The sequence below is a fragment of the Martelella sp. K41-7 genome (assembly GCF_055808365.1).
In genome coordinates this window covers 2,587,287-2,815,093 of sequence record NZ_CM147867.1, presented here as the reverse complement: position 1 = coordinate 2,815,093, position 227,807 = coordinate 2,587,287, and the positions used below count along the sequence as shown (strand labels likewise).

Annotated in this window: 211 protein-coding genes, 1 tRNA gene, 14 pseudogenes and 1 riboswitch (2 of these 227 cut by a window edge); of the genes and pseudogenes, 105 read left to right on the top strand and 121 right to left on the bottom strand. The window is 58.9% G+C overall.

Annotated features, from left to right (window positions below; translation table 11 throughout):
• The 10 genes from AC0L7L_RS13405 to AC0L7L_RS13360 all read left to right on the top strand — a co-directional run.
• Positions 1-83, top strand: partial view of an amidohydrolase gene (locus AC0L7L_RS13405; protein ID WP_272212480.1) — the 3' end only. It extends 1,108 nt beyond the left edge of the window; 83 of the gene's 1,191 nt are visible here — the last part of the coding sequence; the start codon falls outside the window, past its left edge; the stop codon is at positions 81-83.
• Between the two features lie 4 nt (positions 84-87).
• Positions 88-1,329, top strand: a complete 1,242-nt coding sequence (locus AC0L7L_RS13400) for an amidohydrolase family protein (protein WP_473509509.1) — start codon at positions 88-90, stop codon at positions 1,327-1,329.
• Between the two features lie 82 nt (positions 1,330-1,411).
• Positions 1,412-2,410, top strand: coding sequence for a LysR family transcriptional regulator (locus AC0L7L_RS13395; protein ID WP_473509507.1), 999 nt, complete (start codon positions 1,412-1,414; stop codon positions 2,408-2,410).
• A gap of 181 nt (positions 2,411-2,591) precedes the next feature.
• Positions 2,592-3,407 (top strand): creatininase family protein, encoded by an 816-nt coding sequence (locus AC0L7L_RS13390; RefSeq protein ID WP_272212474.1) that lies wholly within the window; start codon positions 2,592-2,594, stop codon positions 3,405-3,407.
• A gap of 4 nt (positions 3,408-3,411) precedes the next feature.
• Positions 3,412-4,611 (top strand): CocE/NonD family hydrolase, encoded by a 1,200-nt coding sequence (locus AC0L7L_RS13385; protein ID WP_473509504.1) that lies wholly within the window; start codon positions 3,412-3,414, stop codon positions 4,609-4,611.
• Complete coding sequence (locus AC0L7L_RS13380) at positions 4,601-4,768, top strand: CocE/NonD family hydrolase C-terminal non-catalytic domain-containing protein (protein WP_473509502.1); 168 nt, start codon at positions 4,601-4,603, stop codon at positions 4,766-4,768. The genes AC0L7L_RS13385 and AC0L7L_RS13380 overlap by 11 nt, the downstream gene beginning before the upstream one ends.
• Before the next feature lie 41 nt (positions 4,769-4,809).
• The gene (locus AC0L7L_RS13375) at positions 4,810-5,028 is read left to right on the top strand and encodes a hypothetical protein (protein WP_473509500.1); all 219 of its coding nucleotides are present in this window, start codon (positions 4,810-4,812) and stop codon (positions 5,026-5,028) included.
• Complete coding sequence (locus AC0L7L_RS13370; RefSeq protein ID WP_473509498.1) at positions 5,018-6,043, top strand: ABC transporter ATP-binding protein; 1,026 nt, start codon at positions 5,018-5,020, stop codon at positions 6,041-6,043. Before AC0L7L_RS13375 ends, AC0L7L_RS13370 begins: the two co-directional genes overlap by 11 nt.
• 29 nt (positions 6,044-6,072) lie before the next feature.
• On the top strand, positions 6,073-7,125 hold the full coding sequence (locus AC0L7L_RS13365) for an ABC transporter substrate-binding protein (RefSeq protein WP_473509496.1): 1,053 nt from the start codon (positions 6,073-6,075) through the stop codon (positions 7,123-7,125).
• Positions 7,122-8,810 (top strand): ABC transporter permease subunit, encoded by a 1,689-nt coding sequence (locus AC0L7L_RS13360; RefSeq protein ID WP_473509494.1) that lies wholly within the window; start codon positions 7,122-7,124, stop codon positions 8,808-8,810. The genes AC0L7L_RS13365 and AC0L7L_RS13360 overlap by 4 nt, the downstream gene beginning before the upstream one ends.
• A gap of 32 nt (positions 8,811-8,842) precedes the next feature.
• Here AC0L7L_RS13360 and AC0L7L_RS13355 read toward each other — a convergent pair whose 3' ends face one another.
• On the bottom strand, positions 8,843-9,745 hold the full coding sequence (locus tag AC0L7L_RS13355) for a LysR family transcriptional regulator (RefSeq protein WP_272212466.1): 903 nt from the start codon (positions 9,743-9,745) through the stop codon (positions 8,843-8,845).
• Between the two features lie 255 nt (positions 9,746-10,000).
• On the opposite strand from AC0L7L_RS13355, the gene AC0L7L_RS13350 reads away from it, so the two are divergent.
• The 5 genes from AC0L7L_RS13350 (at position 10,001) to AC0L7L_RS13330 (ending at position 14,485) form a co-directional block, all read left to right on the top strand.
• Entirely contained in the window at positions 10,001-10,429 is a 429-nt protein-coding gene (locus tag AC0L7L_RS13350) for a cupin domain-containing protein (protein WP_473509492.1), read from the top strand.
• Complete coding sequence (locus AC0L7L_RS13345) at positions 10,429-11,208, top strand: cysteine hydrolase family protein (protein WP_272212465.1); 780 nt, start codon at positions 10,429-10,431, stop codon at positions 11,206-11,208. The genes AC0L7L_RS13350 and AC0L7L_RS13345 overlap by 1 nt, the downstream gene beginning before the upstream one ends.
• Before the next feature lie 3 nt (positions 11,209-11,211).
• A complete protein-coding gene (hpxZ, locus tag AC0L7L_RS13340; protein WP_473509490.1) occupies positions 11,212-11,622 on the top strand; it encodes an oxalurate catabolism protein HpxZ in 411 nt (136 codons plus the stop codon).
• A gap of 111 nt (positions 11,623-11,733) precedes the next feature.
• Positions 11,734-12,891: an amidase gene (locus tag AC0L7L_RS13335; protein ID WP_473509488.1), complete on the top strand. Its 1,158-nt coding sequence runs from the start codon at positions 11,734-11,736 to the stop codon at positions 12,889-12,891.
• 7 nt (positions 12,892-12,898) lie between these two features.
• The gene (locus AC0L7L_RS13330) at positions 12,899-14,485 is read left to right on the top strand and encodes a gamma-glutamyltransferase family protein (RefSeq protein WP_272212461.1); all 1,587 of its coding nucleotides are present in this window, start codon (positions 12,899-12,901) and stop codon (positions 14,483-14,485) included.
• Between the two features lie 7 nt (positions 14,486-14,492).
• Here AC0L7L_RS13330 and AC0L7L_RS13325 read toward each other — a convergent pair whose 3' ends face one another.
• Together AC0L7L_RS13325 and AC0L7L_RS13320 are read right to left on the bottom strand one after the other, a co-directional pair.
• On the bottom strand, positions 14,493-15,440 hold the full coding sequence (locus AC0L7L_RS13325; protein WP_272212460.1) for an NAD-dependent epimerase/dehydratase family protein: 948 nt from the start codon (positions 15,438-15,440) through the stop codon (positions 14,493-14,495).
• 28 nt (positions 15,441-15,468) lie between these two features.
• The gene (locus tag AC0L7L_RS13320; protein WP_272212459.1) at positions 15,469-16,974 is read right to left on the bottom strand and encodes an amidohydrolase family protein; all 1,506 of its coding nucleotides are present in this window, start codon (positions 16,972-16,974) and stop codon (positions 15,469-15,471) included.
• Between the two features lie 146 nt (positions 16,975-17,120).
• Between AC0L7L_RS13320 and AC0L7L_RS13315 the strand changes: the two genes are divergently transcribed.
• The 11 genes and pseudogenes from AC0L7L_RS13315 to AC0L7L_RS13265 all read left to right on the top strand — a co-directional run bounded on the left by AC0L7L_RS13315 (position 17,121) and on the right by AC0L7L_RS13265 (position 28,733).
• Positions 17,121-18,155: a LysR family transcriptional regulator gene (locus tag AC0L7L_RS13315; RefSeq protein ID WP_473509485.1), complete on the top strand. Its 1,035-nt coding sequence runs from the start codon at positions 17,121-17,123 to the stop codon at positions 18,153-18,155.
• Between the two features lie 114 nt (positions 18,156-18,269).
• The gene (locus tag AC0L7L_RS13310) at positions 18,270-19,301 is read left to right on the top strand and encodes an extracellular solute-binding protein (protein ID WP_272212457.1); all 1,032 of its coding nucleotides are present in this window, start codon (positions 18,270-18,272) and stop codon (positions 19,299-19,301) included.
• An 85-nt stretch (positions 19,302-19,386) separates the two neighbouring features.
• The gene (locus AC0L7L_RS13305) at positions 19,387-20,235 is read left to right on the top strand and encodes an ABC transporter permease (RefSeq protein ID WP_272212456.1); all 849 of its coding nucleotides are present in this window, start codon (positions 19,387-19,389) and stop codon (positions 20,233-20,235) included.
• Entirely contained in the window at positions 20,232-21,026 is a 795-nt protein-coding gene (locus AC0L7L_RS13300; protein WP_272212455.1) for an ABC transporter permease, read from the top strand. The genes AC0L7L_RS13305 and AC0L7L_RS13300 overlap by 4 nt, the downstream gene beginning before the upstream one ends.
• A gap of 13 nt (positions 21,027-21,039) precedes the next feature.
• Positions 21,040-21,867, top strand: a complete 828-nt coding sequence (locus AC0L7L_RS13295) for a nucleoside phosphorylase (protein WP_272212454.1) — start codon at positions 21,040-21,042, stop codon at positions 21,865-21,867.
• Positions 21,860-22,960, top strand: a complete 1,101-nt coding sequence (locus tag AC0L7L_RS13290) for an ABC transporter ATP-binding protein (protein ID WP_272212453.1) — start codon at positions 21,860-21,862, stop codon at positions 22,958-22,960. The genes AC0L7L_RS13295 and AC0L7L_RS13290 overlap by 8 nt, the downstream gene beginning before the upstream one ends.
• A complete protein-coding gene (locus AC0L7L_RS13285; protein ID WP_473509482.1) occupies positions 22,957-23,892 on the top strand; it encodes a carbohydrate kinase family protein in 936 nt (311 codons plus the stop codon). The genes AC0L7L_RS13290 and AC0L7L_RS13285 overlap by 4 nt, the downstream gene beginning before the upstream one ends.
• 2 nt (positions 23,893-23,894) lie before the next feature.
• A complete protein-coding gene (locus AC0L7L_RS13280; protein ID WP_473509480.1) occupies positions 23,895-25,118 on the top strand; it encodes an ADP-ribosylglycohydrolase family protein in 1,224 nt (407 codons plus the stop codon).
• The gene (locus AC0L7L_RS13275; protein ID WP_473513923.1) at positions 25,012-25,764 is read left to right on the top strand and encodes a creatininase family protein; all 753 of its coding nucleotides are present in this window, start codon (positions 25,012-25,014) and stop codon (positions 25,762-25,764) included. The genes AC0L7L_RS13280 and AC0L7L_RS13275 overlap by 107 nt, the downstream gene beginning before the upstream one ends.
• A 270-nt stretch (positions 25,765-26,034) precedes the next feature.
• Positions 26,035-26,898: an NAD(P)-dependent oxidoreductase gene (locus AC0L7L_RS13270; RefSeq protein WP_473509478.1), complete on the top strand. Its 864-nt coding sequence runs from the start codon at positions 26,035-26,037 to the stop codon at positions 26,896-26,898.
• Between the two features lie 195 nt (positions 26,899-27,093).
• Positions 27,094-28,733, top strand: a pseudogene (locus tag AC0L7L_RS13265) (FMN-binding glutamate synthase family protein).
• A 194-nt stretch (positions 28,734-28,927) separates the two neighbouring features.
• On the opposite strand, the gene AC0L7L_RS13260 reads toward AC0L7L_RS13265, so the two are convergent.
• From AC0L7L_RS13260 to rirA, 3 genes are all read right to left on the bottom strand, one after another.
• Positions 28,928-29,929 carry a substrate-binding domain-containing protein gene (locus AC0L7L_RS13260; protein WP_473509476.1) on the bottom strand — a complete coding sequence of 334 codons (1,002 nt, stop codon included), beginning with the start codon at positions 29,927-29,929 and terminating at the stop codon, positions 28,928-28,930.
• Positions 29,930-30,084: 155 nt separating this feature from the next.
• Positions 30,085-31,716: an FGGY-family carbohydrate kinase gene (locus AC0L7L_RS13255; protein WP_272212445.1), complete on the bottom strand. Its 1,632-nt coding sequence runs from the start codon at positions 31,714-31,716 to the stop codon at positions 30,085-30,087.
• 296 nt (positions 31,717-32,012) lie between these two features.
• Positions 32,013-32,480: an iron-responsive transcriptional regulator RirA gene (gene rirA, locus AC0L7L_RS13250; RefSeq protein ID WP_272212444.1), complete on the bottom strand. Its 468-nt coding sequence runs from the start codon at positions 32,478-32,480 to the stop codon at positions 32,013-32,015.
• 164 nt (positions 32,481-32,644) lie between these two features.
• Here rirA and AC0L7L_RS13245 point away from each other — a divergent pair, with 164 nt between their 5' ends.
• On the top strand, positions 32,645-33,676 hold the full coding sequence (locus tag AC0L7L_RS13245) for a Fe(3+) ABC transporter substrate-binding protein (protein ID WP_272212443.1): 1,032 nt from the start codon (positions 32,645-32,647) through the stop codon (positions 33,674-33,676).
• Positions 33,677-33,882: 206 nt separating this feature from the next.
• On the top strand, positions 33,883-34,221 hold the full coding sequence (locus tag AC0L7L_RS13240; RefSeq protein ID WP_272212442.1) for a hypothetical protein: 339 nt from the start codon (positions 33,883-33,885) through the stop codon (positions 34,219-34,221).
• Positions 34,222-34,296: 75 nt separating this feature from the next.
• Here AC0L7L_RS13240 and AC0L7L_RS13235 read toward each other — a convergent pair whose 3' ends face one another.
• Positions 34,297-35,385, bottom strand: a complete 1,089-nt coding sequence (locus tag AC0L7L_RS13235) for a 2'-deoxycytidine 5'-triphosphate deaminase (RefSeq protein ID WP_473509472.1) — start codon at positions 35,383-35,385, stop codon at positions 34,297-34,299.
• A 70-nt stretch (positions 35,386-35,455) separates the two neighbouring features.
• Positions 35,456-35,533, top strand: a riboswitch (SAM riboswitch).
• Between the two features lie 33 nt (positions 35,534-35,566).
• On the opposite strand from AC0L7L_RS13235, the gene AC0L7L_RS13230 reads away from it, so the two are divergent.
• Complete coding sequence (locus tag AC0L7L_RS13230) at positions 35,567-36,751, top strand: O-succinylhomoserine sulfhydrylase (protein WP_473509470.1); 1,185 nt, start codon at positions 35,567-35,569, stop codon at positions 36,749-36,751.
• Between the two features lie 74 nt (positions 36,752-36,825).
• A complete protein-coding gene (gene apaG, locus AC0L7L_RS13225; RefSeq protein ID WP_272212439.1) occupies positions 36,826-37,218 on the top strand; it encodes a Co2+/Mg2+ efflux protein ApaG in 393 nt (130 codons plus the stop codon).
• Positions 37,219-37,288: 70 nt separating this feature from the next.
• Here apaG and AC0L7L_RS13220 read toward each other — a convergent pair whose 3' ends face one another.
• From AC0L7L_RS13220 to istA, 7 genes and pseudogenes are all read right to left on the bottom strand, one after another.
• Complete coding sequence (locus tag AC0L7L_RS13220) at positions 37,289-38,896, bottom strand: APC family permease (protein WP_473509468.1); 1,608 nt, start codon at positions 38,894-38,896, stop codon at positions 37,289-37,291.
• Between the two features lie 322 nt (positions 38,897-39,218).
• Positions 39,219-40,455, bottom strand: a pseudogene (locus tag AC0L7L_RS13215) (IS701 family transposase).
• Between the two features lie 382 nt (positions 40,456-40,837).
• Positions 40,838-42,763, bottom strand: coding sequence for a TniQ family protein (locus tag AC0L7L_RS13210; RefSeq protein WP_473509466.1), 1,926 nt, complete (start codon positions 42,761-42,763; stop codon positions 40,838-40,840).
• Complete coding sequence (locus tag AC0L7L_RS13205) at positions 42,760-43,284, bottom strand: hypothetical protein (RefSeq protein ID WP_473509464.1); 525 nt, start codon at positions 43,282-43,284, stop codon at positions 42,760-42,762. Before AC0L7L_RS13205 ends, AC0L7L_RS13210 begins: the two co-directional genes overlap by 4 nt.
• A gap of 61 nt (positions 43,285-43,345) precedes the next feature.
• A complete protein-coding gene (locus tag AC0L7L_RS13200; RefSeq protein ID WP_272212434.1) occupies positions 43,346-44,182 on the bottom strand; it encodes an IS5 family transposase in 837 nt (278 codons plus the stop codon).
• A gap of 280 nt (positions 44,183-44,462) precedes the next feature.
• Positions 44,463-45,223 (bottom strand): annotated as a pseudogene (gene istB, locus AC0L7L_RS13195) (IS21-like element helper ATPase IstB).
• Positions 45,220-46,814, bottom strand: a pseudogene (gene istA, locus AC0L7L_RS13190) (IS21 family transposase). Before istA ends, istB begins: the two co-directional pseudogenes overlap by 4 nt.
• A 136-nt stretch (positions 46,815-46,950) precedes the next feature.
• Here istA and AC0L7L_RS13185 point away from each other — a divergent pair.
• The gene (locus AC0L7L_RS13185) at positions 46,951-47,520 is read left to right on the top strand and encodes a hypothetical protein (RefSeq protein WP_473509462.1); all 570 of its coding nucleotides are present in this window, start codon (positions 46,951-46,953) and stop codon (positions 47,518-47,520) included.
• A 279-nt stretch (positions 47,521-47,799) separates the two neighbouring features.
• Here AC0L7L_RS13185 and AC0L7L_RS13180 read toward each other — a convergent pair.
• Together AC0L7L_RS13180 and AC0L7L_RS13175 are read right to left on the bottom strand one after the other, a co-directional pair.
• Positions 47,800-48,356 (bottom strand): annotated as a pseudogene (locus AC0L7L_RS13180) (HNH endonuclease).
• Positions 48,304-49,116 carry a DNA-3-methyladenine glycosylase family protein gene (locus AC0L7L_RS13175; protein ID WP_272212430.1) on the bottom strand — a complete coding sequence of 271 codons (813 nt, stop codon included), beginning with the start codon at positions 49,114-49,116 and terminating at the stop codon, positions 48,304-48,306. The pseudogene AC0L7L_RS13180 and the gene AC0L7L_RS13175 overlap by 53 nt, the downstream one beginning before the upstream one ends.
• A gap of 44 nt (positions 49,117-49,160) precedes the next feature.
• Between AC0L7L_RS13175 and gluQRS the strand changes: the two genes are divergently transcribed.
• Positions 49,161-50,039, top strand: a complete 879-nt coding sequence (gene gluQRS / locus AC0L7L_RS13170) for a tRNA glutamyl-Q(34) synthetase GluQRS (protein WP_473509460.1) — start codon at positions 49,161-49,163, stop codon at positions 50,037-50,039.
• Here the strand turns inward: gluQRS and AC0L7L_RS13165 are convergent.
• Positions 50,004-50,918, bottom strand: a complete 915-nt coding sequence (locus AC0L7L_RS13165) for a YihY/virulence factor BrkB family protein (RefSeq protein ID WP_272212427.1) — start codon at positions 50,916-50,918, stop codon at positions 50,004-50,006. The genes gluQRS and AC0L7L_RS13165 overlap by 36 nt on opposite strands.
• 98 nt (positions 50,919-51,016) lie before the next feature.
• Here AC0L7L_RS13165 and AC0L7L_RS13160 point away from each other — a divergent pair, with 98 nt between their 5' ends.
• From AC0L7L_RS13160 to AC0L7L_RS13135, 6 genes are all read left to right on the top strand, one after another.
• Positions 51,017-51,850, top strand: coding sequence for an SDR family oxidoreductase (locus AC0L7L_RS13160; protein WP_272212426.1), 834 nt, complete (start codon positions 51,017-51,019; stop codon positions 51,848-51,850).
• A 195-nt stretch (positions 51,851-52,045) separates the two neighbouring features.
• A complete protein-coding gene (locus AC0L7L_RS13155; RefSeq protein ID WP_473509457.1) occupies positions 52,046-52,243 on the top strand; it encodes a twin transmembrane helix small protein in 198 nt (65 codons plus the stop codon).
• Between the two features lie 11 nt (positions 52,244-52,254).
• The gene (locus AC0L7L_RS13150; RefSeq protein ID WP_473509455.1) at positions 52,255-52,827 is read left to right on the top strand and encodes a cob(I)yrinic acid a,c-diamide adenosyltransferase; all 573 of its coding nucleotides are present in this window, start codon (positions 52,255-52,257) and stop codon (positions 52,825-52,827) included.
• A gap of 185 nt (positions 52,828-53,012) precedes the next feature.
• Positions 53,013-53,762, top strand: coding sequence for an electron transfer flavoprotein subunit beta/FixA family protein (locus tag AC0L7L_RS13145; protein WP_272212423.1), 750 nt, complete (start codon positions 53,013-53,015; stop codon positions 53,760-53,762).
• A 15-nt stretch (positions 53,763-53,777) separates the two neighbouring features.
• Positions 53,778-54,707, top strand: coding sequence for an electron transfer flavoprotein subunit alpha/FixB family protein (locus AC0L7L_RS13140; RefSeq protein WP_272212422.1), 930 nt, complete (start codon positions 53,778-53,780; stop codon positions 54,705-54,707).
• A gap of 54 nt (positions 54,708-54,761) precedes the next feature.
• Positions 54,762-55,184 carry a secondary thiamine-phosphate synthase enzyme YjbQ gene (locus AC0L7L_RS13135; RefSeq protein ID WP_272212421.1) on the top strand — a complete coding sequence of 141 codons (423 nt, stop codon included), beginning with the start codon at positions 54,762-54,764 and terminating at the stop codon, positions 55,182-55,184.
• A gap of 55 nt (positions 55,185-55,239) precedes the next feature.
• Here AC0L7L_RS13135 and AC0L7L_RS13130 read toward each other — a convergent pair whose 3' ends face one another.
• Complete coding sequence (locus tag AC0L7L_RS13130) at positions 55,240-55,974, bottom strand: SIMPL domain-containing protein (RefSeq protein WP_272212420.1); 735 nt, start codon at positions 55,972-55,974, stop codon at positions 55,240-55,242.
• 166 nt (positions 55,975-56,140) lie between these two features.
• On the opposite strand from AC0L7L_RS13130, the gene AC0L7L_RS13125 reads away from it, so the two are divergent.
• Positions 56,141-56,216 (top strand) — tRNA-Ile (locus AC0L7L_RS13125).
• A 652-nt stretch (positions 56,217-56,868) separates the two neighbouring features.
• Entirely contained in the window at positions 56,869-57,588 is a 720-nt protein-coding gene (locus AC0L7L_RS13120; RefSeq protein WP_272212419.1) for a hypothetical protein, read from the top strand.
• Positions 57,589-57,641: 53 nt separating this feature from the next.
• Here the strand turns inward: AC0L7L_RS13120 and AC0L7L_RS13115 are convergent, their stop codons facing one another.
• The 34 genes from AC0L7L_RS13115 to AC0L7L_RS12950 form a co-directional block, all read right to left on the bottom strand.
• Positions 57,642-57,776 carry a hypothetical protein gene (locus AC0L7L_RS13115; protein ID WP_272212418.1) on the bottom strand — a complete coding sequence of 45 codons (135 nt, stop codon included), beginning with the start codon at positions 57,774-57,776 and terminating at the stop codon, positions 57,642-57,644.
• Positions 57,777-58,128: 352 nt separating this feature from the next.
• A complete protein-coding gene (locus AC0L7L_RS13110; RefSeq protein WP_272212417.1) occupies positions 58,129-58,941 on the bottom strand; it encodes a DNA adenine methylase in 813 nt (270 codons plus the stop codon).
• A gap of 154 nt (positions 58,942-59,095) precedes the next feature.
• Positions 59,096-59,944, bottom strand: a complete 849-nt coding sequence (locus AC0L7L_RS13105; RefSeq protein ID WP_473509451.1) for a hypothetical protein — start codon at positions 59,942-59,944, stop codon at positions 59,096-59,098.
• Positions 59,941-61,542 carry a hypothetical protein gene (locus AC0L7L_RS13100; RefSeq protein WP_473509450.1) on the bottom strand — a complete coding sequence of 534 codons (1,602 nt, stop codon included), beginning with the start codon at positions 61,540-61,542 and terminating at the stop codon, positions 59,941-59,943. The genes AC0L7L_RS13105 and AC0L7L_RS13100 overlap by 4 nt, the downstream gene beginning before the upstream one ends.
• A gap of 301 nt (positions 61,543-61,843) precedes the next feature.
• Positions 61,844-65,170, bottom strand: coding sequence for a TipJ family phage tail tip protein (gpJ, locus tag AC0L7L_RS13095; RefSeq protein ID WP_473509448.1), 3,327 nt, complete (start codon positions 65,168-65,170; stop codon positions 61,844-61,846).
• Positions 65,167-65,571, bottom strand: coding sequence for a C40 family peptidase (locus AC0L7L_RS13090; protein WP_272212410.1), 405 nt, complete (start codon positions 65,569-65,571; stop codon positions 65,167-65,169). Before AC0L7L_RS13090 ends, gpJ begins: the two co-directional genes overlap by 4 nt.
• Positions 65,568-66,092 (bottom strand): hypothetical protein, encoded by a 525-nt coding sequence (locus AC0L7L_RS13085; RefSeq protein ID WP_272212409.1) that lies wholly within the window; start codon positions 66,090-66,092, stop codon positions 65,568-65,570. The genes AC0L7L_RS13090 and AC0L7L_RS13085 overlap by 4 nt, the downstream gene beginning before the upstream one ends.
• Positions 66,089-66,511: a hypothetical protein gene (locus AC0L7L_RS13080; protein ID WP_272212408.1), complete on the bottom strand. Its 423-nt coding sequence runs from the start codon at positions 66,509-66,511 to the stop codon at positions 66,089-66,091. The genes AC0L7L_RS13085 and AC0L7L_RS13080 overlap by 4 nt, the downstream gene beginning before the upstream one ends.
• Complete coding sequence (locus AC0L7L_RS13075) at positions 66,508-70,761, bottom strand: phage tail length tape measure family protein (protein ID WP_473509445.1); 4,254 nt, start codon at positions 70,759-70,761, stop codon at positions 66,508-66,510. Before AC0L7L_RS13075 ends, AC0L7L_RS13080 begins: the two co-directional genes overlap by 4 nt.
• Positions 70,761-71,072 carry a DUF1799 domain-containing protein gene (locus AC0L7L_RS13070; protein WP_272212404.1) on the bottom strand — a complete coding sequence of 104 codons (312 nt, stop codon included), beginning with the start codon at positions 71,070-71,072 and terminating at the stop codon, positions 70,761-70,763. Before AC0L7L_RS13070 ends, AC0L7L_RS13075 begins: the two co-directional genes overlap by 1 nt.
• Before the next feature lie 53 nt (positions 71,073-71,125).
• Entirely contained in the window at positions 71,126-71,500 is a 375-nt protein-coding gene (locus AC0L7L_RS13065; RefSeq protein WP_272212403.1) for a hypothetical protein, read from the bottom strand.
• Positions 71,501-71,559: 59 nt separating this feature from the next.
• Positions 71,560-72,489 (bottom strand): phage tail tube protein, encoded by a 930-nt coding sequence (locus AC0L7L_RS13060; RefSeq protein ID WP_272212402.1) that lies wholly within the window; start codon positions 72,487-72,489, stop codon positions 71,560-71,562.
• 2 nt (positions 72,490-72,491) lie between these two features.
• A complete protein-coding gene (locus AC0L7L_RS13055) occupies positions 72,492-72,659 on the bottom strand; it encodes a hypothetical protein (RefSeq protein ID WP_473509441.1) in 168 nt (55 codons plus the stop codon).
• Positions 72,656-73,081 (bottom strand): phage tail terminator protein, encoded by a 426-nt coding sequence (locus tag AC0L7L_RS13050; RefSeq protein WP_272212401.1) that lies wholly within the window; start codon positions 73,079-73,081, stop codon positions 72,656-72,658. Before AC0L7L_RS13050 ends, AC0L7L_RS13055 begins: the two co-directional genes overlap by 4 nt.
• Entirely contained in the window at positions 73,078-73,503 is a 426-nt protein-coding gene (locus AC0L7L_RS13045) for a gp436 family protein (RefSeq protein ID WP_272212400.1), read from the bottom strand. The genes AC0L7L_RS13050 and AC0L7L_RS13045 overlap by 4 nt, the downstream gene beginning before the upstream one ends.
• Positions 73,504-73,505: 2 nt before the next feature.
• Complete coding sequence (locus tag AC0L7L_RS13040; RefSeq protein ID WP_272212399.1) at positions 73,506-74,018, bottom strand: hypothetical protein; 513 nt, start codon at positions 74,016-74,018, stop codon at positions 73,506-73,508.
• Between the two features lie 66 nt (positions 74,019-74,084).
• Positions 74,085-75,017 carry a major capsid protein gene (locus tag AC0L7L_RS13035; RefSeq protein WP_473509438.1) on the bottom strand — a complete coding sequence of 311 codons (933 nt, stop codon included), beginning with the start codon at positions 75,015-75,017 and terminating at the stop codon, positions 74,085-74,087.
• A 24-nt stretch (positions 75,018-75,041) separates the two neighbouring features.
• Positions 75,042-75,425 carry a hypothetical protein gene (locus AC0L7L_RS13030; protein WP_272212396.1) on the bottom strand — a complete coding sequence of 128 codons (384 nt, stop codon included), beginning with the start codon at positions 75,423-75,425 and terminating at the stop codon, positions 75,042-75,044.
• A gap of 10 nt (positions 75,426-75,435) precedes the next feature.
• Complete coding sequence (locus tag AC0L7L_RS13025) at positions 75,436-76,542, bottom strand: peptidase (protein WP_473509436.1); 1,107 nt, start codon at positions 76,540-76,542, stop codon at positions 75,436-75,438.
• Positions 76,543-76,778: 236 nt separating this feature from the next.
• Complete coding sequence (locus tag AC0L7L_RS13020; protein WP_272212392.1) at positions 76,779-77,282, bottom strand: phage virion morphogenesis protein; 504 nt, start codon at positions 77,280-77,282, stop codon at positions 76,779-76,781.
• Positions 77,283-77,385: 103 nt separating this feature from the next.
• Positions 77,386-78,624 (bottom strand): PBECR2 nuclease fold domain-containing protein, encoded by a 1,239-nt coding sequence (locus AC0L7L_RS13015; RefSeq protein WP_473509434.1) that lies wholly within the window; start codon positions 78,622-78,624, stop codon positions 77,386-77,388.
• Complete coding sequence (locus AC0L7L_RS13010; RefSeq protein WP_272212390.1) at positions 78,617-80,095, bottom strand: DUF935 domain-containing protein; 1,479 nt, start codon at positions 80,093-80,095, stop codon at positions 78,617-78,619. Before AC0L7L_RS13010 ends, AC0L7L_RS13015 begins: the two co-directional genes overlap by 8 nt.
• Position 80,096: 1 nt before the next feature.
• Positions 80,097-81,716 (bottom strand): hypothetical protein, encoded by a 1,620-nt coding sequence (locus tag AC0L7L_RS13005; RefSeq protein ID WP_473509432.1) that lies wholly within the window; start codon positions 81,714-81,716, stop codon positions 80,097-80,099.
• Positions 81,713-82,297: a DUF3486 family protein gene (locus AC0L7L_RS13000; protein WP_272212387.1), complete on the bottom strand. Its 585-nt coding sequence runs from the start codon at positions 82,295-82,297 to the stop codon at positions 81,713-81,715. Before AC0L7L_RS13000 ends, AC0L7L_RS13005 begins: the two co-directional genes overlap by 4 nt.
• Before the next feature lie 3 nt (positions 82,298-82,300).
• Entirely contained in the window at positions 82,301-82,600 is a 300-nt protein-coding gene (locus AC0L7L_RS12995; RefSeq protein ID WP_272212386.1) for a VpaChn25_0724 family phage protein, read from the bottom strand.
• 1 nt (position 82,601) lies between these two features.
• A complete protein-coding gene (locus AC0L7L_RS12990; protein WP_473509429.1) occupies positions 82,602-82,931 on the bottom strand; it encodes a DUF2730 family protein in 330 nt (109 codons plus the stop codon).
• Positions 82,928-83,146, bottom strand: a complete 219-nt coding sequence (locus AC0L7L_RS12985) for a TraR/DksA C4-type zinc finger protein (protein WP_272212383.1) — start codon at positions 83,144-83,146, stop codon at positions 82,928-82,930. The genes AC0L7L_RS12990 and AC0L7L_RS12985 overlap by 4 nt, the downstream gene beginning before the upstream one ends.
• A complete protein-coding gene (locus tag AC0L7L_RS12980) occupies positions 83,136-83,312 on the bottom strand; it encodes a hypothetical protein (RefSeq protein WP_272212382.1) in 177 nt (58 codons plus the stop codon). Before AC0L7L_RS12980 ends, AC0L7L_RS12985 begins: the two co-directional genes overlap by 11 nt.
• 73 nt (positions 83,313-83,385) lie before the next feature.
• On the bottom strand, positions 83,386-83,715 hold the full coding sequence (locus AC0L7L_RS12975; RefSeq protein ID WP_473509426.1) for a hypothetical protein: 330 nt from the start codon (positions 83,713-83,715) through the stop codon (positions 83,386-83,388).
• On the bottom strand, positions 83,712-84,011 hold the full coding sequence (locus AC0L7L_RS12970) for an NAD(P)+ transhydrogenase beta chain (protein ID WP_473509424.1): 300 nt from the start codon (positions 84,009-84,011) through the stop codon (positions 83,712-83,714). Before AC0L7L_RS12970 ends, AC0L7L_RS12975 begins: the two co-directional genes overlap by 4 nt.
• A gap of 5 nt (positions 84,012-84,016) precedes the next feature.
• Positions 84,017-84,718: a peptidoglycan recognition protein family protein gene (locus AC0L7L_RS12965; protein ID WP_473509422.1), complete on the bottom strand. Its 702-nt coding sequence runs from the start codon at positions 84,716-84,718 to the stop codon at positions 84,017-84,019.
• A 92-nt stretch (positions 84,719-84,810) separates the two neighbouring features.
• Positions 84,811-85,170, bottom strand: a complete 360-nt coding sequence (locus AC0L7L_RS12960; RefSeq protein WP_272212379.1) for a hypothetical protein — start codon at positions 85,168-85,170, stop codon at positions 84,811-84,813.
• Positions 85,163-85,435, bottom strand: coding sequence for a hypothetical protein (locus AC0L7L_RS12955; protein ID WP_272212378.1), 273 nt, complete (start codon positions 85,433-85,435; stop codon positions 85,163-85,165). Before AC0L7L_RS12955 ends, AC0L7L_RS12960 begins: the two co-directional genes overlap by 8 nt.
• Positions 85,432-86,055 carry a regulatory protein GemA gene (locus AC0L7L_RS12950; protein WP_473509419.1) on the bottom strand — a complete coding sequence of 208 codons (624 nt, stop codon included), beginning with the start codon at positions 86,053-86,055 and terminating at the stop codon, positions 85,432-85,434. The genes AC0L7L_RS12955 and AC0L7L_RS12950 overlap by 4 nt, the downstream gene beginning before the upstream one ends.
• A gap of 62 nt (positions 86,056-86,117) precedes the next feature.
• Between AC0L7L_RS12950 and AC0L7L_RS12945 the strand changes: the two genes are divergently transcribed.
• On the top strand, positions 86,118-86,849 hold the full coding sequence (locus AC0L7L_RS12945) for a hypothetical protein (protein ID WP_473509417.1): 732 nt from the start codon (positions 86,118-86,120) through the stop codon (positions 86,847-86,849).
• A gap of 50 nt (positions 86,850-86,899) precedes the next feature.
• Here AC0L7L_RS12945 and AC0L7L_RS12940 read toward each other — a convergent pair whose 3' ends face one another.
• The 8 genes from AC0L7L_RS12940 to AC0L7L_RS12905 all read right to left on the bottom strand — a co-directional run bounded on the left by AC0L7L_RS12940 (position 86,900) and on the right by AC0L7L_RS12905 (position 93,397).
• Complete coding sequence (locus AC0L7L_RS12940; protein WP_473513921.1) at positions 86,900-87,493, bottom strand: DUF3164 family protein; 594 nt, start codon at positions 87,491-87,493, stop codon at positions 86,900-86,902.
• Positions 87,494-87,666: 173 nt separating this feature from the next.
• The gene (locus tag AC0L7L_RS12935) at positions 87,667-87,906 is read right to left on the bottom strand and encodes a hypothetical protein (protein WP_473509415.1); all 240 of its coding nucleotides are present in this window, start codon (positions 87,904-87,906) and stop codon (positions 87,667-87,669) included.
• A gap of 297 nt (positions 87,907-88,203) precedes the next feature.
• Positions 88,204-89,232: an AAA family ATPase gene (locus AC0L7L_RS12930; RefSeq protein WP_272212372.1), complete on the bottom strand. Its 1,029-nt coding sequence runs from the start codon at positions 89,230-89,232 to the stop codon at positions 88,204-88,206.
• Between the two features lie 93 nt (positions 89,233-89,325).
• The gene (locus AC0L7L_RS12925) at positions 89,326-91,284 is read right to left on the bottom strand and encodes a transposase domain-containing protein (RefSeq protein ID WP_473509413.1); all 1,959 of its coding nucleotides are present in this window, start codon (positions 91,282-91,284) and stop codon (positions 89,326-89,328) included.
• Positions 91,281-91,739 carry a hypothetical protein gene (locus tag AC0L7L_RS12920; RefSeq protein ID WP_272212369.1) on the bottom strand — a complete coding sequence of 153 codons (459 nt, stop codon included), beginning with the start codon at positions 91,737-91,739 and terminating at the stop codon, positions 91,281-91,283. The genes AC0L7L_RS12925 and AC0L7L_RS12920 overlap by 4 nt, the downstream gene beginning before the upstream one ends.
• Entirely contained in the window at positions 91,736-92,545 is an 810-nt protein-coding gene (locus AC0L7L_RS12915) for a ParB N-terminal domain-containing protein (protein ID WP_272212368.1), read from the bottom strand. The genes AC0L7L_RS12920 and AC0L7L_RS12915 overlap by 4 nt, the downstream gene beginning before the upstream one ends.
• Entirely contained in the window at positions 92,545-92,898 is a 354-nt protein-coding gene (locus tag AC0L7L_RS12910; RefSeq protein WP_272212367.1) for a hypothetical protein, read from the bottom strand. The genes AC0L7L_RS12915 and AC0L7L_RS12910 overlap by 1 nt, the downstream gene beginning before the upstream one ends.
• A 211-nt stretch (positions 92,899-93,109) precedes the next feature.
• On the bottom strand, positions 93,110-93,397 hold the full coding sequence (locus tag AC0L7L_RS12905) for a helix-turn-helix domain-containing protein (protein ID WP_018066439.1): 288 nt from the start codon (positions 93,395-93,397) through the stop codon (positions 93,110-93,112).
• A 147-nt stretch (positions 93,398-93,544) separates the two neighbouring features.
• Between AC0L7L_RS12905 and AC0L7L_RS12900 the strand changes: the two genes are divergently transcribed.
• Positions 93,545-94,252, top strand: a complete 708-nt coding sequence (locus tag AC0L7L_RS12900) for an XRE family transcriptional regulator (RefSeq protein ID WP_473509410.1) — start codon at positions 93,545-93,547, stop codon at positions 94,250-94,252.
• A 271-nt stretch (positions 94,253-94,523) separates the two neighbouring features.
• Here the strand turns inward: AC0L7L_RS12900 and AC0L7L_RS12895 are convergent.
• A pseudogene (locus AC0L7L_RS12895) lies at positions 94,524-94,764 on the bottom strand (ATP-binding protein); the annotation flags it as partial.
• Positions 94,765-94,931: 167 nt separating this feature from the next.
• Here AC0L7L_RS12895 and AC0L7L_RS12890 point away from each other — a divergent pair.
• Genes AC0L7L_RS12890 through AC0L7L_RS12880 form a run of 3 tightly spaced genes read left to right on the top strand, consistent with a single transcriptional unit; the run spans position 94,932 to position 98,361 of the window.
• A complete protein-coding gene (locus AC0L7L_RS12890; RefSeq protein WP_473509408.1) occupies positions 94,932-95,855 on the top strand; it encodes a DNA-methyltransferase in 924 nt (307 codons plus the stop codon).
• Positions 95,856-95,881: 26 nt separating this feature from the next.
• Positions 95,882-97,753: an AAA family ATPase gene (locus AC0L7L_RS12885; protein ID WP_272212362.1), complete on the top strand. Its 1,872-nt coding sequence runs from the start codon at positions 95,882-95,884 to the stop codon at positions 97,751-97,753.
• The gene (locus AC0L7L_RS12880; RefSeq protein WP_473509405.1) at positions 97,705-98,361 is read left to right on the top strand and encodes an HNH endonuclease family protein; all 657 of its coding nucleotides are present in this window, start codon (positions 97,705-97,707) and stop codon (positions 98,359-98,361) included. The genes AC0L7L_RS12885 and AC0L7L_RS12880 overlap by 49 nt, the downstream gene beginning before the upstream one ends.
• A gap of 338 nt (positions 98,362-98,699) precedes the next feature.
• Here the strand turns inward: AC0L7L_RS12880 and AC0L7L_RS12875 are convergent, their stop codons facing one another.
• Together AC0L7L_RS12875 and AC0L7L_RS12870 are read right to left on the bottom strand one after the other, a co-directional pair.
• The gene (locus AC0L7L_RS12875) at positions 98,700-99,563 is read right to left on the bottom strand and encodes a hypothetical protein (RefSeq protein ID WP_473509403.1); all 864 of its coding nucleotides are present in this window, start codon (positions 99,561-99,563) and stop codon (positions 98,700-98,702) included.
• 828 nt (positions 99,564-100,391) lie between these two features.
• Entirely contained in the window at positions 100,392-101,204 is an 813-nt protein-coding gene (locus tag AC0L7L_RS12870; protein WP_272212358.1) for a metallophosphoesterase family protein, read from the bottom strand.
• A 461-nt stretch (positions 101,205-101,665) separates the two neighbouring features.
• Between AC0L7L_RS12870 and AC0L7L_RS12865 the strand changes: the two genes are divergently transcribed.
• The 4 genes from AC0L7L_RS12865 to AC0L7L_RS12850 all read left to right on the top strand — a co-directional run bounded on the left by AC0L7L_RS12865 (position 101,666) and on the right by AC0L7L_RS12850 (position 104,514).
• Positions 101,666-101,962, top strand: coding sequence for a hypothetical protein (locus AC0L7L_RS12865; protein ID WP_473509400.1), 297 nt, complete (start codon positions 101,666-101,668; stop codon positions 101,960-101,962).
• A gap of 38 nt (positions 101,963-102,000) precedes the next feature.
• On the top strand, positions 102,001-102,366 hold the full coding sequence (locus AC0L7L_RS12860; RefSeq protein ID WP_473509398.1) for a hypothetical protein: 366 nt from the start codon (positions 102,001-102,003) through the stop codon (positions 102,364-102,366).
• A 26-nt stretch (positions 102,367-102,392) separates the two neighbouring features.
• Positions 102,393-102,917, top strand: coding sequence for a hypothetical protein (locus AC0L7L_RS12855; RefSeq protein ID WP_473509396.1), 525 nt, complete (start codon positions 102,393-102,395; stop codon positions 102,915-102,917).
• Positions 102,918-103,995: 1,078 nt separating this feature from the next.
• Positions 103,996-104,514, top strand: coding sequence for a 3'-5' exonuclease (locus tag AC0L7L_RS12850; RefSeq protein WP_272212356.1), 519 nt, complete (start codon positions 103,996-103,998; stop codon positions 104,512-104,514).
• A gap of 143 nt (positions 104,515-104,657) precedes the next feature.
• Here AC0L7L_RS12850 and AC0L7L_RS12845 read toward each other — a convergent pair whose 3' ends face one another.
• The 3 genes from AC0L7L_RS12845 to AC0L7L_RS12835 all read right to left on the bottom strand — a co-directional run bounded on the left by AC0L7L_RS12845 (position 104,658) and on the right by AC0L7L_RS12835 (position 107,095).
• The gene (locus AC0L7L_RS12845; RefSeq protein ID WP_272212355.1) at positions 104,658-105,383 is read right to left on the bottom strand and encodes a hypothetical protein; all 726 of its coding nucleotides are present in this window, start codon (positions 105,381-105,383) and stop codon (positions 104,658-104,660) included.
• A gap of 147 nt (positions 105,384-105,530) precedes the next feature.
• Positions 105,531-106,325 (bottom strand): metallophosphoesterase, encoded by a 795-nt coding sequence (locus tag AC0L7L_RS12840; protein WP_272212354.1) that lies wholly within the window; start codon positions 106,323-106,325, stop codon positions 105,531-105,533.
• 239 nt (positions 106,326-106,564) lie between these two features.
• Entirely contained in the window at positions 106,565-107,095 is a 531-nt protein-coding gene (locus AC0L7L_RS12835; RefSeq protein ID WP_272212353.1) for an RNA 2'-phosphotransferase, read from the bottom strand.
• Between the two features lie 270 nt (positions 107,096-107,365).
• Between AC0L7L_RS12835 and AC0L7L_RS12830 the strand changes: the two genes are divergently transcribed.
• The 3 genes and pseudogenes from AC0L7L_RS12830 to AC0L7L_RS12820 form a co-directional block, all read left to right on the top strand.
• Positions 107,366-107,698, top strand: coding sequence for a helix-turn-helix transcriptional regulator (locus AC0L7L_RS12830; protein ID WP_272212352.1), 333 nt, complete (start codon positions 107,366-107,368; stop codon positions 107,696-107,698).
• Positions 107,688-109,007 carry a type II toxin-antitoxin system HipA family toxin gene (locus AC0L7L_RS12825; protein WP_272212351.1) on the top strand — a complete coding sequence of 440 codons (1,320 nt, stop codon included), beginning with the start codon at positions 107,688-107,690 and terminating at the stop codon, positions 109,005-109,007. The genes AC0L7L_RS12830 and AC0L7L_RS12825 overlap by 11 nt, the downstream gene beginning before the upstream one ends.
• Before the next feature lie 200 nt (positions 109,008-109,207).
• A pseudogene (locus tag AC0L7L_RS12820) lies at positions 109,208-109,411 on the top strand (IS110 family transposase); the annotation flags it as partial.
• A gap of 327 nt (positions 109,412-109,738) precedes the next feature.
• Here AC0L7L_RS12820 and AC0L7L_RS12815 read toward each other — a convergent pair.
• The 13 genes from AC0L7L_RS12815 to AC0L7L_RS12755 all read right to left on the bottom strand — a co-directional run bounded on the left by AC0L7L_RS12815 (position 109,739) and on the right by AC0L7L_RS12755 (position 124,681).
• Entirely contained in the window at positions 109,739-111,196 is a 1,458-nt protein-coding gene (locus AC0L7L_RS12815) for an argonaute/piwi family protein (protein WP_473509392.1), read from the bottom strand.
• A complete protein-coding gene (locus tag AC0L7L_RS12810; RefSeq protein WP_272212345.1) occupies positions 111,196-111,612 on the bottom strand; it encodes a hypothetical protein in 417 nt (138 codons plus the stop codon). Before AC0L7L_RS12810 ends, AC0L7L_RS12815 begins: the two co-directional genes overlap by 1 nt.
• Positions 111,609-112,517 carry a DUF4365 domain-containing protein gene (locus AC0L7L_RS12805; RefSeq protein ID WP_473509390.1) on the bottom strand — a complete coding sequence of 303 codons (909 nt, stop codon included), beginning with the start codon at positions 112,515-112,517 and terminating at the stop codon, positions 111,609-111,611. The genes AC0L7L_RS12810 and AC0L7L_RS12805 overlap by 4 nt, the downstream gene beginning before the upstream one ends.
• A 120-nt stretch (positions 112,518-112,637) precedes the next feature.
• On the bottom strand, positions 112,638-113,519 hold the full coding sequence (locus tag AC0L7L_RS12800; protein ID WP_473509388.1) for a pPIWI-associating nuclease domain-containing protein: 882 nt from the start codon (positions 113,517-113,519) through the stop codon (positions 112,638-112,640).
• Between the two features lie 200 nt (positions 113,520-113,719).
• Positions 113,720-114,655 carry a toll/interleukin-1 receptor domain-containing protein gene (locus tag AC0L7L_RS12795; protein ID WP_473509386.1) on the bottom strand — a complete coding sequence of 312 codons (936 nt, stop codon included), beginning with the start codon at positions 114,653-114,655 and terminating at the stop codon, positions 113,720-113,722.
• Positions 114,656-114,671: 16 nt separating this feature from the next.
• Positions 114,672-114,908, bottom strand: coding sequence for a DUF2188 domain-containing protein (locus AC0L7L_RS12790; protein WP_473509384.1), 237 nt, complete (start codon positions 114,906-114,908; stop codon positions 114,672-114,674).
• A 213-nt stretch (positions 114,909-115,121) separates the two neighbouring features.
• The gene (locus AC0L7L_RS12785; RefSeq protein ID WP_473509382.1) at positions 115,122-116,090 is read right to left on the bottom strand and encodes a hypothetical protein; all 969 of its coding nucleotides are present in this window, start codon (positions 116,088-116,090) and stop codon (positions 115,122-115,124) included.
• Complete coding sequence (locus AC0L7L_RS12780; RefSeq protein WP_473513919.1) at positions 116,045-117,715, bottom strand: DUF3696 domain-containing protein; 1,671 nt, start codon at positions 117,713-117,715, stop codon at positions 116,045-116,047. The genes AC0L7L_RS12785 and AC0L7L_RS12780 overlap by 46 nt, the downstream gene beginning before the upstream one ends.
• 246 nt (positions 117,716-117,961) lie before the next feature.
• Positions 117,962-118,909 carry a restriction endonuclease subunit S gene (locus tag AC0L7L_RS12775; RefSeq protein ID WP_473509380.1) on the bottom strand — a complete coding sequence of 316 codons (948 nt, stop codon included), beginning with the start codon at positions 118,907-118,909 and terminating at the stop codon, positions 117,962-117,964.
• Entirely contained in the window at positions 118,906-120,432 is a 1,527-nt protein-coding gene (locus tag AC0L7L_RS12770; RefSeq protein WP_473509378.1) for a type I restriction-modification system subunit M, read from the bottom strand. Before AC0L7L_RS12770 ends, AC0L7L_RS12775 begins: the two co-directional genes overlap by 4 nt.
• Before the next feature lie 4 nt (positions 120,433-120,436).
• Complete coding sequence (locus AC0L7L_RS12765; RefSeq protein ID WP_473509376.1) at positions 120,437-123,346, bottom strand: type I restriction endonuclease subunit R; 2,910 nt, start codon at positions 123,344-123,346, stop codon at positions 120,437-120,439.
• Positions 123,347-123,443: 97 nt separating this feature from the next.
• Positions 123,444-123,830 carry a hypothetical protein gene (locus AC0L7L_RS12760; RefSeq protein WP_473509375.1) on the bottom strand — a complete coding sequence of 129 codons (387 nt, stop codon included), beginning with the start codon at positions 123,828-123,830 and terminating at the stop codon, positions 123,444-123,446.
• Positions 123,827-124,681 (bottom strand): BrxR family helix-turn-helix transcriptional regulator, encoded by an 855-nt coding sequence (locus AC0L7L_RS12755; protein WP_473509374.1) that lies wholly within the window; start codon positions 124,679-124,681, stop codon positions 123,827-123,829. The genes AC0L7L_RS12760 and AC0L7L_RS12755 overlap by 4 nt, the downstream gene beginning before the upstream one ends.
• 473 nt (positions 124,682-125,154) lie before the next feature.
• Between AC0L7L_RS12755 and AC0L7L_RS12750 the strand changes: the two genes are divergently transcribed.
• Both AC0L7L_RS12750 and AC0L7L_RS12745 read left to right on the top strand, forming a co-directional pair.
• Entirely contained in the window at positions 125,155-125,400 is a 246-nt protein-coding gene (locus tag AC0L7L_RS12750; RefSeq protein ID WP_473509373.1) for an antirestriction protein ArdA, read from the top strand.
• A gap of 448 nt (positions 125,401-125,848) precedes the next feature.
• Complete coding sequence (locus AC0L7L_RS12745) at positions 125,849-126,463, top strand: metallophosphoesterase (protein ID WP_473509371.1); 615 nt, start codon at positions 125,849-125,851, stop codon at positions 126,461-126,463.
• 260 nt (positions 126,464-126,723) lie between these two features.
• Here AC0L7L_RS12745 and AC0L7L_RS12740 read toward each other — a convergent pair whose 3' ends face one another.
• Together AC0L7L_RS12740 and AC0L7L_RS12735 are read right to left on the bottom strand one after the other, a co-directional pair.
• On the bottom strand, positions 126,724-127,038 hold the full coding sequence (locus tag AC0L7L_RS12740; protein WP_272212331.1) for a nucleotidyltransferase domain-containing protein: 315 nt from the start codon (positions 127,036-127,038) through the stop codon (positions 126,724-126,726).
• 152 nt (positions 127,039-127,190) lie between these two features.
• On the bottom strand, positions 127,191-129,029 hold the full coding sequence (locus tag AC0L7L_RS12735) for a TniQ family protein (protein ID WP_473509369.1): 1,839 nt from the start codon (positions 129,027-129,029) through the stop codon (positions 127,191-127,193).
• Between the two features lie 165 nt (positions 129,030-129,194).
• Between AC0L7L_RS12735 and AC0L7L_RS12730 the strand changes: the two genes are divergently transcribed.
• The 5 genes and pseudogenes from AC0L7L_RS12730 to AC0L7L_RS12710 form a co-directional block, all read left to right on the top strand.
• The gene (locus AC0L7L_RS12730; RefSeq protein WP_106313101.1) at positions 129,195-129,494 is read left to right on the top strand and encodes a nucleotidyltransferase family protein; all 300 of its coding nucleotides are present in this window, start codon (positions 129,195-129,197) and stop codon (positions 129,492-129,494) included.
• Positions 129,491-129,655: a hypothetical protein gene (locus AC0L7L_RS12725; RefSeq protein ID WP_473509367.1), complete on the top strand. Its 165-nt coding sequence runs from the start codon at positions 129,491-129,493 to the stop codon at positions 129,653-129,655. Before AC0L7L_RS12730 ends, AC0L7L_RS12725 begins: the two co-directional genes overlap by 4 nt.
• Before the next feature lie 20 nt (positions 129,656-129,675).
• Positions 129,676-130,035: a type II toxin-antitoxin system RelE/ParE family toxin gene (locus tag AC0L7L_RS12720; protein ID WP_272212327.1), complete on the top strand. Its 360-nt coding sequence runs from the start codon at positions 129,676-129,678 to the stop codon at positions 130,033-130,035.
• On the top strand, positions 130,035-130,397 hold the full coding sequence (locus tag AC0L7L_RS12715) for a helix-turn-helix domain-containing protein (RefSeq protein ID WP_272212326.1): 363 nt from the start codon (positions 130,035-130,037) through the stop codon (positions 130,395-130,397). The genes AC0L7L_RS12720 and AC0L7L_RS12715 overlap by 1 nt, the downstream gene beginning before the upstream one ends.
• An 801-nt stretch (positions 130,398-131,198) precedes the next feature.
• A pseudogene (locus AC0L7L_RS12710) lies at positions 131,199-131,321 on the top strand (IS3 family transposase); the annotation flags it as partial.
• Positions 131,322-131,675: 354 nt separating this feature from the next.
• Here AC0L7L_RS12710 and AC0L7L_RS12705 read toward each other — a convergent pair.
• Positions 131,676-132,782: an ROK family transcriptional regulator gene (locus tag AC0L7L_RS12705; RefSeq protein ID WP_473509364.1), complete on the bottom strand. Its 1,107-nt coding sequence runs from the start codon at positions 132,780-132,782 to the stop codon at positions 131,676-131,678.
• A 204-nt stretch (positions 132,783-132,986) separates the two neighbouring features.
• On the opposite strand from AC0L7L_RS12705, the gene AC0L7L_RS12700 reads away from it, so the two are divergent.
• From AC0L7L_RS12700 to cnbZ, 16 genes are all read left to right on the top strand, one after another.
• Positions 132,987-134,042 (top strand): ABC transporter ATP-binding protein, encoded by a 1,056-nt coding sequence (locus AC0L7L_RS12700; protein ID WP_473509362.1) that lies wholly within the window; start codon positions 132,987-132,989, stop codon positions 134,040-134,042.
• Positions 134,043-134,125: 83 nt separating this feature from the next.
• Positions 134,126-134,893, top strand: a complete 768-nt coding sequence (locus tag AC0L7L_RS12695) for an ABC transporter permease (RefSeq protein ID WP_473509360.1) — start codon at positions 134,126-134,128, stop codon at positions 134,891-134,893.
• The gene (locus tag AC0L7L_RS12690; RefSeq protein WP_473509358.1) at positions 134,890-135,717 is read left to right on the top strand and encodes an ABC transporter permease; all 828 of its coding nucleotides are present in this window, start codon (positions 134,890-134,892) and stop codon (positions 135,715-135,717) included. Before AC0L7L_RS12695 ends, AC0L7L_RS12690 begins: the two co-directional genes overlap by 4 nt.
• A gap of 47 nt (positions 135,718-135,764) precedes the next feature.
• A complete protein-coding gene (locus AC0L7L_RS12685; protein ID WP_473509356.1) occupies positions 135,765-136,865 on the top strand; it encodes an extracellular solute-binding protein in 1,101 nt (366 codons plus the stop codon).
• An 83-nt stretch (positions 136,866-136,948) separates the two neighbouring features.
• Positions 136,949-137,722: a DUF1868 domain-containing protein gene (locus tag AC0L7L_RS12680; RefSeq protein ID WP_272212317.1), complete on the top strand. Its 774-nt coding sequence runs from the start codon at positions 136,949-136,951 to the stop codon at positions 137,720-137,722.
• Between the two features lie 671 nt (positions 137,723-138,393).
• Entirely contained in the window at positions 138,394-139,992 is a 1,599-nt protein-coding gene (locus tag AC0L7L_RS12675; RefSeq protein WP_473509354.1) for an acyltransferase, read from the top strand.
• 27 nt (positions 139,993-140,019) lie between these two features.
• Positions 140,020-140,673 (top strand): ThuA domain-containing protein, encoded by a 654-nt coding sequence (locus AC0L7L_RS12670; protein WP_272212313.1) that lies wholly within the window; start codon positions 140,020-140,022, stop codon positions 140,671-140,673.
• 294 nt (positions 140,674-140,967) lie between these two features.
• Positions 140,968-141,870 carry a LysR family transcriptional regulator gene (locus AC0L7L_RS12665; protein WP_272212312.1) on the top strand — a complete coding sequence of 301 codons (903 nt, stop codon included), beginning with the start codon at positions 140,968-140,970 and terminating at the stop codon, positions 141,868-141,870.
• A 125-nt stretch (positions 141,871-141,995) separates the two neighbouring features.
• Positions 141,996-143,198: an amino acid ABC transporter substrate-binding protein gene (locus AC0L7L_RS12660; RefSeq protein WP_473509351.1), complete on the top strand. Its 1,203-nt coding sequence runs from the start codon at positions 141,996-141,998 to the stop codon at positions 143,196-143,198.
• Between the two features lie 73 nt (positions 143,199-143,271).
• Positions 143,272-144,138, top strand: coding sequence for a branched-chain amino acid ABC transporter permease (locus AC0L7L_RS12655; protein WP_473509349.1), 867 nt, complete (start codon positions 143,272-143,274; stop codon positions 144,136-144,138).
• Positions 144,135-145,082, top strand: a complete 948-nt coding sequence (locus AC0L7L_RS12650) for a branched-chain amino acid ABC transporter permease (RefSeq protein ID WP_272212309.1) — start codon at positions 144,135-144,137, stop codon at positions 145,080-145,082. Before AC0L7L_RS12655 ends, AC0L7L_RS12650 begins: the two co-directional genes overlap by 4 nt.
• Entirely contained in the window at positions 145,079-145,834 is a 756-nt protein-coding gene (locus AC0L7L_RS12645) for an ABC transporter ATP-binding protein (protein WP_473509347.1), read from the top strand. Before AC0L7L_RS12650 ends, AC0L7L_RS12645 begins: the two co-directional genes overlap by 4 nt.
• The gene (locus AC0L7L_RS12640; RefSeq protein WP_272212306.1) at positions 145,827-146,546 is read left to right on the top strand and encodes an ABC transporter ATP-binding protein; all 720 of its coding nucleotides are present in this window, start codon (positions 145,827-145,829) and stop codon (positions 146,544-146,546) included. The genes AC0L7L_RS12645 and AC0L7L_RS12640 overlap by 8 nt, the downstream gene beginning before the upstream one ends.
• A 27-nt stretch (positions 146,547-146,573) precedes the next feature.
• Entirely contained in the window at positions 146,574-148,052 is a 1,479-nt protein-coding gene (locus AC0L7L_RS12635; RefSeq protein WP_272212305.1) for an aldehyde dehydrogenase family protein, read from the top strand.
• A gap of 16 nt (positions 148,053-148,068) precedes the next feature.
• Positions 148,069-148,860 carry an aspartate dehydrogenase domain-containing protein gene (locus tag AC0L7L_RS12630; protein WP_473509344.1) on the top strand — a complete coding sequence of 264 codons (792 nt, stop codon included), beginning with the start codon at positions 148,069-148,071 and terminating at the stop codon, positions 148,858-148,860.
• Between the two features lie 36 nt (positions 148,861-148,896).
• Positions 148,897-149,643: a 2-amino-5-chloromuconate deaminase CnbZ gene (cnbZ, locus tag AC0L7L_RS12625; protein WP_272212302.1), complete on the top strand. Its 747-nt coding sequence runs from the start codon at positions 148,897-148,899 to the stop codon at positions 149,641-149,643.
• A gap of 176 nt (positions 149,644-149,819) precedes the next feature.
• Here cnbZ and AC0L7L_RS12620 read toward each other — a convergent pair.
• The 3 genes and pseudogenes from AC0L7L_RS12620 to AC0L7L_RS12610 all read right to left on the bottom strand — a co-directional run bounded on the left by AC0L7L_RS12620 (position 149,820) and on the right by AC0L7L_RS12610 (position 153,203).
• Positions 149,820-150,736 (bottom strand): annotated as a pseudogene (locus tag AC0L7L_RS12620) (N-carbamoyl-D-amino-acid hydrolase).
• Positions 150,736-151,986 carry a Zn-dependent hydrolase gene (locus AC0L7L_RS12615; protein ID WP_272212300.1) on the bottom strand — a complete coding sequence of 417 codons (1,251 nt, stop codon included), beginning with the start codon at positions 151,984-151,986 and terminating at the stop codon, positions 150,736-150,738. Before AC0L7L_RS12615 ends, AC0L7L_RS12620 begins: the two are co-directional and overlap by 1 nt.
• Positions 151,983-153,203: a diaminopropionate ammonia-lyase gene (locus tag AC0L7L_RS12610; RefSeq protein WP_473509342.1), complete on the bottom strand. Its 1,221-nt coding sequence runs from the start codon at positions 153,201-153,203 to the stop codon at positions 151,983-151,985. The genes AC0L7L_RS12615 and AC0L7L_RS12610 overlap by 4 nt, the downstream gene beginning before the upstream one ends.
• A gap of 115 nt (positions 153,204-153,318) precedes the next feature.
• On the opposite strand from AC0L7L_RS12610, the gene AC0L7L_RS12605 reads away from it, so the two are divergent.
• The 6 genes from AC0L7L_RS12605 (at position 153,319) to hydA (AC0L7L_RS12580) (ending at position 159,615) form a co-directional block, all read left to right on the top strand.
• Entirely contained in the window at positions 153,319-154,212 is an 894-nt protein-coding gene (locus AC0L7L_RS12605) for a MurR/RpiR family transcriptional regulator (RefSeq protein WP_272212298.1), read from the top strand.
• A gap of 135 nt (positions 154,213-154,347) precedes the next feature.
• On the top strand, positions 154,348-155,430 hold the full coding sequence (locus AC0L7L_RS12600) for an extracellular solute-binding protein (RefSeq protein WP_272212297.1): 1,083 nt from the start codon (positions 154,348-154,350) through the stop codon (positions 155,428-155,430).
• Positions 155,431-155,432: 2 nt separating this feature from the next.
• On the top strand, positions 155,433-156,521 hold the full coding sequence (locus AC0L7L_RS12595) for an ABC transporter ATP-binding protein (protein WP_473509339.1): 1,089 nt from the start codon (positions 155,433-155,435) through the stop codon (positions 156,519-156,521).
• A gap of 4 nt (positions 156,522-156,525) precedes the next feature.
• Positions 156,526-157,395, top strand: a complete 870-nt coding sequence (locus AC0L7L_RS12590) for an ABC transporter permease (RefSeq protein ID WP_473509336.1) — start codon at positions 156,526-156,528, stop codon at positions 157,393-157,395.
• The gene (locus tag AC0L7L_RS12585; protein WP_473509334.1) at positions 157,395-158,174 is read left to right on the top strand and encodes an ABC transporter permease; all 780 of its coding nucleotides are present in this window, start codon (positions 157,395-157,397) and stop codon (positions 158,172-158,174) included. The genes AC0L7L_RS12590 and AC0L7L_RS12585 overlap by 1 nt, the downstream gene beginning before the upstream one ends.
• A 22-nt stretch (positions 158,175-158,196) precedes the next feature.
• A complete protein-coding gene (gene hydA, locus AC0L7L_RS12580; RefSeq protein ID WP_473509332.1) occupies positions 158,197-159,615 on the top strand; it encodes a dihydropyrimidinase in 1,419 nt (472 codons plus the stop codon).
• Positions 159,616-159,618: 3 nt separating this feature from the next.
• On the opposite strand, the gene AC0L7L_RS12575 is transcribed toward hydA (AC0L7L_RS12580), so the two are convergent.
• Complete coding sequence (locus AC0L7L_RS12575; RefSeq protein WP_272212291.1) at positions 159,619-160,476, bottom strand: MurR/RpiR family transcriptional regulator; 858 nt, start codon at positions 160,474-160,476, stop codon at positions 159,619-159,621.
• Between the two features lie 126 nt (positions 160,477-160,602).
• On the opposite strand from AC0L7L_RS12575, the pseudogene AC0L7L_RS12570 reads away from it, so the two are divergent.
• The 3 genes and pseudogenes from AC0L7L_RS12570 to AC0L7L_RS12560 all read left to right on the top strand — a co-directional run.
• Positions 160,603-161,001: pseudogene (locus AC0L7L_RS12570) on the top strand (TRAP transporter small permease); the annotation flags it as partial.
• 133 nt (positions 161,002-161,134) lie between these two features.
• On the top strand, positions 161,135-162,418 hold the full coding sequence (locus AC0L7L_RS12565) for a TRAP transporter large permease (RefSeq protein ID WP_473509330.1): 1,284 nt from the start codon (positions 161,135-161,137) through the stop codon (positions 162,416-162,418).
• Positions 162,419-162,463: 45 nt separating this feature from the next.
• Complete coding sequence (locus AC0L7L_RS12560; RefSeq protein WP_272212288.1) at positions 162,464-163,501, top strand: TRAP transporter substrate-binding protein; 1,038 nt, start codon at positions 162,464-162,466, stop codon at positions 163,499-163,501.
• 106 nt (positions 163,502-163,607) lie between these two features.
• Here AC0L7L_RS12560 and putA read toward each other — a convergent pair whose 3' ends face one another.
• The gene (gene putA, locus AC0L7L_RS12555) at positions 163,608-167,018 is read right to left on the bottom strand and encodes a bifunctional proline dehydrogenase/L-glutamate gamma-semialdehyde dehydrogenase PutA (RefSeq protein ID WP_473509327.1); all 3,411 of its coding nucleotides are present in this window, start codon (positions 167,016-167,018) and stop codon (positions 163,608-163,610) included.
• 113 nt (positions 167,019-167,131) lie between these two features.
• Between putA and AC0L7L_RS12550 the strand changes: the two genes are divergently transcribed.
• On the top strand, positions 167,132-167,590 hold the full coding sequence (locus AC0L7L_RS12550) for an Lrp/AsnC family transcriptional regulator (protein ID WP_272212284.1): 459 nt from the start codon (positions 167,132-167,134) through the stop codon (positions 167,588-167,590).
• Positions 167,591-167,614: 24 nt separating this feature from the next.
• Here AC0L7L_RS12550 and AC0L7L_RS12545 read toward each other — a convergent pair whose 3' ends face one another.
• Complete coding sequence (locus AC0L7L_RS12545) at positions 167,615-168,220, bottom strand: exopolysaccharide biosynthesis protein (RefSeq protein ID WP_473509325.1); 606 nt, start codon at positions 168,218-168,220, stop codon at positions 167,615-167,617.
• Positions 168,221-168,364: 144 nt separating this feature from the next.
• Here AC0L7L_RS12545 and AC0L7L_RS12540 point away from each other — a divergent pair, with 144 nt between their 5' ends.
• Together AC0L7L_RS12540 and AC0L7L_RS12535 are read left to right on the top strand one after the other, a co-directional pair.
• Positions 168,365-168,619, top strand: coding sequence for a hypothetical protein (locus AC0L7L_RS12540; protein ID WP_272212283.1), 255 nt, complete (start codon positions 168,365-168,367; stop codon positions 168,617-168,619).
• Positions 168,620-168,708: 89 nt separating this feature from the next.
• Positions 168,709-168,981 (top strand): DUF7218 family protein, encoded by a 273-nt coding sequence (locus AC0L7L_RS12535; RefSeq protein WP_272212282.1) that lies wholly within the window; start codon positions 168,709-168,711, stop codon positions 168,979-168,981.
• On the opposite strand, the gene AC0L7L_RS12530 is transcribed toward AC0L7L_RS12535, so the two are convergent.
• A complete protein-coding gene (locus tag AC0L7L_RS12530) occupies positions 168,975-169,481 on the bottom strand; it encodes a MarR family winged helix-turn-helix transcriptional regulator (RefSeq protein WP_272212281.1) in 507 nt (168 codons plus the stop codon). The genes AC0L7L_RS12535 and AC0L7L_RS12530 overlap by 7 nt on opposite strands.
• A gap of 215 nt (positions 169,482-169,696) precedes the next feature.
• Between AC0L7L_RS12530 and AC0L7L_RS12525 the strand changes: the two genes are divergently transcribed.
• The 6 genes and pseudogenes from AC0L7L_RS12525 (at position 169,697) to ureG (ending at position 176,388) form a co-directional block, all read left to right on the top strand.
• Positions 169,697-171,472 carry an N-acetylglutaminylglutamine amidotransferase gene (locus AC0L7L_RS12525; RefSeq protein ID WP_473513917.1) on the top strand — a complete coding sequence of 592 codons (1,776 nt, stop codon included), beginning with the start codon at positions 169,697-169,699 and terminating at the stop codon, positions 171,470-171,472.
• 10 nt (positions 171,473-171,482) lie between these two features.
• On the top strand, positions 171,483-173,306 hold the full coding sequence (gene ngg / locus AC0L7L_RS12520; protein ID WP_473509321.1) for an N-acetylglutaminylglutamine synthetase: 1,824 nt from the start codon (positions 171,483-171,485) through the stop codon (positions 173,304-173,306).
• Between the two features lie 3 nt (positions 173,307-173,309).
• A pseudogene (locus tag AC0L7L_RS12515) lies at positions 173,310-174,270 on the top strand (osmoprotectant NAGGN system M42 family peptidase); the annotation flags it as partial.
• Between the two features lie 329 nt (positions 174,271-174,599).
• A complete protein-coding gene (gene ureE / locus AC0L7L_RS12510; protein WP_272212275.1) occupies positions 174,600-175,079 on the top strand; it encodes an urease accessory protein UreE in 480 nt (159 codons plus the stop codon).
• 37 nt (positions 175,080-175,116) lie between these two features.
• Positions 175,117-175,750: pseudogene (locus tag AC0L7L_RS12505) on the top strand (urease accessory protein UreF).
• 26 nt (positions 175,751-175,776) lie between these two features.
• Entirely contained in the window at positions 175,777-176,388 is a 612-nt protein-coding gene (gene ureG, locus AC0L7L_RS12500; RefSeq protein ID WP_272212273.1) for an urease accessory protein UreG, read from the top strand.
• 74 nt (positions 176,389-176,462) lie between these two features.
• On the opposite strand, the gene AC0L7L_RS12495 is transcribed toward ureG, so the two are convergent.
• From AC0L7L_RS12495 to AC0L7L_RS12435, 13 genes and pseudogenes are all read right to left on the bottom strand, one after another.
• Entirely contained in the window at positions 176,463-177,149 is a 687-nt protein-coding gene (locus AC0L7L_RS12495; protein WP_272212272.1) for a Crp/Fnr family transcriptional regulator, read from the bottom strand.
• Between the two features lie 251 nt (positions 177,150-177,400).
• Entirely contained in the window at positions 177,401-177,607 is a 207-nt protein-coding gene (locus AC0L7L_RS12490; RefSeq protein WP_473509316.1) for a hypothetical protein, read from the bottom strand.
• A complete protein-coding gene (locus AC0L7L_RS12485; protein WP_473509314.1) occupies positions 177,594-180,977 on the bottom strand; it encodes an efflux RND transporter permease subunit in 3,384 nt (1,127 codons plus the stop codon). The genes AC0L7L_RS12490 and AC0L7L_RS12485 overlap by 14 nt, the downstream gene beginning before the upstream one ends.
• Before the next feature lie 10 nt (positions 180,978-180,987).
• Entirely contained in the window at positions 180,988-182,175 is a 1,188-nt protein-coding gene (locus AC0L7L_RS12480) for an efflux RND transporter periplasmic adaptor subunit (protein ID WP_473509312.1), read from the bottom strand.
• Positions 182,176-182,481: 306 nt separating this feature from the next.
• Positions 182,482-183,477, bottom strand: coding sequence for an ABC transporter substrate-binding protein (locus AC0L7L_RS12475; protein WP_473509310.1), 996 nt, complete (start codon positions 183,475-183,477; stop codon positions 182,482-182,484).
• Positions 183,478-183,508: 31 nt separating this feature from the next.
• Positions 183,509-184,378: an ABC transporter permease gene (locus tag AC0L7L_RS12470; protein ID WP_272212268.1), complete on the bottom strand. Its 870-nt coding sequence runs from the start codon at positions 184,376-184,378 to the stop codon at positions 183,509-183,511.
• Positions 184,375-185,244 (bottom strand): ABC transporter permease, encoded by an 870-nt coding sequence (locus tag AC0L7L_RS12465; RefSeq protein ID WP_473513915.1) that lies wholly within the window; start codon positions 185,242-185,244, stop codon positions 184,375-184,377. Before AC0L7L_RS12465 ends, AC0L7L_RS12470 begins: the two co-directional genes overlap by 4 nt.
• 96 nt (positions 185,245-185,340) lie before the next feature.
• Positions 185,341-185,760, bottom strand: a complete 420-nt coding sequence (locus tag AC0L7L_RS12460) for a GNAT family N-acetyltransferase (protein WP_473509307.1) — start codon at positions 185,758-185,760, stop codon at positions 185,341-185,343.
• Positions 185,761-185,791: 31 nt separating this feature from the next.
• Positions 185,792-186,584 (bottom strand): annotated as a pseudogene (locus AC0L7L_RS12455) (ABC transporter ATP-binding protein).
• Entirely contained in the window at positions 186,581-187,009 is a 429-nt protein-coding gene (locus tag AC0L7L_RS12450; RefSeq protein WP_473509305.1) for an NUDIX hydrolase, read from the bottom strand. The pseudogene AC0L7L_RS12455 and the gene AC0L7L_RS12450 overlap by 4 nt, the downstream one beginning before the upstream one ends.
• Before the next feature lie 4 nt (positions 187,010-187,013).
• A complete protein-coding gene (locus tag AC0L7L_RS12445; RefSeq protein WP_473509303.1) occupies positions 187,014-187,667 on the bottom strand; it encodes a LysE family translocator in 654 nt (217 codons plus the stop codon).
• A 3-nt stretch (positions 187,668-187,670) separates the two neighbouring features.
• A complete protein-coding gene (hydA, locus tag AC0L7L_RS12440) occupies positions 187,671-189,125 on the bottom strand; it encodes a dihydropyrimidinase (RefSeq protein WP_272212264.1) in 1,455 nt (484 codons plus the stop codon).
• 367 nt (positions 189,126-189,492) lie between these two features.
• Entirely contained in the window at positions 189,493-190,746 is a 1,254-nt protein-coding gene (locus AC0L7L_RS12435) for a Zn-dependent hydrolase (RefSeq protein ID WP_272212263.1), read from the bottom strand.
• 251 nt (positions 190,747-190,997) lie between these two features.
• Here AC0L7L_RS12435 and AC0L7L_RS12430 point away from each other — a divergent pair, with 251 nt between their 5' ends.
• On the top strand, positions 190,998-191,657 hold the full coding sequence (locus tag AC0L7L_RS12430) for a TetR family transcriptional regulator C-terminal domain-containing protein (protein WP_473509300.1): 660 nt from the start codon (positions 190,998-191,000) through the stop codon (positions 191,655-191,657).
• On the opposite strand, the gene AC0L7L_RS12425 is transcribed toward AC0L7L_RS12430, so the two are convergent.
• From AC0L7L_RS12425 to AC0L7L_RS12410, 4 genes are all read right to left on the bottom strand, one after another.
• Positions 191,591-194,314 (bottom strand): bifunctional diguanylate cyclase/phosphodiesterase, encoded by a 2,724-nt coding sequence (locus tag AC0L7L_RS12425; RefSeq protein WP_473509298.1) that lies wholly within the window; start codon positions 194,312-194,314, stop codon positions 191,591-191,593. The genes AC0L7L_RS12430 and AC0L7L_RS12425 overlap by 67 nt on opposite strands.
• A gap of 235 nt (positions 194,315-194,549) precedes the next feature.
• Positions 194,550-195,863 carry an NAD-dependent dihydropyrimidine dehydrogenase subunit PreA gene (gene preA / locus AC0L7L_RS12420; RefSeq protein ID WP_473509296.1) on the bottom strand — a complete coding sequence of 438 codons (1,314 nt, stop codon included), beginning with the start codon at positions 195,861-195,863 and terminating at the stop codon, positions 194,550-194,552.
• Positions 195,864-195,875: 12 nt separating this feature from the next.
• Complete coding sequence (locus AC0L7L_RS12415; protein ID WP_473509294.1) at positions 195,876-197,237, bottom strand: NAD(P)-dependent oxidoreductase; 1,362 nt, start codon at positions 197,235-197,237, stop codon at positions 195,876-195,878.
• Positions 197,238-197,925: 688 nt separating this feature from the next.
• Entirely contained in the window at positions 197,926-198,297 is a 372-nt protein-coding gene (locus tag AC0L7L_RS12410) for a hypothetical protein (protein ID WP_272212255.1), read from the bottom strand.
• Between the two features lie 335 nt (positions 198,298-198,632).
• On the opposite strand from AC0L7L_RS12410, the pseudogene AC0L7L_RS12405 reads away from it, so the two are divergent.
• Both AC0L7L_RS12405 and AC0L7L_RS12400 read left to right on the top strand, forming a co-directional pair.
• A pseudogene (locus tag AC0L7L_RS12405) lies at positions 198,633-199,836 on the top strand (pyridoxal phosphate-dependent aminotransferase).
• A gap of 270 nt (positions 199,837-200,106) precedes the next feature.
• Entirely contained in the window at positions 200,107-201,096 is a 990-nt protein-coding gene (locus tag AC0L7L_RS12400) for a transporter substrate-binding domain-containing protein (protein ID WP_473509292.1), read from the top strand.
• Between the two features lie 4 nt (positions 201,097-201,100).
• Here AC0L7L_RS12400 and AC0L7L_RS12395 read toward each other — a convergent pair whose 3' ends face one another.
• Positions 201,101-201,985 (bottom strand): LysR family transcriptional regulator, encoded by an 885-nt coding sequence (locus tag AC0L7L_RS12395; protein WP_473509290.1) that lies wholly within the window; start codon positions 201,983-201,985, stop codon positions 201,101-201,103.
• A gap of 96 nt (positions 201,986-202,081) precedes the next feature.
• On the opposite strand from AC0L7L_RS12395, the gene AC0L7L_RS12390 reads away from it, so the two are divergent.
• Positions 202,082-203,104, top strand: a complete 1,023-nt coding sequence (locus AC0L7L_RS12390) for an NAD(P)H-binding protein (RefSeq protein WP_473509288.1) — start codon at positions 202,082-202,084, stop codon at positions 203,102-203,104.
• Between the two features lie 4 nt (positions 203,105-203,108).
• Here AC0L7L_RS12390 and AC0L7L_RS12385 read toward each other — a convergent pair whose 3' ends face one another.
• The 4 genes from AC0L7L_RS12385 to trxB form a co-directional block, all read right to left on the bottom strand.
• A complete protein-coding gene (locus tag AC0L7L_RS12385) occupies positions 203,109-204,203 on the bottom strand; it encodes a calcium:cation antiporter (protein WP_272212246.1) in 1,095 nt (364 codons plus the stop codon).
• A 33-nt stretch (positions 204,204-204,236) separates the two neighbouring features.
• The gene (locus AC0L7L_RS12380) at positions 204,237-205,352 is read right to left on the bottom strand and encodes an alkene reductase (RefSeq protein ID WP_473509285.1); all 1,116 of its coding nucleotides are present in this window, start codon (positions 205,350-205,352) and stop codon (positions 204,237-204,239) included.
• Positions 205,353-206,114: 762 nt separating this feature from the next.
• Positions 206,115-207,011, bottom strand: coding sequence for a LysR family transcriptional regulator VtlR (locus tag AC0L7L_RS12375; RefSeq protein ID WP_334313086.1), 897 nt, complete (start codon positions 207,009-207,011; stop codon positions 206,115-206,117).
• 20 nt (positions 207,012-207,031) lie between these two features.
• Entirely contained in the window at positions 207,032-208,009 is a 978-nt protein-coding gene (gene trxB / locus AC0L7L_RS12370) for a thioredoxin-disulfide reductase (RefSeq protein WP_272212244.1), read from the bottom strand.
• Between the two features lie 211 nt (positions 208,010-208,220).
• Between trxB and AC0L7L_RS12365 the strand changes: the two genes are divergently transcribed.
• On the top strand, positions 208,221-208,685 hold the full coding sequence (locus AC0L7L_RS12365; RefSeq protein ID WP_272212243.1) for an Lrp/AsnC family transcriptional regulator: 465 nt from the start codon (positions 208,221-208,223) through the stop codon (positions 208,683-208,685).
• A gap of 10 nt (positions 208,686-208,695) precedes the next feature.
• On the opposite strand, the gene AC0L7L_RS12360 is transcribed toward AC0L7L_RS12365, so the two are convergent.
• A complete protein-coding gene (locus AC0L7L_RS12360) occupies positions 208,696-209,214 on the bottom strand; it encodes a glycosyltransferase (protein ID WP_473513912.1) in 519 nt (172 codons plus the stop codon).
• Positions 209,108-209,836 carry a glycosyltransferase gene (locus AC0L7L_RS12355; RefSeq protein ID WP_473509282.1) on the bottom strand — a complete coding sequence of 243 codons (729 nt, stop codon included), beginning with the start codon at positions 209,834-209,836 and terminating at the stop codon, positions 209,108-209,110. The genes AC0L7L_RS12360 and AC0L7L_RS12355 overlap by 107 nt, the downstream gene beginning before the upstream one ends.
• A 250-nt stretch (positions 209,837-210,086) precedes the next feature.
• Here AC0L7L_RS12355 and AC0L7L_RS12350 point away from each other — a divergent pair, with 250 nt between their 5' ends.
• Positions 210,087-210,818: a hypothetical protein gene (locus AC0L7L_RS12350; RefSeq protein ID WP_473509280.1), complete on the top strand. Its 732-nt coding sequence runs from the start codon at positions 210,087-210,089 to the stop codon at positions 210,816-210,818.
• 30 nt (positions 210,819-210,848) lie between these two features.
• On the opposite strand, the gene AC0L7L_RS12345 is transcribed toward AC0L7L_RS12350, so the two are convergent.
• From AC0L7L_RS12345 to AC0L7L_RS12320, 6 genes are all read right to left on the bottom strand, one after another.
• A complete protein-coding gene (locus AC0L7L_RS12345; protein WP_272212240.1) occupies positions 210,849-211,901 on the bottom strand; it encodes an ABC transporter ATP-binding protein in 1,053 nt (350 codons plus the stop codon).
• A gap of 11 nt (positions 211,902-211,912) precedes the next feature.
• The gene (locus tag AC0L7L_RS12340) at positions 211,913-212,755 is read right to left on the bottom strand and encodes an MGH1-like glycoside hydrolase domain-containing protein (protein WP_473513910.1); all 843 of its coding nucleotides are present in this window, start codon (positions 212,753-212,755) and stop codon (positions 211,913-211,915) included.
• Positions 212,730-213,218, bottom strand: coding sequence for an MGH1-like glycoside hydrolase domain-containing protein (locus tag AC0L7L_RS12335; RefSeq protein ID WP_473509277.1), 489 nt, complete (start codon positions 213,216-213,218; stop codon positions 212,730-212,732). Before AC0L7L_RS12335 ends, AC0L7L_RS12340 begins: the two co-directional genes overlap by 26 nt.
• On the bottom strand, positions 213,215-214,462 hold the full coding sequence (locus AC0L7L_RS12330) for a carbohydrate ABC transporter permease (protein ID WP_473509275.1): 1,248 nt from the start codon (positions 214,460-214,462) through the stop codon (positions 213,215-213,217). The genes AC0L7L_RS12335 and AC0L7L_RS12330 overlap by 4 nt, the downstream gene beginning before the upstream one ends.
• The gene (locus AC0L7L_RS12325) at positions 214,462-215,766 is read right to left on the bottom strand and encodes a carbohydrate ABC transporter permease (protein ID WP_473509273.1); all 1,305 of its coding nucleotides are present in this window, start codon (positions 215,764-215,766) and stop codon (positions 214,462-214,464) included. Before AC0L7L_RS12325 ends, AC0L7L_RS12330 begins: the two co-directional genes overlap by 1 nt.
• 70 nt (positions 215,767-215,836) lie before the next feature.
• A complete protein-coding gene (locus tag AC0L7L_RS12320; protein WP_272212234.1) occupies positions 215,837-217,183 on the bottom strand; it encodes an ABC transporter substrate-binding protein in 1,347 nt (448 codons plus the stop codon).
• Between the two features lie 413 nt (positions 217,184-217,596).
• Between AC0L7L_RS12320 and AC0L7L_RS12315 the strand changes: the two genes are divergently transcribed.
• Positions 217,597-218,394, top strand: coding sequence for a DUF1206 domain-containing protein (locus tag AC0L7L_RS12315; protein WP_272212233.1), 798 nt, complete (start codon positions 217,597-217,599; stop codon positions 218,392-218,394).
• Between the two features lie 2 nt (positions 218,395-218,396).
• Here the strand turns inward: AC0L7L_RS12315 and AC0L7L_RS12310 are convergent, their stop codons facing one another.
• Together AC0L7L_RS12310 and AC0L7L_RS12305 are read right to left on the bottom strand one after the other, a co-directional pair.
• Entirely contained in the window at positions 218,397-219,764 is a 1,368-nt protein-coding gene (locus tag AC0L7L_RS12310; protein ID WP_473509270.1) for a mechanosensitive ion channel domain-containing protein, read from the bottom strand.
• Between the two features lie 102 nt (positions 219,765-219,866).
• The gene (locus AC0L7L_RS12305) at positions 219,867-220,490 is read right to left on the bottom strand and encodes a hypothetical protein (RefSeq protein ID WP_473509269.1); all 624 of its coding nucleotides are present in this window, start codon (positions 220,488-220,490) and stop codon (positions 219,867-219,869) included.
• Positions 220,491-220,871: 381 nt separating this feature from the next.
• Here AC0L7L_RS12305 and AC0L7L_RS12300 point away from each other — a divergent pair, with 381 nt between their 5' ends.
• The 5 genes from AC0L7L_RS12300 to AC0L7L_RS12280 form a co-directional block, all read left to right on the top strand.
• Positions 220,872-222,641 (top strand): IlvD/Edd family dehydratase, encoded by a 1,770-nt coding sequence (locus AC0L7L_RS12300; RefSeq protein WP_473509267.1) that lies wholly within the window; start codon positions 220,872-220,874, stop codon positions 222,639-222,641.
• 268 nt (positions 222,642-222,909) lie between these two features.
• Positions 222,910-224,229, top strand: a complete 1,320-nt coding sequence (locus AC0L7L_RS12295; RefSeq protein ID WP_272212230.1) for a nucleotide sugar dehydrogenase — start codon at positions 222,910-222,912, stop codon at positions 224,227-224,229.
• Between the two features lie 8 nt (positions 224,230-224,237).
• A complete protein-coding gene (locus tag AC0L7L_RS12290; protein ID WP_473509265.1) occupies positions 224,238-225,704 on the top strand; it encodes a glycosyltransferase in 1,467 nt (488 codons plus the stop codon).
• A 10-nt stretch (positions 225,705-225,714) separates the two neighbouring features.
• Complete coding sequence (locus AC0L7L_RS12285) at positions 225,715-226,911, top strand: hypothetical protein (RefSeq protein ID WP_473509263.1); 1,197 nt, start codon at positions 225,715-225,717, stop codon at positions 226,909-226,911.
• Positions 226,908-227,807: the 5' portion of a mannose-1-phosphate guanylyltransferase gene (locus AC0L7L_RS12280; protein WP_473509261.1), read on the top strand. The gene runs 531 nt beyond the window's last position; 900 of the gene's 1,431 nt are visible here — the first part of the coding sequence; its start codon is at positions 226,908-226,910; its stop codon lies beyond the right edge, outside the window. The genes AC0L7L_RS12285 and AC0L7L_RS12280 overlap by 4 nt, the downstream gene beginning before the upstream one ends.

Sequence of the window (227,807 nt, the reverse complement as noted above, 5' to 3'; positions counted from 1 at the left end):
CCGAGACGCTTGCCAAGCGGCCCTTCGATCGCGCTGTCTTCAAGGCAGGGCGCAAGATCGCCGAAGCCGGACGTCTGGTTTAGAGCAATGGCCGATATCGATTTTCTGATCCGAAATGCACGCCTTGCCGATAGTCATGCCCCGGTCGACATCGCCTTTGCCGGAGGCGGCATCGCGGCGGTCAAAAGCGGCATCGCCTGCGATGCTCCGGTCTTCGATGCTTGCGGGAGACTTGCGACGCCGGGGCTGACGGAAACCCACATTCATCTCGACAAGGCCGGGATCATCGGCCGTTGCGCGCTTTGCGAGGGCACGCTTGCGGAGGCTGTGCGCGAGACGGCAAGGGCCAAGGCGGCGTTCACCGAGGCGGATGTCTACGCCCGCGCCGCAAAGGTGGTCGAACAGGCGATCAGCCACGGCACCACGCTGATGCGTACCTTTGTCGAGATCGATCCCCGCGCGGGCTTCCGCTCGCTCGAGGCGATCAAGGCGATCCGGCGCGATTATGCCGATGCCATCGAGATCATCATCTGCGCTTTTGCGCAGGAGGGCCTGACCAATGATCCGGGCACCGAGGAGATGCTGGCCGAGGCGCTGGCAAATGGCGCCGATCAGGTGGGCGGCTGCCCCTATACTGATGACGATCCGGCCACTCACGTCGCCAGAATTTTCGATCTTGCCGAGCGCTTCGACGTCAATGTCGATTTCCATGTCGATTTCGACCTGAAGCCGGAGGGCTCCAATCTCGGCGCCATCATCGCCGAAACGAGGAGGCGCGGCTTTCAGGGGCGCGTTTCCATCGGTCATGTCACCAAGCTGTCCGCGCTTGAGCCGGACGCATTTGCATCGGCGCTCGCCGAGCTTGCCGAAAACGGCATCGCCCTGACGGTGCTTCCGGCGACCGATCTCTATCTCAACGGCCGGGAATTCACGCATCTGGTGCCGCGCGGTGTGACGCCGGGCCATAGGCTTATTGCGGCAGGCGGCGTTGCGACGCTCTCGACCAATAACGTCCTCAATCCGTTCACGCCCTTCGGCGATGCCTCCCTGATGCGGATGGCCAACCTCTACGCCAACATCGCCCAGCTCGGCACGGCGGAGGAGCTTCAAACCGTCTACCGCATGATGAGCGGCCAGGCCGAGCGCCTGCTGGGGCGGGAGCCTGCCGCGATTGCGGCGGGTGCCCCCGCCAACGTCATAATCTTCGATGCCGAAACGCCGGCGGAAGCCGTGGCGACCATTGCGCCGACGCTTTGCGGCTGGCGCAATGGAAAGAAGACATTCGAGCGGCCAAGACCACGGTTATTCTGTACACCCGAAGGCAATTGAATTTCTGAAAGCCGCCGAACGGCACAGGAATTGCATTAACTAGCTTTGGGAGACCGTTTTGTGCTTGTGAAAGGCATTTTGCATGATCACGGATCAGAACGGCACGATTGATGTCCGATTTTTACGCACGACCTTCCTTCTGTTGAGCGAACAGAATGTCTCGCGCGTTGCCGGAAAGCTCGGCCAGAGTCAGCCTTCCGTCAGCGCCGTGCTGAAACGCGCGCGCCAGGTTTTCGACGATCCGCTGCTGGTCAGGAGCGGGCAAAGCATGGCCGTGACCGAACGCGGCGAGGCGGTGCGCGCCTCGCTTTGCCGCATCCTTGCCGAACTCAGCGAAACCATCAGCCCGGAAGAGGTCTTCGATCCGGCCACCACGGCGTTTGCCATGCGGGTCTCTGCGATGAGCTGTTTTAACGGTTTTCTGATACCGCCGATTGCTGAGCGCTTTCGCAAGGAGGCGCCGATGGCATCCATCGATTTCTTTGCCCCGGCCGAGAGCGATGACCTGACCGAACAGCTCAGTTCCGGTTCTTCTGATCTGCTTGTTGCCAACTGGCCGTCGCCGCATGAAAGTCTGCGCTCCAGTACGATCTTCGATTGCGAGACCGCCTGCATCGTGCATGCAGATCATCCATTTGCCAAAGCCGGGGACATGTCGCTGGAGGACTATCTGGCCTTGCCGCACCTGTCGCTCGGCTCCGTCGTTCGTCCGGCTTTCAGCCCGATCGGCGGACGGCTCAAGCAGCTTGGCGTCAACCGCCGGGTCGCGCTTTCCGTGCCTGAATATGCGCTGGTGCCGCCTGTGATTGCCCGTACGGACCTGATCTTCACCACAGCGCGGCCCTATGCGGAGTTTGTGGTGGATCGCTACCCGGATTACGACCTGCGCGTGGTCAGCGCGCCGCGTGAGTTCGGTAATATGCGGCTTTATCTTCTCTGGCATGAGCGGGCGCACAAGAGTCCGGCAAACCGCTGGGTGCGCAATCTTATTCGTGATGTTTCAAGGCGTTACGGGGCCGATCTGCAAGAGCGTCCGACGCCGGCCGGCATGGCCGGGCTGGCCGAGCTCGCGGCGGTATAAGCTGGGGGCTATACCACTTATAAGCAGTGGTGGAATTGCCGGATGTCAAATGTCGTGATCATAATGTAGGCACAAATCGAAATTGCATAAAACTTAGTCCGGAAGGGCCGCCGCACCCCAATGCTGATGTTTCGGGGCGCCGGCGAAGCTTTGCCCGGACGATGGAAAGAAGGACTTCGACATGCCGCTCAAATCGCACTGGTGGTGGGATCATACGACCAAGGACTTTACCGACATGGACATGTCGGAATTCGTCGCGATCCTGCCTGTGGCCGCCGTCGAGCAGCATGGCCCGCATCTGCCGGTCCGCGTCGACAGTGCCATCAATGCCGGCATCATCAAACGCGCCGTTGAAATCATGCCCGACGATATGAAGGTGCTGGTTCTGCCGATGCAGGCCGTTGGCAAGTCGGTCGAGCATCTGGAATATCCCGGCACTCTGACGCTTTCCTATGAAACGCTTGCGCGTGTCTGGTTCGAGATCGGCGAGAGCGTGGCGCGTGCCGGATGCAAGAAGATCATCTTTGCCAACTCCCATGGCGGCCAGCCGCAGGTGATGGAAATTGTTTGCCGTGAACTGCGCATCAAATGCGGCATGTTCGCCGTTTCGTCGTGGGTTTCTGCAGGCGCCAGCCAGGAAGATCTCTACAGCGAACACGAGTTAAAACACGGCATTCACGGTGGCGAGTCCGAAACCTCGACCATGCTGCACCTCCATCCGGACCTGATCGACATGCAATATGCCGAGAATTTCCAGCCGATGTCTGTCGAGATGGAGCGCGGCAATCAGGTGCTGACAGCGGAAGGGCGGATCGGCTTCGGCTGGCAGACCCAGGACCTGCACCCCTCGGGCGCTTGCGGCAATGCCGCGGCTGCCGATGCCGAGCGCGGCAAGATCCATGTCGAGCGCTCGGCAGAAAGCCTCGTAGCGTTGGCGCAAGAGGTTCTCGCCTTTCCGATAGAACGCCTCACACAGAAAACCATGTTCAAGGACTGATCGCTTGCTGGCCCGAAACCCGACATCTTCCGTTGAACGGCGCGTCGAGCACCTTACCCTCAAGGATGGCGTGGTGCTGGCGTCGGATGTCTATCGTCCGGCAGGCGAGGAACCGTGGCCCGTCCTTTTGATGCGCCAGCCCTATGGCAAGCAGATCGCCTCCACCGTCGTGCTTGCCCACCCCTCCTGGTATGCCCGTCATGGCTATGTCGTGGTGGTGCAGGATGTGCGTGGCATGGGTGCATCGGAAGGTGATTTCGACTGTCTGCGCCAGGAGATCCGCGACGGCGCGGAAACGGTGGCATGGGCGCGGGGCCTTGCTGGATCGAACGGAAAAATCGGCCTTTACGGCTTTTCCTATCAGGCGATCACGCAGTATCTGGCGCTTGCCGGCGGCGCGAGGGTGGACGCCATGGCACCGGCCATGGGCTCGTTTGCGCCGGAGAAGGACTGGGCCTATGAGGGGGGCGCAATGCGCTATGCCGGCATGGTCGGCTGGGCACAGCAGATGGCTCTTATGAAAGCCGCCCATGACGGCGACCGCGAGACCTATGCCGCGCTTTCTGCGCTTACCGGTTTGGATGAAACGGCGCGTTATCTCTGCGAGCGCTCGGAGCTCTCCCACCTCAAGCGCTGGCTGGGCAATGCCGAAGGCGACTGGGATCAGGTCTCTCCGGAACGCCTGCTGAAGGACCTTTCGCTCGATATTCCGGTTATGCACACCGGTGGATGGTATGATTTCATGCTGGAAGGCACGCTTGCCGCCGACCGGGCCTTTCGCAAGGCCTCGCCCGAGACTGCGCATCTTGCCATCGGCCCCTGGACGCATATGCCGTGGAACGGAGCAAGCGGCGGATCGCGCATGCCGGAAGCCGAGACCTATTCCGTCGACCGCGCCAATGTCGCCTTCTTCGATTTCTACCTGAAGAACAAAGGCACTCCGCCGCCGGCGCTCACCCTGTTCGATATCGGAGACCGTCTCTGGAAGAGGTTCGATCAGTGGCCCGAGGCCCTGGAGAAAACGCTCACGCTCACCTCCGGCGGGCTTGCCGCGACGCTGGCCAATGATGGCATGCTTGTCGATGAAACGGTCGATGTGGATGGCGAGGATGTCCTCGTCAGCGATCCCTTCTCGTCCCGCGCCGCTTGTTGGCGGCCATGTCGGCGAACCGGCAGGCTTTGCCGATCGTGCGGTGGCAGATGACCGCTCCGATGTCGCCGTCTATACCAGCGCCCCTCTGGCGCAACCCATCACCCTTTGCGGGCCTGTCAGGGCCGACATCGCTGTTAAGACAGACGCACCGGTCTTCGATCTCGTTGCCACGCTCTCGCTGGTTTCCCCGCAGGAAGCGCAAACGTGATCCAGACCGGCATAAGTCGGACAAAAAACACAGGCGCGTCGGTGGCTGTCGGTTTGCGCGCAGCCTTTGTCACAGTGCCGGCGGGCTTCAGCCTCCGTCTGTCGCTGCAGGCTTCTGCCTGGCCCGCCTTTTCTCTCCACGCACAGGACCCCGCCGATGCCGCCGGGGTGGATGCAGAGCCGCTGACGCTTGCGATCCGCCACGACGCCAGCCGTCTTGTGCTTTCCGTTTTGAAAGAGGACACCGCCCATGGCGCCTAAGCCTTATCTCACCCTCGACAATGTTTCGGCGACCTACGGCGATACCACGGCCGTCTCGGGCCTGACCATCGAGGTCCCGAAGGGCGAGCTTCTGTCGCTTCTGGGCCCGTCGGGCTGTGGCAAGACGACGACGCTCCGCATGATCGCCGGTTTCGTCGAGCCGTCCGGCGGACGGATCATCCTCAATGACAAGGACATCAGCCACAAGCCGGTGCACAAGCGCAATATCGGCGTTGTGTTCCAGTCCTATGCGCTGTTTCCGCATCTGACCGTGATCGACAATGTCGGCTTCGGCCTTCGCATGCGCAACGCCTCGCGCGCTGAATGGCGGGAGAGAGCGGCGAAGACGCTCGAAACGGTCGGGCTTTCCCCCTACGCCGATCGCTACCCCGGCCAGCTTTCCGGCGGTCAGCAGCAGCGTGTCGCCCTTGCCCGCGCGCTGGTGATCGAACCGGACGTGCTGCTGCTCGACGAGCCGCTCTCAAACCTCGACGCCAATCTCCGCGCTGATATGCGCAACGAAATCCGCTCGCTGCAGCAGCGTCTCGGCATCACCACCATCTTCGTCACCCATGACCAGTCCGAAGCGCTTTCGATGTCGGATCGGGTGGCGGTGATGAGCAAGGGCGTGATGAGCGAGATCGGCACGCCGCTTGCCCTTTGCGATGCGCCGAAAAGTCCGTTCACCGCGACCTTCCTCGGCCATCGCACGGTGATTGACGGCAAGGTTGAAAACGGCGTGTTTTCGGCTCCCGGCATCACCTGTGAAGGCGCGCCGGAAAAGGCCAACAAGCTGGTGCTGCGCGCCTCGCGCCTGCGCATCGGCGAGGACAACTCTCCGCTTTCGGTTTCAGGCACGCTCGTCAATGCAGCCTATCTTGGCGAGACCTATGAGGCCGATATCCAGGCTGCCTGCGGCATGATCCGGCTTGTCGTTCCCTCAGACACGCCGCCGCCGCCGGTCGGCACTGCATGCCAGGTCACCGCCGAGCCGGGCGGGACCACCTTCATCTGAAAAAATATAAAACCAGGAGAACAGCTGACATGAACATCAAGAGACGTTCCTTCAATAAACTGATTCTCGGCGGCGCTGCCACGCTTGCCGCCCCCTATTCCTTCGTTCGCGCGCAGACGCCGGACCCAAAGCCGGGCGATGAACTCGTTGTCGGCATTTGGGGCGGGACCCAAGAAAAGATCGTCAAGCAGTATATCGAGCCGGTTCTGGTCGACAAATACGGCTGCAAGATCTCATATGTTTTGGGCGGTACCGTCGAGCGCCGTGCCCGCGCCTATGCCGAGCGCGGCCGTCCGAGCTTCGACGTGCTTTACCTCAATATCTTCGAAAGCCGTCAGGCGGTGAAGGATGGCGTGACCCAGCCGGCGTCCGATGCCGTCGAAAACGCCCAGTACCTCTATCCGATCGCGAAGAAGGGCGGTTATGGCGTTGCCATCAACCCGTGCACAATTGTCTACAACAAGACCAAGGCATCCGCCCCGATCACATCGTGGAAGGATATGTGGAAGCCGGAATGGCAGGGCCGGATCGCCTGGCCGGATGGCCTTGGCGCCGAAGGCATTTCCGCACTGATGATGTCGACGCTTTCCTGGTTCGGCGACCAGTCCAAGATGGCGCCGGAGGGCTTCGACAAGGTCAAGGAACTCAAACCCTTTGCCGCCATTCAGGGCAGTCAGGCGCAGCTTTTCGACATGTTCGATCAGGATATCGCCGATCTTTCTGTCGAGTTCGGCAGTTTCTGCGAAAAATACATCGAGGAACGCAACCCCGATTTCGCGCTCGCCAATCCGGAAGAAGGCAAGGCGCTGGCCATGAACGTTGCCTGCATCACCGAGGGCACGCGCAACCAGAAACTGGCGGAAGAGTGGGTCAATCTGCACCTGTCACCGGAAGTCATGCTGGCCTATGCCAAGGAAATCTACTACTCGCCGACGGTCGACAATGTCGATATTCCGGCCGACCTGCAGAGCAAGCTGATCATGCCAGACCAGATCGACAGCCTTGTTGACTTCGATTGGGACTACATCAACGCCAACCGCAACAAATGGCAGTCCATCTATGACCGGGAGATTGCCGGATGAGGAAATGGCTTGGACCGGCGCTTTCAGCGCCGGTCACCATCTGGCTCCTGATCGCTTTCGCTGCGCCGCTTGTCGCGGTGATATTCCTGTCGCTGCATGAATATTCCGATCCGTTCGGACCGCTGATCCAGTCGCCCTCGCTGCAGCAGTTCATCGATATCGGCACCGACAGTTTCTACTACCGGGTGGTGTTCGAGACGATCTGGCTTTCGCTTGCCGTGACCATAGTCTCCGCGCTGCTCGGCTATCCCGTGGCCTACTGGCTGGCGCGCATGCCGGGCAAATACCGCGCTCTTGCCTTTGCCATCGTCCTCATTCCGCTTTTGACCAATGTGGTCGTGCGTTCGCTCGGCATTATCCTTTTGCTGTCGCCGGAAGGGCTGATCAACATCGTCACCGGCTGGTTCGGCATTCCGCCGGTCAAGACCATGCTGTTCAATCATGGCGCGGTGATCGTCGCGCTCACGCAGGTCTACATGCCCTTCATGGTGCTGGCGCTCTACGACAATCTGCAGAACACATCGCCGCGCGTGCATGAGGCGGCGCAAAGCCTCGGCGCCTCGCCCGCGATCCGCTTTCTGACTGTCGATCTTCCGCTTTCGCTGCCGGGGCTCAAAACCGGCACGATCGTGGTCTTCCTGCTGTCGTCGACATCTTATGTTTCGGCCACCATGCTGGGCGGCAAGAAGGTCTGGACCACCGGCATGCTGGTGCTGCAGGAGGCCATGCACAACCTCAATACCTCGCTCGCCGCAGCGCTGGCGCTGGTGATGACGGCAACGGGGCTGCTGTTCGCCGTGCTTGCCACCATGGCGCTCAATCGGCTGATGACCTGGAGCCACGGCGGCAAGAGCCGTCCGGTTTCCCTGCCGCGTTTCATTGAGCCTGTTGTCAATTTCGCCGGCCCCGTCGTCTCCCGGCTGTTTTTTGCCGCCGCGATTGTCCTGCTGCTTCTGCCGCTCGGTCTCGTCTTCGTGCAGAGCTTCAACGATGTCGAACTGGCCACAGCCGCAGGCTTTCGCGGCTTCACCTTGCGCTGGTATCGCGAGGTTTTCATTTCGGGCTACTACACCGATTCCTTCATCGTCTCGGTCAAGGTGGCGCTTGCGGCCCTTGCCGTTTCGCTGATCATCGCCGTGCCGGCCGCCTTTGCACTGGCGCGCTTTCCCTTTCGTGGCCGTTCTACACTGCTGGCCTTCTGGCTGCTGCCGCTGACGCTTCCGCATGTGGCGCTTGGTGTTGGCATGCTGAAACTGCTGCAGATCTATGTGGCCATCCCCGCTTTCATCGGCCTTGTCGCCATCCATGTCGTGGTGATCCTGCCCTTTGCGATCACGCTTCTGACCGCTTCGGTGATCGGACTTGACGAGGCTCAGGAAGAGGCGGCGGCAAGTCTCGGGGCAAACGCCTGGAAGCGGTTCCTGCTGGTGATCGTGCCGGGGCTGATGCCGGGCCTGTTCGCCACCTCGATTGTCGGCTTCCTGCTGAGTTTCGATGAAGTGACGGTGACGAGCTTCCTGACCACGGCACGGCTGACGACACTGCCGGTGCGGCTTTATGCGGAGGCCTCGTTCGAGTTGAGGCCGACGGCGCATGCGCTGTCATCGGTGCTGATCCTGCTGACGGTCGTGCTGTTGGCGATTGTTGGCCGCTTCGTCCGCCTCGACAGGCTTTACGCACGGTAAGCCAAAATGACCGGTCGACTTCGGCCGGCCGGTCAGTCCGCCATTTCCCGCATCACCGTCCTGATATTCTCCACAAATACGCTGGCAAGCGCAGATATGTTGCGGCGTCCGCCGATCAGCATCAATTGCTGCGTGTCGGACTGGAACTCCCGGACCGGCACATAGACGAGGCGGCCCATGCGGCTCTCGAATGCAATATCGAAGGGCGTCAGGAAGGTGAGGTAGCCCTCGCTCATCGCCAGATGCCGCATCATCTCGATCGAGTTGGCCTCGACCGCAAATGATATCTGCAAATTGGCGCGTGAAAACACCTGCTCGATATGGGGACGGATCGCCGTGGTCGGGTCTGCGCCGGCGACCGGATAGCCGATACATTCCGAAAGGCGCACGCTGGTGGAGCGCGCCAGCGGATGGTCCGGCGCGACCGCGATCCCGAGCCGGCCGATGGCGATTTCAAGCACGCTGACATCGGCATCTGCCGGAAAATCGAAGCCGAGGCCCATATCGGCCTCGCCGGCCCGCACCGCATTGCGGATATCGTCACCGGTGGTCATCAACATCATGCGCACGCTGACACCGGGATTGGCGCGCTGAAACCGGCCGACGGCGCGCGGCAGAAGATTGGCGGCAAGCCCGCTCATCAGTGCGATTGTCACCACGCCGCGCCGTAACCCCTTCAGATCCTCCATCATCGCTTCGGCGCGGCTCATGCCCTTCAGCGTCTCGCGTACATGGCCGATGAGGATTTCGCCTGCGGCCGTCAGCGTCAGCCGTCTTCGACTGCGGTCGAAAAGTTGGGTATCCAGCGCTTCCTCGAGGGCCGCGATCTGGCGGGAGATTGCGGAGGCCGAAACATTCAGCCGCTCGGCCGTCTTGCGCACCGAGCCGGTGCGGGCGACCTCGTCGAGATAGTTGAGAAGGCGGCCATGAAGCATGAGCATTCCCTTTGTTGCCTATTAGGCAACATTCTATGCGAAAATAAATGCTTTTAAAGTTACAAAAACTGAATCAACATGCTGTCAGTGCTGAAGGCGCAAAAGGCCACCGCAGAGCAATTTCCCCAGCAGACGCGGCGGTTTCAGTCTTCGGTCCCGGCATGAGCGGTTCTATAAGGTCTCCCACCACCTTGATAATGCTCCGCGCCGCTCATGCCGGCCCCTATTCCTATTTTGTGATTTCCAGAGGGTCTCATGCTCACTTACGCATTCGAACAGGTCGAAAAGGCCGAAGTTTTCAAGATCGCACCGACCGACACCAATTATTTCGCCATCCTCTTCGATCCGAAGAAGGACGGGATCGACAACATCTTCGTCATCGAGATATTCACCGTCGGCGGCGCAACGCCCCCGAACGAGCACAGTCATGCCCATGAATTCTTCTATGTCATCGAAGGGGAGGGGATTGCCTCCAGCGATGGCGAGGAAATGCCGATCAAAAAGGGCGATGCGCTGATGCTGCGTCCGGGCTCCGAGCATGTCGTCAGGAACACCGGCTCTTCAAAGCTCTACACGCTGACTGTGATGACGCCGAACCAGGATTTTGCCGAGCTGATCCGTTCCGGCGAGCGCGTGTCGCTCGATGAGGAAGACCTGAAGGTGCTGGCGGGGAAGGCTGGCTGATGCTCGAAGACGCCCATGCCTTGCCGCTCGGGCCTTCGCGGCTGAACCGGTGGCAGGTCTCCGCGGGCCGGGTCGACATGATCCGCCCTCAGCCTGAGCCGCGTCCGTTGTCTGTGAAAGACCAGGACCGCGAGATTGTCCTCGATCTTAACCGCACGGCCATCGTGATCATCGACATGCAGAACGATTTCTGCCATCCCGACGGCTGGCTTGCCGGCATCGGGGTTGATGTGACGCCGGCGCGCACACCGATCGCACCGCTCAACCGGCTTTTGCCCGGTCTGCGCGCCACCGAGGTGCCGGTCGTGTGGCTCAACTGGGGCAACCGCCCGGACAAGGCAAATCTGCCGCCCTCGACACTCCATGTCTATAAGCCGACGGGCCGGGAAACCGGGATTGGTGATCCGCTGCCCAATGGCGCCAATGTGCTGGAAAAGGATAGCTGGGCCGCCGCCGTCGTCGATGAGCTGGAAATCGCCGAAACCGATATCGCGGTCGACAAGTTCCGGATGTCCGGCTTTCAGGATACGGAACTCGACAGCATATTGCGCAATCTCGGTGTGACGACCCTTCTGTTCGCGGGGGTGAACGCCGACCAGTGCGTACTTTGCACTTTGCAGGATGCCAATTTCCTCGGCTATGACTGCATTCTGGTCGAGGATTGCGCGGCAACCACATCGCCGCAATTCTGCATGGATGCGACCCTTTACAACACCCGCCAATGTTTCGGCTTCGTCTGTTCCTCGGATGAGATCGTCGCTGGCCTTTCATCGAGTTGAAACATGACCCAAGACAATCAGGCGGCGGTTCAGCCCGTCAATCTTCCCGAGATCCTCGAAGAGGTCACCAAACTCTGCGACCTTTATGAAAAGGCGCTGATGGAAAACGACCTCGATACGCTGGACGCGCTGTTCTGGGAAAGCGAGCAAACGCTGCGCTACGGTGTCGGAGAGAACCTCTACGGTATTTCCGAAATCCGCGACTTCCGCAAGGGCAGGTCGGGCGGCTCGCCCCGGCGTGATGTCATTCGCCGCCAGATCACCACCTTCGGCAAGGATTGCGCGGTTTGCGATCTTGAGTTTCAGCGGCCGGGTGCCGCCGTGCGGGGGCGGCAAAGCCAGACCTGGATCCGCACGGCTTCCGGCTGGAAGGTTGCCGCCGCCCATGTGTCGCTGATGGGCAAATCCCATTGATACCGATTGCCGGGCTTCAGCCCGGCAATTTCGGCTGTGAGCTTCGCGTTGCGTTTTCAACGACCTGCGTGCATGCTCTGGTTTTCGATCCTCCATTATCGGACATGCTTCATGACGCAATCAATCGGACCCTTTGTCGAACGTTTCGAGCCACCTGTCACACTGGAGACACCGGTTACCGAGCGGCTTTCGGGGTTGACCGTTGCGGTCAAGGACAATTTCGACGTCAAGGGCACCGTCACTGGCGGCGGCAATCCCGAGTGGGCGGAGGATCAGGCACCGGCAGCGTATAATGCTTCTGCGGTCCAGACCCTTCTTGATAATGGCGCCGCGCTCGCCGGCAAGGTGCATATGGACGAACTCGCCTATAGCCTGATGGGTGTCAACGCCCGTTTCGGTACGCCGGAAAATCCCGCTGCTCCTTCGCGCGTTCCCGGTGGTTCTTCCTCCGGCTCGGCCTCTGCTGTTGCATCAGGGCTTGTCGATATCGGGCTCGGCTCGGATACAGGCGGTTCGGTGCGTCTGCCCGCCTCCTTCTGCGGGCTTTTCGGCTGGCGCCCGACCCATGGTCTGGTGCCGGGCGAGGGGCTGCTGTCTCTTGCTGAAAGTTATGATGTTCCGGGCTTTCTGACCCGCGATCTGGAAACGCTGTCTCTTCTTGGTGAAATCTTTGCCGACGGACAAGGCGCCGAAGAAGACGTCCGGCTGGTGTTCCCCGCTGATGTCTGGCGGCTGTGCGAGGATGAGGCGGCAGCGGCTCTGAAATCAGCCCTGCCGAAGGGCGACCGCAATGACAGTTCGCTGCTTCCGGGCGGCGACCTGAAATCATTGCTGCCGGTGTTCCGCACCCATCAGGGTTATGAGGTATGGCGGCATTTCGGGTCGTGGATCGAAAAGCGCGAGCCCGAATTCGGTCCCGGTATCCGCGACCGGTTCGCCATGGCCGCGAAGATCACCCCGGAAGAGTTTGATGAGGCGAAGACAAGGCGCGCAGCGTTTCGCGCGCATTTGAGCCGGGTCCTGTCGCGGGGGACCGTCCTGGTCTATCCGACCTCGCCGGGTCCCGCGCCGCTCCTGACCGCCGGCAATGACATTGTCGAGACTTTCCGCAACCGTGCACTCTCCATGCTCGCCATAGCCGGGCATGGCGGCCTGCCACAACTGTCGGTACCGATCACGGCAAGTCAGGGTTCTCCGCTTGGACTTTCACTGGTTGCAGCGCCCGGCAGCGACCGGTTGCTGATCGAAACGGCGAAACGCTTCATCTGAGGGTATCATGCTTCATTCCGCGACAGGCTTTGACGGGGCCTTCACCGCACCGCACCGCGCTGCTGCGCTGGCGGGACGCGACATTCTGCAGGCTGGCGGCACGGCGATGGAGGCTATGGTCGCCGCCGCCGCAACGATTGCCGTCACCTATCCGCATATGAACGGGATCGGTGGCGACGGCTTCTGGCTGATCCATCGTCCCGGCCAGGAGGTAACGGGCATCTCCGCCTGTGGTCAGGCGGCCCGGCTTGCAACACCAGATTGGTATAGCGAACGCGGTTTTGTTGACGCCATGCCGACGCGCGGGCCCCTTGCCGCCCTCACGGTTCCGGGCACGATCGGCGGCTGGGAAAAGGCGCTGTCGCTGGTGCCGGAAGAACAGCGGCTGTCGCTCGAAATGCTTCTTTCCTCGGCAATCGCCTATGCTGAAAACGGCATCGCTGTTACCGGAAACCAGTCGGAATGCACGGCCGCCAAACTTGGCGGTCTGCGCGAAGTGCCGGGCTTTGCCGAAACATTTCTGATCGATGGTGACGTTCCCGAGGCGGGGGCGCGGCTTTGCCAGAAACCGCTGGCGACGACGTTGCGGACGCTCGCGGCTGAAGGGTTATCGTCTTATTATGCTGGTGATCTTGCGCGTACCCATGCGACGTTTCTGGAGAAGAACGGCTCCCCGCTGCGTCTGGAAGACTTCGCGGCCTATGAGGCCCGCATTCTCGACCCGCTCCATGTCGAGACCTCGCATGGCACATTGATGAACATGATCCCGCCGACGCAAGGCGTCGCCTCGCTGATGATCCTGGCGCTGTTTGACCGGCTGGGCATTGCCCAAGGTGAGGGGTTTGACCATCTCCACGGCCTGATCGAAGCCACCAAACAGGCCTTTATCGAGCGCAATGCCGGGCTCGGCGATCCGGATTTCATGGCCGAACCGGCGCAGGACTGGCTTGCGGGTGACCGCCTTGATGCGCTTGCGGCAAAGATCGACATGAACAAGGCCTTGCCATGGCCTTATGAACCGGCAGATGGCGATACGATCTGGATGGGCGCGGCGGACCGCTATGGCAATGTCGTTTCCTTTATCCAGAGCGTCTATTGGGAGTTCGGCTCCGGTATGACCTGTTCTGAGACAGGGGTGTTTTTCCAGAACCGCGGCGCCGGGTTCTCGCTTGTGCCCGGTCCGAACCAGCTTGCCCCTGGAAAACGCCCGTTCCACACGCTGAACCCGGCCCTTGCGCATCTGAAAGACGGTCGCGTGATGGCCTATGGCACCATGGGCGGCGAGGGCCAGCCGCAGACGCAGGCGGCTATCTTCTCGCGCCATGTCCAGTTCGGCGAAGACCTCCAGGCCGCTGTGACCGCGCCGCGCTGGTTGCTCGGGCGCACCTGGGGCGAGGAGACCACCACGCTGAAACTGGAGAACCGGTTTGATCCGGCTCTTGTCGCGTTGCTGAAGAATGCCGGTCACGATGTGGAAATGCTTCCTGCATTCTCGGATGCGGCGGGCCATGCCGGCGCCGTGGTGCTGCATGAAAACGGGCTGATGGAAGCGGCGACCGATCCGCGCGCCGATGGCCTCGCACTCGCCGATTAAAAGGGTTTCAGGCCTTAAAGCGGTGTCTCAGAAAACCGTCAATGAAATCCACAGCCTTCTCCTCCAGTAGTGGAAAGCCCATCTTGCGGGCGGTCTTTGCTGAAAAGCATGCCGGGAAATCCTGCGGTCCGTAGATTGGCGGTTGTGAGCGGTCGATCAGCGACAGCAGGTCCTCTCCGCCGCGTTCCGCCAGCGCCGACAGCAGCACTTCGACGGTGAGCGAGATGCCCGGCATCACCAGCGCCCGTGCTTCTGGCGCAATGCGACCATCAATGTTTGCTGCATGGATAAGCTGGGCAACAGCCGTTTCCGGCGACGCCAGCCAGTGGCGAACATCATCGCTTGCCGGCAGAAGTGCACGCCTGCCTTCCAGCGGTTCGCGGATGATGTTGGAGAAAAAGCCGGAATTGCCGTGGGTCGCCTGACCGGGCCGCACCGCAATTGTCGGCAGACGCAGGCAGATGCCGTCGAGGAAGCCCATGCGTGCGTAATCGGCAATGATTGCCTCGCTCATCAGCTTTTGTGTGCCGTAGGAGCTATCCGGACGGGGCCTCGCCGCCTCATCGATCAGCGCCGGAAACGGTGCGCCGTAGACCCCGATCGATGAGGCGTGGACAAGGCGCGGGCAATAGTTGTTGCCCGCAATCCGGATTGCCTCGACGGTGGTCCGCACCGTATCGAAATTGATGTGGTAGCCAATGGCAAAATCGCTGTCGGCTTGCCCCATGGCGGTGGCGGCGACGTGGAAGATCACATCCGGTTCGAATCCCACCAGCAGGCCGATCGTCTCCGGATCCGCTGCGTCACCGGTGACCCAGTGAACGCCGTCGCCGCCAATGTCGCTTGAGCGGATATCGGAAAGAAAAAGCTCGTCGAGCCTTCCTCTTGCGATCAGCGTTTGGGCAAGCGTGCGGCCAATCATGCCGGAAGCACCGATGATTGCGACGGAGACCATGCAGCTTCCTTTTCCAGATGCTTCGTTTTCAGGCCTTTACGCGCGGATAAAGGCCAATTTCACGCGTTGTTGCCTTGTTGTACATCTGGTCGAGCCAGGGGCGGACCTCTGCCGCGCCCTTGCTCATTTCCGGGCAGTGATCGCGTTCGAATTTGGCGGCGGCTTCGGCAATCTCGCCGCGCAGATCGTTTTCATTCACCATGGTGAGCTTGCGATCCTTCATCACTGTCCTGCCGCCGACGATCGAGTGGGTGACGACATCGGAATTGACCGAAAAGGCGATCTTTCTGATCGGGTCATGCAGCGGCATGAAGCCCCAGTCGGTCTTGTCCATCAAAATGACGTCGGCCAGCATACCTTCCTCCAACGTGCCGACTTCGCTTTCCATCAGGCTGGAACGGGCGGCCGCCGTTGTTGCCATGTCATAGACTTCATGGGCCGAGATCCAGTCATGGTAATCGAAAGTGCCAATCTTGTGCAGGCCGGCAGCAGCCTTGAACGCCACGAAAATGTCTGCCGTATCGGCGGAGGCCACGCCATCACAGCCGAGCGCAATATTGACGCCGGCATTCTTCAGCTTGCGCACCGGCGACACACCGGAGCCGAGCTTGAGGTTGGCCAGCGGATTGTGCGTGGTCGAGCAGCCGGCCACGCCCATCATTGCGATGTCCTCGTCCGTCAGCCAGATTGCGTGGTTCATGGTCAGGCGATGGGTCATCAGACCCATATCCCTCAAGAACTGAACCAGCGTGCGGCCATATTTTTCCGCGCCAGTCACAGCCTGGGTCTTGGTCTCCAGAACATGGCAATGTACCGGAAGGTCGCGCGCTTCTGAAAGGCAGGCAACCTCCTGCAGAAGCCTTTCCGAGCAACGCTGCGGACCGCAGGGGCCGAGAATGATGCGGATGTTGTCCTTGTCGTGCCAGTTGCCGGAAAGCTCTTCGTAAAGTGCGATCTGTTCCTTCCAGTCCGGTGCCGGCATGGCATCGAGACGCACCTTCATCTCAGGTGGCATGAGGTCGCCCATGAACGGCAGGCTGTTGCAATAGCTTTCGTCCCACATCGAAGCGGTAATCCAGCCGCGCAGACCCGCATCGCGGAAGGCGGATGCCGTCGCGTCGACAGCTTCGGGTGTGCCCGCAATGTTGATCACGTCGTCCTGAAGCGTGGTGACGCCGGAACGCAGAGACATGATCGCGACCAGCATGGCCCTCAGATAGTGTTCGCGCCATGTCATCGCGGGCGAACCGAAGGGCGGATAGACCTCCGACAGCCAGATTTCGAGCGGCAGATTGTCATAGCGCCCCATCTCGAAGCCCTCATTGGAATGCATATGGGCGTCTATGAAGCCGGGCATGACAAGCTTGTCGGCCGCGTCGATGACCTCGAGGTCCTGAAATGCGGCCGCGCGCGCAGAAAGATCGCCGCCTTTGCCTATAATCCGGTCACCGTCGATCAGAACATCGCCGGTTGCAAAGCTATGCGCGCCGGTTTTCTGGTTGATAACGAGGCCGTTCTTGATCAGGATTGCCATCTTTTACTCCGTTTGGTGCCGTTTTTCGCGTTCGGCATGAAATTTGCTTATTGATAAATCGGGGATGAAATTGCACCGACCGGACCGCCATTGGTGGGGGCGTTCCGGCCAGATCGAAGCCTTTTGAAAGGAAGCGAGTTTTTCTTATGGCCACACCAGCCGGAGACCACGGACTCGACCTGCGCCTGATGCGCATCCTCGACGTTCTGCTTGACGAATGCAGTGTTTCGAAAACCGCCACTATACTCGGTCAGAGCCAACCATCCGTCTCTCTGGCGCTGAAGCGGCTGCGCGAAATCCTCGGCGACCCGCTTCTGGTTCGCTCCGGGGTGAAACTGATTCCGACGGAAAAGGGGCTCGCGCTCAGAGCCCAAGTCTCGCATATCCTGCGTGAGATCGATGCGCTCGCGGTTTCCGAGGATACATTCGACCCATGGCGCTATAATCGCCGTTTCCGTCTTTACGCCGCCAATTGCCTGGGCACCTTCTTCATGCCGCGCATCGGCGAGCTCGTCCGCCGCGAGGCACCAAACATGCCGCTTGATTTCTGCACAATCCCTGAGGAATCGCGGATATTTACCGAGCTTGAGGAAGGCAAGCTTGACATGGTGATCGGCAATTGGCCGATGCCGCGCGACTATTTGCGTTTTGCACCACTGCTTGAGACTGACATTGTGCTGGTGATGCGCAACGAGCACTCGCTCGCCGGCCGCACCCGTATCGATCTTCAGGAATATATGAGCCTCGACCACCTGTCGCCGACCCCGCATACGAGCCCGGCCATCAGTCCGATTGACGGGCAGCTCGCTCAGCTTGACGCCAAGCGGGAGATCGCCATGTCTGTGTCCGAGTTCACACTGGTGCCACACATGCTGGCGCGCACCGATCTGGTGTTCACCAGCAGCCGCCCCTTTGCCGAGCAGATGGCGCAGTCGGGCGCCTTCTCGATTGTCGGTGCGCCGGAGGAACTGGCTCGCATGAGCTTTTATACGCTGTGGCATGAACGGTCGCATCTCTCCCCCGGCAACCAGTGGTTCAGGAAATTGTTGCGCCGGGTTGCCAAAGAGATAAGCGAATTCTCCCCCGTCCATCAAGTGAAACTTGGCGCGAACCCATTCGTGGAGACTAATAGAGTCTATTGGGGTCAAGGATCTTATGAAACATCATTTCCTGCCGTTTAATTGGTTTGAGAGAGGCGGGTCCGCAGTTGACCTCTTCTCGATGCGCGGCAAGCGGCCAAGTGGTTCGCGATCCGGGTCACAACCAATCATACAAACAAGGGGAATTGGAACAACATGCTGAAGAAACTGACCACAGCCCTTCTCGCCTGCGCCATCGGCCTTCCCGCCGCCGGTGCTTTCGCTGCCGATGACTATTCCGGCCACACGCTGGTTGTCGGTGTGTGGGGCGGCGACATTGAACGCCTGCTGCGCGAAAACGTTGCTGATCCGATTGAAGAGGAAACCGGCGCTTCGGTCGAATTCGTGCTTGGCGGCACGGGCGATCGCATGGCCCGCATTTATGCGGAAAAGGATAATCCGACCATGGATGTCGCCTTCCTCAACATGTATGAGGCGCCCCAGGCGCTCTCCGATGGCATCGTGTCGTCGCCCGATCCGGAGAGCGGCATGTACAAGGCCATCTGGGACGGTATGAACAATGGCTGCTATGCCATGTCGCTGGTCGGCCTCGGCATTGCCTACAACAAGAACATCGTTCCCGAAGCGCCGGAATGGTCGGACATGTGGGATCCGGAATATAGCGGCATGATCGCTGTTGCCCAGTATCCGGGTTCGGAAGGTGACGGCCTGATCGGCATTGCCGCACGTCTTGCCGGTGCCGACGAGCATGATCCCGATGTCGCCTTCGAAAAGCTTCAGGGACTGAAACCGATCGCCATGACCTACACCAATCTTGATGAAATATTCGCGATGATGGACGCCGGCGAAGTGGCCATGGCGCCGATGATTTCCGGTTACGTCCTGTCGGCGCTGAAGGAGCATCCCGATATCGGCTTTTCCTTCCCGAGCGATCCCGGCCCGGTTCTGGTGCGTGATATGCTCTGCCTGGTGAAAGACAGCCCCGAGCCCGAGCTTGCCAAGATGTTTGCCGAAAAGGCGCTCGGCGTTGAAAACCAGACCGACTATGCCGAGCAGATATTCTTCGGCCCGACCAATTCAATGGTCGAACTTTCAGAGGAAGCCTCCGCCGACGTAATCGATACGCCGGAAGAGGTCGAAAGCCTGGTCCAGCTCGACTGGCCCTATGTCATCGAGCAGCGCAGCGACTGGACTCAGCGCTGGAACAAGGAGCTGCTTGAGCAGTAAACCGTAAAGGTTTGACCGCCGCGCCACTTGCGGCGCGGCGGCTAAGGCTTTTTTGGCTTTTCGGTCCTCCGGTTGATGTGATCTTATGAACAAACGCGCGCTCATGCTGCTGCTGCCGGCACTGATCCTGTCGGGCATCGTCTTTCTGCTGCCCTTTCTGTGGCTGTTCGTCACCAGTTTCAGGGTTCAGGGAGAAGGCTCGCTGCTGATGGCGGAAGGTTTTTCCGCGGCGAATTATGCCCGGTTGGTCTCCGACAGCTATTTTGCCGAAGTCTTTTTCAGAACAATGTGGATGAGTGCGGCGGCAACCGTCATCTCGCTCGTGATTGCATTGCCCATGGCGCGTCAGATCGCTGTCAGCGCCGGTCGTGCCAAGGGGCTTCTGCTTGCCCTCATCCTGGTGCCGCTCGTCTCCGGCGCTCTGCTGCCCACGCTTGGCATGCTGCATCTTCTGGGGCCGCTTGGTGTTATCAATTCGATCCTCAAGGACTTCGGCCTGACCACCAAAAGCGTGAAATTCCTCGGCACGGTTCCCGGCGTTATTATCGGCCTTGTTCAGGCCTTTCTGCCGCTGATGCTGCTGCCGCTGGTCAATGCCCTTTCAAGGCTGCCGAAGGATGTTGAGGCCGCGGCTGAAACACTTGGTGCTCCGACCCATATCGTCTGGCGCCGGGTGATCCTGCCGCTGGTTGCGCCAGGCATCATTGCCGGTTCTGTTCTGGTGTTCTGCGCCTCGCTCACCTCCTTCGTGACGCCGCAAATTCTCGGTCAGGGCAAGATCGCGACTTTCGGCACCATGGCCTACCAGCAGGCCTCGCTGGTGCTGGACTGGCCGTTCGCGTCCGCAGTCGCTGTTGTCATGCTGGCGATCCTCGCGCTCGGCCTTGCCGTCGGCTCGCTTGCCTTGAAACTGCTCGCACGGAGGCCTGCATGAAAACCTATGGCTTTGCCGTTTCCGCCCGTTTCATCTGGACTTTGCTCGCCTATGTCTTCCTGCTGGCGCCGATTGCGGTTCTGATCTTCGCCTCCTTCGACGATGCCAGTTTCTTCCGCTTTCCGCCGAAAGCCTACTCGCTGCGCTGGTATGAGGCCGCCGTTGAGAGCGGGGAGTATCGAAGCGCGCTATCGGTTTCGCTGCTGGTTGCGCTCCTGGCCGGGTTTATCGCCGTCATCTTCGGTGCCATGGCGGCCTTCTCGCTGGTGCGCTACCGGCCTGCCGGCGGCCGGATCGTCGAGGCAATTTTGATGACGCCGCTGGTGCTGCCGTTGATCGTCTGGGCGATTGCGCTGTTGCAGATCTATTCGAAACTCGGAATGTCCGGCACGCTGCCGGCGCTGGTGCTGGCTCATGCGGTCATCACCATGCCGTTTTCCGTAAGGATTATGGTTTCAACCTTCGCTGATCTCGATCCGCTGCTGGAGCAGGCTGCTGCCACGCTTGGCGCGTCGCCCGGCCACGTGGTGCGCCGCGTCACCCTGCCGCTTGCCATGCCCGGCCTTGTTTCATCCGCCGCCTTTTCTGTGCTGATTTCGTTTAACGACGTGATCGTATCCTCGCTGATCGCAGGCGCGCGCTGGATCACTTTTCCGGTGCGGCTTTACGCCCAGCTTCGAAGCCAGGGCATCGATCCGATCACGCTTGCCATCGGCTCAGCAATCGTCGCCTTCATCCTGGTTGCCGCGCTGATCGGCGAATTCATGTTCAAATGGTCACGCCGTCTTTGAGAAAGATAGATTAATGTCCGAAGAATACCGCTATCTCAAAACCATGCCGCATTTCGTGCGCGACGGCATTCCGCTGCTCACCGGCTTCAAACGCGATCGCATCGCCCCTTACGTGGTGCTTGCCGTCAAGGATCCGCTGGTGGTGGGCGATGGCGCCGAAGAAGATTCCCTTGCCGCAGCCCTGGACAATGCCGAAATCTCGGCAAAGACGGGGCTGTTCACCACGGTCTCCGGCACCTACGAAGGCGCGCCGATCTCTATCGTCTCCGGCGGCTCAGGTTCGCCTGAAGCCGAGCTTGCGCTGATGGACCTCTTCAATTTCACTGATTGTTCGACAGTCATCCGTATTGGTGGATGCGGTGCCTGGAGCCCTAAGGTCGGTGTCGGCGATATTGTGATTTCCTCCGGTGCCGTGCGTGACGAGGGCATGACCAAGTCCCATGTGCGAACCGAATATCCAGCCGTTGCCGACTGGCAGGTCGTGGGGGCCATGAAGGCGGCTGCTGACGGTGTCGGTCACCCTTATCACATCGGTATCACGCGTTCCGGCGACAGTGAATATTGCGGTTGGGGCAAGCCGGGGCCAAATGGCTATCTGCAGGACGATCACAAGCAGATCATCGACTACTGGAGCCGCGCGGGTGTGCTCAACACCGACCGGGAAAGCGCCGCGATCCTGACGCTTTGCAGCCTTTACGACAGGCGCGGCGGCGCGATCTGCTCGGTCGGCGACAATGTTGTGACCGGCGAATTGCACAAATCCGGCTCCGGCCAGACGGCCGCAATCAGGGTTGGCCTTTCGGCGCTCGCCCGCCTTTGCCGGGAGGATGCCAATGGCTGAAAAGCGCGCACCCGACCATCTGGTGATCCAGAAAGTCATGAAGAACTACGGCGGTTCAGAACCGGCGCTAAAAAGCGTGTCACTGAACGTACGCAAGGGCGAGTTTCTGGCGCTGCTTGGCCCATCCGGCTGCGGCAAGACCACGCTGTTGAAGATCATCGCAGGCCTTGAAAAGGCCACCGAGGGGCAGATGGCGCTGGCGGGCGAGGGGCTTGATGCCATCCCGACCTACAAGCGCGACATTGGTATTGTATTTCAGTCCTATGCGCTGTTTCCGCACATGACGGTGGACGCCAATATCCGCTTCGGTCTCGATATGCGCGGCATCAAGGGCGATGAGGCGGATCAGCGCATTGCCGAAGTGCTTGAACTGGTCAAGCTCGAGGGGCTTTCTGGCCGAATGCCGAACGCTCTTTCCGGCGGGCAACAGCAGCGTGTGGCGCTTGCCCGCGCACTTGTCATCCGTCCGAAGCTTCTGTTGCTTGATGAGCCTCTCTCCAATCTCGATGCGGTGCTGAGGAAAAGCGTGCGTGTCGATATCCGCGAGCTGCATGAGCGCATCGGGCTGACCACGGTGATGGTCACACATGATCAGGAAGAGGCAATGAGCATGGCCGACCGCGTGGCCGTTATGGCCAATGGCTATGTGCTGCAGCACGATACCCCGGAGACGATCTACGAGCACCCGGCTTCCGCCTTCGTGGCAACTTTTGTCGGCAGTCCGCCGGCGATCCTGCTGCCGGTGGAAAAGACACCTGATGGCTACGGTATCGGCGGCACGGCCTTCATGCCGTCGAAGACGCTTTCCGTTGCAATCGATCTTCAAAACGGCAAGCCGGTGCTGCTTGGTCTCAGGTCGGACCGGCTGTCCTTTGCTGATCAGGCGGGGCCGTTGACGATTACCGGGGAGGTTCACTCCAGTGAATATATCGGAGGCTCCTGGTTGGTGCATGTGGCGCTTGGCGAACACCGGATCGCCGTGCCGACGCGCGCAAAGCCACCTCAATTCGGCGAAGCGGTGCATATCCGCATCGATGAGGCCGAGACGCTGCTGTTTGACCCCGATACCGGCGCGAAGGTGGCGCTTCCATGAGTGGTGCAATCTATTGCCTCGGCCCGCTGGTGCTCGACCGCGTGCTCACGGTTGACGATCTGCCGGGGCATGACGAGAAGGCCTTTATCAAGCAAAAGGAAGAACGCGCCGGTGGGCCCCCGCTTAACTGCGCCTGGGCGCTGACGCGGCTCGGCGCGGATGCCCGGCTGGTCTCGACCATCGGTGATGATGGCGAGGGAGCTCGCCTGATGCAGTGGCTTGCCGAGCGGGATATGAGCACCGAGGCCGTCGATGTGAAAGCCGACAGTGTGACGGCCTCTGCCACCATTATCGTTGATCGTACCGGAGAAAAGGCGATCCTGATCGATCCCGTCCCTGTTGATACGCTGGCGATCATCGGCGACACGGTGAAGCTGCAGCCGGACGATACGGTGATCGCGAACTTTTTCCACCCGGAAGCGGTGGCGCGTATGTTCGACCGGGCGGCGGCAATAGGCATCGAACGGATGATCGATCTGGAACTGCCCGAAATCGAGCGCTGGGGTTGGCAGGGGATGGAAAAGATCCTGCCATTTGCCTCGGTGGTCATCACCAACCGGCAGGTTCTGGAGACCTGGATGACGCGGACTGGCAATACACTGCCACGTGCTGATGCTGCCGAAGCACTGGCCCGCTTCCTGTCCGGCGCAGGCGCCCGCAAGGCCATTGTCACGCTCGGCGCGGATGGGCTTGTCGCCACGGATCGCGATAGCGTCCATCGCCTTGATGCCTTCAAGGTGACCCCCCGCAACACGACCGGTGCGGGCGATGTGTTTCTGGCGGGCCTTGCCGCCGCCACCCGGCGAGGTTTCCGGTTTGAAAAGACGCTAGCCTTTGCCACGGCCGCGGCAGCGCATTTCCTGGAAACGGGATTGGCCGATGAGGCGGGCGCAGAGGCGCTGCTGAAAGACAAGATGAAGGAAAAACTGTAGACATGGCAACCAAATCGAAAGCAATCGAGGCCGTGCTGTCGGCCGCCTGTGTAGCCGATGCGCTGGGAGCCGCCACCGAATGCATGCATCCCGACGAGATTATCCGCGTTTTTGGCGGGCCAGTGACCAGTTTTCAAACGCCGCCGGAAAAATCACCCTTCGCCAAGGGGCTGGCGCCGGGCCGGCTGACGGATGATGCCACGCAGATGCTGGCTATGGCCAGACGCGTGATCGGGCTGGAACGCGCACCGGTCTCCGCTGATGCGATTGCCGGGTTCATCGACTGGTCGCATGACGAGGAAATGTTCCAGCGCTTTGCCGGTCCGACGACCCGTATCGCCGTTGAGGCCATGCGTGCCGGTGCGCCCGCCGAGGCGGTGGCCACGCCCGAAAGCTACTCCTGTATGTTCGGTACCTCAAATGGCGGGGCAATGCGCGCGCCGACGGCAGGCTGCGCGGCGGCAGGCGACCTTTCCGAGGCCGTGCGCATGGCCTGCCTGATGTCGGCGCCGACCCATAATACCCAGATCGCCTATGCCGGAGCTTCCGCCGTTGCGGGTGCTATCGCCGTCGGGCTCTCGTCCGAACGATCGATGACCCTTGCCGAGGCGGCACTTGAGGGCGCGCGGCTCGGCGAGGTGGAGGCCCACAGAAGCGGCCGCATTGTCGGGGGCGCTGGCGTTTCCCGTCGGATCGAAATCGCCGTCGAGATCGGTACCCGCTACAGGGCGGATATCGAGGCGGCCCGGGCGGAATTGATCGAAGTAATCGGCAATGGCGTTGCCATGGCGGAGGCTGTGCCTCATGCTTTCGGGCTTGTCGCGGCAGTCGACGGCAATCCATGGAAAGCGATCGTCGCAGCAGTCAATGGCGGCAATGACAGCGACACGATTGCCATGATCGCGGGCGCGGTGGCTGCGGCCTGGACTGGAGCCGAGAGTATTCCGCAAGCCCTGATCGATGAGGTTTCGGCTGTGAACGGGCTGGAGCTTGCAGTCGTTGCTGAGGGGCTTGCCACCTTTAACGCCAAGATGATCGGGGGGCACACCCATGAAACGCTACTGGCTGGAAATGACATCGCCGGAACATGCCGCTCTTGCGGGCAACACTGTTGCGGTTCTGCCGGTCGCGGCGACCGAGCAGCATGGCCCGCACCTGCCGGTCGGAACCGATTGCCTGATCAACAACGGGATCGTGGCTGCAGCCCTCGGAAAGCTCGGCGATGATATCCCTGCCGTTGTCTTGCCGCTGCAGCCGGTCGGGGCCTCGCAGGAACATCTCGATTACGCAGGTTCGCTGGCCCACGCTGCGCCCGACCTGATGCAGTCCTGGACCCGGGTGCTCGATTGCGCCGTGCTCTCCACCGGGCTGAAGCGCATCCTGATCTTCAATAGCCATGGCGGACAATCGGGTCTGCTGGCGGCTGTCGCGCTCGATCAGCGCGTGCGACACAACATTCTCGGTGCCTATGCCACATGGTTTGATGCCGGTTATCCGGATGGGCTGTTCTGCGAAGATGAGATCCGCACCGGCTTTCACGGTGGCGATATCGAGACATCGCTGATGCTGGCGCTGCATCCGGAGCTTGTGGTGATGGAGCATTTCGGAGACTTTCGTTCGTCGGTCGACTCCATCGAGGCGTCAACGCAGCAGCTTTCGGCCAATCCAGGTGGCGGTCGCGCCGGTGGTCTCGGCTGGAAAGCGCAGGACCTCAATACAGACGGTGTGACCGGCGATGCTGGTCTTGCCACGGCCGAGAAGGGGAGGGTGCTGCTCGATCATACCGCAAAAAGCCTTGCGGCGCTGATCACGGACCTTGCAAGGGTCCCGATGCCTGCCGACAACTGGCCTCCGTCGCAATACAGAGCTTAAATTCGAGCGTGATGCCGACAAACCTCTCAAAGAGAGCTTACCTGTATCGTAAGCCTCTTTCGGCCATATAATAACGGAATATTTTCAGTCTGTTATTGCGGCCCGTACGCTGGGGTTCGCATCGGCCTTGCGAAAACCTGTCAAATCGGGATGTTTGCATTTAGGCATAAGCCGGGCAATCGGTGATGATTTTGCCTGTTCGGGGAGGGCTGTTGCAGCGGCGCGCTTTCCCGATGGGATCAAGTACCTGAGAGACGAAAGGCAGACGCAATGGCAGATGTTGCATTCCTCGGTTTGGGTGTGATGGGGTATCCGATGGCTGGGCACCTGGTCAAAAACGGGCATGCCGTCACGGTCTATAATCGGACGCTGGCAAAAGCGCTCAAATGGACGGACGAGAATGGCGGCAGCGTGGCCGAGACTCCGGCTGGCGCGTCTACGGCCAAGGACATCGTGTTTTGCTGTGTCGGCAATGATGATGACCTGCGCGCCGTCACCCTCGGCGAAGGCGGTGCATTTTCGAGCATGAGAGCAGGTTCGATCTTCGTTGATCATACGACGGCATCGGCAGAGGTCGCGCGAGAACTCTACGCCGCTGCGGCCGAAAAAGGCATCGCTTTCATTGATGCGCCGGTCTCTGGCGGTGAAGCCGGTGCGGTCAACGGCGTACTGACGGTGATGTGCGGCGGGGACGAAGAACATTTTGAAAGCGCCCGGCCGGTGATGGAAAGCTATGGCCGTTCGGTGCGGCGAGTTGGTGAAGCTGGCAGCGGACAGCTTGCCAAGATGGTCAATCAGATCTGCATCGGCGGTTTGGTACAGGCGCTTTCTGAGGGCATTCACTTCGCCCAGAAAGCCGAGATCGATGTCGACATCGTTCTCGACATCATCACCAAGGGGGCGGCCGGGTCGTGGCAGATGGAAAACCGCGGCACGACGATGAATGCCGGAGAATTCGACTTCGGCTTTGCCGTCGACCTGATGCGCAAGGATCTGAATATATGCCTGACAGAAGCAAACCGGAATGGCGCTTCACTGCCGGTCACTGCACTTGTCGATCAGTTTTATGCTGATATTCAGAAGCAGGGTGGCGGCCGGTGGGACACATCGAGCCTGATCAAGCGGCTCAAGTGACACGGTGAGGAGTGATTTCATTACGTTCCCGGAACAAGGGGTGCGAGATCCGACTTCCTTCGGTGGCGTAGCCGGAAATTTGTATTGGCTTTCTGCCTTTGATGCGTAGAAATGACTTTCACAGTCACTGCGCTGTACAATCCGGTCCAAATGTCATCCGTATTGCTGGTCAGAATGCGCGCGTTCTGGTAGCGCATGAATAAAACAAGGGGAGGTTGCATGCTCGATATGCTCATGCGGTGCATCATACCGATCGCCGCCGCGTTCTTCACCATCGTTGCCATCGCTGCCGGGTGGTTCTGGATCCTGCTTTTTACCATTCCGGCGCTTGCTGTGGCGGCCTATGACTGGTTTCAGTCATCCTGGACAATCACGCGCAACTATCCCGTTGCGGGTCGTTTGCGCTGGCTGGCACTTTCGCTGAGGCCCTTCATTCGAGCCTATGCGGTGGAGGATGACACCCACGGAACGCCCTATTCCTATGCGGCGCGCCAGCTGATTAAAACCCGCTCTCATGGTCTGGCCGACACAATCCCGTTTGGCACCGAGCTGGACGTTTACGAGGATCCGCACCATTGGATATCGCATTCGATGGCGCCCGAACGCGAGCCGGACCTTTCGCCCCGCATCACCGTCGGTAATGAGCAGTCTTCGAAGCCCTATTCGGCCTCAATACTCAATATTTCGGCGATGAGCTTCGGCGCTCTCTCAGCCAATGCGGTCAAGGCCATGAATATCGGCGCCCGCGACGGCGGCTTTTATCAGGACACAGGCGAGGGCGGCCTCAGCAGGCATCACCTTGAAAATGGCGGTGATCTCGTTTGGGAGATCGGCTCCGGATATTTCGGCGCGCGCGACAAGGATGGCAAATTTGATCCGGAAAAATTCCGCGACAAGGCCGCCAACGAAGCGGTTAAGATGACGGAGATAAAGATCAGCCAGGGCGCCAAGCCCGGCCATGGCGGCATGCTTCTGGGTTCGAAAGTCACGCCCGAGATTGCAGAGGTGCGCGGCGTTCCTGTTTATGAGAACTGTCTGTCGCCGCGCGGTCATTCCGCATTTTCGACACCGGCGCAGATGCTGGAATTCGCCGCCTCGATGCGCGAGCTCTCCGGTGGCAAGCCGGTCGGGATCAAATTTTGCGTCGGCCAGCCGCACGAGCCCTTCGCGCTGGTGAAGGCGATGCTGACCACCGGTATCTATCCCGATTTCATCGTCATAGACGGTGCTGAAGGCGGAACCGGTGCAGCCCCCTTGAGCTTGCCGATTGGGTTGGTATGCCGCTTTGGGACGGGCTGGTGCTGATGCGCAACGCTCTGGTCGGCGCCGGCGTGAAAAAGCATGTGCGGCTCGCTGCCAGCGGCAAGGTTTTTTCCGGCATGGGCCTCGCGCACAATCTTGCGCTTGGCGCGGACTGGTGCAATGCCGCGCGCGCCTTCATGATGTCTGTTGGCTGTATTCAGGCCCAGCGCTGTCACACTGGCACCTGCCCGACCGGTGTGACCACCCAGGACAAGTGGCGCCAGCGCGCGCTTGTGCCCGAGGAACAGGGACAGCATGCAGCGCGCTTCCACCGGAAAACCCTCGAAGCGCTCGCTGATATCGTTGCTGCCTGCGGTTTCGCCCACCCACAGGACCTTCAGCCACATCACATCATGCACCGCGTGGGCTCGCATGATTCCGTGCCGCTCGACAAGCTTCATCCCTTCCTGGCCGAGGGTGTTCTGCTTTCGGATCCCGACTCGACGATCTATGGTGATTGGTGGCGTGCGGCAAGTTCCGACAGCTTCCGTCCGGTCGAGGACCTCGTCATGCTCAGGGCAAGCAGTGTCTAGTGGGATGAATTTGGCATTTGAGTCCCGTTTCAACGACCTCATCCGTCAACTGTCAAATTCTAAAATTCCACTAGAAAACATATCCTTGCCAGTGGTCCCTATGATTCCAACATTTGCTGATGAGGTCGCAGCGAGGGGAACCAAATGTTGGAATCGGACCACTAGCGGCTTCGCTTCACCGGGTTTGGCAGGCCCTATACGGGTGCGTTGAGGTAAACCAGCTCGGCATCAACAACCGTGCGCGGTTCACCTGCCGCCACCTCGCCTCGAATCTGGGCGGTAATCGAGTGGAAGGCGGCACGTGCCAGCGCCTCCTCGTTTTGCCGGATGACGATCACCGTATTGGGCAGGAGCTCAAGAAAACCATCATAATCGAAGGTGCCGATGATCATGCCGGGTGGCACCGCGGAGCGTTCGCGCTTGAGACACTGAAGCGCGCCCTCAAGCACCAGCAGCGACGAGCACAGCAGCGCCGAGGGCAGTGCCCCGCCCTCATGCAACAGCGTCCGCATCATGGTTTCGCCAGCGGCCACATTATCGTCTGCTGCTGTCATAACGCGGGTGTTTTCGCCGTTGCCGGCGGCTTCGCGAAAACCGTCGATACGCGCGATGATCGCGGGATTGTCCGGGTGGCCGCAGAAAAACGCCATATCGCGCGCGCCCGATGCCATCACAGCAGCGGTCAGGAGCCTGGCATTCTCCTTGTGGTCGCTGGTAATCACCGCCGTGCTGTCGCCCGGATAATGACGGTCGATCACCACCATGGGCGTGCGTGTGTTGCGCTTTTTGGCCGAAACCGCCGGACGCGGTGCACAAGGCGCCAGCACCAGCGCATCCACGCCGCGCTCAAGCAGACTCTGAAGCGCGCGCCTCTCCACGGCTGGATCCTCGCCACTCGACGTGGTGATCAGCACAAGCCCCTCTGCCCTGCAGCATGCTTCAAGATGCGCCATGAAACGGGCGAAGAACGGATTGGCGATCTCCGGTGCCACGAAACCGACCGTATGGCTGCGCCGGGTCTTCAGATTACGCGCCGTCTGGTTGATCGTGTAACCATGCTCGGCGACGTACTCACCTATAATTTTCTGAGTGCGCTCGCTGATCCGGTATTCGGAGGCCCGCCCGCTCAGCACCATGGTGATCGTGGTCCGGGAATAGCCGGTTTCCGCAGCAATCTCGGATATCGTTTTCGCCATAGCCTGTTTTTCTCCGCTATCAGGCAGTCTTCCACAAGGGTGCCGCTCAACGCCGGCTGCTGCTATCTCCGCAGCAAGAGCAAGGTGCGCCCTTTACGGGCGCACTGTAAGCCGACATTTCACCTTTGCGCCGTCAATGTCCGGCACAACCCCATTTACGTGTTCATTGCAGCCCTGATCTTGCGGTCGGCATCCTGCAGCAACGAAAAGGCTTCGAACTTTGCCGCATGCAGGTCGGCCACCGCGCCGCCGGCAGGTGCCATGATCTCCCGGATGGAAGACATCTGACGCGCGCCCTGTTCGATATCGCGGTGATGGCCCGAAGCAACCGCCCCGATGATGGCACCGCCGAGAAGCACCGGTTCGGCCGTATCGGGCAATGCGACCTTGAGGCCCGTGGCATCGGCAAGAATGCGCCGCAGCAGGCTGCTTTGGGCGGCGCCACCGCTGACCACTATGGTTTCAAGCGGCAGCCCCTTGGCTTTCTCCGCCTCGATGATCTGGCGGGTACCGTAGCACAGGCCGCAAAGACCCGCGACATAGAGCGCCACCAGGCTGTCCTCGCCGGCATCGAGCTTAAGCCCGCTGACAACGCCGGTTGCCTGCGGATCGGCATAAGGGGCGCGATTGCCAAGAAATTCCGGGACCACCTGGATATCGCGACCAAGATAAGCAGCCTGCTCCGCCGAACCGGCTTTTTCGATGGCGCGCTTTTCCAAATAGACAGGCACCGGAAGCCCCGCCGTTGCGGCCTTTTCGCGGATCGCAGGATAGGCCGGATGCAGGGTAACGAGGTGGTCAAGTGCGGCGCCATAGGCAGACTGGCCACCTTCCAGCAGCCAGAAGCCCGGCACCATGGCACCGAAATAGGGGCCCCAGACACCGTCGACGAAATTGGCCTCCTGCGCCAGCGTCATGGCGCAAGCAGAGGTGCCCATGATCAGTGCCATCTGGGTTTCCGGCGGCAGATATTCGCCATCCGGCCCCTCGCAGGCAAAGGTGCCGACACCACCGCAATGCGCATCGATCAGCGACGCGCCGACAGGTGTTCCGGCAACAAGACCAAGCTCGGCGGCAGCGGCCTCCGTCAGACCCTTGCCAAGCGGTGTTGCAATATCGGCAACCTGCGATCCAATCCGGGCAAAGTCGTTTTCTGCGAGTTCCTCAAGACCGATCGCCCTGAAATATTCAGCATCCCAGCGACCTTCATGCGCCAGATAGGTCCATTTGCAGGTCACGGTGCAGACCGAACGGTCGGTCGCGCCGGTCGCACGCCATGACAGGAAATCAGCTAGGTCGAAGAAATGGCTGGCGGCCGCGAAAGTCTCCGGCCTGTTTTCCTTGAGCCAGAGCAATTTCGGGGTTTCCATCTCGGGTGAAATCCGTCCACCGACATAACGCAGAACATCATGGCCACCGGCATTGATGCGGTTGGCCTGGTCGATCGCACGATGATCCATCCATACGATGATATTGCGTTCCGGGTCTTCCGACGGCCCAACGGCCAGCGGCTTGCCCGCTCCGTCCAGCACAACCAGCGAGCAGGTCGCATCGAAGCCGAGACCTCTGACGCTTGCCGGGTCGATGCCAGCCTCGGCCAGCGCGGTCTTGGTAGAAAAGCAGATGGCGCTCCAGATATCGGTTGAGGACTGCTCGACGATATCGCCTGCTTCCCGCCAAAGCGTGAGGTCCTTCTTGCCGACACCGAGGAGACGACCACTTTCGTCGAAAACACCCGCGCGTGCGCTGCCGGTTCCGACATCGATACCGATGAAATGACTGCTCATGGCTCTCTCCCTGCCCCGAAACGGAGCATCTCCGTGTTCTTTTTCAAACAGGGCAGCTGTTCGCCGCCTCTTGTCGCCACCCGAAGCCAGGTCGTTCTGGCTTTGCACGTATGCTGTTACGAGTTAGCGTCCTTTTGCTACATCTTTCCAGTGACAAGCACAAGGCACATTTGCCACCGGAAAACTTCGTTGGGGACGATCGCCGGACAACAAAAAACGCCGGGAAATATCCCGGCGCTTGCATCTAAAATCATCAAATCAGCCTGTGCGATCACAAATGTGATCGCGAAACGCCTTTACGCGGCAGAGGTCTCGACCTTCTTGCCTCCTTCAATGCTCAGCAGCTTGAAAATATCCACACGCCGCCGCACCAGGTCCTCAATCGTATAATCAGCGAGCACCGAGAAAAACGCGTTCAGCGCCTTTCTGAGCGCCTCGTTGAAGCCGCAGCTATCGACCAGCGGGCAATCCGAATCATTGCCCTCGTCAAAACACTCAGCCATGGAAAAATTCTCCTCTGTCACGCAGACGACATCGAAAAGCGTGATCTCGGATGCCGGGCGACCGAGGCGAACCCCACCATTTCGACCGCGCACCGTATCCATGATCCCGGCCTTGTGCAGTGGCTGGATAATCTTGAACAGGAAAAGCTCGGATACACCATAAGCCCTTGCGATCTCGGGGACACGGCTCAGCCTGCCGTCATTGGCCGCGCAATACATGAGCATGCGTACCGCATAATTCGTCTGCTTTGTCAGGCGCATTCCAATTTCCTCTTTAGAATGTTTCCATGTTTATAGCGCGTTTCTCACTTTGGAACAATTCCAAAAGAAGAAATTTCCACTCAAGTCTAAAACGCGCACGGTTGACAGCACAGCCCTAATACCTGATGAACGAATTCAAGTTAAAGCATCACATGGAGAATTCAATGACAAGGCTCAAAGCACTTGCCGGTTCTTTTCTGGCACTCGGCATCGCCGGCGTCTGCGCCCCGGCGTCGGCTGAGGATGTCAACATCTATTCCTACCGTCAGCCGGAACTGATCGCTCCGCTGCTTGAGGCTTTCGAGGCCGAGACCGGTATCAATACCAATGTGCTGTTTCTGGACACCGGCCTTGTCGAACGGATCAAGGCGGAGGGTGCCAATTCGCCCGTCGATGTGATCCTCACCGTCGATATCGGGCGATTGACCGAAGCCAAGGAGGCAGAAGTTACGCAGCCGGTCGAAAGCGAGATCATCAACACCGATATTCCCGCGCAGTTTCGTGACCCCGACGGCAACTGGTTTGCGCTGACGAAGCGCGGTCGTGTGGTCTACGCATCGAAAGATCGTATCGGTCAGGTGCCGATCACCTATGAGGAACTGGCAGATCCGAAATGGAAAGGCGCGATTTGCATTCGCGACGGTCAACACCCCTATAATATTGCGCTCATCGCCTCGATGATCGCCCATCACGGCGCCGAATACACGGAGGAATGGCTCAAAGGCCTCAAGGCCAATCTCGCCCGTCGCCCGAACGGCAACGACCGGGGCCAGGCCAAGGCCATCATGTCGGGCGAATGCGACATTGCGCTTGGTAACACCTATTATGTCGGGCTGATGATGACCAACGACAAAGAGCCCGAGCAGAAGGAGTGGGCAGCCGCGATCGACATCCTGTTTCCCAACGCCGATGGCCGCGGCACCCATGTCAATGTCTCCGGCATGGCGATGGCAAAACACGCGCCGCATCCGGAAAACGCCTTGACGCTGATGGAATTCCTCGCCTCGTCCGAAGCGCAGGAAATCTATGCCGAACAGGTCTTTGAATACCCTGTGATGCCGGGCGCAGAAGCTTCCGAGATTGTTCAATCCTTCGGCGAAATCCACCCCGACGACCTGTCACTTGCCGAAATCGCCGACCACCGGCGTGAAGCATCCGAACTCGTCGACAAGGTCGGTTTCAACGACGGCCCGTAAGTAACCGAGTTCTACTTTGATAAACACAGAAGGCCCGGTCATGCAAAACCGGGCCCTTTTCTTTTTAATTGATACAACACCGACTTCAAGTCCGCGAAAACACGTATCTTTCATCGTCCCGGTTTTCGCTCCGGCGCAAGAAAGCCGACCCGACGTCGGCATTTTCCGCTATTATGAGCGGCAAGAACCAATTGGGAGAATGAATCATGATCAATCTGATCCGAATCGCGGCATTTATGACTGTGGTAGCGCTCGCCGGCTGTCAGACGGCACCACCGGAGACGTCCCTTCAGGAACTGCTCGATCAGGGCGCACGTGCAGAGCTTGGAGCACAGAGGTGCGAGAGCTACATCAGCCTGCGTGGCGACGCCAAGCTGAAGGATGCATCCGAGGAAATCTATGCCAAGGCGAGGGCGATGGGCGCCGATCAGTCCGATATCGACGACGCACGTCTACGGGCACGCCAGCAGGCGCAAATTCGAGACACGCTGGTCGGCAATGAAGAGACCTGCAACGAACTGGCCGTGTTGCCGCCGGGTTACTGAACGAAGCCGTTCCGGCAATTCCGAATGCCATCGAAAAGCCGGTCGCTTCGTGGCCGGTTTTTTTCTGGACTGTTCCTACCCGACCCGGAAATGCTTGGAGAGCTTAAGCCCCTGCGCCTGATAGTTCGAGCCGAGACCTGAACCATAAAGCGCGGTCGGCGGATCCATCATGTGCTCGTAGACCAGACGACCCACGATCTGGCTGTGTTCGAGAATGAAGGGCACTTCGTGGCTTCTGACCTCCAGTACGGCACGCGCGCCCCTGCCGCCGGCTTGCGCATGGCCGAAACCTGGGTCGAAAAAGCCTGCATAGTGCACGCGGAATTCACCGACCAGCGGATCGAACGGCGTCATCTCGGCGGCATAGAGCGGCGGTACATGCACGGCCTCGCGCGAAACCAGGATGTAGAATTCATCCGGATCGAGGATCAGTTCGCCCTTGCCGCGTCCCTCGATCGGCTCCCAGAAATCGAGAATGTCGTAGCCAGCCTTGCGGTCGACATCGATGACGCCGGTGTGGTGCTTGCCGCGATAACCGACCAGCCCCTCACCCTCCAGATCGATGGAAAGCGCAATCCCGCCATCGGAGATATTGGGCATGTCGCTGGCAACCAGCGTTTCGGCGCGGTGCAGTGCCATCAGCGCATCTTCGGCGAGAACGGCATGGCCAGAACGGAAACGGATCTGCGAAAGCCGGGAGCCCTGCCGCACGATCACCGGGAAGGTGCGCGGCGAAATCTCCAGATAAAGCGGCCCTTCGTAACCCGCCGGAATGATATCAAACTCCTGAGCGAAATCGGTGATCACGCGCGTGAAAATATCCAGCCTTCCGGTCGAGCTTTTGGGGTTGGTCGAGGCTGCCATCGCTTCGCCCAGCCTGAGGGCTTCCATCAACTCCACGATATAGACACAGCCAGTTTCCAGCACCGCCCCCTGCGTCAGATCGATCTCGTGCATGCTGAGATGCGACAGCTTGTCGGCCACATGATTTCGCGGGCCGGGCAGGAAACTTGCCCGCACACGATAGGCCTTCACCCCGAGCCTCAGATCGAGGCTGGCGGGCTGGATCTGGTCGTGGTCGAGTGGCTTTGCGGCAACCAGATCGCCCTGCTCCAGCAGGGCGGCAATGGCGTGATCGGCCAGTATTCCGGGCTTATTTGACATGGTTTTGCTCCTGTTGGCCGACAAAACCAATGTTTCAGAATTGACGCAAGCGCTGATAGGGAATATGCCGAATTATCCCTGTGGTGATTTGGCCGGTCGGCTTGCAGCCACGTTAAACAAATAGCTAAAAGGCCGGGTAACCGGTCCCTTCGCGACCGGTTTTTTTGTTTGGAGAGAAAAGATGAAGCAGTCCTGGCGTCCGCAAACCAAGCTCGTTCACGCAGGCAGCCTGCGTTCGCAGTATGGCGAGATGTCGGAGGGCATCTTCATGACGCAGGGCTTTCTCTACGAAAATTCTGCCGCCGCCGAGGCCCGCTTCAAGGGCGAGGATGAGGGCTTTATCTATGCCCGCTATGGCAGCCCGACCAACGCCATGTTCGAACAACGTATGTGCGCGCTTGAAGGCGCGGAAGATGCGCGCGCCACCGCTTCCGGTATGGCCGCCGTTTCCGCCGCAATCCTATGCCAACTGAAGGCCGGTGACCATATCGTGGCAGCGCGCGCGCTGTTCGGCTCCTGCCGCTGGGTGGTCGAAACGCTTGCACCGAAATATGGCATTGAATGCACACTGGTCGACGGTCGCGCGCTTGCCAATTTCGAGGCCGCAATCCGCCCGAACACAAAATTGTTCTTCATTGAAAGCCCGACCAACCCGACACTCGAAGTGATCGATATCGCCGGTGTCGCGCGGCTTGCCCATCAGGCCGGTGCCCGTTTGGTGGTCGACAACGTATTCGCCACCGCGCTCTACCAGAAACCGCTCGAACTCGGTGCGGATGTCGTCGTCTACTCGGCAACCAAGCATATCGATGGTCAGGGCCGCTGCCTCGGAGGCGTTGTCCTGTCGTCCAAGGAATGGGTTGAGGAAGAACTGCAGGACTATTTCCGCCACACCGGCCCTGCGCTGTCGCCCTTCAACGCCTGGCTGTTGATGAAGGGGCTGGAAACTTTTCCGTTGCGCGTCCGCCAGCAGACCGAAAGTGCCGCAAGAATTGCGGATTTCCTTGCCGATCAGAAACAGGTCGCCCGCGTGATCTATCCCGGCCGCGCCGATCACCCGCAGGCTGACATCATCAAAAAGCAGATGAAAGCCGGATCGTCGCTGATCGCCTTCGAACTGAAGGGCGGCAAGGATGCGGCCTTTGCGCTTCAGGATGCGCTGGACATCGTCTCGATTTCCAACAATCTCGGCGATGCCAAGAGCCTGATCACCCATCCGGCGACGACAACCCACAAGAACCTCTCCGACGAGGCGCGCGCCGAACTTGGTATTACCGGCGGCACGATCCGTTTTTCGGCCGGTATCGAGGATAGCGACGATCTGATCGACGATTTTGCAGCGGCACTTGCAAAACTGCCGGCATAAGCGTCAGAATTGCGGATCAGGACCGACCGGCGACCACCGACACCGGCCGGGCAGGACATTTCCGGAGCCGGCCAGTGGACAGCGAAACGACGGACGACATAGAGATCAAGGTGGAGACCCGTTTTCTGGACGAGCATTCCTCCCCGGCGGATGACCAGTTTGTCTGGGCCTACGATATCGAGATCGTCAATCACGGGGCGATCGAGGTCCAGATCATTGCCCGCCACTGGACCATCACCAACGCCGACGGTATTGTCGAGACCGTCAACGGCCCCGGCGTCGCCGGCAAGCAACCGGTGCTTGAGAGCGGCGGACGCTTTGCCTACCAGTCGGCAGCCCCGCTAGACACGCCTTCCGGCATCATGGTCGGCCATTATGTCCTGCGCACCGGCGACAACCGGCTGTTGCGGGTGGTGATCCCGCCGTTTTCGCTGGACTCGCCTTACGAAGACCGGTCGCACCACTGAAGCGCGAAACAACAAAGGTCGCCCTTCCCGGCAAGGAAGAGCGGCATTTGTCTGTGTTAATGCAGTGGTGTCAGTCGCGCGACATCACGTCCTCGACATCGTCACCGTCATATTCCTGTAGCTCGATATCGTGCTGTTCCCTGCGGAACCGGTCGAACGCTTCCTTCGAGACGCGGCCACGCACAGCCATCAGGAAAACCGCGATCGAAAACAGCGCGGCCAGGATCGAGTCGACTGGATGCGGAATGACACCAAGGCCGCCGCCATAGCCGCCGAGATAAGAGATGATGGCAACACCGGCCATGTAGACGCCGAACCATACTGCACTCATCGGCTCGAGGTCTTCGCGCCCGATCACCGCAAACCTGACGAAGAAAAGCGCCGCCCCCACGGCCAGCAGTGCGAGCAGAACCCAGATCGTGCTCCAGCCGGACCAATAGATCATCAGTGTTGCGATCATGAAAGCCAGCGCTCCGATAACCCCTGCTGCCGGCACTACGAACGGACGGTGAGCGTTTGGCGCAAGATAGCGGAAAGCGACCATCGACACCGGACCGGCAATGAAGGACAGGACCACGGCCGCACTGTTGAGCGCGAGGATTTCCTGAAACGGCAGGACAATCAGCATGAAAAGCGCGACGAAGTAATTGAGGATCAGCGCCCAGAGCGGTACGCCAAACTCGTTCAGCTTGGCGAAAAGGCGCGGAAATACGCCGTTGTTCGACATCGCAAGCGCAAGACGGGCATTGGAGCCGACCGAGACGAGGCCGCTGCCGGCCGGTGAAATCACGGCGGCGACATTCAGCATGCTCAGCAGCCAGAGAACACCGATCGATGTAGCAAGCGCGCCAAGCGGGCCGAGTTCATGATTGGCCTCGATCGTCTGCCACCCCTTTGCAAGCGAAGCCGGATCGATGGCACCGACAAACGCGATCTGCAGACCAACGTAAACGGCAAGGCAGATCAGCACGGAGAGGATCAGCGCCATCGGGATCACTTTTTGCGCATTTTTGACCTCACCGGCCAGGTCAATAGCGTGCCGGAAGCCAATAAAGGCGAATACGACACCGCCGGTGGAAACCGCTGCGAAAATGCCGGGAACACCGAAAGGCGCAAAGCCGCCGGCTGATGTGAAATTCGAAGGCTCAAATCTTGATGCAACGACGACCACGATGAAAATCACCGGAACAATCAGCTTGAACCAGGTCATCGTGGTGTTGATCCGCGCAAACCAGGCAACGCCGAAAACGTTCACCACCGTCAGCACCGCAAGGAAGACCGCTGCGGCGCCGTACCCCGAAAAGGTCAGGCCACCGGCGCTGTCGGTCAGCCACGGCAGATAGGACGAGGCATAGCCGAGCGAGGCTTTCACTTCGATCGGCGCGGTGGTGCAGTAGCCCACCCAGGCGCTCCAGCCCATGGCCAGCGCCAGAAGGCGCCCGTGGGAAAACTGCGGAATTCGAGCAATACCACCTGCGATTGGAAACAGGGTTGAGTTTTCAGCATAGGTCAAGGCGATGAGCAGCATCGCCACCGCGCCGATCAACCATGAGATAATCGAGGCTGGCCCCGCTAGTTGCGCTGTATCGAGTGGCGCAAACAGCCACCCAGATCCCAGAACGCCACCGACGGCGACAAAGGTAAGACCGACAAGGCCAATTTCGCGTCGCATTGCCATTTTATTGTTCCCCTAGCGTAACGCGCTTCAATTGATGCAGCCGACCACCCCTGCTGGCTCACTACAATGAGTTTGCATTTCTGCAATTATAAGTATTCGTGTGCATACGTTTTCGTGTCAATCCATTTGCGTGTCATTCCGTCCGTTTCTGCTGTCGACGTGAAGAGACAAATTGAAACGAAAGTAGAGAAACACTTCGGTTTTCGTTGCGGAAATACAAAGACAAACGGCCTAACACTACTTTGGGATTTTAGGTTTTACGGGTTCGGCGATGATCCTTGCACGGTGTGGGGATCGCATAGGCGGAGGCCGTGCAAAGAGATCAAGAATGGCCTGTCTGATGGCCGGCATGGTTGGTTTTGGCGGCGGACCTGTGATTCCTTTTTTCCGTCGCTCTGCTTTGAGGCGGCGGGACTGGGGAAAGGCGTAGGCGATCATCGTCATCAGCGCATGTCGCGATGCCCATGATCTGCCTTCGAAGTGGTCGAGCCCAAGCTCTTCCTTGAGTTGCAGGTGCGCCTGCTCACAGATCCATCTGGCCTTGATGGCAGCGGCCAGCATCTTGATGGAGGCATCGCCCGGCATGGCCTGAACGCGGCCATCGAGCATCCGGTGTCTGTGGCCTTCGGCGAGCCCGACGCGGGCAGTGGCGAAGTGACAGGACAATCGCCCCTTGGTGCCTTGCCGCCAACTGACTTTTCGCCATTTCTCCCCGGTCAACATCGTCTCGGCGGAAATCGCTGGCCGGTCGGGAATATGGTATTTGCGGCGGTTTCCGGCTCTGGCGACCGGAAAGACCAGGGCGACATCGCCCGGATAGACATTCTGACGCCGTGACCGGCCCACCGTCCAGTTGAGGCCGCGCTCGCTCAGGGCCTGACGGAACGGGCTGCTTGATCCATATCCTGCATCGGCAAGGACACAACCGGAGCGCACGCCGGAGGCAATGACACGGTCGATCTCCTCGATGGCGATTTCCGGCTTTGTCAGAGCAGTCTGACGAACCTTCGGCACGCCGGCCCGCATCATGCGCTCTGGATCGTCTCGTCCATGTCTCGGGCAGAAACAGCCGCAGCCCCACCATGACCGGCGCCTCGCGCGCCGCAAGTGTCACCGAGACCAGCGATTGGCGGTCTTCCCAAGTGCGGAGGCATATTGTGGCGCAACGCCAACAGAATGCCGGCCCTTCTTCGGCAATGCGTTTGTCGGGTGAATGATTCACTGAACCGGCTCACCATCGATGATCAACCACGAACGATCACCGCCGGCCAACTTATCGGCTTCAGCGAGAAGCGCCGCTTCGAGCGGGCTGCATCCCGCACGCCACTGCCGATGAAATGATGAAGCTGGTTGTAGCTTGCGCCGCCGTCTCGCGCCGCAATCGGATGAGTGTTCTTGCGATCCCGGGGCCTATCAACCCGGCAACATAGGCCGGGCCCATCCGCACCCGCGCCTTGTGCCGCAGCGCAGAGGAGAATGGCGTCAGCCAGCGCTCCAGGTCATCTTGCCAGTTCCTGTCCATGGCCGGTCCCTCCAAAAAACGACCTCCTATGAATCATTGAAAACCCGTCATGGGAATCGTAAAAAACGCTCAGCTCAAGAATGCCAAAGTAGTGTTAGGATGAGAGAATGTTGCTTGCTGGCTGATACATCGATCCCGTTGTCTGAGGGTCGATATTTTCGCGCAGCATAGTCCTGATCCGGGCCGGTTTGTGAATCCGATGCTTCATATCGGAACCAAAACCCGCCATTTGGTGACTTTTATGGGTGCATTTACACAAACAGTGTTAAAAGCACCATAAAAAGCACATTTCAGCGCGCTATGTGATTGTTTTTATTGCATTCTGGTATGGCTGTAGTTTTTGTAGATATCATCAGATTCACCGGATGAAAGCATCTGATTCACCAAATTCGGCCCTTCGCAGCTTTCTGGTCGAGCGATCATCGATTTGGCCACTCGCGTGCAGCGCCTTTTAGCTCCGAGGTAGGGAAAGCGGTTTCATCCAGATTATCGATGAGGCGCAACACGTCCTTTCGCTTGTAGAGCCACGCTCCCATCCAAACAGGATCAGCAATCGGAAGAATTCCCGTATTCGTCATCAGTTTCTTGGCCTCCACGTGCGAGATGCCAAGCAACCTGCCTATCGCACTCGCCGTCATGTAGCGCTCTTGAAACTTCTGAAGTTCGATGCGTGAAAACCGGAGCTTGCCCTTCCGTTGCCGATATTCAGCTTGATCAACCTCATGCATCCAGGGGCCGCCATGCTCTGGAGAAACCAGCCGGTGCGGCGTAGAGGACACAACTCCTAGTATAAGTGCCACTTCGCTCGCTGAAATCGTATGATCCGGGTCAAGCGCCTCTAATACAGCTTTCACCTCAGATGTATTAAAGCGCAGGTGATCAATTCTATTTATGCCTTTTATGAGCTTGGTGTCCCTAAATTCCCCTTTTAGTTGAAATTCCAAGATTTGTTCTGTAGATGACCTTCCGCAAGTTACGCCCCACAGCGAGCGATAACCTTCGACTTCGTCATCTATTTTGCCGCAGCTATTGCATATATTCGCGAGGAATTGCTCCAGTTCCTCCTTCACGTAGCCTCCTGCGCGGATCCCATGCTGTCCCTCTGTTACAGGAATGATCGGACTGATAAGTCCCGAATGCGCCAATCTTTCAGCCTGCGTTGCGCTGCATCCGAGAATCTTTCGGACCTGCCGCAAGCTTACCGCCTCCTGAGTTCTAGCGATCACCTTTTCCGCTGCATCTGCCGGGAATGCCCAGCGGTTGAGAGAGGCACCTTTGGCTGTGGCCGGGAGCATGCCGGCTTTGCGCATCAGCATGGAAATCCTGCTTTTTGATATACCGGTTGCGCTCGCAAGTGAGTTGGCAGAGTGCATCCGCCGGACTGGTAATGTCTCTCCGAGCACGACCTCACCTGCGTCAAGGGCGAAGTTTTCCACTATGGCGGTCCTGAGGATACTCCGCAGTGGCTCCATGCCGTCGACCATGTTTCGCTTCTTCAGCCACCTGAAGAAATAACCGTATGCTGCTTGAGGGCCCGCGCGGCCGCTACTGCATCCGGAATCGATGCACAGTCGCTTGAACTCGGTCAGGATGGCCTCGGTTCCTGCCGAGTAAGTTTTGAAGCCGACATCCCCGACCCGCGCCCAGTCGGAAGTCACATACTCCTTGATCGGCGCAGAAGGACCGTCCGCCAAAAGAGCCCCGAGCATTTCGGATGCCTTGACAACACCGGAGATAGTCTGAGAGCCCAGCCAATCTTCGCACTTGTCAGTCGCGGAGAACCGCCTGGAGACGTACTGTTGCAGAAGGCCGGGACTTCTGTCGACGGACGTTGCAATGACGCCGGGCTCAAAGTCATTTAGCGCGAGCAACTGCTCGACATCGAAAAGATCGAGGCAGTCTTTGAGGCGGAACTCAACGAGCTGGGTTTGGTGCAGCGCACAGCACACAACGGGTCTCAGCAGCCATTGCCACCGAAACCTTCGAGAACCCGGGTTCCAGCCTGCCTGTGAATGGTCGTCAGCCAAACACTCAAGACAGGCGGTTACCGACCCACGCCGAACAAACGGAAGGTTAAAGGTTTCCCCGCGCAACGTGAAATTGCCATCAGGTTTTGCAACCAAAGTGTTATACCGAATATGATCGGCTTCAACGCCGGACAATGCCGATAAGGCTTGTACTAAATCTTCGGTTCCGTCGCGGATATCCTTTACCCCAATATCCCAGTAGCCGCGAAATTGCGATAAACTGGCGCCAGTATGAAACTGGCCGCTCCGCGCAAGATAGCCTTGCGCGAGCTCGTCGTCATAAAAGGGCAGTTGCGGTTCCAACCGGGGGAGCGTCATTTCTTGACCCTCCGCTTCCTGCCCGGCGTTTTGGGAGGGCTGCTGCCATCATCGATGTCTCCGGACAACTGCGTTAAATCTGAAACGGAACTGGAAGTCACCGAGCCTGGTTGATAGTCGGCCCTGAAAGGGTTTTCTGAGTTGAAATGCAGGAATTGAAGATCGAAGACGGCCTCGAAGTCGGCAAGTTCCAGCGAGGAAGCCCCTTGTTCGAACGCCTGTATTACCGACGTTGCGATCAGGCGCATGCAACGACCATAGCTGCCTCGACATCCGTCATAAATCCGATCATGAAAATAGACGTCGCGGGTAATGCTGCGCGCTAGCTTCAGCTGGGCACTTTCTGCATATTTGCTTACTGCAAGAGCTATCAGGTCAATGGCCTGTTTCCGCGAAAACGGATCCAGCCGAAAGTCAAGAAGCCGGCCGGCCAGCTCTTCATTTTCCGGCATATCATAAATGAAATCCCGCAGTTTTTCCGTGCCGATGACGATCAGGCATACGCCGCCCCCGTCCTGCAACAGGGTCTTCAGGAACAGATTTACCGGCTCGGACTTGCTTCTTAGAGCCGGATTCAAAAGTTCATGATGGGAAACAATATCGTGCGAGGCGTCTGGTCATCACCCTGATGCTGGCGATGTTGACCCATGCTGTGGCGCTTGCGATGGACTTTTCCCAATCTTTGGCCAACCGACGGCATCGTCCGAACCAGCCGAAGGTGCGCTCCACCACCCATCGGCGGGGCAGAACCTCAAAGCCTTTCGCTATGTCGGAGCGCTTGATGATTTCAAGGTTCCATTGGCCGCATCCGCGCAGCGCTTTTCGCAACTTCTGCCCGGCATAGCCGCCATCTGCGAAGACATGGCGCAACCAGGGGAAACGGTAGCGGATGGCTTTCAGGACATCGGGCGCACCGTCGCGGTCCTGGATATCGGCAGCATGGACAAGCACGAACAGCATCAGCCCGATCGTATCGGTGATGATGTGGCGCTTGCGGCCCTTGATCTTCTTGCCGGCGTCGTAGCCCGAAACCCCGCCGCTTTCGGTGGTCTTGACACTCTGGCTGTCGATGACACCGGCTGTGGGCGAGGCCTCGCGCCCCTCCAGTTCGCGCGTAGCGCAGACGAGCAGATGATTGATGGTCTGCCAAAGGCCGATGTCGCGCCAGCCATAGAAATAGCCTCGCACCGTGGAGACCGGAGGGAAGTCCTTCGGCAGAGCCCGCCATTGACTGCCGCTGCCCGCAATATAAAGGATCGCGTTCACCACTTCCCTCATATTCGTTTTCCGTGGCCGCCCGCCGGGCTTGGCCAGCGGTATCAGTGGAGCAATTACAGCCCACTCACGGTCCGTCAAATCGGTTGGATAGCGAAGGCGATCCCGGTTATGCTGCAGGCGGGTGATATCAGTCCAGGGCATGCGATCCTCCACGTTCTTGGCAGAGGTGGTTGAATCACATCCTTCTGATATCACTCAACAACTTTTAAATCGGGCTCTTATTGTTTCGAGCAGTTACCAGCCTCCATCGCTGCTTCTGCTTGGGCGTCATTTGAACGATTGCGAGGGGTGTCAACGGCGGTGTAAAAACCGGCCACGGGGCGGAGCAAAAGTCGGCCACCTCGGGCGCAGGTATGAGGCCCGCGGGAGGGCGTAGCCCGAGCGGGGGCCTCATACCTGCGTAGCGATTTTCTGAAGGGTTTCAGCTGGCCTTTCGGGCACGGCTTTGGGCGAGACGATAGCTGTCGCCATTCATTTCGAGAATGTTGACATGGTGCGTGACGCGGTCGAGCAGAGCGCCGGTCAGGCGCTCGGATCCCATGATTTCGGTCCATTCATCAAAGGGCAAATTGCTGGTGATCAGGGTGGCGCCCCGCTCATAACGTTGCGAGATCAACTCGAACAGCAGTTCCGCGCCAGTCTTGGAGAGCGGCACGAAGCCGAGTTCGTCGATGATCAGCAACTTGTACCCTGCCATCTGCTTCTGGAAACGCAAGAGGCGCCGCTCGTCACGGGCTTCCATCATCTCGCTGAGACCATGGCTGCGGCTGTGGTGAAGCCAACGGACAGGCCCTTCTGGCAGGCTGAAAGGCCGAGGGCGAGCGCTATGTGCGTCTTCCCGGTTCCGCTGGGGCCGAGAGCGATGACGTTCTCGCGACGCTCGATCCATTCGCAGCGGGCCAGCTCCAGCACCTGCATCTTGTTGAGCTTCGGGATGGCGGCAAAGTCGAAACTGTCGAGGCTTTTGACGACCGGGAATTTGGCTGCCTTGATACGCCGCTCGACCTTACGACGATCCCGTTCGACCATTTCCCGCTCGGCAAGCCGGCTGAGGTACCCGATGTGGTCGACGCCCTCGGTGGCGCAAAGCCGGGCCAGTTTCTGATACTCCCGCTGGAAGGTCGGCAGCTTCAGGGTCTTGAGGTCGTGGGCAAGCAGAATCTCGGGTGCTTCGGTGCTCATGCCGCTTCTCCCTTCCCCGATGACAAGAGGCCCATGTACGCCTTCGCCGATGTCGTCTCGACGGTTGCTCTCGGCAGGTAGGGATAGATCGACAGATCCAGTCGCGGCGGCCGGCGCTCCACCCGGCAAAGAATCAGATGTTTGACGGCGTCGAAGCCAATCGCGCCGAGTTGCAGGGCTTGCTTGATCGCCGCATGCAGGTCAGCCATATCGAAGCTTTCCAGCAGACGAAGAACCTGCACGTATTCTCGCCGGCCATGCTTTGCCATGCGGCCTTCCATCAGCCGGCACAGTGTCGCAAACTCCTCCGGCAGAGCCCAGCCCTGCAGAGGGGCCGCCTGATCCAGCGCATTGATCTTCTGTTCGATCAGCGGCAGGTAATGAACAGGGTCGAAGATGACATCTTCCCGATCCCAGCTCCTGGGATGGCGGGCGATGATCTCGCCGCGGCAACCAATCACCACCTTGTCGACATAGCCTCGAACCCAAACGTCCTGATGACCGTAGGCGACAGGCACGGAATAGTCACCGGATCGCCGTGCGCTCTTTGCGCACGCGACGATCCGGCACTTTGAATATGCGCATCGTTCCGAACGGAAATCGTTCCCGATCTCCTGGCCGATGCGCGGGTTTTGTAGCGAACGAGAGACTGGGCCGTCACCCTGGCGCTGGCCTGATCGCAGGCATCGAAGGGCGACGCCGGCAAGGGGCGCATAGCCGCCAGATCGCGCTGCAGCCGTTCACCGATCGTCTCGCTCTCACCGCGCAGCCTGTCACATTGGCGCTTCCGGCACTGTTCTTCCAGAAAGGCATTGAACGCATCCCAGGTCGCAAACTGCGGGATGGGGACCATGAAGTTACGCCGGGCATAACCGACAAGGCCCTCGACGTTACCCTTGTCATTGCCCTTTCCGGGCCGGCCATAGCGATCCCGGATCAGGTAGTGGGACAGGAACCCGCTGAACAGTGTTGCCCGCTTACGCGTGCCGTCAGGCAGGATCCTCGCCACAAGGCAGCGATCATTGTCATAGACGATCGATTGCGGCACGGCCCCGAAGAAGGCGAACGCATGGACGTGGCCATCAATCCAGGCCTCGGCCACCGCCGCCGGATAAGCCCGCACGTAGCAGCCGTCGCTATGCGGAAGGTCGAGCACAAAGAACCGGGCTTTCTGCTCGACACCGCCGATCACCACCGTCGCCTCACCGAAATCCGCCTGCGCATGGCCGGGCGGATGAGAAAGCGGCACGAACACTTCCTGACGGCGCTGTTCCCGCTCCCGGATATAGTCCTTGATAATCGTATAGCCGCCGGTGAACCCGCACTCATCACAAAGCCGGTCGAAAACACGCTTGGCCGTATGGCGCTGTTTGCGCGGCACGTGTCTGTCTTCATCCAACCAGTGGTCGATCGTCGAAACGAACGCGTCCAGCTTCGGCCGCCGGACTGGTGATTGTCGCTGATAGCCAGGTGGCGTCGAATACGACAGCATCTTCGCTACGCTGTCGCGGGATATGTTGAAGTGTTTGGCTGCCTGACGCCGGCTCATCCCTTCCGAGACGGCCAGACGAACCTTCAGATAAAGATCCACGGTGTAAATCCTCTGTCCCTCCTGCGCTCATTGCAGAAGGAAGATAGGTGGCCGGATTTTACTCCGCCCGCGGACGAGATTATTCCGCCGCTTTCGTGGCCGACTTTTGCACCGCCGTTCTCATAACCGAGAGCTGGTGGTCTTCTCCGCCGAGAATTTGTCCCGACTAGCAGACAGCCCCGCTCTGGGTGTAGCCTTCGTTAAGAACAACATAGACGAATTTCTAGAGGTGCAGGACGAATGCGACCTGGACGATGATTTCATGCAGAAGCTGCTGGAAGCCGACATCGGCGACGGGAACCGGCTCAGAATTCTGGCAACGATGGACCTTGGCATCTTCACGGGCTTACGCGCCCGAGCTGTGCTCGTCGGCGAAATACTGGTTCGCACGGGAACCAAGATCGACAACCTTGACGCCGATGCCGTACGTGCTGTGATATTGGGCTCCCGCCCCGCCGCAACTCAAATCTCGCTGCTGAACCGGTTCCACATGATGTTCGACGTCGAGCAAGTGCAGGACATCCTGCAGTCAATGCCCTCACCGCTTCCTGAGATCAAACCGGGTTGGGGGGCGCCGAGACTTGCAAACACACAGGTAAACGTCGATTTCGTAACATGGTTGAAGTCACGGAAAATCATATCGTCTTGGAGCAAGGTCAAGGGCGTCTTCGGCGACGGTATTCGGATCTATCTGTTCAGGAAATAGGCTGCAGACGAACAAGCCTTGGGGGCCTCACGTTGTGGAGTTCCAACACTCAGCTGCCGCGCAGCGAGGATCGCATTCCGGCGGAGTAGCTGGCGCACTGGAATCATCCTCGTGTTCTCCAAAAAACGGAGGGAAAATAGATCCCAAGCAACCTTCCCTCCAGTCGCAATACTCAACGCATGCCACCCGGTCGGTGAATCCGATGCTTCATATCGGAACCAAAACCCGCCATTTGGTGACTTTTATGGGTGCATTTACACAAACAGGGGTGGCTGTGGCTCACGGCTCCAGCTCGCTGTCCCAGTAGAGATAGTCGAGCCAGCTTTCGTGCAGATAGTTCGGCGGGAAGGCGCGGCCGTTGTTGTGGAGGTCCTGCACAGTCGGCTGAAAGGGCTTGTGGGCGGGGATCATGCTGGCCTGTTTGGGAAGGCGCGAACCTTTTTTAGATTGCAGGGCGAGCAGGCGGCAACCACGTTCTCCCAGGTGGTCTGGCCGCCGCGGCAGCGCGGGATCACATGGTCGAAGGTCAGTTCTTCATGGGTGCCGCAATACTGGCACTGAAACCGGTCCCGAAGAAATACGTTGAAACGGGTAAAGGCCGGGTTACGTGAAGGCTTGATATAGGTTTTCAGACAGACAACGCTTGGCAGCCGCATGGAAAAGCTGGGCGAGGACACAGCCTGATCATACTCGGCGATGATGTTCACACGATCAAGGAAGACGGCCTTGACCGTGTCCTGCCAGGACCATAGCGACAAGGGGTAATAGCTCAGTGGCCTGTAATCAGCATTCAGCACGAGTGCCGGCAAGGCCTGCGGCGAGACTGCAATCGTCAAGTTGCTCTCCTGATCGATTCGGCATCCTTTCTCTGTATATTAGGCTTGTTGTTACAGCATTGTGAAGCCTGTTAAATCGAGGCCATAAATGCAGTGTGCAAAGCCGCCACAATTCTTCAGCTAACAGGTAGAACTTCTTTTTCATGGCTTTGGCGTAATACGCCCAGAGAATGCGTGCCGCGACCGCCCGATATGGGCGCCAGTCGCCAGCGCGTGTGCGCAGTGACTTCTGGTCCGGTCGTTCCTGAAGGCCGAAAGCGTGTGCAGCCGCCGCGCGCAGCGCCAGATCGCCAGCCGGGAAGATGTCGATGTGGCCTGCCGAAAACATCAGATAGACTTCAGCCGTCCATGGCCCGATGCCGCGATATGCGACAAGCGCGGCGATTGCTTCCTCGCTCGGCAGTTCGGCAACACGGTTGAGATCGAGATCGCCGCGGGCGATCGCAAAGGCAACCGCCTCAAGGCTTGCCTGCTTGGCGCGGGTGAGCCCGAGGCCGCCGCGCGCTTCAGGCGAGAGCGCAAGATAGGTATCTGCTGTCAGTGGGTCACAGGCTGTTGTCAGCCGGGCAAAGATCGCCGCAGCTGCCTGTTTGGAAATCAGCTGGCCGACCACGACCTCGGAAAGGCCTTCGAAACCGCCCGGCCGCAGCCTGAGCGGGATTGCGCCACATTTGGCCACGATCCTTGCCATCGCGGGCGTGCTTTCGCATAACCCTTGCACGGCACTATCAAGATCGGCGGCATTGCGCAGGCGCTTCATCGGCCTTACCCCTTTCGTGAATTCTGGACACGGATTGTCATCGCATGAATTTGAACATTGCTCGACCCGTTTTCCGCTTTGCCCCGAGCCCGAACGGCCGGCTTCATCTGGGCCATGCGCTTTCGGCGCTTGAAAACCAGCAGCGGGCACAAGCGGTTGATGGCAGGCTGCTGCTCAGGGTCGAGGATATCGACCGCGCCCGCTGTACACCGGAGCTGGAGGCAGGTGTTGTTGAAGACCTTACATGGCTCGGCGTCAGCTTTGACGGGACTGTTTTTCGCCAGTCGGAGCATTTCGCCGACTACCAGTCCATGCTGCAAAGCCTGATCGACCGCGCGCTCGCTTATCCGGCCTTCATGACCCGCAGCGAAGTGAAAAGGCATGTCGGCGAAAGCGAAGGGCAGGGGAGGGCATGGCCCCGCGATCCGGATGGCGCGCCGCTCTATCCCGATCGCGATCGGCGGCTGGATTTACTGCGGCGACAGGAGTTGCTGGGTTCGGGCATGCGGCATGCCTGGCGGCTCGACATGGAGGCGGCGATCAAGGCTGTTGGCAGGCCGCTTTTCTGGCGGGAACAAACCGGCGACGGTGTTGTCGGCATAGAAGCCGAACCGAACGTTTGGGGCGACATCGTGCTGTCGCGCTCGGATGCGCCTTCAAGCTATCATCTGTCGGTTGTCACTGACGATGCCGCACAGGGAGTGACCCATGTCGTGCGCGGCATCGATCTTTACCACGCAACCTCTGTCCAGCGGCTACTACAGGAGCTTCTTGGCTTGCCCGCGCCCGTCTATCACCACCACAGGTTGATGCTGGGCGATGACGGGCGCAAGCTTTCCAAATCGAACCGGGACACGGCACTTGCCGAACTGCGCGCTAGCGGCGTGTCACCCGCCGATATTCGGGTCCTTTGCGGTTTCTGAATGCTTTGCCGCGCGGGCATGGTGGCGGCTCCACGGGGCGTGTTTGATGACCTTGTATTTCAAAAGAGCGGCATTCACCTCCGCCCCCAAAAGCAGGATCACGCCGATCGAATAGAGAAACACCAGCAGGATCATCGGCGTCGCAAGACCGGCATAGGTGGCGCTGTACTGCGCGAAAGTGCCGAGATAATAGGCGAAGCCCGATGCAAACAGCGACCAGACCACCAGCGTCAGAATGACGCCCGGTAGCACATCGACAAGCCGGCGGCGACCGGCCGCCAGAAACAGATGGGCAATAACGAGCCCGAACATCAAAAACAGGAATGTGCCGAACAGGCGGGCGTTGGACAGCACTTCGAGGGCTTCTTCCAGCCAGGGAAACCAGCGCTCGGCGAAGTGTAGTGCGACCGGCACCACCACGAACATGATGCTGAGAAAGGCAAAGATGATCGATGCCAGAAGCACAAACCCCAGACTGCGGATTCTGAGCCACCACCATGTCCGCGTTTCCTCAACCCGGTAGGCACGGTTGAGTGACAGCCGGACGGCCTCAACTCCGTTGGAGGCGAAATAGGCCGCCGCCAGCACCGAAACGGTCAAAAGCCCGCCACGCGGTACCGTCAGAACCTCGCGGATCTGGTTCGCAACCGGCTCGGCAATCGCTTCCGGCCAGGCTCCGACGATGAAGTTGATGGCGACATTGGCGAATTCGTCGGCACCAAGAAAACCGGCAAGCGTGGTGCCGAAGATCAGGAAGGGAAACAGCGCCAGCAGGGTCGAAAGCGCGACATGGCTGGCCATGGCCCAGCCGTCATCCTCGCTGAAGTGATAGAGCGCGTCGTAGGCGACCTTGAACGTCATCCGGATCGGCGTCTTCATCATGTCTCCCAATGGCGGTTGTTGTGTCAGAGTATTTGTAGCGCACCCGGCACCCTTATATAGGACTGAGATCGTTTTGATGTACGGGGGAGAAGCAATTGGCCGAGAAATCCACGATAATCGTCACCGGCTGTTCAAGCGGCATCGGCGCTTTCTGCGCTCGCGCACTGAAGGATGAGGGCTGGCGGGTGTTTGCCACAGCGCGCCGTGAACAGGATCTCGCAGCACTTGCCGCCGATGGCCTTGAGGCGCTTTATCTGGATTACACCGACGAGGCCTCGATTACCGCCCTGGTCGAAACCGTGCTTCAGCGCACCGGCGGCACACTTGATGCGCTGTTCAACAACGGCGCCTATGGCCAGACCGGCGCGGTGGAAGATGTGTCAACCGATGTGTTGCGGGCCCAGTTCGAGGCCAATGTCTTTGGCTGGCACGAATTGACCCGGCAGATCGTACCGGTCATGCGTGCGCAGGGGCACGGCCGTATCGTCCAGTGTTCCTCGATCCTGGGGCTTTTACCCTATCGTTTTCGCGGACCTTATTCGGCCTCGAAATACGCATTGGAAGCCCTTTCGCTGACATTGCGCATGGAACTTGAGGGCAGCGGTATTTTCGTCAGCCTGATCGAGCCGGGGCCGATAGCCTCGAAGTTTACCGCCAATGCGCTGAAACATATCAAGGCCAGTATCGACATCGAAGGGTCCGTGCATGCTGAGGATTACCGCAAACAGCTTGCCCGGCTTGACGGTTCCGGCCCGCCCAACCGCCACAAGCTGGAACCCGACGCCGTCCATGCCGTGTTGCTGAAAGCACTGACGGCCAAGCGGCCGAAGCCGCATTATCTGGTGACCACACCGGCAAAACAGGGCGCGATCCTGAAACGGCTGATGCCCGCCGACTGGTTTTATCGCCTGATGGGCCGCATGAGTTGAAGAGTAGCGGCAGCACGGGTGAGCTTTCCGTCACCCAGGCGATGTTACGGTCGACGCCGGCAATGGTTCACTTGTGGATTGGGACCGCGGTTGCTGGCGATTGCAGCTACCTCGTTTTGTCTGGCCCTTGCACGAACACATAATTTGTCGTCTGATGCGCTTTCCCTGCCGAAGCGGGAATGAAGGAGGAGAACCATGTCCAGCTTTTTCATATTCGTGACAATCATTTTCATGATGCTGGTCGTGTTCTTTCTGGTGCGCGGCCTGATCAACATGATGAAGGGCGGCAGCGGCGAATTCTCCAACAAGATGATGCAGGGGCGCGTTGCCTTTCAGGCGATCGCGATCGTCCTCATCATGTTCACCCTCTGGCTCCTCCAGTCCGGACACTGATTTATTTAAGCATGGTCAAACTCAACAAGATCTACACCCGCACCGGTGATGGCGGCACTACCGGGCTTGCCACAGGCCCGCGCCGCAACAAGTCCGATCTCAGGCTCAATGCCATCGGCGATGTCGATGAAACCAACGCCACCCTCGGCCTCGTGCGGCTTGAGGTGGATAGCGAAAGCGCGATGGCCGATGCTCTGAAGCGCATTCAGAATGACCTGTTCGACCTCGGTGCCGATCTGGCCACACCGGAGACCGATGAGGCGCTCTCCTATGAACCGCTGCGAATTGTGAGCGCGCAGGTCGCGTGGTTGGAGGGCGAGATCGACCGGCTGAATGCGGCGCTTTCGCCGCTCACCTCCTTCATTCTTCCCGGCGGCAGCCGGCTTGCCAGCGGCCTTCACATGGCCCGCACCGTCTGTCGGCGGGCAGAGCGCGCCATGGTGGCGCTTGGCGCCGAAGAACAGGTCGGAAAACCCGCGCTTTGCTATATCAATCGCCTTTCCGATTACCTTTTCGTAGCCGCCCGCCATGCCAATGACTGTGGCCGCGCCGACATTTTGTGGGTGCCGGGAAAAAACCGGTGATTTCCCGAAAAATACGTGGTTTCGGGCAATGATTCTTTGTCAAAACAGGCAAATGAAATTATTCATGTCGCCCATTGGCAAGCGAGCGCGGTCGAAAGGCCGCAATCTCACCCTAGGCCGGGATGCCCGTTCCGGCTCCAAATGTCTCGATTGAGGCCGTCTGGCCCTGATCCAGGAGGTAGAAGATGAAGGTTCTGGTCCCGGTAAAGCGGGTTGTCGACTACAACGTCAAGATTCGCGTCAAACCGGATGGCACCGGCGTTGAACTCGCCAATGTGAAAATGTCGATGAACCCGTTCGACGAGATCGCGGTTGAAGAAGCCCTCAGGCTGAAGGAAGCAGGTATCGCCACCGAAGTGGTTGCCGTTTCCATCGGCCCGGCCAAGGCGGAAGAAACCATCCGTACAGCGCTCGCCATGGGCGCTGACCGAGGCATCCTGATCGCCACCGACGGGACCGTCGAGCCGCTTGCCGTTGCAAAGCTGCTGAAAAAGGTGGCCGAAGCGGAACAGCCCGGCCTGATCATCCTCGGCAAGCAGGCGATCGACGATGACAGCAACCAGACCGGCCAGATGCTGTCGGCGCTGCTTGGCTGGAGCCAGGCCACCTATGCGTCCAAGCTTGAAGTCGGCGAAAGTGAAGTCACCGTCACCCGCGAGATCGATGGCGGACTACAGACCATCACCGTCAAGCTTCCCGCGATCATCACCACGGATCTGCGCCTCAACGAGCCGCGCTATGCTTCGCTGCCGAACATCATGAAGGCCAAGAAAAAGCCGGTCGACAAGAAGACGCCCGAGGACTTTGGCGTCGATATCGCCCGTCGTCTGGAAGTGCTTAAGACCGAGGAGCCGGACGCCCGCAAGGCAGGCATCAAGGTGGCCAGTGCCGCCGAATTGGTCGACAAGCTGAAAAACGAAGCTGGCGTGCTGTAAGGGGATATCGAGACCATGACCATTCTTCTCATTGCAGAACATGACGGCGCGGCCGTTTCCGACCAGACCGCCAAAGCTGCAACCGCTGCCGCCCAGATTGGCGGAGACATTCATGTGCTGGTCGCCGGCAAGGGCTGCGCGGCGGCGTCTGACGACGCCGCAAAGATCGATGGCGTTTCCAGGGTGCTGCTTGCAGAAAGCGACACCCTTGCCGAAAGCCTGGCCGAGCCGCTTTCCGCCACCATTCTCGGTCTTGCCGAAAGCTATGACGTGATCATGGCTGCGGCGACCTCCACCGGCAAGAACGTGCTGCCGCGTGTGGCAGCACTTCTGGACGTGATGCAGATCTCAGAGATTACCGACGTCATCGCGCCCGATACCTTCAAACGCCCGACCTATGCCGGAAATGCGATTGAAACGGTCAAATCCCACGACGCCAGGAAGGTTATTTCCGTGCGAACCGCCGGTTTTGAGGCCGCCGGCATGAGCGGTGCGGCAACTGTCGAAACGGTGGGCGCCGCCGCTGACCCCGGCCTTTCAACGTTCGTGAAGAACGAGATCGCGAAATCTGAGCGCCCGGAGCTGACCTCGGCAAAGATCATCATTTCGGGTGGTCGCGCATTGGGGTCTTCGGAGAAATTCCGGGCGGTGATCCTGCCGGTGGCCGACAAGCTGGGCGCCGCCGTCGGTGCCTCGCGCGCCGCTGTCGATGCCGGTTACGCGCCGAATGACTGGCAGGTGGGCCAGACCGGCAAGGTGGTCGCGCCGGATCTCTACATCGCCTGCGGCATTTCCGGTGCCATCCAGCATCTGGCCGGCATGAAGGATTCGAAGGTCATCGTCGCCATCAACAAGGACGAGGAGGCCCCGATCTTCCAGGTGGCCGATTACGGTCTTGTCGGCGATCTGTTCGAAATCCTGCCGGAGCTTGAAAAGGCGCTTTAGCGCACCTCGCACCGGTCTTTTGTCAAAGGGCCGGTGCGGCGAAGGAAGGACATCATGCCGCAGACCCGCCTGAGCGTTCAGACCCATGGGCAAGGCCTTTACGAATTTACCGACGAAGCCTGCCGTTTTGTGCGCGGCAATAGCGACAGCGAGGGGCTGTTGACCGTGTTCGTGCGGCACACCTCTTGTTCGCTGTTGATCCAGGAAAATGCCGACCCGGACGTCAAGCGCGACCTTTCGGCCTATTTTTCGCGGCTTGCCCCGCGCGCCGATGACCCCGCCATGAGCTATCTGGTGCACCGTCTGGAAGGACCAGACGACATGCCGGCGCATATCAAAACGGCGCTGACGCAGGTTTCGCTGTCCGTGCCGGTGGCAGATGGCAGGCCCGTTCTCGGCACCTGGCAGGGGCTTTATCTGTTTGAACACCGCGACCGCCCGCACCGCCGCGAGATTGTGCTGCATCTTTCTGCGTAGCAAAGAAAATGCCGGCCTCCCGAACGGGAAACCGGCATGGCCTGTAGTCTTCGGATTATTCCTGCTCGATTGCCAGCGTCATGTTGACGGTGATCGAGTATGTGTTTTCGCCGGCAGCAATCGGCGGCGCCCCTTCGGCCTTTGCCATCATCATGTCGGAGCGAGCAAACATCATCGGCTGAGGCATCGAACTCTGCTCTGAGATTGACAGCACGTCACCGACAGAAACACCGGCAGCTTCGGCAAGTGTTTTGGCCTTGGCAAGAGCGTTGGCCACAGCCTCGCGCCGGGCTTCGTCTTCAGCAGCCGACGGATCGCTGTTTGAAAGCGCGATGCCGCCGCCGGCATTGACCCCGAGTTCGACTGCGCGGTCCAGAACGGCGCCAAGCTTTGCAAGGTCGCGCACCTTCACGCTGAGCGCGTTTCGCACCTCATAACCGACGATCTGGCTCTCTGTCGAGCCGTCGGAGGCCTTGACCTGCTGATAGCGCGGGCTGACGGAGAAATTGGCGGTCTGGATATCTTTTTCGGCAATTCCGTCCTCCTTCAGTGCAGCGATCACCTTCTGCATGGCGGTCGAATTGTCGGTCATGGCGGTGGCGGTGTCGTCAGCCTGGCTGACAACGGCAAGCGAGACGGTTGCCATGTCCGGCACCAGCGTTGCATCGCCGTCTGCCGAAATGGAAATGGTCGCCGGGTTGTCCGCCGACTGGGCAAGCGCTGCGCCGCCTGCGAGCGGAAGCGCGAAGAAAAGCCCGGCGGCTGCGATGCGAACCGGAAGATTGGCCATGAGAAGTCCCTCCTTGAGAATGCCTGAAGCACTAATGTGCGGCAATTGTGAAGCCAATGCGGCAAGACTTGCCGCGCACAAGATTTTGGGGTAGTCGGAGTGACCGCGCAAGGAGCCATTGCCAGCGCGGCTCCGGCATAACACCTGTCCGACAGGGCATCCGGACGGGCCTGTAGCTCAATGGTTAGAGCCGGCGGCTCATAACCGCTTGGTTGGGGGTTCGAGTCCCTCCAGGCCCACCACCCTTGAGTTTTGATTGTTGTTGTCGTCCGACACGGAAACGCCGACTTTGCGACTGTAGCGTGTGTAGCGTGACGCGTGTAGCGTGACGCGCGGTTTTGCAATTTTGACAGCTGGTTTTGCAGCAATCGATTTTTCGCATTCGATCTCGTAAGCTTCAAAAATGAGATTGAAAGGGAGCGACAATGAAGACGTTCGGTACGCAGATCTATAACGCCGTCCGGTGCGGAAAATTGAGTCAGCCCTTTTCTGCGGCAACGGTAAAAATTGCCTGCCCCGGTTGGGCACCGCGAACCTATCACACGTTCCTATCAAAGCACGCCCGCGGTAATCCGGATCGTAATACAGAGCTTTTTATTCGGGTAGCTCGTGGCTCTTACACAACAATACCCACCATCAGGTTCTAGAACAGGAGACTCGTGTAGCGCGCGAAATCGGATGGCGCCGCGCGCAACATCTACTGGCAGCAGAGCTACCCACCTCTGAAAATGCTATTCCATGGCGATCACGCTGCTTCACCGAGGTATATCAGTTCGCTATTGGGATGCCAGTCGGTCAGCCGATTGGCCTGGGGCAGTGAATTAAATGCGGCTAGACGACAAAAAGTGGTATTTTCAGCAAGCAACTGAATTTACCGGATTGGGGGAGTCATCAATGAGCGAAGAAGCCGAGTCAGCGAAGGAAATAGCGAAGGCTCTTCAGGAGGGGTTCAAGCTGGCAACACAAACAGGTTCGCAAATAGGAAACGCTAACTCCTATTTGGCAGAAATATTTGATAATCGTATTCGTTATCTGTCAGGCGATGGCCCGGTTCGAGCCGCTGAGTTTGAGATCAGAAACATCATTAACGGTCGAGACAGGATACTGCGATTGCTCAAGAAGCGCGGGATAGATGAGTCTTATCTGAAGCTCGAAGAGCGAGAATTCTTCCGCATCGTAAAGCCAGTAGCACTCGAAGATGACCCGGATGTTCAAGAACTCTGGGCCGAGTATGTCGTCAATGCGATGGACCCAAACATATTGGATATTGGGATAACACAAATCATAACAAACGTGATCGCAGCACTAGAGCCGGTTGATTTGCCGATCCTTCGATATCTTTTTCAAGATGGTCTTCTGGAATTGCGGAGCGATGAGGTGGAGCTCAGCAGTGCAAGCTTCGACATCGCTGAAAGATCGCTTTCATTTACGATGGCAAGGTTTCAGGCTCTCGGGCTGTTTTCCCATGAAAATAACGCCTCAATGGTTTTTGCTACATCAGATGAAGTTAGCGTTGCCTGCAACGTGACCGTCCAAACGGATCTCGGAGACTTTCGGGCCACCGCTTTGCTTCTGTTATTCAGAGATTCCGTGAAGGAACCGAACGGCAATTAGGCGTCAAGAAATGAGTGTTTAGCCCGCCCCAATCAGAGGCGGGCTTTGTGCCTTCAATCCAGCGGCACGACCCTATGAATGGCCCGTGCCGCCGCCAGCAGCGATGCCAGCCGCTCGCTCTCGTGGTGGCCGAAGACGAGCAATCGGCGCGCCTCTTTCCGCCAGGCGTGAATCAGTTTTGCTGCCACCGGCCCTATTTGGCCGCCGCGCGTAAAGTCTTTGCTGGCGTCATGATCTCCAACGGTAGACAACAGATCTTAGACGATGCCAACGTCGCGATACCTCCGGCGGTAGAAGATAGCCAAGGATGAAGCCGAGGCCGGCGCAGATGTACATCCCGTTGAAGGCGCCAAACGCCCCTGCGATGCCTATTCCTGCGCCCAAAAATCCGCCAATCAGCAACCCGACTATCCCCCAGAAAATCTGTTGCCGCATGTGTTACGCCTCCACCTAGAACCGACATCGATTTAGATTCTTCTAAAACAGTGGAGTTGGTCAACTGCGAACGGGCAAAATCAGCATCGATCAACCCCGTTCCATTTATGCGAACGACGTTTCGACTGGCGTTATGATGACCTCCTTCACGCCCTTCCCATTCCCCTCACCGATCGAATAGGTGCAGTCGACCTCCTCGATGTCGAACCGTGAGAAGGTTTCGAAGACGCCTTGAACCGCGTTCAAAGACAGGATGAAAGTGCCTTTAAGCCCGTCCAGGACGCCCGCCATCGTCTCGAAATCCTCCCGGCCGAAGACGCCGGCGCCATAATCGGCCTCGTTTCCCCAATAGGGCGGATCGAGATAGAACAGCATGCCCGGCCGGTCATAGCGGCGGACGAAGTCCTGCCAGGGCAGGCATTCGATGACGACGCCGGCAAGGCGCTCATGGATATCCTCCAGCGTCGAGGCGAGCTTGACCAGGTTGAAGCGCGCGCCGGTGGTCTTGCTGACGCCGAAGTTGCGGCCGGAGACCTTGCCACCGAAGGCCAGACGCTGAAGATAAAGGAAGCGGGCGGCGCGTTCGAGATCGGTTAGCGTCGTGGGATCGGTTTTCATCAGTCGCTCGAATTCGCGGCGGCCGGAGATCTGGAAGCGGAGCGTATCCATGAACTGCGGAAAATGCCGCTGCAGGATGCGGAAGAAGTTGGCGACATCGCCGCTGATGTCGTTGATCACCTCCGTCTTCGGCTGGCGATCGCGGCGCAGGAACACGCCGCCCATGCCGACGAAGGGCTCGGCATAGCCGTCATGCGGGATCGCGTTGATCTTGCGGATTACGGTCTTCGACAGGATGCGCTTGCCGCCGATGTAACCGGCGGCGGGAACGGCCGGTGTGACCGGGCGCTGATTTACCATTTCAAATATCTCACGACTCAGCCACATTCACGCCGCCCCTAAGGGGGGCGGGTGTGGCAGTTATCGTAATGTGCTGCCCGGCGGGTCTGGTCGCCAAACTAAGACCCCGCCGCGCCAGAGCCGTGAGGCCCTGGCCACCTGCCGTTGATACCGCTTACGCTGCAATCAGCGCTGCGATGCGAGGTTGCGTCAGTTCAAAGTCGATTGAGACTGTATCGGCAAAATCGCGCGCGCCTTCAATGTCAAGTTGACACGCCATCGCCTGCCAAAAGGTCCCGTACATCCCATAATTCGGGTAAGTAGGATGGCGCCCGACAGTGAAAGTGTCACCGACTGTTGGGCTACCCCACCCCGCCGTGTCATTTGTGACGCGCTCCTGAATGATGACGCCGTTTCGAAACACTTTTTGTGTCATGGTTCCGTCACCATGACGGTGAATTTCGAAGCCGATTTGTTCCAGTGCGCCGCTCTTGAGAGCACTTTCCAGCAGGAATATATTGCTCCAAGTGCTGGCGCCTCTGCAGCGTAATTCGACGTTGTCAATCACGCCGCCATTATAAATGGTACGAACCAGGAACTGCTCGGTGCCGCCGAAATAGGTACCAAAAACCGAGTTGTTAAACACCGATCCGGTCACAGCGTCCGGTTTGTCATCGCTGGTAACCCAGAAAATCCAACCAAGATGGGTATCGCTGGACGTTGGAAAGAAACCAGCCGGCATATTGATCCTGTGATCGTCGGATGAGAGCACTACTCCCCCTTTGGAGTACAGGAGGTCTTGCGCAACGGTGGCGGCACCATCTGCCCATCCGTCTTCTGTTCGAGCGTTGTTTTTCGGCCCCTGACCTCCGCTGATCGTCGCCCCCTCGGCAGGCAGTGATCCGCCCCAGGCCCAGACCGACGTTGTGTCGATAAATGCCCGCGTCCCGACATCCATTGCCTTATATGGATAGACGACTTCACCGAGACCGGGTGTATTGATCTGCATTACAAGATTGCTCATGCCAGTGTTCCTTTGGTCGTAATGAAATTATCAAATGCAGTGGCGACTACGGCCTTTCCTGCATCATTGGGGTGGATCCCGTCGCCTTGCATCAAGGTTGACGGCGGTACCTGGTTTGCAACATCCGTCACGTCCTGCGGCGTCTCGGGGTCATAAGCCGCCAATAGCAGGGGCAGTAGATCAAGCGTGTTGTTCGGCCATCGCACGAGCATTTTGTCGACCAACCGCGCGCGCGTCATCCACGCCGAGGACGTGCTGGTTTCGGACCTCGTCGGAAAGTACGGCGCAAAAACGAAGCGTCTGGTGAGTGTCTGCATCCAATCAAACGCAGCTTCGTAGTGGCGGAAAATGTCGTCTATCTCGGCCGCATCGTTTCGACCCATCATGACGATATGCGTCATTTCCGGCGCTGCTGTGATCAGCATAGTTTCGTCCGCAGGGTCGTTGTCTGCGGTGGCCGAGTAGCCCCACTTAAATTCTGCCGTCGATCCCGTGATCGTCAACCCAGCCGACGCACGTGTGAAGGAAACAACGCCGCCGATACTAGATAATGTGCCCCAAATGCCGGAGAGGTAGCCTTGAACAGATGCGTTGACCCCGGCATACTTCCTTAAGGGATCGCCCGGCCCGGAACGGGTTAACAGCACGCTTCCACTCGCCGGGATTGCGCCACCATCAACACTATAATAGTTCTTGAGCGCGCCCATCCTGCTCACGATCGCAAGTGACGTGTCGGCAGACCGCCCGAAATTATAAAAGGTGTTCGTGGTTCCGGCCGCTGCCAGATAGCTCATCCAGCCTTGTGCAGTAATTGAATCGCCCCAGCATGCAAGCTTTCGCACTGGCCTGACAGCATGTTCTTCAGGCGCAGAGAGACCGCTGTAATACTGGCCGCCTGGCGCTCCTATCGCATTGTCCGGCGCGGTCCATAGAACATGCCCACGCCCGTCATACTGTAGACCGCTCGCGTCTGATCCAGCCGATGACAAGCGCTTGCGCTGACCAGACGCAGGGGCCTCGATAAAGACAGCGGCCTCTCCGCCGTCATCATCGATATAGGCGATCGGGACAGCATCGTCCTCAGCGACGGCAACGCTCACCTCCGGCTCGTTACCTATGATGTATCTATAATCGCTGCCGATCCAGACGGCCGCATATCCACAGCGCTCGTAGCGTCCGGCGAAATTGAGTGGAACCGGCAAACTCAGGTCGACCGCCGCCTCGGCATCTTCTTTCTTCTGCGCTCCCGCGATCAGCGTATCGTCAGAACCCAGCAAAACCGCTGCATAGCCTGACCGTTCGTATCGTCCATCCGTCCTGAAGGTAATGCCGTTGAGTTTTCCTATTTCATGTGGTCCGGAGTGCGTAACGACCCCATCAATAATAGATCGGATCAGCCTCCAGTCGCTTCCCAATTCAGCGAAATCGTAGCCGCTGCGCTCGTGGCGCTCGTCTTCATAGACACGATTTTTGCTTCCGGACACAGCCTGCCGATTGGCAATCTCGCCGTCAATATCGGCCTGCAATAGCGCGTCGGCCGAGGCGCGCGTCGTTTCGTCCGCCTTTGCGTCCAGCGCGGATTGCGTGGCCGCGTTCAAGGGCAGGTCGCCGATCCGGGCCCACCCGCCTGTTCCGACTGCGCCGGCTTTCTTGTATGTTCCCCGGAACACAACTGTCGCGTCGCCCCATACCGAGGCTATTGCACCGGCTGGCCAGGCTAGGTCGGCGAAAAGTTCAGCGCGCGCCTCATAGGTCGGGCCGGCCGACGCTTTGAACAGCGCAATCAGCCTGTCACCCGAGATTACGCCGGTGTTGCCGTCATAATTGCCGATGAGCTGATCAATCAGTTCAAGATTGTCGAGATCGTTGGTCTTGAGTCCGTTCATGTCATGCCACCTGTTACACAATCGTTACGGTGAATGGTCCGCTGACCGGTCCGGCCGAGCCGGTCTCGTTCAGAGGTTCGATGTAATAGTCGTAGATCCCCTGTCCGATCGATGCGCCGCTCTCTTCGAACAACACCACGTCATCGATCGCGCCATCGAAGTCGGCCGAGGCGGCAAGCGCCAACGCGTTGTTTCCAGAGACGGCCCGGATGCGGTCGAGGTGATAACCGTTGGCGGATCTGGCCGTGCCGGTTGCGGTTGATCCGCCTGCAAGCTGCGGCGTCACCGATCCGGCCGACCGGCCGGAGATCGCAAACGCCATCCGGTAGTATTTGCCGGCTGTCAGCGTCATGGCCTGGCTGATCAGGTCGGCAGTTCCGGCCGTATGCGTCGCTTTACCGCCGGAGATCGACCAGCCGCCTTCCGGCGACCAGGTGTCAGCACTTGAGAATGCGCCGTTGTTGATCAGGCTTGCGCGTGTCGTATCGCCATCAGCCAGATTGATAGAGCTTGATGGCACGACAGCAACAGGTGCGCCGGTGCGATGGATATCACGATCGAGAGTGCCACCTGCCGGCACGCGATAAAGCTGAAGCGCGGCCGTGGCCTCATCGGCCGTCGTGACCAGCGAGACTCGCGCAAAGCCGAGACCTCCGGCGGCCGTGATCGAACCTGTGTTGAGCGCTCCTGGAATGACAGGGTCGTTTGCGCCGATGGTAACGGCAACTGTGCCGCTCGCAGCCCCTTCAGTGCCACCGCCACCGATCGCATAAACACGGATGTCGACGGTCTGGCCCTTTGCATATCCGACGATCGCTGCGCCGCCATTGGCTACGGGAATGCTGAAGTTTGCCCATCCGCCGCCGGAAAGGCGGTGCTCGATCCGGTAGCTTGAAAGCGTTGCGGCCGATCCACCGCCAGGCGCGATCAGGATGGCGAGGCCGTTTTCGCTGTCGGTCCCCGCAAGTCCGGAATAAACCTGCGAAATGCGCGGTGCGGCCGGGGAGACCTCGTAGTTCGCGATTTCGCCACCGACACGGCCGTCCCAGGCGGGCGGCACTTCGGCATCCGTCAGGTCATCGATAACCGGGCTGGCATCGATCATATGGATGGTCGCGGCAAAGTCCTGTCCCGGCTCTATGCCCTTTACTTTCATGAGCGAGGAGACCGTGTCCATTTCGCCGAAGTGGATCAGTTCGCCGATCTTCGGCAGCGTCGATGCGTCTTCCACAATCAGCGTCTTCCATCGACCTGCGCCGGTCTCGACCTGGCGTACCAGCGAGGTGCCAATCTCATCCTCGCTATTGGCAAAGACCCGGAACCGGATTGCATAGGTCTTGCCTGCCTCCATCGTGACGATGTCATCAAGCACGACGATCGCACCCTGAACCGCGCGGACGCGAGCCGAGATCTGCGTGCGCGTCAAAACGTCAGAGGACAGCGCGACGAGGTCGCCGCGCGTTGCCACACGCGCCGCGCCCGATTGCATGGCGCGATAGCTGTCCGGCCGGTAGATCAGCTCGTACTGGCGCCGGCGCGCCTCCCGCCAGATCTCGGCCGGATCGGTTTTGCCCGGCATCTCGATCTGTTCGGTCCGGTCGATCGGACCTGTATGGCCCGGCCAGGGCACGATCCGCTCTGCGGGCTTGTGGTCGTTCGTCGCATCGAAAAACGGGACGCGGAAGGCATGCGGCGGCTCGAAATAGGTCCGCGACCATTGGAAGTCCGAGGCGTTTCGCGGGCTGATATGATCGATCACCATATCGTCCGGGCGGTCGATCACCACCGTCCAGCGGACGCCGTCATGGCGCGGCGTCGCACGCCCGGCCGCACAGATGGCCAGCAGCATCTCGCCGAGGTTCTCGGCAGCATCATGCAGCCGGTCATATTTGAGACCCTTGGTCTGGCAGAACTGGTACCAGTCGTTGATCGCATCCATGTCGATCGACGCGGCAGACACCGGATAAGCATTGCAAGGCCCGGTGAGCGCTTTCACATAGGCTGCGGCCGGGTTGCTGGTGTTGGGCAGTTCGCCAGCCTCGGCAAGCCGGGTCGCCATGGCGTTGACATTGTCGAGCGCGCCGTTGAGCTGATAGGTCGCCTTGATCCGCATCGCCAGAAGGCAAAGCGGCTTATTGAAATTGACCGGGTATTCCGGCCGGATCGACTGCACGGCTGCAAGGGTGACGCGGTCGGAGATGCGGGTCGAGGTCTGCTCGTCCGTCATCCGGGTGACCTCGATCTCGTATTTGCCGCGTGCCGGAAAATCCCACATGTGCTGGCGGAAGAAGGTCTCGCGCTTGCCGGCGCTGATTTCGAGCGTGGCGACACCCTGCCAGTCCGGGCTTCCAACCGGGCGCTGGCGAATACGGACAGAGACCGTGCGCTGGCGCACCTCGCCGTTGTCGTCGACCTCGAACAGGCCGGACGGCATGGCGATGATCACCGAGGTGCTGGCGCTGTCGAGCGCGGTTGCCCGCGTCACCGGTTTTTCCTCGGCCGGCTGGCCCTCGATCACTTCGCCGGCATCGTCACGCGGCAGTGGCCGGACAAGCTCGATGCCGGTCGCTTCCTCGATGACCTGACGCGGATAAAGCGTGACCGGACCATCGCCGGCATATCCGGAACGGGTTTCGATCTCGACCTCGTCATATTCGTCGATCGACGTTTCGCCGATGCGGATATCCGAGAGCGACAGAGCGCCATAGCCGAACGTGAACAGCCCACGGACAAACTGCTCGTCGCCAACAATCTCGGTGTAGGTCGTGGCGGCAAAGACCGGCGCGACACGATGCGTGCCGAACAACATAGGCACCGGTTCGCTGTCGCCCGGCACCCGGTTGCGCCAGCCGGATACCTGAAACGTGTTGCGCTTCTCACCGTCATTGTTGTTGGCCTGCGGCGGCGGGATCAGTGCGTTGATCGCAAGCGATGCAATCGCCGTCAGTCCGGCCGTGATCAGGCCCTTGACCAGCCCGAAACCAGCCGATGCCGCCGTAAAGCCGAATGCGCCCGCAATGGCCGGTGCCAGGGCAAAGGCAGCGATTGACACGACAACCATCAGGATCGAGCGCACAGCGTTTTTGCCCGGCACCACCCGGATGACGACACGTACACCGGCTTTCGGGCGAACCTGTTTCCAGAATTGCTGCGGAACCGGCATCATGCTTTCGGCCGAGACGAGCGTGACGCGCAGATGCTTGCGGTCGATGACGGCCAGCGAAGGCAGACCGATCGTGATCATGTCATCGATCGTGGCCCCGGCCGGCACGGTCATGTCCAGGCGCGCGGATCCGGGATCGATGACCGGCGCTGTGGTGAGCTGGACAAGACCGTTCATGCCATCAGCCTTTCGTGCCGATAGATGCCGCGCAGCCGCTGTTTCCAGGACGGCATGCCGTAGCATTCGACGCGCGCACCGGTCTCGGCCATGTGCAGCATCCAGTTCGGGCGCACCACAATGCCGATATGCGAGGTCACCTGACCGCGCCGGAACAGCACCACGTCCATGGCTTGCGGTTCGCCCTGGCGGTGCCATGTGCTGGATGCGGCCGCCGTGCCGATCAGGCCTTCGATCTCGGCGCGTTCATCGGTCGAGTTATAGGCGTGGCGATAGGTGGGCAGCGCGATCTTCAACTCACGGGCATAGACCAGGTGGATAAGCCCCCAGCAATCGCAGCCGGCAGCATCACGGCCAAGGTCACAAAACGGAATGCCAAGATATCTGTCGGACCAGCTCATCGATAAATCCCCGGAAATCTGTCTTTGGTGAAGCGGTCCATCGGTACGCGCTCGTCCTCGATCGGACGGCGGCCGATGGCGATCCGGACCTCGCCAGCATCGCCGTCGGCGGAGACGAGCTTCATGTCTCGGTATTCGACCTCGACAAGGTCAGGAGAACCGACCAGCACCACGGCCATGTGCACCGTCGCGTAGTCGACAAAAGAACGCAGCACCGAGGCGATTTCGTTGTCGACGTTTTCGAGCACCAGCGTTGCTGCCGCCGGCGCATCCTCCATATCGCCGGGCACTTCAGCGCTCGCCAGAACGAAGAGATACGGATCAACCACCGGGTTTGCGCCGTTCCAGATCGACCGCGTGCCATAGATCAGCGGTTCAGCGGAAATACGCTCGGTCGGGTCCGTTGAAAGACGGATCGGTTCCGGCAACAGGGCGTGCTCGAACACGAACAGCGCGACCTCGATGTCGCCGCCGGTCTCGGCATCGAATGCGGTTCTGGCGTTAAAGCTGACACGTCTCATGGCATCACCGTCACGTTAAACGCGATCTTGAAGCGGATGCCTCTGACGGTTTCGCTCGGAACCGGCTTGCCGAACAGGCAGAGCCAGCGCGCGGCCATCAGAAGCGGCGTGCCATCATGCATCAGAAGCGGTTGGCCATCCGGCATCAGAAGCGGCCAGCCATCGGTCGTCGGATCCGGCATCCAGAACAGGCTCGAACCGAAGTCCGCATTGTCCTCGTAAAACCGGTCAAAGACAGCCTTCTGGCTGCGGTCGACATCAATGGTCAGCGAAACGCTTTTGCTCACCGATGACCAGCGCCGTTTCCAACCGCGAGGGCCGGTATCGCGTGGACGCTCACCACGCGGATCATCGATCTGACGCTGATAGCCATCGCGGTCGGGTTTCGGGAGTTCGGACGGCCAGGTGAGGATCGTCATCGTGCCACTCCCAGCTTTCGAACGCCGTAACTCTCGCGCATGACTTTCCGGGCTTTGCCGTCACGCGCACTCAAACCGTCGGCAGTCATATCGGACAGCACCATGCGGTAGGATCTGCGGCCCTGCGCATCGGTCGTTTCCTCGACTTCGCCGGTCACCGGAGCAGAAGAATTGTTAATGACCTGGATCATCGGGCGCATATCCGCCGTCGCGCCGGCATTGCTGTTGCCGGCCTGCGGCCAGTAGGCCGGGCCGGTTTCGATAGCGCCGCCTGAAGCGTAGCGACCGAACGGACGCCCGCTGTTAATGGCTTCGAGGATTGGTCGATGCTTTGCCGTCGCTTGGGCGTTGACCATGAATTCGCCATTGGATGCCCAGATCGGCACCATGTCATCGCGCGGACCGCCAGGACCAACAATCGGACCACCTTCTGCATAAAGTCCCGTCCATGCCCCTGACGCCACGGTCGCCTGGGCGATCTGCAACTGCGATCCGCCGCCGATGCCGCCAAAGAGGCTGCCAAGCCAGCCAAACAGACCGCCACCACCACCGGAAGCGCCGCCGATCTGGACATTGGAAAAGGCATTGCCGAGCTGACCGAGGCCGTCGCCGAACACGCCGAGACCCTGATTGGCGATGCCGGCGTTCTGCGCCAGACCGCCAAGAGCCTCGGACGCGCGACGCACCTGCAGGTTGGCCGCATTCTGCCAGCCAAGGCCGACGCCGTTGCCGGTGTTGCCGGAGAGCATCTGAAGCTGCAGGTCGCCGCCCATCATTCTTGAAGCGCCAGTCGCAAGACCGACATGGCCGCCCATCTCATTCGCACCGAGACCGCGTGAATTCAGCAGAACGTCACCACGCATCACCTGCGATGGATCGATCTGCAGGCCCCAATCCTGAAAGCTGTTCGCGATCAGCGAGCCGCTGCCATCAATGCCGACTTGTGCAAGCGCCGAGTTGACGAAGCCGGCGCACCATTTCGTCGCCGCCGCATTGATGTCGACGCCGCCGGCGGCGAGAAAGGCGTTGATGTCGCCAAGCCCGTTGCCCTCGGTCGCACCCAGAAGGCCAAAGGCGCGATCGACGCCGGCAGAGGCGACATTGCCGCCCACTCCTGTCCCGCCGAAATTGTCATTGGCACCATAACCGGACATCAGCCCGGCCGGGCCCGCAGCGACACCACCGTTGACGATCACTGTTGCCGCCTGGACGTTCATCGCACCGACCGACTGCCCGCCGCCGAAGATTGTGGACAGGATGTTTTCGCCGGGCTTTTGGAGATCGTCGAACGTGCCGTAATTGGTGCCAAGCAGCGCGTTCTTGAGCGGGTTCTTGGCACCGAGATCCAGCATCATCTGGCCGACGCTATTGGCCATGTCTTCAAGGATCGAGCCAAAGTCACCAGAGGCCAGTTTTTTGAAGTCGAAGATGCTGTCGATCGCGTCTTCCTGCGTCGACTGGATCTCGCCCCAGGCATCGCGCTGACGCTCCAGTTGCGCTTCCATGTCCGCCAGCGCGCGCACGTTCTGCAGGCGCTGCTGCGACTCACGATCGCCGATCGACAGACCCTCACGGCGCAATGCCTGCATTTCCTCCAGCGCGGCGAGTTCCCGCCGGCGCACGGCCTCGCTCGCGCCGACAAGATTGATCTCAGCGCGCAGCCGCTTTGCATCCTCGCCCTGACTGCGAAGCGCCTCATATTGTGCCTGGCGGCGTTCCAACGCGCTTGTCAGTTCCGCCTCGGCAGCCGCGAGCGCCAGCCGCGTGCGACCGGCCTCGCTATCAAGCACGATGCCCTCGCGCGTCAGCCGGTTCCTTTCCTCAAGCACTGCAAGCGTCCGGCGCTGCTCGGCCTCCGTCGCCCCGATCAGCGCCAACTGTACCTTCAGGCTTTCGATGCTTTCCTGACGCGTCCGGATCGCATCGCGATTGCTTTCCGTACGGTCGAGTTGGCTTTGGGCATCGGCGATCCTTTTGGCCTGCTCGATGCGCTCGGCATAGGTTTCGGCGCCTTCCTTGATCCCTTCCTGCTCAAGCTTCTGACGTTCTTTCAGGACGGCAAGCTCACGCCGGCGCGCGGCCTCGCTTTCACCGACAAGCCCGATCTGTGCGTTCAGCCGCTCCAGCTCCTGGCTGCCGGCAAGGAGAGCCTGCTCGCTTGCCGCCCGCTTTGCCTCGTCGGCCGCTGCGGCATAGGCTTGTTCCAGGCCATTGACGATCGCCTCGAGCTTTTGCTTTTCCTCCCCCTCGGCTTCAGCTGCCGCCGCGATCAGAGGCCTGAGCTGCAGCTCTTCCTGCAGGATGCGGTTGGCGTCAGAAGCCGAAATTGCTCCGGCCGCAACCTGGGCATTGAGACCGGCACGAATGTCGGTTTCCGCATTGATCTGGTCGATCTGAGCCTGAGTGCTGGCGATCGTGCTTTCGATCACGCGGTTATAGGCGCGCTGCACTTCCGCGTCGGCTGTAGCTTGGTCCATCTCCTGGCCTTGCAGCTCGAGCTTCTTGCGCTGCGCCTCCAGCTCGGCACGCAGAAGCGGGTTGCGCTCATTGGCAATCCGGATATCCAGCCGGTCGAGCTCATTGAGCCGCTGTTGTTTGCCGAGAATGGCGTCGAGCGCGCGTTCCTTGGCCTCCAGCGCTTTGTTGATCCGGTCGCCTTCGCCGGCATCGATGTCGGCCTGCGACAGGCTACCGAGGCCGGTCTGCAATGCAGTGATCTGGTTCTGGTAGCGCTCGACCTGGTTGATGGTCGACAGCGCGGGCGAGGCGTCGGCGATCGTCGAGGCAGCGGTTACGCGCTGGCGCGCTTCGGCTTCCGTTCGTTTTGTCTCCTCCGCATTCAAACGCGAAGTCAGAATGCCGATCCGCAGTTCGATTTCCGCGACGTCCCGATACATCTGCGCGCGAAAAGCGCCGGCCAGAGGACCGTCATCGGGTCGCTGAATTCGCTCATAAAGCTCGGCTTGCTGCTCGCGCAGCCGCTCCAGCTTGTTCTCGTCCGTCGGGCCGTCGATCACATAGTTGACGCCCGCGCCAACCGCGCCAAAAAGATTGGCCGCATCTTGCCGCATCGACTTCCAGGCACGGCCGAGACGCGTCGAGGCCTCGTTCGCATTGGCCAGTTTCCCAGGCAATTGATCGATGATCAGCGCCTGGGCTTCGATCAGACGGTTCTGGGCGGCAAGGTTGCGCACCTGCCGGGCCGTCGCTGCATCGATCAGGTTATACTGTTTCGACAGCGTATCGGCGGCCTTAGCTGGATCGGAAAACAGATCTGCAAGCGCGTCGCCGGCGTCATCTGCGGCCATCCCCATCGTCGCGGCAAAGTCGTCGGAAAGCCCGATCAGCGTCTCGAAATTCTCCGAGCCGATCTTTCCGGTTCTCAGAAACGCCGTCTGCATCGTCCGCGCGGCGGCGACGGAAATGCCCGCGGCTGCCGCGCCGGCCTCCGCCGAGGCCTCCATTTCGGCAGCGGTTCCTGCGACGGCACGGCCAAGACCGGCTGATGCGGTCTCAACCTGTTTCGTCGACGAAAGGTAGCTGCTGTAGGCCGCAACACCCACCAGCGTTGCCGCCGTCAAACCGCCGATCCCGATCGTTACGGGATTGATCAGTCGTGTCAGCCCGCCGAGGATCGACCCGAAATCTTTCAACGCCATGTTGGCACCGCCCTGACCGGCATAGAGCTGGACGATCTGCGGACCCTGTTGTGCCATGATCATCGCCGGGTTCATGCCCATGGCGGCCGTCTGGCCGATGTCGAAGAGCTGATACGTCAGGTTCTGGCGGCGAAACCGCGAACTATTGTCATTAAGACCTGCCATGCCACCGCCCAGAACGGCAGCGGCATTGCGCCCCTTGATCGCGTCAATCGAGGCCAGCGTTGCCTGACGCTGACGACTGATCGCCGCCGTCATTTCATCCGTCGAGATCGCGCCGAGCTGCTGTGCCTGGCGGATCTCCGTGACCTCCTGCCGGTAGCGGGTAATCACGGAAAACAGCGGATTGTATTTACCGCGAAGCCGGTCGAGTTCGGCACCATAGGCGGCGATATCCTCACCGCGATTGCGGCTCGTGGTCTGGGCCCGGCTCAGCCCGGTGGTTGCCTCGACCAGACGCTGCACATGCGGTTCGGCCGACCGTGCCGCAGCACCGGTCGCGTCGAAATCGGTTTGTGTCTCCTTCAGACCGCGCCGGGCATCGGAATTGTCGACGGCCAGAAGGATTGAGGCTTTCATGGGCTGGGCCATCATCCGTCTCCGTTCAGGACGGAAAGCGCTTCGGTTTCCATCGTCTGGAGATCGGAGAAGACGGTATCTGGAAGTGCCTGCCGGCGCATGACGACATCGACGGCGTTATAGTCGAGGCCAATCCAGATCATGCCGGCCATGGTCGCGGCGACACGCCATTGCGTATCGACGGCCAGAAAGCCAAGCATGCTGTCGCGATTTACCGCCATGATCTCGATTGCCTCGTTTGTGGTGTCTTCCGGCGCGGCCTCGATGACCGCGCCCATTTGCCGAAACTGTGCGGCCAGGTCGTCGTCGACCGTGGCCGGCACCTCTGCGTCCGTCTTACCGACGCGCGCCAACGCCTAAGCGCGCGCCGCGCGCTTCAGTTTCCCAGGCGTGCTTCCTCGCCGTTCAGGCTGTCGGCATAAGCTGAGTAGATTGCGCGGCGGAACCAGGACTGGTTCATCGCCCGCCGGAAATTCTCGTCTGAGAACTTGTAGGCATTGCCATCTGCGTCCTCGACGCCGCGCCAGTCCTTGCAGACATCGGCGAGCTGCTTGCGTTCATGCTCCATGCGCGCCCTCGGCGACGTCAGCTTCGCAGCTTCCTCGACGCGGTCGATTGCCTTGTCCTGGCTTTCCGGCTCGAACAGGACTTCCAGTTCGTATGTGACGAACTTGCCGGGATTTTCCGTGTCCGGCATCTGGACCTTGACGGGCCACCAGTAGCGGGAGGTTTCGGCGAGGATGAATTTCATCGGTGCTTTCCTGTCTTCGAAAGGACTTCAAACGGGTTTTGAAAGGCGCTTGAACACGCCTAACGGACGGTGATCTTCAACTCGTCGAGACCCGCGACCGGGCAAAGGCCGAGCGGCAGCGAATAGTTGACGATGTTGTTGGTCTGGCCTTGGCTCGGCTTGCCGATCTCGACGGCCGGCGCCGAAACTTCCACGATCTTGCCGGCAGTCTTGCCATGGACAAGCGACAACGCGCCGCGTGTGCGATCCTGCGCGGCGGCAAACCAGTTGATCTCGGCAAGGCTCTTGGCCTCGACCACCGCCGTGCCGGTGCCAACGCGATCGGTGATGGCGATCAACTCATCGCCGATCAGGAAGCGCGGCGTCACCGTGTTGCCGAGATCGAGCGCAAGGCTTTCGGCAACCGAACTCCAGCCATGTAGCGACATCGTGGTGTTGGCCTTGGAGACAGGCAACGGCTTTTCCCAGCCGGCAAGTGTGACGGCCGGCATCGCGACGATGTCCTCGATCACACCGAGCAGGCCGGTCATCGTGAAGGTGAAACGCGGGATCTGCTTGGGCGTGAAATTGAGCGAAACATTGCCGCGCGCGCCGAGGAGCACGTGCTGAACCTTGTCGGAGATGAAGTAGATCGAAGCCGCTTCCTCGCCGTCCTCGACGATCTCGTATTCGACGGAGGTGTCGACGGTCACAGTCTGTGCAAGGCCGCAGGCGCGCAGCACGCTGTCATATTTCGGGGCGGTTCCGGCCGTGCCGGATCCGGCAATTTCGATTTCACCCGAAAGCGTCGCATACTGACCGGTGATGATCATGCCCTGGTTGCCCAGATAGGGCAGCATCAGGTCGCGGCTGACCTCGTCGCCTTCAATCGGCGTGAAGGTCACATTGGTCATGATCAAAGCTTCTGCGGCGGTCGGCTCGGCATCGACCGCGTAGGTGTCTTCGATCTTGGCCAGCGCGGCCATTTTCTTGTAGCGGCGAACAGCCATGGTCAGGCTCCTTTTTTCGCGGTCGCCTCGGCCGGAGCCTTGCTCCCGGTGTCAGCTTTGGTTTCGGTCTTTTCCTCTTCGCTTGCCGGCGCTTTGGGATTGGGCGCGGGTTTGAGGTTTCCTGTCTTCGCATCGCGGACGTAGCATCCGCCTTTGATCGGTCGTTTCATTGGTCGCTCCCTTCAAGAAAACGGCTGGTCTGCCAGGTCTGGACATAAATGCTGGCGCCATTGCCAAGCGGGGTTGCCTGTCCGCCGACCAGTTCCAGAGGCTCCTCGGCCGAGGGCGGCGTCCAGCCTGCAAGCGCCTGCTCGATCGCGGACCTGAAGTCGTCGAACGCAAGCACCCGCTTGCCACCGCGCGCGTCGTACTGGCGGATGACGAAGGCGACGAGCAGCTGGACTGCGACTATCTGCAGATGCCCGCCGGTCGCGCGCTGGTTCGGTTCTGCCAACTCGCGATAGGGCAGGACAAAGGCCGTGCCGCTCTTGGGCGCGGTCGCCTTTGTCAGACGCTCGATATCTTCTGCCGGCAGCACGTCGGCGAGATCGGGGGCAGCAGATTTCAGGCGGGTGACGATCTCCGAAATCACAGCCAGCCTCCCAGCTTGTCCTTTGAGAAAGCCGGCTCCGGCCCGGTGAAACCGAAATCGCCGGACGTCGATGACGACGGATCGTCACCGTCTGGAAGCGGCAGTCTGATCCGGCCAGACGAGACCTTTTCGAGATCGGAGAGCGCCGCCTTCCAGTCACGCACGACGTGATCGGGCGCGCCATCGCGGTGAAGGTAATAGCGGGCGATCGAGACCGCCCAGCCATTGACCTGCGACGGGATGACCTGCAGCGGCAAACGGTAGCGAACAGCGAGATAGCCGTTGATTGCGCTCGTCGCGTCGCCGAGTGCCTTGGCGACCACATCCGGATCGGCAACGCCATCACCGTCGCGATCGGCGACCATCAGGATTTCGTCCTGGCCGGCGCGTTCGATCAGGTCGTCGAGGCTCGCATAGTCCATGGTCACTCGGCCTCGACCGGTTCGCCGTGTTCCCAGACGGACGAGATCGCGCCCATGCCGGCAAGTTCGTCGTGGCCGGCACGGGTGACAATCACCCGGCCGCCGCGCGGAATACGATTGCCGTTGAAACGGACAGGCTTGAAGACGACAAAGCGGCGAAAATTGGCGCTCGTCGAAACCGCAGGAGGCTCGTTGACGGCGGCCTGGTTCGAAATATCCTGGCTTCCGCTGCTGTCGCTGCTCGACCCCTGCTGGCTTTCGGAGGCTTCGGCTGCATCTGCATCGTCTGACGCGTTGCCAGCAGATATATCGGCGCTTGCGTCGGTTTCTGTGCCGGTCACCGGTTCCTCCTGATCGTCGGGAGCGACTGAAGACTTTTCTGCCTCCGTGTGCAGGCTTTTCTCATCGGAGCTGGAACCATCGCTCGCATCTGGGCTCTGCGTGTCCTCGGCCTTGGTGTCCGCCTTGGTGTTTTCCTCGGTCTCCGGCTTCGTCGCCTTTTTCCGTCCTGCCATGATGGCCTCCTGGTGTTTTGGATTGGTGACGCCCGGCGAAGTTCACCGGGCACGCCTGGTTTGGCCTCAGACGACGTTTTCGAAGAAGTAGCCAAGGTCCGGAGCGGAAATGACTTCCCTGACGCTCTCGCCGGAACGCACCCGGTCGGAGCCGCGAAGGCCGATCTTCGGCTCGGGGATCGAGCCGGAAACACGCGTTCCGAACTGCGCTGTCCAGCCGAAGGTCGGCGTTGCGGAAACGCTGTCGGCGAGCGGCGCCTTATGCAACAGGGTGCAGTGATTGCCCCAGCAACGCTGGCGCTGAACCTGCTGACCAGGCTTGGCGATATTGACCCAACCTTCGCCAATGATGATGTCATTGAGTTCGAGCAGATCGGCGACCGCACGCTTGTTGGCGTAGCCATCGGCCGCACCCGAGGGGGTGAGCGCGCGCAGTACGCTCTGATTGGTGCGAAGCGCCGTCCATGCGCCGCGCCCCATCACAGCGTTGTTCGGTCGCATGACCATGCTGTCGGCCGCTTCGGCAAAGGCGATGATCGGCTTTGAGTCCGGGCTTGACCATTTGTCGGTTCCGGCAAGAGCCTCCTTGTTGTCGTCGCCATAAAGCGCGGGATCGAAAACCCTGTTGGCGACGCGGACCTCGCGGTCGAGCAGCACCAGATCGATCAGGCGCTGGGCGGCAAAGGCCCTCGGATCGTAGCCCGCCGGCGCGTTGGCGCTGTCGGCGATCGGCACGACGTCATCGAGGCCGTAGTCCTCGGTGCGATCTTCTTTTTCCTTCGCCTCGAACTCGACTTCGTTGGGCGAGGATTTGCGGCCGACCTTGGTGTCGTGCAGCGTGATGAACTGACCGAAGTCGAAGAACCACCACTTGAACTGCTCGCGTGGCAGCAACGGGTTAAGGCGCGGAAGAACCTGATCGGCGATGAGCGTGCCGTTCTTGTAGGCCTGGACGATACCGACAAGGACGGGATCGACGGGAAAGGGCTGACCGGACATTGATTGCTCCTGATGGTGTTTGGATTAGGCCGCGACGCCAGTCAGCGTGCCGCGTTGGACGATGGCGCGGGCGAAATCGCCGCTTTCCGCGCCGGTGAGGAGATAGCCGGCCGTTACGGCATTCGCGCCTTCGGCCGGTGCTGCGGCAACGGCTGCGCCATTGGCATCGGCCGTGATCGGATCGCCGGGATTGATATCGCCGCCGCAGACAACTTCGGCCGGGCCGAACAGCACGACGTCGATGCGTTGGCCGGCTTCAGCGCCGGAAGGAAAGTCGACGACGCCGGCGATCGGATCGGTTGGGTCCGTGGCAAGCGCCACCTCGCCATCATTGGCGGTGAAGGTCACGAGATGGCGGTGGGCGATGGCGCCGGCTGCGACGAAGGTCTTGACGATACGAGCAGTCATTGAAAAATCCTCAGTTGCGCGCCGTCAGACGCATGGCGGCGGCGGCTGGCGAAAGGACTTCACCCTTTTCAGCCGCCTTGGCGATTTCGGTTTCGATGGCGCTGGCGACATAGACCGGGTCGGAAAAGTCGGGACCGTCGCCGGTCGCATGCTCGCCGGTCATCAGCGGTTTCGGCAGCTTGGAAAGCAGGTCGCGGAAGGCCGCACGCGGCGACGTCTCGACCTTTTCATCACCTTCGGAAAAGGTGAGGTCGTCGTCGCCAAGCTCCGAAAACAGCGCCGTGGCCGCCCCCTTCAATCCGACGGGCAGACGCCCATCCTTGACGATTTCGCTGACAAAGGCGGCGTCGTCATCGGCGCGCCGTTTGCGCTCGGTTTCCGCAAACGTGGTCTCGCGGTTCTTCAGCTCGGCTTCGCGCGCATCAAGTGCTGCCTGCCGCTTCTCGGCATTCTCATCCATGGTGTTGTCCTCGGTTGTGGTCTCGGAAAAGGTGGGCCGCGTCTCCAGCGCTCGGCCCTCGGCGCGCATGTCGGCGGCTGCCCGTGCCAGATCGTCGATCTCCCAGTCGGGCAAAAACTTCTCGGCCGTCTCGGCGTCCGTGGTTTCAATGAAATAGTCGCGCAGGCCGCGAAACAGCTTGGAAAGGCTTTCAAGCGCCCAGGCATTGCGGAACACGAGATCGCTGTCGGAGAATTCGAACACCACCGCGTCGCCATCGTCGAACTCGACTGGCTTTAGACCTTTGACGGCCGGCGGCTGGGCGCCGAGGAAACCGACATGACGCAGGTGATAGCGGCCGGGCGTCGGATTGCCGGCACTTGCCGGCGCATAGAACGCCGCCGAGACCTTCTTGAACGCTCCGGAGCGCACAAGCTCGGCGAAATCGGGATTGAGCTGATCGGGTTCGGCCACCAGCCGGCCGGCCTCGACCTTCAGGCTTTTGATCCAGCCATAGGCCGGTGCATCCTGTTTCGGATGGCCGACAACGATCGGGGCGAGATGGCCATCCGGATCGTAGCCGGATGCAATCGCGCCAAGATCGGCGTCACCGAAGGAGAGCGTTTCGCCCTTCGATGTGGTATGGGTGCCGGTGCGGAAGATTTCGAATGTTTTCATGGCGCCGACAATGCCAGCGGGCAGTCAGCCGAAACATTCACAAGCGCCTTGCGAGAGAGCCCGTATTTGGGCTCACGGGCCGTTTCCAGTCTTAAACCGGCAAACCGCCCCTGACAATCATCTGCCGGATCAAATTCGAAGCCCTTTCAAAGCCGCTGGGCGCGCGCGGCCAAAATTTACGGATGACGAAGCGGGCAGGGGATGCCTCGCGCGTCCTGAGGCAAATATGAGGGTTTTTATTCGACGCTTGCAAACGGCTCGAAATGGTCCTGGATGATATCGAGAATATCGGCGCGGTCCTTTTCGGAGAGACCGAGAAACTGACGCTTGGGGATCGTGACGGATTTCACCTTGATGGTCTTGCCGCCCATCGAGAACACCAGCGCTGGCGCGTCCTTGGCCTTGATCACGCCGCCCTCATTGTGGATGCGGGCATAGATCTGGTTCGATCCGACCTCGACCGAGGCGTCATCGACCAGTTGCCAAATGATCCTGGCAAGGTCGCCGCTCTCGCCTTTGAGGATGCCCGAACCCTTCTTGGTCTTTTGGTAGAGCGGATTGAGCGGCTTCCAGGCTTTGCCCTCCGGGTCTTTCTCGTCAACGAACCGGCCGCGCGTGACCCGCGCCTCGTGTTCGCCGATATTCTTCAACGCCGGGGTGATCGTGGCTGCGGCCTGGTAAAGGCGCGTCAGCCCGGTATCGATACTCTCATCGCGGATCGTCAGTGTCGCTGCGGCCATTTGCGAACCAAGGCCTCCTGCCTTATATTGTGGGTGTCTGGTCGAGGCTTTCGGGAGCCCTCCGTAGACCGGATACCGAACGCGCCGCCCGAAACGGCGCGTTTTATTTGCGCCTGTAGAGCAGCGCGCCCTTCCTGAATTGCGAGAGATAGGCGTCGGCCGTGTCGAACCCGGTCACGGCCGTCCAGCCTTTCGATGTCCACTCGAAGCGCGCCAGAAGAGACCGGCCGTCCGGCAGGATGACCCGCTTCAGATAGGCCCGGCGCAGCACGATACCGCTTTTGACTGCCGCCCAATCCACCCAGATTTCGTCCGGTTCCTTGATGGCGTCGGCAAGAAGCAGCGTGTAGGCGCCCCGGCCGCGCTTGTCGGCCTTCAGGCCGAGCACTTCGCCATCAGCATTGCGTTGTTCGAACATCCTTCGGCCGATCGTGATGATGCCGCCGCTTTTGTCGCGGAAGTAGCCGCCGTCACCCTCGAATTGAAAGGCCTTCAAAAAGGCCTCGACATAGGTTTCAGGCGCAAGCCCGGTCGCCATCAGATCGGCGGCGCGCGCCTTGACAGGCTCAGGCAGGGCAGGAAGGTCAGCCGTAGACTTGATCTCCGTGCCGTAGGGTTTGAGCGGCCTATGCAGCTCCGGCGGGACCAAGCCGTTCAGCCATTCCTCGCCGGCATTATAGGCCCAGCCGCGATCGATCCCCGGATAACGGGTTTCCGGTTCGCCGGTGCGGCGGTCGGTATCCTCATAGGGCTTCAGGTCCGGCGCCTGGTCGGGACCATCCTTGCCGAGCGCCTTCAACTGCCGTTTCGACAGCGCCTCGATGTCGCAACCGCAGCCCCAGCCATTCGGCGGAAACATGATCCGCCAGGCCGGATCGGTTGCCGCAAGCACAAGCCCGTTCCAGGAGAGATGGAGCTTCCTCGGATGGAGCGCGCCCGAATGAACGTATTTCCAGTAAGGCCGGTATTTCAGCACATCCGGATCGGTGAGCTGCTTGTAGCGCCCGGCCATATAAGAGGTGCGCATGTTCGTCGTGTAGATGATCCGGGCGCGCCAGGCGCGCCGTTCCTCCTCGGTCTTGCCGTGCGAATTATAGCGCCAGCCCGTCCGGTCGACGATCGCGTCAAAATCCCTACGGAACTCCTTGAGCCCAGTGCCTGCTGCCCTTGCCTTCGCGATCGCTGCGCGGAAATCAGCAAGCATGTCGTCGCGGGTCACGCCGGCGACGGAAAAGGCCCGCACATGAGCGGCATGCCTCAGGTCATCATGACGGCGTGTCGGCAGATTGACCTTGCCGGAAAGGAAATTGATCGCTTCGTTGAACGGGATTTGGTCAGCCATTGGAGCTCACGCTACCGTGACCCTCAAGGCGGGCCAGTGTCATGCCTTGTTCCATCAGCTCCGCAAACCCGTCGGCGTCCATCTCGGCCGAAAGCCGCGCGAGTCTGAGCGACAGATCGTCGAAGTCGGTGGCCGCGTTTACCTGGTTACGGATTTCTTCGATCATCGCCGCGATGACCGGATCGCTAAGTTCTTCCATCTGACCGGCGATCTCCGAAGCGGTATCTGGCGGATGCGTATGCTCGGCGAAGTCGGTCTCGTCATCGGCCGCTGGCGACTGTTTGCCTTCGGGATCAGTAACTGGTTCCGGCGCTTTTCGCTTCACCCACGCGCCGCCATAGGTCTCGTTGAAATAGTCCTCATCCTTGGGCTCATAGCCCATCTCGTAGATCGTTTTGTCACGCGCGACCTTGTCGTTGAGGTCTTCGGCCTCCGAGAAATCGCGCCAAACCTCTGGGATTGCAGCCCCCGGCCAGTTGGCCTCGACGAACCATCGCACCAGCGTATCGCGCACGGTTTCGCAGACGAGATCGGCGGCGGCCTTGGCAATCGCGATGCGGACCTCGTTGTGGATCTCGCCAAGCGACCGTGCGCCACGTTCGCCGGAATTGGTCGACAGCGTCTCGCCGAGCACGGCCTCGCTCATCAGTTCGTCGAGGTAACGCGACAAGGCCTCATAGACATCGCCACCGCCAGCGCTCTTTGCTTCGAGCAGACTGACATTCACCGTGTCGGGAACGGCAAGCCCCGTGTCGCCTGCCATCCGGCGCAGCGCATCGAGCAGTTGATCCTGTTTGGCCTGGTCGAAGCCGCCGCTATATTGCGCAAGTGTCGTCGGCGTGGCGTGCTTCTCCGTGCCGCGCAGCCAATGGGCCAGCACCTGCCGTTTGAACCAGGCCGGCCAGAACAGAACCGAGCCGATCCCGACGCCATAAGGATCATCGTCGTCATCATCGATCGAATGGCGGTGGACAATGAACTTGCGATCAGGAACCGCCTCGCCATCCATCGTGCTGGCGCGGGTCAGCATGCGCAGCTCGCCGTCAACGGTGAAGCGGAAGCGCCGCTGTTTCTTGACCTTGACGGCGCCGGCCTTCCAGACGCCGTCGTCGTTGATCCAGATGATTTCGGCGACAGAAAAGCCCTTCAGGATCGCACCGAGCAGTCCGCGTGTCAGCCGGTCAAAGTTGACTGCCTTGAGCTGTTGTTCGACCGCCTCGGCGACCTTCTTGTCCGGGCGTTTCTCAGACGCTGGAAACACCGCCCATTCGCGCGAGACGACCTCAAGCTTCAGCTTGGAAAGCACCGCATGGGCATGCGGATCGCGCCTGATCTCGTCATAGAGTTTCAGCGCACTTGCGCCGCCGCGCGCGGCAAGTACCTCGTCCATTGGCTGCAGCACACCCTGGAACGACGGGATAAACGGATCGCTTGCGGCGGTGGCGATTTCGGCGCGTTCGAGTTTTGCCATGTCAGAACCTCATGAAACTGAAGAGATCGTTGAGCCGGTTGCCAAGGTTGAAGCCCTTGCCGAAGTCGTCAATGACAGGTGCGCTCGCCCGCGACCCCGTGGTGCCCGCGCCGATCTCGCCGCTATCCTGCTCGCTGGCGAACACCGCGAGCGGGCCCGCCGGAGCCGCATCGCCATGCCGCTCGAAACCGTCGGCGCCCATATTGTGAAAATCGACCGGTACCTTGGCGATGCCGCGCTGCATCTTCAGCGCCCGGTAGTCATTGAGGATGTCGTCATCCCTCGGAAGCTCGATCAGCCCGTCGTCGAAGGCGGCCTTCAGCTTCGGCATGTTGACCATGTACCAGACCTCCGAAAGCTTGATCTCCGAGACATAGACCGCGCCGAACTCCTGCCGCGCCAGCTCGGCAAGCGCAGCACCATTGCCGGTCGCATCAAACGCCGCATGAAAGAAGCGTGGCAGATGCGCCTTGATGAAGCAGACGATCTGGAACTGCGACGTGTAAGGCACGTCCCGAAGCTCGAGGATGAACGGGGTTGCCAGCGTCAGGTCCGGCCTTACCTGCAGCGGGTGGATAACGGAAAGGTCCGCCGTGCGCCCGAAGTCCTGGCCGAGGCAGGAGCGGTAATGCCGGTCGAGCTTTGCAAGATGCGGCAGGAGCTGCTCTTTGCAAAAGGCCTCGACCTCCGCCTCGCGCAAATCCTTCGGCCAGTCGACAAAGCCTGCCGGCGGATGCCAGCGAATAACCGGAATCTCGTCCTTCATCCGCGAGACGATCAGCGCCCGCGACAGATAGGCTCCCGATGACAGCGAGGGAATGCAAAACAGCTCCTCGTCCGCGCCGCTGCCATAGAACTTGATGATCGAGGCGCGCCAGGCGGCCTCGGCCTCCGGCGACCATTCTTTGCCGGTGACGAGACAAATGCGCTCGTAAAGCCCGTCGCGCAGCGCATCGTCGAAATCGATCCGAAGATGGGCATAGCTGGACTTGCCGGCGAGGATATCCTGTACCTGCTCGTTGAAATGGTTCTCGAAGCCGTCATGGGTCGAGCAGACGATCACCTGTCCGCCCCACATCAGGAAGGCGAGAGCCGCCTTGAGGAGTTGCTCCAGGCTGTCGACGAAGGCCGCCTCGTCGATCATCACCACACCCTGCTTGCCGCGAAGCGTGCGCGGCGCGGATGATAGCCCGACGATCTCAAAGCCAGAGGCGAACTGGATGCGGAACGCCTGGATCGCGCGCTCGCCATCCTTGTCGCTGTCGTCGAAGAGGAATTCCTCCATCTCCATCGCAGCCGAGGAGAACGATCGCGCCCACATGGCGGCTGCGTCGATGAATTCCCGCGTCATCTCCTGGCTATAGGAGATGTACATGAAATCCATGCCGCCGGCCTCGCGAGACCGCGCCGCGCGCAGAACGGCATAGGCAGCGCAAGCCCAGGTGAGCCCGATGCGCCGGGACTTCTCGACGAACAGCACCGGGCACGCGCCTTCGAGCAGCGATACCGTTCTTGCCTGATAGGGCAACAAAGCCTTGCGGCGCTCGATCCTCTCAAGCACCGCATCCGTCGACTGCCGCCGGGCGAGCGCCCAGTCCTGTTCGGAGATCGGGCCGCTCATTTATTGACGCCCAACAGCTTGTCGAGGATTTCGACGGCAGCTTCATCGGAAAGGCCGCGCGCCTTCGCCACCGTCTGGACCGCCTTCTTGGCCTTGTCCGCGAAATCCGCCTCGACCTTCTGCCGGCGCGACGAGGAAACGCTTTGCGCCTGAACCGCCGAGCGCAGGGCATTGGCAAGCTGCATCGCGCCCTTCGGATCAAGACCGCCATCCTCTGTGGCCTGCAGAAGTTCGAAGATCAGCGTCTTGATTGCCTCGGCCGCGATCAGCGTCAGTTCGTCCGAGCCTTCGGCGTCGATGCGCTCCGAGATCGTCGCGGCGATCTCGCGGGTCTCCTCGATCCGGCGGGTCATCCGCGCAAGATTGACCGAATAGCGATTGAACGCGGTGAACGAGGGAATGTCGAAGCTGACGCCGAACTCGCCTTGGATCGCGAGGAGCCTGTCACGAAACTCTGGATAGATTTCGGTCTGGGTCCGCTTCCGTTTCGCAAGCTCCTGCGCCGCCCAGGCAACGGCGTCGTCGCACTCGGCTGGCAAAAGATCGATATTGGAAAGCCTTCCACGTCCTCGCTTCGCCATGGCTCACACCTCCGGCGACGGGCGGGCAATGCCCTCGATGATCGAGCGGCGCTCCACATGATCGAGGCCGGCTCTGGTGATCGATGGGATCAGCACGCTGCCCGCCTCCGTCACCGTGACCGCGCCCAGCTCCTCCATCTTGCGGATCTGGGTGCGCACATAGTCGCGGCTGCGGTTATGGCCGAAGGTGCGCAAAAGCATGGTCAGCAGCGTCTCGTTGAGCGTCCCGTCGGTCTCGGTCGCGAGACCCCGCAGGATGATCAGGCGCGCGTCGCGGGCGGAATATTCCTCAAACGAAACCATGTCAGTCGTCACCCTTGGTTCTCAGATAATCGTCAATGCGGGTTACGGTGGCGCCCATGCCGGCAAGCCGTTCGGTCAATGCCGACATCGCCCCTTCGACCTTCGCCATCGCGATCTTCAGGTCGACCACGCTGTCCTTATCGGGCAGATGTCGCAGCTCCCCCTCGATCTCCTGAATGCGCCGCTCATGTTCGATCACGATCTTCTCGATGGCCGTGAGCTTCTCGCTGTTGCCCTTCGCCCGCGCCGTCAGCCAGGCATAGATGAACGAGCCGAGCGCGATCAGGCTGTTGACGGCCGTGAGCCAGGGCAGAAGCGGATCAATCGTCATCGGCAATAAAACTCCCGCTCGCGCTCCGCCTGGCAGGCCGCGCAACGCCTGGCGAAGGGCGCTGCCTTGCGACGCGCCTGCGGGATAAGCTCGCCGCAATCGGCGCACTGTTTCGCGCCTGGCGCAGCGAGTGCCCGGCGCGCGCTTTCAATCCTGCGCTGGCGGGCGGCGTCATGGCTTTCGGTGGCCGCCTCCAGCCTTTCCTCACGGTTCATGCTGTCTCTCACTCGCGTGTTCCAGGGCGGCATTCGCCGCGTCGATCGCCGCGACCGCGCCGGCCCGGCGCTGATCGCAGACCTTCACCGCCATGCGGTCGTTTCCCCATTTGTCGACGACCTCGCGTTCCGACAGGTCGCCTTCCTCCGGCAGTTCGGAAAGCATCGGCGCGCACGACCGACGCGCGCTTTCCGGCGCTTCGACAGGCGTTTGAACCAGCTTGATCGCGGGGGCAGGATCATCTGGGGAGGAGCTGCAGGCGGCGAGCGCTAACCCCGCAACCATCGCCATCAGGCAATGCCGCATTGTCATCCTCCATCTGTTTGAGCTGATCGTGCGCCGCCGCCTCGGCGGCCCGGATTTCGCCATCGGCGCGCATCGCCTGACGGGCGAGTTCCGCGATCGCGCCGGAAAGCGCGGCATTGGCTTCCGCAACCTCGGCGCGCCAATAGGCATCGCGTTCGGCCTTCGCAGCGGCGACCCGATCGTCGACTATGTCGGAAACCTTGCCGACGGCCGTGCGTGCCGTGATCCCGGCAACGGCCAGAAGCGCTGCGACCAGGATCACGGACATCGTCTGTTTAGAGAGAAGTGCGGAGAGCCAGTGCCAAAGCTATTCGCCCCCCGGTCATGCCTTTGGCGCGCAAGCGTCTGCATGTCCTTCGAGCCCGTGACCCGGTGAATGCCGAGCATTGCGGCAACCAGCCCGGCCATGATCGGAATGACGGTCGGCGCAAGCGACAGTGCGCCGGAGGAGTCCAGGCAGGCGGCGATCACGACCGTGAAGATCACGATCCAGGCGGCGATCTGGGAGATCAGCATGTAGCGCTTGGAGGACCGGTAATGCGGTTTCTGCATTGTCATGCGCCTCATGCCGCAAGCGCCATGAAGGGGGCTTTGCCGGCAAGTGCGCGCTCCATCTCGTCGCGCGTCTGCGGACCGACAATGCCATCGGCGAGGATGCCTCGGTTTTTCTGGAACCAGATCGTGACCATCTCGATCGTGTGGTCGAAAGCGTCAGTGGGCTGGACCGGCCATTCATGCCCGATCAGTTCACGGTAACGCGCAAGGTCATCGACCCAAGCGGCGACGGCCGGGCCGCGATCGCCACGGCGGAGTATTTCGTCCTTGTACGGGATGACGTCGGCCATGCCGCTGAACAGATGACCATACTCGGCGCGCGCATCGAAGCACGGGCAGGCCTTGCCCTTGTCGTAGTCGCGATGGCCGCTGATCCGAGTGATCCCGAAACGGTCGCGCAGGTCGATGATCTCGGCGGTGAGCGCCTTTTCCTGCTCAAGCGTGCGCGTGTCGGTCGTGCGTTTCATATCGGCGGACCTGCCGCCCACATAGACGACGCCGACCGTGCCGGTGTTGTGGCCGGCGACATGCGCGCCGATCCGCTCGATCGGCCGTCCGGCCTCCCGACGGCCGTCGAGATGGACGACGCGGTGATAGCCGATGCCGGACCAGCCGCGCTCAAGATGCCATTGGTTGATCTCGGTGACGCTGACAGGCCGACCAGCCGGCGTGTCGGTGCAATGGATGATGATTTCGTTGATAGGGCGCATCATATTTCTCCGGCCGAGTGAACTCACAAGCGCTTGAGAAATATGATTGAAGACGGTGGGGAATTATTCTCACAAGATGTTTGTGAGAGAGCTCAATCCTGATCGAAAAAGGAGAGCTGACGTTTGTCTTCGTCCTTGAGATAGGACCGCACGGTAACGTCGGAAACGTGCAGCGCGCGGGCGATTGCCAGAACGGAATATCCCTTGGCTTTCATGGCCCGCGCGAGCCAGCGCCGGTTGATCGGCACGCGATATAGATGACCCACGCCGAGCGTTTCGGCAAGAGCCTTTACCTTGTCCTGACCGATCACCTGCGACAGGTCCGAGCCTGCCTGAGGACGCACCGAGAGATAAACCGGCGCGCCGCCAAAGCTCAGGAAGAAGTCGATGGCCAAGTCTTGTCCGAGCACCTCGACATAGGGCTCCAGATTAGCCGGGATCGGATCAGCCATCCGCTCCTCCCTCGCGATAGTCGCGCGAAGGCCAGTGCTTCGGGTAGCAGGAGACGACTGTGTCGCCGCGCAGGATGAACTTCGCGCCATCGGAAATGACGGCGGATGCGCCAAACCTGACGCCGTCTACGCACCGGCTCTGGATCATCAACCGCATGGTCTCGACATCGATGCCGTGAAAGCGTTCGACAAAGCGCAGCACCGCGCGGTCGGTGACGATCGGTACGATGAAGCCGGTTTCCGGCATGTGACGCCGGCCGCTCATCGTACTTCTGCCTTCATTGCCCGGACCCGTTGGCCGAGCGTGTTCATGACCTTGATCCATTCCGCGCGCGTTAGATCCAGATCGCCCGACTGCCCATCGCATAGCAACGGCGCGACGGTCGCAAAATCCTTGGGGTCCTGTTGTAGCAATACCCACTGCGCGACGGCGATCTTGTAACCTTCGGCCTGACGCCAGAGCGGCATGGCGCGATGGACGCGCCAATCGACGCCCGCCTCCCGCGCCATCCACGCCTTCAGAGCCTCAATCGCCTTGGCCGCGTCATCCGCGTAATAGAGAAACCGCGTGTGATCGATCCCTGTCTGGCGCTTGACGAAGGCGAGTAATGCCTTGTCATCACGGTTTTCGACAATCCCGAGATTCCAAGCGGCGATCCAGAGGGCTTGGAGTTTTGGGGCGAAGGGACCGGTGAGCTTCTTGCGGCCATCCGGGCGACGGTTGCCGCCAAGCCGGCGAAACTCGGCGGCAACGGCGTCCTTCTCCGGCCCGCTCATCAAAGTGAGTTTCGGCTTGCCGGTGACGCGTTCGTAAACACGGCGACGGGTCACCTCGTCCAGACCAATCTCTTTTGAAATAGCGTGGATCATTCGATGGAGCGTCATTGTACCGTCCTCACCGTTACGACAGAATAGACCGAGGAGTTGTGAACGGAGAGGTAAGCCAAGTGCGAGACAAATTGATCAGACCCTTCTTGGCCGTCGGCGGCATTTGTTTTGTCGCAGGTTCTGGCTTCCATGCGCTTTTCAGCCGGGAGATTGGCGGACTTAACCGTTTCGTTTTTGACTACCAAACCCTTGTTTCCGGTACGCTGGCCATTTTTGCGGCCGTGTTGACGGTCAATCAAATGCGGATGAGCGATAGACAGGCAAAAGAAAGGCACAGAGAGTTGGCCGACCTTCAAATACGTCCCTATCGCCTGAAAGTTGAAAGACTTTGTCAGCCCGCTCTTCAAGATCTTCTTATTCTCTGCGGAGACATTGACGAGATGGGTGCTCTTCAAGTTCCCGAAGCTGGCGATGAACCTTCGGTAAAAAGTAATTATCGAGAATGGCTGCAGACCGCGGTCTGGATCACCGAAAGGTTTGATAAGTTGCTTGATCGATCTACCTGGAGAGAAGATAGCGACGTCATGATCGGTTGGACCAAATACCTGTTTAGAGAAATGAAGAATACAAATCGCGTTGTTTCCGCTGCCGCGAAAGCGCAACTCAAAAATGCCGATAAATCCCTCGTTTATGATGCCACGGTCGTGGGAGATGCAGAGGCCGAGGAATTCCAAGCAGACGAAGTGAGTCTCCATGAGATTTTTGAGTTGAAATACTTCGCGCTTGAGATGATTAGTGACCTTCGGAATTTGGCCGAACAATACAAGATTGACACCTCGGAGATGGATTGAAGCAAGTCTAAAACCTTCAAGATCGTCTTGCTTAAATACGCGAATTTTCATCACGCGCCCGCCCTCGCCAGATCGATCGTGATCGCCTGCCACCGGTCCTCGACCGTGCACCGGTGATAGAACCGCACATACTGCTTCGACCCCGTCACCCGCATTGCGTCGCGGATCGCGCCCATGGCGCGCTGCCACCGCGCGTCCTCGATGTTGTGGCGGAGCAGGCCGAAGATTTCGGCGCGGTTGATCTGGCCTTCCTTGTCGGTGTTGAAGGCGCGGGTGACGATCGCCTGGATTTCCGGACGGCTTTCCGCCGACCATTCGTTCAGGCATTCGTCGATCAGCCCCTTGGCGATCTGCAGCTCCGGGCCGAAGTCGATCCGCTCGGCGACCTGAACCTGAACCTTTAGGAGCCCGTCATAGGACTGATAGGTCCGGTTGCCCTTCTTGCCGCCCTTGGTGACCTCGTATTCTTGTGCCAACAGCGCGTCGAAGCCATCGAGGTCGATCATCGTGTGTTCGAGGAAACGGCCAATCTGGGCGGAAAGGTCGAAGGCAAAGGCGATGACCTTGCGCACCACCTCGTCCTCAAGCTTGTGCTGCGGCTTGACCATATCGAGCGGCACCAGCCGGGCGCTGGCATCGGTCATGAAATCCCGCCCGTTCACCAGCGTTACGCCGGTGCCGATCTCGCGGACTTGCGCCTGGTAAAGCGCCTCTGGCACAAACCGGCCGCGTACGTCCTCGACATACCGCGCCCCGCCGATTTCGGCGACGCGGACCTGTCGCTCTTCGTTCTCAAGAATGCATGCTTCCATCGCGTTCATGCTGCATCGCCTCCATTGGTGTCTTCAGTCAGTGTCAGTTTCAGCGGCGGCAGGGGGCGCCGCATTTCGGCGAGGAGGCGGTGTTCCGCCTCCAGCTCCTCGGTGAGCGCGATGCCGGTGTTGAGCCGCGTGAGGATGCCTTCGAGCTCGTTCACCGTCGGGCGCTTCTGGGCGCGGATGAACAGTCGCATTTCGTCGCGCACGCCGCCGAGATAGTCGGATGCCTGCAGGTTCATCGCCTTCCCCCGTGAAATCAGGCCTGACGATCTTGCCTTCCGGGTCGGCGACGAGTTGCCCGAGCTTGAGGCCGGCCTCGCGGTCGAGAATGCTTCTCTGCGCGTTGCGTTGCTCCGCCATCCGGTGGATCGCGACTTCCTCCTCCAGTGTCCGGGCAAGCCTGCGCATGCCCTTGAGTTGCTTGACGAAGCGGAAGGTCTCCTCGGCCGAAAGCGAGCAGCCGGTATGGGAGCAATCCTCGAATTGAATGGCGTAATGCGACAGCGTGTCGCTGAGCGTCGTGTCGAGGTGGCTCATCAGGCGATGTCCTCCACGTCGCGGTTCTTCCAGGCGGTTTCGACATGGCGGGCATTGATCGGCTCGTCGTTGGCCATCGCCAGCATCGCCGCAAGCTTCAGCGTCTTGTCGATCTGGCCGAGCGCGCCGCCTTTCAGCCCCATGCCGATCAGCGTCTTGACCGCGACCGGATCGGTCACGCCCCACGCATCGATAAAGGCCTCCAGATCCTGCCGGAGCGGCTGGCGGCGATTGAGCCGCTTGCCGATGCGCCGGCGAAGCTGGGCGTATGACCGGCCCTCGCTCTTGCTGGCAAAGCGCCCATAGACCTCGTCATTGCCGACAAGTGCCACGCCGCAGCCATAGATATCGACGAAGTGCCGGAGCTGGTTGATTGCGTCATCGACAAGGTTCTGCGCCTCGTCGATGATCAGCAGCGTGCCGCCGCCAATCCGCTCCAGCTTCTTGCCGATCGCCCGCGTCAGCTTGGCTGGATTGTGCTCCTGCACATTCAGCTCGGCCGCAAGCTCGATCAGCATCGCATGCACATTCTTGGTGTGTGGGCTGACGGTTGCGAGATAGGCATGCGGGCGCGTGGCGCAGTAATGCCTGCAGGCCATGGTCTTGCCCATGCCGGCGGCCAGCGTGATGATCACGAAATCGGAGGTAACCTGCGCCCAGTTGAGCGTTTCCAGCACCTCATGCGCCGTGCGGGTTTTGAGGAATGTCGGGGATTGCGGGACTTTCGCCGCGAACGCCGCCTGGTCCTCGACGTCATCGAGCCATTGGCGCACCGTCTGGTTCTGCTTGTCCAGGCGGCCGTTATATTTGCCAGAGACCCATTGTGAGAATGTGCCGTCGGCCATGCCGCAGCGGCGCGCCACCTCGGCCTTGGTCCAGCCATTGGCGTTCGCCACCTCGATCGTGCGATCGATCAGCGACCACCACTGGTCGATATCGTCCTGGCTGCGGTTTGCGGTAAGCTCCGGTCCCGCGACGGGGCGTTCCCAGATTGATTTGGTTTGGCTTGTGCCAGCATAGATGTTCATTTATGGTTCCTTTGCTTAACTGTTGGGCGGGGGTGACCCCGCCCTCTTTTTTGGAACCGTACGCACTACATTTCGGTTGTCCGCCGGACATGACTAGGCGTCCGACGCCTTCCCTTTCGGGAACTTGATCACCCCGCCATCGCCCCGGATCATGGACATGGCGCGGGAGAAACTCTCTTCGAAATCGATCTCGTCTTCCTGCTGTCGCGGCTTCATCTGCGGCACGGTGGCAATGCGCGTGACGACCGGGCGCTGAGGTTCGACGGGCGAGGGGGCTTCCGGCTTTTCGCCGCGATAGATGATCTCGCCGAGTTCACGCGCCGTGAGCTTCTGTTTGGCTGCGAGCTCCGCCTTCTGAGCGCGCGCATATTCGCGACGGGTTTTGTTGTGCTCCCTGGCTTCGCCAAGGTTGAGGAAACCTGCATCGTCAATGCAGTTTGCATCGCAGATCAGCCGGTCTTGCAGATCGTAGATTCTCACGGGCTGGTGCAGATTGTCCGGATCGAACCGGATCGTGACCTTCTTGCCAGCATGTTGGGTGAGTTCGGGCGACCAGTAGCGGTTCCTCTGGAAGTGGATCATGCCATTGCCCTTGGAAGCCTTTATGCCTTCGGAGGCGAGCAGCCAAAGCGAGCGTTGCGCCGCCGATGGCCAGCGAACGATGCTGGTCGGTTTGGCAAGGCTTTCCTCGAATGTTTCGTCGAAGCTGCGGCCCTTGCAGGTCTCGGCCCGGCGTCCCGTCTGTGCATTGTGCTCGGCGATCTGTGCGGCTACATGCGCCCGGAACTCATCGAGCGGAATTGCCCGCTCGCGATAGTTTTCGGGCTTGGCGTCGGGCTTGTTGCCGGTATAGGCGCCCGAGCAGAAAGGATGCTTGCCGATGAGTTCGGCGAGATCCCGCCAGGCGCGCTCGATCGGCTTCGATTGGCCGGAATAGGGCAGGGACCAGTGCAGATTAATCCCGAGCGTCGTCACAAGCCCGCGCGGGTCTTCTTCGCGAACCTTGTTGCGGAACCGCGTCGGCGTCTGGCCGGAAATCCACTTGCTGGCAAAGGCCCGGCCATTATCAAGCACCATGTCGTCGGGAATGCCGAATGCCTCGACCATGTCGCCGATGACCAGGCGGACCGCCGTCCAGGTCTCGGCCTCTGAAAGCCGCCATGCGATGATCTTGCCGGAGTAGACGTCTTGAATGGCAATCAGATACATGCGGGTCGGGTCTTTCGCCCAGGGTACGGACACGAAGACATCAACCTTATGGCCGTCCATATTCACGACCTGCATCGCGTGGAGACCGGCCCGGCTGCGCCGTTGCGCCGGATAAAGCGCCTTCGCCTTTTCCTTGCCGTCGCGTGCGATGACCTGCTCGGCGCGCGGCACTTCCGCCTCCAGCCGGCGGCGCAGCGAACGCTCACCTGGCACCGGCGTCCATCCCTCGCGTTTGGCAACCTTGGCCATTCGGCGGTAGCAGGCAGAAAAGGCCGGGCGCTCCGGGCGCAGATAGTCGGAAACAAGGAACTGCCATGCATCTTCGTTGCATTCAGCCGCCCGTGTCGCGGACGAAAACGTTGGCGCGAGCGCGGCCAGCCAATCGGCGCGCGGTGCTTTTTCGGCAAGCGACTGCCAGTAATAGAGAACCCGCTGGCTGACGCCTTCCATCTTCGAGACCACCTCGAAGGCAGTCCGCGCGGTCACGCCCGCGTCGATCATTTCACGGACCTTCAAAAGCGCCTTCAAACGTCTTTCACAGGCCTCTTTATGGGGCTTTGAAAGGGCTTCATATTTCGCCCAGAGCAGCTTGCGAGCGACAGCGGTTTCCCGGGCCTGCTTATTTTCGGCCTCGAAATGTCCGACTTTCAGGCGCGCCTGGGCGGCGTTCGGCAGAAGCGAGATATGATATTCAAACCCGCCGCCGCGACCTGTACGCTTGCGAACATGGGTGCTGGCACGCCAGCCCTGGCGTTCGCCGAATTGCTCGACGCCCCTCCGCGTGCCCGGCATGTCCGGAAGCTTTGCCGCTGCAAGTTCGGTAGAGGTAAACCACTCCTTCATGACCGCCCCCGCCGAATGTTCACCGGCCGCGCCGTCAGCGTCTTCAGCTCGGCGGTCAGCTTGCGCCGCTCCTGCTCCAGCCGGGCGATCTCGGCAAGCCGCGCCTCGTCGCCTTCAAGCAGTAACAGCCCGTCGTCGGAAACGATCTCGTCCCAAAGCCACACCGCGCCTGTTGCCCGCACAAACGCCTTGAACCGCGCCAGGCTGATATCGTGGCCGTTCTTGCTTTCCGCCGTATAGGCATCGAGCGTCGCCTTGGAGATATTGGCGAGGCCCAGATATTGGGCCATCCGCGCGGCAATCGTCGGTCTGTCGTACGGGCATTCGCGGATGGCCCGCGCCATAGCCCGCTTCACTCGTGCGCGAAAACGTTCAAGGTCGATGGATTGTGCCGCCTGGCGCACCGGAAATAGCGGCGCGGCAAAGAAATCGAGCTGATCGGGATCGGGCTTCATGCCGCATCCTCCCGGCCGATTTCCGCCAGAAATGCCTTGCGCGTCGCCTCGTCGGCCTGGCCCCATATATCCAGCAGCGCCTTCAGCATGGCGTCGCGCTTTACCTCGGGCTTTTCCGAGGGGCGGACGGCTTTGACATGGCCGAGCGCCTTCTTCAGGTCACCGCCCTCGGCGCGCAGCGCAATTGCCGCGCGCCGCTGCTCCTGCGGCTCCATCTTGGCAAGCTTCAGAAGCGCTGCCTGGTTATCGGCCACCGGCGTGCCGCGCACGGCGGAGCGGAGGTCGGAATGGAGGCGCTGGGAAATGCGCGTAAGCAGCTTCACCGTCTCAGGCGATACGCCCATCCGACGAGCGACATGTTTACTAAATCCGCCTCTCGCCTCGTCTTCCATTAATTGGGTAATGTTTACCCTATTTTCCGGGCGACCCGGTTCAACCTTACCGTATTTGCTTTCCCAAACATCGCGATATGTCTGCACGAAAACGGCGCGGTCGATCACCGAAAGCTCATTGCGAAACAGGTTTTCGGTGATCTCCAGAAGCACCGCCTCCTGCTGGTCGGCATCGACGACAACCGTGTCGACCTCCGTCTCGTCCAGCAGCTCCATGGCGCGCAGCCGGTGCGCGCCTGCCACCAGCGTATAAGCACCACCCTTGGCGGCGGGCGTGGCGCGCACCGTCACCGGGTTCAAAAGCCCGTGCTCGACGATGGAGGCGGAGATCGCCAGCGCATGATCTTCCTCAACCGCACGAAGTCGCTCCGGCACATGAATTTTAGCAATGGCAATGGTCTTGGTAACAGCCATCACGCAGCCTCCTCAACCATTGAAAGCAGCACCGCCCCGGCGCGCCCGGCCATAAAGGCGTAATGCGCCAGAAACACCGGCCGCTCGCAGCGATCGTCGATGATGCGTAAAGCGCGGTTCACCGCCTCGCGGGAGCGGCCCTGCATTTCCACCACTCGCCGCTTGGGCACATTGAACCGGCGGATCATGATGTGCAGCGCGATCTGCCGCGCCAGCGCCGCGTCGAACATCTCGTGCGGCGGATCGATGATCTCCCCGATCGTCAGATGGGGAAATCCCTCATGCACCGCCATCACGCAGGCGTGATAGAGCGCACTTTCGCGGTCCTGGGCGCTGTGGAGATTGAAGGTCATGCGTCTCTCCGGCATGTCGAAGCCGCAAACCCCATGTCTAATTCGCCGTGACGATTAGACTTGTGGTTGCAGCAAAAAACGGAAAAAATGCGAGTCGTGGAACGGAAGGAAAGCCCGCGTCGGCCAGGGGCTCGAGGTCTCGATAGAGATGGGCCTCTCCGAAAAACCGGAGAACTGGCCAGAACCGGCTGATCCTTCCGCTCCACATCCATCAGGCGGCGTCCTTCGTGGTCTTCTCGCCTGTGGACTCTGCCGCGTATTCGCGCGACAGAATGGTGTTCGACCGTTTGGGATAGCGGCCGGGGAAAAGCAGTTCGACGGGAACCTTGAGAAAGCGGGCGATAGCGCGCTCCACTTTCTGATTTGGCCGCTTCCATACGGCACGGAAGGTTCCGGGGTTGAGTTTGTTGATCTCAGCAAGCTTCGTCAGCGTCATTCCGCGACGATGAAGCTCCGCCTTGATCGCGAACTGATCCCACGTTCTGGGCTTATCCGGCATCTGTCTCTCCGGTCTAGGGCTGTTGGCGCAGCCCTTATTTTTGGTCAAACAACGCGCATTTGCCGTCAGCGAGTGCGCTACAGATGAAGGATTAAACCAGAAGTCTGTTTTTGTAAAACGGAAAAATGGTTTTATAGGTGATTTTGATTGGCTAGGCCGGAAGTAGAACCCAAAACGCCTTTGGCGCAGCGTCTTCGCGACCTTCGAAAAGCTATCGGCGATCCGGAACGGGAAGTGCTCGCCCGCTCGATCGGAGTGAGCAAGAACACTCTGGCTTCATACGAACGCGGGGAGTCGGAGCCGACGGCGACCGCGATCAATGCATATCGCTCTCACTGCAAGGTCAACGTTGGATGGTTGGTCGCCGGCGAAGGGGAGATGTTCGCGTCAAACGGGGAGGGCGCGCTGGCCGCTGGCAAGAGCGCAGCGGGCACAACTGACTGGCTGCCCCTGCCGTTCTTCGAAGCAGAGGCCGCCGCCGGCTACGGACGCATCGCCCTGGAAGAGCTCTCGACCGGCTCCGTAGCCTTCGAACGCGCCTTCCTGCGAGACCTGGGCGCATCGCCAGACAACTGCTTCATCATGAAGTCCCACGGCGACAGCATGCAGCCCACAATCCCGGACAACTCCCTCCTGATCGTAGACCAAAGCCAAACCGAAAAAATCGAACACGGCTGCATTTACGTCTTCAGGGTAGGGGAGGTGCTCCTGGTAAAACGAGCAAGGTGGCACATGGACGGCAAACTAGAGCTGAGCTCGGACAACACGACCTATCAGCCGGAGTTCCTAGACCAGACGCACGCGGACACGCTGAGCGTGCTGGGGAGAGTGGTGTATTTCTGCAGAGTTCCTTGAGCGGGGCCCTTTTGAAAAAAGGAGCCGATTCTTGAACGGGGTCTTAATTAAGATCTAAATTGGCGGTTGCTCGAAAACGACTGCAAAGGGGCCGACTGCTGACTGGCAGGATCGGTCTCACCAATTAGCGAAGCGGACGTTCGGGCTTGAGAGGAGCGTAGTCGCTTTCGGCCCGAAGCAGCGATTTAAGCATTGTTCTTACTGCGCGGCGACGTTGCTCGAAGTGGACATCGACGCTTCGCGTCGACGGGCTATGACCTGGACTGGTGCCACGCCGCTCATCACGGGCCTCCATCATCTCGCTGACCATGGCGGCGGCTGTGGTGAAGCCGACGGACAGGCCCTTATGGCAGGCGGCCAGTGCCAAGGGCGAGCGCTATGTGCGACCCGCCGGCTCCGCTGGGGCCGAGAGCGATGACGTTCTCGCGACGATCGATCGATTCGCAGCGGGCCAGTTCCAAGACCTGCATCCTGTTCAGCTTGGGTATGGCGGTGTGGTCGAAGCTGTCGAGGCCGAAACGGTTTTCGGTTCAAGCCCTTACAAGGCCATTGCCAATGCGGTCAGCTGGAAGATACTGATGGGCATTGAGTTTGCGATGGAATTTTGATGACCACTCGACCGAAGAAGACAAAGCCAATCAAGTCTAATAGCCGCCCCGCTACGCGAGCAAATGAGGCAATGCAGCCGCAGGTAATGAGTACTGAGGCGTTCGCATCTCAGAAGCTGCGCGACGTGGCATTCTATGCCGACGATAACTCGCTGGTCCTGAATATGGATGTCCGGGATGGGCTTGCACTGCTGGCAAAGGAAGGTGTCAAGGTAAACTGCATCGTTACCTCACCGCCGTTCTATGGCCAGAGAGATTACGAGGTCGACAGGCAGATCGGACTTGAAGAACATCCATCAGAATTCATCCAAGCACTGGCGGATGTGTTTGATGCCTCTGGCAAGGTGCTCGCAGAAAATGGAAGCTTGTGGGTAAACATTGGGGACACCTATTGGAGCGGTAAGGGTGCGCATAAGAGCAGCGAGTCGAAGCAGAGTGCGCGCCGATTTGGCATCCGTCCCCAGGACAAGAAGGGCGATGGGAAATGGTGCGTACCTAAGCAGTTGCTGTTGGTTCCCCATCGCTTTGCAATTGAGATGCAAGATCGCGGCTGGATCGTCAGAAACGACAATGTATGGGTGAAGCCCAATCCTATCCCCGATCAGGTCCGCGACCGTTGTTCGATGTCGCATGAATATATCTTTCATTTCGTGAAAGAACGCTGGTATTACTTTGACAAGAATTCTGTCGGCCGCACTACCGATAGCGGATCGGTTCTTCCACCTCTCGATACGTGGTCTATTTCGGCAGCGAAGGGCATACCTAGTCGTCACCGGGCACGGTTCTCTGAAGAATTGGTTCGTGTTCCTATTTTGACGACCACCCCGCTTGGGGGGGTCGTATTGGACCCGTTTGGTGGGAGCGGAACCTCTCTCATATTCGCTCGCAAGCATGGGTTTAGGTGTATTGGCATCGAAGCCAAGAAAGAGTATTGCGAAGAAATGGCTGAAGAACTACGCCGTCTGGCTGAATATGAGGCAAATGATGATGTTTAACTTCGTCTGACTGGAAGCGTGCCGCAATGTATCTATCATCCAAGTCGGTCGTACAAGCGATCAAGCACCTCAAGAAAACGGTGCATCCGTTCATCGGGATTACCTTCATCGCTTGCAAGCGCTATGGTTTGACCATAGGTGCTGCCGAAGAGCTGAGCATGGATGCTCTCACGCGGTCGCACCTACAAGAACATCATGTGATCGATCGAGGAAGCGCCCACTTCTTCCAACCTTTCAAGGGTCAAAGCGCGAAATGGTGGGTCGAACAAAAGTATCCATCTGCCGGTCTACAGACAGTTAATACACAGACTTTTCAGTCAGTCTTTTTGCACGAGCCGCGAAGTAAAGAATGGGGCTTCGCGAAGGATTACCTGCAGCACATAGTGGAGGGGTTGACGCGCACGAGAAGCCCGGTTTCTGCGCCAGCAGATGCTTTAGCCATTTGGTTGTTTAAGGGTGAAAATCTTGGCTCCGTCTCAGACCTTGATGCGCTGATCGATCTGTTCTTCAATACCTACCAAATTACCCCAGTTGAGCAGCACATTCTGTTCGGAGAACGTGCCTTTAGCCCAACATCCTCCAGAGACGATTTCGTTTCTGAACCTCTCTCGATGACAGACGTGGCGCGAGCATTTCCGCTGCCACCTGATGCGGAGGCCGAAGGTGGTCGCACGATTGCGTCGCTCAGATTGAACAATGCTGGCCCTAGCGCAGAGATGCAGTTGGATTTCGGCGAGCGACTTTCTCTAATCACTGGCGATAACGGTCTTGGTAAGTCCTTTCTGCTGGACTTCGCTTGGTGGGCCGCTACGGGAGAATGGGCCGAGCGAGAGGCTGTTCCGCCGCTGCACGCCGACGCTGGACAAGCCTCCGTTGAATATGCGCTACGGGGGCAGTCCGGCTCGTTGCTGACATCTACCGCGACGTTTAATCGCAAGCTATTTGCTTGGTCACGCCCCTCAACGGCGAAGACTGTGGAAGCGCTGGCGGTATTTTCTCGGGCTGATGGTTCATTTGCGATCGCAGACCCTCTTCGCAAATTCATTAGCAAAGGGAGCACTTTTACAAACAGCCTTAGTGCCTACGAGGTATGGAACGGTCGTCCAGGAGTGATAGAAGGACTAATACGCGATTGGCCGAAGTGGCAAGCCGCTTCTGATAAGCGAACTTTTGATAGGTTCAGCGCGGTCCTAAAGCGTTTGTCTCCAGAAGATTTAGGTGTGCTTCGGCCCGGTGCTCCCATCCGACTTCCTGGCGATCCTCGCGACATTCCCACAATTCAGCATAATTACGGGACTGTCCCCGTTACGCACGCCTCATCGGGCGTCCAGCGGGTGCTGTTGCTCGCCTACTTAATTATCTTGACGTGGCAAGAACATGAAGTCGCGGCTGAGCAAATAGATAGCCCGGTTCTTCGACGTATGTTGGTCATTGTTGATGAGCTAGAGGCCCATCTGCACCCAAAATGGCAGCGTATAGTGCTTCCCGCATTGATGTCGGTTGGCGATCTGCTCAGCAGCGAGTTGGCTATCCAGATGGTCGCTGTAACACATTCCCCAATGATTTTGGCATCGATGGAAACAGTATTTGATGCCGACACAGACGTTCTTTATCACCTGTACGGGGACGGGCCGAAGGTGCAGTTAGAAGAGACACCGTTTGTGAAATATGGTGATGCGTCGGGCTGGCTCACATCGCCGTTGTTCGGCCTTCGACACGCTCGATCGCGTGAGGCAGAGCTAGCGATAGAAGATGCAAAATCACTGCAACTCCGAGAGGAGGTAACTCAGGCCGAGGTTGCCCAGGTTTCCGATCGATTGAAGAGATACCTCTCAGGTGACGACAAGTTTTGGCCGCGGTGGCTTTATTTTGCAGAGCAGAATGGGGTGATAATTTGATCCGAGTTACAGCGCGGCCAGAGTACCCGAGTTTTGATGCCGATGTGAGACAGCCAGGGGCAGCCTTTCTCGCTCAATGTCCGGCTCCCAGCTCAAAGGAGTTCCGAAAAAAGAACTTTTGGTCGAAGGCGGCGAAGGAGCTTCATGCCGCTTATGGCGGCATTTGTGCCTACACAGCAATGTATCTGACTGAACAGGGGTCAGTAGATCACTTCCACCCCAAGAACGTGCGGCCCGATCTGGCCTACGAATGGTCGAACTATCGTCTTGCAAGCGGGCGAGTGAATACCGCCAAAGGCAGTCAAACCGACATTCTCGACCCGTTCACGTTGGATGATGAATGGTTTTACCTTGACCTTCCGTCTTGTATGCTCAAGCCCAATCCCGAGCTGGAGAAATCCTTACGGTCTCGCGTAAATGGCACGATCAACGGTCTGAAGCTCAATCACGATGACTACTATGCGCAGGAACGGTGCAATATCTTGATCGAGTATGCGAATGGGGATATCAGCCTGAACTTCCTTGAACGCCGCTATCCGTTTCTAGCCAAGGAATTAGCACGGCAGGACCTTGATCAGGCTGCTCTACGCATCCTTTTTAGGGTCTGATCTTGCCGTGTGAGCCATCATCTAAGTCCGCTTCAGCGGCGCTGCTGTAGGGCAGCTTTCCACCCTTCACATAGATCTCAACGGTCCGGCAGGCTGAACCAAGCTGAATGTCCACTTGCGTTCTGAGGCAAGGGCACCCTTGCAAGCGCAGTGAAGGTCCGGAAACCGGCCTTTTAGGTCTTCGCACGTCGCGTAACGAACGACTGCTCTCAGGACGAGGTCGAGAGAGGGGGAACGGCCGAGTTGGAGGCATTGCCGACCCAAAGCAGTGATCGTAGACGGACCAGGTGCATCCGGATCATCACTTAAACGACCTATTTTGCCGCGTCGTGATGCCGTCACTTTGACTTGCCGGAGGAGCGAAAGAAGCGACCAATGCCGCCAGGAACTGTCGGCGCATCGCGAACCTGGTGCTGAGCTCCGGAGAGCCGATCAAGAGTTTCGGCGGACATGCGATTAAAGAGCGGATCAACCCACTCGAGCGACGTCAATGCCGGCGAATAGCCGATTGGCAGTCCGTGGAGGTATCGTTGTCTGTCAGCAACAAACCCAAGAACTTTACCCGGCGAATTTCGATCGACAGATACGATCTGGGGTACGCCTCCGGTCAGAGGGTCAGCCCCTTTATCAAGCGCATCGCAAAAGGCACTGAACAGTGATCTCGCAGTGCTGCCCTGCGAGGACGCCTTCCAGGCATTAATTTCCCTATTAAGTGATTTGCTGCCACTGCCGAGCGTCAGCACTACGTCTGAAGTGTCGCGTTTTTTGGTGTCTACTTGCACGTCCGTCCATCCGCGGGGACCGGGCTCATAATCAGTGCGCCAAGCCAGGAACGTGCCGCTCAGACCCGAGCCCTGTCGAGCAGCGTGGACCACAGTGAATCCCTGATCCGGAGCGTTCTGACGACGGCCGAAGGCCGTTCGTAGATATTCCACCAGCACCGCATGACGATCGTTGGGATCAGTATCGCTTGTCCAGAGGAGGCCCCGGGTGACTAGGTCGACAATCTGACCAAGGACCAGAGACGGGAACAGGACGTCCCCACAATAACCAAAGACGTCGGGCGTCGGCGCTGCGAATACCTTTCGCCCGCTGTCCCAACGCCGCGTCTGCGAACCCCAAGTAATGCGACTGTCGGTGACCACGTAGATGGCGCTTGGTCCGCGGCTGTCGACCGAGATCCAGGAAATTAACGTTGTCATTTGAAAATACCTCCATGCGAACGTATATTCCCTGAACAGTTAACCACGGGCAACTCCCAGACGCTCCACCAAATGAGGGGCGTGACGGTCGAGGACCTGCGTCAGTCCGGCCATGCCGGACTGACGCAGCTGGGTCTGAGCAAAAGCAAATTCATTCGCGGATTAACAGCACCTTCGCGGTTGTCGTTAGATTAAAGAACGACGGCTTTGGGGTTAAAGCTTCTTGTGATTAACGGCCGAAATGGGGACGCGCAAAGCAGAAGAGCTCCGACTTCCATGTTTTGCAGAGGAGTATTTAGACGTAATGTGTTGAAACGGTTAGAAAATTCTCGAAAATGGCAGAAGCTTCCATGTTTGGAATGCAATCTTGGATCTCTTTAAGGTTTGCTTAAGTCCGTGAGATAACTTTTGAAAGCCCGATTAAGGGTATTTGAAGCTGCCCCGTGAAAGGCTCTTCAAAATCCATAAAGCCCTATATCACGGGCGCTTGGCGGTGAGGGGGCGCTCAGTTCCATAAGCGACCTTATCGCACACCGCTCTCGGAATCTGCCGGTTTGACGCTATTTGAAAAGGTTGACCGTCTTCAGCGTCCATTCCTTCGGCAGACTGCTTTGCAGGGTGTCCTGCTGTCAAAATCACTTATATAGAAAGCCTGCCCGTTCTATCGCCACATCGCCTGATATACGGGACATTTGCGGCCGTTCTCAGCTGTTCCCGCCTATTCCCGGATATTGCAGCCTCATCTGACAAACAACATCGGGCGCCTGCTGATTGCGCCTCTTGCCACGAATTGAAAAATAGATGCCGCGCAACGCCGCCCAGCCGGTTTTACGCTTCCCGCGCCAAGAGACCGGCCTTGTCTGTGTCAATCAGACCCCGCAGCAACACATCCGCTTCCGCATCAGCTCTGACGTTTTCCGGATACCCGAAAGAAACGTTCACGATCGGCGTCCTTCCGACTTTTCCGCTCAGGTGTCGGTGCGTATGCCCAAACAGCCACAAGTCGGGGCTATGCCGCAAGATCCATTCATCCAGATCGGAAGCGAAACAAGGCGTCAGATCATCGACAGGTCCCGCCACACATGGACTGGGCGCATGATGGCTGACGATGACGGTCCGCCCTTCAAAAGGCTCCTGGACTTTTCGCGTCACCCATTCGAGATGGTCCGCATTAACTCGGATCGTGTCATCGGGGCGCACCATTCTCCCGTTGAACCGGATCCGATCATAATCGGTCATGCGATAGCTCGCCTGCCGGATTGCGGCTCCACGATCTCCACTCAAACAGAAATCAGTCCAAAGCGTGCAACAAAGGAAACGAACACCACCAAACTCCAGCGCCTCCTTCTGGACAAAGCGCATGCCGGCATCTTCCACCAATGACTTCAGCCGCTGTTCGCCATCCAACTGCCACTGATAATAGTCGTGGTTACCTGGCAGGATGAATACCTTTGCCGGATCAATCAGGCGTGCCAGCTGCTCCAGACCCCTTGGCCAGTTCTGCAATGGGTTGTCCGCGAGATCACCCGCCAGAACAAAAGCATCAAGCCCATCGAAAATCGACCTAAAATTCACAAACGGATCGCGATAGCTTCGCCACCAGAAGTCTAGGTGCCAATCGGCTGTAACGAGTATTCGCATCAAGCTTGCTTTGCTTCAGAATAGATCCGACTTTGTGGCTGAAGCGACCTCCTATCACTCGAACGACGCCTTTGCTATCATGCAAAGAGAAAGCGGACGGTCAGGAATGCGCCCCCATTTCGGCCAATAGATCTCTCTCGACCTTGTCCTGAAAGCTGCCATTCGTCGCGCAACGTGCGAACGTCTACAAAGGACGGGAAGCCGACCTTCGCTGCGTCCAGGATGAAGGGCAGCGAAGCGCCAGAACTTGACTTTCGCTGCGCTGCCCCGGGCGGACAGATCAGTGCAGAATCACGACGACCACACCCGATCAGTGTGCGATAAACATGGAGTCAGCAATCTCCATGGACACGTGGCTATCTGCATAGTGTTTGAAGCAAGCTGAACAAACAGTTATGAATTTTCACATCGGCGAGGAGGCAACGTCCCCGGCCCGAATGAATGTAGAAAGCGATTGAGCCATGCTTGAAGAACAGATTAGGGAAATTGTTGAACATCACTATATGGCAAGCAATCCCCGACTGCTTCTGCTTTCTCACCTCGGAGAGGCACTTTCTGACCGGGAATTTTGGCCAGAGGCAGGGGAAAGGCGCACTCTGCTAGAAGCAGTCGAAAGCGTGGGCGGAATTTCAGTAATAAGAGATGAAAAGGCTGAAGCTTTTATTGCTGTCGTTCGCGAAGGCGATGAAGCCCGAGCGGAGAAGGAAATTCTTCGGCGTCATAAGTTTTTTTCCTCAGAGGGTTGCCAAAAGCACTAATAATCGCCTTCACAAAACCCATCGATGAGTCTACTAAAATGTTCGTACGGCTCTCCCCTAAGATCCAGTACAGAATTGGCACCGAAGGCGGCGAAAATGAAATAGTCATTGACGCTGATCTTCGAGTTCCCCTTGGCAATTCAATTGAGCTGGATGAACTTGAGCTTCAACAGATCGAGCGCCTGGAGGTAGGGGTAAGATCTTGGGCAGAACGTTCTGACATTGACCTGGCTACACTCAGGCGAAACAACAACGCTGCCCCCAAAGCCAGCAACCGGTCGATACCTGCCTCGAAAGACATGCGGTCATCTGCGCTTGAGCGCCTATTTGCTTCGCAAGATCCTGAAGTCGCAAAGAGAATGGTTATTCCCATGGATATTGCAATTCTCCTGGGAAGGCATTGATAGTGGCAAGGAAACGGAGAAAGCCGGTGGCTCTGGCTGGTACGCAAGCCATGGTCATTGTCGCAGGCCTTCCGGTGACGACCTACGGGCGTTCCCTGCAGGAGTTCTCCAAACGCTTCCCTGACGTGATCGTTCAGGGTACACCGGCGAGCATATCCGACGGTGCATTGTATCCAAAACGCTACGTTCAGCAGCTGGTTCAAGATGTAGGGCAATTCATTCTACGCCGAAGGGAAAACAGCCGCCGACAACCGACCCCGGCGGAAATCCATCTTTTTTTCGTACCCTCGACGGATCAAGAAATGCTTCTCAGGGCCTTCGATTTTTTCGTTATGCCTACGGCCTTGTGCGGCTTGGAAGAGTGGTCTCACCAGGGAAAGCAATGTCGTCATGATTTTGATACAGCTGCGAGGGGGCTTATCGAAAACTATCAGCGGTCGTCTCCTGCGCGGTCAAATTTGAGCGAAGTGCGAAGAAGGCTAGGCTATTTGTCTGACAACGAGGCATTACTTCTCCCCCTCGGAACTACATCACGCCTGATGGCGAGTTGACCGATGTTTTTCGAAAATTCAGGTCCGGTGCTATTGAGTGGACAGATAGGCTTGAAGGGCTGGGTCCGTGTGATCTGACACACGATGATGTACCGAATAGAGTATCCCAAAAGCAAACTCGCCATCCCTTCGTTGACAGCCGAGACTTGGCTTTCTTCGTTGCACATCCAACCGCCTACGATGGAAACGTGTGGGAAGCAGAAGAGGGCAGCCCTCAACCTGATTTAGTCTTGTCCTTGAGGAGCCTCTATCGTTTTGGCGGAGCACTGCCTCAGGGATTCCATCACGATGTGCAGAGAAGAGACGGAAACGGCCTAGGTCGCGCTTCGTTCAATTGCGCAAAACGAGGCAGTATCGCAAGCCCCGTAGGGTATGCGAATGTCTACCCAGATGATGTCGTTAGACTGAAAAACGCAACCGTCAAATAAGGAAAACCGCCAACACTTGAATAAGTGTATGGCGGTTCTTTTCCCGCGCCCTACGCTTCATCAGTCGGTCAACTCTGCCTAGACAGAGTCGTTTGCACCGAGTCGCAACCAAGTGCAAAGGCTCACATTCGAGCCAGCAGAATCTCGAAGCCTTAGCTCCGGCGTATTTCCTTAACTCGCGAGTTAAGGTCCACGCGACGCGCATAGAGTGCCAAACTCCTGTTTCAGATAAGTAGTATCGCAGCGTCAGAGTCAATAGGTCTCTCCCTAAAAGGTTCTTCATCGCGCGTCGCTAGGCTCAAGGCTCGTTAACATTTAACACCGGAAGATGACAGTTGCGCGAGGGCTACAACGGGCAGGAGGACCTGCAACATCTGTCGTAGTGCTCCGAGCGGTTGATCGGTGCTGCCGACCGGCCCTCCGCATAGGGCTGGGACCGGTCATCCGCCGCGCCCGGCACGAAGGTTGGCAAAGGGCCGAAAGCGACTAAACGCCTCTCAAGCCCGAACGTCCGCTTCGCTAATTGGTGAGACCAAACCTGCCAGTCAGCAGTCGGCCCCCATTTTAGTCACCCACTGTGCTGTTACTTATCGCCACCCTCAATACGCTACTTTCTTCGAGACCATTGATGCAGTATGGGTCAAAATCTGATGACCGGCAAAAATATCGAAACACTCATGGCCCTCGATTTCGAAGCCTCGTCTCTATCAGCAGAGAGCTGGCCAATCGAAGTCGGCATATCATGGATTGAAGGCAATCAGGTTCAGACATGGTCGTCGCTGATACGGCCGGCATCGGTTTGGGAGCGGGCGGATTGGTCGAAGCAAAGCGAAGCGGTGCATGGGATTTCGATGTCGGATCTGGAGACCGCCCCGACCGTTGAAGACGTCACCCAACAGCTGATGCCCAAAATCGAGGGCTTTATTCTGGTTTCCGATGCTCCAAGGCTCGAAACCCACTGGCTAAGCCGTCTTCTTGGCGCCGCACGCTGGGCACCTTCAGTAATCACTGTCGAAGACTACGATACTGTGAGCTTCGCTCATTTCGATGGTCTTGCCCTTGATTTTCTATACGAAAAGCTCGAGCGCATGCGTGTGCCTCATCGGGCCGGCGCCGACAGTGCTCGCCTGGCTTCGGGCTGGCTCAAGGCCTTGCAGGTACGCGAGTAACAGAAAACTGGATAATTCCTCGAATCGCGGCGGTTGCCAATTTGCAGGGTGAAATCGCAAGGTCTGCCGAAGGCAGCCATTCTGAACAACAGTATGCAGAAATCGACCGGCTTTTCGTGCGGGAGGACGCACCTCAATCGTTCTCAGTGACGTGTCACGGATTGAACGAGGTCGTCCGTCTCGAGTTTCAGGCCTGAACGCCACAGGGCTGTTTTCGTTACGATGTATTCCAGCTTGTCATCCCGATCGCGAAGCTCTTGCACGGTGATCAAGCCACTCCATTCCAAGGGCTTGAGAACACAAGCACTGAATGCAAGAACTTCACGCCAGCGCCGGTCATTGCCGGTCTCTGCCTCGCCATAAAAGCAGCTGAATAGATTGTCTTCGCTCGCCCCGTCTTCGATCTCGACATTCATGACATTGAGCCAGACATCCCAATTGCCGAAGAGGCCTTCACCGAGGCGGGAATAGGCCGCGTGGTCGATATTGAGCACGAAAAAGGGTATGAGTCGTTTGAACAGCAGGCCGGGATGTGCCGCGAGATCTTTGCCTTCGGAGGTGACGCGGAACATGCCCTTGTAATGACGGCCCAGACGGAGGCGGATCAGCAGGAAGTGCAACATATCGACGGGTGGAAAGTCAGCTTCATTGATGACCGACTGGTAGCGGAACGTTTCTTTGGCCGATTTGCCTGGCCATTCAAAATTCTCCACCGCCCACCTTACGAAATCGCGCTTGAACGCCTTGGTCGCAGTCAAGCCGATCCCGCCATGTTCCGCGGCACAGTTTAGTATCAGGCAAGCACCGCGTAACAGGGGCGACAGAGCCAGATCAGGATGGTCGTCTGGTAGGGATTGAAACTCGATCATGGGGTTTGCTCTGTGTCGGAGGTCGATGCCAAACTAAACGTTCTGATCGCTTCGGCAAGACCGGCGAACAATCACCATTCCTTTGCCGAATGCACCGAATGATCAGTCGTTCGCTTCAAACCGTCGCTCTTCGCCGTGCCGGCGAGATCAGACATCGATCATGCCTCGCATCAAGAGGTCAGCTTCCTGCCCGGCCTCCACCTCCGACGGATAACCAAGCGAAACATTGCGGACAGTCGTGTCGCCTTCAACGGTTTGACGCTGCCTATGCGTATGCCCGAACAACCAGGCGTCAGGGTTGTGCTTCGTGATCAGTGCCCGAAGATCCGAGCCGTAGATCGGATCAAACTCGCTTGGCGAATCTGACAGCAGTTCCGGGTGTGGACAGTGATGCGTGACCACCACCGTCTTGCCAACAAACGACGTCGCCAACTGGTCCTCCAGCCAGCGCCGATGATCTCCGTGAACGAGCACCGTGTCTGATGGTTGGATCTTGCTGTACCGAGGTGTTTTACGGATATAGCGGTAATCATTCATCCGTGTTCTGGCGAACGCCATGGCAGCCGCAGGCGCGCCGTGAAGCGCGAAGTCAGTCCAGAGCGTGCAACACAGGAACCGCGTATTGCCGACCGCGATTTCTGCCTTCTGCGCAAAATTGGCTCCCGCCTGTGCCGTCAATTCGGCAAGACGGTCATCGCCATCAATGACGTGGTGATAATAGTCGTGGTTGCCCGGGAACACGTAAATGCGTGCCGGGTCGATATAGCGTCCAAGATGCCGGAGCAATCGCGCCCATCGCACCTTCGGTTTGTCCGCCAGATCTCCTGCGATGAACAGTGCATCCAATGCGCCGAGCATTTCAGGAGGCAGCGCGGCGAAGGGATCACGTCCTGCTTCAAGCCATTGGTCGAGATGCAGGTCGGCGGTGATCAGAACGGGCATGAGAGGTGTTATCCGAAGGAAGCAACATGGGATCTGGATGCGTTCTTGCACGACGGCGCCCCACTTACAATGCTTTGTATTAAAACGATAAAATGCGAAAAACAGAGTGGCGATCTATTATTCGCAGTAGCCGTCTCCGAACGCTTTCCGGCACTGAACGTGGGACCAGAAACATCTGAAAGGTACATTGAGGCCGCCCGAGCGCAGAGGAAGCCAAAATGGCCACCGTTTGCTCGACCTTATTGAAACCCCAGATATTCCGGCGCCACCCATTCCGTCAGCCAGACGCCATTGTCGGCGACCCAAAAGGAACACCGATCTTCGTGCATGCGCAGCGCGTCGATGCTCAACACCACAGGCTTGCCATGACGCTGGCCAACCTTCTCGGCAGTCGTGGCGTCCTGAGACAGGTGGACGTATTGGCGACGGCCCGGCTTGATGCCATCTGCAAAGATGGCGTCCAGGTTGGCTCGGGCGGTTCCATGGAAAAGCACCGGCGGCGGCACTGACAATGAAAGTCCAAGGTCCACCGCGATACTGTGCCCCTGCGCCGCCCTGATCATCTCACCGTTCTCCGAAAGGGTGAAACGTTGTTTGTCGTTGTCTGCCACCAGCTGTCTCAGCTCTTCCACATTCAATGGACGGCCAGCTTTCTTCAAGCCGCGCAGCAGGTCAGAAACAAGCGCCCATCCGCCTGCACGCAGTTTCAGCCCCACAAGCTCTGGTTCGTGCCGGAGCACGCGGGAGATGAATTTGCTGTCGCTGCTCATTGCATGACCTTTAGTGACTTTCCGGCCAGGTGTTCTCTTGTGGCAGGCATTCTTCTGAATGAAGTGATCATCGATATGGCGCGATGGCGGGGGATTGGCAAACTCGCTGGATAGATCGCGTCACTAATGATCATTATATGATCCATAAAGACGCTAATGGTACATATAAGGCTCGTGAGTTTGCGTTTCGTCTGTCTTGCACTATAATGAGCCTTAAAATATCCATCGGCGACCAAAAGGCTTTTAAATGATCCGCTCAACGGAGCTATCATGAAGCGAACCCGCAGCTATTCCCGTACCACAAAACAGGCCTTGTCCTTGTTCGGCAAGCTGATCAGGGCCGCCCGCGTTGAGCGCGGCCTGACCGCTGTCGAACTCTCCGAGCGTGCCGGCATTACCCGCAAAACGCTTCGCAGGATCGAGTATGGAGAACCGGGACCGGAGATCGGCACGGTCTTCGAGGTCGCCACTCTGGTCGGCATCCGCCTGTTCGATCTGGATGATCAGACACTGGCCATGCATAACGCCCGTCTCGATGAGAAGCTGGCGCTTCTGCCCAAGAGCGTTCGCCACAGCCCGCAGGAGGTCGATGATGACTTCTAGGCTTTCGCAGCACAAGGAGGCCTATGTCTGGATCTGGCTGCCAGAGCAGACTGACCCGGTTGTTGCCGGTCGCATCACGCGTGGCGGCAACCGCTACGTTTTCAACTATGGCGCCAGCTATCTGGACCGTGACAATGCGATCCCGATTTATGAGCCCGAGCTTCCGCTGCGTCGCGGTCTGATCGAGCCGGACGCCGGCCTGCCTATGGCGAGTTGCCTGCGGGATGGCTCGCCTGACGCATGGGGTCGCAGGGTCATTCTCAATCGTCTGGTGGGCGGCAAGCCTGCCGAAGACGACACCGGCGATATCACCGAGCTGACATACTTGCTGGAATCCGGTTCCGATCGGATCGGCGCACTCGACTTTCAGCAATCGGCAACGGAATACGTTCCCCGTCTCAAGGCAGAGGCGTCCTATGAGGAACTCATTGAAGCCGCCGGCCGGATCGAGCGGGGCGCTTCGCTGACGCCTGCATTGGATCAGGCACTCAACCACGGAACCTCGATCGGCGGCGCACGGCCGAAGGCGCTGATCGATCGCGGTGACCAAAAGCTGATCGCCAAGTTCTCTTCGAGCAACGATCTTTATAGCGTCGTAAAGGCCGAGTTCATTGCGATGCGGCTTGCGGCCACCTGTGGTCTGAACGTCGCGCCGGTCTCGACGGTCTCTGCAGCGAACAAGGATGTCCTGCTGATCGAACGCTTCGACCGCGTCAAAGGCGACAATGGCTGGCAGAGAAAGGCCATGGTCTCGGCACTGACGATGTTCGGCCTCGATGAAATGATGGCGCGCTATGCCTCCTACCAGGACCTCGCAGAAATCATCCGCCATCGCTTCACCCAGCCAAAGGAAACGCTGAAAGAACTCTTCGGACGGCTCTGCTTCAATATCCTGTGCGGCAACACCGACGATCACGCCCGCAATCATGCCGCCTTCTGGGACGGCAGGATGCTGGCGCTTACCCCCGCCTACGACATCTGCCCGCAGGGCCGAACCGGCAATGAAGCGACGCAGGCCATGCTGATCAGTGGAGACAACCGCATGAGCACGCTGAAGAACTGCCTCGATGCGGCTGCCAATTTCCTGTTGAGCGAGGTTGAAGCTGTTTCAATCATCGAGGGCCAGATTGCGACCATTGCAAATGAATGGAAACGTGTTTGTGAAGAGGCGCGATTGAGCGAGACGGACGCGAAGCTGTTGGCCGGACGTCAGTTTCTAAACGCATACTGCGTCGATGGTCTAGATGAAAGTCGTGCGGCTCTGGCAAAAGCGTTCGGCCACGCACGCAGGTGGATTGCAAGCACCTGACCATGATTAGTGGTCATCAATCATTTCGCTGCCTACTGTCTGAAAGGGGCCATCGAACGAACATGGTGTAATCGCGGGAGCAATGGCCGCCTTTTGATGTGGCTAGATATTTGAACATCTAGCCGGCTGACTGTCCCCCGCTAGAATGAAGAACGGGCTCATGATCGCAACCGGGCCCAAACACCGAACGGAGGACAACCATGCATCAGTATATCGGTCTCGACGTATTCATGAAAGAGACAGCAATATCCATCCGACAGGACGGCAAGAGGATTTGGCGGGGCAAGTGCGCGTCGGACCCGCAACGGCTCGCAGCAGTGATCCGCAAACGTGCACCGTCAGTCCGGCGGGTCGTGTTCGAGACAGGGCAGTTGTCAGTCTGGTTCTATCATGCGCTGACGGCGTAGCGTTTGCCGGTGATCTGCATCTTCGTCTCGGCCTGCCAGATGGCGCACGAGAATCTCGCCAAACAGCTCCTGCCGCAAACCGGCTGTTACTCGCTCATCGGGCCGCAGAACGCGATCAATTTCGACGATGCCGCAGCGTTCTGGGTCGCTTTCTACCAGCTAATGTCCAAGGAGCGTTCCATGAAACGGGAGGAGCTGCAAAGACGGGTCCGGGAACTGTCCGCAATATTCGAGGAACCAATCAATCATTTCGCGTCAAGTCAGAGCAGAGCAAAGGGCTACATGCGCGTCCGAAACAAGAGACATGCTTCCTGATGGTGCCGCCTAGATATAGCGCCGGTAGTCGGTACTTACGGTTTGGCCTTCGCCCATATATTTTAGGATCTCGCCCACCTTACGCGCTGCGCGGATAGGGATCGGAAGGCGCTGGTTCATCTGGGTCGAGTTCCAGTTGATTTTGGTCAGCGAGAAGACCTCCTCGGCGATTTGGGCAATCGTGCTGTCGCAGCTTTTATGCGGACAAAGCAGCAGCGGACGCGGATCATACAGACCCGGATAGGTGCCGTAGTAGGGTATACTGCCATTTGTGTAGAGCAAGCCCTTACCCGCCAGGTTCACAAACGTGCCGCGCAGGACAGGATAGTTTCCATCGCGCAAGATCTTTGCTGCGTACGACTCCTGAACCCAGACAAGATCGCGAAGCTCGGTGCCCGCTTCTTCCAGCGCGCGCAGAATGCCGTCGGCCTCATCCTCCCGGAAACGGGAGGTTTTGAGCACAATGACCCGTGCCGGATAGTGCTTGTGATGATTTTTGTAGGCTGCAAGCACCTGCCCGATGAGCTCGTAGGCATCATCGTCGGTCATATAGGGATGACGGCCGCGGCTTTCGGTTTGCGCCCTCTTCCCCTTGAGAATGAACCCGCGCCCGCGCTCATCGAACATTTGCGCCGCGCTGGTAAAAAGCTGCTGGCCCCCTGCCTCGCGGTAAAAGCTGATCCCGACATAGCAAGCGGCAAACTCGCCTTCCCGTGGCTGGCGGCGCCATGGGATGCGGCCGCTGCCTTTAAAATAGAGTGTGGTGAAGAGGTTCCAGCTCCGGTCTGCCTCGTCCTGTATCTCGCGGTCCTTGCTTTCCTTGATTTTGCGGGAGATTGCCGCCTTGTCGTCGATCACATCCTCCCACACGATCTGGATCGGAAAATTCAGACCCATCGTTCGAGCTTTGAGCATCCCCCTGAAATTCGGGGCATCTGAACCGCCGCTGTCTTCCTTCTCGGTCGTACTTTTTGAATCTACCTTCGCATTCCAGATACGCTCGATAAGCGCGACCGGCAAGGCAACGATGGCAACATCAGGTCGGTAGCCGCTATCATCCAGCGTCTGCAGCAGTGAGAATATTTCATCGACTGCCATCTCCACCGCCTTCTGGTGATGCGGCTCCTTGACGATTTTGTCGATCTTGCTCTGTGATAGTGCGGCCGTAACATTCTCCGGGATTTCAAACCGGCAGCGGAAAGGATTCTGATTGCCAAGGCCGGGAAAATCCGGGTGCAGATTAGGATGCTTCTCGCCCTTTCCCTTGATCCCTGTTGCAACAGCCGAGAAGTATTTTTGCGTGCTCTCGACCGTCTTCGTGCTGCCGACAACCCCGACCCTGATCACCTCCCCCAAGGGCGGCTGCAGCGGCCCCGCTTCGACGAGTCCGCGGCGCGGATCCAGGCCGTGATGCTGATCGCCGAATTCCAGCTCGGGCTCTTCAAATATCTTGCTTTCGAATTCCATCAGACCGCGAACCTTTCCTGCTCGGCTGGGTCTTCGGGTCGTTTCTTCGGCGTGCCCCAGACATCTTCCGGCACCCGTGTATCAAGCGCGATCTGCGGCGGCGGATCGAATTTCAGGCGAGGCTCCTGAACCGCATGGCGTTCGAAGAGATCATCACCTGCGCTCTGTTTCTGGGTAAGGAAGCGATGCCACATGATCACCTGACCGCGCAGCGAGGCGCTGTTATCCAGACGCTTCTTTCCGGCGAGCAAAGCCTGCGGGTAAGAGTGCGGTGTGAAGCCGTCCGTCGTAAAATAGTAGGTCGGGGTGATGATCAAAAACCACTGGTCGTCGAGCAGTTCGAAGCGCGGCGCAAATGCGTGGTGGCGCACGTAGGCAACAAGCCCCTCTTCCTTCTTGCTGGTAATGACATTCACGACGTCGGCATGTGTCTTTTTCTGCGTCGATTCATAATGGAACCGGCGGGGGCATTCTTCTCTTCCGCCCGGAAATAAAGCAGCTTGCGCTCCTTCTCCCAGTTCAGGTCTTCCGCAACCTGGTGCCTGAGCGTCTGCCGTAGCAGGAAGGAGAATTTATGCTGCTCGTCAAGGTCCTCGTGAAAAGCGAGATAGCTCGTCTCGATCGCCTCGACCTGATCGGTATCGACAATGTCGCGGCACGAGGAATTGCGGGGATCGTGAAATGACCAGAACGAACCGCCATTGATGACCCAGTCGAACCGGGCGGGTCCGTCAGCTTCCAGGAGCAACGACGTTGCCTTCGGCCCCCTATGCGGTGTCGAAGCAACGAATATCTCGGTAGGCAGGGTGATCGGCAGCATATTAACAAGGGCGCTTTCGCCCCCGCCAAGCGGCGGAACGTAATAGCCGAATCCGGCCTTGGGCACCGTGAGGGCTGCCAGATGGTCGGCCGCATTGCTATCTAAGACGTCCTGCGCCTTATCGAACCGAAGGCGGCGCTCACCCGCTGTGACGCCACTCGGGACTTCTTTCCAGTAGAAACTCTCGTCTGATTTTCGATAGAGGACGATGATCACGGGCAGGTTCGATCCGCGCCAGTAATCCAGGTCTTTCGGCTTGAGCAGATAGCTGAACCCCGTATCGTCTTCGGATGTGTATTTCCCCTCTGCCGTTGCCTTGACCTGCACGGCGATCATTCGCGCCAAGGGGCGGCCTTCATCCATCACTTCGGCGATGCCGTCGATCCCGGCTTCAAGGCGGGACCGGCCGTCAAACTGAAAGCCGATATGAAGAAACCGCTGCCCTACAGCGAGTTCTCCGATCTGACCGAGCATCTGGTTTGGCGTTAGGATCTTCGACATGAGAACTAGGTAGAACAATCAGGGAACATTTGCCACGATGGCGAAGGAATTGCTCCGCGACTCTGTGGATATTCTGGTTCTGATATGTTCAGCCGATCCTTTCTCCGCGCCGCGCGGGTTCTAGAGAATTAGTCGCGAGAGGTAGAGAATCCCGTCCTCGACGCGAACGCGGATCGCCTGCAGCTTGTTGAAGCTGAATTTTCCGGCCTCGCCATGTGTACCCTGGTTGAAGGTCTGGAAGAGCGTGACGACATTCTCGATGTCGCTGTCAACAAAAGACTCCAGTTCGTCCCCCACCATGCCGCTCCGGTGAAGAATGTATTTGATCTTTGCCCGTCTGGTCGGCGTTCCCTGCTGTGTCCGCTCACAGTTGGGAATAGATTGTTCGACCGCCTCATTGGGGGCGTGCATGTCGAGAATGCGGGTGATAATCTCGCGCGCGCTGGTGCAGAAGTGGCGCGCCGCGTCGGGATTTTGCGGACTGAGCGAGTACAGGGCGCCGCGCCACCTGTCGCAGAGATCTGCGGATAGACGCTGGAGGATCGGTGTGAGCGGACTTTCCGGCTCATCGGGCGCCGGTGCGTCGTCAGCGATGGCGCTGTCTTCCAGCAGCGCGTTCATCAGGCCGGCGTTATTTGCGGCCTCACGCTCTGACAGGTCCAAAAGTTCATTGTAGCGCTCGTCGAAGCGTCCCTGGTCGGCTGCACTTTCAAGGCGCTCATACGCCGCCTGCATGGTGTCGACCGACACCCGGTAGGTGACATAGCGTGTGGTGTTCGTCTGACGATTAAGACGCGCGATTTCGTTCTTGAGCCGCTGCCGGTTCGCGCGGAACCGGGAATTATGCGCCCTAACCTCACGGTTGTAGCGGTCGACCTCCTGCTTTACCTTGCGGTTATACTCTCGGATGCCGCGATTAAGGTCATCGATGGCACGTTTCTGCTTCTGCTGAGCCTGTCGCATCATGCTTCTCAGCTGGGATGGTGTTACACGGCGCGCCATTTCCCGACCTCCTGTCTATCCCTTCCTATTTCTCCATGCATCGCCTTCACTCCCATCCCCGCCTGATTTCTGTCCGTTGGCATTCAGGGCAGTGAATTGGATATGTCGGCTGATCGCGGCGGCGTGCCTCACGCTTTTCGTCTTCGTCGAGAACTTCTTCTTCAAAGCGATTGCCGCAGTTCAGGCAACGGAAACGGACCCTAGTCGTCATAGGACACCCCCGCCTGATCCAGAAAATTGGTCCATAGCAGCGCTGACGCCTGCTCCGCTGTCAGCCGCTCATCGTTGGTTTCAAAACCGAAGGGTCCTGACTTGAGGAAAAGCTCGTAGTCGTCGCTCTCGATCGTGAAACCGCCATTGGCGGTATTGGCCGGGGCGTTCTCCTGAAATGAATAATAGATATCGGAGAAGCCCATCGCGCCGCTTTGGCCGTGTACGGTGATATGCGCCGTGCCATGATCGATCGCCCGGTTGATAAGGGTACAGGTAAAGCTGAGCGGCCCGGTCGAGACGTAGCGTGCACGGACACCGTCGATCTGATCCACTTCGGCGACAGCGCCTTCAAAATAGCGCCGCATGATCTCGAATACCTTTGACCGGAAATCGCTGCGGTCGATTTCGTCAAACTCCCGTTTGACGCGGTACCGCGAACCAGAGGCACGAACCGGCGGCATCGGAGCGTCTTCGCGCTCATCCGCCCTGTCGTCGCGCGCCACGACATGGCGCAATTCGGTGACAACATCGAGAAAGGCATTATTCTGGTTGGTCCATTCACTGACCGGCTGACCGTCGCGCGGGAGCGCCTTGAGTTGCTTCAACGGCGAGGACTTCCAGTCGCATGGTTCAACGATAATCGGAACGACGATCGCCTCGCCGCTCTCGTGTCGTTCCAGGGCGCGGCGTAGCTCCCGGTCGTAGCAATAGTCAGAAGCGAGGAAATCGGGACTGACGAGGAGAAGGAACAGCTCGCTCGATTCGATCTGCGCTGTGATCTCGCTGTCGAGGTCGCTCCCCGCGAGAATCTCGCGATCATACCATTCGGTGATTTGTCCCTCGCGCCGGAGCATCGACAAGTGGGTATGAAGGCGCTCAAGCGCAGCCGTGTCGCGATGTGAGTATGAGATGAACGCCTTCATGCCGGTCCCGCCTTTCTCAGTGCTTCTTGTCGCGCGGCGGGAAAGGATCATTTCCCGGGGCGACCGTGTCGGAATCACGCCACCTCCTGTCGCGTCCCTGAATGCGAACTTCGCCGCCGCCGAGATTACTGACGGTCCGTTTGGCTCTTTGCTCAGCTTCGCGCTGCGTATTGTGCACGCTGCTGGCGCGCTCCCCGCCAGGCTCCTTCACAGCCCAGCCCTTCGGATGTTTGGTCACGTAACGATCTACCACCGAGAGTCTCCCTTTACGAAACATTGCTGATACCTACATATAATTTACCCATATAGTTTCTATGTCAATCTAGTTACGATTCCAATCGTCTGGTAGTGCGAACGGGTTCGTTCGACAGGCGCATTGCCGTCAAAATGACCTGTTTTATCAGCAACTTATGAAGAGAGGCCGCCTGCCCACGTCAAACTCAGAAAGCTGTGGGGAAGTACCCCGTTAGAGCCGCGCCACCGCGCCGGTGCTCGATACGAGGAGAATCGGTCCTTCGAGAGTGTAGATTCCAGCGTCCCGCGCAAAGGAATCATAGCGGTGGCGGGAGAGGACAGAACTCATCAAATGCATGTTCGTGGTCTGGTTAGCGCCCTCGGCGGAGTATCCGGCACCGATGGCAATCCCACCTTTCTCGGAGAGAAGATAGCGATCATGAAAATCCTCACCGCCATTGATCTCACGCCAGCAGAAGATCTTCACCTGCAGCCCGTCCGGCACTGTACCGGGGAAAAGATTGGCGGCCTCATTTTCAAGCTCGGCGTTTGCCGGCTTATCCGGATGAAAACGATAGTGAATCTCGCATGAGGCGGCAGGGTTGTTGTCTTTGACGATGCGCAGGCAAGCCTGCAACGTGCGCCGGTACTTCGGGCTGTAGGGATCGAAAAAGGGGTCCACGAACAGGATGCGGGAGCTCAGGCGCAGGAGAAATTCGAGGGCCTCGGAGATCGATGCTTCGTCGCGCGGGACCGCGCGGTCCGGTGCGATAGCCATTAGCGGCATGGCCTCATCGATGTCCCCAGATTTCAGGACCGCCGCATGATTTGCCGGGTTCTCCTGCGCAATGATCGCGTGAAACGGCTTCTCGCCGTGCTGGGCGATTGCGTTATCGAGCCATGTGGGGAGCTGATCGTCGTAAGGGCGGCCCGATTTCATCGAAGCGCGGTTCTTAAGCTGCTTGAGGCTCTCCGTTACCCTGTGTTTTTCCATCGGCTTAAGGTGACCCGCAGCCTCGATCGCCAGAGGAAGCCATTTCTTGGGAAAGAGCGACAGCAGGCGGCCGCGGTCGTAACCGAACTTCTCGCAAAGATAGCGGCAGGTCTGCCAGTCTTCGGCGATCGCAGCGGGTTCGACGGCATATTCATGAAGCATCAGAAAAGCTCCCCGGCGCGCTCCTCGAAAAACCCGTGCGGCCACTGATCCAGGAATTCGCCGTCTTTGTCGATTTCCAGCTGGCGGAAGACGATACCGGCTTCACTGCTCTCGACATAGATCACCGAAAGTTCGTCAGGCGACAGGCCGTCAGTTCCGGGCGGCAGTTCATCGTCGGTGGTCTCGCGTATGCGCCGCAGCAGCCGTAGCAGGATGTGCTCGCTATGCGTTTCGATCAGAAGCGACTTCTCGCTCGACAACTTCTCAAAATCACGCCGGACCGCATGGATGAACAAATCTCCCATCCCGACCTGAATTGCGGGATGAATATGCAACTCGGGCTGCTCGACCCCAAGCACGCTACCTCGGCCGCGCAACGCGGCGACGATGACAGGAATCATCTGGGAGATACCGACACCGACATCACCCGGAGCAACAAGAATGCCCTTCTCAAAATCCCGCAAAGCAATCTCGCTACGCGTGGCAAGGCTGCGATAGAGCTCTTGCAGCTCGCCTATGTCATCTTCCCTCAGCCCCCGTTCAAACATCTGGTGGACAATCCCCGGCACCGGGATTTCTTTGAATTCTACGCGCTCCAGGCGGTATGTCGTTCGCAGGCGATTCTCGCCGGAAAGCCAGAAATTAACGTCCTTCATGAGATCGCCGCGGCGGTCGATGTAGAGCAAATCCCACGCTGCCAGCCCTTGCGCCCAACGCGCTTCATCCGGCGTGACCTGGGGCCGGTAGCTCCTCATGGGGATTTCGCGCAGCGGACCGATATAGGTCATTTCCTTCAGGTGGTTGCGGATCAGCCGCGCCGGTCCAAGAACCAACTCTGACAGCAATGAGCGCAGACCATTGACGCGCGGCGTGCGCTCTTCGATCTCAACCTTCTTGGCAGCCGGATCACGGATATCCAGGACCAATTCTCCATCTAGAGCGGGAAGCGCCCCCAGCTCTGTGTCAACGGCGATACGCAACTGGTCGGCGGGCGTATCCGGCGTGGAGCGGTCGGCAGCAGCTTCACGAGCGAGCGACCAAATCTCATCTTCAAGCGGTGATGAGAGGTCCGCTTGATCGCCGTCCTCGGGCATGTCATCCGGAAGCACAGCGCGGCGCAGGAGTGGATGCGCGAAATTGAAATCTGTCAGTTGGGCCCGCCCCTCGGATGGAGGCGACACGATGGCCGCCAGCGGCTCACCATCGATCTCGACAGCGATGCGCGAAGCATAAGGCGCCTGCTCAAGAGCGCTCCAGCGAATATCAACCTCTAGCCCCACTTCCTGCACGATTGCGTAATCGCGATACTCCTCGCTCTCCCCAACAAGGTATCGAAGCGGCAACTCAAAGAATTCGGGATCGCCAATGGACAGACCGGCATTTAGCGGCAGGCCCTCGGCACCTTGTTCGTTCCGAAGGTCCAAGGCGACCTTAAGTGTGACGGTCCGATCGAGCTCGTGATTGTGCACGAGTGTTGCAAAGCCGCCAAGATCGATGAGGCCGCCAGCAATCGTCCGGTCGGGGTCAACATTGCCGCGTTCGAGTATTTCACGAAGGTAGTGCAACGCCTGCAGGATCGTACTCTTTCCTGCGCTGTTCGGGCCGAAGAGCAGCGTGATTGGCCGCAGGTCAATGCTTTGGCGTGTACCGATCCCTTTGAAATTCCCAATCTCGATCTCGAGTTAAGCGCATCGCGACACCTCAAAGTTCTCCGCGGAAGGCGCGATGCGTTAACGACGAGAAGAGCTCTTCAGACGTTTCCAGGTCTGCCTGCAGATTTCGGGACGCCTCAATCGCTTTCAGGAAAAACCGTCCAAAATCAGTTTGTTCTCCAAGTTTTGGTGCTAGAAACTCAATCTGTTGGAACTTTCCTTTGCTCACCATCCCTTTCATAGAGTTAGTCGAGGCAGCTTGGATCAGCGACTTTCCAACCAAAACTTGGCAATAGAAAAAAAGGGATCCGTGACTTCGTGCGGAATTATGGCGTTTATCTGCTGGTTGAACGCAACTTCACGGTCCGCCAACGCAGCGTTGCCAATCACGCTCGGACTTCCCGCAATACAGGTCACAAGTGTTGAACCAGCGGGTGCGATTCGTCCAATAACTCTCCCTCGTTCGCTGAGACGCTCAGCGGACGGAGTTAAGAAATGGCTTGGCGTGTTGATATTATCTGACTTTATCCACTCAATGGCGTCGCCATAGTAGTCGGGATGCTTTCTCGGGGGCGTATTGCCCGTAACCACTCTGCCGAAGGCGCTAATTGGCGCAGTCAGTAGACTTTTCTCGTTTGTTTGTGGCGTGCCGAACCGGGCTACAAACTCTGCCGCAATCAGCAAGTCAATGTGATCCAGTGCGCTTTGACGTTTGCGTCGAATAGCGTCTGCCTTGTCGAGGGTTTCAGCGATGCGCCGCTGTTCCTCCAGTGGAACCGCCGGCACTCCCACCTCAGCAATATCGCTCACGCGGATCGAAGGATAAGCTGGGTCTTTGATAAGGCGCGACGGTGGGTGCTTCCGAAGCCAATGGGTAAGGAAACCTGGATCATACTTCCCAGTAGGCACCAAAGCAGCAAGATGGCTTACCACGTGCGCCGGTTCAGGCAGCCGATAGACTCGACCGAGCATCGCCGACATTCCACTCTTCGCAAACACGATCGTGTCTTTTGGATAGATACGGAATCGTTTCCGAGCAGCCGTCGACTGCGGGAGCTTCTCACAGTCCGCAAGTGTTCCTCCATTGAGCAGATTTTCAAGGCTGCCAGCGCGAATAAATGGCAGGCCATCCTCTGCAAATTCATTGGACTTCGGGGCGGGTTGACCTGCCGAAACGTCGACGACAGAGCCAAGCGAACACGTTGCGGTCATCGAAGCATTTCCTCAAGCTCGGCGAGATCACTAGCAATCTCGTCGTTAAGGGCTTTCATTCGCTCGAGTACCACCTGAGGCGGATCATATTCCTCCTCCTCATAGACATATTTCTTGTAACGGCCCAGGGACAGCTCATAGCCGGCTTCTCTTATCTCTTCCGCAGAGACATAGAATGCTTTGGACGTTCGATCGCTATCGATGGCCGGGCTGCGGGAACGCCAGCGGGCGAGGCAGTCGGGCAAATCGTTCTGCGGAACCGGCTCCCGCTTGTCGTCGAGCGAGCGACCATCGGCCTCGACGTCATAGAAGAAGACGTTGTCTGTCCGTCCGCCCTTCGTGAAGACGACGATACCGGTAGAGACGCCTGCATACGGCTTGAACACGCCGCTGGGCAGCGAGATCACGGCTTCCAGCTGGTTCTGATCCACCAGGAGCTCGCGCAGCTGACGATGCGCGCCAGATGAGCCGAACAGCACGCCATCGGGCACGATGGTCGCTGACCGGCCGCCGGTTTTCAGCATGCGCAGAATCAGCGCGAGGAAGAGCAACTCGGTCTTCTTCGTCTTGACCTGGCGCAGGAGGCCGGAGTGCACGTCCTCGAAATCGAGGCTGCCTTTGAAGGGCGGGTTGGCGAGGATGACGTCGAAGCCCTCACTCGCCTGCCTCGGAAACTTGTCGGTGAAGCCGGTGCTCAGCGTATCCTGATAGTGGATGCCGGGGTCGTCGACCCCATGCAGCATGAGGTTCATCGCTGCAATACGCAGCATGGTGGAGTCGAAATCGAAGCCGTGGAACATGCCGTTGCGGATGTGCTCACGCGCCTTATCATCGAGTCGATCGCCAACATAGATTTTCTCAACCGCCTTGGTCTCAGGATCGGTTTCCACGATAACCGCCTCGGGTGAGGTATAGGTCTCCAGCAAGTAGTCCATAACGCCGACAAGAAAGCCGCCAGTGCCACATGCTGGATCGCCGATCGTATCCGTCGGTTTCGGCTCGAGCATATCGACCATCAGTCGAATGATGTGGCGGGGCGTGCGGAATTGTCCGTTGATGCCCGCTGTCGTCAGTTTGCTCAACAAGTATTCGTAGACATCTCCCTTTGTGTCGCCTTCTGTCAGCGGTAGCTCGTGAATCAAGTTGACGGCTTTCACCAGAAGACCGGGCTTCTGGATCATGAGTTGCGCGTCTTTCATGAATTCCGCGAAGGCGTTGCCACTGGCGACGGTCGAACGAAAATGCGGGAAGACTTTGTCGCGCACCAAAGGGAGCATCTGATCGGAACCTAGATGCCGGAACTGCGACCAGCGTAATTGCTGCTCATCCTCTTTGAAACGGCGCTGAAACGGCTTACCTGTCCGCTTCTGACGGTTCTCATCACGCGCTTCGTTAATATCGAGAAGACGCGCATACATTAAGAACGTGATCTGCTCGATCACGGTCAGAGGGTTCGTAATGCCGCCCTGCCAAAATTCCGTCCAGAGCGCATCGACGCGCCGCTTTAGATCCCCCGTGACCACTGTATTAATTCCTCTCGTTCGGGTTTTCTTCGGGACGTTCTTCCGCCCTCGGGCCGAAAGAACGTACAATTTCAATTAGATCGGTTAGATCACTTTCCTGTTCAAACACGCCGTCGGGACCGTCCGCGTCGATCACCGTGAAAGGGTCGTCGTACAGCCGTTCAACCTCAATCGTGCCGTAGCGAGCGATGTGGTTCTGCAGAAGGGACAGGAAGCGGGTCTGCTTCGCGCTCAGCTTTGGATGCGACTGCGCGAAGGCGGTGAACTTTTCGCGCACCGCTTCGGGGTCCATCCCCACGATCATCCGGATGGCGAGATAAAGCGGGCCAGCCAATTCGCTGAAAAACTCCTCAAGATGCTCGCGACGGACATCCGGGTTTTGGGTAAGGATCAGCGATACAAGGGAATCGATTTCCTTGTCCGATACCGTTTCCCCCGCCCGGATCTTCCTGAGTACCGGATTGCTATCGAAATGCTTCTTGAGCTCAGATTCCACGATCTGATGATAGGCCCTCATGTCTACCGATTTCAGACTTGCTGATCGGCGTGCGTACTGCACCTGGCTGGCATCTTCTGTAACGTCGATAATCTTTGGCGGAACACCCTGCGAGCCGCCCTTTGCGCGGTGATGCATAATCTCCCGGAGTTCCAGCCGGGCCAGTTCAAGGTCCGCAACACTAGCACCGGACCAGAACGTGCTTGCTTTCACGTGCTTGATCGTTTCCGCCTTTTCGCGCACCGGATTGAGGTGCATCTGAAGCGCGGCTAGGCGGTCCATCAACTCGAGCTTTAGATCAGCAAGAGCTCCCGAGCCCCGTAGAACAGCGAACTGCATACGTGCGATCAGAAGATCGAGGGCAAGAGCGTCACCCAAACCACGAATGTTTCGCCACTGCATTAGCGGTGCGATCTCCTGCCTGAGACGGGCGACGGTCGCGGGAGCGAATGCCTTGAGCACCTCAGGTTTGGAAAGCGCGCGCTTTTCTTTCCACTTTTCCCGCACAGAGATCGACTCTTCCGGGAGTGCGTTGATGTCCTTAGAAACCAAAGCGATGATCGTGTCGAAGACAGCGGGTTCGCTCTTTTGGAGCGCCGTCTCAGCCAGCGTCAGCCGCTCTTCGAATAGAAGCTGCGCGAGCGGCTTACCCTGCGCCGGCTCCGCTGGCTTGTAACCCATCTCGAAACGGGCGAAGTTGCCCCAATGATCGAATATGCGGAAAACGCGTTTATCCTTGCCCGGCCCGAATAAGTCAGGGCAAAGACGCGTTCCACGCCCAATCATCTGCCAGAACTTCACCGGCGATTTGATCGGCCTTGCGAATACGAGATTGACGATTGCCGGGATATCGATGCCCGTATCGAGCATATCGACCGAAATAGCGATCATCAGATCGTTGTTCGTTCCCTCGCCTTTGAAATCGTCGATGAGCTGCTCAGCTCTGGGATCGTAGTTGTCGATGACCTGGCAAAACTTCCCGGCGTACTGCGGGTACATTTCGTCGAAGAGCTGGCGAAGCAGCATTGCGTGTTCATGGTTGCGGGCGAAGATGATGCTCTTGCCGAGAACTTGACCGGTCGTATCGGTAATGCCGTTTTCCATCAAGTTGCGAAGGATCGCCCTGTTGGTATCCTTGTTGTAGATCGCCTTATCGATTTGTTCAGACGAAAAATCGTACTGCGCAGGGTCTTCCCCCTGCGCTTCTAATTCCTCAATCTGGGTGGATGAGAGGCCCTTTAGGGTGATGCCCTCACGTAAGAATTGTGTCGTGTGCTCGTAAACCTCGAATGGCGTTAGGTAACCTTCTTCGACAGCCTGCTCTAGATCGTAGTTCGACGTCGGTAGCTGTCCTTCGCAACCAAAGAGCTTGAAAGTACTGCGTGTGACGAAATCAACCGGTGTTGCGGTCAGCCCTATCTGATAGCAGTCGAAATAATGAAAGATGTCACCGTAGACGTTATAGATGCTTCGGTGGGATTCATCTGCTATGATAAGGTCAAAAAAGCCGGGATCGAAGGACTGAAAGACCTTCTGAACGGCGGGATAGGTGGCCAGAAACACACGCTCGCTGGCGTTCGACCGAACGTTTGAAGTGAGAATGCGGGTGGGTTCAGAGAGGAAGTCGTTGAAAGCGTTCTTTGCCTGCTTTCTCAGCTCTTTCCTGTCACACAGAAAGAGAACGCGCTTTACCCACCCAGCCCGAATAAGCAGATCTGTGAGAGCTATCGCAACGCGTGTCTTACCTGTGCCTGTAGCCTGAACAATCAGCGCTCTTCGATGCTTTTGCGTAAATCGTTCGGCAACACGTTTTATGGCCTCAAGCTGATAGAGGCGGTTTACGATATCCTCGTTGACCTGGATGCTGTCGAGCGGCTTCTTTTGCAGGCGTTGATAATTTGCGAGATGCTGAAGGCTGTCTCTGGAATAGAACCCGAATAACCGGCGTGGAGGATAACCCTGCGCATCATCCCAGATCCAGATATCAAATCCATTCGTGTAAAAAATCACCGGACGGTGACCAAACTTCTTTTCAAGGCTGTCGGCATAGAGCTTGGCTTGATGGCGACCGCGATTGGCGTCCACGGCTGTCTTTTTGGCCTCAATTACGGCCAACGGATTTCCGTTGTCATCCCAGAGGATGTAGTCCGCGTACCCGATGCCGCTCGTTGTCGGTTGATTGTCGAGCTCAATCTCTTTTCCAACCTCGGCAGAGCTTTTCAATCCCGCGCAGACATCCCAACCAGCGCTCGCCAACAGGCTATCAATCAGACGAGTCCGCGTTTCCGATTCACTGAAGTTCAACTCATCAGCAGATTTCTGTCCGGACCGTGCAATAGCTTTGAGGTCAGCAGCCTCCTTCTCAGCCGCAATTGCTTTCGAACGTGTCTCCTCAAGCTCCGAAAGGAGCGCATCCATCTGCGCTTCCTGGGCAGCGAGCTTCTCAAAAATCCTCCGACGGTCCCTCTCGTCGGTTTGATCGGGTGTCGGAGGCTGGGAAAAGGTACCTAGCTCTTCAGCACTCGCTAGCCCGTATTGAACGCAGAGCCAGCGTGCGAGGTCGTGGGCTTCCCTCAGGAGCCAGAGAGCGCTTTGCGAATGAACGGGCTCCCCATGTGCAGCCTTGTTCCCGTGGATCTCGCAAAGCATGAAGCTTGTCGAGAACGACCTTCGGCGTAATCGCGATGAATGCATCGTTCTTGAGCAGATCGACGAAAGTCGGCTGTTCGGGTTTTGGCAGGCGCAAATCTCGATAAATGTCCTTGGTCAGATTCTCTGCGAATAAACGCAGCTTCACAAGCGCGCTAGCAGGGTCAGCGTGAGCGTAGGATTCAGCAAATCCGCCGAGCCCAGCAAGCTCAGGCCAGTTCGGACGGAGAATCTCAAAGTTGAGCGACTTCATGCAGTCGCCTTCGCTAATGCCGAGGCGAATTCGGACGCATTGCTGACCACTACTGGGATTTCCTGTGGCCGATCTACCTTGTCGGCGATATCGAGTCGCAACCGCTTCTGAAAATAATAGAGTAATGCCATCCGAACGGGAACAGTCACGGCTCCCTCGATCATCTCATAATCCTGCTCAATCACCGCGCGCTGGCTATCACTAAGAGCAGGATTTGCAGTCAGTATGACATCGACAAACTCGTGCCACAGGCGGTCGGAGCTAGATGTTGCGAGTGCTTCCTCGACGTCGCCTGAGTCAAGGCAGCGGGAAAGTATGAAATCCTTGAACTTCCGATCAATGTGGCAGAACGCGCGAACATGCCACCGCAGGCCGTCATGCCCAAAGGCATGCGGAGAAATCGACCGCCACTCGGGGTCAGGGCGCGTTGTGTTCATGGACTGATACTTAATCTTGAGAGCCCGGCGGCCCCGGATCGCGCCAACAAGCTTGCGTAGGACATCGACACGCACGCTTCGGTGGGGCACGGGCATCATGTCAAACGCCGGAACGGCGGCGAGCCAGCTGTCTTCAATAATTCCGGTTAGCGGCTCTGTTTGCAGCTGCGCGAGATACATATCGGCGTGCGGTTCGAGAAAAACCGGCTTGAAATGCGGCGACGCCATGTACCTCTTCGCGCTCTTATCATAGAGCAGGTTTCCGGGTGCTTTTTCTTCGTAAAGCGTGAGATCCTTTGAGGCTTGGGGAACGGACACGCCGAAGTGGTCGATAATGTCAGCGCGATTGATCCCGCTTTCCCAGAAAAGGCGGAACTCGATGAACTCTAAGCGCTTCTCTACACCCCAACGCACGACTGTCTCCAATTTCCGTATATAAACGTTATGAGTATAATTTATATACACATAGTCCGGATGTCAAGCGTCTAATCGCGGCTGCGGCCGAAGCCCTTGCCGGAGCGGCGTCGGCACCCTTGTTTGGTAGCAAGAGGTATCATCGTGATCGGACCGAGACTTCACGCGCTCCACCCTGTCGTCGTCGCCTTCACCACCCCCTACGGCTGCGCGGCGTGATGCCTCGTTGAATTCGCCTCGCATGAGCGTGCGGGCGTAATACTGAACTACGATGACGCCCATTCTTAGAACTTAGGGCCCCGCCCTCGGCACACTTCGAGAGGCTTCCGCCCAGCTTCCTACGCGCCTGCCGCGCTCCGTGCAGCCGGTTCCCCGCGAGGCCTCCCTCCGTTTGCACACCCGGTCTCGGCGACGGCCAGATGGTCAGGCGCGGCGTTCCGCTTCGCTGACCTTCAGACTCGAAGATCAAAGACATGACCAACGTATACGACAGTAATCCCCGCATCTATGTCGCCTGCCTTGCCGCCTACAATAACAGCTATCTGCATGGGGCTTGGATCGACGCGGATCAGGATGCCGGCGAGATTCGAGGGCGTCACGATCAGCGAGTATGCCGGCATCGACACAGTGGCGCGCATGGGCGCTTTCATAGCAGAGCATGGCGCGCTAGGTGCTGGCTTGCTGGGCCGGGTGGGATTCGAACACATACGCTGAAGTAGTTGGCTAGCGCTCGGTCACGACATAAACATCGTCGGCTTACGGGAGATCGCAAGTGGTAATTGAACGACCGAAATGGGGGAGCATACCTGATTGTCTGCTGCGCCATAAAAGCTCAGCGGCCGCGCGTTACAGACAAAAAAGCGGAATTGTCTATAACTCGAATGGCTATTGCTGCAGTTCGGCAATGCGACATGATGCATATGGTTCCCCGACAGGCCGAGACCGCTGAAAGCGGTCATCCAACTCAGTTGCGAACTGGACGAAAGACTAGGTCTGCCCAGTTCTCCCGCAGGGTTTTCGCCGGCCGAGATAAAGGGGTGCCGGGCTGAGCCTACACCCGTTTTCTCGATCACACCTATTGAATCGCGGGCCTGCACTGGTTGCGAAAGCACCAAACATTCTTCATTGTCCCACCGTCGAGATTCGAAGGTGGATACAGGTGGGCTCGTGCGTTTTATCGGTGACATCCATGCAGACGGCGCCGCCTATGCATCCGCGGTCGCCGGAGTTGATGAGAGCATTCAGGTCGGTGATCTCGAAGTTGGGATTGCACGGGAGGAAGACGTAAGGAGATGGCCTTGCCAGCCTGGAAGCGGTCATCGCTTCATCCGTGGCAACCATGATAGCCCGTCCGTATGCCGAAACCATCCGCAATTCATTGAAAGCGGCGCCGAAGGCGACATGTTTTTCGTGAACGGGGCCTGGTCAATCGATCAGGACGATCGCGAGGAGAACAAGGACTGGTGGCCAGACGAAGAGCATAGCCAAAGAGATCTGGACCTCCTCTTCGAAGCCTGGTCCAACAGGCGGCCACGCGTCATGGTCTCGCATGATTGTCCCTGGCGTGTCAGCCAGGAACTCTTCCAGATCATTGATTACTCGCCCGGTCCATCCCGCACGGCGCGTGCGCTTCAGGCGATGTTTGACTTTCACCAACCCGAGGTCTGGGTTTTCGGCCACTGGCACAAAAGGCGAGATCAGAAAATAGGGGCGACACGCTTCGTATGCCTGGAACGAGGTGGCTGGATCGATATCGACCTGACGGCCAAAACTGCGCTATGATGGGTTTACGCTTCACCATCGCTCCCAAGCTGATGTTGCGTTCACCACCTCACGAGGGGGACGAACGACCCGATCTGTTTATGCCGCCACCGGAAACCTATGCGTTTGCCGAAGAGCGCCGCCTTTTCTGCGTCGCAATAACCGCTGAGCCTGGAATCGCAGGTGGATGGAAGTCAGCGACCGGTCACGGCGCGCGACCAGATACGTTTCGGACCTATCGTCGGAGGCCCGGTCTCGCGGGGAAGCGAGAGAGAAAGAACTCAGTTCCCCAGGAGGGCCTCGCATGCCTGCGGCGTCAGATCCGCGGCGAAGTACATATCGAATTCGATATCCCAAGACGCCTGTGCGGCGCTGACTGCCCGGCGAACACGCTGACGGGTGTCAGTGCTGAGATCCCCCATGATCATCAGATCAATATCCGAATGCTCGAGGAAGCTTCCTTCCACATATGAGCCGAACAGCCGATACTCCACTCCGAGATCATAGAGCTTTGCACTCAGTTCCGCCCAGGCCGCGTTTGCAGAGTCTAGATGGGCCTCGCGGCGTTGGAGCTGGATATGTTCAAAGCGCTTCATGCTGCTCTCAGTTGGCGCGTCTGTATAATGCTACCGGTTTTGAAAATCATCGGCCTTTCGACAGCATCTTCACGAACGCCGCAGCATGTCATCAAGCTGAACCTCTATCTCTATACCCCATCGAATGACCCTGGACATAAATCACCTTCCGATCACAAAATCTGCATAGCTGCGGTTCTCAGCCACAAACTGCCGAAATCCCCGCCATCCGGTGCAAAGCGCTCGATCTTCTCCTTCTTAAGCAGCATTCGTAGCGCATTGCTCGACCGCCCGGTTTCCTGCCTGAGAGTTGCAATCGTTACGAAACGGCGATGGAATGCAGCGATATCCTCTTTTGTCATTCGCCATTGGTCTTGCCGTGTTACCGGATGCCGAGAGCGTGTTGCCGGCGTGTGGCCAGCTTCGATCAGGGCGATAAACTCTCCATTGTACCGGAGACCGACAGCGCGTCCGAATTCGGATGCCGACATTTCACCAACTGGCCGATCGTCTTGTGCCCGACCGAGCAGATCAATCTCGGTCTTCTGAAGAACGACGTTGCGAAACCATCGCTTGCCTTCTCTCAACCCGACACGAAAATGTCCGGCGCCGATCAGCTTGATCAGGCCACGCAATGACGTTCCGCTGCGCATGCGCGCATGCAGCATGTCCACCCAGCCAGAATCGTCTGCCGCGACGGGCGTCGCCCCGCGCGTGATCTCCTCCATCAGCTTCACGCCATCTTCGCGGCGCCAGCGTTTCCGGATTTCAGGGGATGAGGCGAGTGGGGTCAGAATATTCTCCGCCACCAGAGCTTCCAGCTCTGTGCGGGTCGCTCCCAGCACGTCGCGCATGGTCCTCAAAGAAACAACATCCGAGATCCGCGCCAGAATCGGGCGGGCGACTTCCGCCGAGAATGTGGTTCGGCGGTCCGACAGCATCCCATTCGCATCGATCACCTCGGCATCAATGAGCAATTTCCGCATGAGCTCTGGCTCCGTGCCGGCCTCCCGGGCGGCCGTGGTCACGGAATGCAGCTTCCTTGTGACGACATGTTCGCCAAGCAGATCAGTGCCGGGATCGATAGGCCATGTGTCCAGAATGATTTCCCGAAAGATACGCCGAATTCGGTCGAGGCCGGTGTCGTTCAAGTACTCATACGCCAACACGGAATAGATCTTTCCGAAAGCGCCGGATGGCTCTTCATAGCCATCCTCCCCGGCCGCCGCCAATTCTCGTATTGCGCTGCGGATCTCTGGCTCGCCGCGGCTCAACACCGCAAAGCCAGCCGCTCGCGCAGCCCTGTTCGTGTCGGCATCATCAGCCATCGCGGTTTGATCGAGCCTCAGCAGCTCGAAACCAAAATTGTAGCACATGATGACGCTGGCCGAGAGCGGCTGGTCTGCGAACCAGGTCGTGTCCTTCCCGCTTTCCAACCTCTGATCCAGCCAAAGGTCGTAGTGGGAGGCTTCGATACGCGGGCGTTCAAACGCTCCGCACTTGATGTCTTCGACAATCCCGTCGAGCTGCAGACCTATATCATTCCGTCTGGAAAAATGCGGTTCTGTCCATAGCGGCACAAGTGGGTGGCAGTGCTTCACGCACACGCATGTATCCCTCAGAAGCCAGTGCCCGCGCATCACTATGCTCTGCAGTGTCGGCTTGCCGCTGTTCTCCATATCTTCTCGAAGACAGATCGGGCAGCCTCGCATCGTCGGATTGCGCACGGCACGCGAGACGAATGCCTCACCACGCAAGACCGACCTGACATCGCCGACTGGTTTGCCAGTCCAAGATACCAGTTCCTCCATTTGCTTCGGCGTCAGCCCTCCGAATTCCGCCACTGCAGCCAGCGGCTCGTCTTCAAAGTTCAGCGCGCGCCGAAAAGCCACCCTCATATCATAACAAAGATCGCCCGTGCTGACGCCCTTGGTCGCGGCAAGCCGCGACAGATAGGAAGGCAGGGTCTCACGCGGGACCAGTGACGGTGCGAGTGGCGGAAAGGTCGACATGGACGCTTCGTTTGATTCTGGATTGAAGACTGCAAATTGCCGCCGACGGCAGTTCGTGTCCAGACAAGGCCTGAAACATTCGACGAGTTCGCCAGAAGAGAGCAGCGTTGAAAGCTCTGTGAACGTCATCAGAATTGAATTATATAGAGAGCGAAGGACAAGGACATGCCGGGAAAAAGGCCATCACAAGCTCTGCTGCAGGATCGGGACGTCATCCGGCGTCTTGCCGAACGCTACCGCACGGCTAATCCTCGCATTTATGGCTCGGCGCTGACCGGGCGCGATCGCGAGGACAGCGACCTCGACGTTTTGGTCGAACCCTTGCCGGAAACCACCCTGTTTGATCTCGGCGGCTTGCAGGAGGCTCTCGAAGAAGCCCTTGGGGTCAGGGTTGATGTGAAAACCCCACGCGACCTTCCTGCTCATATCAGGAACGATGTGCTGCGTCAGGCTGTAGCCGTATGAGCGCAGCAAACAGACTTCCCGACTACCTCGATCAGACGATCCAGGGGGCGACGGACGCTGTCACGTTCACGGAAGGCGTGGACGAAGGCGATTTCCTGGCTGACCTCAAGACGCAGCGTGATGAGATCGGTGGTGAAAAATATAATTTGAAACCTATATAGGTTATGGACTATAAACAGGCATGGAATGGGATGTTGAGTTTCACGACGATTTTGAGGGCGAGTTTGACGACCTCTCCGAGGCGGTTCAGGACGTGATCCTGGCCAATGTCGCGCTTTTAGCGAAACTTGGTCCAAGTCTAAAGCGCCCCCACGTGGATACTTTGAACGGCTCAAAGCACGCAAATATGAAAGAGCTGAGATGTAATGCGGGCGATGGCGTGTGGCGGATCGCTTTTGCCTTCGACCCCGAACGGAAGGCTATCCTGCTTACAGCAGGAGACAAGTCGGGCGTGAATGAGAAGCGCTTTTACAAGAAGCTGATCGCCAAGGCGGATGAGCGTCTCGATCATCTTCTTGCGGAGCAGAGAAGGAGAAAATGATGGGAAAGTCTCTGAAGGATAAACTGAATGAGCTCCCGGCAAAACGGCGCGATCGTATCCTCACCGAGGCTGATCGCCTGCACGCAGAGTATCTAACGCTGCAAGAGCTCCGCAAAGCTAAACAGCTTACACAGGCGCAGTTGGCAGAGGTTCTGCATATCCGCCAAGCCACCATCGCCCAGATGGAGAAGCGTAGTGATTTGATGCTTTCAACGGTGCGTAGTTACGTCGAAGCTATGGGTGGCAAGCTGAGCCTCATGGTGGAATTTCCAGATCACACGCCTGTAACCCTTGAAGGATTAGGGGATACCGAAGAGCCGCGCCGTAAGCGCGCGAATGAGCGTATGTCGTCAGCGCCATAAATCGGCCAGGGAGGCAGTCACACCTCCTTGGTTTTTCTCTATGCCTTTGGCATCCTTTGAGGTCGGCAGTGCATAAGACGACCGCGGGGTAGCGGAATAGACCGCTCGCGGGTGAAGTTGCCGAGCTATGGCGTTACCACCATATCAACATTCACGAGATGAACGTAAGCGGCTATCGTCCTGTGCAATTCGGCATAGGCGTTCGACGCAATGAGTCTGTGAAAGATTTCAAGCATGTAGAATCCCAGTGCTGTTCCGAATGACAGACGGGGCTCTTTGAACATTGCAAGGCCCTCTTACACGAAACAAATTTACTCGCTGGAAAGCCCGCCGAGGGTGCGGACGCCCAGTTGCCTTCAACGCCAGTCTTCCGGATCTCGGACTGGTCACCGCCCTACTCAATTGCTTGACCATCCTCAAAGGAATTGCGGTGAAGAAGCGCGACAGAACAAAGTCAGAACACTTTGGCAGAAATCGTTGAAAAGTGCGAAAATTAGAATTATTTTCTATTTTTCGCACAGAATCCAATTTCCCTAACTCGTTGAATTTAATGGATCTGCAATGCGAGACGTTTTATTTTTCGCATTTTTATGAGAAAAAAATAAGCAATTTCAACTTTTTACCATACCACCTCATCGTTAAGCCGGCGGCAAGTCGAGAATATGCCGTTTAGCAATTTTTTTCACTTCATGCTTGACCGTAAGAATCGCGCTGGCTACGATCTCGCTTACCGAAATCAAGAAACCGAATCGTTCTCAGGAATGAACGCATGTCTCACCAAACGATCCGCTTCGACCTGTCCAAACCCGGCGGCAAGCGGAGATGGCACTCTTCGAGTACATAAACGGCTTCTATAATCCACGGCGACGCCACTCAGCGCTGGGCTGGAAAAGCCCCGTCGCTTTCGAACCGAAAGTGGCTTAAACGAGCACTTGGGGCGGCACGAAGCCGTGACAGGTCCAGATTCAGCACCAGCTCCGGCTCTTCCGCTTTTCCCACGAGCTTGAACGTAATACCGAACAGCCTTTTATCCGGTTCTGTCGCAAAATTTCCCGATGGTTTGCGGCCTCCGTTAAAATTTTCGCCTTCTGCTCAGCAGCCAAGAAACGCAGACGATCACGGCCCGTTGAAATGTCCACCCGTCCGACGTTAAACACATTCGTTACGGAATTCATGGCATATTTAATTACGTAACCTCGTTGCTTCGACTCTTATCACGAAGGCTGCCCAACCCGACGCTTACTTTTGTTTTAACATGTAAGATAGGCGGTTTGCGACTCAGCTGAACAGCCGCGATCGGATTGGCAGCAGCGCTGCCCCCAATACGTTAGGATCGGTTTCTATACAGCTGATCAAAAGCTCAGGCCCAGGAAAAGGCAGGCCGACTTCATCGACTGAGCGCGGGTTGACCGCCTCTGCTAGCCTCGTTCTGAGATCTCGAGGAGCTTCTCCACCGAAGACGATCGCCGCAGGGTCCAGTATCCCGGTCAGGGCCCGCAACATCTGGTCGAGCGCAGGTGTGACACGTGCGATCCAGACATCAATTTCAGGCCAGGCGGGATCATAGCGTTGTTTTAAGTCTCCGACGGAGCTGATATCGCGACCGGACGTCTGGAGCATGGCGATCAGAGTGCGCAGAGCCGGACGACGCACCTGCTCCTCTGGCGTATAAATGGAGGAAATCTCAGCAGCATTCATATGGTGTCCAATATAGGGCGCACCATTGATCACGATGCCACCGCCAAAGCCACGATTGATCGAGAGATAGGCAAAATTGTCAAAGCGGCGGCCAGCGCCCACCCAGTTCTCAGCCTCAGCGCCCAGCGTCGCATTGTTTTCAGCCATCAGTGGGAATGCAAACGCGCCTGCAAACACGTCTCGAACATCGCGGTCTCGCCAACGTTCGATTTTCGGCGGAGTAACGAATGCAAGGCTGGATTTCCGGCGATACCCCTGCATTGAAATTCCAATACCAGCCACGCGTTTAGAATTTAGATTCAGTGTTTCAATCGCTTCGGGAATATCACGTACTGCTACATTTCGGACCTCTTCCGGATTGTTCGGGTCCACGTTCAGTGTCTTCAAGTGCAGAATTTCACCGACAAGATTGGTCACCGCAAGGCGAACCTCTTCGGTGTCGATGGCCAAGCCAATACCATACGCGCCGTCAGGTGAAAGAGCCAATTGAGGGCTTGGTTTGCCTCGCCCTTCTATTTTCGGTGCTTCCAAATGCAAAAATGCCTTCTCCAACAGATCGTCAACAAGGCGGTGCACGCTCTGCTGCGACAGTGGCGTATGATTGGTCAGTTCAGCACGCGCCACCGTTCCCCCGCGCCGAACGGCGTCGAGCACAAGTGCACCGCTTCGACCAATTTCAAAGACCATGCCGGTGTCCCCTTTGTTTTTGCTTCTGAACGCCATTCCACTGCACCGTGCAGAACCCGAAATACCAGTCTTTGAGCATTTTTCAATTTGCAAATCCAGCGGCTAGCATCTGCCTCAGAGACGTTCTTCCGTGCATTTTCTGAACTGTCATATTAATTTTACTTAACATGAGTAATAAGGTGTGGCGACAACAGGGGCAAGACAATGACCGGCATTTCGGCTGAACATCTCACCATGCGTTTCGATAGATTCACAGCCGTCAACGATGTCAATTTCGCCGTTGAACCCGGTGAGTTTGTTACGCTTCTTGGTCCGTCCGGTTGCGGCAAGACAACTCTACTGAAGATGATTTCGGGCTTTCTTGTCCCTACGGCAGGCACGATTCACCTCGGCGATCAAGACGTCACAAAGGTTCCGCCAGAATCGCGCGACACGGCCCTTTGCTTTCAGTCCTATGCTTTATTTCCACATCTTACGGTGGGTCAGAATCTGGTGTTCGGACTTAAACAGAAAAAAGTGCCACGCAAGGAGCGCCTTCAGCGTGTCGGCGAAGTCGCAGAAAAACTCGGTCTTGAACCACAGCTTGCAAAACTACCGAACCAACTGTCCGGTGGGCAGCAGCAGAGGGTTTCGCTGGGCCGCGCTCTGGTGATGCGTCCTGGTGTCATTTTATTCGATGAGCCGCTTTCCAACCTTGATGCAAAATTGCGCGATCAGGTGCGTATTGAAATTCGCCGGATCCAACAGGATTTTGGCCTGACCGCGATTTATGTGACCCACGACCAGACTGAAGCGCTTGCGCTCTCCGACCGTATCTTTGTGATGAATGCCGGCAGGGTAGAACAAGCCGATACACCGGAGGTGCTTTATAAGCGTCCCAAGACCCGTTTTGTTGCTGATTTTATCGGGGCGGCCAATATCTTTCATGCATACGTGCGGGCGTGCGACGGTGGATCTGAACCGCTGATTGATACCCCGATCGGAGCTTTCACAGCGCCGAAAGAAAGCTCTTTGCCATCCGGTCGCTTCAGTCTTTGCTTCCGGCCCGAAACCATTCGACTTTTGAGTGGCCCAGCCGATGGAGCTCTTTCCGGGCGTGTCATCAATCGTGCGTTTCAGGGACACTTCACCGATCTGATTGTGGAAACAAATGGCCATGCATATCGGCTTCAAACGCGTGAAACAGCCCTCAGAGAAGGCGACAAAGTGCATTTCGCCGTCGCGCCGGACGACGTGATCCTGCTTGGAGCAACCCAATGACAGTACGACGCTGGTTGACCGTTTTACTGCTCCTGACACCGGGCCTCGGTCTGATCATCGCGCTGATCGGTACCGTCGTTTACATGGCGGTTGCACAGTCCCTCGGCTTTTTCAGTTTCGGCACAGACAGCCAGTTTTCTTTTGAATACTGGGGCGACGTTTTTGGTCGTCGTTTATTCTTTCGCTCGGTGCGTTATTCACTTTATATCGGCACGGTCAGCGCGATCCTTTCAGTGGCGCTTGCCTATCCGCTAGCCATCTGGCTTCGCAAGCCATTTACTGGCTCAATGACTATCGGCTCTATGCTGAAAGCACCTATGCTTGTGCATGGCCTGGTGGCTGCTTTCCTTTTTCTCAACATCATTGCCTATCATGGGCCGCTAAACCAATTGATGCAGTCTCTCGGTATATGGGACCATCCGCATCGGCTCCAGAATGATCGCCACGGTATTGTTGTTCTCATTCTTCAGGTCTGGAAGAATCTTCCGTTTGCGTTGCTTCTTTTAACTGGGGCGGTTCAGGGGATTTCCGATGATGTGATCGATGCAGCACGTGATCTCGGAGCAGGCAGCTGGTCTCGGTTTCGAAAGGTCATTGCGCCGCTTTCTGTCTCTGCAATGCAGGCCGCGCTTGTGATCATCTTTATTGGCGCACTGGCTGACTTCTCATTTCAGACCGTTGTCGGGCCGACCAACGTTCAGTCTCTGGCGCAATTGATGGTGTTTTTCAAAGGGCGTGGTGGCTGGCACGCTGCAGCCGTTGTCGGTGTTGCACTGATGGTTCTGGCCCTGATCGGCTCGACCGTTCTTGCCCTTGCGGCACGTCTCATCATGAAAGGGCGGCTGAAATGACCCGCAAAAGGCTTGATACGGTTTTGCTCATTCTGCTCGGCTTCGGCTTCATCCTGTGGCTGATCATTCCCTTTGCTATTGCTATTTTATGGTCTTTGACAGACCCGGCGAAACCTTGGACGGCTGCGACATTGCTGCCACCGGTCATGTCTTTTGTCCGTTGGAGTGAGATGTGGCAGCACTCAGGGCTAAAGCAAGCGCTTTTGACCTCTTACACGCTCGCTCCGACAGCAGCGGTGACCTGCCTGCTTCTGGCTATGCCAACAGCGCTTGCGCTCGGGCGTTTTAATTTTCCCGGACGATCGGTTGCGAAAATACTATGCCTGCTGCCACTCGTCGTACCAAGCTTTGTCACTTCAATCTTCTTTACCGCGCTTCTGTTTACGCTCGGACTGCAGGGCTTCCGTTTCGGGGCAATCGTCTTTGCCCATTCGGTGCTGTTCCTGCCCTATGCCATAAGGATCATGACCATCAGCTTCGAGCAGGTCCGACAGGACCATGTTGATGCCGCGCGGGATCTGGGCGCATCGCCTTGGGCGCGATTTTCTGCGGCCTACCTGCCGGCCTTGCGGCCTGGCATTTTTGCTACGCTCCTGATCGTCTTCATTCAGTCGATCGAAGAGTTTGCAATCGCCTATATTGTCGGTTCACCGGAAATCGTCACGGTTCCGACCCTTCTTTACGCAGCCCTTGGCCAGGACTTTGTGCGTCCCAATGCCGCGGTGCTGTCGCTCATCCTCGTCGTTCCCAACGTGCTCCTGATGCTGATTTTGGAAAAGCTCTTGAAGTCGGCCAATCCGACGCTTGCATCGGGCAAGGGGTGACGCGGTTTAATGCCCCTCGGAAGAAACCCAACGGAGACCTTCTCATTATGCTGAAACTGCTCACTCTCTCATCTGCCGCGCTTGCGCTTTTTGCAGGCACTGCCTTTGCTCAAGACACTCAGAACTGGGACGATGTTGTGGCTCAGGCCAAACAGGAAGGCGAAGTCAACTGGTATGTCTGGTACTTCCAAGACGACTTTCGCAAGGCTGTCGCACCGTTTGAAAAAAAATACGGTATCAAGGTCAACATCCCGGCAGGTGGAACCGCGTCCGGTAATGCTGACAAGCTCTTGGCTGCCAGGGGCAGCGACATCGGCGATATCGATGTTTTCGCCTGGGGTTATGGCGATATGTCAACACTGGATTTCCCCAAACTGTTCACACCGCTGGACATGCTTCCTAAAGATGACGGCCGCGTGAACACCGTCAACAATGTCGATGGTGGCGCCTATGTACTCGCATACTGGGGTAACCAGACCGGTATCGCCTATGATCCGGCCAAGGTGGATGCAAGCGACCTGCCACAGACGCCCGAAGAATTTGCAGCTTTCTGGCAAAAAAATCCCGGCAAGTTTGGATTTAACTATGAAAACGGCGGTTCCGGCCCGTCTTACTACGAGAATATGCTTCGGGTCCTGACCGGTCTTGACTTCAACGATGGTGACGCTTCTGAAGCCCGTATGGATGCGCTTGCGCCGGGCTTCGAATTCTTCAACCAGTATGCCGATGACTATGTGATCACAACGTCCAATGCAGACAGCATTATCCGTCTTTCCGATGGCGAGTTGTCCATGGTTCCAGTCTGGGAAGATCACCTTGCCAGTCTTCAAAAGAGCGGTGAAGCCCGCAAGGACCTCAAGCTCTATGTCCCGGAAATGGGCATGAATGGTGGTGGCAACGGCGTTGCTATTCCGCAAAACGCGCCGCATCCAGCGGCCGCTGCTCTTTTCATCGACTGGCTGACATTGCCTGAAACCCAGACGCAGTTTAACGCGACCTTCGGCACGGCGCCGATGAATGCCAATTCGGACGACAGCTATGCGCTGATTTCCAATACCCAACGTCAGTATTCGGTCCCGAGTGCAGCCCAGCCGTTCAAAAAGGAAATGGAAGCGTCTTTCGTCGATAATGTCATTCTTGAACGTTGATCTTTTGATCATTGTAACCCGGCGGTGGTTTTGCCGCCGGGTACTTTGAAATATCCAACAAAAATAAAAAAAGGCATAACTTGATGACCTCCAGAACATTTCACCCCACGCGAACACTGGCACCAGTAAATCATTGGCTTGACCGGATCGACGAAACCGGAAAAGAGCGAAAGCCACTTCCCGGTGTCAGCCACGAAACAGGCGGTGAAAAGTTCTCAATGGAAGGCAAGGTTCTGCCGTTTCCCGGTAACACATTTATCTGCCACATCAATCAGTCATCCAAGGCCTATCACGTTCTATGCGGCCTTCAGGATCGGCTCAGAGCACTGCCGACGGCGCGCTATTTTACCTTTCTGCCGCATAAGAGTTTTCACATGACCGTTTTTTGCGGCATTTCCGGCAATCCGATCACAACCGATGGCTGGCCTGAGGGGCTTGATTATGACCTGACACGTGATCAGATGAATCGTCGTTTTTTGAACGACATAGAAAAGATCTCGGGATTTTCCGGGGTTAATGTCCGCGCAGATCACCTTAAGGCAGGATATTCAATCCATGCTGAACCTGCAGACCAGGAAAGCTTTGATGCACTCTGGCAGATGCGTGATCGCCTCCGGGCGGCAACTGGATTGCGCCGTGTCGACCATGACAGCTATCAGTTCCATATTTCCTTTGCCTATCGTATTGGCCGGATGCCGCGACACGTGGCGAAAGATCATATACAGCAATCAGATGCCCTGTTTGAAGACGTCCGGGCCGACCTTCTGGACATTCGCCTCGGCCCGGTGGAATTCTGCACATTCGAGACAATGCATCATTTCGAGCCAATAAAGCGGCTGCAGCCACTCGAAATCTGAACACTGAAACGTTTCTCAAAACCGATTATTCACTTGAAGGAACAAGGTAACTCTGTCTTGCCCCATTTGCAGACGGCCATCCGCCGCGAACTCAAGCAACGAGTTGACCGTCGAAGCCGCTATCAGGCACATGAAAACTTAGGATGTCTGCGGCGGGGTATCCGCTGGGAGACGGTTTAAAAATACAACCCCAAGCATTGCGATGAAGGCGACGATCGACAAAAGAAAAGCCAGCCACAGAGCGGCGTGACCTCCAGCAAAGGTAATGATGGCGGTGAAGGTCGGAGGTGCGGTCGCGAAGGCAAGATTGAGCGGAACCGCCAGACGGGCCGACGCGTGTGCATAATGAGCGCAGGTCGGGCATTAACCCGGCGTTTTCGTCCGGACGGATGCCGGCAGATGCTGACGGGGACCTTGACGCCGGATCGCCGGTCTATAACCTGCCCAGCGTATTCCTGATACCGCATGTCGGCTGAGCCTGCGGGTTCAAACGGATGCGTTCGGGAAGAGGTGGCGGCAGCAGGCGTGATTCTACCATCCTGTTCCGGCCGTCCGTTTTGGACACATGATCGAACCCAACCCAATGGAGCGACTGCATGAGTCTGGCCCTCGACGGCGAAAATGATGATAGTAAAAAAGGGCTAGGGCTGCGTGGAGAGCGCCTGCAATTCATGACCTGGGAGCGCACAGCTGAGGATATCGATGCGCCCGCCCACCGAGCGCGTTGCGCCGGTCTGGCGGAAAATGCCGGAGCGGTCATCGACCCCACGGCCTATATCGCGGAAATGGCTTTCATCTTCACTGAAAGGCTGGTGTTTGGCGCCGCATCCTACATTGCCGGTTATGCCGTCGTGCGCGGTGATATCACCATCGGTGCTGATTGCTCGGTCAATGCCTATGCCTGCCTGGCAGGCAAGGTCTCCTGCGGAGACCACGTGCGCATCGCCTCGCATGTGCAGATCATGGGGTTCAATCATGGCTATGACGACCCTGACGTGCCGATCTCTCAGCAGCCGCATGAAAGCCGTGGCGTTGTCATCGAAGACGATGTCTGGATCGGCGCCAATGTGGTGGTGCTTGACGGCGTGCGTATTGGTCGCGGCGCGGTGATTGCCGCCGGTGCGACCGTGACCCGCGATATTCCGCCCCTCATGATCGCCGGCGGCGTACCTGCAAAACCGATCCGCCGGCGCGGCGAGAAACGGGTAGCGCCGGGTGCCGATATTGATGCGGCCCTGGGGGAAGTCGGCGACAGGATCAAAGCCGAGTGGCGCACAATATTGGCGAAGAACATGCGCGATGGCGTTTATGTCTCGCGCGAGGCCGACGGTGCGGAGCGCCCAAGCATGCGCCATCTCTGCGATGCGGTTGAAATTGCTGCGGGTCTCGACGATCAGCCGGAAGGGCTCGATACTGCAGCGGCAATCATGACGCTGAAAGCCGTTCAGGACCCCGAAACGGGGCTTTTTCCCGATCCCGGCCAGCCGCCGAAACCTGACCGGCCGCAGCGCGATGACGGGTTGGCACTCTACAATGTCCTTTCGGTCGGTTACGCGCTGGAAGTGCTCGGCAGCCGGCCTGAACACAGGGTCGCCGCAGTCGAACGCACTGCGCCGGAGCTCTGCGCCTGGCTGGAAAGTCTTCCCTGGCACGACAATGCCTGGGGCGCGGGTGCGGCGGTCGATGCGATCGGGACCGCAATCTATTTCAACGCGCGCTATTTTTCGACTGGCTTTTCCACCGACCGCGCGCGCGAGATCCTGTTCGGTTGGCTCGCGCTCCATGTTGACAGAGCGACCGGGCTTTGGGGCGCGCCGACGGCGTCGGAAGGGCTGTTGCCGCCGGTCAACGGGTTCTACCGCCTGACGCGGGGAACTTATGCGCAATTCGGCCTGCCGGTTCCGCACCCGGAAGCAGCGATCAATTCCGTGCTTGCCAATTACCGCAACCATGAGGGTTTTTCCGGCGCGACATACACGGCCTGCAATCTGCTCGATACGATTCATCCGCTGCTCTTGTGTCTGGCTCAGACCGATCACCGCCGTGCCGAAGCCGAGGCCGTCGCCCGCTCGATCATCACCCGCGCGTCGTCACGCTGGCAGGAGGGCGCAGGTTTTGCTTTTGCCGACGGGCAGGAGCCGGGACTTCAGGGCACGGAAATGTGGCTGTCGGTGATTCACCTGGCGGCAAAACTCCTGAAGCGAGATGATCAATTCGACTATGTGCCCAAAGGTGTTCACCGCACGCAAGCCGTCGGCCTCGGGCTTTAGCGGATCGACAACCAGAGGAGACCGGTCATGGTCAGGCGAAAGGCGCTTGTGGTTTACGGCGGCATGGAGCTTCACACCCCCAGAGAGGGCGCTGCGATCATCCGGCGTATTCTGGAGGAATACGATTTTTCGGTCGAGGTAACCGATGATTATGACGCCCTCGGTGCTGAAGATGTCGGCGCCAATGCGCTTGTGGTTCCGGTCATCACCGACGGTGAACTGGAAAAGGACAGAATGTCCAATCTGATCGCGGCAGTGCAGGCCGGGACCGGGCTTGCTGGCTATCACATGGGGCTTGCGACCAGCTTTCGTTCAAGCGTTCCCTTCCGTTATGCAGCAAGCTGCTACTGGGTCTCGCACCCGGGTAATATCATCACCTATCGGGTTGATGTTACCCGTCCCGATCACCCGATCATGGACGGCATCGAGAGCTTTGAGCATACCTCGGAGCAATATTACCTGAATTACGATCCGGCGGTCGAGGTGCTGGCGACCACGACGTTTTCCGGCGAGTTTCATCCCTGGCGCAAAAATGTCGTGATGCCTGTGGTATTCACCACGACCCATGGTGCGGGCAGGGTGTTTTATTGCGCGCTCGGTCACACCGCCGACGAACTCAAAATACCGCATGTGCGCACCATATTGACCCGTGGTCTGCTCTGGGCCGCCCGGGCGCTTTGAATGCTGCTTTGCCGTGGAGCGCGCCCGCCTTTCCGGCTTTCAAGAGGGCGCACGCGAAGCAGGACAGGCCCCGGTGTCAAACAGCCCAACGGGAAGGCCAGTCAAAGCGTGGATCTTGGCCCGGAATTGCAAAACTGCTGCTTGCGCCATAACGTGGGCAGATCGCATCGGCCTATCTGTTTTGCCGCCTTGCCTCTTGCCAGACTGATACGGATGAGAGACTCGGCCTAGACGTCGACCTTTGAAGGCAGGACTGGCAGCCGCCGGGCATCACTCAGCCAAACCGGAATGGATATGGAAACAGCCTTCTTTCAATTCGAGACTGTCGCAGAGCTTGGATCGATCCGAAAGGCTTCGGAGAAGCTGCATATTTCACCTTCCTCGGTCAGCCGGCAGATCCAGAAGCTGGAATATGCCTATGGTGTGGAACTTCTGGTTCGACAGTCCCAGGGCGTCCGGCTGACGCCGGCCGGCGAGTTGATCCTGCGCTATGTGAAAGGTCGCAACAAGGAGCTTCAGCGGCTGCGCGCGGAGATCGATGCGCTCAAAAACCTCGAAAGCGGCCATGTCATTATCTACACCGTCGAAGGCATGATCGGCGGGCTGCTGCCGCGCGCGTTGGCCAGTTTCGGTGCGGCCCATCCCAATATCACCTATCAGGTGATGGTTGCCGGAACCGATGGTGTGATGCGGGCGGTGGCAGAGGATCGCTGCGATATCGGCATTTCGTTTCAGCCATTTCCGCGCGCGGAAATCGATACGCTTGTCAGCCTGCGTCAGCCGGTGATGGCCGTGATGTCACGTCATCATCCGCTTGCGCGGAAACAGGAGCTCAGCCTGGCCGAGGTCCGGCGGCAACCGGTCGGCCTGCCCGACCAGTCCTTCGGCATTCGTCAGCTTGTCGACCATGTGGTCAAAACCGAGCAGCTTGCCCTGAATGTCAGGCTGGAAACCAATTCCATCGACATGATGCGGCAGTTTGCGCTGCAGGATATGGGCATTGTCTTTCTCCCGGCCTTCTCCTTCGAAAGGGAGCTGGAATCGGGAGAGCTGATCGGCGTTCCGATCATGTCGACCGTCTTGTCGCTGTCGACGACGCAGGTCTGCAAACGCGCGGAAATCGAGCTTAGCCCGGCGGCCCAGCGGCTGGTTGAATATATCCGTACGGTCGCTGATGAATTCGTCAACGTTGCGTAAACCGCAACGCGGTGTGCCCTAATTACGACTTCCGCGGTGCACTCTTTCTCCCTAGGCTGCGTTTTGCATGGTGATCGTCAATTTCACCGATGCTTCAAAAACAAAGAGAACTGAGGGGTTCCGAAATGACGAATAATGCGAAGACTTGGCTGCTTGCGCTTGCCGGCAGCACGATGTTACTGGCGCAGCCGGCATTTGCCAATGAGACCATCCGGGTCGGCGCACCGCTTCCGCTGACAGGGCCGCTCTCGCCGGAAGGCCTGAAACAGCAGCGTGGTTATGACCTCTGGGCCGAGACCGTCAATGCGGCTGGCGGGATCACCGCCGGCGACACCACCTATGATGTCGAGATTGTCTATGTCGACTACGAAAGCCAGACGCCCCGCGCGGTTCAGACCGCCGAGCGGCTGATTACCGCTGACGAGGTCAACTTCCTATTTGCGCCGTTTGGCTCCGGCGCAGCCAAAGCCGCAAGTTCGGTTGCCGAGCGCTATCAGATCCCGATGGTCGCCGCGACGGCCTCTTCCGTTGGCGTTTACGACCAGGGCTACGAATATCTGTTCGGCACATTCACACCAAACAGCACGCTGACCGAACCGCTTGCCAGGATCGTCGCCGATTCTGACCAGGACATTTCCACCGTCGCGATTTACGCGCGGAACGACCTTTTCCCGCTGGCAATCGCCAACGAGATGGAAAAATCGGCGGAGAGCAACGGTCTCGAAGTGATCTCGTTTGACGAATATGCCATCGGCACGATGGACCATGCCTCGGCCATGACGTTGATGATGCGCTCAAAGCCGGACTGGGTCTTTGCCACGGGCTATATCAACGACCTCATCCTGATCCGTCGCCAGATGGCGGACCTCGGCATTGAGCCCAAGGTTCTGACAATGCTGGCCGGACCTGCCTACAAGGAATTCATCGAGGCAACCGGCGAGCGTTCGAACAATGTTTCGAGTGCCGCATGGTGGCATCCGGCCGTTGCCTATGACGGCGAGGATGTGTTCGGCACGACGGCAGATTTCGTGGCCGCGTTCGAAGCTGAGTATGACGCTACACCTGACTACGCCGAGGCCTCGGCTGCCGCAGCCGGCGCTGTCTTGCAACTGGCAATCGAAGAGGCTGGCACCATCGCGCCGACCGCTGTCCGCGATGCGCTCGCCAGCATGGACGCCATGACTTTCTACGGACCGGTTCATTTCAGCGAGAACGGACAGATCGACTCGCTTGAACCGCCGGTGTTCCAGATCCAGGACGGCACCACCAAGACGATCTATCCCGAAGAGATCAAGCAGGCGGACCTGCGCTTCGGCGGCATCGAATAGTCTCGGTAAAAGCCATTCAACGCTTTAGTGGTCGGCCATTTGGGCCGGCTGCTCAAACAGCGGAAAACATCCAATGCTATACGCACAGATCCTTTTGAACGGGCTGGTGCTAGGCGGGCTCTATGCCTGCATTTCAGTCGGTTTTTCTCTGGTGTGGGGTGTCTTGAACGTCATCAACGTGCTGCACGGCTCGTTTGTGGTTCTCGGCTCCTACATCGCCTATTTCGCTTATATTCACCTCGGCATTCATCCTTTCGTCTCGGTCGTCATTGCCGGAGCGCTGCTGTTTGCCCTCGGCTATGTAGTGCAGTTCGGTCTGATCAACCGCGTTGTCGGTGCGCCGGTGTTGACCACGCTGGTGCTGACCTTCGGGCTCGATCTTCTTTTGAACAACGGCATGTTGCTGGCTTTCAGTGCCGACTACCGGTCGGTGCAGCTGGAAAATCCGCTTGGCAGCACGGTGATTGCCGGACTGGTTCTGCCGCTTGACCGTCTGGTGGCGATGTTGCTTGCGGGTGTGCTGACCGGGTTGCTCTACCTGCTGCTGGTGCGCTCGAAGATCGGCCACGCCATCGTTGCCGTGCGCATGGACCGTGAAGCCGCTGCCCTGATGGGGGTTGATGTGAAGAAGGTCTATGCGATCACCTTCGGCATCGGCGCACTGATGGCGGGAGCAGCGGGAAGCCTTTTGAGCCTCGTCTTTCCGATCTCGCCGCTGGCCGGCTCGGAATATCTCTCGATTGCCTTCATCGTTTGCGTACTCGGCGGGCTCGGTAGCATTGCCGGCGCCATTGTCGGGGGGCTCGCGCTCGGCCTTATCCAGAGTTTCGGCGCGCTGTTCATCGGCCCCCAACACGGCCTGACGATTGCATTCGGTCTGCTCATTCTTCTCCTGATCTTCAAGCCGACCGGCATTATGGGCCGCAGGGGGTACGAATGAAACATCCGCTTATCGGTCTATGCTTCTTTGCCGTCATCGCGTTCCTGCCGGTATTCGGAGACAATTATATCCTGCGTCTCGGCACGATGTTCGCCATGTATGCGGTCCTTTCCCAGTCGTGGAACATCATCGGCGGTTATGCCGGATACCCGTCCTTCGCAACGGCAGCCTTTTTCGGGCTCGGGGCCTATACCGGCGCCATCCTGCAGGGGCTTGGCCTTGCCATGCCACTTGCCTGGGCGGCGGCAGGTTTGATGGCTGCTGCATTTGCAGCCGCGATGGGGGCTGCCATCCTGCACCTGAAGGGCCATTACTTTGCAATTGCAAGCCTTGTCCTGGCCGAGGTGCTTCTGGAAATCACCACCTCATGGACCAGCCTGACCGGTGGCGGCATGGGGCTCAACCTGCCGATCATCCGCATGTCGGTCGGTGCCCAGGCACGGCTGTTCTTCTGGTCGATGCTGGTCCTTGCCGTACTCACCTTCCTGATGAGTTGGTATGTCTCGGCCGGACGCATCGGCTTTGCGTTGCGCTGTATCCGCCAGAACGAGGACGCCTCTTCCATGGTCGGCATCAACACCACGCTCTACAAGGTCATTGCATTTGTTCTGTCCGCGCTGTTCGTGGGGTCGGCCGGCGCGCTCTATGCCTCTTGGGTGTTCTATATCGAACCGCCGGATGTCTACTCGGTCATGACCACGATCCGCCCGATCGTTATGACCATGCTCGGTGGCCCCGGCACGCTCCTCGGCCCGCTGATCGGGTCCGGTATCTTCCTTATCATCGAAGAGGTTGTGTGGCGCAACTTCCTGTCCATCCATGCCGCGGTACTCGGCATTCTGATCGTTGGTCTGATCTTCTATCTGCCCAACGGCGTTGTCGGCGCAGCCATGCGCAGGTTGCGTAATCGTTCCGACAAGAAAACGGAGGGGACCACGACATGAGTATTCTTGAACTCAAGGGTCTGACCCAGCGCTTTGGCGGTCTGACTGCGGTGAACAATGTTGACCTTTCCGTCGATCCGGGCGAAATCGTAGGCCTGATCGGCCCCAACGGCGCGGGAAAAACCACTGTCGTCAATCTTGTGACCGGTGTTTTTAAGCCTACAAGCGGCAGCGTCACCTATGACGGCCGCCGTATTGACGGGATGAAGCCCTACCAGATCAGCCGCCTCGGTGTGGCACGTACCTATCAGGTGGTTCAGCCATTTCCCGAAATGACGGTGCTTGAAAACGTGATGGCGCCAGCGGTCTTCGCGGCGGGTGCTTCATCGACGAGCGAGGCGATGTATGCCGCCGACGAGGCTATCGAATTCCTTGGGCTGAAACAGCAACGCGATACCCCCGCCAGCGAACTGACGCTTGCCGGACGCAAGCGGCTGGAACTGGCCAAAAGCCTCGCGATGAAACCGAAAGTCCTGCTGCTCGACGAGGTCAACGCCGGACTTAATCCGGCAGAGATCGAAACCGCGCTTGAAATGATCCGTGCGATCGCTTCTCGCGGGGTAACCATCATCCTGATCGAGCATCTGATGAAGGTGGTGATGAGCCTGTGCACACGCATCGTCGTGCTGCATCACGGCGCCAAGATTGCCGAAGGGCGCCCCGACGAGATCACGCAGAATGACAGCGTCATCGAAGCCTATCTCGGCAATCGGTATGCAAAGGCCAATGCCGGGGAGACGGCCGATGTCTGAACCACTGTTTCAGGTCAAGCAACTCGAAGCCGGTTATGGCGAAATCCGGGTTTTGTGGGGCATCGACCTTGAGGTGAACCAGGGTGAGATCGTCTGCCTGATCGGCTCCAATGGTGCAGGCAAGACGACATTGCTGCGCACCGTCTCCGGGCTTCTCCAGCCGACGGCGGGCAGTATTAACGTCGAAGGTCAGCAGCTTGCCGGTGCCTCCTCCCGTCAGGTGCTGACAGGAGGCATCGCCCATGTGCCTGAGGGGCGCCGGCTGTTCAGGACGATGACGGTCAGGGACAATCTGATGATGGGGGCTTATCTCAGAAAGAAGGACCGCTCGGTCGTTGATGATCTGGACCGGGTCATGACCATGTTTCCGCGGCTTGCGGAGCGGGCGCATCAGGATGCCTCGACACTGTCGGGCGGCGAGCAGCAGATGTGTGCGATCGGGCGCGGGATCATGAGTCGTCCGAAACTCCTGATGATCGACGAACTTTCGCTTGGTCTCGCGCCGCGCGCGGTCGAGCTGTTGAGCGAGTCCCTCATCGAGATCAACAACTCCGGCATTGCCATCCTGCTTGTCGAGCAGGACGTGATGACCGCGCTCGACCTCGCCCATCGCGGCTATGTGATCGACCGCGGCAAAATATCCTTTGCAGCCACTTCAGAAGAACTCCGTCAGGAGCCCGCCGTGCGTGAAGCCTATATCGGCGCGGCCTGACGAACGAAAAGACAGAAAGTACAATCGATGAACGCTTCTCAAAACGCCTCTCTCCGTCAAGACGCCATTCTGTCGCCGTATGACGGCGCAGTCGTCGGCCATATGCCGGTTTCGGAAGAAAACGATATCGAAGAGGCCATTCTCAGGGCACAACGGGGCTTCGATGTGATGCGCCGCCTGCCGCGCTTCGTCCGTGCCGATATTCTCGACCGGACGGCCGATCTGATCGAGCAGCGCAGGGATGAATTCGTCCGTCTCATTGCTGGCGAAGCCGGAAAGCCGCTTTATGACGCACGCGGCGAGATTTCCCGATCGCTCCTGAACCTGCGCGGCGCGGCGCGCGAGGCCCGCGCCTTCGGGGGCCAGGAAGTCCCGCTCGATATCGACGGTGCGGTGTTTGAATACCAGACGGCGTCGGCTGATGGCAGCCCGCTTGATCTCAGCGACGCCGACCTTGCGACCTTGAATGGCCTTGGACGGCGTATCGGCATTGCTCGCAGGTTTCCGATCGGCTCGATCCTCGCGATCACGCCGTTCAACTTCCCGCTGAATCTTGTGCTTCATAAGCTGGCACCGGCCTTTGCCGTCGGCAATTCGGTGATCCTGAAGCCGGCGCCGCAAACGCCACTGACCAGCAGGCTGCTGGCCGAGGTGATGTATGAGGCCGGTCTGCCGGAGGAGGCGTTGAGTGTGGTCCATTGCGATGTTCCGCTGGCTGAAAAGCTGGTGCGTGATGACCGCATCGCCATGGTCACCTTTACCGGCAGCGTTCCGATTGGCTGGCACATCAAATCGCTGAGCGGCAAGAAGAAGGTTTCGCTGGAGCTTGGTGGTAATGGTGCGGTTGTGGTGTCCGACGATGCCGATGTTGCCTTTGCGGCGGCACGCTGCGTGCGCGGCGGCGTGGTTTATGGCGGTCAGTACTGCATTGGCGTTCAGCGCATTTTCGTACACGAGAAGGTTTATGATGCCTTCGAGAAGGAACTGGTCGCACGGGTCGAGGCCTGCAAGGTCGGGAACCCGATGGAAGAAGGGGTCGATGTCGGCCCGGTCATCGATGAGCGCTCGGCCAAGCGTATCGAGAGTTGGATCATTGAGGCCGTCGACCAGGGTGCACGTATTCTGACCGGTGGCACCCGCGATCAGGCCGTCATCGCGCCGACCGTTCTGACTGACACCAAGCCGGATATGAAGGTGGAAGCGGACGAGATTTTCGGCCCGGTGGTGACGCTGACCAAGGTCAAGGACGCCGATGAGGGTGTCCGTCGCGCCGCAGATTCCCGTTTCGGCCTGCAGGGCGGCTTCTTCACCAACGATATGAAGGCAGCCTTCCGGGCGCTGGAAGACTGGGACGTCGGTGCGCTGATGATCAACGACGTGCCGATCTACCGCATCGATACCATGCCCTTCGGCGGTTGGAAGGATTCCGGCCTCGGGCGAGAAGGCACGCGCTATGCGATGGACAGCATGACCGACATCAAATTGCTCGTGGTCAATTATGGCTGAGGGTCTGAAAGTGGCCGTGGCGGGACTCGGATCGATCGGCCTGCGGGTTGCTGCGGCGCTCGATCTGGGCGTTGACGGGCTTGAACTCGTCGCGGTTTCCGCCCGCGATGCTTGGGCTGCCCGCGCGCGGCTGGCGTCATTCCGGACAGTCCCCAAAATTTTGCCGCTAGCCACCTTGCCGGATGCTGCGGACATTGTGGTGGAGTGTCTGCCCCCGGACGCTTTCACCACGCTGGCAGAGCCGATGCTGCGACAGGCGGGAAAGACCTTTGTGGTTGCCAGTGTCGGCCAGTTGCTGATGACGGACGGTTTCCTCGACCAGGCGCGCGCCGCTGGTGTGCGTATCTTGGCGCCATCCGGCGCGATTGCAGGCCTCGATGGCCTGCGGGCTGCAACTGAAATCGGCCTCGACGCCGTCCACCTGAAGACCCGCAAACTGCCGCTTTCCTTCGGCAAGTCCATCGAAACCGATGACGGGCCTGTCGCCACAGAAACGATAACCGAACCGCTTTGTATTTTTGCCGGTACGGCCCGCCAGTCGATTGCCGCCTTTCCCAAAAACATCAATGTCGCGGCGACGGTCGCGCTTGCCGGGCTGGGCGCGGATGCGACATCCGTCGAGATTTGGGCCGATCCGGGGGTGAGCACGAATACACATGAGCTGACGGTTCGTTCCAAGGGCGGTACACTCAGCGTCTTGTCACAAAACCTGCCCGATGAAACCAACCCTAAGAGCAGCGCAATCACCGCTTACAGCATGATCGCAGCACTCAGGCGCATGGAGCGTTTTCTTTCGGTCGGTTCGTGATGAACAATTGATTTCAAGACGAGAAGGATTTGAGAAATGCAGACAAGAACCATGGCGGCCGGTGGCTATCGCTACATTCCTGGCGTGATGCAGTATTCGGCCGGAGTCGCTGCTCTTGATGGATGTCGCATCGTTCGCGCCCGCTTTTTCGACGTCGTGCCGATGAAAGAGGGCTTTGATCGCATCGCCAGCCATCTTGGCGCTCTGGGCCGGCCTTTGGAGGCCTTTTGCTCTTGTGAAATGCGGTCTCCCGGTCAGTTCAGCGAGGATGGTTTTGCCACCTTCAACACGCTTTATGCCGAAACGTTGCGGGCATGGAACATCATGGAAGGCGACGACAACCCGGTTGCGCGTTCCAATATTTGCCCGGAGATCGGGGCACCTGAAGAACCCGGTTTTCATGCTTTCTGCTATACGGTCCAGGATGAAGCCGCACCCAAAACCTTTGCCATTGCCGGCTCGGGCGAAGTTCCCGAGGGCGCGGGCAATTACCGCGACCACATCGTTCGCCCCGGCGAAACAAGCCCTGACGCCATTCGCGAGAAGGCCGCGTTCGTGCTCGCTGAAATGGAACGGCGCATGGCGTTCTTCGACGGTTCATGGGCTGAAACCACGGCAGCCCAGATTTATACCGTCCATGATGTTGCTCCATTGATCGAAACCGAACTGGCCCCGCGCGGCGTCCACCGCAATGGCCTGACATGGCACTATAATCGTCCGCCGATCGTGGGTCTGGAATACGAGATGGATTGCCGCCGCGTCTTTGACGAGATCATTCTGTAAGGCAGGGCCCCGGCACAAACCTGTTTCAGTGGCTTGATCGGCTCCGAAAACACAAAGGCCCTGAACAACATGTTCGGGCCTTTGTGTGCCGCTGATCGATGCTGGTTGTTTTGCCCGGAGAATGCGTCGTTTTGTTCTCGCTGGCTGTGACCGGCGCACAGGGCGATGGAGTTCGGCTATTCCACCTTTGTCAGGGCCGTATAGAGTTCCGGGCGTCTGTGGAGGTGGAAGTTGAAGATATTCTCGCGGATCTCCAGACAGCGGTCGAGGTCGCAGTCATAGGTGATCAGCTCGTCACCGAGCGAACCGGCCATCGCCACGATCTCGCCGGTGGGCGCGACAATGCAGCTCTGGCCGATCAGATCACAGCCTTCTTCCTTGCCGGCCTTGGCGATGCCGACCACCCACATGCCGTTCTGGTAGGCCCCGGCCTGCAGGCTCAGGTGATTGTGAAAGCCTTGCAGGTGGTCATGTTCAGGCGCGAGGGGATAATGCACCGGCGTGTTATAGCCGATCAGCACCATTTCCGCCCCGCGCAGCGCCAGTTCGCGATAGGTCTCCGGCCAGCGCCGGTCGTTGCAGATCGCCTGTCCGAACACGCCGCCAAAAGCCTCGGCCGTTGAAAACGGTTCCGGCCCCGGCTCGAAATAGCGCTTTTCAAGGTGTTGGAATGGCCGCCAGGGTTCATGTTCAGGATGGCCGGGCAGGTGGATCTTGCGATAGCGGTGCACGATCTCACCGGTCTTGTCGACGATGATCGTGGTGTTGTAGCGGTGCGTGACGCCATCGATCTCTGCAAGCTCGCCATACCCGAGTGAAAAGCCGATCTTGAGATCCCGCGCGCGGGCAAACAGCGGCGCCACATCGTCATTCGGCATTGACTTTTCAAAGAAGAAATCGACGTCGGCCTGATCTTCCATGAACCAGCGCGGAAAAAAGTCGTCAGCGCCAGCTCCGGAAATGCGACCAGATCGCAATGTCGGCCGGCGGCCTTTTCCATCAGCGCGATCATGCGTTCGATGACTTCAGCACGGGTTTCAGACCGGGTGATCGGGCCGAGCTGGGCCGCGCCGACAACAACAAATCGGGTCATCAGGCAATTTCTCCATTGATTGGCATCGCTCTGGAAAGCGCCACCCGCAGCAAAACATTGGCGCCGTTTGCAAGGTCTGCCGGGGCAGTAAATTCCGTGGTGTTGTGACTGATGCCGTTGACGCTTGGCACGAAGATCATCGCGGCGGGAGCAAGGCCAGCGATGATCTGTGCATCGTGGCCGGCTCCGGAAAACATCCGCTGGGTGGAAAGCCCAAGCGCTTTCGCGGCGTCTTCGACACTGTCGACCAGAGCCGGCGCAAAATCGGTTGGCGGGAAATCGGCAAGCATACGGGTGCTTAAGGTCACATCTTCACGTTCGGCGGCGGCGTTGATCACGGCCACCAGCCGTTCATGCGCCGCTTTGAGAACCGCTGCATCCGGATGACGCAGGTCGACGGTCATGACCGCCTTCTCGGCAACAACATTGACGAGGTTGGGGGTCAGGTTGATCGCGCCGACCGTGCCAACCATGTCACCGCCGATCTCGCGCACGAGGTCCCCGACGCCTGCGGCAATGCGGGCCGCCGCAAGCCCGGCATCACGGCGCAGTCTGATGGGCGTGGTGCCGGCATGGGTAGAGCGGCCGGAAACGGTGATTTCCGTCCATGAGATTCCCTGAACCCCGCGTACAACCCCGATCTCGATCGCTTCGTCCTCGAGCACCGGCCCCTGTTCGATATGAAGCTCGAAATAGGCGCCGATCTCGACCGGGCCGGCGTCGCTTCCGGCATATCCGATGGCGGCAAGCTCATCGCCCAAGCGTTTGCCGTCGATGCTGACGATCTCGAGCGCGTCTTCCAGCGCCATGCCCTTTGCAAAGACCAGGCTGCCCAGCATATCCGGCTGGAAGCGCGCACCCTCCTCATTGGTAAAGGCGGCGATAACTAGAGGGTTCTCGGTTTCGACCCCGGCATCATTGAGCGTCGCAATCACTTCAAGGCCTGCCAGAACGCCGAGCGCACCGTCGTAAAGGCCGCCGGTTGCAACCGTATCGATGTGAGAGCCGAGCATGATTGCCGGTCCCGCGGTCCGTCCCTTGCGGGTGCCGAAGATATTGCCCAGCGGGTCGATGGCGACGGCAAGGCCAAGGGCCTTCATCTCGCTGACCAGATGATCGCGCCCGCCTTTTTCCTCGGTTGTCAGCGCCAGACGGGAAACGCCGCCGCCGTCAAGCGCGCCGATTGTCCCGAGCCTCTTAAGGCGGGCAACGAGACGTTCGCCGTTGATGCGCAGTGTATTGATGTTCATGCAACCTGCTCCACTTCGCTGGCCGTGCGGCCAACGATCTGCTCGAAGAGAGCAGGATCGGTGTCGCCCTCGCTGCCAAAGCACAAAACCACCGACTGCGGCCCGAGACCGAGCGCGTCTTTCCAGTCGGCGCGGCTTGCCGCGCACAGGAAACCGGAGAGCCCTGCCACGCCGCTTTCGCCGCTGGCAAGCGGGGCGCCCGCTTCACCGGAGGCCAGAAGCCGCATCGTGTCAGCGGCCGCCGCGTCCTCGATCTCGATGAACGCGGAGACGCCCGCGTCAAGGATTGGCCAAGCGATGATGGAGGGCTCGCCGCAGGCAAGCCCCGCCATAATGGTTTCAAGCGCGCCGCCGACAACGGTGGGCTTTCCTGCGGCGGCACTTTCGAGAAGGCAGGCCGCGTTTTCGGGTTCAACGACGATGACGCGCGGGGCGTGCTTGCCGAAGGTTTCCCAGAAATGGGCGGTGACGGCAGCCGCCAGCCCACCAACGCCGCCCTGGATGAAAATATGTGTCGGCGGTTTGCCATCAAGCTGGCGGATTGCCTCTTCGGCCATCACGCTGTAGCCCTGCATCACATTGCGGGGAATGTCGGTATAGCCGGGGTAGGAGGTATCGGAGACCACGAACCAGCCGTTTTCGTCGGCCTGGCGGGCGGCCTCGCGGATGCTGTCGTCGTAATTGCCCTTTGCCCGGACAACCCGTGCACCATAACGGGCAATGGCATCCTCGCGCGCTGTCGAGACGGTTTCATGAATGAAAATCACTGCCTTGCAGCCGAATAGGCTGGCGCCCCAGGCCACTGAGCGTCCATGATTGCCGTCCGTTGCGCAGGTCACGGTGACATCGGAAACGATATCCGCGTGGCTTCCATCGAGAAGGGCTGCGATGTCCGGCGTCTTGCCAATTGCTGCGGAAACTTTCGCCTCGAGCAGCCGGAAGACGGCATAGGCGCCGCCCAGCGCCTTGAACGATCCAAGCCCGAAGCGTCCGGCCTCATGCTTGAAATGGATTGCCCCGACTCCGCAACTCTCGGCAAGCGGTTGCAGCGAAACCAGCGGCGTTTCTGCATAGCCCACCCAGGCGGAAATGGTTTCGAACGCCCGCTCTCCCGCCGACAGGCTGAGCGTCTGCTTGAACGGATCGGGGTAGGGGGCCTTGCCAGCAGAGTGGCCGGAAACAAGGCGTGCCCTGAAGGTGGAGAAGTCTGGGGTCATGGCGGAAACATTCCAAAAATCACGAAACTATGCGAAGGATAGCGGCAGCGATTGAGCAGTCAATAAGAAATGAAAATAATTTTTCGTAATACAGCAATTGTGAAAAGAGCGAGCCATGAGTGATCAGGAAGACAACCGTCCGATTGATGTCCGGATCATGGAAATCTATGATGATCTGACGGCATCGGAACGCCGCCTTGCCGCCGTCGTGATGGAATCGCAGAATAATCTGGCAAGCTTCACCGCAGGCGAACTGGCTTCCAAGGCCAGCATTTCCAATGCGACGGCTGCGCGCTTTTTCAAACGGCTCGGCTATGCGAGCTACAACGAGGCCCGGGTTCTGGCGCGGCAGAGCGAGGACTGGGGCTCGCCGCTCTACGAGCTGACGGGCACTGGCGGCAAACGCCTGTCGGCTGGCGATTTTGGCCTTCATATTGCACAGGACCTGCAGAACCTGACACGCACAGCAGAGATGCTGGGCGAAAACGAGATTGAGCGCGCAGTGGCGATGTTGGCCGGGGCGAAACGCATCTGGATCCTCGGTTTTCGCAATTCCATGGCGCTGGCCACCTATGCCCGGGCGCTGCTGGTCAATCTGAAGCCCGATGTCCGGCTTATACCGGCGGCTGGTATGTCGATGGGCGAAGAACTTGCCGGCATGGGGCCGGAGGATCTGTTCCTGGTGTTCGGCTTTCGCCGTCGGCCCGGGCAGCTGCGTGACATCATGGCTGCGGTGCAGAAAGCCGGAACGCCGATTCTGCTGGTCGCTGACATGACCGCAGCGCGCACCGCTCAGCTGGCAACGCTGACGCTGCGCTGCCACAATCGCGGTCATGCTCTGTTCGACAGCTATGTCGCGCCGATGAGCCTGATCAATTACCTCTGCTCGACGGCCAGCCAGGTTATCGGTGAGGCGGCGGTCGACCGTCTCGCCGAGATCGAGACGCTGCATGCCGCACTTGACCAGCTCGGTGCACCGCTGCCGATGCGGAAAATGCCCAAGACTTAGTCAGTTGCCGAAAAATGAAACATATTTTTCATATTGAAGATTTTATGAAAAAGGTTTTTACTTGATCAGGGTCGCGCGAAAAGCCGTCGGCCATCACCTCGAATAACAATGGGGAACCTGAAAAGGGATCGAGCAATGACTTTTGACATCAATCGCCGCCGACTTCTGAAAACAGCCGCCGCCGGTGCGGCGCTGAGCGCATTTTCGCCGCTGAGCCGCGCCTTCGCCGCCACCGATATCGCCTGGATGACCTGGGAGAACCTTGCGAAGCCGGATTATCTTGCCGCCTTCCTGAGCGAAAATCCGGGCATCGACATCACCAAGACCTTCATTGGTTCCGATGATGAACAGTTTGCCAAGCTGCGTGCCGGCGGCGCCTCCGCCGTCGACCTGATCACACCCGGCCTCGACAAGGTCGAATACTATGTCGCCTCCGACCTGCTGCAGCCGATCGACTTCTCGAAGGTGACCAATGGCGACCTGCTATATGATACATTCAAGAACACGCATCTCGGCAAGCAGGACGGCGAGACCTACGGTATTCCGTTCTACTGGGGTATTAATCCGATCGTTTATCGTGCCGATATGATGGATGCCGAGCCCGACTGGTCTGTCTTCTTCGAGGGCGACAAATATGCCGGCAAACTTGCCATGCGCGACTATGCGCTGGAAGGCATCATGATCGCAGCCATGTATCTCGGCATTCCGCGCGACGAAATGTTCGTGATGGACGACAGGCAGCTTGCCGAGGTCAAGAAGGCGCTGATGGCGCAGAAAAAGCTTCTGCGGACCTACTGGAACTCCATCGGCGACCTTACAAACCTGTTCGCCTCGGGCGAAGTGGTCTGCGCCTTCTCCTGGGTTCCGCCCTATTACGACCTGAAGGAGCGCGGACTCGATATGGGCATGGCCAAGCCGAAGCAGGGCGTTATCGGCTGGTGCGATACGCTTGCTGTTCCCGCCGGTGTCGAAGGTGAAAAGCTTGATGCGGTGTTCGACCTCGTCAATTATCTTCTGGGGCCGGCCTATGGCGAAAAACTTGCATTCGGCGGCCCCTACGCACAGTCGACCTCTGCTGCGCGTGATCTGATTCCGGCAGAACAGAAGGAAAAGATCTTTATCAGTGATCTTTCGGTGATGGATTCCTTTGTCTGGAAACAGAACCCGCCCCGTTACAATGACTGGGTCGCCATCTGGAACGAAGTGAAGGCCAGCTAAGCATGTCTCCCGCATTCCCGACAAAAGCGGCCGCGTCGCTCCTCAAGGGCGTGGCCGTTCACAAGGAATATGGCAAGGTGCATGCCGTGCGCGGCATTGATTTTGCCATTGACGCCAATTCCTATGTCACGCTTCTGGGCCCGTCGGGATGCGGGAAGACATCTCTTCTCAGAATGATCGGCGGGTTCGAGGAAATCTCCTCGGGCCTGATCGAACTGGACGGTCGCTCGCTCACCGGCATGGGGGCCGCAAAAAGGCCGGTCAACACGGTGTTTCAGAATTATGCGCTGTTTCCGCATCTGAGTGTCCGCGAAAATGTTGCTTTCGGCCTCGCTTACCGCCAAATGGCCAGGGCGGCAATCGCTGAAAAGGTCGACGCAACACTTGCAATGGTGCAGATGGAGGCAATGGCGGACCGGCGCCCGCGCCAGCTTTCCGGTGGCCAGCAGCAGCGTGTCGCGCTCGCCCGCGCCATCGTCAACGAACCGCGGATTCTGCTTCTGGACGAGCCGCTTTCCGCGCTCGACCGGCGGATGCGGAAGGATATGCAGATCGAACTGAAAGACCTGCAGCGCCGCCTCGGCATGACCTTCCTGCATGTGACCCACGATCAGGAAGAAGCGTTTGCGCTGTCCGACCGGATCATCGTGATGAATGACGGGCGGATTGAACAGCAGGGCGCACCGGCGGAGATCTACCGCAAGCCGGCGACGGCCTATGTCGCTGACTTCATTGGCGGAGCCAATCTTGTCACAGGGCAGGTCGTTTCCGCTGACCAGGGCATTGCAACGATTGCGACGTCGGCAGGCGATTTTTCATGTCCTGCGGTGGACGGCCTTGCCGCCGGCAAAGCTGCCGTTTTGACCCTGCGCGCCGAGCAGATCGAATTGTCTGCGTCGGGTGGTATTCCGGCGAAAGTGACCCACACCGTGTTCAAGGGGTCGGAATGGCTGGTGGAAACGGTTCTGGACGATGGCACCGCGATTTCCCTGATCTCGCGCCAAGACGATCCGCCAGAGATCGGTTCGACCGTTGGAGTTTCCTTCGATGCCCGGCGCGGCTGGATCGCTGCTGCGGGAGGGAGAGGCTAGAGCCATGGAAAAAGCCCGCATTGGCGGTTGGCTTGCCGCTCCGGTCTTTGCTGCGGTTCTCGCGCTTTGCATCGCGCCCCTTGCCATCCTGTTCACCTATTCGTTCTTTCAGGTCGATTTCGTTGCCATCATTACCGATCCGACCTTGAAAAATTACGCACGCATCGCCTCCAGCGGAACTTATCGCTGGCTGATTGCAAAGGCCTTCCTGTCTGGTTTTGCCATCACCGCCCTGACGGCTGTGGTCGGTTATCCTGTGGCCTGGTTTATCGCCAAGCGGGTCACACATTACAAATCTGCGCTGCTGACACTGTTGCTGGTGCCGCTATATACCGGTGACATGGTGCGCATTTTCGCCTGGCGGGTGCTGTTGGGGTCCGAGGGCGTGCTCAACTCGCTTTTGATGTGGACGGGGGCGATTGCCCGTCCGCTCGACAGCCTGCTGTTTTCGCCGCTCGCCACCCACATCGTGCTGACCTACAACTACCTGCCGTTCATGGTGATCGGGCTGTGGCTTGCCTTCGAAGCGCTGGACGATCGCCTGATCGAGGCGGCAACCGATCTGGGGGCGGGCACGCTCTCCGCCTTTCGCCGGGTCACGCTGCCGCTCACCGCGCCTGGCCTGATTGCCGGCGGGCTGATGGTGTTTGTCATGGTTGTGGGCGATTATCTGACCCCGCAACTGATCGGCGGCGCTTCCGGCGTCACCATCATCTCGGCGATCAACGACCTGTTCGGAACGGCCTTCGACTGGCCGCTTGGATCGGCCATCGCCTGGACTATGCTGGCTATTCTGTTCTGCTTTTTTGCTGCCGCCGTCATCGCTATCTCGCGGTCTTCGCTCGGTAAGGCCATGGTCGGGGGAGAAGCCTGATGAAAAGCAGCGCGACGCAGGCCGCTACGGTCTGGATCTGGATCGTCTATATCTTCATGTATCTACCGGTGGCGATGATCGCGATCTTCTCCTTCAACAATTCGGAGATTATCGCCTTCCCGCTGCAGGGTTTTACCTTCCAGTGGTACAATGAGACATTCACCGATCTGAGGCTTCTGGGCGGGCTCAAACTCACCTTTCTTGTGGCTATTCCCACGGGCCTTTTCGCAACGGTGCTCGGTGCCATGGCCGCATTGGCCCTGACCCGGTTTCCGATCAAGCGGCGCATGCTGCTGCTGATCATGATCTTGCTCCCCTTCCTGATTCCGAAGGTAATTCTGGCCGTTGCCCAGCTGATCATGCTGTCCGACCTCGGTATTAACCGCACAATCTGGACCATCATTGCCGGACAAACCATCATCATCCTGCCGTTTACCACGCTGGTGAATGCCTCTGTGCTGATGCGGATCGATGGTCGGCTGGAAGAGGCGGCCTTCGACCTCGGCGCCAGCCACTTCTCCGCATTCCGGCGAGTGACGCTGCCTCTGATGAAAAACGGTCTTATGGCGTCATGGTTTATTGCATTTGTGCTCTCTTCGGCGGAATATGTGCTGACATCCTTCCTCAGCGGACGGGCGCAGCCGCTTTCCATTCTGGTGGCTTCGGACTTCCGCTTCAATATTTCTCCCGCGCTTGATGCGATTGCGTTGATGCTGGTGGTTGCCAATATTGCCCTGATCGGGCTTGGCGAATTCATCCGGCTCAGATCGCAGAAGTGACTTTACGACCAAGGAGCATTTAATGGCCGACTTCGATCTGTTAATCCGCAATGGGACCTGTGTGACCGCCGCCGACACTTTTCTTGCCGATGTTGCGGTGAAGGACGGAAAGATCGTCGCCACCGGCACCAACCTCGGAACCGCGGACAAGGAGATCGACGCTTCCGGCCTGCTGGTCATGCCCGGCGGGATTGACAGTCATGTGCACCTTGCCCAGCCATCGGCCCCTGGCAGCCCGCAAATGGCCGACGGCTTCGAAACCGGAACGCGCTCGGCGATTGCCGGCGGCACCACGACGGTCATCCCCTTCGCGCTGCAGGCGCGTGGCGAAAACCTGCGTGAGGCCGTTGCCGCCTATCATGAAAAGGCGCGCGGCCAGGCCTATTGCGATTACGGTTTTCACCTGATCATCACCGACCCGACGCCGCAGGCGCTGGGCCAGGATCTCCCCGGCCTTGTGGAAAGCGGCTACACCTCCTTCAAGGTGTTTATGACCTATGACGACATGGTGCTCAACGACCGAGAGCTTCTCGAGGTCTTTGACTGCGCGCGCGATTGCAAGGCGCTCGTCATGGTCCATTGCGAAGGCTATGATGCCATCCGGTTCATGACCGAGAAGCTGGAGAAAGCCGGCAAGACCGCGCCTTATTTCCATGGCGTTTCCCGCCCGGAAGTGGTTGAACGCGAAGCCGCCCATCGCGCCATCAGCCATGCCCAGCTTGTCGATGTTCCGATCATGATTGTCCATGTCTCCGGCCGCGAGGCTATGGAACAGATCCGCTGGGCACAGCAGCGCGGCCTCAATATCTACGGTGAAACCTGCACGCAATATATTGCGCTGACGGCCGACGACATGAAGGGCTTCAACATGGACGCGACCGGCGGCAAATATGTGTGCTCGCCGCCGCCGCGCGACCGTGATAGCTGGGATGCCATCTGGGAAGGGATTCGCGGCGGTGTGTTCTCGACGTTCTCCTCCGATCATTGCCCCTTCTATTTCGATGGTCCCGACGGCAAGATGTCCGGCAAGGGCAAGTCCTCCTTCCGTTGGGTGCCGAACGGTATTCCAGGCGTCGAAAACCGTATGCAGGTCTTTTTCTCCAAGGGTGTCAGCGAAGGGCGGATTTCGCTCAATGAGTTTGTCGCGCTGACTTCGACCAACCATGCGAAAATGTATGGCCTCTACCCGCAGAAGGGCTCGATCGCGCCGGGCTTCGATGCCGATCTGGTGCTGTGGGATGCAAATCGCGAGGAAACCATCACCCAGGACGGTATGCATCACGGCTCTGACTACACCGCCTATGAAGGGCTGAAGGTCAAAGGTTGGCCCGTGATGACGATCCTGCGCGGCAAGACCGTTTGCGAGGAAGGCAAGATTCTCGGTTCCGTGGAAGATGGCGCTTTTCTTCCGCGCGGGATTTCACCCTACGCCACCAAATAGGCCTCAGCTTTCAAGGTCTTTCAGCGTGTCGTGCAGCTGTTCGATGTCCGCCAGTCTGTGGCGGGCATCGGAACCAAGCTTGCGCATGGTCTCAAGCGCCAGCAGTCTGAGAACGGCCATGGCGCCTGAATATGAATCGAGCAGCTGCGGGGTCTCGACCGCGCAATAAAGCGTCCAGGTCGCGTGTGCCGGCGCTTCGCGAACGCTGCGGTCGGCAATCAGCACGATCCGGCAGCCGGTGGCCGCGATGGTTTTCATCAAATTGAGAAAACCTGCGGGCCTGCGCCTTAGTCCCACAATAACGACGACATCATCTTTTCCAAGGCCGGCGGCGGTTTCCGCCAGCGTCTGGCCGGCGACATTCAGCATTGACGCGTTGGGCCGCATCGACAAAAGCGTGGTGCAGAAATAGGCGGCCGGAAAATAGCTGTTGCGGAAGCCGGCAACCCGGACAGTTGGCGCCTTTGCTATCGCCTCGCATACAGCGCCGACCGTCAGCGGAGACTGCATCGCCAGTGATGCTTCGAGCCGCTGCATTTCTCCGGCAAGCGTCTGCGAAATGCCATGCCCGGGCTTGGTTCCGTCCTTTTCTGCCAGATAGAAGGGCGAACCTGCGGCACGCAGCTCCCGCACAGCCCGGCGGGCCTCATCGAAGCTCTGGTAGCCGAGGCGCTGGAACAGACGGGTCACCGTGGCATTGGAAACGCCTGTGCGTTCCGCAAGCTCATTGGCATTGATGAGGGCGAGTTCGCCCGGACTTTCAAGAATGAAATCGGCGATCTGGCGTTCGCGCGCCGGCAGCTCCGCATAAAGCGAATGCAGCCGTTCCGTCAGCGGGATGTTCGTATCTTCGGGCGTCATTCGTTTTCTTTCCTCTCCCGGATCAGCAAAAACAATATGAAAATAAATTTGCGTCATTGCAAATAAAATGAAAATGAGTTTTCATGTCTCTGTTACATCCGAAATCCCTTCTGCAGGTTTCAATTGATGAGCGAATTTGCACAGAAAGCCAAGCGGATCAGTCACCGGCTCAATCGCGTCGTCGAGGTGGCGTGTGTCGTGCTTCTGGTTCTGCTCGTGCTGGATGTCTGGTTGGGCATTGTTTCACGCTATCTCATTCCGTTGCCCCTGACCTTTACCGAAGAACTGGCGCGCTATCTGATGATCTGGATGGCCCTGCTGGCGATTTCCTGCGGCATCGTTCATCGCGAACATATCGGCGTCGAATTTCTGTTTGTCCGCATGCCGTCGGGCATGCGCCGCTTTCTGGCGATCGCCTTTGATGTGTTGGGTTTCGTCTTCTTCTTCGTCCTTTTCTGGTACGGGCTCGGTTTTGCCGAAAAGGGCTTTTCGCGGGTCACGATGATCTACGCAATGCCGAAGGGCTATGCCTTTGCGGCGGTGCCGGCGGCGGCGGCAATTGCCGCTATCCAGATCGCGCTCAATGGTCTCAGCGATGCGCTTTCCGCGCGCGCACCGCATTCGACCGGCGCGATGAGCGTTGGCGGGGAGTGGAATAATGGCGATGATCCTCGTACCCGTTGCGTTTTTCGGTTTACTGGCGCTCGGCCTGCCCGTCGGGATCACCATCGGAGTTGCAGGTCTTATCGGCATGGTCGATATCGGGCCGCGTTTTCTGGCGATGGCACCGGACCGCATGTTTGCCGGCCTCGACCTGTTTCCTTTCCTAGCAATGCCGTTCTTCATTCTTGCCGGCGAGATCATGAATCGGTCGGGCATCACCCAGGGTCTGGTCAAGCTGGCCGATGCGCTGGTGGGATGGATGCGCGGTGGCATGGCCCATTCCAATATGGTGGCCTCGGTCATGTTTGCCGGCATCACCGGTTCGGCCACAGCGGATGCGGCGGCCTTCGGCAACACGCTGGTGCCGGCCATGGTCAAGGGCGGCTATTCCAAATCCTATGCCTGCGCGGTGACGGCGGCGGGCTCGATTATCGGGCCGACCATTCCGCCGTCAACGCTTGCGATTATCTACGGCTCGATCATGGGGGTCTCGATTGCCGGGCTGTTTGCCGCCGGCATCCTTCCGGGCCTGCTCATTTGCGTGGTCTGCATGGGCGTCATCGCGCTGACAGCGCGCCGCAAAAACCTGCCAAAAGGGGAGGGCGGCCCATCCTTTGCCGCTGTTGCAGGCGCTCTGCGCGAAGGCTTTCTGGCAGCACTCTTGCCGGTCTTCATTCTGGGCTCGATCCTTGGCGGCTTTGCCACCCCGACGGAAGCGGCGGCCGTTGCCGTTGCCTATGCGCTGTTTGTCGGCGGCGTCATCTACCGGGCGCTGTCCTGGGAAGATCTCTATCAAATCGGCGTGCGCACCGCCCGCATTACCGGCGTCATCTTTCTGATCATCGCATCGGCAACCATTCTCGGCTGGTGGATGACCTATAACCGCGTGCCGCAGGCCATTGCCGAAACCCTGCTGGCCGTTTCCGAAAACCGCTACGTCGTCATTGGCCTCATCGTCGCGCTTTTGCTGATGATCGGCCTGGTGATGGATATCAACGCTACGCTGATCATCCTTGCGCCGGTATTGGCACCGCTGATGGCCAAGCTGGGTATGGAGCCGGTCCATGCCGGCATCATGATTATCCTCGCGCTCAACATCTCGCTGATGACGCCGCCGGTGGGGGCCTGCCTGTTCGTGCTTGCGTCGGTCACCGGAGAAAAGGTCGAGGCGATTGCGCGCGAGCTTTGGCCCTTCATCCTTGCTGAAGTGATTGTGCTTTTGGGCGTGGCCTATTTCGAAAAGATGACGCTGTTCGTCCCCCATCTGCTGGGGCTCTAGCAGAACCAAAACCAAAAGAGTGGAACTGAAACAGGAGCGAAAAACGTGAAGCTTATCAAAACTCTGACCCTCGGTGTTGCCGCCGTCTGCCTTGCTGGCCAGGCCTTTGCCGCCGACATCACCATCCGTCTGGCGCACCTCAATCCGGAAGACCCGTTCGAGAGCCATTCCGGTGCCATGGCCGCCGTCTTCAAATCGCTGGTGGAAAGCAATTCCAATGGCGAGATCGAAGTCCAGCTTTTCCCCAACGGCCAGCTTGGCAAGGATTCCGAAGTGATCGATCAGGTTCGTTCCGGTCTGGTGGAAAGCACCATTTCATCTGCCGGCGGCATGGCCGAGCATTATCCGCTGGTCGGCGTGTTCGACATTCCCTTTGCCTTCCCCAATATCGGCGTTGCCAGCCAGGTCATCGACAAGGACAGCGCCTTCGGCATGGCCTTTTCCGAAGATCTTGAAGGCAAGACCGGCCTGAAAGTACTGGGTTTGCTGGATTCCGGCGGCTTCTTCGAGTTCACCAATTCCGAGCGTCCGATCGAGACGGTGGAAGACATGGACGGGCTGAAGATCCGCACCATGACCTTGCCGACCCATGAGACGCTGATTTCCTCGCTCGGCGGTCAGCCGACGGCGCTGCCCTGGGCAGAGGTCTACACCGCGCTGCAGACCGGCGTCGCCGATGGCGAGATGAACCCGATCCCGATCATCGCGTTTGCCAAGTTCCAGGAAGTGCAGAAATATCTGTCGATCACCAACCACCTGATCACGCCGTATATCTGGACGATGAACGAGGAGTTCTTCGACGGTCTCAGCCCGGAAAACCAGTATCTGATCTCTTGGGCCGCCGATGTTGCCACCGATGCCGGCCGTTCCATGAGCCGTGTGATCGAAGCCTCTGAAAAGGGCCTGCCGACCCTGTCGGAAACCATGGAAGTCAACGTTGTTGCGCCGGAAGAGCTCGGCAAGTTCGCTGAAGCCTCACAGCCCGCGGTGCGCGCGCTGATCGCGGAGAGCTACGGCGATGAAGGCGTCGCCATGCTTGACCTCATGCTGGAAACCGCTGACGAGGCCAATTCGTCCTACTAAGGCATCGGCTCAGGTTGCAGAGAACACGAAATCAAAGGGCGCGCCGGGTTGTTCGGCGCGCCCTTTGGCTTTGCCCGTTCGGTTCAGCCAGAAAACTCCTCTGTCTTCACCCCGCCAGAAGGCTGGCATTTCCGCCGGATGCCGTTGTGTCGACGCAGAGATGGCGCTCATGCATGACGTGGGCCTTGTCCGGCATGGCGGTGATCAGCGGCAGGACCGGGCCGGAGCGTTGCGCAAGCGCACCGGCAAACGCCCGCGCTGCCGCCTCGTCGCCCCACCACAGAGCACCGGAAAAGCCATCCAGTGTCGTCAGCGCGCCCGGCTCGACATGACCGTCGACGGCAATTGCGCGTCCGCCGAGAGCCTCGACTGCGGCCTTCTGTGCAGCGGCGATTTCCTTGCCGGGCCCGAGGCAGAGAAGCGGCGGGCGGGTGTAGAAGGCGAGCCGGTTCAGCTCCCCGGTTACGCCCGGCATCAGTTCCTCGTCGAGCTTGACCTCCGCCAGCGCCGACAGCATTGCCTCAACCGATTTCAGGTCGGCATTGTCGCTCCAGTCTTCGCCGCCTTCTTGTCCGGATGCAGGTGTCAGGAAGCGCGGCAGATAGTCCGGGCCGCCGGCCTTCGGACCGGTGCCGGAAAGCCCCTCGCCACCGAAGGGCTGAGAGCCGACGACCGCGCCGATCTGGTTGCGGTTCACATAGATGTTGCCGACATGGATGCTTTCGGAAACGGCCTGCACCCGGTCATCGATGCGGGTGTGGAGGCCAAAGGTCAGCCCGTAGCCGCGGGCATTGACCCTGTCGACAATCTTTTCCAGATCGCGCGCCTTGTAGGTGGCGACATGTAGGACCGGGCCGAATATCTCGCGTTCCAGATCGTCAATGCCGTTCACCTTCAGCATGGTCGGGGCAATGAAGGTGCCGGTTCCCGGTGCTTTCAGTTGGTGCAGTATGCCGCCCGATTTTTCTTTAAGATAGGCGGCGATGCCGTCACGGGCCTCCGCGTCGATCACCGGGCCGACATCCGTGGAGAAAAGCCAGGGATCGCCGACGGCAAGCTCATCCATGGCGCCCTTGATCATTTCGATCAGATGATCGGCGGTGTCCTCTTGAACATAAAGGCAGCGCAACGCCGAGCAGCGCTGGCCGGCCGACTGGAAGGCGGAGGCGACAATATCGCGCACGGCCTGTTCGGGCAGCGCCGTGCTGTCAACGATCATGGCATTGAGCCCGCCGGTCTCGGCGATCAGCGGTGTGCCGGGCGCAAGATTTTCGGCTATCGATTTTTCGATCAGCTTGGCCGTGTCGATAGAGCCGGTGAAGACCGCACCTGAAACGCGCTTGTCAGCGGTCAGCGCCGCACCGACCGTCGGCCCGTCGCCGGTAAGCAGTTGCAGGGCAGAAAGCGGCACGCCAGCCTCATGCAGAAGCTGGACAGCCTTGTGGGCAATCATCTGCGTCTGTTCGGCGGGTTTGCAGAGCACGCCATTGCCGGCCATGAGTGCCGCTGAAATCTGGCCGGTGAAGATCGCCAGCGGGAAATTCCATGGGCTGATGGCAACGATGATGCCGCGCGGGCCTTGCACCATATTCTCGCCCTCGCGGGCATAATAACGTAGGAAATCGACAGCCTCGCGCACCTCGCCGATGGCGTCGGCAATGGTCTTGCCGGCTTCCTTCGCCAGCAGCGCGAACAGGACGCCATAATTTTCTTCATAGAGATCGGCGGCCTTGCGCAGCACGGCGGCGCGCTCTGTAGCCGGCGCATCCCATATTGCAGCGTCATCGAAGGCGCGGGCAACGGTTGCCTCATCGGCTTCCAGCACCGTGCCGATCGTTTCGCCCGTTGCCGGGTTGGTGACGGTAATGGCCTTGCCGGTCGGCTCGGAGACGGTAAGCGACTTACCATCGGGCAGGGGGATGTCGCGCGCCTGTTCGATTGCCACAAGCACATCGTCTGCGGTTGTGTCCCAGCCTAGCGCGGCAATCCGGCCCTCACCGAAGATATCGGCCGGCTTCTTCAGCGCCGCCGGAGGCTTTGCGGTTTTCACAGCCTCGAACGGATCGCTGGCAACCGTTTCCGGCGCAATGTTGTTGTCGACGATCTGATGGACGAAGGAGGAATTCGCGCCGTTTTCCAGAAGGCGGCGCACCAGATAGGCCAGCAGATCGCGATGGGCGCCGACCGGGGCGTAGATCCGGCAATGGCCGCCGGTTTCCTTCATCACGATGTCATGCAGGCGTTCGCCCATGCCGTGGAGGCGCTGAAGCTCGTAGGGCCGACCGTCGGCGAGTTCCAGAACGGCGGCAATCGTGTGGGCATTGTGCGAGGCAAATTGCGGGAAGATGCGGTCGCTCATTGAAAACAGCTTCCGTGCCAGGCAGAGATAGGCAACATCGGTCGCCGCCTTGGTGGAGAAAAGCGGAAAGCCCGGCATGCCGTTGACCTGGGCAAGCTTCATCTCCGTGTCCCAGTAGGCGCCCTTTACCAGCCGCACATTGATCTTGCGGTCATAGCGCGTGACCATTTCGTAAAGCGCATCAATTGCGGCGTCTGCACGCTTGCCATAGGCCTGAATCACGACGCCGAAACCGTCCCAGCCTTCAAGCGCGGAATCGGCTATCACCGCGTCGATCACCTTGAAGGAAAGCGCCAGCCGGGCCTGTTCCTCGGCATCGATATGCAGCGCGATGCCGACCTCCTTGGCCTGAATGGCCAGACGCTTGACGATCGGTACAAGCTCTTCCATCACGCGGTCTTCCTTTGCCACCTCATAGCGCGGATGAAGGGCGGAGAGCTTGATCGAGATGCCGGGGTTGTCAACAATCTTGTCGTGAACCGCGGCCTTGCCGATTGCCTTGATGGCGTTTGTGTAATGGCGGTCGTAGCGCGCGGCATCATCCGCCGTCATCGCTGCCTCGCCGAGCATGTCGAAGGAGTAGGTAAAGCCCTGCTTCATCCGGGTTTCGCCGCGCTTCAATGCACTCTCGATGGTCTCTCCGAGCACGAACTGACGGCCCATTTCCTTCATGGCACGCATGACGGCGGTGCGGATCACCGGTTCGCCCATGCGCTTGACGAGGCCGTGCAGGGTGTTCGCAATGCCCGGGTCGGTGCGGTCGTCCAGGACCTTGCCGGTCAGCATCAGTGCCCATGTAGAGGCGTTGACGAGCGAGGAGGCGGCGGTGCCGAGATGGCTGTTCCACTCCGAGGGTGCAATCTTGTCTTCGATCAGCGCGTCGATGGTGAACTTGTCCGGTACGCGCAGCATGGCTTCGGCCAGACACATCAGCGCCACGCCCTCGCGTGTCGACAGCCCGTATTCAGCCAGAAAATGCTCCATCAGCGTCGGCTTGCTCTCCGATCGGATGCGCCGAACCAGGTTGGCGGCCCGTTTGCTGATGGCTTTGCGTTCGTCCGGGGAAATCGCGGCGTTTTCGGCAAGAGTGGTCAGCAGCGGTGCGTCGGGAGTGAATTTTTGCTCGAAGCCGAGCGCCGGGAAGGAAATGTCAGCCAATATCTGCTCCTCGTTTTTTGCCAGACTAACGTCAATTGACTGGACGATGCGACTAGTTTTCGCTACTTATTTGGGCATTCATAACAAAAAATAATGAAATTATGGGTCAGGACATGGGACTCGATCCCATCAATCGCAAAATTCTCGAAGAACTGGTTTTCGACGCACGCATCTCCATGACGGATCTGGCGCGTAAGGTCGGCCTGTCCAAGACGCCGGTCGCCATCAGGGTCCGGCAGATGGAGGAAATGGGTTTGATCAAAGGTTACCGCGCAATGTTGTCCCCGATCAAGCTCGGTCTTACCCATGTCACCTATGTCACCGTGAAGGTGAGCGACACACGGCAAAAGGCGCTGAAGCAATTCAACGAGGCTGTGCGGCAAATCCCCGAGGTGGAGGAGTGCTATCTGATTGCCGGCGGATTTGATTACCAGATCAAGGTGCGCTCACGTGACATGGAGCATTTTCGTCAGATCATGGCGGAGGAGATTTCGGAACTGCCCTTTGTCAGCTGGACTACGAGCTATGTTGCGATGGAGGCCGTGGTCGACCAGAGTTGGGTGGCGCTGTAGCACCCATGCCGACGACACGCGGAACTAGATCGACATCAACACGCTGGAAACCGCCCAGATCACCACGCCGACAGGAACCAATGCCAGCAGCGCAAACAGACCGTCCCGGGTCAGCATCGAAAACGCGATCAGCGTGACCGCCACGCCGATCAGCGAGGAGGAGAATGGCACGAACTCCATGACTGGCATGATCGCGCCAAAGATGGTGCAGGCTAGTGGCAGCAACAATACCAGAGGCGGTTTGAACAGGAAGGTCATACGCTTGCGGCTGATGCGGTCGACGAAGCGGGTGAACGGCAGGATTTTTTCCAACCCCGCATGCAGCTTCGCGGTCTTGATCGTGCGATGGCGGATCCAGCCGGGAAGCCAGATCTGCTTGTGGCCGACCAGTCTTTGCCCTGCGATCAGCACGATAATCAGGCCGCAGACGGTCGAAAGGCCAGGGACGCCGCTCAGTGGTGTGATCAGCACGAGCGCGGGCAGGATCAGGAGCGGAATGAAGGAGGCGTGGCCGAAAGAGCGCATCAGGTGTTCAACGGAGACCTCGCCGTTTCCGGTCTCCGCAACGGTGCGTTCGACGATTTCGGTCAGCGAACGAAACTCATGTTCGGCCGTGTTGGCTTGGTTCAAGAAAGGCTCCTGCAAAAAGTCATCTGACTGAGTGTGAACGCCGCGGAAAGGCCGCTTGTTCCCGGTGGCCCGATCGCGCACGCCGCCATTGATTTATGATGCGCCATGTGTCCTGTTGATGAAAACGGAAAATGTGAGGATCCCATGTCGGAAGAACGTCTCGATAGACTTGAAGCGCAGATTGCAGCTCACCAGGAAGTTTTGATCGCGCTGGCCGCCACCCTTCCGGAGGGAGAAAACCGTTCTGTTTTCCGCGCCGCGCTTGACGGCCTGCTGACCGTGAAAGGCCAGGATGAGGACCCAGGTCTCGACCCCGATTCGTCCTTCGCCTTTCAGTACCGCGTTGCCGATACCATCCGCACGATCGTTGACGGTGCCGAGGCACGATCGAAGAAATAGGCACCCGGCCGGGCACAGGGTCCCTGTGTTTCGGAACCAATCGGCCGTTTGCGACGTTCTTCAGACGGTTTGAATGGAGGATCAGGGAAATGGCACCCAGCACAAAAGACCAACGGCCGTCTGTCAAGGATGACGACACCTATATGGCACTGCGCGAGAGCGGCGCCTCTAAGGAGAAGGCTGCGCGCATCGCCAATGCCAAGGCCAATGACCGGATGAACCCGTCGAAGAAGGGCGGCCGAGCCGATCCATACGAGGAGTGGTCGCATGATGATCTCTACGCCCCGGCGCAGAAGATCGGCGTCGACGGCCGCTCAAAGATGGCCAAGAGTGAACTGATCGATGCGTTGCGCAATCACTGAGGCGGCAAGTCGCGGGGAGCAAGGATGCCTTTCTTCGGCTTTGCCGTTTCTTCCGGGTCCAGAAGGTCTGCGACCCGCCTGAATGAGGTGACGATGGAGTGCTGTTCTGGCTGGGTGAAGGTGGAGAATTCGGCCGCAAAGCCATCGGCAAATAGCGAAGGAGCGCCCGCAAGCGTCTTCGATCCCGCAGCCGTGAGCACCGCCTGCACTTTCCGTCTGTCCGATACAGATCGTTTCCGGGCGATCAGCCCCTTGGCTTCAAGCTTGTCGAGGATTGTAACCGTGGTAGCCGGGCTGAGATCCGCCTGTTTCGAGATTGCCGCCGTCGTCAGCGCGCCCTGGTCACTAACCGCTTGCAATACAACGATCTGCGGAATGGTAAGCCCCGTTTCGCGGCCGATGCGTTTCGAGCGGATGTCGATTGCATGCGCGATGCGGCGGATTGCCTTCATCACAGCTTCAGCGTTTTTCGGTGTCAGGTCTTTGTGCTCATCCTTCATACGATCAGTCAATTACAACAGAAATTATTTGAACTCAAATGATTCTTGTTGTAATTAAAAAGCAACCCAGAAGCGCGGGCCTTATCCCGCAGCGCAATCAAGCCGCGCGGCTTAATCGCAAGCGGCAACGTGACATTTGAATATGCGCCTTGCTTGCCGGGAGACCTCCCTTCGTTCTCGGACCGGGCGCCAAGACAGGAGCGATCGTCCAGAACATGTGTGGTATTGCCGGAGAAATCAGATTTGACGGAACGCTTGCGGACGCTGAAGCCGTCGCGCGCATCACCGAGGCATTGGCGCCGCGCGGGCCGGATGGCAGCGGCATTCTCGGCCGTGGCAATTATGCCTTTGGCCATCGCCGCCTGAAGATCATTGATCTCTCCGAAAAGGCCGCACAGCCGATGACCGACCCCGAACTCGGTCTGACGATCGTGTTCAACGGCTGCATCTACAACTATCCGGAATTGCGAAAGACGCTTGAGGAAAAGGGCTACCGGTTCTTCTCCACCGGCGATACCGAAGTGATCCTCAAGGCTTATCATGCCTGGGGTCGGGATTGCGTGAAGCGCTTCCATGGCATGTTCGCTTTCGCCATTATCGAGCGCGACAGCGGCAAGGCCATGCTCGCGCGTGACCGGTTCGGCATCAAGCCGCTTTATTATTCGGTGAGCGGCAAGAATATCCGGTTTGCTTCCACGCTTCCGGCACTTCTGCGCGGCGGGGGCATCGACAAGTCTGTCGATCCGGTGGCGCTGCACCATTATATGTCGTTCCACGCCGTGGTGCCGCCGCCGCATACCATTCTCAAGGGCGTGCGCAAGCTGCCGCCGGCGACCACCCGCTGCTATGAGCCGGACGGCTCGTTCGAGGATATTCGCTACTGGGCGCCGCCGCATCAGCGCGACCCCGCCACATCGGGCCTTTCGCGCGAAGAATGGCGCGACCGGGTGCTTGACGCCCTGCGCACGGCGGTCAGGCGCCGCATGGTCGCAGACGTGCCCGTCGGCGTGCTTTTGTCCGGCGGCGTCGACTCTTCGATCATCACCGGACTTCTTGCCGAGGAAGGCCAGAAGGACCTGATGACCTTCTCTATCGGATTTGAGGAAGCGAATGGCGAAAAGGGCGATGAATTCAGCTATTCCGATCTGATCGCCGAGCGTTTCGGCACGGATCACCACAAGATCTTCGTGCCCTCGTCGGATCTGATGGGCGCGCTGCCCGATACTATCAATGCAATGTCGGAACCGATGGTTTCCTACGACAATATCGGCTTCTTCCTCCTGTCTCGCGAGGTCTCCAAGCACATCAAGGTGGTGCAGTCGGGCCAGGGCGCGGACGAGATTTTTGCCGGCTATCACTGGTATCCACCGCTTGAAAAGTCCAACGATGTCGTCGGCGATTATGCCAAGGGCTTCTTCGACCGCGACCATGCCAAACTCTCGCGTCATCTTTCGCCGGAATGGCTGGCGGAAGAAGATGTCAGCCGCGCCTTCGTCGAGAGCCATCTGATGGCGCCGGGCGCGGAAGGTCCGGTCGACCGGGCGCTGCGTCTCGACAGCCAGGTGATGCTGGTCGATGACCCGGTCAAGCGGGTCGACAACATGACCATGGCCTGGGGGCTTGAGGCGCGCGTGCCGTTCCTCGACCACGAGCTTGCCGAGCTTGCAGCCACCATCCCGCCGGAGTTCAAGCTCAATGACGGCGGCAAGGGTGTGCTGAAGGATGCCGCGCGTCTTGTCGTGCCGCATGAGGTGATCGACCGCAAGAAGGGCTATTTCCCGGTCCCGCAGCTGAAATACATCTCGGGCGAATATCTCGACATGGTTCGTGATACACTGACGAGCCAGGTCTCCAGCGAGCGCGGTCTGTTCAATAAGTCCTATCTCGACGATCTGTTCATCGATCCGATCGGCCACATCACGCCGCTGCGCGGCTCGGAACTCTGGCAGGTCGCGCTTCTGGAAATGTGGTTGCAGTCTCACGAGATTTGAGGAAAAGCCGATGAACTCGGAAAAGGGTCCGAAGGATCACCCGGAGCACCGCGGCCGCGATGCCTATTCCCATCGGCTGAAGAAGATGCGGACCCAGGGCATGAAACCGCCGATCAACAATGGCGATGACAGCGGCGTCATGAAGCCGGACGTTTCGATCGATTGTGGCTGGGGCCGTATCGTATTCGGTCAGACCTTTTCCGATGCCAAACTGTTGATCGAGACGCTGCGTGCCGAGGTGCCCGATCACCGCGACATCGCCATCTATGTGCGCGATCCGCATGTGGTGCTCGCCAACGCCCCGCAGGAGGTGTTTCTCGATCCCTCGCATACCTACCGGCTTGATCTTTCGACCTATCGTGCCGCACCATCGAAACCGCCGCAGGGCTTTTTCATCCGGCGTCTGACGTCGGAGATCGATGCCCAGTCCATCAATCGCATCTATGCCGCGCGCGGCATGGTGGTGGTCCGTCCCGATTTCTTCTGGCGCCAGCGCGATGCCCGCTCGATTGTCTACTTCGTCGCCGAGGACGAGCATACCGGCAATATTCTCGGCACTGTGACCGGTATCGATCACGGTCGAGTTTTCAACGATCCGGAAAAGGGGGCATCGCTCTGGTGTCTGGCAAGCGATCCGCAGGCCCGCCAGCGTGGCATCGGTGAGGCGCTGGTGCGCCGCCTTGCCGAGCATTTCCTCGCCCGTGGCGCCTCGCATCTCGATTTGTCTGTCCTGCATGACAATGTGCCGGCGATCCGACTGTACGAGAAGCTTGGTTTCAAACGGGTGCCGTTTTTTACCGTGAAGCGCAAGAACCAGATCAATGAAAGCCTGTTCACCGGTCCCGAGCAGGAAGACTACGAAGCGCTGAACCCTTACGCGCGGCTGATTGTCGGTGAAGCGCGCAGGAGGGGTATTTCAGCGGAGATAACAGATGCGAAGGGCGGTTTCTTCCGCCTCTCCTATGGTGGCCGCTCGATCCAATGTCGTGAAAGCCTTTCGGAGCTGACAACGTCGGTCGCGATGTCGATCTGCGACGACAAGTCGGTAACCCGCCGGTTCGTCGAGGACGCTGGTGTCAGAGTGCCGCGCCAAATGACCTCCGATGCCGGTGATGATGCGATCGCCGGTTTCCTCAAGGACGCCGGCAAGCTTGTGGTAAAACCGGCGCGCGGCGAGCAGGGCCGGGGGATTTCCGTCGGGGTCACCACGCCTGAGGAAGTGCGTGATGCCGTGGAGGCCGCCAAGGCCTATTGCGACACGGTGCTGATCGAGGAAATGGTCGAAGGCGAGGACCTGCGACTGATTGTCATCAACTACCGCCTGATCGCTGCCGCTGTACGCCGCCCCGCGCATATCATCGGTGACGGGCGGTCGAGCATCGAACAGCTGATTTCCAGCCAGAGTGAACGCCGGAGCGCGGCAACCGGCGGGGAATCGTCCATACCGCTCGATGCCGAAACCGAACGGACCGTGCGCAGCGCCGGCTACACTTTTGCTGACGTACTGGAAGACGGCAAGGAAATCAGGGTCCGGCGCACTGCCAATCTGCATACCGGCGGCACCATCCATGATGTCACTGATATCGTCCATCCAAAGCTTGTGGATGCCGCGATTTCCGCAGCTCGCGCGATCAATATTCCGGTCGTGGGGATTGATTTGATGATCAAGTCGCCCCAAAACCCGGAATACGCTTTTATCGAGGCCAACGAGCGTCCGGGGCTTGCCAACCACGAGCCGCAGCCGACGGCCGAACGGTTCGTCGATCTGCTGTTCCCGCTGTCCATGCCGGCAGGGGCAAGAGTTTCAGCCCGCGAGGCGCAGAAAAACGAGTGAGTGATGCAACGACTGACGATTGATGCCGAGTACCTGTCCGACATGCTGAAATCGCTGCTCGCGATTCCCTCGCCGACAGGCTACACAGATCCGATCGTCCGGTTCGTTACGGGCGAGTTGGAAAAACTCGGCCTTTCCGTTGAATTGACCCGGCGCGGCGCTATCAGAGCCGTGCGGCGTGGGATGGACAGCCGCGGTGCGCGCGCCGTCGTCTCCCATGTCGATACGCTCGGCGCACAGGTGAAATTTCTGAAGCATAATGGCCGCCTTGAGCTTGTGCCGATCGGCACATGGTCGGCGCGTTTTGCCGAAGGGGCAAGGGTCACTCTGTTCACCGAGAAGGGCGCTTATCGCGGCACCATCCTGCCGCTGAAGGCTTCCGGCCACACTTTCAATGACGAGATCGACGAGATGCCCATTGGTTGGCAATATGTCGAACTGCGTGTTGATGCGCTCACGCGCGACGAAGAGGACCTCGACCGTTTGGGCATCGAAATCGGCGACATCGTTGCCATTGACCCGCAGCCTGAATTTCTCGACAACGGCTTCATCGTGTCCCGCCATCTCGACAACAAGGCCGGGGTGGCGTTGATGCTGGCTGCGCTGAAGGCTATGCAGGATGAAAACGTCGAGACACCGGTGGCCAGCCACTGGCTATTCACCATCGCCGAGGAGGTTGGCGTCGGTGCGTCGTCGATCGTCGCGCCGGAAGTTGCCTCTCTGGTCTCGATCGACAATGGCACATCTGCGCCGGGACAGAATCTCGTCCGAGTTCGGTGTCACCATGGCAATGGCCGACCAGACCGGCCCCTTCGACTGGCATCTGACCAAGAAGCTGGTGGATATCTGCAAGTTCAACGATATCCGCTACCAGAAGGATGTGTTCCGCTATTACCGCTCGGATTCTGCCAGCGCGGTGGAGGCGGGCGCGGATGTGCGCACGGCGCTGGTTGCCTTCGGCGTCGACGCCTCGCACGGCTATGAGCGGATCCACATGCACGCGCTGCGCTCGATTGCAGAGTTGATCACCGCCTATCTGACCTCGGATGTCGAGATCAAGCGCGATTTCCAGCAGACCGGCCCGATGACCGGCTTTACCCGCCAGCCGACGGGCAAGGCCAGGCAGGAACTCTCTGCTGACGTCGAGTCCGATAAGATCGACGATCCCAACCATCCCCACCATGCCGGTCATGCGTGAATGATTGCTGCATTGCACGCGCTTGCCAAGCGGTGCAATCTTGGTATGAATGCTGATTACCCTGGATTGTTTCAGGCGTGGTTGAAGGGGAAAGAATGCAACGCGTTACCAATTATATTCTCTCTGGCAAGGACACCACACCGCCTTTCGGGCATGTCGAACTGACACATGAGGCGCGCCATTTGCGGCGCAAGGCGCTGAAGCTTGCCGATGGTGGCTCGGTCATGCTGGACCTCAAGGATGCCGTGCTGTTTGCGAGCGGCGACCGGCTGGTGCTGGAAGACGGGTCGCAAATCGAGATTGTTGCAGCACCCGAAGAGCTTTACGAAATCCGCCCGCGTGACGGCCTCCATATCATCGAACTTGCCTGGCATCTCGGCAACCGGCACCTGCCGGCTCAGATTGAGACGGACCGGATCCTGATCCTGCGTGACCATGTCATCCGTCAGATGCTTCTCGGCCTTGGCGCGACAGTCAGCGAGATTGTTGAACCGTTCCAGCCGGTGCGCGGCGCTTATCATAGCGGTCATGATCACGATCACGGAGATCACGGCCATCACCACAACCACGGTTGATACGGCTGTGGTTTCCGGTCGGTCGCTGCTTCGCCTTATGTCCTGGCTCTCTCCGGCGTTCCCGCTCGGTGGCTTTGCCTATTCCGGCGGGCTGGAACGGGCCGTCGAAGACGGCTTGCTGAAGGATGCAGCTGGGCTAAGGGCCTGGCTTTCATCGGGTCTTGCTCAGGGCTTTTTGTGGAACGATGCGCTGCTATTGTGCGAGAGCCACCGCTGCGGCGCCGATGCCGATCGCATCGCAGAAATGGCGGCACTTGCTGCAGCCCTTGCCGGCTCGCGCGAACGCCATGCCGAAACGCTGGCGCTCGGATCGGCCTTCGTCGCTGCTGCCGCTGCACTGGCCGGCGCCGGTGCTTGGGGAATTGCCGGGCAATATTGCATTGCCGGTTGCTTTCGGCGCTGTGGCTTCGGCCCATGCGATCAGTCTGGAAGCGGCCTGTCAGGGCTATCTCCATGCACAGATCGCGCAATCGGTCTCTGCAGCCATCCGGCTGTCGATCTGCGGTCAGGTCGCCGGCGTTGAGGTGCTGTCCGGTCTGGAAGACGCGATCCTCGCGGCCGCTTCCCGTGCCGCGCAATCCGGGCTTGATGATCTTGGCGGCTGTACTTTCACGGCCGATGTCTGCACGCTCCGGCACGAAACTCAGCGCTCGCGTTTGTTCCGCAGCTGAATTTGAAAAAACTGACGAGGTTCGACATGAAGTCTGAGAACGGTCCCTTGCGTGTGGGCATCGGTGGCCCGGTGGGCTCCGGCAAGACGGCGTTGACGGAAAAGCTCTGCAAGGCCATGGGCCGCGATTACTCCATCGCCGTCGTCACCAATGACATCTATACGCGGGAGGACGCCGAGGCGCTGGTGCGCATGCAGGCGCTGACCTCCGACCGGATCATCGGTGTGGAAACGGGCGGCTGCCCGCATACCGCCATCCGCGAGGACGCGACCATCAACCTTCAGGCCATCGCCAAGCTCAACGCCCGGATCCCGGATCTCGACATCATTTTCATCGAATCGGGTGGGGACAATCTGGCGGCGACCTTTTCACCGGATCTTGCCGATATCACCATCTATGTGATCTCGGTGGCCCAGGGCGAGGAGATTCCGCGCAAGGGCGGGCCGGGGATCACCCGTTCGGATATCCTGATCATCAACAAGAAGGACCTCGCGCCCTATGTCGAGGTCAATCTTGATATCATGGCGGCAGATGCCGAGCGCATGCGTTCGGGTGCCTCGACGGTGTTCACCGACCTGAAGCGTGGCGAAGGTGTTGAGGCGATCGTGTCCTTCCTGAAGGAAAGCGGTGGTCTCTGACCGGGTTTTGACAACGAAAAACCGGCAGGGAAACCCCGCCGGTTTTCAGGTCGGCCGCATGACCGGTGCGCAGATCAGAGAGCCCGCAGCGCGTCCATATCCTCAATTTCGATGATGCGACCGTGTACGTGAACACCGAGTTGTTTCAGCGTCGCGAATGCGCGGGAAAGTGCTTCGGGCGCAAGGCCCAGCTTTCCGGCAAGAAGGCTCTTCTGGAATGAGAGGCGGAAGGATGCCGGGGACCCCTGACCTTCAGCCTGTTCCAAGAGATAAAGGGCTACACGCTGAACGGCAGTGTTGAGCCGGTCATTGGCAATGCAGTCCATGGTTTCTTGAAGCTGGCCCGCAAGAGAACCGGCAATGGCGCGTGCCAGCATGCCGTCATCAGCAGAGGTTGCATTGCGCACCCGGTTGATATCATAGCGCGCCAGCATCGCCTTATCGGCGGCCTGGGCATGATATTCATAGGTGCCGCCGCCGAAGATCAGGTCATCGGCAAAGCTGTCGCCCGGTCCGCAGACGCGGATGTCGGCTTCGCGGCCTTCACTGTTCTGCCGGAACAGGCGTACATAGCCGGAAAGCACGCTGTAAAAATGGGTCGCGGGATCTCCTTGGCGGAATACCACGTCGCGGGGATAGCAATTGGCGAAAGTCGCGCATTCCATCAGCTTGTTCATGGTTGCCATATCCATGTTTGCAGTCAGCTTGGTTTCGACAAAAAGTGTCTTTTTGCGCTCGTTCAGCAAGAGGGTCCTGTTCACTGTCCGTCTCCTGTTCCGGCCCCGCGGCGACCGGGTTTTGGCTGTCCAAAACTGCAACTCGACCGGTGCACGCCGCAATGTCGCCGGTTGCCGGCGCGTGAACGCTTTCCGCTGTTGTGGAAATTTATGTCCCGCGCATCAAAAACTGCATCTCACAAACAACCCGGCAAAAGCCGGTGTCGCCTTTGTGCGGCAAAGTCCGACTTTCCAGATTGGGAGGGAAGGGGCCGGTCTTTTTGCCTGATTGAAACCTAGAAGCAGAGGGCGTCCGGGGGGTTGATTTCAATCAACTCGGTAACGTTTTTTTGACGTTTGCGGCGCGGCTCAAGATGCAGTGTAGCAAATAGCAAAAGGGCCGGTTTTGAACCGGCCCTGAGGCGAAACGATTTAAACAAAACCGCGTTTTCTGCTAGCGGAATGTTTCCGCTTACCAATCCGCCGCGATCAGGCCATGCCATGCCTGCCATATCCGTCGCGGTTGTTCTCGATCTCGTCGAGCCGCTCTTCGAGTTTGGCAATTTTGGCGCGGTTGGCGTCGCTGAGACGCCCTGTCTCTTCCGTGGTGTAAACCCTGTCGTCGGGGTCACGCTTGCCGATGAAGCGGCTGAACGTCCAGCGAAGCAGCCTGGCGATATCATCCATGATCATGAAAAACGCGGGCACCACAAGCAGGCTCAGCACAGTCGAGACGATGATGCCGCCGATCACCGCCGTTGCCATCGGCGCGCGGAAGGCGGAGCCCTCGCCAACGCCGAGTGCCGCCGGTAGCATGCCTGCCGACATCGCAATCGAGGTCATGATGATCGGCCGCGCGCGCTTGCGTCCGGCCTCCACCAGGGCCGTGCGCCGCTCCAGCCCGTGCCAGATCGCCTCCTTGGCGAAGTCGACCAGCAGGATGGCATTCTTGGTAACAATGCCCATCAGCATCAACAGCCCGATCATCACCGGCATCGACAAAGGTTCATCCGTCATGATCAGCGCGATTGCCACCCCGCCAAGCGCCAGCGGCAGCGAGAACAGAATGGTAAACGGCTGGATAACATCCTTGAACAGCAGGATCAGCACCGCCAGCACCAGGAACAGGCCCAGCAGCATGGCGTTGATGAAGCTTTGCTGCATTTCGGCGAGGATCTTGGCATCGCCGCTTTCGACAAGGCTGACCGTCGACGGGATCTCGGTATTTTCGACGATCTCGCGGAAGCGCGCTGTTGCCGGATCAAGCGCCACGCCCGGTGGCAGGTTGGCGCCGATGGTGACCACGCGATGGCGATCATAGCGATCGACGGTGGCAACGCCTTCGGTGTAGTTGACATCGGCGACCACCGAGAGCGGCACCATTTCGCCGGATGCTGTCTGGATCTTAAGGTTGCGGATCGCCGAAAGGTCGCGGCGCAGTTCGAGATCGGTGCGCACCCGGATCGGGATCAGCCGGTTGTCGAGCGATATCTTCGGCAGGTTGGCGTCGATGTCGCCAACGGTCGAGACCCGCACGGTTTCCGCAATCGCCGCCGGTGTTACGCCAAGGCGCGCGGCGATTTCCTTTTTCGGGTGGATCTGCAGTTCGGGCCGGGGGAGCGCCCCTTCGGAGGAGACCTTGTCCAGCATCGGATCGGCCCGCAGTTTCGATTCCAGAATGGCGATGGCCTGCTGGAGATCTTCCTCATTATCGGAGAGGAAGTTGAACTGAATGTCGCGCTGGCCGCGATCGTTCAGCTTGGTCACACGGAGATCGGGGATATCGGAAAGAGCAGCCAGAACCTCCTGTTCGATCTGCCATTGCGGAATGGTCCGGCCCTGGGGCTCAAGCTTGGGGAGATATTGCCCGATCAGCGGAATGCCGCCGATCATGTCGTTGACAATTGCCTCGGACAGCGAATGCGCGAGGTTCCCCAGCGTGATTGTCACCGTAGCGCGGCGGTATTCGAGATCGCCGAGTGGGCCTGAACCGCCAAGCACCGTTACGCTTTCCACACCTTCGAAATTCTCGATCCGGCTTGTCACCACACGTGTCATTGCTTCGGTGTCGGAAAGTTGCGCGTTCGGCGGAAGCTCCACCGACAGTACGATGCGCGAGGCGTCTTCCGGCGGCATGAAGCTGCCGGGGATTTTCGCCATGAAATGCAATGAGACCATCAAAGTGGCAACCGCTGCAAGAAGAGAGATGAAGCGGGCTGGGAGCCTTACAAAATCGCGGGACCCTGTAAAACGGTGCGTCAGTTTCGCCGGAGGAAGGTAAGTCAACCAAACTCTCGGAAACAGTGGCAGAGACCAGTAGGTGGTCCAGCGTACTGCGGCGGTATAGGCGCGCATTGCCCGTCCGTCGTTCTTTTCGTTGTCTTCCTTCGCTTCGTGCTTTGCCGGCTTCAGGATATAGGCGGCCATCACCGGTGTGATCAGACGGGCGACCACAAGCGAGAAGAACACGGCAAAAGCCACCGTCAGGCCGAACTGGATGAAATACTGGCCCGGAATGCCGGGCATGAAGGAGACCGGCGCGAACACGGCGATGATGGTGAAGCTGGTGGCAATCACCGCAAGGCCGATCTCGTCGGCAGCGTCGAGGGCGGCGCGGTAGGGCGTCTTGCCCATGCCGATATGCCGCTCGATGTTCTCCACCTCCACAATCGCGTCGTCAACCAGAATGCCGGTCGCCAGCGTCAGCGAGATCAGGCTGACAAGGTTCAGCGAAAAGCCGAGCATGTCCATGATCCAGAAGGTCGGGATCACCGATAGCGGAAGTGCGACCCCGGCAATCAGCGTTGCCCGCCAGTTGTGCAGGAACAGGAACACCACGATGATGGCGAGGATTGCACCCTCATAGAGCGTATCGAGGGCGGCGGTATAATTGCCCTTGGTGAAGTAGACCGCGTCGTCGATCAGACTGATGGAGACATTCGGGTTTGCGGCGCGGACCTCGTCGAGTGCTTCGGCGACAGCATCGGCCACCGTCACTTCGCTGGCGCCCTTGGAGCGGAACACACCGAAGGAGACGACCGGGTTGCCGTCATGACGGGCGAAGGTTCGGGGTTCTTCATACGTGTCGGTTACCGTGCCGAGATCGGAAAGTCGGGCAAAGCGACCATTGCCGAGCGCGATCATGGTGTCAGCGAGATCTGAAACGCTGCGGGCGTCACCCAATGTGCGGATCGCCTGTTCGGCGCCTGCGACCTGGCCGCGGCCGGAGCCGGTATCGGCATTGGTCTGACGCAATTGCGCATTGACGGCAGAGGCTGTGATGCCGTAGCTCGCCAGCTTGTTTTCATCGAGCGAGACCTGAATTTCACGGTCGGCGCCGCCATAGCGGTCGACGCGTCCGACGCCACGGAGGCCCTGAAGCGCGCGCTCAACGGTGTCATCCACGAACCATGACAGTTCTTCAAGCGACATATTCGGCGAGGATACCGCAAAGGTCTGGATCGCCTGTCCTTCGACGTCAATCTTGCGCACCACAGGCTCATCGGCATTGGCGGGCAGATCCGAGCGGATGTTGTCGATGGCGTCCTTGACGTCACGCAACGCTTCGTCAGGCTTGACTTCCATGCGGAACAGCACCGAGGTGGTCGAGACGCCATCGGTCACCGTGGAGTTCAGTTCATCGACGCCGGAGACGCTGGCAATCGCGTCCTCGATCTTCTTGGTCACCTGCATTTCCAGTTCCGCGGGCGCCGCCCCGCTCTGTGTCACGGTAACGGCGACGACGGGCACGTCGATATTGGGGAAACGGGTGATCGGCATGTCGCGGAACGCCTGCAGGCCCATGAACATGAGCAGGCCTAAAAGCAGCAGCGGTGCGACCGGATTACGGATGGCCCAGGCTGAGAAATTCATTGGTCAAACCTCAGTTGGCCGGCGCTTCGGCGGCTGGTACGGGGTTGATCCGGTCGCCGGCGCGGACATAGGCGCCGGCCTTGGCCACCACCTGGTCGCCTTCGGTAAGACCCCGAGTGATTTCAATCGAATTTCCGTCCTGAATGCCGGTCTCGACCGTGACGTTCTCGACCGTACCGTCCTTGACCCGGCGCACGGTGGAGCCGTGCCGGCTGATGTTCACGGCCGTCATCGGCAGCGCCAGGTTCTCGGCTTCTTTGACGATGACCTCTGCGCTCGCATACATGCCGGGCCGCGCGCGGCCAGGAACGTCGATGGAAATAAAGACATCGCCGAGCCGGGTCACATTGTCGACCACGGGCGAAACCAGGCGCACGGTTCCTGTGAGCGGCGGTGCATCACCTACGAGCGAGATCCTTGCGCTCTGGCCCACTTTGATCTTCATCATGTTTTCTTCGGGCACTTCAGCGACAAGCTCGATCGCGCCGTCACGGATCATGGTGAACATTGGGTTCGAGGCACCGGTGGCAATGGCGCCGATACGCGCATTCTTGCCGGAGATAATGCCGGAAACGGGAGCTTTGATGTTGGTCCGTTCAAGCCGGAGGTCGATGTCATTGATCTCCGACTGCGTCACGTTGATGTCAGCCTCGGCAACGCTTATCGCCCCGCGCGCGGCCGCGGCTGTGGCGTCAGCTCTAAGCGCTGCGGTCTCTGCCTGTTCCAGCGCGGAGGTGGAGACAGATCCGCTGTCGGCGAGCCTCTTGGTGCGCTCATACTGCCGGCGGGCGTCTGTCTGTGCGGCTTCGCTGGCCGTCAGTTGGGCACTGGACTGGGCAAGACTGGCTTTGGCCCTGGCCTTGCTGGCCTGGAGGCTGCTCCTTTGCAGAAGCAGCGAATCTGTGCGGAGCGTCGCCAGCACATCGCCTTGGCTGACACGGTCGCCGATTTCCGCGTGAATCGTTTCGATAGAAAGTCCTTCGACGAGCGGCTGCACGAACACCTCCTCGACCGGCTCAATCGTACCGGTGGCCCGTACAATTTCGGTAAGCGGCACCACTTTCACATCGGTTACAATGATGGAGGGCAGACTGGAACCTGTGTCTACGGGCGCGCTGGCTTCGGCGCCGAGAACGGGTGACAGGGCGAACACCAGAAACATGGAGGACAAGGCGGCGATATGGAATGTTCTCGGCATGGCAGTTTTCCTCTATCGGCCGGAAGGTGGCCACGGCATTCTGGAGATGGTCTCGCCCATATTGAGCGTGCGGTGATCGGCCGGTCGCGTGCAGGTCTGTTGCTGGTAATTCTACGCGATCAGGCGTCCGCCAGTTTTTGTTGTGAGGCAGTTCGTCACAACGCTGTTCCATTTCAAGTCAAATATCGGCAAAAAAGTACAAATTGAACCAGTTGGTTCGATTAATATGAAAACTGGTGCAAAAATGCAATACGCGCGGCTCTTTCGGGAGCCGCGCGTATCTGTTGTCAAGCGAATGCCTGAAAATCAGTTGGACAATGCCGCGTCGGTAATTTCCAGCGTATAGGCACCTTCCGGCTGCTTGGTGATGACCGGGTCGGAACCGCCGCCGAGCAGAACCTCGACTGTGCGCTGATAATCGGCCGGATCAAGCGCGCCGTTGGAGCCGGCGGTTAGCTTGGCCACTTCGCCCATCATCCGCTTCTGGTGCTTTTCGGTCTGGGCGCCGGTGTCGTCATATTCGAGCACGATTTCGGCGGCTTCATCCGGATTTTTCTCGGCCCATTTCCAGCCCTTCATAGAAGCCCGGACGAACTTGACCATGTCTTCCTTGAACTCCGGATCGGCAAGATCGTCCTCAAGCACGTAAAGCCCGTCTTCCAGCGTGGCCACGCCTTCATCTTCATATTTGAAGGTGTTGAGCTGGTCCTCGGAAATGCCGGCATCGATCACCTGCCAGTATTCATTGTAGGTCATGGTCGAGATACAGGCCGCCTGCTTCTGCAGCAGCGGATCGACATTGAAGCCCTGCTTCAGCACGGTTACGCCGTCGTCGCCGCCATCGGTGGGAATGCCGAGATGGGCCATCCACGACAGGAACGGATATTCATTGCCGTAGAACCAGACGCCGAGCGTCTTTCCCGGGAAGTCCTCGGGGCTCATGACCTCGTTTTCCTTAAGACATGTCAGCATCATGCCGGAGGATTTGTAGGGCTGGGCGATGTTGACGAGCGGCACGCCTTTTTCGCGGGTCGCGAGCGCAGACGGCATCCAGTCGACGATCACATCAGCGCCGCCACCGGCGAGAACCTGAGCAGGGGCGATATCCGGACCGCCCGGCTTGATGGTGACGTCGAGGCCTTCCTCTTCGTAAAAGCCCTTTTCGAGCGCCACATAGTAGCCCGCGAACTGGGCCTGGGTGACCCATTTGAGCTGCAGCGTGATTTCATCTGCAGAAAAGGCCTGGCCTGCGCCAAGCGCCAGACCGCCTGCGGTCAATGCCGCGAGAAGTGTCGATTTCATATGTTCGTTCCCCTTGTTTTCGGTTGGTTCATCACGACCGCCCGGACCGGACGGAGGGATGCCAGAACGTGACGACGCGCTGGATGAGCGCCACCACGCCATAAAAGGCGGAGCCGGCAACCGCCGCCACCGCGATTTCGGCCCAGACCATGTCGATATTGGCCCGGCCCACTTCCGTGGAAATCCGGAAACCCATGCCGACGGTGGGTGTGCCGAAAAACTCTGCCACAATGGCACCGATCAGCGCCAGCGTGGAATTGATCTTCAACGCATTGAAAATGAATGGCCATGCGGCCGGAAGCCGAAGCTTTATCAGGGTCTGGCTCCAGCTTGCTGCATAGGTGCGCATCAGGTCGCGCTCCATGCTGTTGGAGGCTGATAGCCCCTGAATGGTGTTGACCAGCATGGGAAAGAAGGTCGCCACGACAACAACCGCGGCCTTGGATGGCCAGTCAAAGCCGAACCACATCACCATAATCGGAGCGATGCCCACAATCGGAAGCGCCGAAACGAAGTTCCCAAACGGCAAAAGCCCGTTTTTGAGAAATGGCGAGCGGTCAATCAAAATAGCAACGATGAAGCCTGAGCCGCAGCCAATGGCATAACCAATCAAAACGGCCTTCAAAAATGTCTGCTGGAAATCGGCCCATAGGATCGGCAGCGAGTTGATCAGCCGCACCCAGACATCGCTGGGCGCTGGCAGCAGGATCGGTGGAATATCGAAGGCAATGACCACGCCTTCCCAGATGATGATCAGCGCTGCGCCGAAGATCAGCGGCACGGCAAGCCAGGCGAGGCGATTGAGCAGCGGGTTTGAAAATTTCTGGCGCACCAGCCATTCGTTGAAGGCCCAGCCGCCGAGCCAGAAGGCAATCGCAAACCATACGAAACCGTCATTCATGGCTTGACCCCCATGCGCTTGAGGACCGCCGTTTGTGCAAGCCCGACAATCGCCACCAGGATGGAGGCAAGGATCGCGGCCATGAACAGCGCCGACCAGATCTGTACCGTCTGTCCGTAATACGAGCCGGACAACAGCCGCGCACCCAGGCCGGCGACAGCCCCCGTCGGCAGTTCGGCAATGATGGCACCGACCAGCGAGATCGCAATCGCGATTTTCAACGAGGTAAAGAGGTAGGGCATGGCCGATGGCAGACGCAGCTTCCACAGCACCTGCCGGTCATTGGCATTATAGGTGCGCATCAGGTCAAGCTGCAGAGTGTCCGGCGACCGCAGTCCGGAGACCATGCCGACGGCAACCGGAAAGAATGACAGATAGGTGGAAATCAGCGCCTTCGGCAAAAGCCCGGTAATGCCGATGGCGTTCAGCACCACGATCAGCATCGGCGCAATGGCGATGATCGGAATGGTCTGGCTGGCGATGATCCACGGCATCATCGAGCGTTCCATCGTGCGGTTATGGACGATGGCGATGGCAAGCACGATGCCGAAGGCCGAACCGATGGCAAAGCCTAGAAGGGTGGATGAAAGCGTGATCCATGAATGATAGACGAGGCTGCGCTTGGAGGTGATTTTCTTGTCGACGGTCGTGCTCCACAGCTCTGACGCCACCTGATGCGGGGAGGGCAGGACCGGCCGGTCGAGCGTATAGGACTGCGCCACGATCTCGCTGAAGGTGATCTCCTGCCCGGCGCGGCGCGCCTGATCCTCGACGAACTGCTTGTTCATGACCACCACGAACACGCACCAGATCGCGAGAATGGCAAAGACGACGGTGGCGACGGGAAGGACACGCTCACGCAGCATGGCGGTGGCCTCCGTTTTGGCGCGCTGCACCGGCCAGCGGCAGATCAGGCCTTCGGGCAGCGATATTTGTGTCACGGGAGAGGCGGCGCGGTTCACTCATGTGACGGCCTCCGGTTGCCAGCCCAGAAGAATGTCGGGAAGGCTTTCCTCGTTGTCGCCGTCTGTGCGTTTGATCTCGGAAAAACCGGCGCGGCCATAGAAATCGCGGGCTGGTCGGTTGGCAACGAAGGTCCACAGCGAAAGCCCTGTTGGCTTCTGTGCTTTGCAATCGTTGACCAGCATTGTCCCGATGCCTCGCCCGCGTGCCTGCGCGGTCAGATAAAGGGCGGAGATGAAAGAGCCGTGCGACACGGTTGAAAAACCGACTGCCTCACCCTCTTCCGCTGCAATGGTGACGGTACAGTTTTCGAAGACATGTTCGCGGTAATGGCGTTCGACATCAGCATGATCATGAATACGCGGCATCCACGGCGTTTCATCGATCCAGTCGTTGAGGATTGCGGCACAGGCCGTCATATCATCGACTTTTGCACGGCGGAGTTGGCACTCAATCATAACTATGCCCCGCCCTCAGCCCCTCGCGCACGCGATGGGCGATCTTTAGAAACTCGGGGCTTTCGCGAATGTCGAGCGGGCGTTCCTTTGGTAGCGTCGAGATCGATCACGTCTGTAACCCGGCCGGGGCGTGGGCTCATCACCACGATCTTTGTGGACAGATAAACCGCTTCGGGGATGGAATGAGTGACGAAACAGATGGTCTTGTTGGTCGCCGCCCAGAGCTTGAGAAGTTGTTCGTTCAGGTGATCGCGGACAATCTCGTCGAGTGCGCCGAAGGGTTCGTCCATCAGCAGAAGATCGGCATCGAAGGCCAGTGCGCGGGCAATCGAGGCGCGCTGCTGCATGCCGCCGGAAAGCTGCCACGGGAATTTCTTCCCAAAGCCCGCCAGGTCCACCAGTTCCAGTACGCGGTCGACGCGCCGGTTCTGGTCGGCCTTGGTATAACCCATGATCTCGAGCGGCAGGGCGATGTTCTTTTCAATCGTGCGCCACGGATAAAGGCCGGCAGCCTGAAACACATAGCCATAGGCACGGTCGAGCCGGGCATTTTCCGGTGTGGTGCCGTTGACGGTGATTTCTCCGGCGGTTTTTTGCTCAAGGTCGGCAATCACGCGCAAAAACGTGGTCTTGCCGCAGCCGGACGGGCCGATGAAGGAGACGAAATCGCCCTTCTTGACCTCCAGATCAACATCTTTGAGCGCGTGGACCGGGCCGTCATTGGTCTCGAAGGTGAGACAGAGATCCTTGGCCGAAACGACGGAAAGGGGCGCCTTATTGTTCATTCTGCGCTCTCCAGTTCTGAAAATCGCTTTCTGGCGATCGGAAACAGGTGGTTTTCACTCAAGGCGGCGCGCTTAACGCTGACGTCACCGAATAGCGGCAGCCAGCGGCATTCCGCGATTTCGGCCTGTGGCGCGACATCGGGCTCGGCAAAGGCCGAAAACGCTTCGGCCTCGACGATCATGCCGGGCTCATTGGCCGCCTGTTCGCGATAGACGCCTTCAGGCCGGAAGGTTTCTGGTGAAAGCTTCAATGCAAGTTCTTCATCGAGTTCACGCATGAGCGCCTCGATTGGCGTTTCACCGGGATCGATCTTGCCGCCGGGCTGCATGAAGGCCGTTGTGCCGCGCTTGCGCACGGTGAGCATTTCGCCCCTGGTGTTGATGATCAGTGCTGCGGCGATGCGGATGGTGTTGTCGTCATTCATCGGCTCATGTCCTTTTCTGCAACGCAAGCGCTGCGCCGAGCATGATCAGGATGCCGCCTGCCGACCCTTCAAGCCAGGCGACAAGGCGCTCCGTCACAACCCGGGCAAGGCTGGAAAAGGCAAGGGCGTAGATGATCAGGATCGGCAGTTCGAGCGCCACGGAAAGACCGCCGAAGACGACCATCTGCAGCGCCACATCGCCAGCCGGGTTGACGAATTGCGGCAGGATGGCAACGAAGAAGGCGAGGTTCTTAGGATTGGCCGCCTGCACGCTGAAGCCCCGGAAAAACAGCCTGAACGGGGCTTCCGGTTCTGCCCTCCGCAGGCTGGCGGCGCTTACCAGCGCGGAACTGCTGTCAGCTTTGCGGCGGGAGAAGAGCGGCGCGATCATCTTGATGCCGAGCCAGACGAGATAGACCGCGCCGACGATCTTCACCACGTTGAAAAGCGTCGCGCTCATCAGGATCAGCGAGGCGACGCCGGCCGCCGACAGCGCGAAATAGAGCGCGTTGGTGGCCAGAATGCCGGCCGCGGCCGCCTGCGAGCGCCAAAAGCCCTGCCGCATCGAGAGGCCCACGACAAGAAGCACGGCTGGGCCCGGCGATAGGCACAGCAGAAACTCGGTCGCGGCAAACGTCGCCACGCTTGACCAGTCCATGCCTCAGACCCCCGACGGCGGAATGCCGGCGCGCTCTATTTTGCGCGGGGCAACGAGGTCCTTCCAGGTGGAAAGCGCCTTGTTGACGGCAGGGTAAGGCTCGCGCTTGACGTATTTGCCGTGTCCTTCCTCGGTCTTCAGCGTCGTCTCCTCGACGACGACCTTGCCGCGCGAAAGGGTGAAGCGCGGCAGGCCCTTAACATGCTTGCCCTCAAACACGTTGTAGTCGATGGCGGAAACCTGGGTGTCGGCGGTGATCGTCTTTTCCAGCGCCGGGTCCCAGACGACAAGGTCTGCATCCGCGCCGACCAGAACGGCACCCTTCCTCGGATACATGTTGAGGATCTTGGCAATGTTTGTGGAGGTGACGGCGACGAATTCGTTCATCGTCAGTCGGCCGGTCGAAACGCCATAGGTCCACAAAAGCGGCAGCCGGTCCTCGAGCCCGCCCGTGCCGTTGGGGATCTTGGTGAAGTCATTGACGCCGAAACGCTTCTGCTCGGTGGTAAAGGCGCAATGGTCGGTGGCCACACAGGACAGCGTGCCGGATTGCAGACCCGCCCACAGCGAATCCTGATGCTGCTTGTTGCGGAAGGGCGGCGACATCACCCGGCGCGCCGAATGATCCCAGTCCTTGTCGAAATATTCGCTCTCATCAAGCATGAGATGCTGCACCAGCGGTTCGCCATAAACCCGCATGCCCTTTTGCTTGGCGCGGCGGATCGCCTCGTGGCTCTGCTCGCAAGAGGTATGGACGACATAGAGCGGCACACCGGCCATATCGGCAATCATGATGGCGCGGTTGGTGGCCTCGCCTTCGACTTCCGGCGGGCGCGAATAGGCGTGGCCTTCCGGACCGTTGTTGCCTTCTGCCATCAGCTTTGCCTGCATGCTGGCGACGACATCGCCGTTTTCGGCATGGACCAGCGGCATGGCGCCAAGCTCTGCGCAGCGTTGGAACGAGGCGAACATTTCGTCGTCGTTCACCATCAGCGCACCCTTGTAGGCCATGAAGTGCTTGAAGGTGTTGATGCCCTTTTCCTTGACGACGGTTTCCATCTCCTCGAACACCTGTTTGTCCCACCAGGTGATCGCCATGTGGAAGGAATAGTCGCAGGCTGCACTGGTCGACTTGTTGTCCCAGCGTTTGATCGCATCGAGCAGCGACTGGCCCGGATCGGGCAGGCAGAAATCGACAACCATGGTGGTGCCGCCGGCAACGGCGGCGCGCGTGCCGCTGGCAAAATCGTCGGAGGAATAGGTGCCCATGAACGGCATCTGCAGATGCACGTGCGGATCGATGCCGCCGGGCATGACGAAACAGCCTGTTGCGTCGAGGGTCTCGTCGCCGGAAAGATCGGGACCGATCTCGATGATCCTGCCGTCTTCGATCTTCACATCGGATGTGTAGGTCAGGTCGGCGGTGACAATGGTGCCGCCCTTGATAACTTTACTCATTATGCTGTTCCCTTACGTTTCAAACGGGCGGTTTTCCGCTTCTCGTTTCGTGTTGTCTATTTCAGCCGGAATTTTCCCCGCGGATGTGTATTTCTGGACATATCAGAAGGTGTGGAGCCGATATTCGGGGTGGTGGCCCCGCGGCTTTTCACCGGGCTGGTTGCCTTCTTGGGCGTGATATCGGCGCTGACCGACGAGGCGGGCCGCGCGCCGATGAAGCCGCGTGAACGCAGAGCCGGTTTGGCGCCTTTTTGAGTGCTTTTCATCGACGCCCTTTAAGCCTTGAGTGTTCGCCTATAAACGATAGCAATCGTCTGAGAAGCGTGTTGCCGTGCTGCTTTGAATTTCTTCTGCAGCAAGCCTTTGGTCAAGCGACAATCTCCGCCGTCTTCAACACAGCCCGCAACAGCACATCAGCACCGGCGGTTGCCCATTCCTTGGAGATGTCTTCCGCCTCGTTGTGCGACAACCCGTCGACGCAGGGGCACATTACCATGGTTGCGGGTGCCACCTTGGCGGCCCAGCAGGCATCATGGCCGGCGCCGGAAACGATATCCATATGCGAATAGCCGAGTTCAACGGCAGCTTCGCGGACATTTTTCACCAGTTCCGGGTCGAACGTCACCGGATCGAAATGGCCGACAGGCTCGACCGAACAGCCGACACCCAGTTCATCGCAGATTTCGGCAGCCTGTTTTTCGATTGCCCCGCGCATATGATCGAGCTTTTCCTGATCAACGGTGCGGATGTCGACGGTGAAGGTGACGGTTCCCGGCAACACGTTGCGGGAATTGGGTTTGAAGAACATCTGGCCGACGCCGCCGACAGCGTTTGGCTGGGCGTCCATCGTGACCTTCTGCACCATTTCCAGAATGCGAGCCATGGCGAGACCGGCATTGACCCGCATCGCCATCGGGGTGGAACCGGTATGGGCTTCCTTGCCTGTCAGCGTGAATTCCAGCCACCACAGACCCTGACAATGGGTGACGACGCCGATTTCCCTGTTTTCGGCTTCCAGGATCGGGCCCTGTTCGATGTGGTATTCGTAATAGGCGTGCATCTTGCGGGCGCCGACCTCTTCCTCGCCGAGCCAATCGATCCGCTTCAACTCGTCGCCATAGGATTTTCCCTCGGGATCGGTACGGCCATAGGCATAGTCGAGTGTGTGGATACCGGCGAAAACGCCGGAGGCCAGCATGGCGGGCGCAAACCGCGCGCCCTCTTCATTCGACCAGTTGGTCACGACGATCGGGTGTTTGGTCTTGATGTTGAGGTCGTTCAGTGTGCGCACCAGTTCAAGCGCGGAAAGTACACCGAGCACGCCGTCATATTTGCCGCCGGTCGGCTGGGTGTCGAGATGGCTGCCGACATAGACCGGCAGGGCATCGGGATCGGTGCCGGGCCGGGTCATGAACATCGAACCCATCTTGTCGACGCCCATGATCAGTCCCGCGTCATCGCACCACTTCTGAAACAGGGCGCGGCCTTCCGCGTCCTCGTCGGTCAGGGTCTGGCGGTTGTTGCCGCCGGCGATCCCGGGGCCGATCCTGGCTATTTCCATGATCGCGTCCCAAAGGCGGTTGCCGTTAATACGCATATTCTCGCCTGCAAAGGCTCCCATTGATTGTTCCCCGTTTTGTTCCCGAGGCTATGCCGCCAGCCGGATAAGGCACCGGAAAACAGGCATTGCCTTTCTTGTTTGGATCGGTCACGATTTTGATCGGTTGGTAAACTTTACAACTTCCGCGCCAAGGCTCAAGTGATCAGAATCAAAATCAGCCATCATTTTCCAAAAAAATAGCCTAAAGTTTAGGCGAGATTCTGAAATTGTGCAAAAATGGCTGTGCGGAACGAGGGGCGATGGAAGTGGAAATGACACCACGGGCGGGACGAACGCAGAGGCGGACACGAATACAGGAAGCCAAGGAAGAACTTATCCTCGAGGCTGCTCTGGACGTGTTTTCCTCGAACGGGTTCAGAGGGGCGACCGTCGATCAGATCGCCGATGTGGCCGGCATGTCCAAGCCCAACGTGCTCTATTATTTTCGCTCGAAAGAGGCCGTGTTTACGGCCCTTGTCGCCCGTGTAATGGATATCTGGCTCGATCCGCTGCGGGTTTTCGATGTCGAAAAGGACCCGGCAAGCGAGATCCGCTCCTATATTCGTCGCAAGCTTGAAATGGCGCGGGATTTTCCGCGCGAAAGCCGGCTTTTCGCAAATGAGGTGCTTCAGGGCGCGCCGAATACCGAGGCTTTCCTGAAGGGGGAGCTGAAGGATCTGGTGGACGAAAAGGCCAAAGTGATTCGCGCATGGCAGGAGGCCGGCAAGCTCAGAAAGGTCGACCCATATCACATGATCTTCTCGATCTGGGCCACAACACAGCATTACGCGGATTTCGATGCGCAGGTGCAGGCCGTGCTGGGCGAGGGGCTTTCGGGGGAAGGTCGCTTCGAAGATGCCGCCCGCTATCTCGAGACGCTGTTTTTGAAGGGCCTTGTCCCTGACAGGACCCCCAGCAGAGATGAATGCTGACGTGCCTCACGGTATTTTCGAAAGCCAGCTTTTTCTTGGGCAAAGTCGGCCAGGGCGGCGGCGCTCAGCGGCGGCGCGAAGAAATAGCCCTGAAACGCATTGACGCCGAGGTCGCGCAGAATGCGCACATGATCGGCGGTTTCGACACCTTCCGCGATCACCTCGATACCCAGCGCCTTGCCGATTTCGACAATAGAGGCGACCAGCCGCCGCTGGCGCTGGCCGGTAGTGATCGGAAACACCAGTTGTCGGTCGATCTTGAGCCGCTTCGGTGACAAGGCAAGAAGGCTCAGAATTGACGCATAGCCGGTGCCGAAATCATCGATCTCCACATCCACGCCGAGGGTTTTGATCGCCCGGACAGCCGTCTCGAGGCTGGTGTCGCGTTCATCGAAAGAGATCGATTCCAGCAGCTCGATGCAAAGCTGCCCGGGCTCCAGCTGACTTTCGGAAATATCGTCCAGAAGGGCAGCGTCAATCAGCCTCTGGGCTGAAATGTTGACCGACAGATGGGGAATGCTGACCCCGTTTTGCGCCCAGGTTTTGAACTGTTTGCTGGCCTTTTGCAGCACCAGTGCGTCAATCCGGGCGATCGAGCCGGTTGTCTCGGCGGTGCCTATGAAATGGCCCGGTGTCAGTTGACCGCGGGTCGGGTGGTGCCAGCGCACCAGCGCCTCGACCCCTGAAAGCTCCATGGTGTGCGCGGAAATTTGTGGCTGGTAGAACACCTCGAACTGGTCGTTCTCAAGGGCCGCCAGCAATTCGTCCGCCACTTTCTTGTTGGTGATCGCGATGTTTCTCAGTTTGGCGTCGAAGATCACAAGCTGGTTGCGGCCCATGCGCTTGGCCTCATAGAGCGCAATGCCGGCATTGACCAGTACGTCGCGCAGGCCGGCTGTGTTCTCATCGAACCAGGCTATGCCGACGCTGGCGCTGACGCGGATATGATGTTCGCCATAGCGAAGCGGCTTTCCAAGTGCACAGATGATTTCCCCAGCCATGCGTTTCAGCCGATCGATATCGCCATCCCAGTGCGTGACAAGGGTAAACTCGTCGCCACCCATCCGCGCCAGGAAGTCGCGAGGCCCGGCAATGCTTTTCAACATGTTGGCGCTGTGACGCAGCATCGCGTCGCCGGCAGCATGGCCGAGCGTATCATTGATTTCCTTGAACCGGTCGAGGTCGACATGGAGCACGGCGTGGGGCTGTTCTGTGTGTTGAATGTCACTATTGGCGCTGTTGCCCGAGAAGGTTTCGGCAAGGCAACGACGGTTGGCAAGCCCCGTCAACGCATCATGAAGGGCGTTGTAGCGCAGGACCTTCTGCGCATCCTCCAGTGCCTTGTTTTTTCGCTGGGCTTCAATATTGGCTCGTTTGAGGTCCTCTTGAAGTTGTACGTCTTCGGTCGTGTCACGGTTCACGCCGATAACGTGAGTGCGGCCTCTGCGATCCTTGTAGAAGGCGCCGAAGGCCTGCAGATATCGGATCGTGCCGTCTTCGAGAACGATCCGGAATGTGCTTTGAAAATCCTTTTCCTCTGCAAGCGTGATCTCCAGACTTGTCTTCTCCTTCTGCTGATCATCAGGGTGGAGCCGTTCTGACCAGATTTGCAGCGCACCTTGCCCGCAATCCGGCGATTTGTCGTAAAGTGCATACATCCGCGCGTCCCAGATGGCGTTGCCGGTTGCCACATCCATCTCCCATACGCCGATTTTTGATGCGTCGAGGGCAAGCTGCATGCGTCGGGAGAGGCGCCGCACGGTTGTGAGATTAAGATGACGGACGCGCATCAGATGGGCGATGCCCAGAACTGCGGCGATGATGATAAGTCCGATGGTTCCGATCAGAAGCTGCCGTGGCCATGCCGTCTGGAAAGGTTCTTTCCAGCCGCTTTTCGGCACTGCAGCCAGGGTCCATTGTGTGTTTGCAAGATCGATTGGCTGTGTGACCGGATCGGCCGCAAAAACCTCCGGCGAACCGAAGAGCATATCTGTAAACGAACCGTCAGCGGAATTTTTGGCAAGAGCGAGGGCCAGGTCTGGACGGCCTGTTGAAATGGAGTGGTCCGAAAGCAGGCCGTCAAGGCCAACAACGGCTGATAGCACCCCCCAGGACGCGCTGTCGTCGCCGTCGTAAAGCGGGTAGTAGGCCAGAAGGCCCCGTCCGCCCTGAACCAGCGGTAGCGGGCCATCGACAACCGGTTCATGCCAGAGAAGGGCCTTGCGTATGGCGGCGAGCTGGTCCGGGCGGTCGCGGTAATCAAGCCCGATCACCGTGCGATTCTCTTCAAGCGGAAAGGCCATTGCGATTTTCAGGTCGCGCGCGAGAGCGATGCTTTCGATCGCGTTATGGCCGTCGAGCAATTTGCTGGCGAGTCGCTCAAAGCGGTCTGTTTCGATTTCGGGTTCGAGCGACATCGCCAGGCCCAGCCCCTCCACCAATCTGAGATTTTCCTCCAGATCTGCCACAAGCCGCGCGGTGGAGAGCGTCATGCGTTCCGATGTCTTCAGGCGAAGGTTCTGCGTGTAGTTTTTATCGGATTGCCGTTCGGCGACGTAGATCGACCCAACAACGAGAAGGACAACAGCCAGAGCAAGGAGATCGCTGGGAATGAGCCAGAGTTTTCTTTTCAGTGGCCATATTTCCTGCTTCAGCATTCTCTATATTTCCCCATATGCTATTGCATTTCTGCGATCATGCTGCGGGGATTTTAATTAAAAAATCAATTAAAAAATGTATATTTTATGTCTTATTGAGAATGGTGGCGAGTTTATGTTATGTGATCAATTTATATTTTAGTAAAACTATTATGTAATCTGTCGGCGTAATGTGGAAAAGCCACGGCGCTGTTGTAGGCGCCGTGGCTTTTTTGTTTTGAGAAAGTAGAGGTTGTTATTCGGCGATCTTGGTCGACATCGGGTTGTTGGGGTGGAAGGTCCAGTTGGCGTAGTCGGCGGAGACAATCTCGCCTGTGCGCTCGTCCTTTTCGCCCGGGGCTAGCGTCACCATGTCTATGCAGTTTTCCACCGGGCAGACATTGACGCAGAGATTGCAGCCGACGCAGTCTTCTTCTTTGACCATGAAATGCCGTTCGCCATCGACCATGGCCGTAATCGCCTGGTGTGAGGTGTCCTCGCAAGCGATGTGGCAGCGGCCGCATTTGATGCAGAGGTCCTGATCAATGCGGGCCTTGGTGATGTGATTGAGGTTCAGGTATTGCCAGTCGGTAACGTTTGGCACGGCGCGGCCCGAGATTTCGTCGAGCGTGCGGAATCCCTTGGAATCCATCCATGCCGAAAGGCCCGAGATCATTTCCTGCACGATCTTGAAGCCATAGGTCATCGCCGCGGTGCACACCTGTACATTGCCCGCACCCAGCACCATGAACTCGGCAGCATCGCGCCAGGTGGTGATGCCGCCGATACCGGAGATCGGCAGGCCGGCGGTTTCCGGATCGCGGGCGATCTCAGCCACCATGTTGAGCGCGATCGGCTTCACGGCCGGGCCGCAATAGCCGCCATGGGTGCCCTTACCGCCCACCGTCGGGTTCGGGGCGAAGGTGTCGAGGTCGACGGAGACAATGGAATTGATGGTGTTGATCAGCGATACGGCATCCGTCCCGCCCCGGTGGGCGGCGCGGGCCGACTGGCGGATGTCTGAGATATTCGGTGTCAGCTTGGTGATCACCGGCATGCGCGTGTACTGCTTGCACCAGCGCACCACCATCTCGACATATTCCGGCACCTGGCCGACGGCGGCCCCCATGCCGCGCTCGGACATGCCGTGGGGACAGCCGAAATTGAGCTCTATGCCGTCAGCGCCGGTTTCCTCCACCAGCGGCAGGATCGCCTTCCAGCTCTCCTCCTCGCAGGGCACCATGATCGAGACCACGATCGCACGGTCCGGCCAGCGCATCTTCACTTCCTTGATCTCGCGGAGATTGAGATAAAGGTCGCGGTCGGTGATCAGCTCGATATTGTTGAGGCCGAGAAGCCTGCGGTCGGCGCCCCAGATCGCGCCATAGCGCGGGCCGTTGACATTGACGACCGGCGGGCCTTCCTCGCCAAGTGTCTTCCACACCACGCCGCCCCAGCCCTCACGGAAGGCGCGCTCGACATTATAGGCCTTGTCCGTCGGCGGCGCGGAGGCGAGCCAGAACGGATTGGGTGACTTGATACCGACGAAATCGTTTCTGAGATCAGCCATTGTCTTGTCTCCTCAGGCCACAGCGCTTGCAAGCGGCGCTTCGCCGGCAAGTACGTGATTGATCGAAATGGCGGCGTCGCGGCCCTGCGCGACCGAGGTCACCGTCAGGTCCTCGCCCTTCTTGACGCAGTCGCCGCCGGCCCAGACATCGGCAAGCGATGTCCGGCCCTCGGCATCGATGGCGATGCGGCCGTTTTCCAGTTTCAGGCCTTCGAGATGTTCGGTGACGAAGGTCTGGCCAATGGCCTTCAGCACATGATCGGCGGCGATCACGCCGGTCTCGCCGGTGGCGACAAGCTTTCCGTCCTTTACCTCGGTGTGTTCGAACAGCACGCCGGCGACCTTGCCGTCCTCGCCAAGGATTTCCTTAGGCGCCAGATAGTGGCGAATGAACACGCCGCGTGAGGCGGCCAGCTCCTGCTCGAATTTCGAGGCGCCCATGGCATCGCCGCCGCGGCGGTAGCAAAGCGTCACTTCCTCCGCGCCAAGCAATTTCGCCTGCACGGCGGCGTCGATTGCGGTCATGCCGCCGCCCAGCACGACGACTTGGCTGCCGACGGCGATCTCGGCGAGATCACCGGCCTGGCGGATCGCTTCGATGAAGTCGACGGCGTTTTCGCATCCCGCCAGGTCCTCGCCGGCAACGCCGAGTTTATTGACGCCACCAAGGCCCAGCCCAAGAAACACGGCATCATAATCGCGGCGTAGCTCGCCAAGGGTGAAATCGCGGCCGAGCATTTGCTCGCCGCGGATTTCAATGCCGCCGATTTCCAGCAGGTATTCAATTTCCTTCTGGGCAAAATCGTCGACGGTCTTGTAGGCGGCGAGGCCATATTCATTGAGCCCGCCGGCCTTGTCCTTCCCCTCGAGCACGATGACATCATGGCCGGCCATGGCAAGGCGGTGGGCGCAGGCAAGCCCTGCCGGCCCGGCGCCAACGACGGCGACGCGCTTGCCGGTTTCAGTTGCGCGGGCGTAGAACTGCTTGTTTTCAGCCATCGCGGTGTCGGTCGCATAGCGCTGCAAAAGGCCGATCTCTACCGGCTTTTCCTCCGCCGTGTTGCGCACGCAGGCTTCCTCGCACAGCGTTTCGGTGGGACAGACGCGCGCACACATGCCGCCGAAAATATTCTGGTCGAAAATAGTCTTGGCCGCGCCCAGCGGATTGTCTGTAGAGATCTGCCGGATGAACATAGGTATGTCGATTGCCGTCGGACAGGCCGTCATGCAAGGGGCGTCGTAACAGAAATAGCAGCGATCGGCTTCAACCGCTGCTTCATGTCGGTCCATGGGCGGGTGCAGATCGGAAAAATTCTTGTGGTAGTCGTCGGGCGCCAGGCGCCCGCCTTTTAAGGCAGGTTCCAGATTTCGCATCGCAATGTTCCCCGTTTTTTAACGTTGTTGGAAGGAATGCTACTGCGAAATTAAAATTTTATCAAAGGGTAAAAGTTTTTGCCGGTGCCTGCGTTTCCCGTTGGGGAAAAGGCTGTGCGCATATTCGCTGATATAGCGTTGTTCAAGCCGCCTTTACGTGTTTGTTGCTGCTGGATGGGTCCGGCCCGTCAGTCTGGCGAAGCCAGCAAACAATTGCCGCATCTCGTCCATAGAATAGTTAACGATATATTCGCTGTGGTGTTCTGAAGGGATCGCTATGCTGGCCAAGTGGGCGAGTTTTTTTATTTCGGATATGATAGCGCTTTCATGTTGCGGAAGCAGCGCTGCCAATTCGATAAACCAAGGCGCGAATGGCGCGGTCATTCGCGCAAATGATGGTATGCCGGGTGCCGGCGGTGTCAGCACCGTGCAGCCCTTTTTGATGCAGAAAGGCGCCTTGCCAGGATTCAACCATGCAAGGGCGATGTCATTTCTGCAGGAGCGCCGCCGCTGGGTGCCAAATTGCAGAGCCCGGGGGCAAGTTACCCTGCCTTGTGCTGGGCAGGCGATCAAGCGCCATTTTCGGTTCGGTCCCAATGGTTGCACAAGGGTCGCAACGCTGACAGGCGCTGCTGATCTCGGGAAATGGCAGCCGGACGTGGTCGCATTCCGATATGGTGTCGAGAGACTAGTTCATATCGAAAAACTTGCGCTTCTTGCGTTTGACATCGGCCTGCAGATGAACAACGTTTTCACGCCACAGATAAGACGCGCCAGCAACCATAGCGACACATATCACCAGCATGAGGCCGATCATCAGATCCCGCGCGGCCACATGCGTGGACAAACTTGCAAGGGCATTGTCGCTATTGCCGGGGAAGGGCAGGTATGGCGAAAAGAAACCGGTCGAGGCTTCGCTGCCGTTCAGCGCTGCCGAAACCATGGTTTCCTGAGCGACCGCCTGCAATGGCGCCAGTGCCACGCATATCGGCGTGGCGATAATAGCCAGCACGCGCAAGCCACGTTGCAACACTCCTGATCGTCTGATTGTTTTCAGCATCCGCGCTGCGATCCTCATGAGCCATCTCCTTTTGGCGGGTCTCTCGGCATATGGGAGAAGGCCATGAAAATGCGACTCCTTCTGGATAGAACGTGGTGGAACCGGAACCATTTTGCGGCAGATTCTGGGCGCCGTCGGCTGCGCTCGGATTTGGCCCTCGAAACGCCTTGCGGAAAAGCAGGCGTTTCGCGCAGATCACAATGAAAGACGAATTGATGCAAATACGCGGATAGCGCTTGAAACGGCGGGCGAATTGGGCTTAGACCAAGCACTTGGAAAACGTGCCGCGATCCGGCGGCTTTCCAAGGTTCAATCTAGACATCAGGACATTGAAAATGGCCCTTCTTGCTGACGCTCTTTCTCGTGTGAAGCCCTCTGCCACCATCGCCGTGGCGCAGAAAGCACGCGACCTCAAAGCGAAAGGGCGCGATGTCATCAGCCTCGGCGCCGGTGAACCGGACTTCGACACACCGGACAACATCAAGGCGGCTGCCATCGAGGCGATCAATCGCGGCGAGACAAAGTACACACCGGTGCACTGGCATCCAGCCGCTGCGCGAGGCAATCGTCGCCAAGTTCAAGCGTGAGAACAATCTCGACTACAAGCCCGCGCAGACGATTGTCGGCACGGGCGGCAAGCAGATCCTGTTCAATGCCTTCATGGCCACGCTGAACCCCGGCGATGAAGTTGTCATCCCCGCGCCGTATTGGGTTTCCTATCCGGAAATGGTGGCGCTTTGCGGCGGCACGCCTGTTTTCGTTTCCGCCAGGAAGGAAGACAATTACAAGCTTCAGGCCGAGGATCTGGAAAAGGCGATCACGCCCAAGACCAAATGGTTCATCTTCAACTCGCCGTCCAACCCGTCGGGTGCAGCCTATACGCATGATGAGCTGAAGGCGCTGACCGATGTGCTGATGAAGCACGAAAACGTTTGGGTGCTGACTGACGACATGTATGAGCACCTGACCTATGGCGACTTCAAATTTGCCACACCTGCCGAAGTTGAGCCCGGCCTTTACGACCGTACGCTGACCATGAACGGTGTGTCGAAGGCTTACGCGATGACCGGCTGGCGCATCGGCTATGCGGCCGGTCCGGAAGTGCTGATCAAGGCAATGACGACGATCCAGAGCCAGCAGACCTCCGGCGCCTGTTCTATTGCGCAGTGGGCCTCTGTCGAGGCGCTGAACGGCACCCAGGATTTCATCCCGGAGCGCAAGGCCGCCTTCGAAAAGCGCCGTGATCTGGTGGTCTCGATGCTCAACCAAACAACCGGCCTCGAGTGCCCTGTGCCGGAAGGTGCGTTCTATGTCTATCCGTCCTGCGCAGGCCTGATGGGCAAGACTGCACCCACGGGCAAGGTCATGAACAATGACGAGGATTTCGTCACCGAGCTTCTGGAATCCGAAGGCGTTGCCGTGGTTCACGGATCTGCCTTTGGTCTCGGACCCAATTTTCGGATCTCCTACGCGACGTCAGAGGCCGCGCTGGAAGAATCCTGCAAGCGTATTCAGCGTTTCTGCGCTGCCTGCCGCTGATTGCGGCCATGATTATATGAGACAAGGGGCGTGCCACCGGCGCGCCCTTTTTCATTGCGGAGGGCGCTTAACAGGCGGTTGCAATGGGGGTATAGCCGTGGCTGTTCACTATTGAGGCCGGGGTACCATGCGACGCATTCTTTCAGTTTGTTCCGACAGGTTTTGCAAGGCTTGGTTTTTTTCGCCCTCATGCTGGTTGTCTTCCTTGCCGGTTCCGCTTCGGCTGAGGAGGCTGCCAGTTCGCTACCCGCCCCGTCCGGGAGCACCCCCATGGCTATCGGCGTGCACAGTGTGCCGCCATTCGTGATGAAGGATCGGGACGGCTCTTGGTATGGCCTCGGCGTTGACATGATGAAAGCGCTCGAGCGGTCCTTGCAGCTCGACTATCATTTTGTGGAGACTGCGCCCGGCGACATGGTTGCCAAAGTCGCTGATGGCACGCTCGCCGCCGCGATCGGCCCGGTCCCCATCAATGCGCGCGACGAGGCGGTGATCGATTTTTCACAGCCCTATTATAGCGGCAGTGTCGGTGTCGCACTAAGGATTGTCGACCGGCTCGGCCCGCGCTTTATGCTGGAGCTTCTGACTTCACGGGCCTTTCTCTACATGCTCGGCCTGCTGACCGGTCCCGTCTTCATCATCGGTGCGTTGATCTGGCTTCTCGAACGGCGCGCCAACCCAGAGCAATTCGAACCGCGGCCCGCGCGCGGTGTGTTCTCCGGTTTCTGGTGGGCGACGGTGACGATGACCACGGTCGGTTACGGCGACAAGGCGCCGGTGACCTTTTTCGGCAGGTTGCTGGCGATGTTCTGGATGTTCGCGGCCCTGATCCTGGCCGCCATCACCACCGCTCAGCTCGCCGCAGGGCTGACCTCCTCGATCAGCAACAGTACCATTGAAAGTGTCGGTGACCTGGCGGGGCTTGACGTCGGCACGGTCGCTGGCTCCGCTGCCTCTTTCGAGCTGGACGTCCTGCATGTCACGGCAACGGATTATCCCGGTGTTACTGCGGGACTGGACGCGCTGGACAAGGGGGAGATCGATGCCTTTGTCTATGACAGCGCGGCATTGCAGTGGGGGCTTCGCAACTATTCCGGGCTCTACCTCACCGGGCTTTCGTTCTCGCAGCAGAATTACGGCTTGATCCTGCCGCAAAACGACCCGAGCCGTGAAGCGCTCAACATTGCCATCCTGTCGACGCTTTCGAGCGAACAATGGCATCTGATCGTGAACCGCTATCTGCCATCGAACAGGCGTTAAGCGTTCAGGCAATATAGGTCTTCAGCCCTTTCACCAGCGCATCGAAAGTTATCCGACAGCGCGGCGAGTGGCGTAGATCCTCGTGCATCACCACCCACAGCGGCAGGCTGAGTGGTATCTGTCCATGCAAGACCTCAACAAGATTAGGGTCCCGGCGGCCGAGCGGTGCCTGGCAGAAACCGAAGCCGCAGCCTGCGCGGATGGCCGCCAATTGCGCCAGATTGCTGTCCGAGCGGAAATCGAAGGTAGGTATTTTCATGTCACCGAATGCGCTTAGCGCTTCGCGGATATAGACTAGTTCGTGATCAAAGCCGATGGTCGGCATGTCTGCGAAATCCTCTAGGTTTTGCGGTTCGCCATGACGTTCGATCACCTCCTTGCGGGCGAAGCAGCAGATCGGTATTTCGCCGATCTGGCGGACCACAAGAGCGTCCTGCGTCGGCTTTACCAATCTCAGCGCGATATCGGCCTTGCGGTTCAAAAGATCTTCCACCGCATCGGAAACCGAAACCTCGATATCGAGCGCGCGGTTCGCGGCCATCAGGGGGGCGAGAATTTCGGGCAGGACCTCGATGGCGATCACATCGCTGGCGCTGATCCTGACTGAGCCGGCCACGGTGGTCCGGGTTTCCGAGGCAGTGCGGCGGATGGCGTCGGCGGAAGCGGCCATGGCCTCCGCAAGGTGGCGCATTGCGCGTGCCGTGTCGGTTGGCTCGAGCCCGCGTTGCGAGCGGGTAAACAATTGCTGGCCGGCCTCGACCTCCAGCGCCTCGATATGACGGCCGACGGTGGGCTGGGTCAGCCCCAGCCGGCGGGCAGCGCCCGAAAGCGAGCCGGTATCGAGTACGGCCAGCAAGGTGCGGTAATAGTCCCAGTGTGCTCTATCCATAAAATTATGTATAGCGATGCAACAAATTTATACAATTCCGTTTGGTAACTTGTTGACTGATAGTCCGCGGCGAACTTCAGGCAAAGGACAGAACCGATGACAGAATCAAAATCCGGAAATGCGCTAACCATGCAATCGCTTGCCCTTGTTCTGGGCGCCAGCGGCGGTGTTGGCGGGGCGGTCGCGAAATCGCTTCTCCAGCGCGGCTATCGTATCCGTGCGATGAACCGCAATCCCGAGAAGCAGGCGGAAAAAAATCCCGCTTATGAGTGGGTTCAGGGCGACGCCATGTCGCCGAAGGATGTGATGGTAGCGGCAGAGGGGGCGACCCTCATCTTCCACGGTGTCAATCCGCCGGGCTACCGCAACTGGCAGCAGCTTGTGCTGCCGATGCTGGACAATACGATCGCGGCTGCCAGGGCCAACCGTGCGCGCATCCTGTTTCCGGGCACGGTCTATAATTTCGGGCCCGACGTGCTGCCCGAGCCCAGCGAAGACAGTCCGCAGAACCCGACCAGCCGCAAGGGCGTGATTCGTGCCGAGGTGGAAGCGCGCTTGCGCGAGGCTGCCTGGAACGGCACGCAGGTTATTCTCGTCAGGGCAGGGGACTTTTTCGGCGGTGCCAATGGGGCAAGCACCTGGTTCGGCCAGATGGTCAAGCCAGGAAAGCCGCTGCGCTCGGTCACAAGGCTGGGCGCTCCGGGTGTCGGCCATCAATGGGCCTATCTCCCGGATCTTGGCGAAACCTTTGCCGCGCTTGACGGGCGCGCCGGCGAACTTCCGGCCTACGCAAGCTTTAACTTCGAAGGTTACTGGGACGCGAACGGCGCTGGCATGATCGAAGCCATTCGGCGCGTCTCGGGCAACCCGAAACTGCCGGTTCGCCCGTTTCCCTGGTTTGTGGTGCCGCTGCTTGCGCCATTCGTTCCGCTGATGCGGGAAATTCTGGAGGTGCGCTATCTCTGGCGCGTGCCTCTGCGTATGCGCAACGACCGGCTGGTGAAGGCTCTTGGGCGCGAGCCGAGAACGCCGATCGATGAAGCCATCGCCACTGCTCTTGGCAATCTCGGGGTGAGCAAAGCCGCGCCGCAATGCGCCAAGCGTCCAAGAGCAGCCTGAGGACTCAAAGACCGAGAAACGAAAGCATGATGAAGGTTGCGAACAGCACGAAATGGGTCATGCCTTCGATCGCATTGGTCTCGCCGTCATTAACGTTGATGGCGGCGGCGACCAGCGTGATGGCAACCATGGTGATCTGAACCGGGGTCATTGCCATGGTGAAGGGTTGCCCGGTGAAAAGCGCAATCGCCTCGACCACGGGTACGGTCAGAATGACAGTCGAGAGCGAAGCGCCGAGCGCGATGTTGACGACGGCCTGCATTCGGTTCTTCAACGCTGCCCGCAAGGCTGTGAGGATTTCCGGACCGGCTGCGATGGCCGCCACCAGGATCGCCGTCAGCGCCAGCGGCGCACCGGTGCCTTCCAGGCCGTGTGAAAGGAGGGCGGCCATGAATTCCGCCTGAAGGCCGATCAGCATCACGCCTGCCAGAATCACACCCACTGAAAGGGCTATTGCGCCTTGTTCTTCGTCGCTTGCAGCGTCATGCTCGGCACCTTCGCGCATTTTTGGATAGCGATAGGAGAAGAAATAGCTGTGCTGGCCAACCTGCATCTTCAAAAACAGCGCGTAGAGCGCCAGCATCGCGATAATGGTGAACGCCGAATAATAGTGCCAGCTATCCTGCGGCACAAAATCCGGCACGATCATCGCTATGCCCATGGCGGTCAGGATCATCACCGAATAGGTGCGGCCCGAATCGTCGTTGTAGGCCTGTTCGCCGTGTTTCAGTCCACCAAGCAGGGCTGCCAGACCAAGAATGCCGTTGATGTCGAGCATGACGGCGGAATAGATCGTATCGCGCACCAGCGTCGGTTGTTGGCTCTGCTGCATCATGATCACAAGGATCAGCACTTCGACCACAACGGCCGAGAGTGTCAGGATCATCGTGCCGTAGGGTTCGCCCGCCTTGGCGGCGAGGATTTCGGCATGATGGGCGACCCGCATCGATGCACAGGCGATCGAGATGATGAGCAAAGCGGCTGCGATCAGTGCGAAGACCTGACCGGCCTCCATGGCGGCATGTTCGAACTGATAGGCGAGCAAAGCGACAGGCACCGCCTGCAATAGCAGGATTTCACCGCGCAGGAGTTTCAGCATTGTCTAGACGACCCTCGTTTACCGGCTTTGCTGTCAGCCGCCGAGCACAGGGTAATCGGTGTAGCCCTTTGCATCTCCGCCGAACAGCGTCCTCTGATCCAACGCATTGAGCGGCGCATTGATCCGCAAACGGCGAACAAGATCGGGATTGGCGATGAACGGACGACCAAAGCAGATCAGGTCAGCGCGCTCCTTTTCGAGGGCCTCGATAGCGAGCGGTCGGTCATATCCGTTATTGACCATCCACGCACCCGAGCCGTCCGTGCGGTAGTAGGTTTCCCGCATTTCCGCGTAGTCGAACGGTTCGGGTCCCTGCTGGTACGTCCGGTCACCACCGGTAGCGCCCTCGACGATGTGAACATAGGCGAGATCGTAGGCGCTTAGCTGGCTAGCAATATAATTGTACAGCGCCTGCGGTCTTTCATCGTGGACATCATTTGAAGGCGCGACGGGAGACAGGCGGATAGCTGTGCGCCCCGGTCCGATTTCACGGGAGATACAGCCGACAATATCAAACATGAACCGTGCACGGTTCTCAAGCGGCCCGCCATAGAGATCGGTGCGCTGATTGCTGCTTGAACGCAGGAACTGGTCGATGAGATAACCATTGGCCGCGTGAATTTCCACACCGTCGAACCCTGCCTCCAGGGTACGCGCCGCCGCCCGTCGATAGTCTTCGATGATGCCCGAAATCTCGAACGGTTTCAGATGGCGGGGTAGTGAGGTTTCGATGAAGTCGCTTGTGCCGTCGGAATAGACAACGAAGGACTTTGCCTTGGCCTGGATCGCTGACGGGGCGACCGGCGGGTCACCGAAAGGTTGGAGCGATTTGTGCGAGATGCGTCCGACATGCTGGAGCTGGCAGAATATCTTGCCTCCCGCTTCATGCACGGCTCTTGTTACATTCTGCCAGCCCTCTACAGCCTCATCGGTGTAGATCCCCGGCACGTTGGAATAGCCCTGGCCCTGCTCGGTGATTGCTGTCGCCTCGGATATGATGAGGCCTGCACTGGCACGCTGGCGATAATATTCGACATTGAGCTCGTTCGGAACATTGTTCGGTGAACGATTCCGCATCAGCGGCGCCATGATGATGCGGTTCTCGAGTGTAACATCGCCGATCGTTATGGGATCAAAAAGATTGGCCATAAAATTCCTTCCCGATTCGGGCCAGCAGCCTCGAGTGTCAGTGTTTAGCCTAGCCCGGAGGTGCGCGCAATTTTGCTGTCACTGTGGGGAAATCCCGCCAAAATCACCCCTGAGCATCAAAACAACCTAAATCAGAAAAGACAAGAAAATGTATACGAGCCCGTTGCCGAAACCAAGCTTTTGGGGTCGCACGGGCGTAGCGGAGAACACAAGGTAAAAAAAGGGCCTCCGATAGGGGCCCTTGTTAGGTGTGAAGGTAAAACCTCCAGAGGGGAACAGCTGCTGCAGCGAGACAAACGAGTCGCCGCCTTGTGCATCAGCTATGATTGCATATGGTTCTTTTTTGTGCGCGTTGCAATAGTTTTCATCGTTTCATGCGAAAAAAAGCGACATGAAATGCGGGCAAAAAAAGAGGGCCACCGTAAAAACGGGGCCCTTTGAGTTAGAAGGTCTCTCAAAACCTCCAGAGGGGAACAGCTGCTGCGGTGCACCAGGGAGAAGTTGGGCACCCACTGCATCAGCTATGTGCGATATGCTCCCAAATTAGGCATTCTGCAATGCGAGTTTCTGCATGGCAGCCATGCGATAAATGAAAATCGCAGCAAAAGGTGACTATTGTAAAGCAATTTAACGATGTGCCTAAAAAATATACAGTTTTGATGGCTATCGGCACGCTGCTGATACGCAGGAAGGCGGCCCTGCGTCGATGGTTTGAGGCGAAACAGTAAATGTGGATGGTGGAGGAGTGCGCGGTAGCTTGCTTTAGAAGCTCCAGTTGCGCGATTTGGCCACGATGAAATCGCGGAAAACCTTCAACTTGGCGGAGTTTTTCAATTCGTCCGGATAGCAGAAATAGGTGTCGAAACTCGGCACGTCTGCGTGGGTGACAAGCTGGAGCAGGCCCGGGTCGCGGCCGACGATATAATCCGGCAGCATTACTATGCCGATTCCCAGAAGTGCCGCGCGTTTGATTGAGGTCAGCGAATTGATCTGCAAATGGGCCGGGCGCGGATTGTCAGGTGACCGGCCGGCGATCTCCAGCCAGTTCACATCAAGCAGATAGGCCGGGGCCGGTTCGCCAAAGGTGATGACGCGATGATTGTCCAGGTCCTCGATCGACTGTGGTTCGCCGTGGCGATTGATGTAGGAGGGCGAGGCATAGACATGCATATGCACCGTGAACAGCTTGCGCTGGATCAGATCGGGCTGCTGCGGCTGGCGCAGACGGATGGCGCAATCCGCATGGCGCATGTTCACGTCCAGCTCTTCATTGTCGAGGATCAGCTGGATCTGCATGTCGGGGTAAAGCTGCAGGAACTCCTGGACCTTGTCGGTCAGCCACCCCTGGCCGAGGCCGACCGTGGTGGTCACCCGAAGCTTGCCTGAGGGCTTTTCCTTGGTCTCCGTCAGCCGGGAGCGCACACCCTCAAGCTTCAGCAATACGTCATGGGCTGTACGGTAGAGCAGCTCGCCCTGTTCGGTCAGGATCAGGCCGCGCGCGTGCCGGTGAAACAGCTTGACGCCGACATCCTGTTCAAGGGCGCTGACCTGACGGCTGATCGCGGACTGGGACAGGTGCAGCTTGTCTGCCGCATGGGTGAACGAGCCGGCCTCTGCTGCGGCATGAAATATGCGCAGCTTGTCCCAGTCCAGAGGCATACTCGTGCTTTTCATAAACCCTACTCCGCGGCCGCCAGTGTAGCTGTTTTCTGCTCGGTCAGAAAGCGTTCGGCTTCAAGTGCGGCCATACATCCCATTCCCGCCGCCGTCACGGCCTGTCTGTAGTTGTCATCTGCAACATCGCCGGCGCCAAAAACACCTGGAAGACTGGTTTTTGTGGTGCCCGGTTCTATCCAGAGATAGCCGTTTGGTTTCAGCTTGAGCTGGTCGCGAATCAGGTCGACCTGCGGCGCGTGGCCGATTGCGATAAACACGCCATCAGCATCGATTGTTGTCTGCTCACCGGTCTTGACATCTTTCAGCCGAACGCCGGTAACAGACGGCGGCAGCGGCGGTACCGCGGTGGTCCCGACAATTTCCTCGACGGCATGGTTCCAGGTGACTTTGACGTTTTCGAGCGCGAAAAGCCGCTTTTGCAGGATTTTCTCCGCACGGAATTCGTCGCGACGATGGACCACGGTCACGGATTTGGCAATGTTGGCGAGGTAGAGCGCTTCCTCTACCGCCGAATTGCCGCCGCCGACAACGATGACGTCCTTGCCGCGATAAAAGAACCCGTCACAGGTAGCGCAGGCCGACACGCCGCCCCCGTTGAATGTCTGCTCGCTTTCAAGCCCAAGCCATTTGGCCTGGGCACCGGTTGCGAGGATCACGGTATCGGCCGTCCACACCGCGCCTGAATCCGTGGTGGCTGTGAAAGGCCGCTTGGAAAGATCGAGGCTGCTGACCAGATCATTGACGATTTCGGTACCGACATTTTCGGCCTGCGCCAACATCTGTTCCATCAGCCACGGCCCCTGGATCGGGTCGGCGAAGCCGGGGTAGTTCTCGACATCGGTCGTGATCGTCAACTGGCCGCCCTGTTCAAGGCCGGCAATCAGGACGGGCTTCATCATTGCGCGTGCGGCGTAGATGGCAGCGGTGTAGCCGGCAGGGCCTGAGCCGATGATCAGAACCTGTGTGTGATTGTCTGGCATATCAAATCCTTTCAGCGCGTCATAAGCACGAACAGCGGCGCGCTGGCCTGAATAAGCGTCTTGGAACATTTATGGCCGGACCGCTACCAGTTTCAAGACCATGGGATAGCTACCAACAGACCATTTCATTTTGTTGAAAGAATCCTGCGGAGTGTTGTAATAATATTGCTCAAATTGCTTCGCGTCCGGAACCCTTCCCCAGGAGACACAAATGCGCGCCGATCTCGATTCCGTTGATCTCAAGATTCTGCGTGAGTTGCAGAGCGATGGCCGGATGACCAATGTCGAACTCGCCGAACGTGTCGGAATCTCGGCGCCGCCCTGTCTGAGGCGTGTGCGCCGGCTCGAGGAAGCCGGTATAATCGAAGGCTTTGCCGCGCTTTTGAACGCGCCAAAGCTCGGCTACGATCTCGTCGCTTTCTGTATGGTCGGGCTGAAGCACCAGTCGGAAGCCGAGTTGAAAGCATTTTCAAAGGCGACCAAGGACTGGCCGATCGTGCGCCAGGCATGGATGACGTCCGGCGAAACCGACTTCCTGCTGCACTGCGTTTCGGAAAACCTGATGCAGTTTCAGGATTTCGTGATCGAGGTTCTGACCACGGACACCCATGTCGACACGGTGCGCACGATGCTGACCATCCGGCAGGTCAAGAAGGAAGGGCTCGTGGCCATCTGATTGCCGGTTGTCAGTCCGTGCCGAGCAGTTTTTCGTAGGCGGAGAATTCCTTCTCCAGCATGGTGTTGACGGTGAAATGCGTCAGCACATGGGCGCGCGCGGTTTGCCCCATCGCCCTCAGAGCTTCGGGGTCGGAAAGGGCAGCATCGATGGCCGCACCGAACGCTGCGGGATTTGCGGGCGCAACAAGATAGCCCGTCTTGCCATCGATCACCGTCTCGAGGCTGCCGCCGTGATTGGTGGCGATGATTGGCGTGCCCATCACCTGCGCCTCGATGGCAACCCGCCCGAAGGCTTCCGGTCGGGTGGAGGCGGAAACGGCAACATCGGCAGCGGCCATCACTGCGGGAATGTCGCGACGGCTTCCGGTAATCGTCACCCGGCTCTCAAGCCCCAGTTCGCCGGTCAGGCTTTTCAATGCATCAACGACGCTGGCGTTGCCCGAGCCGACGATGGCTAGATGAAAACGCTTGTTTTCGGCAAGCGGCAAGGCCTCGATGAGGTAGCGATGACCCTTCCAGTCGGTAATGCGGCCGACGATCGCAACAAGTGGCTGACCGGCTGCTGCCCCCAGCTCGGCCCGGGTGCGCGATATTGTTCTCGTCCGTCAGCGCTGCGGGATCGAAGACGGCCGTGTCGACACCGCGCGGCGCGACGATGATCCTGTCGGCCGGGAACCCGTAGACAGCGACGATGTGATCGCGGATGAAGGCCGAATTTGCCACGACCAGTGGACCTTTCAGCATGACGCGGGCATAGGCGCGCTTCAGGCCGTTGCCGTGACTGTAGAGCCCATGAAAGGTGGTGAGGAAATGCGGTGTCCGCTTCGCGCGCCGGCAGGCCAGCCAGCCAGCCCAGGCCGGTGCGCGGCTTCGTGCATGAACGATGTCTATGGCGTGTTCATCGATGATCCGGGCCAGTTTTGTTGCATTGGCATTGATCGCCAGAGGTGACTTTCGCCCGACCTTCAGATCGATGTGATGGGTGCCGGTCGCCTCCAGCGCAGGCAGAAGCGCGCCGCCGTCGCTTGCGACCCAGTTCTCGACACCACGGCGTGCAAGATAGGCAGCCATCTCCAGCGTGCCGCGCTCGACACCGCCATCGCCAAGGGCGGGCAGCAGCTGAAGAATGCGCAAGGGTCTATCAGTCATATTGTTTTCCTTCGATGCCGCATGCGTCAAAGGACAACGGCATTGGCTTTCGTGAACCACTGAAGCGATCTAATCCAGATGCCCTGTCCAGCACAATGCTCCGGACCGCATTTGCCGGATGCTGCCCCCGGCTTCGCGACATTGCGCATAGACAGAATACTGGCAACGAGGCTAGAAGACTTTGCATCCGGTCTGCCGTCGGCCCATTTCGGGCGCCACGGTCAACGCTGATTTTCGAGGACGTATCCTGTTGCAAACCATCGTCTGCATGAAATGGGGAACGCGCTACCCGGCGCTTTATGTGAACCGGTTGTGGGCGATGATCAAGCGGCAGACGCAACGGCCGACGCGGCTCGTCTGTTTCACCGATGATCCCGCAGGCGTCGACGCCGAAGTCGAAACCTTCCCGCTTCCCGATATCGAGATCGAGGAGGCGATCGCCTATACGCCCTGGCGCAAGCTCTCGCTGTGGCAAGCCCCGCTTGCCGACCTGTCCGGCGACGTTCTGTTCCTCGATCTCGATATCGTCATCACCGGCAATCTGGACGCGATGTTTGATTTCCACCCCGGCAAGTTCTGTGTTTGTGAAAACTGGACGCAGCTTGGCAAAGGGATCGGCAACACCTCCGTGTTTCGCTGGCATGTCGGCAGGAATACCCACATTTTCAGTGATTTCGAGGCGAACGGCGTCGCGATACGCGGGAAATACCGTATCGAGCAGGTCTATATTTCCGATGTGATCGACGAGATGGTGTTCTGGCCAAAGGAGTGGTGCGTGAGCTTCAAGCATACGCTGATGCCGCGCTGGCCTCTGAATTTTTTCAAAGTGCCTGAGCTCCCGGCGGCCACAAAGGTTGTCGCCTTCACAGGCAAGCCGGATCCGGACGAGGCGGCAATCGGCAAATGGCCCGTGGAAGCCCCCTGGAAAAGACTGTACAAATTTGTCCGGCCAACGCCATGGATCGATGAGCATTGGGGCTAGTTCTGTTCGAACTGGTCCTGAACCGCCGCTCTAAAGCGCCAGACCGGCTTCATTGAAGAAATGCAGTTTGTTCTCCCGGAAAGACAGCCCGATCTCTTGACCGCGAATGTTCGCCTCGATTTCCGCGGCGCGCACGATCTGCCGTCCGGCATCGCCGCAATCGACATAGAGAAACGTGTCTGAGCCAAGATATTCTAAGATTTCCACCGTGCCGGTGATCTGGCCTTCGCCGGGCTTGACGATCTCGATATGCTCCGGCCGGATGCCAAGCGTTGCCGGCGTGCCTTCGGTGCCCTCAGGTAACGCGCCGCCGCCATGACCCTCGATCTCATATCTGCCGCCCGCACCGGTACAGGGCAGAATGTTCATCTTCGGCGAACCTATGAACTGGGCGACGAACAGATTGTCAGGTTTTTCGTAAAGATCGCGCGGTGCACCGATCTGCATGATCCGGCCATCCTTCAGCACCACGATCCGGTCGGCAAGGGTCATCGCCTCGACCTGGTCGTGGGTCACATAGATCATCGTGGTGCCCAGTGTTTCGTGCAGGCGTGCGATTTCGAAGCGCATTTCGACCCTGAGCGCTGCGTCAAGATTTGAAAGCGGCTCGTCAAACAGAAAGCCCTTCGGTTCGCGCACGATGGCACGGCCGATGGCGACGCGCTGGCGCTGACCTCCGGAAAGAGCTTTGGGCCGGCGGTCGAGATAGTCATCGAGTTTCAGAATATCGGCGGCCCGCCCGACCTTCTGCTCGATTTCCGTTTTCGGACTGCCGGCGGTCTTCAGCGAAAAACCCATATTGTCGCGCACATTCATATGCGGGTAGAGTGCATAGGACTGGAACACCATGGAAAGCCCGCGTTCGGACGGCAGCCGGTCGGTGACGTCGTTGCCGTCCAGCAAAATGCGCCCGCGGCTGGTTTCCTCGAGCCCCGCAATCATCCTCAGCAGGGTCGATTTTCCGCAGCCGGACGGGCCTACGAAGATCACGAATTCGCCGTCCGCGATCTCAAGGTCGATGCCCTTGATGACCTGCAGGTCGCCGAACCATTTTTCCACATTCTCAAGCCGGATCGCGCCCATTTTATTCTCCTTCAGCCTGCCTGCAACATGTCGTCGCCCGCGAGCCCGGACGGATTGGCCCAGGCGAGATGGATCGCCGCTGTCCAGGTGAACAGCTTGCCGCCAAGACCCTCGCCGGAGATCGGGTCGAAATACTCAAAAAAGCCGGATTTCTCGACAGCGCGCCGCGTGTCATTGCGTATCCGTTCGGCAATGGCATCGTGGCCCTTTTCGGCCAACCCGATGCCGATCATGTAGTTGACCACTGACCAGATCGGTCCGCGCCAGTAACGCCGGCTTTCAAATTGCGGGTGGCGCGGGTCCCAGCTTGGAAAGCCGAAGGAGCAACAGTCGAGAACGGCGGCGATTTCCTGCGTCACACGCGCCTGCTGTTCGGCGCTTCCTGCATCGGCATAAAGCGCCATTGCCGAAGCGTTTGTAAACGCGGTCGAAAGGCTGCCCGAGCGCAGATCTTTGGCGACATGACCGTTGACGTCGTCGCTCCAGAAGCTGTTGCATCCCTGCTTCGAATGCTTCAGCCAGCTTTCCGCCTCATCGCGGATACCGGGTTCGTTAAAGTCGTCCGCCAGTTCGGCAAGATCGCGATCGCCGCGCATCAGCGCGAACTGGACGCAGGGATCAACCATGAAGAACGGACCGTTGCGGGCGATTTCCAGGTGGTCCCATTTGCACGCTTGACCGAATTTCACGATGGTGAGATAGCGGTTGTATTGTTCCACCGTTGGCCGTTCGGACGGGTCCACATGGGTAATGTCGCGGCGCGGCAGATCACCGAGATCCTCAGGCACCGCAATCTGCGCCATGCCGATATCCCAGTCCGGGCAGTTGTCACGGCCGGATTCCCACGGATGGATGATGCCGACGACCCCTGTTCTCGTCCGGGTCGCGATAGGTGTGGAACCAGCGATGCCAGGCGTGAAGCTTGTAAAACAGCGCTTTGGTGCGTTCCCGGTCCACCGCGCCGCCGGTCTTCATCATTGTCAGCATGGCGCTGGCTGCAACCGGTGGCTGGGAATGGCCGGATGACGGCGGGATGGTGTTGGATTTCCACATTTCCGGGCCGGGAAAATAATCGGGGTCTGTCTTGTGGAAGATGATGTGCGGCACCATGCCATCATCCCACTGGCCGGAAAACAGCGTCTCGATTTCTTCCCAGGCGCGGTTGCGGTCAAAGGTGGCAAAGCCGAGTGCGGCAAACACGGAATCCCATTCCCACTGATAGGGATAAAGCCTTGCCGTCGGCACGGTGTAGCCGCCGCGGTCATTCATGCGGAGAATGTCGATCGCCTGTTGCTTGAGAGAGACTTGCATCGTCATCCTTTCACGCTGCCGGCTGTCAGCCCCGCGACCAGGAAGCGTTCGAACCACAGGAAGATGAACAGCACCGGCACGGTCGCGATCACCGCACCCGCCATCAGGTGCTGGCGCGGCACTTCGGATGAGTTCAGTGAAACGACCCCGCGCGAGAGCGTGAACATGCTAACATCATCCAGGAACATGAAGGCGAACAGAAACTCGTTCCAGGCAATCATGAAGACGTAGAGTGAGACGGAGGCCAGCGCGGGCAGGGCCAGCGGAAGCGTGATCTTGAGGATCACGCCGGGGCGCTTCAGCCCGTCCATCAGCCCGGCTTCTTCCAGTTCGGACGGCAGCCCGCGGAAATAACCCTGCAACATATAGAGCGCGACGGGAATGGTGGTCGCCGGGTAGACGATCATCAGCCCGATCAGCGAATTTCTGAGTCCGAGCTGCGAGAACACCGAATAAAGCGGAATGACCAGAACGATGGCCGGCACCATGTAGATCATCAGGATCGAGCGCGACAGGAAGGCCTGTCCAGGAAATCTCAGCCGCGCCACGGCATAGGCGCCAGGCACGGCGAAGGCCAGCGTGATGACGACCGTTGCGACCGATACGATCGCCGAGTTCATCAGGAATGTGCCGAAGGAATAGACGGTGAACAGCTCGATATAGGAATTGAACAGCCCCGATAGCCCCTGGGTCAGATCAATCGACAGGTCAAGCGGATTGGAGATCAGTGATTGCTGGCTTTTGAAGCTCGTCATCACCATCACATAGAAGGGAAGGGCGACTACGATGGTGAACAGCGTCAGCCCAAGCCCCTTCATGAAGCGCAGGAAGACCACTTCCAGATGATAGCGGCCGATCCTGCCCGATGACTGGTCGTGCAGAACCGCGACGATCGACCACCAGACGGCAGCGATAAAGGCGGCAAGGGCTGCCAACTGCGGTAATATCGTATAGGCAAGCGAAAGGCCGAAGGGTTCGCCGAAGGTCGCAAGCATCAGGACGGTGAAGATCGCGATCACCATGCTCGCTTGCACCTTGGCGCCCCGGCTTTTCGGCGTGTCACGGGTCTTGACCGGTGCGAGCGAATAGATCATCGCGCCGATGGCGCCGGCAAGCCCGGCAATGCCTATCGGGGGTGCGCTCGGCTCACCGGAAAACAGCGTGAACACCAGGCCGATGACGATCATCCAGACAATGCCCCAGAAGGCTCCGACAAGAATGGCGGCGATGAAACCGGTTCCGATACGCATCATCCATCATCCTGCGGTGAGAATTTGAAGAAGACCAGCGAGAAGAACAGCAGCACCGCAAACACCACCACGGCAACCGCCGCGCCCGCGCCGAGGTTGGAAACGGCAAAGGCCTGTTCATAGACATCGACCGTCAGCGTTCTGGTGCCGGCGGCCCCGCCGGTCAAAAGGAAGATGTCGTCGAACTTGTTGAAGGTCCAGATGAAGCGCAGCAGGAACAGCACGGCAAGAATGCCGACAAGCTGGGGCAGCGAGATGTACCAGAACTGCTGCAGCGGGGTTGCGCCGTCAATCTCGGCCGCCTCGTAGACATCGGTGGAAAGCGCCTGCATGCGCGCCAGGATGAACAGGAAGGAGAGCGGAAAATAGCGCCACGCCTCAAACGCAATCACCGTCGTCAGCGCCACCGGGAACTGAAAGGTCAGACCGAAGATCGAGATGTCGACATCGCGCTGGCCAAAGAAATCGATCGGTGTTCCGATCATGCCGGAGCGTAGCAGAAGCGCGTTCAGCGTGCCGGAATAGGGATCGAGCAGTATCACCCAGGTAAAGGCGACAGCGATCACCGGTGCCACATAGGGAAACAGGAAAAGCCCGCGCAGCATGGAACGGCCCCTGAAGTTCTGGTTCAGAAGCTGGGCCGCAAACAGCCCCAGCACCAGCGCGCTCGCCGTGCCGAACACCGTATAATAGAAGGTGACACGCAGAACCTTCCAGAAATCAGGGGATGAAAAGATGCGCTTGAAATTGTCCAGCGTGAACGAGAAATTGGTGAGGATATTGTCCGATTTGCCGAAGGCCGCCGCGGCGCTGTCGCGCGGGTTTTCCGGCGAGGTCAGATAGGCAGTGTCGGCGATCACCTGCAGACGGATACGGTCGCGGAACTTTTCCGGCAGATCGCCCAGCGTGCAGGTCAGTTTCCGGCCGGAAAGCGTGCAGCGCTCGTCAAGACCGCTGACTTCGAGGCCATCGGGGATGATATCGACGAAGCCGGCCTGGTAGATCGAGGCTTTCTGGGAGGTGTTGCGCAGGCGGTATTCGAGCTCGGCAGTATCGCCTGCCTGTTCGAGATCGCCGCGCAGGCGTTCATTGATGTTGAGTTCCGGCGCGCGCAGATCAGACAGCGTGACCGGCTTGAAGGAAATCCAGAAATTCGCGATCAGCGGCAGCAGCACCACGGCCAGCACGATCAGAAAGGTCGGCGCCAGCATCGAATAGGCGAAGCGCATCTCGCGACGCGCCATCCGTCCATAGGTTTTCGGCGGCTTCGGCGCGGTTTCCGCCTTGTCGGTCATGTCGGACATTGGATCAGCCTTCGGAAGTGAACGAGCCGGGCGCTATTGAAGCGCCCGGTGGTTGGTTCTGGCTTCGGGATCAGTTGATCCCGGAAAGCTCCGAATTCAGCATTTCGACGGCTTCTTCGCCCGAAATTTCGCCGTCGATATACTCGCGCACGACCTGATTGATGATCTGGCTGTTGATCATCTTCGAGGCGAGCGCCAGCTGACCTTCCTTCACGCCCCAGCGGTTGGCGGTCTCAAGACCGGTGACGATCTTCTGCACCGTTTCTTGCGGATAGAGATCGGCAAGCGGCGCCTTGCGATCGACGCCGACCGGCAGTGTCGCCCATTCATCGACAAATTTGCTGGGCTCGTCCGTCGTGCCGCGACGGACCGGGAACTTGCCTTCCGGCGCCATCGACAGCGTATTCATATAGCCCTCATTCATCGAGAACTTGATGAAATCGGCGGCGATGTCGAGATCGGTGGCATCCGCCGTCACCCCGAGATAGCGGATATCGGCCCAGGCCGCGCCATCCGGATTGGACGGGCCCGAGAAGGTGGTGACGACATCGGTCACCTGCGCCAGCGCGTTGGAGGTCGGGTCGTCGTTGATGGTCGGCGGCGCACTGTCGCGAAGGCCGGCCAGCTCATCAAGAATGAAGGGCGACCAGATGATCATCGCCGCTTTGCCGTCGAAATAAAGCGCACGCGATTGCTGCCAGTAGAGTTCGCCGGCAGGCGAGGCATCGGCCAGCGTCTTGTAGAAGTCGAGAACCTCGATGGTTTTCGTTTCATCCAGCGGTTTGAAGCCGTTTTCATCGACCGGCGTGACGCCATTGGCGAGGAACACATGTTCCAGCACCTGGCTCATGAAGTTCTCGTCGATCTTGGTGGCGGCCACGAAACCGTACATGTCCGGCGGATTGTGCAGCGCTTCGACAGCGGTCGCAATATTCTCGAAGGAATCCGGCGGGGCGAGGCCGTTTTCGTCAAACAGATCCTTGCGGTAGATGATCATCTGAGTCCAGCCGTCAACCGGAACGGCGGCGGTCATGCCCTCGAACTGGGCCATTTCGATGGCGCCGGGCGCAAACGTGTCCAGGCCGAGGTCATTGACGATCTCGTCATTGATTTCAGCGTCAAGAATGCCGGCTTCCGCCCAGGGCAGCACATACTGAACGGTCAGATAGATGACATCGGGCAGGTCGCCGGCGGCATAGGCTGCAGTGGCGCGGGTACCGAGTTCGGATTCCGTCACAGGAATGACCTGCACCTCATTGCCGGTCTCTTCCATGAAGGCATCGGCGATTTCCTGCTGTTTGGCCAGCCGCTCGGGCTGCTCTTCCGTTGTCCAGAAGCGGATCGTTTCCGCCTGGGCCATCGATGCCGCGCTCGCCGAGAGCAACAACACCGCCGTCAGTTTCGTCAGGGTCTTCATCTTCGTCCTCCACTCATTTACAACGGAAAACCATCGTTCGGCTTTCCTCCATGGCCCGAAAAGGGTCGTTATCCGTTTTCTTCGCCGTGCAGACGAGCGAAACGAACTGGTCGAACGTGCAGCCGTCGCCAGATCATGGTGCGTCTCGCGCCATACGGGTCTAAACCGATGGATCTCCTCCCGTCGGCCTGCAGGTTCATTAGGCATTTTTTCAGCCTGCCTCTTTTGTGAACTTTAGCGCTTTCGGCCGGAGGGTCAAGACAAGTCACGACCTTTGGCGGTCCCGTGTCTTCCACTTTCGTCGTACAAAACTCAGGCGGCGGCCTTGCAGCCCGCTCCGTTGTCCCCCTTGTCAGGAACAATGTCCTAAACCGTACGTTGCTTCCAGGAACCACAACAAAGGGAAGCGCCGGATGACAAAAGGCTCGAAATGGATCAGGCATTTGGCCCGCACAGGATACTTCGCCCGTGGGCTTGTTTATACCATCATCGGGCTTTTCGCGGTCCTGGCGGCAATTGGCGCGGCAGAAAACAAGGATACGGAAGGTGCCCTGCAAACCCTCCTCCAACAGCCTTTCGGCGCTGTCCTGATCGCCGCTCTCATTGTCGGACTTGTCAGTTACGGTGTCTGGCGCCTGTTTCAGTCCATTATGGATCCGGATGACCACGGCCTCGGCGTCAAAGGGCTTGCCGTGCGTGCCGGACTGCTTTCCAGTGCGGTCACTTATGGACTGCTTGCACTTTACGCCTTGTCGTTGGTCGGCGTTTCAAATGCTGGCGGTGGAGAGGGCGGCGGATCGTCGCCGGCCGAAATGCTCGCCGGCTTCTTCGGTTCTCGCCCTGTATCCCTCGGACTTGCCGCAATCTTTGCCGGTGTCGCGATCGCGCACTGGGTGAAGGCCTGCAAGCGCAAATATGCCGATCATCTTAAAGCCTCGGACGCGGTGATGGAGTGGCTTCATCCCATCTCTATCACGGGGCTGACGGCACGTGGCTGTGTCTTTGCGATTCTCGCGGTGATGCTGGTTCTGCGCGGTCTGACAAGCGAGGATGGCTCGGGCACACCGGGGCTCAAGGATGCTCTGGAATACACCCAGGATCTTCCCTTCGGCGCATTTCTGCTGGCAGCCCTTGGTGTCGGCGTGATGCTGTTTGCCGTCTATTCCTTTGCAGAGGCCATCTGGCGCGAAATCAACATCGAGGATGCCTGAATTCACCCCTTGCCGAATTCGTTGGGCGCGTTTTCATCGAGCAGGTCGCCGCGCCCTTTCTGGTGACGCTCGGCCGCGACCCGCCTGTGCAGGTCTGTGTCGACCGCGGTGTCCTGCGCCGTCTCCGGCTCGGTTGCCGCGGGTGCGGCTTTTTTGCTGCGACCGGTGGAAAGATCTGCCGATGGCAATGACAATGCGGTCTGGATATCGTCATCGAGACGAAGGCGATAAGTCGGTTCTGGCAGAGAGAAACCGTTGGTCTCAAGCGCCCGTTTTACGAGCCGCATGGCCTCGGACCGGGCCTTGAGCAAATCGGTAGCTGTCTGGTCCACCCAACCGACAAAGACCAGTATCACATTGGAATCACCGAGTGCCCCGATCCAGGCATCGGCGGCAGGCTCGCTGAGGATGAAGTCCTGACGCGACACGGCGCCGAGTCCGATCTTCAGCGCGCGATCGAGATCGCTGTTGGCGTCGACGCCCACTTCGAAGGTGAGGCGCCGTTGCGGATTAACCGTGAAATTGATGATCACGCTCTTGAATACGGTCGCGTTCGGGATGCGGATATGATTTCCGTCGATTTCCATCAGAATGGTGGCGCGCGAGGTGAGGCTGATCACGAAACCCTCGAAATTGTCGATCCTGACGAAGTCCTGCGGGCGGAATGGCTGGCGGATGGAAAGAAGAATACTGGCGATATAGTTTTCCACGGTGTCACGCACGGCAAAGCCGACGGCTAGCCCGACAATGCCGGCAGCCCCCAGAAGCGTGCTGAGCAGTGCCGTCGCGCCCAGAATATCGAGCGCCAGCACCCCGCCGATAACGATGAACGCGATCCTGACCACCTGTCGCAAAAGATCCGCGATAAATGAATTCGGCGCGATGCCGCGCCATGGCCATTGGCGGCTGGCGACAAAAACGCCAAAATAGGCGACCAGCGCCCAGGAAAGGGCCGCAACCAGCAGCAACGGTAGATAACTCAGCGCCTGAAAACTGCGTGCCTCGAGACGCTCGAAGACCGGGACCAGTCGCTCCGCGACCGAGGTTTCCTCAACGATCTCATTGTTGACGGCGACCACGCCGTCAACCCTGGTGGCAAGCTCTGCGGCGCGGGTCGAAAACCGTGCTTCCTGCACTTTACCGCGCAGGCTGACCACGCCGGACCTGACAGTCGCGTCCACGCTTTCAAGGCCGTCGATCTGGTCGAATATTCCGCCAAGTCGCGCGGCGATGGCGGCATCCGAGGACCCCTGCATGCCGGTTGCGGTTTCTGTCGATTGAGCTTGCGTCTGCGCAGCGGTGGTGTTCGGCAGTCCTGCCGAAAGGGCCATCAAGCCGAAGATCAGGGTCAGCTTCCGTACGATGCTCATATAATGTTTTGCCCCTCATGTGGCTTTAAACCTCAGGCCGCGTTTCGCTGGTAATCAGACACCAAGAAACGGACCTTTCATCAAGGTCCGTTTCTCTGAAGTTTAGCGGTCGGTTTTTTTCAGGCCTTGCGGCGAAAAGCCATCGGCACGAAACTGTGGATCGAAAGTCCTTCGTCGCGGTGTTTGCCACCCGCAACACCGGCAAACCAGTGCGCCGGCAGCCCCCAGGCTAGCGCCAGCTGCCGAACCGAAAGCGGTGATCACTGAGGCGTGCTGTGTCATGCGCATCATCTCCTCCGTCATTTCGACGCTTGCCTGTGAAGCGCCAAGACCCGAAATCGCCGAGATCATGGCGAAGCCCGCACCAAGAACCAGCGTAGACAGCGCCCACACGACGATACCGTGGATGCCATCGCGGAATTCGCTTTCATCGGCAGTGCCATCTCCAAAATGCGAACGCATACGTCCGGCGACATAGCCGCCCGCAGATGCGCTGGCAAAGGCGACGAGGATCAACCAGAGGCCAATGAGAAAGAGTGCCCATGACAGTCCGTCTTCGCTCGGCCCCGCATCGCTGGCAGCTAGTCCTATGCCTGCGCCGAACTGGCTGAGGACTGTGGCAATTGCGGCGGCAATGGCTGCGCCGCCGAAGATCGCACCCCATTCAAGGTATGAGACGCCTGGCTGGGGCGTGGTGGTTTTGGGAATGTTTTCCTGCTCTGTCATGACGCGCCCTTATGCCAGGCCCAGAACGGAAAGTATGAACATGACGACGACAACAAGTCCTACGAGGTAAATAATACCGTTCATTGCTTCTACTCCGTTTGAATTCGATGTCTTTACAACGGGCGCTGGCGTCGATCGTTCCGGTGCGATACGCTTTTTTCAACGAGTGGGGCGGGGTGCGCGGGGTGATGAAGTGTGTTGCCTGAGGCGTCTAAAGGACGTGCATCAGTCACCGATTTCTGATCATATGAAGGCAGGACATGAGAAATGGTGTCGCCCGGGGAGGGGCGCTTTGAGGTCGGTCCGGCGCCATTTGTAATGACCGCCTGCATCGGCGTTGCGACGCCTTGCCGGCGGGTTTTGAGTGATAGGAGAAGAGATATGTCGCAACGTCGTTTGCGCTCGCAGGATTGGTTCGACAATCCGGATCATGCGGATATGACGGCGCTCTATCTGGAGCGCTTCATGAATTACGGCACCACGCCGGAAGAGTTGCGTTCCGGCAAGCCGATCATCGGCATTGCCCAGAGCGGCAGCGACATCAATCCCTGCAACCGGCATCATCTCGACCTTGCGCGGCGGGTGCGCGACGGCATCCGCGATGCCGGGGGGATCCCGATCGAGTTTCCCTCGCATCCGCTGTTTGAAAACTGCAAGCGTCCGACGGCGGCTTTGGACCGCAACCTCGCCTATCTCGGTCTGGTTGAGATCCTCTATGGCTATCCGCTCGATGGGGTGGTGCTGACAACCGGTTGCGACAAGACCACGCCGTCTGCGCTGATGGCCGCCGCCACCGTGAATATTCCGGCAATCGTTTATTCCGGTGGCCCGATGCTCGACGGATGGTATGACGGCGAGCTTGTCGGCTCCGGCACGGTGATCTGGCGTTCACGCCGCAAGCTTGCCGCAGGCGAGATCACCCGCGAGCAGTTTCTGGAGGCCGCGCTTGAGTCCGCGCCGTCGGTCGGCCACTGCAACACCATGGGTACGGCCTCGACCATGAATGCTATTGCCGAGGCGCTCGGCATGTCGCTGACGGGCTGCGCGGCCATCCCGGCGGCCTATCGCGAGCGCGGGCAGATGGGTTACCGCACCGGCCGGCGCGCTGTGGAACTGGTCAAGGAAAACATCCGCCCGCTCGATATCCTGACCCGGGATGCCTTCCTGAATGCGATCAGGGTCAATTCGGCAATCGGCGGGTCCACCAACGCCCAGCCGCATCTGACTGCCATCGCACGCCACGCTGGTGTCGATCTCAAGACATCCGACTGGCAGGACTATGGTTTCGATATTCCGCTTCTGGCCAATGTCCAGCCGGCAGGAGAGTTTCTGGGCGAGCGCTTCCATCGCGCAGGCGGCGTTCCTGCCATCATGTGGGAACTCCTTCAGGCTGGCCTTCTTGCCGATGACTGTCCGACAGTCACGGGGCAGACCATGGCGGACAACCTTCAGGGTCGGCAGGCAAGTGACCGCGCGGTGATCAGGCCTTTTTCGGAACCCATGCAGGAGCGGGCAGGCTTTTTGGTGATGAAAGGCAATCTGTTCGATTTCGCCATCATGAAAATGAGCGTCATCTCCGAGGATTTCCGCAGGCGCTACCTTTCCATCCCAGGAAAGGAGGGCGTGTTCGAAGGCAAGGCCGTGGTTTTTGACGGTTCGGAAGACTATCATTCCCGCATCAACGATCCGGCACTCGATATCGACGAAAATTCTATTCTGGTTATCCGCGGTGCCGGCCCACGCGGCTGGCCGGGATCTGCTGAAGTGGTCAACATGCAGCCGCCGGATCGCCTCATTCAAAAGGGCATAACGAGCTTGCCGACCATCGGGGACGGTCGCCAGTCGGGAACGGCTGACAGCCCGTCAATTCTCAATGCTTCACCGGAAAGTGCCGCCGGCGGCGGACTCGCCTTTCTGCGCGAGGGTGATATCATCCGCATCGATTTCAACCTGGGGTCTTGCGACATGCTGGTCGATGATGCCGAGATCGCCCGGCGAAAGACGGAAGGACTTCCCGAAACTCCGCCGGATGCTACACCGTGGCAGCAGATCTACCGTAATTCTGTCACGCAACTTGACGAAGGCGCGACTTTGACTGGTGCCGATTCTTTTCGTGACATTGCATCGCGACCGCCACGGCACAATCACTGAACGGGTGCCCGCGACGGAATGAAAGTGCCTCTCCGGTCGGTTGGTTCGTCACAAAAGGACTATTGCATACGATATATTTAGGTTTTCAGAGAATGTTGCTCATATCTGGTGAGAGGCGGACCGGTTTTGCGGCTCGCAGCCAACAGTCGCGCCTTATCTGCCAGAACGCAGCGCGGTGGCCTCTTTCAGAAAGGCGGGCCGCCGCCGGTTTTTGTTTTGCTGAGGATCTGACTGTCAGGCTCGATTTCCCGGGCCGAAGGGGGCAAGTGTGGCAAGAATAAGTGTGTTTGGTATCGGCTACACGGGGACCGTGTCTGCTGCCTGCTTGGCCGAGCAAGGCCATGAGGTAATTGCCGTTGACATCGATCCGGCCAAGGTTGAGGCGATCAACACCGGCGAGAGCCCCATTGTCGAAGAAGGGCTTGCCGCGCTCGTCTCTGAAAACCGAAAAGCCGGGCGGCTTTCTGCGACCACGAACATCGGGTCGGCCGTCACGGAAAGCGACATATCCATCGTCTGCGTTGGAACGCCGAGCGAACCCTCCGGGGCGATTGGTCTTTCACAGGTCTTTGCGCTGTGCACGTCCATAGGCAATGCCATTGCCAATAAGCCGGGCTTTCACAGCGTTGTCATGCGCTCCACACTTGTACCGGGCACGATGGAAACGGTTTGTGTTCCCGAGCTCGAGCGTGCGTCGGGGCTGGTCGCCGGAAAGACATTTGGTGTCGGTTATTTTCCGGAGTTCCTGCGGGAAGGCTCGGCCATCAAGGACTATTTCGAGCCCTGTCTGGTGGTCTACGGCGCGCTAGACGAGGTGACGCAATCGATGCTGGCCGGCTTGAATGTTGCGTTTTCAGCTGAGCACCATGCTGTCGATATGAAGACGGCGGAGATGATCAAATATACCAGCAACAGCTGGCGCGCGGCCAAAATTACCTTTGCCAACGAAATCGGCAATATTGCCAAGAGTGTCGGTGTCGACGGTCAGAAGGTGATGAAAATTCTGTGTTCGGACGACAAGATCAGCATGTCGCCCTATTTCCTGCGGCCGGGCTTTGCGTTTGGTGGCTCCTGTCTTCCCAAGGATGTGCGGGCACTGCGCTTTCTGGCCAACGAAAACCAAGTTGGCGCGCCGCTACTGGACGGCATCATGGCCGCGAACGAAAACCAGGTTGCCCGGGCAGAGGCGCTTGTGAAAAAGTTTGAGGGCAGGACTGTCGGCATGGTCGGCATCAGCTTCAAGCCCGCGACCGATGATCTCAGGGAAAGCCCGCTCGCAGCCCTTGCCCAGCGGCTGACGGCTGCCGGGTACACGATAAAGATCTATGACCCCTTTGTTAAATCGGCCTTTGATGACAAAATGGCAGGCGCTGGGCGTGGCAATGACAGGGTTGAGGATCTCGAAGAGAAGCTGGTGGCTGATATCAACGCCCTGATAGCGCTGTCAGATATTATTGTTGTCGGTCACCATTATGAAGAGGCTGTCGGTCCCCTTTCTGCCATTATTGGACAAAAGCCGATGGTGGATCTGACGCGCGTGAAACCCGGGAACGTCTCGGGCGAAGCGTATGAAGGTATCTGCTGGTAGGAAAGACATTGTATCACCTTCTGTACCTGCTTGTGTGTTTGAATATCGGGCTGTTTGCGGCACCCGAGGTTCTGGGCCAGTCCACCGGACTGGCTCTGACCATTGGTACATTGGGTATCTGGCGCTATTCCTGGGCGCTTATCAATTTTACCCGTGCGAAGATCTATCTTGGCCTTGTCTTTCCGCGTCGTCGCAAGGCCGCCGAAGCGCGTTACCGGGAACAGAAATGGCGAGCGCATGCTTTCTTTCTGGTGACCACATACAAGATCGATCCGTTGATTACCGGACCGGTCTACCGTTCGATCTTTGATGCCGCCGCGCGCTCGGAAGGCGGTGCAACGATTGTTGCCTCCGTTGTCGACGCCAGCGATGTCCGGCTGATCAAGACGATTTTCTCGCTCTCGGATGCGAGTCGGTCCGGCCTTGTCAGTCTTGCCTTCGACCGGATCGCCGGGACCGGAAAGCGCGACGCTCTGGCGACATCCCTGCGCACGATTTCACGCCTCAGTCCCGGCCGTCAGGATGTCATTTTACTGGTGGATGGCGACACCCGCGTGCCGGGGGATGTCGTGGCGCGGGTCGCCCCGTTCTTCACTGATCCGACCATGGGTGCGGTAACGACGGATGAAGTCTCGGAAGCGTCCGGAGGGCGGGCCTTCAAGGACTGGTTTGCGCTGCGTTTTGCGCAGCGTCAGATGATGATGTCCTCCATGGGCTTGAGCGAGCGAGTGCTGACGTTGACGGGCCGCATGTCGGCCTTTCGCGGAGACCTTGCCAGCGACCCTGCCTTCATTGAGAGCATCCAGCACGACTTCATCGACCACTGGCGGTTCGGCCGCATCAACTTTCTGACCGGTGACGACAAGTCGACCTGGTACTGGCTTTTGAAGCGCGGCTACAAGATGGGTTATCTGCCCGACGTCAAGACGGTTTCGGTCGAGACCCAGCCGAAAGAGAGCTTTGTCGGTTCCGCGGTTGTGCTGATGCGGCGCTGGTTCGGCAACACTCTACGCACAAGCAACCGTGCCCTGGCCCTTCCGGCAAGCAGGATTGGCTATTTCACCTGGTGGTCGATCCTCGATCAGCGCATGTCCATGTGGACGTCGCTTGCCGGTCCATGCGGCATGTTGCTGGCGGCAGTGGTGTTCAATCCGTATGTCCTGCTATTCTATCTGTCCTGGGTGATGCTGTCGCGTTACGTGACCTGCGCACTGCTCTCGACTTTCCGGGCAAGCCGGTTTCCGATCACCTATCCGTTTCTGCTCTATTTCGGTCAGCTATTGGGCGCTATGGTCAAGACCTACGTATTGTTCCGGCTCGACCGTCAAAAATGGACCCGCCAGAGTGCCGTGACCAAAGTCTCGGTCAAAAGAGGTATACTGGCCTCTGACCGTTTTTCGTTTTATCTTCATGCCCTCGCCGCAGGCTGGCTGTTGCTTGGCATGATCTGGCTCGTTGATATTTCGGGCGCTTAGGAGCTTGGCAATGCTTGAGGAAAACCGCACTGAGAATGCAGGAAACGGGCAGGAAATCAGGTTGTCGCCCGATCTGCCCGATAGCGGTCACGAGAGCGATCACCCCTCTATCTGGATGCCGTTTTCGGTTTTTGTCGATGGCAGGGAACTGGAGGGCGTCGGCATATCGCTGGTTGCCGCTTATGTCGGTGGCTGGAGCGGTGCCGATCTCGCCGGTCGCAACGTTATCGCACGTTTCAGTTTTCAGTTTGACGGATACTCGATCATGTTGCCTATCGAGGTGCGCGCCGATCTGGAATATCGCCGCAGCGGTGCCTACAAGCTGGTTTTCCTGGACCCGACCGGCCCCCATCTGGCGCATCTTCGTTACATGATGAACGCTTATCTGGCAGGCGATCTCGTTCAGATCAACGATGTGCTGCGCATTCCGCCGGAATACAAGAAAAAGACCAGCCCGGCGGAGGCACCGGAGCCCGCCAGTGCCCGCGAAAGGGTGCGCAAGTTTGTCGGTCTCCTATCCGTGACAGCGCTGACGTTGGGCCTGATAGGGCTGACGCTTTACACAATCCACAATCACATATTCGTTCACAGCGTGCCGGGGCTTGCAACCGTCACACCGGCGGGATTGCCGCTGACAGCACCGGAGGCCGGGCAGATCGCCTATGTCGATGCCGAGGCCGTGGAAGGGGGCGTGGTGTTCTCGCTGCAATCAGCGCGCGGCGGCGTGTTGAACTTCTCCAATCCCTGCAATTGCGACATCATGCTGACGGAAAACGGGACCGTAGGCGCCACAGTGCTTCCGGGCACACCGATTGCCTATGTCAACACAGGCGATGCGGGGCCGACCATAAAGGCGGTCATGCCGGATGGCCTCTCGAAGATGCTGCTGTTCGGCGCCGAAGCGGTGGCCACCCTCCCGACTGGTCAGAAGCTTCCCCTGACGGTAAAGGACGTAAAGGCTGAAGAGAGTGGTTCTGGTTCGCGCAGCATTGTCAGCTTTACGTCGGCCGGCGACGCCCTGCGGGCAGGTGATATCGGCAAAACCGTCGCGCTGACGGTCACCAGCAAGCCTTATGCTAACCTGCTCGACAGTATACGGGCGATGATCCCGAAATTCGATCGGCCTAAATCCCTGTCGGAGAGGGCGCACGACTGGCCTCTGATCGGCAATGCCTATGCTGGTTCACGGGTGGAGACGCTGCAATGAGCGCGATCTATCCTCTCGTTATGTGTGGCGGTGTGGGCATGCGGCTCTGGCCGCTTTCACGCCTCGATACGCCGAAGCAGTTCCACCGTGTGGATGGTGGCAGTTCGCTGAGCTTCTTTCAGGCGACAGTCGAACGCCACAGCGGTGAAGGATTTCGCCGTCCCTATGTTAGCGTCGGTGAACGCTATGAGACGCTGGTGCGGGCGCAGCTGAACGCGATCGGCCGCGATGCAGAACTGATCATCGAACGCACAGCCCGCCGGACCGGGCCGGCAGTCCTGGCGGCTGCGCTTGCGGTCAACGCGCACGATCCCGAGGCGGTGATGGCGGTGCTGCCGTCCGATCACCTGATCGAGGGTGACTTCAGCAGCGTGATACTGGACATGCTGAAACCGGCTCAAGACGGCAGGATCGTGCTTTTCGGCATAGAGCCCGGTTATCCCGAGGTCGGCTACGGTTATATCATCGACAGCGGTGCCAACGCTGTCTATCCAGGCGCGCGCAACGTCTCCCACTTCATCGAGAAACCCGCCCGGTCTGTGGCCGAAGAGTTGCTGGCCTCAGGCAATGCCTATTGGGCCTCGGGTGTCAGTCTTTTTCGTGCGGATATACTGATCGACGAATACCGCAGGCTCGACCCGCAGACGGTCGAGGCGGTCAGCGAGGCCCTGGCGCTGGCAGATCGCCAGACCGGCCGGACACTGCTCGCCGATCGGCCGTTCGGCAGTGCGAAAGCGGCCGCGACCGAAAGCGTGGTGTTTGAAAACAGTGACAAGGTGCTGCTGGCGCCGGCATCGATTTCCTGGAGCGACGTCGGCAGTTGGCGCTCGCTTTTCGAGATCGGCGCAAAGGATGATGACGGCAACGTGTTCACCGGCGATGTCGTGCCGATCGAT

Bases quoted from the DNA above. Each gene is read 5' to 3' on its own strand.
- AC0L7L_RS12385 (WP_272212246.1), bottom strand. From the start codon at position 204,203: ATGCTGAAACTCCTGCGCGGTGAAATCCTGCTATTGCAGGCGGTGCCT.
- preA (WP_473509296.1), bottom strand. From the start codon at position 195,863: ATGGCTGATCTCAGAAACGATTTCGTCGGTATCAAGTCACCCAATCCG.
- AC0L7L_RS13005 (WP_473509432.1), bottom strand. From the start codon at position 81,716: ATGAGCGGCCCGATCTCCGAACAGGACTGGGCGCTCGCCCGGCGGCAG.
- AC0L7L_RS12865 (WP_473509400.1), top strand. From the start codon at position 101,666: ATGCTTGAAGAACAGATTAGGGAAATTGTTGAACATCACTATATGGCA.
- AC0L7L_RS13370 (WP_473509498.1), top strand. From the start codon at position 5,018: ATGGCGCCTAAGCCTTATCTCACCCTCGACAATGTTTCGGCGACCTAC.
- AC0L7L_RS12595 (WP_473509339.1), top strand. From the start codon at position 155,433: ATGTCTCCCGCATTCCCGACAAAAGCGGCCGCGTCGCTCCTCAAGGGC.
- AC0L7L_RS12875 (WP_473509403.1), bottom strand. From the start codon at position 99,563: ATGACAACGTTAATTTCCTGGATCTCGGTCGACAGCCGCGGACCAAGC.
- AC0L7L_RS12610 (WP_473509342.1), bottom strand. From the start codon at position 153,203: ATGACCCCAGACTTCTCCACCTTCAGGGCACGCCTTGTTTCCGGCCAC.
- AC0L7L_RS12345 (WP_272212240.1), bottom strand. From the start codon at position 211,901: ATGGGCGCGATCCGGCTTGAGAATGTGGAAAAATGGTTCGGCGACCTG.
- cnbZ (WP_272212302.1), top strand. From the start codon at position 148,897: ATGCAGACAAGAACCATGGCGGCCGGTGGCTATCGCTACATTCCTGGC.
- AC0L7L_RS12965 (WP_473509422.1), bottom strand. From the start codon at position 84,718: ATGCGCCCTATCAACGAAATCATCATCCATTGCACCGACACGCCGGCT.
- AC0L7L_RS13230 (WP_473509470.1), top strand. From the start codon at position 35,567: ATGAAGCAGTCCTGGCGTCCGCAAACCAAGCTCGTTCACGCAGGCAGC.
- AC0L7L_RS13130 (WP_272212420.1), bottom strand. From the start codon at position 55,974: ATGGCCAATCTTCCGGTTCGCATCGCAGCCGCCGGGCTTTTCTTCGCG.
- AC0L7L_RS12410 (WP_272212255.1), bottom strand. From the start codon at position 198,297: ATGCTGAAAACAATCAGACGATCAGGAGTGTTGCAACGTGGCTTGCGC.
- AC0L7L_RS13290 (WP_272212453.1), top strand. From the start codon at position 21,860: ATGGCTGAAAAGCGCGCACCCGACCATCTGGTGATCCAGAAAGTCATG.
- AC0L7L_RS12700 (WP_473509362.1), top strand. From the start codon at position 132,987: ATGACCGGCATTTCGGCTGAACATCTCACCATGCGTTTCGATAGATTC.
- AC0L7L_RS13015 (WP_473509434.1), bottom strand. From the start codon at position 78,624: ATGGCTGACCAAATCCCGTTCAACGAAGCGATCAATTTCCTTTCCGGC.
- AC0L7L_RS12890 (WP_473509408.1), top strand. From the start codon at position 94,932: ATGCAGCCGCAGGTAATGAGTACTGAGGCGTTCGCATCTCAGAAGCTG.
- AC0L7L_RS13025 (WP_473509436.1), bottom strand. From the start codon at position 76,542: ATGAAAACATTCGAAATCTTCCGCACCGGCACCCATACCACATCGAAG.
- AC0L7L_RS13255 (WP_272212445.1), bottom strand. From the start codon at position 31,716: ATGAGCAGTCATTTCATCGGTATCGATGTCGGAACCGGCAGCGCACGC.
- AC0L7L_RS12365 (WP_272212243.1), top strand. From the start codon at position 208,221: ATGCGCGCCGATCTCGATTCCGTTGATCTCAAGATTCTGCGTGAGTTG.
- AC0L7L_RS12885 (WP_272212362.1), top strand. From the start codon at position 95,882: ATGTATCTATCATCCAAGTCGGTCGTACAAGCGATCAAGCACCTCAAG.
- AC0L7L_RS12980 (WP_272212382.1), bottom strand. From the start codon at position 83,312: ATGCTTTCCGAACTGCCGGAGGAAGGCGACCTGTCGGAACGCGAGGTC.
- gluQRS (WP_473509460.1), top strand. From the start codon at position 49,161: ATGAATTTGAACATTGCTCGACCCGTTTTCCGCTTTGCCCCGAGCCCG.
- AC0L7L_RS13010 (WP_272212390.1), bottom strand. From the start codon at position 80,095: ATGGCAAAACTCGAACGCGCCGAAATCGCCACCGCCGCAAGCGATCCG.
- AC0L7L_RS12990 (WP_473509429.1), bottom strand. From the start codon at position 82,931: ATGACGATTGATCCGCTTCTGCCCTGGCTCACGGCCGTCAACAGCCTG.
- AC0L7L_RS12330 (WP_473509275.1), bottom strand. From the start codon at position 214,462: ATGCGTATCGGAACCGGTTTCATCGCCGCCATTCTTGTCGGAGCCTTC.
- hydA (WP_473509332.1), top strand. From the start codon at position 158,197: ATGGCCGACTTCGATCTGTTAATCCGCAATGGGACCTGTGTGACCGCC.
- AC0L7L_RS12665 (WP_272212312.1), top strand. From the start codon at position 140,968: ATGGAAACAGCCTTCTTTCAATTCGAGACTGTCGCAGAGCTTGGATCG.
- AC0L7L_RS12750 (WP_473509373.1), top strand. From the start codon at position 125,155: ATGACCAACGTATACGACAGTAATCCCCGCATCTATGTCGCCTGCCTT.
- AC0L7L_RS13145 (WP_272212423.1), top strand. From the start codon at position 53,013: ATGAAGGTTCTGGTCCCGGTAAAGCGGGTTGTCGACTACAACGTCAAG.
- AC0L7L_RS12585 (WP_473509334.1), top strand. From the start codon at position 157,395: ATGAAAAGCAGCGCGACGCAGGCCGCTACGGTCTGGATCTGGATCGTC.
- AC0L7L_RS12765 (WP_473509376.1), bottom strand. From the start codon at position 123,346: ATGGATGCGCTCCTTTCGGAGCTTGAGGAGACACGTTCGAAAGCAATT.
- AC0L7L_RS13210 (WP_473509466.1), bottom strand. From the start codon at position 42,763: ATGACGCTCCCCCGGTTGGAACCGCAACTGCCCTTTTATGACGACGAG.
- AC0L7L_RS12930 (WP_272212372.1), bottom strand. From the start codon at position 89,232: ATGAACATCTATGCTGGCACAAGCCAAACCAAATCAATCTGGGAACGC.
- AC0L7L_RS13395 (WP_473509507.1), top strand. From the start codon at position 1,412: ATGATCACGGATCAGAACGGCACGATTGATGTCCGATTTTTACGCACG.
- AC0L7L_RS13400 (WP_473509509.1), top strand. From the start codon at position 88: ATGGCCGATATCGATTTTCTGATCCGAAATGCACGCCTTGCCGATAGT.
- AC0L7L_RS12525 (WP_473513917.1), top strand. From the start codon at position 169,697: ATGTGTGGTATTGCCGGAGAAATCAGATTTGACGGAACGCTTGCGGAC.
- AC0L7L_RS12950 (WP_473509419.1), bottom strand. From the start codon at position 86,055: ATGACGCTCCATCGAATGATCCACGCTATTTCAAAAGAGATTGGTCTG.
- hydA (WP_272212264.1), bottom strand. From the start codon at position 189,125: ATGAGTAAAGTTATCAAGGGCGGCACCATTGTCACCGCCGACCTGACC.
- AC0L7L_RS12355 (WP_473509282.1), bottom strand. From the start codon at position 209,836: ATGACTGATAGACCCTTGCGCATTCTTCAGCTGCTGCCCGCCCTTGGC.
- AC0L7L_RS12635 (WP_272212305.1), top strand. From the start codon at position 146,574: ATGAACGCTTCTCAAAACGCCTCTCTCCGTCAAGACGCCATTCTGTCG.
- AC0L7L_RS12985 (WP_272212383.1), bottom strand. From the start codon at position 83,146: ATGAACCGTGAGGAAAGGCTGGAGGCGGCCACCGAAAGCCATGACGCC.
- AC0L7L_RS12995 (WP_272212386.1), bottom strand. From the start codon at position 82,600: ATGGTTTCGTTTGAGGAATATTCCGCCCGCGACGCGCGCCTGATCATC.
- AC0L7L_RS12715 (WP_272212326.1), top strand. From the start codon at position 130,035: ATGGGAAAGTCTCTGAAGGATAAACTGAATGAGCTCCCGGCAAAACGG.
- AC0L7L_RS13175 (WP_272212430.1), bottom strand. From the start codon at position 49,116: ATGAAGCGCCTGCGCAATGCCGCCGATCTTGATAGTGCCGTGCAAGGG.
- AC0L7L_RS13200 (WP_272212434.1), bottom strand. From the start codon at position 44,182: ATGCCCTGGACTGATATCACCCGCCTGCAGCATAACCGGGATCGCCTT.
- AC0L7L_RS13080 (WP_272212408.1), bottom strand. From the start codon at position 66,511: ATGACGATCCTCACCTGGCCGTCCGAACTCCCGAAACCCGACCGCGAT.
- AC0L7L_RS12325 (WP_473509273.1), bottom strand. From the start codon at position 215,766: ATGTCCGACATGACCGACAAGGCGGAAACCGCGCCGAAGCCGCCGAAA.
- AC0L7L_RS12590 (WP_473509336.1), top strand. From the start codon at position 156,526: ATGGAAAAAGCCCGCATTGGCGGTTGGCTTGCCGCTCCGGTCTTTGCT.
- AC0L7L_RS12920 (WP_272212369.1), bottom strand. From the start codon at position 91,739: ATGAAGCCCGATCCCGATCAGCTCGATTTCTTTGCCGCGCCGCTATTT.
- AC0L7L_RS12430 (WP_473509300.1), top strand. From the start codon at position 190,998: ATGACACCACGGGCGGGACGAACGCAGAGGCGGACACGAATACAGGAA.
- AC0L7L_RS12600 (WP_272212297.1), top strand. From the start codon at position 154,348: ATGACTTTTGACATCAATCGCCGCCGACTTCTGAAAACAGCCGCCGCC.
- AC0L7L_RS12845 (WP_272212355.1), bottom strand. From the start codon at position 105,383: ATGATCGAGTTTCAATCCCTACCAGACGACCATCCTGATCTGGCTCTG.
- AC0L7L_RS13350 (WP_473509492.1), top strand. From the start codon at position 10,001: ATGCTCACTTACGCATTCGAACAGGTCGAAAAGGCCGAAGTTTTCAAG.
- AC0L7L_RS12670 (WP_272212313.1), top strand. From the start codon at position 140,020: ATGGTCAGGCGAAAGGCGCTTGTGGTTTACGGCGGCATGGAGCTTCAC.
- AC0L7L_RS12490 (WP_473509316.1), bottom strand. From the start codon at position 177,607: ATGGCATGGCCTGATCGCGGCGGATTGGTAAGCGGAAACATTCCGCTA.
- hpxZ (WP_473509490.1), top strand. From the start codon at position 11,212: ATGACCCAAGACAATCAGGCGGCGGTTCAGCCCGTCAATCTTCCCGAG.
- AC0L7L_RS12650 (WP_272212309.1), top strand. From the start codon at position 144,135: ATGAAACATCCGCTTATCGGTCTATGCTTCTTTGCCGTCATCGCGTTC.
- AC0L7L_RS12910 (WP_272212367.1), bottom strand. From the start codon at position 92,898: ATGACCTTCAATCTCCACAGCGCCCAGGACCGCGAAAGTGCGCTCTAT.
- AC0L7L_RS12675 (WP_473509354.1), top strand. From the start codon at position 138,394: ATGACCTGGGAGCGCACAGCTGAGGATATCGATGCGCCCGCCCACCGA.
- AC0L7L_RS12850 (WP_272212356.1), top strand. From the start codon at position 103,996: ATGACCGGCAAAAATATCGAAACACTCATGGCCCTCGATTTCGAAGCC.
- AC0L7L_RS13085 (WP_272212409.1), bottom strand. From the start codon at position 66,092: ATGAGACGTGTCAGCTTTAACGCCAGAACCGCATTCGATGCCGAGACC.
- AC0L7L_RS13320 (WP_272212459.1), bottom strand. From the start codon at position 16,974: ATGGCAATCCTGATCAAGAACGGCCTCGTTATCAACCAGAAAACCGGC.
- AC0L7L_RS12575 (WP_272212291.1), bottom strand. From the start codon at position 160,476: ATGACGCCCGAAGATACGAACATCCCGCTGACGGAACGGCTGCATTCG.
- AC0L7L_RS13365 (WP_473509496.1), top strand. From the start codon at position 6,073: ATGAACATCAAGAGACGTTCCTTCAATAAACTGATTCTCGGCGGCGCT.
- AC0L7L_RS12795 (WP_473509386.1), bottom strand. From the start codon at position 114,655: ATGAAGGCGTTCATCTCATACTCACATCGCGACACGGCTGCGCTTGAG.
- AC0L7L_RS12535 (WP_272212282.1), top strand. From the start codon at position 168,709: ATGGCACCCAGCACAAAAGACCAACGGCCGTCTGTCAAGGATGACGAC.
- AC0L7L_RS12970 (WP_473509424.1), bottom strand. From the start codon at position 84,011: ATGACAATGCAGAAACCGCATTACCGGTCCTCCAAGCGCTACATGCTG.
- AC0L7L_RS12660 (WP_473509351.1), top strand. From the start codon at position 141,996: ATGACGAATAATGCGAAGACTTGGCTGCTTGCGCTTGCCGGCAGCACG.
- AC0L7L_RS13055 (WP_473509441.1), bottom strand. From the start codon at position 72,659: ATGAAACGACCGATCAAAGGCGGATGCTACGTCCGCGATGCGAAGACA.
- AC0L7L_RS13355 (WP_272212466.1), bottom strand. From the start codon at position 9,745: ATGCTTCATGGCCGCCTTCTCAACTATCTCGACGAGGTCGCCCGCACC.
- AC0L7L_RS12905 (WP_018066439.1), bottom strand. From the start codon at position 93,397: ATGCCGGATAAGCCCAGAACGTGGGATCAGTTCGCGATCAAGGCGGAG.
- AC0L7L_RS13310 (WP_272212457.1), top strand. From the start codon at position 18,270: ATGCTGAAGAAACTGACCACAGCCCTTCTCGCCTGCGCCATCGGCCTT.
- AC0L7L_RS12870 (WP_272212358.1), bottom strand. From the start codon at position 101,204: ATGCGAATACTCGTTACAGCCGATTGGCACCTAGACTTCTGGTGGCGA.
- AC0L7L_RS12640 (WP_272212306.1), top strand. From the start codon at position 145,827: ATGTCTGAACCACTGTTTCAGGTCAAGCAACTCGAAGCCGGTTATGGC.
- AC0L7L_RS12805 (WP_473509390.1), bottom strand. From the start codon at position 112,517: ATGTCGAAGATCCTAACGCCAAACCAGATGCTCGGTCAGATCGGAGAA.
- AC0L7L_RS12725 (WP_473509367.1), top strand. From the start codon at position 129,491: ATGAGCGCAGCAAACAGACTTCCCGACTACCTCGATCAGACGATCCAG.
- AC0L7L_RS13300 (WP_272212455.1), top strand. From the start codon at position 20,232: ATGAAAACCTATGGCTTTGCCGTTTCCGCCCGTTTCATCTGGACTTTG.
- AC0L7L_RS12705 (WP_473509364.1), bottom strand. From the start codon at position 132,782: ATGGTCTTTGAAATTGGTCGAAGCGGTGCACTTGTGCTCGACGCCGTT.
- AC0L7L_RS12480 (WP_473509312.1), bottom strand. From the start codon at position 182,175: ATGCCGAGAACATTCCATATCGCCGCCTTGTCCTCCATGTTTCTGGTG.
- AC0L7L_RS12400 (WP_473509292.1), top strand. From the start codon at position 200,107: ATGGCTATCGGCGTGCACAGTGTGCCGCCATTCGTGATGAAGGATCGG.
- AC0L7L_RS12825 (WP_272212351.1), top strand. From the start codon at position 107,688: ATGACTTCTAGGCTTTCGCAGCACAAGGAGGCCTATGTCTGGATCTGG.
- AC0L7L_RS12445 (WP_473509303.1), bottom strand. From the start codon at position 187,667: ATGGACTGGTCAAGCGTGGCGACGTTTGCCGCGACCGAGTTTCTGCTG.
- AC0L7L_RS13135 (WP_272212421.1), top strand. From the start codon at position 54,762: ATGCCGCAGACCCGCCTGAGCGTTCAGACCCATGGGCAAGGCCTTTAC.
- AC0L7L_RS13305 (WP_272212456.1), top strand. From the start codon at position 19,387: ATGAACAAACGCGCGCTCATGCTGCTGCTGCCGGCACTGATCCTGTCG.
- AC0L7L_RS12615 (WP_272212300.1), bottom strand. From the start codon at position 151,986: ATGAACATCAATACACTGCGCATCAACGGCGAACGTCTCGTTGCCCGC.
- AC0L7L_RS12925 (WP_473509413.1), bottom strand. From the start codon at position 91,284: ATGAAGGAGTGGTTTACCTCTACCGAACTTGCAGCGGCAAAGCTTCCG.
- AC0L7L_RS12550 (WP_272212284.1), top strand. From the start codon at position 167,132: ATGGGACTCGATCCCATCAATCGCAAAATTCTCGAAGAACTGGTTTTC.
- AC0L7L_RS12335 (WP_473509277.1), bottom strand. From the start codon at position 213,218: ATGACGATGCAAGTCTCTCTCAAGCAACAGGCGATCGACATTCTCCGC.
- AC0L7L_RS13075 (WP_473509445.1), bottom strand. From the start codon at position 70,761: ATGGCCCAGCCCATGAAAGCCTCAATCCTTCTGGCCGTCGACAATTCC.
- AC0L7L_RS12380 (WP_473509285.1), bottom strand. From the start codon at position 205,352: ATGGCCAATCTTTTTGATCCCATAACGATCGGCGATGTTACACTCGAG.
- AC0L7L_RS13090 (WP_272212410.1), bottom strand. From the start codon at position 65,571: ATGAGCTGGTCCGACAGATATCTTGGCATTCCGTTTTGTGACCTTGGC.
- AC0L7L_RS13045 (WP_272212400.1), bottom strand. From the start codon at position 73,503: ATGGACTATGCGAGCCTCGACGACCTGATCGAACGCGCCGGCCAGGAC.
- AC0L7L_RS13000 (WP_272212387.1), bottom strand. From the start codon at position 82,297: ATGGCGAAGCGAGGACGTGGAAGGCTTTCCAATATCGATCTTTTGCCA.
- AC0L7L_RS13335 (WP_473509488.1), top strand. From the start codon at position 11,734: ATGACGCAATCAATCGGACCCTTTGTCGAACGTTTCGAGCCACCTGTC.
- AC0L7L_RS12375 (WP_334313086.1), bottom strand. From the start codon at position 207,011: ATGCCTCTGGACTGGGACAAGCTGCGCATATTTCATGCCGCAGCAGAG.
- AC0L7L_RS12565 (WP_473509330.1), top strand. From the start codon at position 161,135: ATGGCGATGATCCTCGTACCCGTTGCGTTTTTCGGTTTACTGGCGCTC.
- AC0L7L_RS12415 (WP_473509294.1), bottom strand. From the start codon at position 197,237: ATGCGAAATCTGGAACCTGCCTTAAAAGGCGGGCGCCTGGCGCCCGAC.
- AC0L7L_RS12800 (WP_473509388.1), bottom strand. From the start codon at position 113,519: ATGGCGCGCCGTGTAACACCATCCCAGCTGAGAAGCATGATGCGACAG.
- AC0L7L_RS13295 (WP_272212454.1), top strand. From the start codon at position 21,040: ATGTCCGAAGAATACCGCTATCTCAAAACCATGCCGCATTTCGTGCGC.
- AC0L7L_RS12465 (WP_473513915.1), bottom strand. From the start codon at position 185,244: ATGCTGCGTGAGCGTGTCCTTCCCGTCGCCACCGTCGTCTTTGCCATT.
- AC0L7L_RS12475 (WP_473509310.1), bottom strand. From the start codon at position 183,477: ATGAAATCGACACTTCTCGCGGCATTGACCGCAGGCGGTCTGGCGCTT.
- AC0L7L_RS12390 (WP_473509288.1), top strand. From the start codon at position 202,082: ATGACAGAATCAAAATCCGGAAATGCGCTAACCATGCAATCGCTTGCC.
- AC0L7L_RS12680 (WP_272212317.1), top strand. From the start codon at position 136,949: ATGACCTCCAGAACATTTCACCCCACGCGAACACTGGCACCAGTAAAT.
- AC0L7L_RS13280 (WP_473509480.1), top strand. From the start codon at position 23,895: ATGGCAACCAAATCGAAAGCAATCGAGGCCGTGCTGTCGGCCGCCTGT.
- AC0L7L_RS13165 (WP_272212427.1), bottom strand. From the start codon at position 50,918: ATGAAGACGCCGATCCGGATGACGTTCAAGGTCGCCTACGACGCGCTC.
- AC0L7L_RS13065 (WP_272212403.1), bottom strand. From the start codon at position 71,500: ATGAAATTCATCCTCGCCGAAACCTCCCGCTACTGGTGGCCCGTCAAG.
- AC0L7L_RS12540 (WP_272212283.1), top strand. From the start codon at position 168,365: ATGTCGGAAGAACGTCTCGATAGACTTGAAGCGCAGATTGCAGCTCAC.
- AC0L7L_RS13325 (WP_272212460.1), bottom strand. From the start codon at position 15,440: ATGGTCTCCGTCGCAATCATCGGTGCTTCCGGCATGATTGGCCGCACG.
- AC0L7L_RS13235 (WP_473509472.1), bottom strand. From the start codon at position 35,385: ATGTCAAATAAGCCCGGAATACTGGCCGATCACGCCATTGCCGCCCTG.
- AC0L7L_RS12775 (WP_473509380.1), bottom strand. From the start codon at position 118,909: ATGACCGCAACGTGTTCGCTTGGCTCTGTCGTCGACGTTTCGGCAGGT.
- AC0L7L_RS12655 (WP_473509349.1), top strand. From the start codon at position 143,272: ATGCTATACGCACAGATCCTTTTGAACGGGCTGGTGCTAGGCGGGCTC.
- AC0L7L_RS12645 (WP_473509347.1), top strand. From the start codon at position 145,079: ATGAGTATTCTTGAACTCAAGGGTCTGACCCAGCGCTTTGGCGGTCTG.
- AC0L7L_RS12285 (WP_473509263.1), top strand. From the start codon at position 225,715: ATGCTTGAGGAAAACCGCACTGAGAATGCAGGAAACGGGCAGGAAATC.
- AC0L7L_RS13140 (WP_272212422.1), top strand. From the start codon at position 53,778: ATGACCATTCTTCTCATTGCAGAACATGACGGCGCGGCCGTTTCCGAC.
- AC0L7L_RS13030 (WP_272212396.1), bottom strand. From the start codon at position 75,425: ATGACTGCTCGTATCGTCAAGACCTTCGTCGCAGCCGGCGCCATCGCC.
- ureG (WP_272212273.1), top strand. From the start codon at position 175,777: ATGAAGTCTGAGAACGGTCCCTTGCGTGTGGGCATCGGTGGCCCGGTG.
- AC0L7L_RS12760 (WP_473509375.1), bottom strand. From the start codon at position 123,830: ATGAAGTCGCTCAACTTTGAGATTCTCCGTCCGAACTGGCCTGAGCTT.
- trxB (WP_272212244.1), bottom strand. From the start codon at position 208,009: ATGCCAGACAATCACACACAGGTTCTGATCATCGGCTCAGGCCCTGCC.
- AC0L7L_RS12915 (WP_272212368.1), bottom strand. From the start codon at position 92,545: ATGGCTGTTACCAAGACCATTGCCATTGCTAAAATTCATGTGCCGGAG.
- AC0L7L_RS12735 (WP_473509369.1), bottom strand. From the start codon at position 129,029: ATGTCGACCTTTCCGCCACTCGCACCGTCACTGGTCCCGCGTGAGACC.
- AC0L7L_RS13155 (WP_473509457.1), top strand. From the start codon at position 52,046: ATGTCCAGCTTTTTCATATTCGTGACAATCATTTTCATGATGCTGGTC.
- ngg (WP_473509321.1), top strand. From the start codon at position 171,483: ATGAACTCGGAAAAGGGTCCGAAGGATCACCCGGAGCACCGCGGCCGC.
- AC0L7L_RS12695 (WP_473509360.1), top strand. From the start codon at position 134,126: ATGGCGGTTGCACAGTCCCTCGGCTTTTTCAGTTTCGGCACAGACAGC.
- AC0L7L_RS12470 (WP_272212268.1), bottom strand. From the start codon at position 184,378: ATGAATGACGGTTTCGTATGGTTTGCGATTGCCTTCTGGCTCGGCGGC.
- AC0L7L_RS13150 (WP_473509455.1), top strand. From the start codon at position 52,255: ATGGTCAAACTCAACAAGATCTACACCCGCACCGGTGATGGCGGCACT.
- AC0L7L_RS12740 (WP_272212331.1), bottom strand. From the start codon at position 127,038: ATGAAGCGCTTTGAACATATCCAGCTCCAACGCCGCGAGGCCCATCTA.
- AC0L7L_RS12320 (WP_272212234.1), bottom strand. From the start codon at position 217,183: ATGAAGACCCTGACGAAACTGACGGCGGTGTTGTTGCTCTCGGCGAGC.
- AC0L7L_RS13260 (WP_473509476.1), bottom strand. From the start codon at position 29,929: ATGGCGAAAACGATATCCGAGATTGCTGCGGAAACCGGCTATTCCCGG.
- AC0L7L_RS13360 (WP_473509494.1), top strand. From the start codon at position 7,122: ATGAGGAAATGGCTTGGACCGGCGCTTTCAGCGCCGGTCACCATCTGG.
- gpJ (WP_473509448.1), bottom strand. From the start codon at position 65,170: ATGAACGGTCTTGTCCAGCTCACCACAGCGCCGGTCATCGATCCCGGA.
- AC0L7L_RS12300 (WP_473509267.1), top strand. From the start codon at position 220,872: ATGTCGCAACGTCGTTTGCGCTCGCAGGATTGGTTCGACAATCCGGAT.
- AC0L7L_RS12315 (WP_272212233.1), top strand. From the start codon at position 217,597: ATGACAAAAGGCTCGAAATGGATCAGGCATTTGGCCCGCACAGGATAC.
- AC0L7L_RS12425 (WP_473509298.1), bottom strand. From the start codon at position 194,314: ATGCTGAAGCAGGAAATATGGCCACTGAAAAGAAAACTCTGGCTCATT.
- AC0L7L_RS12485 (WP_473509314.1), bottom strand. From the start codon at position 180,977: ATGAATTTCTCAGCCTGGGCCATCCGTAATCCGGTCGCACCGCTGCTG.
- AC0L7L_RS12955 (WP_272212378.1), bottom strand. From the start codon at position 85,435: ATGAGCGGCCGGCGTCACATGCCGGAAACCGGCTTCATCGTACCGATC.
- AC0L7L_RS13120 (WP_272212419.1), top strand. From the start codon at position 56,869: ATGAGCGAAGAAGCCGAGTCAGCGAAGGAAATAGCGAAGGCTCTTCAG.
- AC0L7L_RS12395 (WP_473509290.1), bottom strand. From the start codon at position 201,985: ATGGATAGAGCACACTGGGACTATTACCGCACCTTGCTGGCCGTACTC.
- AC0L7L_RS12530 (WP_272212281.1), bottom strand. From the start codon at position 169,481: ATGAAGGATGAGCACAAAGACCTGACACCGAAAAACGCTGAAGCTGTG.
- ureE (WP_272212275.1), top strand. From the start codon at position 174,600: ATGCAACGCGTTACCAATTATATTCTCTCTGGCAAGGACACCACACCG.
- AC0L7L_RS13110 (WP_272212417.1), bottom strand. From the start codon at position 58,941: ATGGTAAATCAGCGCCCGGTCACACCGGCCGTTCCCGCCGCCGGTTAC.
- AC0L7L_RS12935 (WP_473509415.1), bottom strand. From the start codon at position 87,906: ATGAACCTGCAGGCATCCGACTATCTCGGCGGCGTGCGCGACGAAATG.
- AC0L7L_RS13035 (WP_473509438.1), bottom strand. From the start codon at position 75,017: ATGTCCGGTCAGCCCTTTCCCGTCGATCCCGTCCTTGTCGGTATCGTC.
- AC0L7L_RS12815 (WP_473509392.1), bottom strand. From the start codon at position 111,196: ATGGAATTCGAAAGCAAGATATTTGAAGAGCCCGAGCTGGAATTCGGC.
- AC0L7L_RS12690 (WP_473509358.1), top strand. From the start codon at position 134,890: ATGACCCGCAAAAGGCTTGATACGGTTTTGCTCATTCTGCTCGGCTTC.
- AC0L7L_RS13390 (WP_272212474.1), top strand. From the start codon at position 2,592: ATGCCGCTCAAATCGCACTGGTGGTGGGATCATACGACCAAGGACTTT.
- AC0L7L_RS13285 (WP_473509482.1), top strand. From the start codon at position 22,957: ATGAGTGGTGCAATCTATTGCCTCGGCCCGCTGGTGCTCGACCGCGTG.
- rirA (WP_272212444.1), bottom strand. From the start codon at position 32,480: ATGCGCCTGACAAAGCAGACGAATTATGCGGTACGCATGCTCATGTAT.
- AC0L7L_RS12685 (WP_473509356.1), top strand. From the start codon at position 135,765: ATGCTGAAACTGCTCACTCTCTCATCTGCCGCGCTTGCGCTTTTTGCA.
- AC0L7L_RS13240 (WP_272212442.1), top strand. From the start codon at position 33,883: ATGATCAATCTGATCCGAATCGCGGCATTTATGACTGTGGTAGCGCTC.
- AC0L7L_RS12450 (WP_473509305.1), bottom strand. From the start codon at position 187,009: ATGAATGACGACAACACCATCCGCATCGCCGCAGCACTGATCATCAAC.
- AC0L7L_RS13040 (WP_272212399.1), bottom strand. From the start codon at position 74,018: ATGGCAGGACGGAAAAAGGCGACGAAGCCGGAGACCGAGGAAAACACC.
- AC0L7L_RS12435 (WP_272212263.1), bottom strand. From the start codon at position 190,746: ATGGGAGCCTTTGCAGGCGAGAATATGCGTATTAACGGCAACCGCCTT.
- AC0L7L_RS12605 (WP_272212298.1), top strand. From the start codon at position 153,319: ATGAGTGATCAGGAAGACAACCGTCCGATTGATGTCCGGATCATGGAA.
- AC0L7L_RS13270 (WP_473509478.1), top strand. From the start codon at position 26,035: ATGGCAGATGTTGCATTCCTCGGTTTGGGTGTGATGGGGTATCCGATG.
- AC0L7L_RS12835 (WP_272212353.1), bottom strand. From the start codon at position 107,095: ATGAGCAGCGACAGCAAATTCATCTCCCGCGTGCTCCGGCACGAACCA.
- AC0L7L_RS12940 (WP_473513921.1), bottom strand. From the start codon at position 87,493: ATGACCGATGCCAGCGCCCGGCTGGTGCCGCTCGATATGGTCAAGCCG.
- AC0L7L_RS13105 (WP_473509451.1), bottom strand. From the start codon at position 59,944: ATGAGCAATCTTGTAATGCAGATCAATACACCCGGTCTCGGTGAAGTC.
- AC0L7L_RS12840 (WP_272212354.1), bottom strand. From the start codon at position 106,325: ATGCCCGTTCTGATCACCGCCGACCTGCATCTCGACCAATGGCTTGAA.
- AC0L7L_RS13020 (WP_272212392.1), bottom strand. From the start codon at position 77,282: ATGGCCGCAGCGACACTGACGATCCGCGATGAGAGTATCGATACCGGG.
- AC0L7L_RS12730 (WP_106313101.1), top strand. From the start codon at position 129,195: ATGCCGGGAAAAAGGCCATCACAAGCTCTGCTGCAGGATCGGGACGTC.
- AC0L7L_RS12860 (WP_473509398.1), top strand. From the start codon at position 102,001: ATGTTCGTACGGCTCTCCCCTAAGATCCAGTACAGAATTGGCACCGAA.
- AC0L7L_RS13060 (WP_272212402.1), bottom strand. From the start codon at position 72,489: ATGGCTGTTCGCCGCTACAAGAAAATGGCCGCGCTGGCCAAGATCGAA.
- AC0L7L_RS13245 (WP_272212443.1), top strand. From the start codon at position 32,645: ATGACAAGGCTCAAAGCACTTGCCGGTTCTTTTCTGGCACTCGGCATC.
- AC0L7L_RS12830 (WP_272212352.1), top strand. From the start codon at position 107,366: ATGAAGCGAACCCGCAGCTATTCCCGTACCACAAAACAGGCCTTGTCC.
- AC0L7L_RS12305 (WP_473509269.1), bottom strand. From the start codon at position 220,490: ATGACAGAGCAGGAAAACATTCCCAAAACCACCACGCCCCAGCCAGGC.
- AC0L7L_RS13330 (WP_272212461.1), top strand. From the start codon at position 12,899: ATGCTTCATTCCGCGACAGGCTTTGACGGGGCCTTCACCGCACCGCAC.
- AC0L7L_RS13220 (WP_473509468.1), bottom strand. From the start codon at position 38,896: ATGGCAATGCGACGCGAAATTGGCCTTGTCGGTCTTACCTTTGTCGCC.
- AC0L7L_RS12310 (WP_473509270.1), bottom strand. From the start codon at position 219,764: ATGAGCATCGTACGGAAGCTGACCCTGATCTTCGGCTTGATGGCCCTT.
- AC0L7L_RS13315 (WP_473509485.1), top strand. From the start codon at position 17,121: ATGGCCACACCAGCCGGAGACCACGGACTCGACCTGCGCCTGATGCGC.
- AC0L7L_RS12960 (WP_272212379.1), bottom strand. From the start codon at position 85,170: ATGGCTGATCCGATCCCGGCTAATCTGGAGCCCTATGTCGAGGTGCTC.
- AC0L7L_RS12460 (WP_473509307.1), bottom strand. From the start codon at position 185,760: ATGACGGCCTGTGCCGCAATCCTCAACGACTGGATCGATGAAACGCCG.
- AC0L7L_RS13345 (WP_272212465.1), top strand. From the start codon at position 10,429: ATGCTCGAAGACGCCCATGCCTTGCCGCTCGGGCCTTCGCGGCTGAAC.
- AC0L7L_RS12720 (WP_272212327.1), top strand. From the start codon at position 129,676: ATGGAATGGGATGTTGAGTTTCACGACGATTTTGAGGGCGAGTTTGAC.